General features: G+C 66.9%; 206 protein-coding genes, 2 tRNA genes and 2 pseudogenes (2 of these 210 cut by a window edge). 122 read left to right on the top strand and 88 right to left on the bottom strand.

From position 1 onward, the window contains the following. Together ACYVI5_RS16090 and ACYVI5_RS16085 are read left to right on the top strand one after the other, a co-directional pair. On the top strand, nucleotides 1-1,047 hold the 3' portion of the coding sequence (locus tag ACYVI5_RS16090) for a thiamine pyrophosphate-requiring protein (protein ID WP_460581112.1). 786 nt of this gene lie to the left of the window's left edge; the window shows 1,047 of its 1,833 coding nt (coding positions 787-1,833); its start codon lies off the left edge, out of view; its stop codon occupies nucleotides 1,045-1,047. 4 nt (nucleotides 1,048-1,051) lie between these two features. Next, the gene (locus ACYVI5_RS16085) at nucleotides 1,052-2,221 is read left to right on the top strand and encodes an enolase-like domain-containing protein (protein WP_460581111.1); all 1,170 of its coding nucleotides are present in this window, start codon (nucleotides 1,052-1,054) and stop codon (nucleotides 2,219-2,221) included. A 19-nt stretch (nucleotides 2,222-2,240) separates the two neighbouring features. Here ACYVI5_RS16085 and ACYVI5_RS16080 read toward each other — a convergent pair whose 3' ends face one another. Next, nucleotides 2,241-2,606, bottom strand: a complete 366-nt coding sequence (locus tag ACYVI5_RS16080; protein WP_460581110.1) for a DUF7882 family protein — start codon at nucleotides 2,604-2,606, stop codon at nucleotides 2,241-2,243. A 300-nt stretch (nucleotides 2,607-2,906) separates the two neighbouring features. Here ACYVI5_RS16080 and ACYVI5_RS16075 point away from each other — a divergent pair, with 300 nt between their 5' ends. From ACYVI5_RS16075 to ACYVI5_RS16065, 3 genes are all read left to right on the top strand, one after another. Beyond that, nucleotides 2,907-3,392 carry a YciE/YciF ferroxidase family protein gene (locus tag ACYVI5_RS16075; protein ID WP_460581109.1) on the top strand — a complete coding sequence of 162 codons (486 nt, stop codon included), beginning with the start codon at nucleotides 2,907-2,909 and terminating at the stop codon, nucleotides 3,390-3,392. A gap of 86 nt (nucleotides 3,393-3,478) precedes the next feature. Beyond that, complete coding sequence (locus ACYVI5_RS16070; protein ID WP_460581108.1) at nucleotides 3,479-3,814, top strand: hypothetical protein; 336 nt, start codon at nucleotides 3,479-3,481, stop codon at nucleotides 3,812-3,814. Further along, on the top strand, nucleotides 3,801-4,382 hold the full coding sequence (locus ACYVI5_RS16065; protein ID WP_460534854.1) for a carboxymuconolactone decarboxylase family protein: 582 nt from the start codon (nucleotides 3,801-3,803) through the stop codon (nucleotides 4,380-4,382). Before ACYVI5_RS16070 ends, ACYVI5_RS16065 begins: the two co-directional genes overlap by 14 nt. A 38-nt stretch (nucleotides 4,383-4,420) precedes the next feature. Here the strand turns inward: ACYVI5_RS16065 and ACYVI5_RS16060 are convergent, their stop codons facing one another. Together ACYVI5_RS16060 and ACYVI5_RS16055 are read right to left on the bottom strand one after the other, a co-directional pair. Beyond that, nucleotides 4,421-5,488 carry a cation diffusion facilitator family transporter gene (locus ACYVI5_RS16060; protein WP_460581107.1) on the bottom strand — a complete coding sequence of 356 codons (1,068 nt, stop codon included), beginning with the start codon at nucleotides 5,486-5,488 and terminating at the stop codon, nucleotides 4,421-4,423. Further along, nucleotides 5,485-5,853 (bottom strand): ArsR/SmtB family transcription factor, encoded by a 369-nt coding sequence (locus ACYVI5_RS16055; protein ID WP_460581106.1) that lies wholly within the window; start codon nucleotides 5,851-5,853, stop codon nucleotides 5,485-5,487. Before ACYVI5_RS16055 ends, ACYVI5_RS16060 begins: the two co-directional genes overlap by 4 nt. 174 nt (nucleotides 5,854-6,027) lie before the next feature. On the opposite strand from ACYVI5_RS16055, the gene pdxS reads away from it, so the two are divergent. The 5 genes from pdxS (at nucleotide 6,028) to pdxT (ending at nucleotide 9,510) form a co-directional block, all read left to right on the top strand. Next, complete coding sequence (gene pdxS, locus ACYVI5_RS16050; RefSeq protein ID WP_460581105.1) at nucleotides 6,028-6,936, top strand: pyridoxal 5'-phosphate synthase subunit PdxS; 909 nt, start codon at nucleotides 6,028-6,030, stop codon at nucleotides 6,934-6,936. An 85-nt stretch (nucleotides 6,937-7,021) separates the two neighbouring features. Beyond that, entirely contained in the window at nucleotides 7,022-7,183 is a 162-nt protein-coding gene (locus ACYVI5_RS16045) for a hypothetical protein (RefSeq protein ID WP_460581104.1), read from the top strand. A gap of 37 nt (nucleotides 7,184-7,220) precedes the next feature. Then, nucleotides 7,221-8,168, top strand: a complete 948-nt coding sequence (locus ACYVI5_RS16040; RefSeq protein WP_460581103.1) for a DMT family protein — start codon at nucleotides 7,221-7,223, stop codon at nucleotides 8,166-8,168. 111 nt (nucleotides 8,169-8,279) lie between these two features. Beyond that, nucleotides 8,280-8,783, top strand: coding sequence for a hypothetical protein (locus tag ACYVI5_RS16035; protein WP_460581102.1), 504 nt, complete (start codon nucleotides 8,280-8,282; stop codon nucleotides 8,781-8,783). 124 nt (nucleotides 8,784-8,907) lie between these two features. Further along, nucleotides 8,908-9,510, top strand: coding sequence for a pyridoxal 5'-phosphate synthase glutaminase subunit PdxT (gene pdxT / locus ACYVI5_RS16030; protein ID WP_460581101.1), 603 nt, complete (start codon nucleotides 8,908-8,910; stop codon nucleotides 9,508-9,510). Between the two features lie 114 nt (nucleotides 9,511-9,624). Here the strand turns inward: pdxT and ACYVI5_RS16025 are convergent, their stop codons facing one another. The 7 genes from ACYVI5_RS16025 to ACYVI5_RS15995 all read right to left on the bottom strand — a co-directional run bounded on the left by ACYVI5_RS16025 (nucleotide 9,625) and on the right by ACYVI5_RS15995 (nucleotide 18,158). Continuing rightward, the gene (locus ACYVI5_RS16025) at nucleotides 9,625-11,028 is read right to left on the bottom strand and encodes an HNH endonuclease signature motif containing protein (protein ID WP_460581100.1); all 1,404 of its coding nucleotides are present in this window, start codon (nucleotides 11,026-11,028) and stop codon (nucleotides 9,625-9,627) included. Nucleotides 11,029-11,239: 211 nt separating this feature from the next. Further along, nucleotides 11,240-12,259, bottom strand: coding sequence for a Gfo/Idh/MocA family protein (locus tag ACYVI5_RS16020; protein ID WP_460581099.1), 1,020 nt, complete (start codon nucleotides 12,257-12,259; stop codon nucleotides 11,240-11,242). Next, nucleotides 12,256-13,266, bottom strand: a complete 1,011-nt coding sequence (locus ACYVI5_RS16015) for a Gfo/Idh/MocA family protein (protein WP_460581098.1) — start codon at nucleotides 13,264-13,266, stop codon at nucleotides 12,256-12,258. The genes ACYVI5_RS16020 and ACYVI5_RS16015 overlap by 4 nt, the downstream gene beginning before the upstream one ends. 12 nt (nucleotides 13,267-13,278) lie before the next feature. Next, nucleotides 13,279-15,177: a beta-N-acetylglucosaminidase domain-containing protein gene (locus ACYVI5_RS16010; RefSeq protein WP_460581097.1), complete on the bottom strand. Its 1,899-nt coding sequence runs from the start codon at nucleotides 15,175-15,177 to the stop codon at nucleotides 13,279-13,281. A gap of 55 nt (nucleotides 15,178-15,232) precedes the next feature. Continuing rightward, complete coding sequence (locus ACYVI5_RS16005; protein WP_460581096.1) at nucleotides 15,233-15,934, bottom strand: class II aldolase/adducin head domain-containing protein; 702 nt, start codon at nucleotides 15,932-15,934, stop codon at nucleotides 15,233-15,235. Continuing rightward, nucleotides 15,931-17,214: a four-carbon acid sugar kinase family protein gene (locus ACYVI5_RS16000; RefSeq protein WP_460581291.1), complete on the bottom strand. Its 1,284-nt coding sequence runs from the start codon at nucleotides 17,212-17,214 to the stop codon at nucleotides 15,931-15,933. Before ACYVI5_RS16000 ends, ACYVI5_RS16005 begins: the two co-directional genes overlap by 4 nt. Further along, nucleotides 17,214-18,158 carry a DeoR/GlpR family DNA-binding transcription regulator gene (locus ACYVI5_RS15995; protein ID WP_460581095.1) on the bottom strand — a complete coding sequence of 315 codons (945 nt, stop codon included), beginning with the start codon at nucleotides 18,156-18,158 and terminating at the stop codon, nucleotides 17,214-17,216. Before ACYVI5_RS15995 ends, ACYVI5_RS16000 begins: the two co-directional genes overlap by 1 nt. Nucleotides 18,159-18,242: 84 nt before the next feature. On the opposite strand from ACYVI5_RS15995, the gene ACYVI5_RS15990 reads away from it, so the two are divergent. From ACYVI5_RS15990 to ACYVI5_RS15950, 9 genes are all read left to right on the top strand, one after another. Continuing rightward, a complete protein-coding gene (locus ACYVI5_RS15990) occupies nucleotides 18,243-19,697 on the top strand; it encodes an FGGY-family carbohydrate kinase (RefSeq protein ID WP_460581094.1) in 1,455 nt (484 codons plus the stop codon). A gap of 64 nt (nucleotides 19,698-19,761) precedes the next feature. After that, nucleotides 19,762-20,667, top strand: coding sequence for a hypothetical protein (locus ACYVI5_RS15985; protein ID WP_460581093.1), 906 nt, complete (start codon nucleotides 19,762-19,764; stop codon nucleotides 20,665-20,667). Then, nucleotides 20,649-21,320, top strand: a complete 672-nt coding sequence (locus ACYVI5_RS15980) for an aspartate/glutamate racemase family protein (RefSeq protein WP_460581092.1) — start codon at nucleotides 20,649-20,651, stop codon at nucleotides 21,318-21,320. Before ACYVI5_RS15985 ends, ACYVI5_RS15980 begins: the two co-directional genes overlap by 19 nt. Then, entirely contained in the window at nucleotides 21,317-22,801 is a 1,485-nt protein-coding gene (gene gtfA / locus ACYVI5_RS15975) for an alpha-amylase family protein (protein WP_460581091.1), read from the top strand. Before ACYVI5_RS15980 ends, gtfA begins: the two co-directional genes overlap by 4 nt. Then, nucleotides 22,798-24,693 carry an alpha-amylase family protein gene (locus tag ACYVI5_RS15970; protein WP_460581090.1) on the top strand — a complete coding sequence of 632 codons (1,896 nt, stop codon included), beginning with the start codon at nucleotides 22,798-22,800 and terminating at the stop codon, nucleotides 24,691-24,693. The genes gtfA and ACYVI5_RS15970 overlap by 4 nt, the downstream gene beginning before the upstream one ends. Continuing rightward, nucleotides 24,690-26,528: an MBL fold metallo-hydrolase gene (locus ACYVI5_RS15965; protein ID WP_460581089.1), complete on the top strand. Its 1,839-nt coding sequence runs from the start codon at nucleotides 24,690-24,692 to the stop codon at nucleotides 26,526-26,528. The genes ACYVI5_RS15970 and ACYVI5_RS15965 overlap by 4 nt, the downstream gene beginning before the upstream one ends. A 197-nt stretch (nucleotides 26,529-26,725) precedes the next feature. Next, a complete protein-coding gene (locus tag ACYVI5_RS15960; protein WP_460581088.1) occupies nucleotides 26,726-27,772 on the top strand; it encodes an ROK family protein in 1,047 nt (348 codons plus the stop codon). Further along, entirely contained in the window at nucleotides 27,765-28,376 is a 612-nt protein-coding gene (locus tag ACYVI5_RS15955) for a D-sedoheptulose-7-phosphate isomerase (protein ID WP_460581087.1), read from the top strand. Before ACYVI5_RS15960 ends, ACYVI5_RS15955 begins: the two co-directional genes overlap by 8 nt. Beyond that, nucleotides 28,373-31,123 carry an alpha-mannosidase gene (locus ACYVI5_RS15950; RefSeq protein WP_460581086.1) on the top strand — a complete coding sequence of 917 codons (2,751 nt, stop codon included), beginning with the start codon at nucleotides 28,373-28,375 and terminating at the stop codon, nucleotides 31,121-31,123. Before ACYVI5_RS15955 ends, ACYVI5_RS15950 begins: the two co-directional genes overlap by 4 nt. Before the next feature lie 34 nt (nucleotides 31,124-31,157). On the opposite strand, the gene ACYVI5_RS15945 is transcribed toward ACYVI5_RS15950, so the two are convergent. Further along, on the bottom strand, nucleotides 31,158-33,443 hold the full coding sequence (locus tag ACYVI5_RS15945; RefSeq protein ID WP_460581085.1) for a glycoside hydrolase family 38 N-terminal domain-containing protein: 2,286 nt from the start codon (nucleotides 33,441-33,443) through the stop codon (nucleotides 31,158-31,160). A 65-nt stretch (nucleotides 33,444-33,508) separates the two neighbouring features. On the opposite strand from ACYVI5_RS15945, the gene ACYVI5_RS15940 reads away from it, so the two are divergent. Then, nucleotides 33,509-34,324: a sugar phosphate isomerase/epimerase family protein gene (locus ACYVI5_RS15940; RefSeq protein WP_460581084.1), complete on the top strand. Its 816-nt coding sequence runs from the start codon at nucleotides 33,509-33,511 to the stop codon at nucleotides 34,322-34,324. A 151-nt stretch (nucleotides 34,325-34,475) separates the two neighbouring features. On the opposite strand, the gene ACYVI5_RS15935 is transcribed toward ACYVI5_RS15940, so the two are convergent. The 5 genes and pseudogenes from ACYVI5_RS15935 to ctaD form a co-directional block, all read right to left on the bottom strand. Then, nucleotides 34,476-35,861: an HNH endonuclease signature motif containing protein gene (locus tag ACYVI5_RS15935; RefSeq protein ID WP_460581083.1), complete on the bottom strand. Its 1,386-nt coding sequence runs from the start codon at nucleotides 35,859-35,861 to the stop codon at nucleotides 34,476-34,478. Nucleotides 35,862-36,208: 347 nt separating this feature from the next. Further along, nucleotides 36,209-36,304, bottom strand: a pseudogene (locus ACYVI5_RS15930) (fasciclin domain-containing protein); the annotation flags it as partial. Between the two features lie 103 nt (nucleotides 36,305-36,407). Next, nucleotides 36,408-37,847, bottom strand: a complete 1,440-nt coding sequence (locus tag ACYVI5_RS15925) for an ABC transporter permease (RefSeq protein WP_460581082.1) — start codon at nucleotides 37,845-37,847, stop codon at nucleotides 36,408-36,410. A gap of 94 nt (nucleotides 37,848-37,941) precedes the next feature. After that, nucleotides 37,942-38,358 carry a cytochrome c oxidase subunit 4 gene (locus ACYVI5_RS15920; RefSeq protein ID WP_460581081.1) on the bottom strand — a complete coding sequence of 139 codons (417 nt, stop codon included), beginning with the start codon at nucleotides 38,356-38,358 and terminating at the stop codon, nucleotides 37,942-37,944. Between the two features lies 1 nt (nucleotide 38,359). Next, nucleotides 38,360-40,033 carry an aa3-type cytochrome oxidase subunit I gene (gene ctaD / locus ACYVI5_RS15915; RefSeq protein ID WP_460581290.1) on the bottom strand — a complete coding sequence of 558 codons (1,674 nt, stop codon included), beginning with the start codon at nucleotides 40,031-40,033 and terminating at the stop codon, nucleotides 38,360-38,362. Between the two features lie 239 nt (nucleotides 40,034-40,272). On the opposite strand from ctaD, the gene ACYVI5_RS15910 reads away from it, so the two are divergent. Both ACYVI5_RS15910 and ACYVI5_RS15905 read left to right on the top strand, forming a co-directional pair. Then, complete coding sequence (locus ACYVI5_RS15910; RefSeq protein ID WP_460581080.1) at nucleotides 40,273-41,289, top strand: SDR family oxidoreductase; 1,017 nt, start codon at nucleotides 40,273-40,275, stop codon at nucleotides 41,287-41,289. After that, nucleotides 41,286-41,615, top strand: coding sequence for a hypothetical protein (locus ACYVI5_RS15905; RefSeq protein WP_460581079.1), 330 nt, complete (start codon nucleotides 41,286-41,288; stop codon nucleotides 41,613-41,615). The genes ACYVI5_RS15910 and ACYVI5_RS15905 overlap by 4 nt, the downstream gene beginning before the upstream one ends. Before the next feature lie 35 nt (nucleotides 41,616-41,650). Here ACYVI5_RS15905 and ACYVI5_RS15900 read toward each other — a convergent pair whose 3' ends face one another. After that, nucleotides 41,651-43,561 (bottom strand): glycoside hydrolase family 15 protein, encoded by a 1,911-nt coding sequence (locus ACYVI5_RS15900; RefSeq protein WP_460581078.1) that lies wholly within the window; start codon nucleotides 43,559-43,561, stop codon nucleotides 41,651-41,653. A gap of 402 nt (nucleotides 43,562-43,963) precedes the next feature. Between ACYVI5_RS15900 and ACYVI5_RS15895 the strand changes: the two genes are divergently transcribed. From ACYVI5_RS15895 to ACYVI5_RS15850, 10 genes are all read left to right on the top strand, one after another. After that, entirely contained in the window at nucleotides 43,964-44,866 is a 903-nt protein-coding gene (locus ACYVI5_RS15895; protein WP_460581289.1) for a carbohydrate ABC transporter permease, read from the top strand. Further along, nucleotides 44,866-45,810 (top strand): carbohydrate ABC transporter permease, encoded by a 945-nt coding sequence (locus ACYVI5_RS15890; RefSeq protein WP_460581077.1) that lies wholly within the window; start codon nucleotides 44,866-44,868, stop codon nucleotides 45,808-45,810. The genes ACYVI5_RS15895 and ACYVI5_RS15890 overlap by 1 nt, the downstream gene beginning before the upstream one ends. 66 nt (nucleotides 45,811-45,876) lie before the next feature. Next, entirely contained in the window at nucleotides 45,877-47,250 is a 1,374-nt protein-coding gene (locus ACYVI5_RS15885; RefSeq protein WP_460537550.1) for an ABC transporter substrate-binding protein, read from the top strand. A gap of 150 nt (nucleotides 47,251-47,400) precedes the next feature. Continuing rightward, nucleotides 47,401-48,444: a LacI family DNA-binding transcriptional regulator gene (locus ACYVI5_RS15880; protein ID WP_460581076.1), complete on the top strand. Its 1,044-nt coding sequence runs from the start codon at nucleotides 47,401-47,403 to the stop codon at nucleotides 48,442-48,444. 42 nt (nucleotides 48,445-48,486) lie between these two features. Next, on the top strand, nucleotides 48,487-50,040 hold the full coding sequence (locus tag ACYVI5_RS15875; protein ID WP_460581075.1) for an FAD-dependent oxidoreductase: 1,554 nt from the start codon (nucleotides 48,487-48,489) through the stop codon (nucleotides 50,038-50,040). A 240-nt stretch (nucleotides 50,041-50,280) separates the two neighbouring features. Continuing rightward, nucleotides 50,281-50,787 (top strand): hypothetical protein, encoded by a 507-nt coding sequence (locus ACYVI5_RS15870; RefSeq protein WP_460581074.1) that lies wholly within the window; start codon nucleotides 50,281-50,283, stop codon nucleotides 50,785-50,787. After that, on the top strand, nucleotides 50,784-51,407 hold the full coding sequence (locus ACYVI5_RS15865) for a hypothetical protein (protein ID WP_460581073.1): 624 nt from the start codon (nucleotides 50,784-50,786) through the stop codon (nucleotides 51,405-51,407). The genes ACYVI5_RS15870 and ACYVI5_RS15865 overlap by 4 nt, the downstream gene beginning before the upstream one ends. Before the next feature lie 23 nt (nucleotides 51,408-51,430). Continuing rightward, the gene (locus ACYVI5_RS15860) at nucleotides 51,431-52,534 is read left to right on the top strand and encodes an aminoglycoside phosphotransferase family protein (RefSeq protein WP_460581072.1); all 1,104 of its coding nucleotides are present in this window, start codon (nucleotides 51,431-51,433) and stop codon (nucleotides 52,532-52,534) included. Nucleotides 52,535-52,551: 17 nt separating this feature from the next. Beyond that, on the top strand, nucleotides 52,552-55,599 hold the full coding sequence (locus ACYVI5_RS15855) for an FAD-binding and (Fe-S)-binding domain-containing protein (RefSeq protein WP_460581071.1): 3,048 nt from the start codon (nucleotides 52,552-52,554) through the stop codon (nucleotides 55,597-55,599). Continuing rightward, nucleotides 55,599-56,033, top strand: coding sequence for a PPC domain-containing DNA-binding protein (locus ACYVI5_RS15850; protein ID WP_460581070.1), 435 nt, complete (start codon nucleotides 55,599-55,601; stop codon nucleotides 56,031-56,033). The genes ACYVI5_RS15855 and ACYVI5_RS15850 overlap by 1 nt, the downstream gene beginning before the upstream one ends. Before the next feature lie 275 nt (nucleotides 56,034-56,308). On the opposite strand, the gene ACYVI5_RS15845 is transcribed toward ACYVI5_RS15850, so the two are convergent. Then, nucleotides 56,309-56,845 carry an SRPBCC family protein gene (locus ACYVI5_RS15845; RefSeq protein ID WP_460581069.1) on the bottom strand — a complete coding sequence of 179 codons (537 nt, stop codon included), beginning with the start codon at nucleotides 56,843-56,845 and terminating at the stop codon, nucleotides 56,309-56,311. Nucleotides 56,846-56,918: 73 nt separating this feature from the next. On the opposite strand from ACYVI5_RS15845, the gene ACYVI5_RS15840 reads away from it, so the two are divergent. Then, nucleotides 56,919-57,380 (top strand): winged helix-turn-helix transcriptional regulator, encoded by a 462-nt coding sequence (locus tag ACYVI5_RS15840; protein WP_460581068.1) that lies wholly within the window; start codon nucleotides 56,919-56,921, stop codon nucleotides 57,378-57,380. 4 nt (nucleotides 57,381-57,384) lie between these two features. On the opposite strand, the gene ACYVI5_RS15835 is transcribed toward ACYVI5_RS15840, so the two are convergent. Genes ACYVI5_RS15835 through ACYVI5_RS15820 form a run of 4 tightly spaced genes read right to left on the bottom strand, consistent with a single transcriptional unit; the run spans nucleotide 57,385 to nucleotide 61,435 of the window. Then, on the bottom strand, nucleotides 57,385-57,576 hold the full coding sequence (locus ACYVI5_RS15835) for a DUF2795 domain-containing protein (protein WP_460537570.1): 192 nt from the start codon (nucleotides 57,574-57,576) through the stop codon (nucleotides 57,385-57,387). Nucleotides 57,577-57,630: 54 nt separating this feature from the next. Next, nucleotides 57,631-58,572, bottom strand: a complete 942-nt coding sequence (locus tag ACYVI5_RS15830) for a glycosyltransferase family 2 protein (protein WP_460581067.1) — start codon at nucleotides 58,570-58,572, stop codon at nucleotides 57,631-57,633. Further along, the gene (gene rfaE2, locus ACYVI5_RS15825; protein WP_460581066.1) at nucleotides 58,569-60,026 is read right to left on the bottom strand and encodes a bifunctional HldE family protein; all 1,458 of its coding nucleotides are present in this window, start codon (nucleotides 60,024-60,026) and stop codon (nucleotides 58,569-58,571) included. Before rfaE2 ends, ACYVI5_RS15830 begins: the two co-directional genes overlap by 4 nt. Then, nucleotides 60,023-61,435 (bottom strand): aldehyde dehydrogenase family protein, encoded by a 1,413-nt coding sequence (locus ACYVI5_RS15820; protein ID WP_460581065.1) that lies wholly within the window; start codon nucleotides 61,433-61,435, stop codon nucleotides 60,023-60,025. The genes rfaE2 and ACYVI5_RS15820 overlap by 4 nt, the downstream gene beginning before the upstream one ends. 172 nt (nucleotides 61,436-61,607) lie before the next feature. Here ACYVI5_RS15820 and ACYVI5_RS15815 point away from each other — a divergent pair, with 172 nt between their 5' ends. Next, nucleotides 61,608-62,759, top strand: coding sequence for a glycosyltransferase family 9 protein (locus ACYVI5_RS15815; RefSeq protein ID WP_460581064.1), 1,152 nt, complete (start codon nucleotides 61,608-61,610; stop codon nucleotides 62,757-62,759). Nucleotides 62,760-62,770: 11 nt separating this feature from the next. Here ACYVI5_RS15815 and ACYVI5_RS15810 read toward each other — a convergent pair whose 3' ends face one another. Genes ACYVI5_RS15810 through ACYVI5_RS15775 form a run of 8 tightly spaced genes read right to left on the bottom strand, consistent with a single transcriptional unit; the run spans nucleotide 62,771 to nucleotide 70,156 of the window. Continuing rightward, entirely contained in the window at nucleotides 62,771-62,938 is a 168-nt protein-coding gene (locus tag ACYVI5_RS15810; protein ID WP_460581063.1) for a hypothetical protein, read from the bottom strand. Nucleotides 62,939-62,977: 39 nt separating this feature from the next. Further along, nucleotides 62,978-63,667, bottom strand: a complete 690-nt coding sequence (locus ACYVI5_RS15805) for an SDR family oxidoreductase (protein ID WP_460581062.1) — start codon at nucleotides 63,665-63,667, stop codon at nucleotides 62,978-62,980. Beyond that, a complete protein-coding gene (locus ACYVI5_RS15800) occupies nucleotides 63,664-65,103 on the bottom strand; it encodes a PfkB family carbohydrate kinase (RefSeq protein WP_460581061.1) in 1,440 nt (479 codons plus the stop codon). The genes ACYVI5_RS15805 and ACYVI5_RS15800 overlap by 4 nt, the downstream gene beginning before the upstream one ends. Then, nucleotides 65,100-65,753: a D-sedoheptulose-7-phosphate isomerase gene (locus tag ACYVI5_RS15795; RefSeq protein ID WP_460581060.1), complete on the bottom strand. Its 654-nt coding sequence runs from the start codon at nucleotides 65,751-65,753 to the stop codon at nucleotides 65,100-65,102. The genes ACYVI5_RS15800 and ACYVI5_RS15795 overlap by 4 nt, the downstream gene beginning before the upstream one ends. Then, a complete protein-coding gene (locus tag ACYVI5_RS15790) occupies nucleotides 65,750-67,039 on the bottom strand; it encodes a glycosyltransferase family protein (RefSeq protein ID WP_460581059.1) in 1,290 nt (429 codons plus the stop codon). Before ACYVI5_RS15790 ends, ACYVI5_RS15795 begins: the two co-directional genes overlap by 4 nt. Beyond that, a complete protein-coding gene (locus tag ACYVI5_RS15785) occupies nucleotides 67,036-68,148 on the bottom strand; it encodes a glycosyltransferase (protein WP_460581058.1) in 1,113 nt (370 codons plus the stop codon). Before ACYVI5_RS15785 ends, ACYVI5_RS15790 begins: the two co-directional genes overlap by 4 nt. Further along, nucleotides 68,145-69,401, bottom strand: coding sequence for a glycosyltransferase family 9 protein (locus ACYVI5_RS15780; RefSeq protein ID WP_460581057.1), 1,257 nt, complete (start codon nucleotides 69,399-69,401; stop codon nucleotides 68,145-68,147). Before ACYVI5_RS15780 ends, ACYVI5_RS15785 begins: the two co-directional genes overlap by 4 nt. Next, the gene (locus ACYVI5_RS15775) at nucleotides 69,398-70,156 is read right to left on the bottom strand and encodes a D-glycero-alpha-D-manno-heptose-1,7-bisphosphate 7-phosphatase (RefSeq protein ID WP_460581056.1); all 759 of its coding nucleotides are present in this window, start codon (nucleotides 70,154-70,156) and stop codon (nucleotides 69,398-69,400) included. Before ACYVI5_RS15775 ends, ACYVI5_RS15780 begins: the two co-directional genes overlap by 4 nt. Nucleotides 70,157-70,275: 119 nt before the next feature. Between ACYVI5_RS15775 and ACYVI5_RS15770 the strand changes: the two genes are divergently transcribed. Beyond that, on the top strand, nucleotides 70,276-71,082 hold the full coding sequence (locus ACYVI5_RS15770; RefSeq protein WP_460581055.1) for an MBL fold metallo-hydrolase: 807 nt from the start codon (nucleotides 70,276-70,278) through the stop codon (nucleotides 71,080-71,082). Nucleotides 71,083-71,121: 39 nt separating this feature from the next. Here ACYVI5_RS15770 and ACYVI5_RS15765 read toward each other — a convergent pair whose 3' ends face one another. Together ACYVI5_RS15765 and ACYVI5_RS15760 are read right to left on the bottom strand one after the other, a co-directional pair. Next, complete coding sequence (locus ACYVI5_RS15765) at nucleotides 71,122-72,348, bottom strand: LCP family protein (protein ID WP_460581054.1); 1,227 nt, start codon at nucleotides 72,346-72,348, stop codon at nucleotides 71,122-71,124. Nucleotides 72,349-72,625: 277 nt separating this feature from the next. Next, the gene (locus ACYVI5_RS15760) at nucleotides 72,626-73,375 is read right to left on the bottom strand and encodes a hypothetical protein (RefSeq protein ID WP_460581053.1); all 750 of its coding nucleotides are present in this window, start codon (nucleotides 73,373-73,375) and stop codon (nucleotides 72,626-72,628) included. A 56-nt stretch (nucleotides 73,376-73,431) separates the two neighbouring features. Here ACYVI5_RS15760 and ACYVI5_RS15755 point away from each other — a divergent pair, with 56 nt between their 5' ends. Beyond that, the gene (locus tag ACYVI5_RS15755) at nucleotides 73,432-74,178 is read left to right on the top strand and encodes a class I SAM-dependent methyltransferase (protein ID WP_460581052.1); all 747 of its coding nucleotides are present in this window, start codon (nucleotides 73,432-73,434) and stop codon (nucleotides 74,176-74,178) included. A gap of 2 nt (nucleotides 74,179-74,180) precedes the next feature. On the opposite strand, the gene ACYVI5_RS15750 is transcribed toward ACYVI5_RS15755, so the two are convergent. Next, entirely contained in the window at nucleotides 74,181-74,651 is a 471-nt protein-coding gene (locus tag ACYVI5_RS15750; protein WP_460581051.1) for a 2'-5' RNA ligase family protein, read from the bottom strand. Nucleotides 74,652-75,040: 389 nt separating this feature from the next. On the opposite strand from ACYVI5_RS15750, the gene ACYVI5_RS15745 reads away from it, so the two are divergent. The 3 genes from ACYVI5_RS15745 (at nucleotide 75,041) to ACYVI5_RS15735 (ending at nucleotide 75,996) form a co-directional block, all read left to right on the top strand. Further along, nucleotides 75,041-75,379, top strand: a complete 339-nt coding sequence (locus ACYVI5_RS15745; RefSeq protein WP_460581050.1) for a phosphotransferase — start codon at nucleotides 75,041-75,043, stop codon at nucleotides 75,377-75,379. A 99-nt stretch (nucleotides 75,380-75,478) separates the two neighbouring features. Further along, nucleotides 75,479-75,679 carry a hypothetical protein gene (locus ACYVI5_RS15740; protein ID WP_460581049.1) on the top strand — a complete coding sequence of 67 codons (201 nt, stop codon included), beginning with the start codon at nucleotides 75,479-75,481 and terminating at the stop codon, nucleotides 75,677-75,679. Then, on the top strand, nucleotides 75,676-75,996 hold the full coding sequence (locus tag ACYVI5_RS15735) for an HAD family hydrolase (protein ID WP_460581048.1): 321 nt from the start codon (nucleotides 75,676-75,678) through the stop codon (nucleotides 75,994-75,996). Before ACYVI5_RS15740 ends, ACYVI5_RS15735 begins: the two co-directional genes overlap by 4 nt. An 18-nt stretch (nucleotides 75,997-76,014) precedes the next feature. Here the strand turns inward: ACYVI5_RS15735 and ACYVI5_RS15730 are convergent, their stop codons facing one another. Together ACYVI5_RS15730 and ACYVI5_RS15725 are read right to left on the bottom strand one after the other, a co-directional pair. Next, nucleotides 76,015-76,536, bottom strand: a complete 522-nt coding sequence (locus tag ACYVI5_RS15730; protein WP_460581047.1) for a DUF1648 domain-containing protein — start codon at nucleotides 76,534-76,536, stop codon at nucleotides 76,015-76,017. A 5-nt stretch (nucleotides 76,537-76,541) separates the two neighbouring features. After that, nucleotides 76,542-77,264, bottom strand: coding sequence for an aspartate/glutamate racemase family protein (locus ACYVI5_RS15725; RefSeq protein WP_460581046.1), 723 nt, complete (start codon nucleotides 77,262-77,264; stop codon nucleotides 76,542-76,544). Between the two features lie 351 nt (nucleotides 77,265-77,615). Between ACYVI5_RS15725 and ACYVI5_RS15720 the strand changes: the two genes are divergently transcribed. The 6 genes from ACYVI5_RS15720 to ACYVI5_RS15695 all read left to right on the top strand — a co-directional run bounded on the left by ACYVI5_RS15720 (nucleotide 77,616) and on the right by ACYVI5_RS15695 (nucleotide 83,428). Further along, nucleotides 77,616-78,209 (top strand): gamma carbonic anhydrase family protein, encoded by a 594-nt coding sequence (locus ACYVI5_RS15720; protein ID WP_460581045.1) that lies wholly within the window; start codon nucleotides 77,616-77,618, stop codon nucleotides 78,207-78,209. 204 nt (nucleotides 78,210-78,413) lie between these two features. Next, a complete protein-coding gene (locus tag ACYVI5_RS15715) occupies nucleotides 78,414-78,830 on the top strand; it encodes a PNPOx family protein (RefSeq protein WP_460581044.1) in 417 nt (138 codons plus the stop codon). Between the two features lie 356 nt (nucleotides 78,831-79,186). Then, the gene (locus ACYVI5_RS15710; RefSeq protein WP_460581043.1) at nucleotides 79,187-80,386 is read left to right on the top strand and encodes an ABC transporter substrate-binding protein; all 1,200 of its coding nucleotides are present in this window, start codon (nucleotides 79,187-79,189) and stop codon (nucleotides 80,384-80,386) included. Between the two features lie 58 nt (nucleotides 80,387-80,444). Next, a complete protein-coding gene (locus ACYVI5_RS15705) occupies nucleotides 80,445-81,359 on the top strand; it encodes a carbohydrate ABC transporter permease (RefSeq protein WP_460581042.1) in 915 nt (304 codons plus the stop codon). After that, nucleotides 81,356-82,291: a carbohydrate ABC transporter permease gene (locus ACYVI5_RS15700; RefSeq protein WP_460581041.1), complete on the top strand. Its 936-nt coding sequence runs from the start codon at nucleotides 81,356-81,358 to the stop codon at nucleotides 82,289-82,291. The genes ACYVI5_RS15705 and ACYVI5_RS15700 overlap by 4 nt, the downstream gene beginning before the upstream one ends. A gap of 90 nt (nucleotides 82,292-82,381) precedes the next feature. After that, nucleotides 82,382-83,428 carry a LacI family DNA-binding transcriptional regulator gene (locus tag ACYVI5_RS15695; protein ID WP_460581040.1) on the top strand — a complete coding sequence of 349 codons (1,047 nt, stop codon included), beginning with the start codon at nucleotides 82,382-82,384 and terminating at the stop codon, nucleotides 83,426-83,428. A 27-nt stretch (nucleotides 83,429-83,455) separates the two neighbouring features. On the opposite strand, the gene ACYVI5_RS15690 is transcribed toward ACYVI5_RS15695, so the two are convergent. After that, on the bottom strand, nucleotides 83,456-85,495 hold the full coding sequence (locus tag ACYVI5_RS15690; RefSeq protein WP_460581039.1) for a glycoside hydrolase family 2 protein: 2,040 nt from the start codon (nucleotides 85,493-85,495) through the stop codon (nucleotides 83,456-83,458). Between the two features lie 247 nt (nucleotides 85,496-85,742). Here ACYVI5_RS15690 and ACYVI5_RS15685 point away from each other — a divergent pair, with 247 nt between their 5' ends. Beyond that, nucleotides 85,743-86,825, top strand: a complete 1,083-nt coding sequence (locus tag ACYVI5_RS15685) for a glycosyltransferase family 9 protein (protein ID WP_460581038.1) — start codon at nucleotides 85,743-85,745, stop codon at nucleotides 86,823-86,825. Here the strand turns inward: ACYVI5_RS15685 and ACYVI5_RS15680 are convergent. Continuing rightward, a complete protein-coding gene (locus ACYVI5_RS15680; RefSeq protein WP_460581037.1) occupies nucleotides 86,764-87,585 on the bottom strand; it encodes a sigma-70 family RNA polymerase sigma factor in 822 nt (273 codons plus the stop codon). The two genes, ACYVI5_RS15685 and ACYVI5_RS15680, sit on opposite strands and share 62 nt — an antisense overlap. Nucleotides 87,586-87,848: 263 nt before the next feature. Between ACYVI5_RS15680 and ACYVI5_RS15675 the strand changes: the two genes are divergently transcribed. Then, nucleotides 87,849-88,172 carry a hypothetical protein gene (locus ACYVI5_RS15675; RefSeq protein WP_460581036.1) on the top strand — a complete coding sequence of 108 codons (324 nt, stop codon included), beginning with the start codon at nucleotides 87,849-87,851 and terminating at the stop codon, nucleotides 88,170-88,172. On the opposite strand, the gene ACYVI5_RS15670 is transcribed toward ACYVI5_RS15675, so the two are convergent. Together ACYVI5_RS15670 and ACYVI5_RS15665 are read right to left on the bottom strand one after the other, a co-directional pair. After that, nucleotides 88,153-89,139 (bottom strand): LLM class oxidoreductase, encoded by a 987-nt coding sequence (locus ACYVI5_RS15670; RefSeq protein WP_460581035.1) that lies wholly within the window; start codon nucleotides 89,137-89,139, stop codon nucleotides 88,153-88,155. The two genes, ACYVI5_RS15675 and ACYVI5_RS15670, sit on opposite strands and share 20 nt — an antisense overlap. Nucleotides 89,140-89,188: 49 nt before the next feature. Beyond that, complete coding sequence (locus tag ACYVI5_RS15665; protein ID WP_460581034.1) at nucleotides 89,189-89,986, bottom strand: SDR family NAD(P)-dependent oxidoreductase; 798 nt, start codon at nucleotides 89,984-89,986, stop codon at nucleotides 89,189-89,191. A 207-nt stretch (nucleotides 89,987-90,193) separates the two neighbouring features. Between ACYVI5_RS15665 and ACYVI5_RS15660 the strand changes: the two genes are divergently transcribed. From ACYVI5_RS15660 to ACYVI5_RS15650, 3 genes are read left to right on the top strand one after another with little or no spacing between them, the layout of a single operon-like run. Then, on the top strand, nucleotides 90,194-90,517 hold the full coding sequence (locus tag ACYVI5_RS15660) for a PadR family transcriptional regulator (protein ID WP_460581033.1): 324 nt from the start codon (nucleotides 90,194-90,196) through the stop codon (nucleotides 90,515-90,517). Continuing rightward, entirely contained in the window at nucleotides 90,514-91,296 is a 783-nt protein-coding gene (locus ACYVI5_RS15655; RefSeq protein ID WP_460581032.1) for a permease prefix domain 1-containing protein, read from the top strand. The genes ACYVI5_RS15660 and ACYVI5_RS15655 overlap by 4 nt, the downstream gene beginning before the upstream one ends. After that, on the top strand, nucleotides 91,293-91,652 hold the full coding sequence (locus tag ACYVI5_RS15650; RefSeq protein WP_460581031.1) for a hypothetical protein: 360 nt from the start codon (nucleotides 91,293-91,295) through the stop codon (nucleotides 91,650-91,652). The genes ACYVI5_RS15655 and ACYVI5_RS15650 overlap by 4 nt, the downstream gene beginning before the upstream one ends. Nucleotides 91,653-91,682: 30 nt before the next feature. Here the strand turns inward: ACYVI5_RS15650 and ACYVI5_RS15645 are convergent, their stop codons facing one another. The 3 genes from ACYVI5_RS15645 to ACYVI5_RS15635 all read right to left on the bottom strand — a co-directional run bounded on the left by ACYVI5_RS15645 (nucleotide 91,683) and on the right by ACYVI5_RS15635 (nucleotide 94,941). Beyond that, nucleotides 91,683-92,879: a redoxin domain-containing protein gene (locus ACYVI5_RS15645; RefSeq protein ID WP_460581030.1), complete on the bottom strand. Its 1,197-nt coding sequence runs from the start codon at nucleotides 92,877-92,879 to the stop codon at nucleotides 91,683-91,685. Between the two features lie 71 nt (nucleotides 92,880-92,950). Continuing rightward, nucleotides 92,951-93,829 carry a cytochrome c biogenesis CcdA family protein gene (locus ACYVI5_RS15640; RefSeq protein ID WP_460581029.1) on the bottom strand — a complete coding sequence of 293 codons (879 nt, stop codon included), beginning with the start codon at nucleotides 93,827-93,829 and terminating at the stop codon, nucleotides 92,951-92,953. Continuing rightward, a complete protein-coding gene (locus ACYVI5_RS15635; protein WP_460581028.1) occupies nucleotides 93,826-94,941 on the bottom strand; it encodes a cytochrome c oxidase assembly protein in 1,116 nt (371 codons plus the stop codon). The genes ACYVI5_RS15640 and ACYVI5_RS15635 overlap by 4 nt, the downstream gene beginning before the upstream one ends. 256 nt (nucleotides 94,942-95,197) lie before the next feature. On the opposite strand from ACYVI5_RS15635, the gene ACYVI5_RS15630 reads away from it, so the two are divergent. After that, a complete protein-coding gene (locus ACYVI5_RS15630) occupies nucleotides 95,198-95,563 on the top strand; it encodes a MarR family winged helix-turn-helix transcriptional regulator (protein ID WP_460536036.1) in 366 nt (121 codons plus the stop codon). A 216-nt stretch (nucleotides 95,564-95,779) separates the two neighbouring features. Here the strand turns inward: ACYVI5_RS15630 and ACYVI5_RS15625 are convergent, their stop codons facing one another. After that, the gene (locus tag ACYVI5_RS15625) at nucleotides 95,780-96,712 is read right to left on the bottom strand and encodes an aldo/keto reductase (RefSeq protein WP_460581027.1); all 933 of its coding nucleotides are present in this window, start codon (nucleotides 96,710-96,712) and stop codon (nucleotides 95,780-95,782) included. 118 nt (nucleotides 96,713-96,830) lie between these two features. On the opposite strand from ACYVI5_RS15625, the gene ACYVI5_RS15620 reads away from it, so the two are divergent. Next, entirely contained in the window at nucleotides 96,831-97,463 is a 633-nt protein-coding gene (locus ACYVI5_RS15620; protein WP_460581026.1) for a TetR/AcrR family transcriptional regulator, read from the top strand. A gap of 105 nt (nucleotides 97,464-97,568) precedes the next feature. On the opposite strand, the gene ACYVI5_RS15615 is transcribed toward ACYVI5_RS15620, so the two are convergent. Next, nucleotides 97,569-98,168 carry a hypothetical protein gene (locus ACYVI5_RS15615; RefSeq protein WP_460536043.1) on the bottom strand — a complete coding sequence of 200 codons (600 nt, stop codon included), beginning with the start codon at nucleotides 98,166-98,168 and terminating at the stop codon, nucleotides 97,569-97,571. A gap of 58 nt (nucleotides 98,169-98,226) precedes the next feature. Between ACYVI5_RS15615 and ACYVI5_RS15610 the strand changes: the two genes are divergently transcribed. Next, a complete protein-coding gene (locus ACYVI5_RS15610) occupies nucleotides 98,227-99,102 on the top strand; it encodes an alpha/beta fold hydrolase (protein WP_460581025.1) in 876 nt (291 codons plus the stop codon). 200 nt (nucleotides 99,103-99,302) lie between these two features. Further along, the gene (locus tag ACYVI5_RS15605; protein ID WP_460581024.1) at nucleotides 99,303-100,598 is read left to right on the top strand and encodes an LCP family protein; all 1,296 of its coding nucleotides are present in this window, start codon (nucleotides 99,303-99,305) and stop codon (nucleotides 100,596-100,598) included. Nucleotides 100,599-100,684: 86 nt separating this feature from the next. Here the strand turns inward: ACYVI5_RS15605 and ACYVI5_RS15600 are convergent, their stop codons facing one another. Beyond that, nucleotides 100,685-101,818, bottom strand: coding sequence for a serine hydrolase domain-containing protein (locus tag ACYVI5_RS15600; RefSeq protein WP_460581023.1), 1,134 nt, complete (start codon nucleotides 101,816-101,818; stop codon nucleotides 100,685-100,687). 230 nt (nucleotides 101,819-102,048) lie between these two features. Between ACYVI5_RS15600 and ACYVI5_RS15595 the strand changes: the two genes are divergently transcribed. Then, a tRNA-Ser gene (locus tag ACYVI5_RS15595) sits at nucleotides 102,049-102,140 on the top strand. Between the two features lie 119 nt (nucleotides 102,141-102,259). Here the strand turns inward: ACYVI5_RS15595 and ACYVI5_RS15590 are convergent. Beyond that, nucleotides 102,260-102,463, bottom strand: a pseudogene (locus ACYVI5_RS15590) (site-specific integrase); the annotation flags it as partial. A gap of 167 nt (nucleotides 102,464-102,630) precedes the next feature. Then, a complete protein-coding gene (locus ACYVI5_RS15585) occupies nucleotides 102,631-103,158 on the bottom strand; it encodes a DUF2127 domain-containing protein (protein ID WP_460581022.1) in 528 nt (175 codons plus the stop codon). Nucleotides 103,159-103,951: 793 nt separating this feature from the next. On the opposite strand from ACYVI5_RS15585, the gene ACYVI5_RS15580 reads away from it, so the two are divergent. From ACYVI5_RS15580 to ACYVI5_RS15570, 3 genes are all read left to right on the top strand, one after another. Next, nucleotides 103,952-106,771, top strand: coding sequence for a DUF7507 domain-containing protein (locus tag ACYVI5_RS15580; RefSeq protein WP_460581021.1), 2,820 nt, complete (start codon nucleotides 103,952-103,954; stop codon nucleotides 106,769-106,771). A 713-nt stretch (nucleotides 106,772-107,484) separates the two neighbouring features. After that, nucleotides 107,485-110,544: a DUF7507 domain-containing protein gene (locus tag ACYVI5_RS15575; RefSeq protein WP_460581020.1), complete on the top strand. Its 3,060-nt coding sequence runs from the start codon at nucleotides 107,485-107,487 to the stop codon at nucleotides 110,542-110,544. Between the two features lie 187 nt (nucleotides 110,545-110,731). Continuing rightward, nucleotides 110,732-111,025: a hypothetical protein gene (locus tag ACYVI5_RS15570; protein ID WP_460581019.1), complete on the top strand. Its 294-nt coding sequence runs from the start codon at nucleotides 110,732-110,734 to the stop codon at nucleotides 111,023-111,025. Between the two features lie 410 nt (nucleotides 111,026-111,435). Here ACYVI5_RS15570 and ACYVI5_RS15565 read toward each other — a convergent pair whose 3' ends face one another. Then, the gene (locus ACYVI5_RS15565; protein WP_460581018.1) at nucleotides 111,436-111,738 is read right to left on the bottom strand and encodes an EthD domain-containing protein; all 303 of its coding nucleotides are present in this window, start codon (nucleotides 111,736-111,738) and stop codon (nucleotides 111,436-111,438) included. A 70-nt stretch (nucleotides 111,739-111,808) separates the two neighbouring features. Continuing rightward, nucleotides 111,809-112,375 carry a hypothetical protein gene (locus tag ACYVI5_RS15560; protein ID WP_460581017.1) on the bottom strand — a complete coding sequence of 189 codons (567 nt, stop codon included), beginning with the start codon at nucleotides 112,373-112,375 and terminating at the stop codon, nucleotides 111,809-111,811. A 118-nt stretch (nucleotides 112,376-112,493) separates the two neighbouring features. Between ACYVI5_RS15560 and ACYVI5_RS15555 the strand changes: the two genes are divergently transcribed. Further along, entirely contained in the window at nucleotides 112,494-113,069 is a 576-nt protein-coding gene (locus ACYVI5_RS15555) for a TetR/AcrR family transcriptional regulator (RefSeq protein WP_460581016.1), read from the top strand. A gap of 78 nt (nucleotides 113,070-113,147) precedes the next feature. On the opposite strand, the gene ACYVI5_RS15550 is transcribed toward ACYVI5_RS15555, so the two are convergent. Continuing rightward, entirely contained in the window at nucleotides 113,148-113,468 is a 321-nt protein-coding gene (locus ACYVI5_RS15550) for a DUF7882 family protein (protein ID WP_460581015.1), read from the bottom strand. Beyond that, entirely contained in the window at nucleotides 113,456-113,719 is a 264-nt protein-coding gene (locus ACYVI5_RS15545) for a hypothetical protein (RefSeq protein WP_460581014.1), read from the bottom strand. Before ACYVI5_RS15545 ends, ACYVI5_RS15550 begins: the two co-directional genes overlap by 13 nt. 105 nt (nucleotides 113,720-113,824) lie before the next feature. On the opposite strand from ACYVI5_RS15545, the gene ACYVI5_RS15540 reads away from it, so the two are divergent. Continuing rightward, entirely contained in the window at nucleotides 113,825-114,487 is a 663-nt protein-coding gene (locus ACYVI5_RS15540; RefSeq protein ID WP_460581013.1) for a helix-turn-helix transcriptional regulator, read from the top strand. Nucleotides 114,488-114,557: 70 nt separating this feature from the next. Here ACYVI5_RS15540 and ACYVI5_RS15535 read toward each other — a convergent pair whose 3' ends face one another. Then, entirely contained in the window at nucleotides 114,558-115,958 is a 1,401-nt protein-coding gene (locus ACYVI5_RS15535; RefSeq protein ID WP_460581012.1) for a maltokinase N-terminal cap-like domain-containing protein, read from the bottom strand. 111 nt (nucleotides 115,959-116,069) lie between these two features. Here ACYVI5_RS15535 and glgX point away from each other — a divergent pair, with 111 nt between their 5' ends. The 13 genes from glgX to ACYVI5_RS15470 all read left to right on the top strand — a co-directional run bounded on the left by glgX (nucleotide 116,070) and on the right by ACYVI5_RS15470 (nucleotide 139,045). Further along, a complete protein-coding gene (gene glgX / locus ACYVI5_RS15530; RefSeq protein ID WP_460581011.1) occupies nucleotides 116,070-118,109 on the top strand; it encodes a glycogen debranching protein in 2,040 nt (679 codons plus the stop codon). After that, the gene (gene treY / locus ACYVI5_RS15525; protein ID WP_460581010.1) at nucleotides 118,106-120,460 is read left to right on the top strand and encodes a malto-oligosyltrehalose synthase; all 2,355 of its coding nucleotides are present in this window, start codon (nucleotides 118,106-118,108) and stop codon (nucleotides 120,458-120,460) included. The genes glgX and treY overlap by 4 nt, the downstream gene beginning before the upstream one ends. Then, on the top strand, nucleotides 120,457-122,226 hold the full coding sequence (gene treZ, locus ACYVI5_RS15520; protein WP_460581009.1) for a malto-oligosyltrehalose trehalohydrolase: 1,770 nt from the start codon (nucleotides 120,457-120,459) through the stop codon (nucleotides 122,224-122,226). Before treY ends, treZ begins: the two co-directional genes overlap by 4 nt. Continuing rightward, entirely contained in the window at nucleotides 122,223-124,496 is a 2,274-nt protein-coding gene (gene treS, locus ACYVI5_RS15515) for a maltose alpha-D-glucosyltransferase (RefSeq protein ID WP_460581008.1), read from the top strand. The genes treZ and treS overlap by 4 nt, the downstream gene beginning before the upstream one ends. Nucleotides 124,497-124,604: 108 nt before the next feature. Then, entirely contained in the window at nucleotides 124,605-125,444 is an 840-nt protein-coding gene (locus ACYVI5_RS15510) for a Rossmann-fold NAD(P)-binding domain-containing protein (protein ID WP_460581007.1), read from the top strand. A 34-nt stretch (nucleotides 125,445-125,478) separates the two neighbouring features. Continuing rightward, nucleotides 125,479-126,597: a baeRF2 domain-containing protein gene (locus tag ACYVI5_RS15505; protein WP_460581006.1), complete on the top strand. Its 1,119-nt coding sequence runs from the start codon at nucleotides 125,479-125,481 to the stop codon at nucleotides 126,595-126,597. Between the two features lie 146 nt (nucleotides 126,598-126,743). Then, complete coding sequence (locus ACYVI5_RS15500) at nucleotides 126,744-128,339, top strand: LuxR C-terminal-related transcriptional regulator (protein ID WP_460581005.1); 1,596 nt, start codon at nucleotides 126,744-126,746, stop codon at nucleotides 128,337-128,339. Nucleotides 128,340-128,578: 239 nt separating this feature from the next. Further along, nucleotides 128,579-131,536, top strand: a complete 2,958-nt coding sequence (locus ACYVI5_RS15495; protein WP_460581004.1) for a CshA/CshB family fibrillar adhesin-related protein — start codon at nucleotides 128,579-128,581, stop codon at nucleotides 131,534-131,536. A 175-nt stretch (nucleotides 131,537-131,711) separates the two neighbouring features. Then, nucleotides 131,712-136,352, top strand: a complete 4,641-nt coding sequence (locus tag ACYVI5_RS15490; RefSeq protein ID WP_460581003.1) for a DUF7927 domain-containing protein — start codon at nucleotides 131,712-131,714, stop codon at nucleotides 136,350-136,352. 97 nt (nucleotides 136,353-136,449) lie between these two features. After that, nucleotides 136,450-137,319: an alpha/beta fold hydrolase gene (locus ACYVI5_RS15485; RefSeq protein WP_460581002.1), complete on the top strand. Its 870-nt coding sequence runs from the start codon at nucleotides 136,450-136,452 to the stop codon at nucleotides 137,317-137,319. A 9-nt stretch (nucleotides 137,320-137,328) separates the two neighbouring features. Next, nucleotides 137,329-138,072 carry a hypothetical protein gene (locus tag ACYVI5_RS15480; RefSeq protein WP_460581001.1) on the top strand — a complete coding sequence of 248 codons (744 nt, stop codon included), beginning with the start codon at nucleotides 137,329-137,331 and terminating at the stop codon, nucleotides 138,070-138,072. Between the two features lie 75 nt (nucleotides 138,073-138,147). Continuing rightward, nucleotides 138,148-138,384: a hypothetical protein gene (locus tag ACYVI5_RS15475; protein WP_460581000.1), complete on the top strand. Its 237-nt coding sequence runs from the start codon at nucleotides 138,148-138,150 to the stop codon at nucleotides 138,382-138,384. Then, a complete protein-coding gene (locus ACYVI5_RS15470; RefSeq protein WP_460580999.1) occupies nucleotides 138,374-139,045 on the top strand; it encodes a DUF1345 domain-containing protein in 672 nt (223 codons plus the stop codon). The genes ACYVI5_RS15475 and ACYVI5_RS15470 overlap by 11 nt, the downstream gene beginning before the upstream one ends. 74 nt (nucleotides 139,046-139,119) lie before the next feature. On the opposite strand, the gene ACYVI5_RS15465 is transcribed toward ACYVI5_RS15470, so the two are convergent. Next, the gene (locus ACYVI5_RS15465) at nucleotides 139,120-139,959 is read right to left on the bottom strand and encodes an alpha/beta hydrolase family protein (protein ID WP_460580998.1); all 840 of its coding nucleotides are present in this window, start codon (nucleotides 139,957-139,959) and stop codon (nucleotides 139,120-139,122) included. Between the two features lie 128 nt (nucleotides 139,960-140,087). Between ACYVI5_RS15465 and ACYVI5_RS15460 the strand changes: the two genes are divergently transcribed. From ACYVI5_RS15460 to ACYVI5_RS15430, 7 genes are all read left to right on the top strand, one after another. Then, complete coding sequence (locus ACYVI5_RS15460; RefSeq protein WP_460580997.1) at nucleotides 140,088-141,503, top strand: NRAMP family divalent metal transporter; 1,416 nt, start codon at nucleotides 140,088-140,090, stop codon at nucleotides 141,501-141,503. A gap of 3 nt (nucleotides 141,504-141,506) precedes the next feature. Beyond that, on the top strand, nucleotides 141,507-142,028 hold the full coding sequence (locus ACYVI5_RS15455; RefSeq protein WP_460580996.1) for a DUF6328 family protein: 522 nt from the start codon (nucleotides 141,507-141,509) through the stop codon (nucleotides 142,026-142,028). 2 nt (nucleotides 142,029-142,030) lie between these two features. Then, the gene (locus ACYVI5_RS15450; RefSeq protein WP_460536098.1) at nucleotides 142,031-142,255 is read left to right on the top strand and encodes a hypothetical protein; all 225 of its coding nucleotides are present in this window, start codon (nucleotides 142,031-142,033) and stop codon (nucleotides 142,253-142,255) included. A 67-nt stretch (nucleotides 142,256-142,322) separates the two neighbouring features. Further along, nucleotides 142,323-143,321, top strand: a complete 999-nt coding sequence (locus ACYVI5_RS15445) for a hypothetical protein (RefSeq protein ID WP_460580995.1) — start codon at nucleotides 142,323-142,325, stop codon at nucleotides 143,319-143,321. 170 nt (nucleotides 143,322-143,491) lie between these two features. Then, complete coding sequence (locus ACYVI5_RS15440; RefSeq protein ID WP_460580994.1) at nucleotides 143,492-144,994, top strand: LuxR C-terminal-related transcriptional regulator; 1,503 nt, start codon at nucleotides 143,492-143,494, stop codon at nucleotides 144,992-144,994. Nucleotides 144,995-145,135: 141 nt separating this feature from the next. Next, nucleotides 145,136-145,882, top strand: a complete 747-nt coding sequence (locus ACYVI5_RS15435; protein WP_460580993.1) for a helix-turn-helix transcriptional regulator — start codon at nucleotides 145,136-145,138, stop codon at nucleotides 145,880-145,882. Between the two features lie 281 nt (nucleotides 145,883-146,163). After that, nucleotides 146,164-149,163, top strand: coding sequence for a DUF7507 domain-containing protein (locus tag ACYVI5_RS15430; RefSeq protein ID WP_460580992.1), 3,000 nt, complete (start codon nucleotides 146,164-146,166; stop codon nucleotides 149,161-149,163). Between the two features lie 111 nt (nucleotides 149,164-149,274). Here the strand turns inward: ACYVI5_RS15430 and ACYVI5_RS15425 are convergent, their stop codons facing one another. After that, nucleotides 149,275-150,903 carry an alpha-amylase family protein gene (locus tag ACYVI5_RS15425; protein WP_460580991.1) on the bottom strand — a complete coding sequence of 543 codons (1,629 nt, stop codon included), beginning with the start codon at nucleotides 150,901-150,903 and terminating at the stop codon, nucleotides 149,275-149,277. 44 nt (nucleotides 150,904-150,947) lie between these two features. Between ACYVI5_RS15425 and ACYVI5_RS15420 the strand changes: the two genes are divergently transcribed. The 4 genes from ACYVI5_RS15420 (at nucleotide 150,948) to ACYVI5_RS15405 (ending at nucleotide 153,720) form a co-directional block, all read left to right on the top strand. Further along, the gene (locus ACYVI5_RS15420; protein ID WP_460580990.1) at nucleotides 150,948-151,238 is read left to right on the top strand and encodes a hypothetical protein; all 291 of its coding nucleotides are present in this window, start codon (nucleotides 150,948-150,950) and stop codon (nucleotides 151,236-151,238) included. Between the two features lie 185 nt (nucleotides 151,239-151,423). Then, on the top strand, nucleotides 151,424-151,831 hold the full coding sequence (locus tag ACYVI5_RS15415) for a DUF7882 family protein (protein WP_460580989.1): 408 nt from the start codon (nucleotides 151,424-151,426) through the stop codon (nucleotides 151,829-151,831). Nucleotides 151,832-151,916: 85 nt separating this feature from the next. Next, complete coding sequence (locus ACYVI5_RS15410) at nucleotides 151,917-152,360, top strand: hypothetical protein (RefSeq protein WP_460580988.1); 444 nt, start codon at nucleotides 151,917-151,919, stop codon at nucleotides 152,358-152,360. A gap of 64 nt (nucleotides 152,361-152,424) precedes the next feature. Then, entirely contained in the window at nucleotides 152,425-153,720 is a 1,296-nt protein-coding gene (locus ACYVI5_RS15405; protein WP_460580987.1) for an LCP family protein, read from the top strand. 21 nt (nucleotides 153,721-153,741) lie between these two features. Here ACYVI5_RS15405 and ACYVI5_RS15400 read toward each other — a convergent pair whose 3' ends face one another. Further along, nucleotides 153,742-154,269 (bottom strand): methylated-DNA--[protein]-cysteine S-methyltransferase, encoded by a 528-nt coding sequence (locus ACYVI5_RS15400; RefSeq protein ID WP_460580986.1) that lies wholly within the window; start codon nucleotides 154,267-154,269, stop codon nucleotides 153,742-153,744. Nucleotides 154,270-154,349: 80 nt separating this feature from the next. Here ACYVI5_RS15400 and ACYVI5_RS15395 point away from each other — a divergent pair, with 80 nt between their 5' ends. After that, nucleotides 154,350-155,339, top strand: a complete 990-nt coding sequence (locus ACYVI5_RS15395) for a serine hydrolase domain-containing protein (RefSeq protein WP_460580985.1) — start codon at nucleotides 154,350-154,352, stop codon at nucleotides 155,337-155,339. 5 nt (nucleotides 155,340-155,344) lie between these two features. Here the strand turns inward: ACYVI5_RS15395 and ACYVI5_RS15390 are convergent, their stop codons facing one another. Further along, on the bottom strand, nucleotides 155,345-156,529 hold the full coding sequence (locus tag ACYVI5_RS15390; protein WP_460580984.1) for an acetyl-CoA C-acetyltransferase: 1,185 nt from the start codon (nucleotides 156,527-156,529) through the stop codon (nucleotides 155,345-155,347). A 154-nt stretch (nucleotides 156,530-156,683) separates the two neighbouring features. Then, the gene (locus ACYVI5_RS15385) at nucleotides 156,684-156,977 is read right to left on the bottom strand and encodes a GNAT family N-acetyltransferase (RefSeq protein WP_460580983.1); all 294 of its coding nucleotides are present in this window, start codon (nucleotides 156,975-156,977) and stop codon (nucleotides 156,684-156,686) included. A gap of 130 nt (nucleotides 156,978-157,107) precedes the next feature. Here ACYVI5_RS15385 and ACYVI5_RS15380 point away from each other — a divergent pair, with 130 nt between their 5' ends. The 3 genes from ACYVI5_RS15380 to ACYVI5_RS15370 all read left to right on the top strand — a co-directional run bounded on the left by ACYVI5_RS15380 (nucleotide 157,108) and on the right by ACYVI5_RS15370 (nucleotide 158,509). Then, nucleotides 157,108-157,866, top strand: a complete 759-nt coding sequence (locus ACYVI5_RS15380; RefSeq protein WP_460580982.1) for a dienelactone hydrolase family protein — start codon at nucleotides 157,108-157,110, stop codon at nucleotides 157,864-157,866. Between the two features lie 16 nt (nucleotides 157,867-157,882). Beyond that, nucleotides 157,883-158,350 (top strand): HIT family protein, encoded by a 468-nt coding sequence (locus ACYVI5_RS15375; RefSeq protein ID WP_460580981.1) that lies wholly within the window; start codon nucleotides 157,883-157,885, stop codon nucleotides 158,348-158,350. Between the two features lie 86 nt (nucleotides 158,351-158,436). Next, nucleotides 158,437-158,509 (top strand) — tRNA-Arg (locus tag ACYVI5_RS15370). A 213-nt stretch (nucleotides 158,510-158,722) separates the two neighbouring features. Here the strand turns inward: ACYVI5_RS15370 and ACYVI5_RS15365 are convergent. From ACYVI5_RS15365 to ACYVI5_RS15295, 15 genes are all read right to left on the bottom strand, one after another. Next, on the bottom strand, nucleotides 158,723-159,736 hold the full coding sequence (locus ACYVI5_RS15365; protein WP_460580980.1) for a tyrosine-type recombinase/integrase: 1,014 nt from the start codon (nucleotides 159,734-159,736) through the stop codon (nucleotides 158,723-158,725). Between the two features lie 128 nt (nucleotides 159,737-159,864). Continuing rightward, nucleotides 159,865-160,050: a helix-turn-helix domain-containing protein gene (locus ACYVI5_RS15360; RefSeq protein WP_460580979.1), complete on the bottom strand. Its 186-nt coding sequence runs from the start codon at nucleotides 160,048-160,050 to the stop codon at nucleotides 159,865-159,867. Continuing rightward, entirely contained in the window at nucleotides 160,050-161,468 is a 1,419-nt protein-coding gene (locus ACYVI5_RS15355; RefSeq protein WP_460580978.1) for a replication initiator, read from the bottom strand. Before ACYVI5_RS15355 ends, ACYVI5_RS15360 begins: the two co-directional genes overlap by 1 nt. Beyond that, on the bottom strand, nucleotides 161,469-161,870 hold the full coding sequence (locus ACYVI5_RS15350) for a hypothetical protein (protein WP_460580977.1): 402 nt from the start codon (nucleotides 161,868-161,870) through the stop codon (nucleotides 161,469-161,471). Continuing rightward, entirely contained in the window at nucleotides 161,867-162,346 is a 480-nt protein-coding gene (locus tag ACYVI5_RS15345; protein ID WP_460580976.1) for a hypothetical protein, read from the bottom strand. The genes ACYVI5_RS15350 and ACYVI5_RS15345 overlap by 4 nt, the downstream gene beginning before the upstream one ends. Before the next feature lie 14 nt (nucleotides 162,347-162,360). After that, nucleotides 162,361-163,269, bottom strand: coding sequence for an FtsK/SpoIIIE domain-containing protein (locus tag ACYVI5_RS15340; RefSeq protein ID WP_460580975.1), 909 nt, complete (start codon nucleotides 163,267-163,269; stop codon nucleotides 162,361-162,363). Between the two features lie 147 nt (nucleotides 163,270-163,416). Then, nucleotides 163,417-163,665, bottom strand: a complete 249-nt coding sequence (locus tag ACYVI5_RS15335; RefSeq protein WP_460580974.1) for a hypothetical protein — start codon at nucleotides 163,663-163,665, stop codon at nucleotides 163,417-163,419. A 736-nt stretch (nucleotides 163,666-164,401) separates the two neighbouring features. Then, the gene (locus ACYVI5_RS15330; RefSeq protein ID WP_460580973.1) at nucleotides 164,402-166,498 is read right to left on the bottom strand and encodes an AIPR family protein; all 2,097 of its coding nucleotides are present in this window, start codon (nucleotides 166,496-166,498) and stop codon (nucleotides 164,402-164,404) included. Next, on the bottom strand, nucleotides 166,495-167,475 hold the full coding sequence (locus ACYVI5_RS15325; protein ID WP_460580972.1) for a PD-(D/E)XK motif protein: 981 nt from the start codon (nucleotides 167,473-167,475) through the stop codon (nucleotides 166,495-166,497). The genes ACYVI5_RS15330 and ACYVI5_RS15325 overlap by 4 nt, the downstream gene beginning before the upstream one ends. Next, a complete protein-coding gene (locus tag ACYVI5_RS15320) occupies nucleotides 167,475-170,288 on the bottom strand; it encodes a Z1 domain-containing protein (RefSeq protein WP_460580971.1) in 2,814 nt (937 codons plus the stop codon). The genes ACYVI5_RS15325 and ACYVI5_RS15320 overlap by 1 nt, the downstream gene beginning before the upstream one ends. After that, nucleotides 170,272-171,732 carry an ATP-binding protein gene (locus ACYVI5_RS15315; protein ID WP_460580970.1) on the bottom strand — a complete coding sequence of 487 codons (1,461 nt, stop codon included), beginning with the start codon at nucleotides 171,730-171,732 and terminating at the stop codon, nucleotides 170,272-170,274. Before ACYVI5_RS15315 ends, ACYVI5_RS15320 begins: the two co-directional genes overlap by 17 nt. Before the next feature lie 55 nt (nucleotides 171,733-171,787). Next, nucleotides 171,788-172,957, bottom strand: coding sequence for a DNA cytosine methyltransferase (locus ACYVI5_RS15310; RefSeq protein ID WP_460580969.1), 1,170 nt, complete (start codon nucleotides 172,955-172,957; stop codon nucleotides 171,788-171,790). 476 nt (nucleotides 172,958-173,433) lie between these two features. Continuing rightward, nucleotides 173,434-173,820, bottom strand: coding sequence for a hypothetical protein (locus ACYVI5_RS15305; RefSeq protein WP_460580968.1), 387 nt, complete (start codon nucleotides 173,818-173,820; stop codon nucleotides 173,434-173,436). Then, the gene (locus tag ACYVI5_RS15300; protein WP_460580967.1) at nucleotides 173,817-173,966 is read right to left on the bottom strand and encodes a hypothetical protein; all 150 of its coding nucleotides are present in this window, start codon (nucleotides 173,964-173,966) and stop codon (nucleotides 173,817-173,819) included. The genes ACYVI5_RS15305 and ACYVI5_RS15300 overlap by 4 nt, the downstream gene beginning before the upstream one ends. Nucleotides 173,967-174,067: 101 nt before the next feature. Continuing rightward, on the bottom strand, nucleotides 174,068-174,841 hold the full coding sequence (locus tag ACYVI5_RS15295; protein ID WP_460580966.1) for a hypothetical protein: 774 nt from the start codon (nucleotides 174,839-174,841) through the stop codon (nucleotides 174,068-174,070). A gap of 261 nt (nucleotides 174,842-175,102) precedes the next feature. Here ACYVI5_RS15295 and ACYVI5_RS15290 point away from each other — a divergent pair, with 261 nt between their 5' ends. Then, nucleotides 175,103-176,032: a diacylglycerol/lipid kinase family protein gene (locus tag ACYVI5_RS15290; RefSeq protein ID WP_460580965.1), complete on the top strand. Its 930-nt coding sequence runs from the start codon at nucleotides 175,103-175,105 to the stop codon at nucleotides 176,030-176,032. A gap of 5 nt (nucleotides 176,033-176,037) precedes the next feature. Here the strand turns inward: ACYVI5_RS15290 and ACYVI5_RS15285 are convergent, their stop codons facing one another. Then, on the bottom strand, nucleotides 176,038-177,408 hold the full coding sequence (locus ACYVI5_RS15285; protein WP_460580964.1) for a glucosidase family protein: 1,371 nt from the start codon (nucleotides 177,406-177,408) through the stop codon (nucleotides 176,038-176,040). 254 nt (nucleotides 177,409-177,662) lie between these two features. On the opposite strand from ACYVI5_RS15285, the gene ACYVI5_RS15280 reads away from it, so the two are divergent. Genes ACYVI5_RS15280 through ACYVI5_RS15255 form a run of 6 tightly spaced genes read left to right on the top strand, consistent with a single transcriptional unit; the run spans nucleotide 177,663 to nucleotide 185,531 of the window. Next, on the top strand, nucleotides 177,663-180,758 hold the full coding sequence (locus tag ACYVI5_RS15280) for an alpha-mannosidase (protein ID WP_460580963.1): 3,096 nt from the start codon (nucleotides 177,663-177,665) through the stop codon (nucleotides 180,756-180,758). Beyond that, on the top strand, nucleotides 180,755-181,732 hold the full coding sequence (locus ACYVI5_RS15275) for a carbohydrate ABC transporter permease (protein ID WP_460536140.1): 978 nt from the start codon (nucleotides 180,755-180,757) through the stop codon (nucleotides 181,730-181,732). Before ACYVI5_RS15280 ends, ACYVI5_RS15275 begins: the two co-directional genes overlap by 4 nt. Further along, on the top strand, nucleotides 181,729-182,607 hold the full coding sequence (locus ACYVI5_RS15270) for a carbohydrate ABC transporter permease (RefSeq protein ID WP_460536141.1): 879 nt from the start codon (nucleotides 181,729-181,731) through the stop codon (nucleotides 182,605-182,607). The genes ACYVI5_RS15275 and ACYVI5_RS15270 overlap by 4 nt, the downstream gene beginning before the upstream one ends. 49 nt (nucleotides 182,608-182,656) lie before the next feature. Next, nucleotides 182,657-183,964 (top strand): ABC transporter substrate-binding protein, encoded by a 1,308-nt coding sequence (locus ACYVI5_RS15265; protein ID WP_460580962.1) that lies wholly within the window; start codon nucleotides 182,657-182,659, stop codon nucleotides 183,962-183,964. Next, on the top strand, nucleotides 183,961-184,908 hold the full coding sequence (locus ACYVI5_RS15260; protein ID WP_460580961.1) for a glycoside hydrolase family 130 protein: 948 nt from the start codon (nucleotides 183,961-183,963) through the stop codon (nucleotides 184,906-184,908). The genes ACYVI5_RS15265 and ACYVI5_RS15260 overlap by 4 nt, the downstream gene beginning before the upstream one ends. Beyond that, nucleotides 184,905-185,531 (top strand): SGNH/GDSL hydrolase family protein, encoded by a 627-nt coding sequence (locus ACYVI5_RS15255; protein ID WP_460580960.1) that lies wholly within the window; start codon nucleotides 184,905-184,907, stop codon nucleotides 185,529-185,531. Before ACYVI5_RS15260 ends, ACYVI5_RS15255 begins: the two co-directional genes overlap by 4 nt. A gap of 31 nt (nucleotides 185,532-185,562) precedes the next feature. Here ACYVI5_RS15255 and ACYVI5_RS15250 read toward each other — a convergent pair whose 3' ends face one another. The 3 genes from ACYVI5_RS15250 to ACYVI5_RS15240 form a co-directional block, all read right to left on the bottom strand. Beyond that, nucleotides 185,563-186,591, bottom strand: coding sequence for a LacI family DNA-binding transcriptional regulator (locus ACYVI5_RS15250; protein WP_460580959.1), 1,029 nt, complete (start codon nucleotides 186,589-186,591; stop codon nucleotides 185,563-185,565). A 77-nt stretch (nucleotides 186,592-186,668) separates the two neighbouring features. Further along, nucleotides 186,669-187,016 carry a phage tail sheath protein gene (locus tag ACYVI5_RS15245; protein WP_460580958.1) on the bottom strand — a complete coding sequence of 116 codons (348 nt, stop codon included), beginning with the start codon at nucleotides 187,014-187,016 and terminating at the stop codon, nucleotides 186,669-186,671. 69 nt (nucleotides 187,017-187,085) lie between these two features. Further along, nucleotides 187,086-187,481: a ChaB family protein gene (locus ACYVI5_RS15240; protein ID WP_460580957.1), complete on the bottom strand. Its 396-nt coding sequence runs from the start codon at nucleotides 187,479-187,481 to the stop codon at nucleotides 187,086-187,088. Nucleotides 187,482-187,606: 125 nt separating this feature from the next. Here ACYVI5_RS15240 and ACYVI5_RS15235 point away from each other — a divergent pair, with 125 nt between their 5' ends. The 4 genes from ACYVI5_RS15235 (at nucleotide 187,607) to ACYVI5_RS15220 (ending at nucleotide 192,671) form a co-directional block, all read left to right on the top strand. Further along, nucleotides 187,607-189,373, top strand: a complete 1,767-nt coding sequence (locus tag ACYVI5_RS15235; protein ID WP_460580956.1) for an acyl-CoA dehydrogenase — start codon at nucleotides 187,607-187,609, stop codon at nucleotides 189,371-189,373. Further along, on the top strand, nucleotides 189,370-190,146 hold the full coding sequence (locus tag ACYVI5_RS15230; RefSeq protein WP_460580955.1) for an electron transfer flavoprotein subunit beta/FixA family protein: 777 nt from the start codon (nucleotides 189,370-189,372) through the stop codon (nucleotides 190,144-190,146). Before ACYVI5_RS15235 ends, ACYVI5_RS15230 begins: the two co-directional genes overlap by 4 nt. An 11-nt stretch (nucleotides 190,147-190,157) precedes the next feature. Beyond that, nucleotides 190,158-191,126: an electron transfer flavoprotein subunit alpha/FixB family protein gene (locus ACYVI5_RS15225; RefSeq protein ID WP_460580954.1), complete on the top strand. Its 969-nt coding sequence runs from the start codon at nucleotides 190,158-190,160 to the stop codon at nucleotides 191,124-191,126. A 561-nt stretch (nucleotides 191,127-191,687) separates the two neighbouring features. Then, nucleotides 191,688-192,671, top strand: a complete 984-nt coding sequence (locus ACYVI5_RS15220; RefSeq protein ID WP_460580953.1) for a cytochrome b/b6 domain-containing protein — start codon at nucleotides 191,688-191,690, stop codon at nucleotides 192,669-192,671. Here the strand turns inward: ACYVI5_RS15220 and ACYVI5_RS15215 are convergent. Next, nucleotides 192,658-193,251 (bottom strand): TetR/AcrR family transcriptional regulator, encoded by a 594-nt coding sequence (locus ACYVI5_RS15215; RefSeq protein WP_460580952.1) that lies wholly within the window; start codon nucleotides 193,249-193,251, stop codon nucleotides 192,658-192,660. The genes ACYVI5_RS15220 and ACYVI5_RS15215 overlap by 14 nt on opposite strands. A 119-nt stretch (nucleotides 193,252-193,370) precedes the next feature. Here ACYVI5_RS15215 and ACYVI5_RS15210 point away from each other — a divergent pair, with 119 nt between their 5' ends. From ACYVI5_RS15210 to ACYVI5_RS15175, 8 genes are read left to right on the top strand one after another with little or no spacing between them, the layout of a single operon-like run. Beyond that, a complete protein-coding gene (locus tag ACYVI5_RS15210; RefSeq protein ID WP_460580951.1) occupies nucleotides 193,371-194,978 on the top strand; it encodes a carboxyl transferase domain-containing protein in 1,608 nt (535 codons plus the stop codon). Between the two features lie 5 nt (nucleotides 194,979-194,983). Further along, a complete protein-coding gene (locus ACYVI5_RS15205; protein ID WP_460580950.1) occupies nucleotides 194,984-197,008 on the top strand; it encodes an acetyl/propionyl/methylcrotonyl-CoA carboxylase subunit alpha in 2,025 nt (674 codons plus the stop codon). Continuing rightward, complete coding sequence (locus tag ACYVI5_RS15200; RefSeq protein WP_460580949.1) at nucleotides 197,005-197,532, top strand: MaoC family dehydratase; 528 nt, start codon at nucleotides 197,005-197,007, stop codon at nucleotides 197,530-197,532. Before ACYVI5_RS15205 ends, ACYVI5_RS15200 begins: the two co-directional genes overlap by 4 nt. Further along, on the top strand, nucleotides 197,522-198,370 hold the full coding sequence (locus tag ACYVI5_RS15195) for an HpcH/HpaI aldolase/citrate lyase family protein (RefSeq protein WP_460580948.1): 849 nt from the start codon (nucleotides 197,522-197,524) through the stop codon (nucleotides 198,368-198,370). Before ACYVI5_RS15200 ends, ACYVI5_RS15195 begins: the two co-directional genes overlap by 11 nt. Before the next feature lie 8 nt (nucleotides 198,371-198,378). Continuing rightward, on the top strand, nucleotides 198,379-199,536 hold the full coding sequence (locus tag ACYVI5_RS15190) for an acyl-CoA dehydrogenase family protein (protein WP_460580947.1): 1,158 nt from the start codon (nucleotides 198,379-198,381) through the stop codon (nucleotides 199,534-199,536). 47 nt (nucleotides 199,537-199,583) lie between these two features. Next, complete coding sequence (locus tag ACYVI5_RS15185; protein WP_460580946.1) at nucleotides 199,584-200,480, top strand: UbiA family prenyltransferase; 897 nt, start codon at nucleotides 199,584-199,586, stop codon at nucleotides 200,478-200,480. Then, the gene (locus tag ACYVI5_RS15180) at nucleotides 200,477-201,517 is read left to right on the top strand and encodes a sensor histidine kinase (RefSeq protein ID WP_460580945.1); all 1,041 of its coding nucleotides are present in this window, start codon (nucleotides 200,477-200,479) and stop codon (nucleotides 201,515-201,517) included. The genes ACYVI5_RS15185 and ACYVI5_RS15180 overlap by 4 nt, the downstream gene beginning before the upstream one ends. Beyond that, entirely contained in the window at nucleotides 201,510-202,133 is a 624-nt protein-coding gene (locus tag ACYVI5_RS15175) for a transcriptional regulator (protein WP_460580944.1), read from the top strand. Before ACYVI5_RS15180 ends, ACYVI5_RS15175 begins: the two co-directional genes overlap by 8 nt. 88 nt (nucleotides 202,134-202,221) lie before the next feature. On the opposite strand, the gene ACYVI5_RS15170 is transcribed toward ACYVI5_RS15175, so the two are convergent. The 3 genes from ACYVI5_RS15170 to ACYVI5_RS15160 form a co-directional block, all read right to left on the bottom strand. Beyond that, nucleotides 202,222-202,506, bottom strand: a complete 285-nt coding sequence (locus tag ACYVI5_RS15170; protein ID WP_460536186.1) for a Fe-S cluster assembly protein HesB — start codon at nucleotides 202,504-202,506, stop codon at nucleotides 202,222-202,224. Between the two features lie 145 nt (nucleotides 202,507-202,651). Further along, complete coding sequence (locus ACYVI5_RS15165; protein WP_460580943.1) at nucleotides 202,652-203,572, bottom strand: SGNH/GDSL hydrolase family protein; 921 nt, start codon at nucleotides 203,570-203,572, stop codon at nucleotides 202,652-202,654. 204 nt (nucleotides 203,573-203,776) lie between these two features. Next, nucleotides 203,777-204,298 carry a hypothetical protein gene (locus ACYVI5_RS15160; protein ID WP_460580942.1) on the bottom strand — a complete coding sequence of 174 codons (522 nt, stop codon included), beginning with the start codon at nucleotides 204,296-204,298 and terminating at the stop codon, nucleotides 203,777-203,779. Between the two features lie 106 nt (nucleotides 204,299-204,404). Here ACYVI5_RS15160 and ACYVI5_RS15155 point away from each other — a divergent pair, with 106 nt between their 5' ends. Both ACYVI5_RS15155 and ACYVI5_RS15150 read left to right on the top strand, forming a co-directional pair. After that, nucleotides 204,405-205,502, top strand: coding sequence for a Dyp-type peroxidase (locus ACYVI5_RS15155; RefSeq protein ID WP_460580941.1), 1,098 nt, complete (start codon nucleotides 204,405-204,407; stop codon nucleotides 205,500-205,502). Further along, nucleotides 205,499-206,308: a bacteriocin gene (locus tag ACYVI5_RS15150; RefSeq protein WP_460580940.1), complete on the top strand. Its 810-nt coding sequence runs from the start codon at nucleotides 205,499-205,501 to the stop codon at nucleotides 206,306-206,308. Before ACYVI5_RS15155 ends, ACYVI5_RS15150 begins: the two co-directional genes overlap by 4 nt. 95 nt (nucleotides 206,309-206,403) lie before the next feature. Here the strand turns inward: ACYVI5_RS15150 and ACYVI5_RS15145 are convergent, their stop codons facing one another. The 3 genes from ACYVI5_RS15145 to ACYVI5_RS15135 form a co-directional block, all read right to left on the bottom strand. Next, on the bottom strand, nucleotides 206,404-206,673 hold the full coding sequence (locus tag ACYVI5_RS15145) for a hypothetical protein (RefSeq protein ID WP_460536195.1): 270 nt from the start codon (nucleotides 206,671-206,673) through the stop codon (nucleotides 206,404-206,406). Between the two features lie 703 nt (nucleotides 206,674-207,376). Next, nucleotides 207,377-208,285 (bottom strand): SMP-30/gluconolactonase/LRE family protein, encoded by a 909-nt coding sequence (locus tag ACYVI5_RS15140; protein ID WP_460580939.1) that lies wholly within the window; start codon nucleotides 208,283-208,285, stop codon nucleotides 207,377-207,379. A gap of 34 nt (nucleotides 208,286-208,319) precedes the next feature. Then, nucleotides 208,320-209,159 (bottom strand): ribokinase, encoded by an 840-nt coding sequence (locus ACYVI5_RS15135; RefSeq protein WP_460580938.1) that lies wholly within the window; start codon nucleotides 209,157-209,159, stop codon nucleotides 208,320-208,322. 196 nt (nucleotides 209,160-209,355) lie between these two features. Here ACYVI5_RS15135 and ACYVI5_RS15130 point away from each other — a divergent pair, with 196 nt between their 5' ends. From ACYVI5_RS15130 to ACYVI5_RS15080, 11 genes are all read left to right on the top strand, one after another. Further along, nucleotides 209,356-210,390, top strand: coding sequence for a zinc-dependent alcohol dehydrogenase family protein (locus ACYVI5_RS15130; protein ID WP_460536202.1), 1,035 nt, complete (start codon nucleotides 209,356-209,358; stop codon nucleotides 210,388-210,390). Then, a complete protein-coding gene (locus ACYVI5_RS15125) occupies nucleotides 210,387-211,052 on the top strand; it encodes a DUF2291 family protein (protein ID WP_460536204.1) in 666 nt (221 codons plus the stop codon). Before ACYVI5_RS15130 ends, ACYVI5_RS15125 begins: the two co-directional genes overlap by 4 nt. A gap of 4 nt (nucleotides 211,053-211,056) precedes the next feature. Beyond that, the gene (locus ACYVI5_RS15120) at nucleotides 211,057-212,604 is read left to right on the top strand and encodes a sugar ABC transporter ATP-binding protein (RefSeq protein WP_460580937.1); all 1,548 of its coding nucleotides are present in this window, start codon (nucleotides 211,057-211,059) and stop codon (nucleotides 212,602-212,604) included. A 24-nt stretch (nucleotides 212,605-212,628) separates the two neighbouring features. Next, nucleotides 212,629-213,756, top strand: a complete 1,128-nt coding sequence (locus tag ACYVI5_RS15115) for an ABC transporter permease (protein WP_460536208.1) — start codon at nucleotides 212,629-212,631, stop codon at nucleotides 213,754-213,756. Nucleotides 213,757-213,833: 77 nt separating this feature from the next. Beyond that, nucleotides 213,834-214,811 carry a D-ribose ABC transporter substrate-binding protein gene (locus ACYVI5_RS15110; protein ID WP_460536210.1) on the top strand — a complete coding sequence of 326 codons (978 nt, stop codon included), beginning with the start codon at nucleotides 213,834-213,836 and terminating at the stop codon, nucleotides 214,809-214,811. Between the two features lie 151 nt (nucleotides 214,812-214,962). Then, nucleotides 214,963-216,777 (top strand): dihydroxyacetone kinase family protein, encoded by a 1,815-nt coding sequence (locus ACYVI5_RS15105; protein ID WP_460580936.1) that lies wholly within the window; start codon nucleotides 214,963-214,965, stop codon nucleotides 216,775-216,777. Between the two features lie 5 nt (nucleotides 216,778-216,782). Then, on the top strand, nucleotides 216,783-217,256 hold the full coding sequence (locus ACYVI5_RS15100) for an RpiB/LacA/LacB family sugar-phosphate isomerase (protein WP_460580935.1): 474 nt from the start codon (nucleotides 216,783-216,785) through the stop codon (nucleotides 217,254-217,256). Beyond that, entirely contained in the window at nucleotides 217,253-218,086 is an 834-nt protein-coding gene (locus tag ACYVI5_RS15095) for a triose-phosphate isomerase family protein (RefSeq protein ID WP_460580934.1), read from the top strand. Before ACYVI5_RS15100 ends, ACYVI5_RS15095 begins: the two co-directional genes overlap by 4 nt. Before the next feature lie 18 nt (nucleotides 218,087-218,104). Next, nucleotides 218,105-218,941 (top strand): DeoR/GlpR family DNA-binding transcription regulator, encoded by an 837-nt coding sequence (locus tag ACYVI5_RS15090; protein ID WP_460536218.1) that lies wholly within the window; start codon nucleotides 218,105-218,107, stop codon nucleotides 218,939-218,941. A 153-nt stretch (nucleotides 218,942-219,094) separates the two neighbouring features. Continuing rightward, nucleotides 219,095-220,234 carry a DUF4185 domain-containing protein gene (locus ACYVI5_RS15085; RefSeq protein WP_460580933.1) on the top strand — a complete coding sequence of 380 codons (1,140 nt, stop codon included), beginning with the start codon at nucleotides 219,095-219,097 and terminating at the stop codon, nucleotides 220,232-220,234. Nucleotides 220,235-220,278: 44 nt separating this feature from the next. Continuing rightward, nucleotides 220,279-220,668 (top strand): tautomerase family protein, encoded by a 390-nt coding sequence (locus ACYVI5_RS15080; RefSeq protein ID WP_460580932.1) that lies wholly within the window; start codon nucleotides 220,279-220,281, stop codon nucleotides 220,666-220,668. A gap of 18 nt (nucleotides 220,669-220,686) precedes the next feature. On the opposite strand, the gene ACYVI5_RS15075 is transcribed toward ACYVI5_RS15080, so the two are convergent. After that, entirely contained in the window at nucleotides 220,687-221,814 is a 1,128-nt protein-coding gene (locus ACYVI5_RS15075) for a glycoside hydrolase family 172 protein (protein ID WP_460580931.1), read from the bottom strand. 205 nt (nucleotides 221,815-222,019) lie between these two features. On the opposite strand from ACYVI5_RS15075, the gene ACYVI5_RS15070 reads away from it, so the two are divergent. Together ACYVI5_RS15070 and ACYVI5_RS15065 are read left to right on the top strand one after the other, a co-directional pair. After that, nucleotides 222,020-223,009, top strand: coding sequence for a LacI family DNA-binding transcriptional regulator (locus ACYVI5_RS15070; protein WP_460580930.1), 990 nt, complete (start codon nucleotides 222,020-222,022; stop codon nucleotides 223,007-223,009). 38 nt (nucleotides 223,010-223,047) lie between these two features. Further along, a complete protein-coding gene (locus ACYVI5_RS15065) occupies nucleotides 223,048-223,251 on the top strand; it encodes a hypothetical protein (RefSeq protein WP_460580929.1) in 204 nt (67 codons plus the stop codon). A 28-nt stretch (nucleotides 223,252-223,279) separates the two neighbouring features. On the opposite strand, the gene ACYVI5_RS15060 is transcribed toward ACYVI5_RS15065, so the two are convergent. The 4 genes in view from ACYVI5_RS15060 to ACYVI5_RS15045 are tightly spaced (each overlapping or abutting the next) and all read right to left on the bottom strand, a layout consistent with a single transcriptional unit that may run on beyond the window. Then, a complete protein-coding gene (locus tag ACYVI5_RS15060; protein WP_460580928.1) occupies nucleotides 223,280-223,969 on the bottom strand; it encodes a hypothetical protein in 690 nt (229 codons plus the stop codon). Then, on the bottom strand, nucleotides 223,966-224,844 hold the full coding sequence (locus tag ACYVI5_RS15055; RefSeq protein ID WP_460580927.1) for a carbohydrate ABC transporter permease: 879 nt from the start codon (nucleotides 224,842-224,844) through the stop codon (nucleotides 223,966-223,968). Before ACYVI5_RS15055 ends, ACYVI5_RS15060 begins: the two co-directional genes overlap by 4 nt. Next, on the bottom strand, nucleotides 224,841-225,785 hold the full coding sequence (locus tag ACYVI5_RS15050; RefSeq protein WP_460580926.1) for a carbohydrate ABC transporter permease: 945 nt from the start codon (nucleotides 225,783-225,785) through the stop codon (nucleotides 224,841-224,843). The genes ACYVI5_RS15055 and ACYVI5_RS15050 overlap by 4 nt, the downstream gene beginning before the upstream one ends. Beyond that, a protein-coding gene (locus ACYVI5_RS15045; protein WP_460580925.1) for an ABC transporter substrate-binding protein crosses the window boundary here: on the bottom strand, nucleotides 225,782-226,893 show its 3' portion. It continues 226 nt past the right edge of the window; 1,112 of the gene's 1,338 nt are visible here — the last part of the coding sequence; its start codon lies beyond the right edge, outside the window — the gene reads right to left on this strand; it ends in the stop codon at nucleotides 225,782-225,784. The genes ACYVI5_RS15050 and ACYVI5_RS15045 overlap by 4 nt, the downstream gene beginning before the upstream one ends.

Raw genomic sequence — 226,893 nt, 5'->3', positions numbered from 1 at the left:
CTCGGCTCGCTGCCGAGCCTGCACCAGATGCACGAGTGCGACACGCTGCTCATGCTCGGCACGAACTATCCCTATGGGGAGTTCCTGCCGGAGACGGGCGCGGCCAGGGCCATCCAGGTGGATCTGAAGCCGGAGCAGATGGGCATCCGCTACCCCACCGAGGTGAATCTGTGGGGCGATGTGAAGGCGACGCTGAGGGCGCTCATCCCGATGCTGAAGCCCAAGGACGACCTGTCGTGGCAGCGCAAGATCATCGACGAGATGCAGGGCTGGGAGCGCGAGGAAGAAGCGGAGGCGATGGTCAACTATGACGACGGCGCCAACCCGCGGCGGTTCTACTTCGAGCTGAACAAACGGCTGCCCGACGGTGTGATCGTGACCGCGGATGCCGGCACCACCGCCGACTGGTACGCCCACCACCTGCGCTTCCGGCGCGGTATGCGCGGCGACCTCTCCGGGCGCCTCGCGACGATGCTGGCCGCGATGCCGTACGCGACGTCTGCGAAGTTCGCGTTCCCGGACCGTCCGGTGATCTGCACCATCGGTGACGGGGCGTTCCAGATGCTCGGCATGAACGAGCTGATCACGATGAAGAAGTACCTGAAGAGGTTCCCGAACAAGCAGTTCGTCGTGCTCATCCTGCACAACAACGACCTCGGCCAGGTCTCATGGGAGATGCGCACCGAAGACGCCAACCCGGTGTGGCGCACCGCGCAGGACGTGGAGTCGATCGACTACGCCGGCTACGCGCGGCTGCTGGGTTTTCAGGGCATCCGCGTGGAGAAGGACGACGACGCCGCCGACGCGATCGAGACCGCGCTCGCCCACGATGGGGTGACCGTGATCGACGCCATGGTGAGCCGGAACATTCCTCCGCTGCCGCCGCACATCACCAGGGAGTACGCGAAGAACACCGGCATTGCGCTGCTGAAGGGAGACCCGTTCGAGGTCAACGTGATCAAGGACTCCGCGGAGGCTCTGTTCACCGAGGGTGTGGAGCGCGTGAAGGGCGCGCTGCACCTCGGCGGCGACAAGAAGGACGAGTGAGCGGATGACCGTGGCAGGCGATCCGGAATCTCCAGGCCGCGGGACACGCGCCGCGGACACCGCGATCCGCGCCGTGCGCGCCAGGGTGTACGTGGTGCCGACGACGTTCGACGGCGAGCCGATGAACGAGTCCGACGGCACCGCGAAGTGGGACTCGACGACGGTTCTCGTCGTCGAGATCGACGCGGGCGGATGCACCGGTCTCGGCTACGCGTACACCTCGTCCACCGGTCTCGGGCTGGTGCGCGACGTGCTCGCGCCCCTCGTGACCGGCAAGGACGCGACGGCGACACCGCAGCTCTTCTGGGCGATGGCGCGGGCCGTGCGCAACATCGGCTGGCGCGGCATCGCGGCCAGCGCGATCTCGGCCATGGACGTCGCGCTGCACGACCTCAAGGCGAAGCTGCTCGACGTGTCGCTGTTTCGGCTCCTCGGTGCTTCCCGCGACCGCATCATGGTGTACGGCAGCGGGGGGTTCACGAGCTACAGCGACGAGCAGCTGCGGCAGCAGCTCGGCGGATGGGCCGAGCAGGGCATCCGTGCGGTGAAGATGAAGATCGGAACGGATGCAGCGGCAGACCCGGCTCGCGTGCGCACGGCCCGGGAGGCGATCGGCGGCGACGTGCAGCTGTTCGTGGACGCGAACGGCGCGTACAGCCGCAAACAGGCGCTCGGGATGGCCGAACTGTTCTGGCGCGAGGACCGGGTGACCTGGTTCGAGGAGCCGGTCTCCAGCGACGACCTCGAAGGGCTGCGCCTGATGCGCGACCGCGGCCCGGGCGGCATGCAGATCGCGGCGGGGGAGTACGGCTACATGCCGGCGGACTTCCGCCTGCTCCTCACCGCAGGCGCCGTCGACACGCTCCAGGCGGACGCCACGCGCTGCGGCGGCGTCACGGGGTTTCTGAACACGGCCGAGCAGTGCGTCGCGTGGGGCGTGCCGCTGAGCGCGCACTGCGCACCGGCCCTGCATGCCGTACTGACGGCATCCGTCGAGCCCGGCGTGCACGTGGAGTACTTCCACGACCACGCGCTGATCGAGCCTCTGCTCTTCGACGGCACGCCCGAGCTGGTCGACGGATGCCTCGTGCCCGATCCCTCGCGGCCCGGCCTGGGCCTCGAACTCACCGACCGCGGCGACGAGTACCGCACCGAGTCGTGGGCGTGGGACTAGCGCTGCGTCTCCAGCGCTCCTAGGCGACCCGGCGTACCGGGTGCGCGTCGCGGTCGGGGCGCTGCTGACCGGCACGTCCAGCATGCGCCGGCGCGCCATCCTCGTCGAGCACGACGAGGCCGCGCGGTCCGTTGGCCTCCGTCTCCAGCAGTCGCAGCCAGTCCCGGTTGACCGCCGGAACGCGCGACCCCAGGTACTTGAAGTACACCGGGACCTCGGCCGACATCCACAACGACGCCCTGCCGCTTCCGACCGAGAGGTCGTCCAGCCACGACATCAGAAAGGACTCGCGGCGACGGAACTTGTTGACGATGACGATCTCCAGGTGAGTAAGGAGGCGGTCGTCGAACTCCACGTCTTGAGGTCCATAGATCATCGTTCCCATAGCTCGCTCACTCTCCATATCCCGAATTCGTGCCCGCCGTTCGAGCGGTCCATCGGCAGCCTTCCGGGCTGCCGCATCGCATCACCGTGGCCAGCAAACGCGGTTCTGCGAGGTGCCGCAACGGTGACCCCTCGTAGGAGGGGGCCCTTGACTTTGGGCCGACCTTGTGAAGTGCCGAGCAATACGGACCGACGACCGCAGGTCCGTGCTTCTCGCGGCTCGTTTGGCAACCCCTTATATGGATGCTCGCCATGCCGTGATCTGGTCTTGCAGCCTTAGAGGAGAAAGGGAGATCTGCGCATGTTCGAACACTTCGACAATCCGCGCCAGCTTCTCGAATACCGCATCGGCTCGGCCATCTCGATGGAGCAGGACTCGCTCTCGATGCTCGGGGAGCTCGAGCAGGCCGCGCAGAGCGAGGACATCAAGGAGATGTTCCGTCACCACGCAGACGAGACGCGGCACCAGATGAAAAACCTGGATCGGGTGTGCCAGGAACTGGAGATCTCCGCAGCCGAGGAGCCGTCGCAGACCACGAAGGGACTCTCTCGCGAGGGCACGTCGCTGATCCGCAAGTCCGACGTGTCGCTCCTCGACAGCGTGGTGCTGTCGGCAGCGCTCGAGACCGAGCACACCGAGATCGCCGCATACCAGTCGCTGATCTGCCTCGCCGACTCTCTCGGGCTTCAGCAGGTCGTGGAACTGCTCACCGAGAACCTCGGCCAGGAGCAGCACACCAGCGAGGAGCTGTACGAGAAGCTCAAGAGCACCGTCGCTGCGGTTTGACGGTCGTGTGAGCCGGGGGATGTCGGGTTCGGGCGGACCGGCATCCCCCTTTTCAGCTCTCTCGGACTGCGCGTAGAGTCGCCGCCATGCGAAGGGACGGCCTGCAGTCGCACGCCGAGCACGCCCGAGCCCTGTCCGCCCGTGTCGCAGACAGCGGGGACACCGACCGCGCGCTGCGGTTGGCGGTATTCGAACGTGCCGCCAGGGGTGCCGCCGTTCCCGAGCCCTACGACCAGCTCGTCGAACAGATCGCCAGGGACTCGGCACGAGTGACGGATGCCCAAATCGCGGCTGTGCTGCGCGCCACAAGCAGTGAGAGAAGCGCGTTCGAGCTGATCCTGACCGCCGCGATCGGAACGGGGCTGCACCGCTGGGACGCCGCAGCAGCAGTGATCGAGGAAGCCCTCGATGCGCCTGCCTGAGGTCGAGCGTGGCGATACCCTTCGGCACCGAGCGCTGATCGCGATGATCTCGCGGCTCACCGGCATCCGTCTGCCCGATGCCGCGCGAGTGGCGTTCTACCACCAGGACTTCGCCGGCCCGGTTCTGGGCGCCTGGACGCAGAGGGCCATGCGCGGCGAGAGCGGATGGAGCGTGTACGAGCGGGAACTCATGGCCGCTGCCGTCGCATCCTGGAACTCGTGCCCGTTCTGCGTTGGTGCGCACGGTGCGATCGCCGTGCGCGGCATCGATCGCGCGCTCGTCGACGCCGTGTTGAACGACTACCGCACCGCCCCGGTGTCCGATCGGCTGAAAGCGGCGCTGACCTTCATCGAGAAGGTCACGCGTCGTCCGGACGAGCTCACCGCCGCCGACGCTCGAGCCGCTCTGGATGCCGGCCTGTCCGTCGACGATCTCCGCGATGCGGCGGCAGTGGCGAGCATCTTCAACGTGATCGTCCGATACGCGAACGCGCTCGCCTTCCAGATTCCGAGCTCGGACGAGTTCGACAAGGCAGCCGGCATGCTCCTCAAGCGCGGCTATTCCTGAACTGCCGGCGCCCCGGTCGCCGTTGAGGGTGGCGCGTGTCAGCGGCCCGGCGGTACCGGCGTAACGAGGAAGTCGTCGAGGTTGCGGAGTTCGCCGCGGACGTGCGCTGACGCATGATCGGCGACGCGTACGGCGTCGTGCAGGCTCGAGGCATCCGTCGTCACCATGGCCGATCCGATGAGACGGTGACCGCTCCAGCGCAGCTTCACGTTCTGGATGCCCGTCACTCCGGTCGTGTGCTCGAGCACATGCTCGACTCGTTCGAGCAACAGCGGGTCGACGGCATCCATCAGGCGTGCGCCGACCGACTTCACCGTGCCCCAGAGCAGCGCCAGGATCGAGATAGCGATGAGCAGGCCGATGATCGGGTCGGCGAGCGGAAAGCCGAGCAGCACACCGATGGCGCCCAGCACGACCGACAGCGAGGTGATGCCGTCGAGCCTCGCGTGCACACCGTCGGCCATCAGTGCAGCCGAGCCGATCTTGCGCCCGATGCGGATGCGATAGACGGCGACGAGCTCGTTTCCTGCGAATCCGATCAGGCCGGCGACCATCAGCCACCCGGCATTCTCCACCGGTTGCGGATGGATGAAACGGTCGATCGCCTCCCAGCCGGCGACGACCGCGGACAACGCGACGACGAAGACGATGAACAAGCCGGCGAGGTCTTCGGCGCGCCCGTACCCGTAGGTGTAGCGGCGAGTGGCGACGCGTCGGCCGAGCACGAACGCGATCCATAGCGGGACGGCGGTAAGCGCGTCGGCGAAGTTGTGGATCGTGTCGGCCAGGAGCGCGACGGAGCCCGTGAACAGCACGAAGCCGAACTGCAGAAGGGTCGTGCCCAGCAGGATGAACATTGAGACCTTGACGGCGGTAACGCCTGCCTTGCTCGCCTCGAGCGCGTCATCGACGGAGTCCGCGGCATCGTGCGTGTGCGGAACGAAGAGGTCGTAGAGGAATCCCTTCACACCGCCATGCGGATGCGAGTGCCCGTGGTCGTGGTCATGCCCGTGGTCGTGTTCGTGGTGGGCATGAGGATGCTCGTGCTCGTGCTGGTGCTCGCGCTGGTGCTCGTGCTCGTGCTCGTGCTCGTGTGTGTGGCTCACGACTGCTCAACCGCCTGCACGTGGTGGTGGCGCGGCATGTCTCCCAGTGAATGCTCCGCCTGGAAGATCGCATCCGACACGAGCTGCCTCGCATGCTCGTTCTCCAGCCGGTAGAAGACGCGCTGCCCGTCTTGACGTGTCGCGACGATGCGAGCCAGGCGCAGCTTGGCGAGGTGCTGCGACACCGCCGACGGCGGTTTGTCCACGATGTCGGCAAGGTGGTTCACCGACAGCTCCTCGACATCCCGGAGCGCGAGGATGATCCGCACCCGGGTGGCGTCGGCCAGCATCGAGAACACCTCGACGGCCAGCTCGACGTACTGGCTGTCCACCTCGCGACCGCATATCGGCTTATCCGCATCCATACGCAGATGCTAACTTAATGAGGGACGCGGCCCGGTACAACCATCCGCTCCAGCGCCCGTACCCGGCACGCTCACTGCGTCTTTTCTGCCAGCGCCGCTACCGTGGACGTCGAGTTTCGCTAGCAACCCCTTGCCTGCCGATGAACGGCATGCGCGACGAAAACCCAGAGGATCATGACCGACACGATCGAGACCACGACCACCGAACTCGGAACGAGCCGCGTCAAGCGCGGGCTCGCGGAGATGCTGAAGGGCGGGGTGATCATGGATGTCGTCACCGCCGAGCAGGCGAGGATCGCGGAAGACGCCGGCGCGGTCGCCGTGATGGCGCTCGAGCGGGTGCCTGCAGACATCCGGGCGCAGGGTGGTGTCGCGCGCATGAGCGACCCGGATCTGATCGACGGGATCATCTCGGCGGTCTCCATCCCGGTTATGGCGAAGGCTCGCATCGGGCACTTCGTGGAGGCGCAGGTGCTGCAGGCGCTCGGTGTCGACTACATCGACGAGTCCGAAGTGCTGTCGCCGGCCGACTATGTGAACCACATCGACAAGTGGCCGTTCACCGTGCCATTCGTGTGCGGTGCGACCAACCTGGGCGAGGCGCTGCGGCGCATCACCGAGGGTGCGGCGATGATCCGATCGAAGGGTGAGGCCGGCACGGGCGACGTCTCGGAGGCGACCAAGCACATCCGCGCGATCACCTCGGAGATCAACGCGCTGAAGTCGAAGTCGAAGGACGAGCTCTACGTGGCGGCGAAGGAACTGCAGGCACCGTACGACCTCGTGGCCGAGGTGGCGACGACCGGCAAGCTGCCCGTCGTGCTGTTCACGGCAGGAGGCGTCGCCACCCCGGCCGATGCGGCGATGATGATGCAGCTGGGCGCTGACGGCGTCTTCGTCGGCTCGGGCATCTTCAAGTCGGGCGATCCCGCCAATCGTGCGGCGGCCATCGTGAAGGCGACGACGTACTACGACGACCCGGACGAGATTGCGAAGGCGTCCCGCGGACTCGGTGAGGCGATGGTCGGCATCAACGTCGCCGACGTGCCTGCTCCGCACCGCCTCGCCGAGCGCGGCTGGTAGGCGAGGGACCTTCGCCGCCGAAGCGCATCGGCGCGCTCTCGTCCAGCCCTCCTCCGACAGCCGCGACGCGCGTAGCGTTTCGACCATGTTGATCTTGCTCGTTGTGCTTCTGGTCATCTGGCTGATCGCGGCCGTCATCGGATTCGCGTTCAAGGGCCTGCTCTGGCTTGCGATCATCGGCATCATCCTCTTCATAGCGACGGTGATCATCGGCTTCATCCGCCGGGCCGCGTCCAGGAGGTCGTGATCGCCTCCGAGAACGGCCTCCGCGGGGAAGGATGCCCGTGAGCCTCGCCCTGGTCTCGCTCACTCCAGCCCAGTCGCTGGGCATCCCTGTCGCGCTCGTCGGTTCCGTCTTCCTCGCAGTGGGGGCGGAGTTCCAGCAACACGGGGTCACCAAGGTCGGTCGCAGCGCGGATGCGGCGAAACACTCCGGCCTGGGCTGGAAACAGCTGGTCGCGTTGGCGCGCCGGCCGTCGTGGCTTCTTGGCACCCTCATGCTCGGGCTGGCGATCGTGCTGCAGCTCTTCAGCTTGTTCCTCGCGCCACTCACCGTCGTTCAGCCGCTCGGTGCCATGGCGCTCGTGATCACGGCAGTGATCACGGCGAGGCTGTCCAGAACGCGACTGGAGCCGCGAGCCATCCGTGCCATCGTCTGCTGCATCGCCGGGGTGGGTCTGTTCGTCACCATTGCGGCGCTCACCACCACCACGATCCCGATCACCGATGCGCAGCTTCTGATCGTGGTGATCATCCTGGCGGTGGTGCTGCTGCTCTTCGGAATCGGCTTCGTGGTGTTCAGGGCCAGGTTCACTCGGCTGTTCTACGTCGCGGGCGCCGGTGTGTTGTTCGGGTTCGTCGCCACGCTCGCCAAAGTGCTGATCACTCGCGTTCAGACCATCATCCACAACGGCTTCCGCCTCAGTCCGGCGGACTGGCTGACCGTCGTCTGCCTGCTCGGGCTGGTCGCCGCGGCGATCCTCGGGACGTATTTCGTGCAAACGGCGTATTCGTCCGGTTCCCCGGAACTCGTCGTTGCCGGCCTCACCGTCATCGACCCGCTCGTGGGGGTGAGCATCGGCATCGTCGTGCTCGGCGAAGCGGCGACCGCGCCGATCTGGGCCGACCTAGTGTTCATCGTCTCCGGGGCCATCGCGGTGTACGGCGTCATCGAACTGTCCCGACATCAGCCGAGCGCGGCGGGCGCGGCGAAGGCCGGTTCGTCCAAGTGACGCTTCCGTTGTAGTTGCAAGCCCTTGATCGACGAAGAGCGCGGCGCGAGGCTCGACGTGCCGAGCGGATGTCACGAGAAGCCGTTCGACCGCGTTCTACGGAGGTGACCCATGGCATCCGCTCTCATCAGTGCCTCTTTCGACGATGAGGATGCCTCCCGTCGGGTCTTCAACCGTCTGCGGGAACTGCACGGTGCCGCGTTGCTCAACCTCACGGGGCTCGTCTGGGCCGAAGTGGGCAAGGACGGCCACCTCGAGCTCACGACCGCACCCCATGATCCGGTCGCACCCGAGAACGAGCGAGACGCCGCCTCGTTCGCTCAGATACTGGGTTCGCTCCTGGCGACACCGCTGCTCGGTGCCAGGGTCGGCGGCACGGTGAACGCGGTCGTCGATCGGATCGCCGAAGATGACGCCACCCCTGAGCGGCGTTTGCGGAAGCAGGTTGCGAGCATCCTCGCCCCGGGCAAATGGGCGGTGGTGGCCTATGCATCGCAGGTGGCAGAAGCTGTCGTGCGGGCCGAGCTCGGCGACGATGCACCCGACCTGACCATTTGGGAGATCGACGACGCGGCCGCGGCCGAGCTCGCATCGGACGCCGGCGTCGACTCGTAAGTCGCAAGTCGGCGTGGACTCGTAGCGTGTTCCGGATGCATGTCCCGGATTCATGGGTCGGCTCCGCCGTGCGGCGCGTGATGCTGGCACGGAGCGCTGGCGGGACCCGATTACGCTGGAGACCATGAGCGTGACCGGTAGCGGCCGCCGGGTCGGCGTTCTCGCACTTCAGGGTGACTTCCGCGAACATCTGCACGTGCTGCGGGAGATCGGTGCCGAAGCCGTACCCGTGCGCCGCGCGGCCGAACTGGACCAGGTCGGTGGGCTCATCATTCCTGGCGGTGAGTCGACCGTGATGGACAAGCTCAGCCGGTCGTTCGGGCTCGCGCAGCCGATTCGCGATCGGATCGCGGCGGGCATGCCCGTCTACGGCACGTGCGCCGGCATGATCATGCTCGCCGACGAACTGGTCGACGCGGCTGACGGACAGCAGACGATCGGTGGCCTCCACGTCACCGTGCGGCGCAATGCGTTCGGCAACCAGAACGATTCGTTCGAGACAGACCTGCCGATCGCGGAGCTCGGTGATCCTGCCGTGCACGCCGTGTTCATCCGAGCGCCGGCTGTCGAGCGGATGTCTGAGGACGTTACCGCGCTGGCGACGCTCGTCGACGGCCGGGTGGTCGCGGTGGAGCAGGACGGCCTGCTGGCCACCGCCTTCCACCCGGAGATCGATGGCGAGTATCGGTTCCACCGGCGATTCCTGGAGCTTGTGGCGGAGTCCTAGGGCGCACGCCACCGGCTGTCGAGCAGTGGGAACTTCGCGGCACGGAGCCGCGGCACCGCCGTTCCCCGGGAGTTGCCCCGGGCACGCTCGTTCGCGTCGTCGGGGTTCGCGAGGTCATTCGCGTCGTCGGGGTTTGCCGCGTGCGGTGCTGGTGGGCCGCCAGGTTCCGGTGGGTCGCCAGGTTCCGGTGGGGTCGATCCATGCTGGTGCTCGGACGTGTGGTGCCCCGTCGATCATCTTGATGGCCCAGCCGCCGGTGTCGACGTAGTGATGGTGGTACCAGCACAGCGCGACTCCGTTGCCGGTGTCGGTGGGTCCGCCGTGGGAGTGTTCTTGCACGTGGTGGATCTCGCACCAGCTGGCCGGGATCCGACATCCGGGGATCACGCAGCCACGGTCGCGGGCGGCGATCGCTTTGCGTTGTTGGGGGGTGAAGCAGCGTTGCGGTGACCACAACGACACGATCCGCCCCTCCCGGATCAGGAGTTTTTGGATGCCGCCGGCGCAGGCGAACTGGGTGACCGTGGTCATCGGGATCGGCTCCTGGACCCCGTCGATCCACCCGGCACCACGCCCCTCTCGGAGGTCGTGTTCGTCCACGGTGACCAGCACGGTGGGTGCAGCACCCCCCATCGACGCAACCTCCGCGGATCGGGCGGCGGCGTCGATCAGGGACGCGAACGCGTCATGCCGCCGCTGCGGCGACGTACGGTCATCCAGATCCGCCTCACCGGGCTGGTCGCCGTTCAGGAAGGCGGGTTTCGATTTCGGGGACACCACGGCGGCGATGGCTTGTTCCAGTTTCCCGGAGATCTCCGGCATCAACTCCATCCGATACCTGATCAGCCCACCCCTCGTGCCCAGCCGGGTCAGGGCACGGTGCCGCATCGCCTCCTCCGCATCCCCCTCCACCCCGTCCGGATCCAACGCGACCCGCCACACCGTCGCCTGCACCCTCGTCTGATCCGCCGTGAACCCCTCCTCCACGGCGGAAGCGACCAGATCGCGCTCGGCGGCGGCCCAATCGTCCGGGTTCGCACGATGCTCCACTCCAGTCAGGGTGTTGACGATGATGCGGGCGGCATCCTCACCCAGGTCCCCGGCGGCGACTGCTTGGGCGACGGTGGGGAACTTCGGCGGCAACAACCCACCGGTGAACGACCCCCGCACCGCCACCGCCTGCCCGAGCGCAGCACGCCGGGCAGCGGTCGCCTCCGACACCCCGGTCAACCGTGCCGTCAACTCCGCGGGGGTGCGGCACCCGTTACGGGCGGAGAGCCGTTCCGCACCGAGTCCTTTCGGGGAGCGTTCCAGGATCTCCCCAGCACAGTGCGCACGCAACGCGTCCACCTTCCGGCCCAGGGCTTCCACCGCCCGGGTCGCGGTCAACAGCACCTCATCACCGAGACCGTGCACACCGGTCGCGGGCAGCACGTCATCCAGTGCCGCCGTCAGCGCGTCGAACGCATCCGACAGTGCCGCCGTGGAGGCGGCGACCGGTGCGTTCGAACTGTTCATACAACCAAGTCAAGCAGCACCCACCGACATTCCGAACCCGATCCTGACCAGGTACTTTACCTGTGGACAACCCGGCCGAACAGGCACCTGTGGACGGAAAGCCACGGCAAGCAGGCTCACCCATGGACGGAAAGACACGGCAAGCAGGCTCACCCGTGGGCTGTAGCGTCTGCGGAGTTGCCCTGTCAGCTGGCCATGATGCCCGCCCCACTCACCCGGCGGTGGCGAGTGTCGCAACCGGCGCGACCGTGCGCGCGTTCGCCGACTCGTACGCGGCGAGGATGATGCCCAGCACCTCCGTGCCCTCCTTCTCGGTGTGCAGCGGGCGGGTGCCGTCGAGGATGCTGCGCGCGAAGTGCTCGAGCTCCGCCTGGAACTCGTGCACGGGCTCGAGCTCGAGGATGGTCGGCTCGCTCTCCCCGCGTCGGCGGTAGCTGAGCGAGGTGCCGTCGCTCGTCAGACTGCCCTGCTCACCGACGGCCGAGAACTTCTCGGTGCCGTCCGCGGCCTGGTACGCCCAGCTCGTCACGATCGTCCCGATCACACCGTTGTCGAATCGAACGAGCACGGTCGCCGAGTCCTCGCCCTCCATGAACGCGAGCCGGTGAGTGGCCAGCATGGCGGCGACCTCGACCGGCGAGCCGCCTGCGAGGTGCAGCAGGAGGTAGGTCGGGTGGTAGCCGGTGTCGATGAGCTCGCCGCCGCCGCTCGTCGCCGCGTTGGCGCGCCATCCCATGTTCTCCGGGTTGAAGTCGTTGAAGAAGCTGTCGGTCGTGCGCACCTCGTAGACACGGCCCAGCACACCGTCGTCGATCAACTGCTTCGCACGGGCGACGGCCGGCAGGAACAGCTGGTTGTGCGCGCACATCAGTGTCACGCCAGCGTCGGTGACCGCTTCGGACACCTCGACCGCCTCTTCCGCGGTGAGGCAGAGCGGCTTCTCGCAGAGAATGTGCTTGCCGGCGCGAGCGGCAGCGACGATGGCGTCCTTGTGCAAGTGATGCGGAAGGCAGATGTCGACGGCGTCGATGTCGGCCTCGGCCAGCATCGCGTTGTAGTCGGCGTAGACGGATGCTCCGGTATCGCCCGCGCGTCGCTCCGCGCTCTCGAGCACCGGGTCGGCGATCGCGGCGAACGTGATCGTCTCGGGGTTGCGCAGGTAACCGGCGATGTGCGCACCGGCGATGTTTCCGGCGCCGATGAGGCCTATTCGAACGGTCTTGCTGGTCATGGGCGGTACTCCTTAGGGGTCGTGGCCGCGACCCGGCGCCCGCTCGCGGCCGATTCGTTCGCCGCGACGACCATGCCGGTCAGGGCGGTCGCGTGGCGGAGGTTGTCGTCGGTGAAGAGGCCGTCGTGGATGCTCTGCACCCACAACGCGAACCCCCCTGGGTGCGCTTCGGGAAGAGGAACCTCGGCCCAGTGGTCGCCGAACACCCCGCCCTTGGCGAGCAGGCGTTCGCTGCCGAATCCGAACATGAGCGAGGCGGCCGTGCCACGGAGCTCGAGCGTGAAGGCGCCTGGAGTGGTCGCCACAGCCGCCTCGAACACGCCGAGACGACCGCCGGAAAACTCCGCGGTGACCACGGCGTTGTCCTCGACTGCTCGTCCCGTCACACTGCCGTAACTGGCGCTGACAGCGATCGGTTCCGCCCGGTGGAACAGCCGGGTCAAGTAAGCCGGGTGGCAGCCCAGGTCGGTGAGCGCGCCGCCGATGGCGGCATCCGGGTCTGCGAAACGCTCGGGCAGCCATCCGGCAGCCCAGCCGTCATGCGCGAGCCGCACACGCGTGTAGGTCAGCTCGCCAAGGGATCCCTCGTCGAGGATGCGCTCGATCGCGACGGTGTAGTCGTCGTAGAGCCGCGGCAGCGAAACCGTGAGCACGACGCCGTCGCGCCGGGCGGCGCCGATCAGCTCCTCGCACTCCTCGACCGTCGGGGCGAGCAGCTTCTCGCTGAACACGTGCTTGCCTGCGCGGATCGCGCGCCCGATGACATCCGTGTGCCTGGACGTCTGCGTGGTGATCGTGACGGCGTCGAGATCTTTGCGCGCCAGGAGCTCGTCGAGGTCGGAGACGAACTCGACACCGAACTCATCGGCGGCCGCGGCGCCGCGCTGCGGGTCGTCATCCCAGACGGCGACGAGTCGCGTGTCGGGATGCCGCTGAGCAGCGCGCGCGTAGTCTCCGGCGTGAACGTGCCAGAAGCCGATCGCCGCGACGGTGAGTGGTTGGGACATCAGGATGTCTCCTTACTGGTTGAGAAGTGCTCCGATCGTGGCGTAGAGCAGAGCGCGAGTGGATTCGGTGACGAGCCAGGGCGCGAAGCCGTCCGCGGCGAGGTAGAAGGTGCCCCGCGCGGCGGGCGCCGGAGTGCCGTTCGCGAGTGGCGCTCCGGGCGGTGTGATGGTGATGGCGGCGTCGCCCGACTGCGGCTCGCGGGCCACCACGTGCGCCCCCTCGCCCGGCTCGCTCACCGTGACCTTCGCCCTGCCGCGGTACACCACGACTTCCCCCGCCATGGCGGAGGCCGCAGGATGCCTGTGGTCGACGATCTCGATTCGGTCGACCGACAGCAGTACGCGCGACGCCGGGGCCAGTCCGAGGGGCACGAGATGGCCCCAGGCGAGCACAGGAATGGCCAGGCGCGACGCCTCGACGATCAGTTCCTCGGACGCCGAGCGGGTGACGATCACGAGGTCTGCAGCCTCGTCGTGGCCGAAGTGCACGTGCATGCCCGACCCGCGCAAGAACTCCGCGAGCTCGCGGTCTCCCGGCGCCGGGTTCGAGCCGCTGTAGATGGAGACCGCCGCGCCGTGCGGGGTGTGCGGATGCGACGGCTCGCCGCCGAGAACGACGATGGCGTCGTCGAGGAGGCTCAGCACGTCGTCGCGTACGACGTCGGCGAACTCGCCCTCCATCGTTCCGCGCGCTTTCAGTAGGTCCTCGAGTGAGGCGACCTCGCTGGGATCACCGTCGAACGCGAGCACCCGGCACGCCATCGCGCCTGCCGCGCCGGATGCCTGCGCCGCATCGATCCAGGGCGCCAACTGGACGGCCAGGTCCTCGTCTACACCGCTCGCGGAGGTCTGCGCGAGCCGGGCGAGCAACGACTCGGCGTCCTCGTAGCGGCTCTCGGCGACAGCATCCGAGAGCGCCGCCCACCGCGGTGCAGACGGCGGCCACGAGCTGCAGGCCTCGACAAGGGAACGGAGCCCGGGTGCACCCCCGGTGACCCGCTCGTAGGCTCGCGCCGCGGCATCCTGCGCGTCGTACTGCTCGGGGTCGGCGGCCCACTCCGCGACCGTGGCCAGCGCGAATCGGGACGGCGCGGCCTCGACCATCGGGTTCGAGACGATGCCGACCAGTCCGGGTGCGCGTTGCCGGTCGGTAAGCGGACCGAGGAACACGCGGGAACGGTCGAAGTCGTTCACCGGGAAGTTGTCCCAGAGCACGAGGTCGCGCCCGTAGCTCTCCCTGGCGAGCACGATGTCGTCGGCCGTGACCGCTCCCACGACGATGTCCGCGCCGGTCCAGAGCACGAGTGCATCCTGCGGAAGCGTGGCGTCGAGGCCGGCGCGGTACGGGGTGCGGCCGAGGCCTGCGTAGTCCGTCGGGCACACCATCAGAGGCTCGTCGATTCCGGCCGGCAGCAGGAAGTCCTGCTGGAGCCGGGCAGCGGTCTCGCCGTGCGCCCGTCCGAACGCCTCCGGCTCGTCCATCGGAACGTCGTCGAAGAGCAGTGCGAACGAGCGGATGCCCGCCCCGAGCAGTTGCGCACATTTCGCTGCGAGCGCCTCGTGCTCGGCATCCTCGTCGTACCTCATCGAAAGCCCTGGCGCGATCGTGTAGACGAATCGCACGCCGCGCTGCTCCGCCTCGGAGCACAGGTCGGCGAGGGCGGCCAGGCGATCGTCAGGGTACGGGTCGCGCCACTGCTCGCGGTGCCACGGGTCGTCCTTTGGCGCGTAGAGGTAACGGTCGAGCCCGGAGGCCGACGCGAACTCGAACCAGCGCAGCCGGTCGTCGTGCGACCAGGGAGCGCCGTAGAAGCCCTCGACGAGGCCGCGCCAGGCGAGCGGATGCGGCTCAGTCGGGTCGGCATCCGGCTCGTTCGCTTCGAGGACGGATTCGTTCACTGCGCGGGTCACTGTGCTCCTTGCAGAAGGTTTTCGGGTTGCAATCGGGCGGTGGATGGGCGTGACCTCAACGGCCTGGCGGAGTGAGCGACGCCACCGCAGCGGCATCCAGCAGCACGGGGGAAAGGGTGTGCAACTGAAGCGTGAGGCGGGCCGCTGCCTCGAGCTCTTCGGCGAGATCGATGGCGGCATCCAGGTCGCGGGCGGCGACGATGGGACCGTGGTTGGCCAGCAGCAGCACCGGATGCCCGTGGGCGCGCGAGGCGACGGCCGCCGCGAGCTCGGGGCTCCCGGGCTTGGCGTACGGCACGAGCGGTACCGTGCCCAGGCGCATGACCCGGTAGGGCGTCAGCGGAGGCAGCCGCGCGAAACCGTCATCGTCGGGGGCGAGGCACGCGATCGCGGTCGCGTACGGCGAGTGCAGGTGCACGACCGCGGTGGCGTCGGGGTGCGCCGCATACATCGCCTCGCGCAGCGGCAGCTCCTTAGTCGGCCGCGGCGCATCCGGCAGCCCTGACGCGAGCTTCTGCTCGGACGACCCCGGCAACGCCGACGGCCCCGGCAACGCCGACGACCCGGGCGACTCGAACGGCACGAGCGCGAGGTCGTCCTCGGCGACCGAGCGCAGCGACGAGCCGGTGGGCGTCGCCATGATCCGCGATCCGGATCGCACGCTCACGTTGCCCGAACTGCCCGGCGAGAGACCGGCCGCGGAGAGATACCGGCAGGCGCGCACTACAGCCGAGCGCAAGAGAGCGGTCTCGCTCATGGCGCGGTCTCCCATGCGTCGTTGAAGAGCGAGGTGCCGCCGAAGTTGCCGGACTTGAGGAGCAGTGCGACGCTGCGGCCATGCGAGTCGCCCACGGTCCACGGCACGCCGGGCGCCGCCGGGGCACCGACGAGCAAGCGCTGGATGCCCAGCCCGGTCACGACGGCCCCCGAGGTCTCTCCTCCGGCGACGATCAGGTGGCTGACGCCGAGCTCGTGCACGGCGAAATTCGCGAGCTCCGAGAAGGCGCCTTCGATGACCTGAGCGGCCCGCTCCGGACCGAGCTCCGACTGCACCCTGGCCACATCGCCGCGCACGGCGACAAGCGCAGGAAGCATGTCGTGACGACGGGCGGACAGGATGACCCGCAACCGGTCCAGTTCCGCCTCACCCTCCGCGAGGGCGAACGGGTCGAGCAGGTGCTTCTCGCCACGGAAGGTGTCCAGCTGTGCGCGGGTTGCTGCCGAGGCGCTGCCGGCGAGGATGAGCCTGCCGGTCACTGGGACCACGGGCATCCGCACGGGTCGCAGCGTTCCCGTGCCTCGAACCGCGACGCGAGCGAGCGCCGTTCCGACGCCGGCCGCTCCGGCGGCGACCACGGGGCGTTCGCCGGCGAGACGCAGCACGCTCGCGGCGATCGTGTCGAGGTCGCGCTCGGTGAGGGCATCCGTGAGCACGTGCCCCTCGCCGACGAGCCCTGCCACGTGCTCGGGGCCTCGCTGCACGTCTTCCCAGCGCACGAGGGAGACATCCGCTCGCGTCTGCGGCGACAAGAGCCGCACCACGTTCGAGTCGCGCATCGGTGTCAGCGGATGGTCGCGCAGCGGCGACTCGGCGAGCGGCACGCCGTCGGCGAAGAGCGTTCCCGCGTACTGCGTGCGGGCGGATGCCGGCGTGGCCGGGGTACCGACCGTCACCGCGAGGCTCGTCATCCCGCGGGCCATTGACGCGCCGCCCGCGGCCTCGGCCATGGCGTCGGCGATCGGCCCGATGTTGCCGCGCGGTGTCGAGTCGAACGTCGAACAGTACTTCTGGTAGAGCAGCGACGCATCCGCGGCGAGGAGACGCCGTGCCGCAGTCGCCGCCTGGGTCGCGGCCTCGACGGCGGGCACGGTGCGGATCTTGAGTGCGACCACGGCGCATCCATCGCCGTCGGACGGGAACAGGCGTTCGTCGCCGGCGGTGCCGAACAGCACGCTCGCCGGCAGGCCGGCTTCGACCACCCGCCCGGCGAGATCGCAGGCACCGGTGACGTCGTCCGCCACGGCACCGAGCCGCATCACGAGACGTCGACCTCCTCGGGTATGTCTCTCAATTCGGGCTGGGCTGCGGTGCGCTCGGTACGGCCGCTCCCTGCGTCCTCGTCGTCGGCGTCACCACCAGTGACGCTCTCCTCCTCGTCCTTGCGATCGACCGCACCGAGCACATCCTCGCCCGACCCCGAATTGAGAGACATACCCGCCGTGGCGGCGACGAGTACCCGCACTCCGGATGCCCGCAGCACAGCGAGATCGTCGGCATCCGCTCCGTCGTCGGTGACGATGGCATCCACGAGGTCGAAACCGCCGACCCGGATCGGCGCTCGCGCTCCGAGCTTCGAGTGGTCGACGAGCAGCACCGTGGTGCGCGCCGAGCGGGACAGTTCCTGCTTGAGCTCGGCATCCAGTGCGTTGGCGCACAGCAGTCCGGTGCGGTCGACCGCGGTCGCCGACAGCACCGCGACGTCGAACGAATGGTCGGCGATCGAGCGCCGGGCGGCCGGTCCCGCGAAGCTGCGCGTCTCGCGCTGGTAGGTTCCGCCGATGGCCACGACGTCGAGGTCTCCACGCTCGATGGCCGCCTGGATCACGGGAGCCGAATGGCTCACGACAGTGGTGCCGGCCGGCACCAGGTCGGTCAGCGGTGCCACGGTGGTCCCTGCGTCGAGCGCGATAGTGGTCGCTCCCTCGAGAAGGGAGAGGCAGGCGGCGGCGATCGCCCGCTTCTCGCCGCCCCCGGTCCCGGCGCGCTCGTCGAACGGCCGCGCGTGCCCGAGGTCGGGAAGGCTGGCGCCACCGATCACCCTGCGCGCAAGCCCTTCGGCGGCCAGCTGGCGGAGGTCACGACGGATGGTCATCTCCGACACGCCGAACTCGTCCGCGACGGCAGACGACGACACGTAGCCTTCGGCGCCGAGGCGGCGCAGCAGTTCCTCCCGGCGAGCGGGGGCGTCCGCGTATCGCATGCATCCATCCCATCGCGATGAACCCGAGTTGTCAAGAAGTGAACAAAGCTTGACCTGTTTGTCCGAGAACGAACATAATGGAGCGTGCGCGCAGCGTTCCCGGCCGCGATCGGCGTCGACATCGGCACGACCAACACCAAGGTCGTGCTCGCATCGTTCGGCGACGGCGGCTTTGCCGTTCGCGAAGAGCGCCTTCGCACCGTGCCGACTCCGGCCGCCGGCTCCGCGCTGCAGGATGCCGTGCTCACCGCGATCGGATCGGTCGCGATCGAGGCGCGCGATCGTGTCGTCGGCATCGGCGTGGCATCCATGGCTGAGACCGGAGCACTCCTCGACGCCGACGGTCATCCTCTCGGCGAGCTGCTTCGATGGAACGAGAAGGATGGCGGCTCCGCGGTCCGCTCGCTCGTGGCGGGCGCCGGAGCTGCGGAGCTGTACGCGGCGACCGGGGTGCCCGTGCCGGAGAAGACCCCGCTCGCGCACTGGCTGACGCTCCGGGAGGCGGGGGATGCCCGGTTGAGCCGGGCGCGCTGGGCGGGCGTCGCGGACCTCGTGGTCGCCGCACTCGTTGGCGAGGCCGTGACGGACCACACGCTCGCCGCCCGCACGATGGCCTACCGGCTGAACGGACCGGCCGAACGATTCGACGCCGACCTCCTTGCCCTGGTGGGTCTCACCCCCGACCGTTTTCCCCGGGTCGCGCGCCCGGGGGAGAGTGCGGGGACGCTCACGCACGACGCGGCGGCCGTGCTCGGCCTCCCCGCGGGCCTGCCGGTTGTCGCAGCCGGACACGATCACGCCGTCGGGGCGTGGGCCGCGGGCGTTCGGGAGCCGGGATGCGTCGCGGACTCGGTCGGGACATCCGAGGCGCTGTATCGTCTGGCGGCCGAGGTGCCGCGCGAGGCCGCCCGTGAGCAGGGCATGAGCATTGCGCGAGCCGTGGACGGCATCCACGAGTCGCTGCTGGGCGCGAATCCGACGGCCGGTGCGCTCATCGAGTGGGCGCTGGACGAGCTGCTTCCCGGTGCAGACCGCGCGGATGTCTTCGCGGCAGCGGCCGAGTGCTCGACCGGTGCGCTCGGAGCGTTCCTCCTGCCCTACCTGCGCGGACGACAGGCTCCGCAGCCGGACCGTTCGGCCCGTCTCCGAGCCGTTCCCGCGCTGGCAGCCGATCCGGGGATGGCGCTGACGGCGGTGCTGACCGGCCTGGTACTGCAGCTCGCCTGGCTGGACGCCGTTCAGACCGGGATTCTCGGGGCGCGCGACGCCGACCTCACGATGCTCGCCGGCCCCGGCGCGGCGAACGACGCCTGGTGGAATCTGAAGCGGCGCATCCTCACCGGGCGGCTCCGCCGCGTCGACGCCGCCGAACCCGTTGCGACAGGGGCCGCGATGCTTGCCGCTCACCGAGTGGCGGGCATCACCACCACGCTGCCGCTCGGCCCTGCAGAGCCGGCGCTCGGCAGCGCGGGCGGCTCGGACGGCGGTGCACGGGAACTGCTTGCCGCCTTCGTCTCCGCCGCGACGGGCGAGCGATGACTCGTCTCCCCGACTCCGCCCACCGAACCAGCACCACCAGAAGCACCACCAGTAAGGAATCCCCATGACGAACCCCGCACCGACGCAAGCGGCACGGAGCCTCGACGCGATCGCCCGTCCCACAGGGGCGCTGGCGATGGTGGCTATGGACCAGCGCGAGAGCCTGCGCCACATGTTCGACCTCGCGGGGGCGGGACGCCCGGCCGACGACGTGCTCGTGCGGTTCAAGCTCGACGTCGCCGACGCCCTCGGGCCGCTCGCCTCCGGCTTCCTGACCGACCGGCACTACGGATTCGAGCGCGTGCGCGAGACACTGCCGGCCGCCACCGGCCTGATTCTCGCGGCGGATGCGCTCGAGCAGGCCGACGGGGGACCGGTCGAGGAGACCGGGCTAGACGAGGTCGTGCTCGCCGAGACGAACCTCGACGGCGTCAGCGCGCTGAAGCTGCTCGTGATCTGGCGACGCGACGAGAGGCGCGCGCAGCGCGTCGAACTCGTGCGGCGCTTCGTGGCGGCGTGCCGCGAACGCGGCGTCTTGTCTGTGCTCGAACCGGTGGTGCGCGCCACGCCCAGGGAATTGGATGACCGCAGCTGGGACCTCGACGTCGCCATCCGGGAGGCCGCGCGCGAGCTCTCCGTGCTCGGCCAGAGCCTGTACAAAGTGCAGGTGCCGCTCGCGGGAACCGGGGACGAGGCCGAGCAGCGTGCAGCGAGCGAGAAGCTGAACGAGGCGATCACCGGTCCGTGGGTCGTGCTCTCGCAGGGGGTCGATCGCCCGGCCTTCCTGCCCGCCGTCGAGGCGGCGTGCCGCGCAGGAGCGAGCGGCTTCCTCGCCGGGCGCGCGCTCTGGAGCGACGTCGTCGGGCATCCGGCTGTGCCTCGCGCCCTGCGCGAGCTGTCCGTTCCCCGGCTGGAGCGGCTCATCGCGGTCGTCGACCGTGAGGCGCGACCGTGGCGGGAGGCGTCGTGATCGCGGGGCTCCTGCACACCGTTCCCGCTCTCGCCGCGACCTTCGACGGCATGGTGGCCGAAGCCGTACCCGGCGTCGAACGGCAGCACGTCGTCGACGCGTGGATGCTCGAGACCGCGATTCGCGACGTCGTCACGCCGCAGGTGCGGGAGCGGGTGGCGGCCCACCTGGCGCACCTGAGGGAGTGCGGTGCCGACGCAGTGCTCGTGACGTGTTCCTCGATCGGGGAGGCGGCCGAGAGAGCCGGTGCCGGGATGAGCATCCCGGTGCTGCGGGTGGACGAGCCGATGGCGGCCGAGGCCGTGCGTCTCGCCGGAGCCGGAAAGGCCCTGATCGCCGTGTTCGCGACGAACACAGCTACGCTCGGGCCGACGACGCGGCTCATCGAGCGGTACGTCGCCGAGCGGGGATCGAACGCAACCGTGTCGACCACGGTCGTCGAGGAAGCGGCGGCCGCCCGTGCGAGCGGGGACGCGGGGGAGCATGACCGGCTCATCGCCCAGGCTGTGCGCCGGGTCGCCGACTCCGCCGCCATCATCGTGCTCGCCCAGGCATCGATGGCGGATGCCGCCTCCAGCGCTGGGCTCTCCGTGCCCGTGCTCACGTCCCCGCGCAGCGGCGTGGAGCGTCTCCGGGAGGTGCTCACGTCGTGACGGAGGTCGACCTTCTCGCCTATGCCGACCGGCTCGGCGGCGACCTCGATGGTCTGCGCGCGCTGCTCGACGGGCCGTTGCGCGATTTCGCGGGGGTGCACATCCTGCCGTTCTTCGTGCCCTTCGACGGAGCCGACGCCGGGTTCGACCCCGTCGACCACGGCACGGTCGACCCCCGGCTCGGCGACTGGGACGACGTGCGCGCGATCGCGGCGAACCGAGAGGTCACGGCCGACCTGATCGTCAACCACGTCTCGAGCCAGTCCGCGGAGTTCGCTGACTGGCTCGAGCACGGTGAACGGTCCGAGTACGACGGCATGTTCCTCACCTTCGACACCGTCTTTCCGCACGGCGCCACCGAGGCCGACATCGCCTCGTTCTACCGACCGCGACCTGGACTGCCGTTCACGGCGTACCGGCTCGCGGATGGCACCAGGCGACTGGTCTGGACCACGTTCCTGCCCACGCAGATCGACCTCGACGTCGCGAACGAGCGCGCCAGGCACTACCTGCGCCGCATCCTCGACACCCTGCGTGCAGGTGGAGTGACGACCGTGCGACTGGATGCCGTCGGCTATGCGGTGAAGACGCCGGGCACGGACAGCTTCATGACTCCCGAGACGCTCGCGTTCGTGCGCGAGATCGTCGCCGTGGCACGCGCCGCCGGCCTTCGCGTGCTCGTGGAGGTGCACGCGCACTACACGCAGCAACTCGCGATAGCGCCGCTCGTCGACGAGGTGTACGACTTCGCGCTCGCGCCCCTTCTGCTGCACAGCCTCGGCACCGGAACGTGCGACCGCTTGGTGGAGTGGTTGCGCATCCGTCCCGCGAATGCGGTCACGGTGCTCGACACGCACGACGGCATAGGCGTGATCGACGCCGGGCCCAGCGGCGAGCAGCCCGGTCTCATCGATGCCGACGAGATGGCCGCGATCTTCGAACGCGCGCGCGTCGCCACGGGCGGCCACTCGGCGATCGCGTCGGTCGTGCCCGCATGGATGCAGCTGCCGCACCAGATCAACGCCACCTTCTTCTCCGTGCTCGGTGCGGATGCCACCGCGTATCTGCTTGCACGAGCCGTGCAGCTGTGGCTCCCCGGCCGTCCGCAGCTCTACTACGTCGGCCTGCTCGGCGGCCTCGACGACACCGAACTGTTCCGTCGCACCGCACAGGGACGCGACGTCAACCGCCACACGTACACTGCGCCCGAGATCGACGCTGCGCTTGCGAGCACGGTGACGCGCGCCCAGCTGGCGCTCGTGCGCGTGCGCCGCAGACATCCGGCGTTCGACGGCGACTTCGGATACCGGGTCGACGCCGACGGCGCGCTGCACCTGGAGTGGGCCTCCGGTGATGCGCGGGCCGCGCTCGCCGTCTCGTTCGCGCCGAAGCCGGTGTTCCGCCTCAGGCTGGAGACACCGGAGGAGATCCGCGAGGCGGCCTCCGTGGAGGAACTCGCGCAGTGGGGAGCACCGGAATGACGATCGAGCAGGTCGACCAGCTCGTACAGGTCACGCGCGGCCCGGCCGAGGTCGTGATCACGACTCCCGCCTACACCTTCGGTGTCGCCCTCACAGTGCCCCGCGCGACGCTCGCCGGCGCGGACGGCGAGCTGTGGAGCGACCTCTCCCTGATCGCGAACGTCGATCGGCTGGGTGAGCCTGACGAGGCGTCCGGGCGGACCGCCGTGACCGTGGAGGAGCAGCCGCACGGCGATGTGGTGGTGCGCGTGGCGGGCGACTCGAGTGCGTGGGCGAGCCGCGTGTTCGTGCTGCGCTGCACCCCGGACGAGATCCGCGCACACGTCGAGGTGACGACGGATGCCGACGACGCGCGCATCGCGGATGTCACCGTGTTCGGCGGGCAGGCCGCGCTGCCGACGGGAGCTGCGGGAACGTTCCGCTCGGGCATCCGTTTCCCGTCCCTCTTCGTGCCCACCCCGACCGAGCCCGTCCAGGTGGTGCGGCCGTCGACCAGCCAGGCGCAGCTCGGCGTCGTCGGCGACGCGGAGCCCGGCCGCCTGCACGGCATCTTCTCGCCGCCGCCGCTCGTGTTCGGACTCGGTCGTCCCACGATCGATCCGCATGCCCCGCACGGCCCCACCGACATGCCGGTGGGCGAGTGGCTCGGCGCCTCGGTCGTGGCGCCCGTCGAGGAGCTCGGGTTCACGACCTTCCGGTACGACGCGCTGGACGGCGGATTCCTGCTGCGTCTCGCGTACGAGGGGCACACCGTGGTCGGGGCCGGCGGATGGTCGTCGCCGGAGTTCGTGCTCCGGCCGGCCGGTTCGCCGCGCTCCGCGATCATCCAGTACCGCGACGACGTCGCCCGTCACGGCTGGGCGAGTGAACCCGGTGCGGCCGCAGACTGGTGGTACGAACCGATCTTCTGCGGCTGGGGTGCGCAGTCCGCGCTCGCGGTGCGTCTGACCCACGAGGGCGAGGACCTCGCCACGGACTCGCCGCACGGGTTCGTGCTGCCTGACAGTGTCGCGTTCGCCGCGGACCTGGCACGGCAGGAGCTCTACGATCGCTGGCTTCTGCGCCTTGCCGAGCACGGCATCCGCCCCGGCACCGTCGTCATCGACGACCGTTGGCAGGCGGAGTACGGAACCAACACGGTCGACGAGCAGAAGTGGCCGGACCTGCGCGCCTGGATCGACGCGCGACACGCGGACGGGCAACACGTGCTGCTGTGGCTCAAGGCCTGGGACCCGGACGGGCTGCCGGCCGAGCTGACGGTGCGTGACGCGCACGGCCAGGCGGTCGCGGCCGACCCGTCGAATCCGGCATACCTCGACGCGCTCGCGGAACAGGTGGCGTGGATGCTCTCGCCGGCCGGTCTCGACGCCGACGGTTTCAAGGTGGACTTCACGCAGCGCGCCCCGTCCGGTCGCACGCTGCGTGCGCACACCGACGGCGTGTGGGGCATCGCTGCGTTGCACCGGCTGGTGCGCACCATCCACGACGCGGCGAAGGCTGTGAAGCCCGACGCGCTCGTCGTGACGCACACCGTGCATCCGTCGTTCGGTGACGTGACCGACATGATCCGGCTCAACGACGTGCTCGTGGAATCGGTGAACGGCGACCCGGTTCCGGTGGTCGACCAGATGCGATTCCGGCACGACATCGCCGCAGCGGCGTTGCCCGGGCATCCCATCGACACCGACCAGTGGCCCATGCCGAACCTTCAGGAGTGGCTCGCCTACGCGAGCGTGCAAGCGGAGCTGGGCGTTCCGGCGCTCTACTATGTCGAATCGATCGACAACAGCCGGGAGGCGATCGGCGACGACGACCTCGATGAGATCGCCTCGCTGTGGCGCGGCTATCGCGAGGCGCGAGCCCGTCGTCGAGAGTCGCGAGGAAGGGCATGAGCGAATTCACCGAGGTCGCTCCTGGCGTCCATCGGTTCGCGGACACCTGCAACGTGTACGTCGTGCTGCCCGAATCCGGTGAGATCGGTGCGGGAGCCGTGGCCATCGACTTCGGCTCGGGCGACGTGCTCGATCGCCTCGGCGAACTCGGCCTGACCACGCTCGACGCGGTGCTGATGACGCACCACCACCGTGACCAGGGCCAGGGTCTGTCTCGTGCCGTAGAGGCGGGCATCCCGGTGTGGGTTCCGCCGGTCGAGCAGGACTTGTTCGCGCGAGCGGATGAGATGTGGTCGGGGCGTGCGCTCTACAACGACTACAACCTGCGGCAGGACCGGTTCTCGCTGCTCGAACCGATCCCGATCGCCGGCACGGTGCCGGAGTACCGGACGGCGCAGTTCGGCGGCATCCGCGTGAAGACCGTGCCGACGCCAGGGCACACCATGGGGTCGGTCAGCTATCTGATCGACCGCGACGGTGGACGCATCGCGTTCACCGGCGACCTCATCTACGCGCCCGGCAAGGTGTGGTCGCTCGCCTCGACGCAGTGGTCGTACACCGAGAACGAGGGCCCGGCCATGAACGTGCTCTCGTGCCACCTTCTGCGCGACGAGGGTCCGGACATCCTGCTGCCATCGCACGGCGAACCGATGACGGATGCCGCCGCCGCGCTCGAGCTGCTGGCCGGGCGGATGAGCGGGTACGTGGACTCGCGGCGCACCCGCGCCTGGGATCTGCACGACTGGCTGAAGCGCCCGTTCGTGCGGCTCACCGACCACCTGCTCCTGAATCGCACGGCCAACTCGTGCTCGTACGTGCTGCTCAGCGACGACGGTCCGGCGCTGCTCATCGACTACGGCTACGACATGTCGACGGGCTGGCCGGCCGGCACCGACCGTGCGGCCCGCCGGCCGTGGCTCGCCTCGCTTCCCGCGCTGAAGCGGGACTATGGCGTAACCGAGGTCGAGGTCGTGCTCGCCACCCACTATCATGACGACCACGTCGCCGGCATGAACCTGCTGCGCGACGTCGAGGGAACGCAGGTCTGGCTTCCCGAGAACGTCGAGCCGATCATGGCGGATCCGATGCGAACCGACCTGCCCTGCCAGTGGTTCGAGCCCATTCCGGCCGACCGGGTGCTGCCGCTCGGCGAGGCCGTGCAGTGGCACGAATACGAGATCACCACCCATCCGCTGCCCGGACACACCCTCTACGCGGCGGCGTTCGAGTTCGAGGTCGACGGGCTGCTGGTGCTGGCCACCGGAGACCAGCAGGCGGCAGACGGGCGGCTCGGCGTGCAGCGGGAGATCCTCAACTACCAGTACCGCAACCGGTTCCGCCGCGACGACTACCGCGCGAGCGCCGCGCTCTACCGGCGCATCGCTCCCGGTCTGATGATCACCGGCCACTGGCAGGGACGCGAGGTCGACGAAGACTACCTGCGCCTGCTCGAGCAGCAGGGCGACGAGCTCGCAGGCATCCACGACGACCTTCTGCCCGATGACGGCCTGCGGCCGCCCGCCGACGGCAACCTCGTGCTCGTCGAACCGTTCTATCTGCGCACGGATGCCGGGGCCTGGCTCGACTACGACGTGGTCGTCGTGAACCCCTTCGACGAGCCCCGGGATGTCGTGGCACGGCTGGTCGTTCCGCCGGGCTGGAGTGAACCCGCACCCGCCATCGGGCGCGCGGACGCCGGGGAGACGGTGCGGCTGCGATTCCGGGTGCGGGCATCTCCGGCACCGGCGAAGCGGCAACGGCTGGCCGCCGACGTCACGCTCGGTGGCACGCGGCTCGGCCAGGCCGCGGACGCGGTCGTCGACACGCTTCGTTGATCGACGCCGGGGCCTCCGGCGCGTCCAAAACAGGCAGGAAAGCGAATTCCTCCCGAGAACAGGCTGATTTGGCCTGTTCTCGAGAGGAATGCTTGTTTTCGGGACCACGGGCAGCGGTCCGACGGTGCGGGAGAACGGAGTCGTGTGAGTTGACCCGCTTGCGGAGCACGACCTACTATTTGTGGGAACGATTCCACATGATCGGCCGGGACCGGGCGATCGTGAAGCTCCGGAAGGACATGATGGCAACTGGCCCACGAGCGGTCCTCTCGCTCGACATCGGCGGAACCAAGCTGGCCGTCGCCGTCGTCACGGAGGATGGCCGAACCCACGGACTCGTCATCGAACCGACTCGTCGCGAGGAGGGTCCCGGTGTAATCGTTCCCAGACTCTTCGAGATCGGACACCGCGCCATCGCGTCGTCGGGCATCCCGGCCTCCGACATCGCGGCCGTCGGAATCTCGTGCGGCGGCCCGCTCGACGCCGGCGTGCTGACCGGCCCGCTCCACCTGCCCGGATGGGTCGACGTGCCGATCGTCGACCTCGCGTCGCGCGAGTTCGGCGTTCCCGCCGTGCTGGAGAACGACGCGACCGTCGGCGCACTGGGCGAGTTCCGCTACGGAGCGGCGCGCGGCACCTCCACCATGATCTACCTCACGATCTCCACCGGCATCGGCGGGGGCGCCATCGTCGACGGACGCCTGCATCGCGGAGCCGCGGGCAACGGCGGCGAGTTCGGCCACGTCATGGTGCGCACCGGCGGCCGGCCCTGCCTGTGCGGGCGGCGCGGATGCCTGGAGTGCTACGCCTCGGGCACGTCCATCGCCCTGCGTGCTCGCGAAGCCGTCGCAGCAAGCGGGGCGGGTTCCGTGCTCGCCGGTGTTGCGGACATCCGTTCGGAAGACGTGGTCGCGGCGGCATCGGCCGGCGACCCGCTCGCGGTCGAGCTGTGGGAGGAGACCATCGACGTGCTCTCCGTCGCCATCACCGACCTGGTGAACGTCTTCGAGCCCGATCTCGTCGTGCTCGGCGGCGGGGTGACGCGGTCCGGCGACGAGCTCATCGAGCCGATCCGTGCACGCGTCGCCGCCGCAGCCATGCCGCCCGCAGCCGCGGCATCCAACGTCGTGCTCGCCGGGCTCGGCGACGTGGTGTGCGTGGTCGGCGCCGGCGCCGTCGCGTTCGACCACCTCGACCGGCTCGCGAGCGGAAGCGTGCCCGTACCGGAGCCCCACCATGCCTGAGATCGCCAACGACTGGATGAGTCGCCAGCTGAAGGAGCACATCGCCGTCGCCGAAGCCGGGGAGGAGCTCGTGCCTGCGCTCCACCGGGTCGGTGCGGTGCTATGCTCCGCGTTCGCGGCCGGGCGCATCCTCTACACGTTCGGAAACGGCGGCAGCGCGGCCGACGCGCAGCACTTCACCGGCGAGATCATCGGGCACTACAGCCGCGACCGGCGTCCGCTCGGGGCGGTCACGCTCAGCACCGATCCGACGACGCTGACCTGCATCGCGAACGACTACTCGTACGACGAGGTGTTCGCGAGGCAGGTGCGCGGCCTCGTGCGGCCCGGCGACGTGGTCGCCGCGTTCACCACGAGCGGCAGGAGCCCGAACGTTGTACTGGCCCTCCAGGCAGCGAAGGCGGCGGGCGCGACCACCGTGCTGTTCGGCGGGGGCGACGGCGGTGCCGCACGTCAGCACGCCGACCACTGCCTGCTGAGCCCGTCCACTTCGACCCCGAGAATCCAGGAGTTCCACACCTTCATGCTCCATGTGCTGTCCGAGATGGTGGATGCCTGGGCCGCCGGCGAATCGAATGACGCACTCGAGGAGACCGCACCGTGAAAGACCGCGAAGCGCAGCAGCGGGCAGAGGACTGGAAGCCGGAGGAGGACCCCGCGATGCGCGGTCCACGCGAAGCCAGCCGGAAGGAGTACGAGCCGAGCGAGGGCGCCGGCACGATGGAGAAGGCTTCGATGGACTCCGCGAACGAGCACTTCGCTCCGGTGATAGCGGGCGAGCCGCCCGCGACAAACCTCTCGACGGTCAAGGCGCCGGTGTCCAACGCGCCCTCCGGAACCCAGCCGGTCGAGCTCAAGCCGGCCCGCCGGCCGACGGCGACCCCGCAGCGCACCCTGCACATGATCGGCAACGCCCACCTGGACCCGGTGTGGCTCTGGCCCTGGCAGGAGGGCTACCAGGAGGCGCGCGCCACGTTCTGGTCCGCCATCCAGCGCATGGACGAGTACGACGACTTCGTGTTCACCTGCGACCAGATCGTTCTGCTGAGCTGGGTCGAGGAGTCCGACCCTGAACTGTTCGCGCGCATCCAAGACCGCGTCGCCGAGGGCCGGTGGGTCAACGTGGGTGGCTGGTGGGTCGAGCCCGACAACAACCTGCCGATGGGGGAGAGCTTCGTGCGGCAGGGGCTCTACGGGCAGCGCTACCTCCTCTCCCGATTCGGCAAGCCGGCGACGGTGGGGATGAACGTCGACCCGTTCGGGCACAACGCGATGATCCCGCAGATCCTGCGCGGTCAGGGCATGGATTCCTACGCGTTCCTGCGGCCGGGGCCGCACGAGTCCGACCTCACGTCGACGCTGTTCTGGTGGGAGTCGCCGGACGGATCCCGGGTGCTCGCCTATCGCATCCCCTTCGAGTACGGCAGCCCGCCAGGGGCGATCGACTACCAGACCGAGAAGGCGATCGGCTCACTGGACCGCGCGATGGGCGACGCGATGGTCTTCTACGGGGTCGGCAACCACGGCGGCGGTCCGACGATCGCGAACATCGAGTCCGTCCACCGCTACGACCGCATGGGCACCTTCGGAAGGATGACGATGTCGTCTCCACGCACCTACTTCGACGAGGTTCTCGGCCGTGGTGAGGCGTTCCTCGATGCCCTGCCGGTTCGCCGCAGCGACCTGCAGATGCACGCGAGGGGTTGCTACTCCGCGCACTCGGGCATCAAGGCGTGGCAGCGCCGCGCCCAGTTCGCGGTGCTGAACGCGGAGCGCTGGGCGGCGGTCGTCGCCGTCACCGACGGGATCGACTACCCGCGCGACGAGCTGGAGACCGCCTGGAAGCAGGTGCTGTTCAACCAGTTCCACGACATCCTCCCCGGCTCCGCCATCGAGCCTTCGTATGAGGATGCCCGCGACCAGCTCGGCGAGGCCGTCGCGATCTCCAAGCGCATCGTCACGCGTGCGCAGAACACCATCGCCCGCCAGGTCGACGTGCCCCGCGAGGACGGCACGCAGCCCGTGCTCGTCTTCAACCCGCATCCGTGGCCCGTCTCGACGGATGTCGTCTTCCAGTACGGATCGCAGCGCACGGGTGTGCACGTGGTCAACGAGAACGGTGACGAGGTGGTCTTCCAGAACACGCAGTCGACCGCGACGACCTCTGATGTCTCGCGCGGTGCGGTGGTGTTCCGCGCTGAGGTGCCGGCGCTCGGGTATCGCCTGTACCGGCTGCGGCCGGGACGCGGGTCGGGCGCCGGCACGTCTCTCGAGGTCTCCGAGCGCGTGCTGGAGAACGAGCACGTGCGCATCGAGCTCGATCAGCGCACAGGATGGATCTCGTCGTACCTGCTGAAGTCCACCGGCATCGATCTCATGGCCGGCGTCGACGGTGAGCAGCACACGCAGATCACGGACGACCCGACCGACACGTGGGGCCACCGCGTGGTCTCCTACGCGTGGCCGGGCACCCAGATGGCGCTGAAGCGCATCGTGGTGCGCGAGACCGGCCCCCTGCGCTCGCGGGTGCGCATCGAGCGCGAGTGGCACGCATCCACCCTCATCGAAGAGTTCGTGCTCGACCACGACTCGCCCGTGCTGCGGGTGAACGTCACGCTCGACTGGCGGGAGCACGCGCACCTGCTCAAGCTGCGCTTCCCGACCGTGCTGAAACAGACGACCGCGACCTACGAGATTCCGTTCGGCCACCTGGAGCGGCACGTCAACGGTTCGGAGCAGCCGGCGCAATCCTGGGTCGACCTCACCGGCACGATCGGCGGCGTGCCCGCCGGCCTGACGGTGGTCGCGACGAACAAGCACGCCTACGACACATCGGGTGGGCAGGAACCGTCGATCGGCATCACCGCCGTTCGGAGCCCGGTCTACTCATGGCACGATCCGCGGCTCCTGGATCCCGACGGCATCTACAGCTTCCAGGATCAGGGCATCCAGAACTTCAGCTACGAGCTCGTGCCGCACGCCGGCGACTGGCGTGAAGTCGATCCGGTACGCCGAGCCCTGCTGCTCGGCAATGCGGTGCGGGCGATGCAGGAGTCGTTCCACGATGGCGTGCTGCCGCCGGTTCACTCCTTCGCCTCCGACGGCGGAGGAAGCGTCATGGTCACGGCGCTCAAAGGCACCGAGGATGCCTGCGACGCGCCGGGCGGGGCGGATGTCGTCGTGCGCGCGATCGAGACCCGCGGCGAGCCCGGCCGTTCGCGCATCCAGCTGCCGATGCTCGGACGCACCATCGAGGAGGACTTCGGGGCGTCGCAGCTGCGGACGTTCGTGGTGCCGTCCGACCCGAACGAGCCGGTCCGCGAGGTCGACCTCATCGAGCGGCCGCTGTAGCAACACGGGGCGGTTCGCTGAAGCGTGCGACGCCTCAGCGGCCGAGCGGCCCTGCGTAGGCCCTCGCCTGCACGGGGAGGGCCAGGTCGTCGCCGAACCGGCGCACCTGCTCGCGCAGTCCGTCCGGATCGACCGGCCTGAACCGGTAGTGCAGCGTTCCGGTGAACTCCTGCCTCGCCTGGAAGTTCGTGAAGTGCAGGTTGTTCATCACCCAGCTGTTCACGTGCCCGACCGGGGCATCCAGCGTGCGCGCCCACTGCCCGGTGTGGAAGCCGCCGAGCTGCACGAGCGGGGCATCCGCCGATCCCCACAGCACCGCGCCGCCTTCGCCGCGCACGCCGATCGCGTGCTGGATGGAGTACCAGTCCTTCGACGTGTCGGGGAGCTGCTCCGACTCCGCCGCGAACACGGCACCGGCAGTCTCCAGCAGGAACTCGGGCTCACGGATGCCGAACGGAAACGCGACGAACACGCTCTCCGGTGCGAATTCCCCGGGTTTCGAGATCCACACGGCGAGATCGATGACGTCGAGGTCGCGGTAGAGCGTGAGCGCGTGTGCAACCTCGATCGGAGCGCGGCGATCGTCGCCGGCCACCCGGCCGGTCCACTCGATCCGAGTGAACGCATCCGTCTCGCTCACGCGCGGCGTCTCGTCCGATCGGGTGTGCGTGCGCTCGAACTCGGGGCCGGGGAACGCCGGGTTGAAGTTCTTCGGGTTCTCGAACATCGGATGCTCGCGGGTCGCCGGCACCTCCGTCACGACCGCGCCGAGCCCGTGCGGGCATCCGGGATCCACGAGCTCGCGTCCCGTGACGCTGTCGGTGAGCGAGACGACACCGCCGCGGACCGGGTCGACGACTGAGCGGTACCTGCCGGCTTCGGCGAGGGTGCCCGGGATGCCGGCCGGGAGGTCGGCGGGAACGGGCAGCACGGCGACGCCGTGCGGCGGCAGGTCGGCGATAAGAGTGGCTCGACGTGACCCCACTTCGGCCTCCACCGGCTCGCGGCGGGGCCGGTCGGTGAGGTTCGCGACGAGCACGCCGTCTGCCGCACGGACATCCGTGCCGGAGGCGGCGAGACGGTAGAGCGCCTCGACCGCGAGGTCGCGCGCCTCGTCCCAGGCCGCGTAGGCGAAACCGGCCTTCGCGTTCCAGTGCGAGTGACTGAAGTGCGAGTGCGGCTTCGAGTACGTCTCCCAGGAACCCCAGGTGTGCTCGCCGAAGAGCAGCAACTGCTCGTCGACCGCGTCGAAGGCACGCGTGAGCTCGGCCTCGTCGCGAAGCCGCACCGGGCCCCGCCGATAGCCGAGCACGGTCGCAAGCGCGGGCTCGCCCTCGCCGCGCACCCGTGCCAGGTGGAATGCCTCCCGCGCCGCTCGCGCGAACCGCCGAGCCTCGCGGTACACGGCCACCTCCCGCGCCGTGGATCCGTGCCCGTGAGACCACCAGTCGGCCCACTCGCCGCGCAGCACGGGCAGGTCGTCCGGTGCCTGCGCGAGCAGGGCATCCATCGCGGCGTCGGTCGTCGAGGTGGCCATGGCACGGTCGGGATGCCGCTCGTTCCACGCGCGTACGACGTCGACGAAGAGCGCGGTCGGCCAGCGGTTGTCGTTGCCTGCGTGCACCACGGCGGTGTCGAACGGGTAGTCGTCGCGGGCATCCAGTCGCTCGACGAACCGCTGGATGCTCTCGCACGCGGGCTCCACGTCGCCGTCGACGATGCCCCACTCCTCCCCGAATCCGTAGTGGGTCGACAGCAGCGTGAAGACACGCCTGCCCGATGGCGCCTCCCACCAGAACGCGCTGGGCTGCTCGAGCGGCGCCCGCCCGTGGTCCGGGTTGAGTGCCATCAGCAGACGGTCGATGCCGGCGTCGAGCATCACGTCGGCTGCGCCCCAGGCGATGCCGTTCACGTCGCCGTGCTGCTCGGTGCGGATCGGGATGCCCAGTGCATGTTTCCCGGACAGCGCCCGGATCTCCTCGAGCGCGCGATATGCGGCCGCGAACTCGGGCGCGTCAGGAAGCTGCGTCAGGTTGAGGTATCCGCCCGTCACGCAGAGTGTGCCCTCGGTCACGTGCCGGCGGAGACTCTCGCGCTCGGCGGGAGTGGACGTGCGCAGAAACGTCAGCACGGGGCGGGCGACCTCGAACGTCCAGCGGAACCGGTCGGGCGCATCCAGAGGCTGGTCATCCGCATCCGCGAGCCGCAGCACCTCGCGCACGATCTCGCCGTGCATCCGGTCGATGATCCGCGGGCTGTTCGTGTAGCCGACGTCGTGATGGGTGTGACCGAGCAGGAGCAGCCGGCGGATCCTGGCCATGTGTTCATCCTCGTGATGTGAAGAATGTGGCATCGTTACCACAACGAGTCTACCGAGGAGCGTGCATGAAGAACGAGCTGGCCTTCAACGGGGCGAACTATGTCGCGCGGCAGCTGAACTGGTCGATGCCGGGCGGATGGGGGCAGGGTGTGAAATCGGCGGAGGCGTGGTTCCGGCCGGCGGAGACCTTCGCCGAACGATTCGACGCCATGCTCGCTGAGGTCGCCGAGCTCGGCTTCACCGGGTACGACCTCTGGTGCGCCCAGTTGGACGGCGAGTGGGCGACGCCGGAGCACATCGACGCGGCGCGCGCTGCTGGCCAGCGGTACGGCATCCGTCTCACCAGCTATGCCGGTGGACCGTTCGGCGAGACGGCCGAAGAGTGCGAGCGGGTGTGCGCCATGCTCGACGCGCTCGACGTGCCTGTGCTGGCCGGCTACAGCGCCTTCGCGGAGCGGAATCCGGATGCTTTCGCCGGGCTGCTGGAGAAGTACGGGCTGCGCTACGGGCGGGAGAACCACCCGGAGGGCAGTGTGGCCGAGCTGTTGGCGAAGGTGGAAGGCATCCCCGGAGAGCGCGTCGGCGTCACCGTCGACACCGGATGGTTCGCGACGCAGAGCTGCGATCCGGCCGCCGCAATCCGCGAGCTGGGGCCTGCCGTCGAGTACATCCATCTGAAGGATGTTCGTGCGCCCGGCGCGCACGACACCTGCGCGTTCGGCGAGGGCATCGTCGACATCGCGGATTGCGTTCGTGCAGCGGCGGACATCGGGTACGACGGTCCGTTGTCGATCGAGCACGAGCCGGAGGAAGGCGACCCGAGGGACGCGGTTGCCCGCAGCCGCGTAATCGTGGAAGCCCTCCTCGCGGAGGCGCGCTAATGGCCGTTCATCCAGTGGCGATCGTCGGTTGCGGTGTGATCGCGCAGCCGTAGGCCGCAGAGATCGACGCGGCGGACGAGCTCGAGTTCGTGGCGGCTCGTGCCTCTTCGTCGCTGCTTCTCTTCGTCGCCGCTCAATCCAGTTCGCGACTTCATTCGCGTCGTCGGGGTTTGCCGCGTGCGGTGCTGGTGGGTCGCCAGGTTCCGGTGGGGTCGATCCATGCTGGTGCTCGGACGTGTGGTGCGCCGTCGATCATGCGGATGGCCCAGCCTCCTGTGTCGACGTAGTGATGGTGGTACCAGCACAGCGCGACCCCGTTGCCGGTGTCGGTGGGTCCACCCTTGGAGTGCTCTATCACGTGGTGGATTTCGCACCAGCTGGCCGGGATCCGACATCCGGGGATCACACAGCCACGGTCGCGGGCGGCGATCGCTTTGCGTTGTTGCGGGGTGAAGCAGCGTTGCGGTGACCACAACGACACGATCCGCCCCTGGCGGATCAGGAGTTTTGGATGCCGCCGGCGCAGGCGAACTGGGTGACCGCGGTCATCGGGATCGGCTCGTGAACCCCGTCGATCCACCCGGCACCACGCCCCTCTCGGAGGTCGTGTTCGTCCACGGTGACCAGCACGGTGGGTGCAGCACCCCCCCATCGAGGCAACCTCCGCGGATCGGGCGGCGGCGTCGATCAGGGACGCGAACGCGTCATGCCGCCGCTGCGGCGACGTACGGTCATCCAGATCCGCCTCACCGGGCTGGTCGCCGTTCAGGAAGGCGGGTTTCGATTTCGGGGACACCACGGCGGCGATGGCTTGTTCCAGTTTCCCGGAGATCTCCGGCATCAACTCCATCCGATACCTGATCAGCCCACCCCTCGTGCCCAGCCGGGTCAGGGCACGGTGCCGCATCGCCTCCTCCGCATCCCCCTCCACCCCGTCCGGATCCAACGCGACCCGCCACACCGTGGCCTGCACCCTCGTCTGATCCGCCGTGAACCCCTCACCCAAGGCGGAAGCGACCAGGTCACGCTCGGCGGCGGCCCAGTCCTCCGGATCAGCACGATGCTCCACACCAGTCAGGGTGTTGACGATGATGCGGGCGGCATCCTCACCCAGATCCCCGGTAGCGACCGCTTCGGCGACGGCGGGGAACTTCGGCGGCAACAACCCACCGGTGACCGAACCCCGCACCGCCACCGCCTGCCCGAGCGCAGCACGCCGGGCAGCGGTCGCCTCCGACACCCCGGTCAACCGTGCCGTCAACTCCGCGGGGGTGCGGCACCCATTACGGGCGGAGAGCCGTTCGGCACCGAGTCCTTTCGGGGAGCGTTCCAGGATCTCCCCAGCACAGTGCGCACGCAACGCGTCCACCTTCCGGCCCAGGGCTTCCACCGCCCGGGTCGCGGTCAACAGCACCTCATCACCGAGACCGTGCACACCGGTCGCGGGCAGCACGTCATCCAGTGCCGCCGTCAGCGCGTCGAACGCATCCGACAGTGCCGCCGTCGAGTCGGCGACCGGTGCGTTCGGGTTGTTCATACCGATGAGTCAACCAGCACCCACCGACATTCCGAACCGACCCCTGACCAGGACATTCACCTGTGGACAACCCGACTGAACAGGCATCTGTGGACGGAAAGACGTGAGGGGTCAGCGGGCGATCGGCAGGGGGCCGACACCCGGCCTACGGCCACTGCTCAACAGCGGCAGGACCGCTCAGTCCCTGCTCGACCGGCGACACCACTGCACCGCGATCGCGACAACCAGCGGCGACCTCGACGATCGCGACCACCAGCGGCGACCTCGACGACCCGACCGGAACCCCACGGCGAGGTGCACGAGGCCGGCGCCGAGAGCGTTCAGCGCCGACCGGACCGGATGTGCGATCACCGCGCCAGCGGCATCAACACGGAATCGATGAGGTAGACAGTCGTGTTCGCGGTGCGCACGCCGCCGCAGATCACGTTCGCGTCGCTGACCTTCATGTCGTTTCCGGACGACAGCCGCAGCCGCCGCGACGACCGGGCGGCTGTACCAGCGACGCCGCCCCCCTCCGCACTCGTGGGAGTGCGCGCCGGCGTCCCTCTACTCCACCGCCATGGCCGCGACGGGTGAGATGTGTACGGCTCGGCGTGCGGCGGTCGCTGCGGCGACGGTGGACAGCACGACGGCGGCCGCCGCGACGATCACGACGATGTCCCACGGAACATCCGGCGGCATCAGCCGGTGCACGGCGCTGCCCATCAGCGCTTGAGCCGCGACCCACCCGTAGATGCAGCCCAGGATGAACCCGAAGACCAGGGCAGTCACCGTGACGTGGGCACTTTCGACGGCGATCATGGACCGCAGCTGCGACCGGCTGAGGCCCAGAGCGCGGAGCAATCCCAGCTCTCGTGTTCGCTGCAGCACGCCCATCAGCATGGTGTTGACAAGGCCCACACCGGCGATCAACGCGGAGAACCCGATGATCGCGGTCAGGGCCCAGAGTGCGGTGGTGACCGATTGGTTCAGGATGGCCCGCTCGCCGGGAGACGCAGCCAGCTTCGCGGCGGCGGCGTCGTGAAAGCCGGTCAGTGCGACGGCGAAGGTGGTCACGAGAGTCACGCCGATCACCAGTGCGATGCCGGTGCGAGCACTTCGTTCCGGGTAGCGGCTGACGCCACCTACCGCTATGCGGCCGACCGCCCCGCGGCTCCACGCCTGTCCGGTCAGACCGAGCAGCGGCGGCATGATCCGCCCAGCACCGAGCACGATGCCTGTGAACGAGAGCACACCACCGAAGAACGCCGGCAGGAGGCCGACCGGGAGGATCAGACCGACCATGACGCCGAGGGCCATGAGCACCGCTCCCGATGCGATCAGGACGATGCAGGCGGTGAAGCGCACAGATGAGCGCCCGCCTCGGGCATCCTGGGTCGCTGCAACGGCAGTGGCCTCGAGCGGGCTGACCGTGGTCACGGCACGACAGCCGACCCACGCGGCCCACCAGGTGGTGAGCACGACCACGCACCCGGGAACGACGAGGTACGGCGACAGCAATGCGTAAGCGGTGCTGGGCAACCAGTGGCCACTGATCCCGGCAGCGACGACGATCACGGCAGAGGCGATGCCGGTCGCCGCCCCGATGGCGGCACCTGATGCTCCGGCCCACAGTCCCTCGATCGCGACGGCGCGACGCAGCACCCGGCCCTCCGCGCCGACCAGGCGCAAGAGCGCGATCGAGCGGCGGCGACCGGCGATCACCGTGCCGAATGCGTTCGTCGTGACGACGCATCCGACGTAGATGGCCACAAGCACGAACACCGCCGCCACGACAGACAGGCCGATCCCGATCTTGACCGACGCGGCCGACGCCCCCGTCGCAGAGACCACCCCTTCGATCACCGCCACCGCCTCGACCAGAACGGTGCCGAAGAAGGCCGTCATTCCGGCCACGACCAGCGTCGAAGCGTGATCGCGACGCCGACCGGTGCGAAGTGCTGTGGGTCTGCGCGCCACTTCCGGCGAGCTCAAAGTCGACTGCATATCGGCAGGCTACGAGGCAGCACGGCCGCGCACATCCGCCGACGGAAAGCGTCCGATACATCCGAAGGATGACGGCGTTGGCAAGTGCGAGTCTTTACCGCGCGAAGAACCCGCGATAGTACTCGTACACCCAGCCGACGAGGCAGACCGCCGCGAAGCCTGCGCCGATGAAGACGAGCCAGACACCGACGACGAAGCCCAGGAAGCCGAGGAAGCAGGCGGCCGCGAGGGCGAACGGCCACCAGCTCCACGGGCTGAAGTGGCCCATCTCGGGATCGCCGTCGTCGACCGTCGCTTCGCGCTCGTCCTCCGGCAGTTCTCCGCCCTGAGAGCGCCGCGTCCTGTGCAGGAAGAACGCGATCATCGCGCACAGCAGCGCGCAGAGTCCGAGCGGGGTTCCTCCCGACCAGTCGATGTGTCCCTGTGCCAGGAGCCCCCAGCCGGCATACAGGTTTCCGACGACGAAGAAGTAGGCGGCGAGGCCCCAGAACAGGAGGGCGTTGACCTTCATCTCACTCGACCTTCCCGGTCGCGACATCTTTTGTGGGCGTGTCTGCGGAGTCGATCCCCGGCCCGACCCCGATCGGGATCCCGACCTCGGGGTGGTTCAGGTCGAACGCGGGCGACTCGCTGCGGATGCGCGGAATCGACGTGAAGTTGTGACGCGGCGGCGGACAGCTCGTCGCCCACTCCAGCGAGCGGCCGTACCCCCATGGGTCGTTCACCGTCACTTTGGCTCCGTAGCGTGCGGTGATGTACACGTTCAGGAAGAACGGGATCATCGAGATCGCGAGGATGCCCGCGCCGACCGTCGAGATCTGGTTCATCCAGGTGAAGCCGTCCGACGGCAGGTACGTGTAGTAGCGCCGGGGCATGCCCACCACCCCGAGCCAGTGCTGGATGAGGAAGGTGGTGTGGAAGCCGATGAAGAGCAACCAGAAGTGCCACTTGCCGAGCCGGTCGTTGAGCATCTTGCCGGTCATCTTCGGCCACCAGTAGTAGAAGCCGGAGAACATGGCGAACACCACGGTTCCGAAGACGACGTAATGAAAATGGGCCACCACGAAGTACGAGTCGGACAGGTGGAAGTCCAGCGGAGGCGACGACAGAATCACGCCGGTGAGGCCACCGAACGTGAACGTGATGAGGAACCCGATCGCCCAGAGCATGGGCGATTCGAACGTGAGCGACCCCTGCCACATGGTGCCGATCCAGTTGAAGATCTTCACCCCCGTCGGCACCGCGATGAGCATCGTCATCAAGGAGAAGAACGGCAGCAGCACCATCCCCGTCACGTACATGTGATGGGCCCAGACTGTGACCGACAGCGCGGCGATGGCGATAGTGGCGTAGACGAGGCTCTTGTACCCGAACACCGGCTTTCGGCTGAAGACGGGGAACACCTCGGTCACGATGCCGAAGAACGGCAACGCGATGATGTACACCTCCGGATGCCCGAAGAACCAGAACAGGTGCTGCCACAGGATGGCGCCACCGTTCGCCGCGTCGAAGAGGTGCGCACCGAGCAGGCGATCGGCTCCGGATGCCAGCAGCGCGGCCGCGAGAACGGGGAACGCCATCAGCACCAGGATCGAAGTGACGAGCGCGTTCCAGGTGAAGATGGGCATCCGGAACATGGTCATGCCGGGCGCGCGCATCGTGACGATGGTGGTGATGAAGTTCACCGCTCCGAGGATGGTGCCGAATCCCGCCAGGGTCAGCCCGAAGACCCACAGAGTGCCGCCGAATCCCGGTGAGAAGGTGGCAGACGACAAGGGCTGGTAGGCGAACCACCCGAACGATGCGGCGCCGCTGGGCGTCAGGAATCCGCCGACGGTCATCGCCGCGCCGAAGAAGTACGTCCAGAACGAGAAGGCGTTCAACCGCGGAAAGGCGACGTCCGGTGCGCCGATCTGCAACGGCATGATCATGTTCGTGAATCCGGCGAACAACGGCGTCGCGAACAGTAGCAGCATGATCGTGCCGTGCATCGTGAACAGCTCGTTGTACTGCTCTCGTGTCTGCACGACATCGAGGCCGGGCGCGAAGAGCTGGGCCCGCATGATGAGCGCCATCACGCCGCCGATGCAGAAGTACACGAACGTGGTGACCAGATAGAGGTAGGCGATCACCTTGTGATCGGTTGCGGTCAGCCAGGAGACGAGGATGTTCCCCTTGTGGCGCATCGATTTCGTCCCACCGAGGGTGCGTTCTCCCGCATCAACATCCACCACAACCACGAGGCCTCCATCGCCGACGGAGCAACGCTAAATAGTTGAGAGAGCGGCCCGAAGGGGCTGACAGGAGGCATCCTCGGGAGTTACTCTCCGGGGCGTCGGCACTGCGATCCTCCGGGGTCGTTGCGATCCACCGCGGTCGACGTCAACCCGTAGGAGCGGATGCCCGACAGGAGTAGACGAGATCCATGACCTCTTCTTCTCGCATCGTCGTCGTCACCGGGGCCAGCGGCGGAATCGGCCGCGCATCCGCCATCGAGTTCGGCCGCCACGGTGACACCGTCGCACTCCTCGCCCGCGGCGAAGCCGGGCTCGCCGGCGCCGCGCGGGAGGTCGAATCAGCAGGCGGCCGCGCCATCACCATCGACGTCGACGTCTCCGATTCCGACGCCGTGCACGCGGCAGCCGACCGGGTCGAACGCGAGCTCGGACCGATCGACGTGTGGGTCAACGACGCATTCACCTCCGTCTTCGCCCCGTTCCACGAGATAGCACCGGATGAGTACAAGCGCGTCACCGAGGTCGCCTACCTCGGCTTCGTGTACGGAACGATGGCCGCGCTGAAGCATATGCGAGAACGCGACAGGGGAACCATCGTGCAGGTGGGCTCCGCGCTCGCCTACCGCGGCATCCCGCTGCAGAGCGCGTACTGCGGTGCGAAGCACGCCATCCAGGGGTTCAACGAGTCGCTGCGCTGCGAGCTGCTGCACGAGCACAGCGGCATCCACAACACGATGGTGCAGATGCCGGCGGTGAACACGCCGCAGTTCTCGTGGGTGCTTTCGCGGCTCCCGAACCATGCCCAGCCGGTGCCGCCGATCTACCAGCCCGAAGTCGCCGGGCGAGCCGTCGTCTTCGCCGCGGAGCATCCGCAGCGACGCGAGTACTGGGTCGGCGGCAGCACGGCCATCACTTTGATCGGGAACAAGTTCGCCGCAGGGCTGGGCGACCGTTACCTCGCCAAGACCGGATACAAGTCGCAGCAGACACCGCAGCCGCGAGATCCGGACCAGCCGGTGAACCTCTGGGAGCCGGCCGACTCCGAGAAGGACTTCGGCACCCACGGCATCTTCGACAGCCGCTCGTCGTCGAGCAGCGTGCAGTTGTGGGCGTCCCAGCACCACGGCACCGTCGGAACTCTCGCTGCGCTCGCACTGACCGCGGTGGCGGCCGGTGCCGCCCTGGTGCGCAAGGCCGCGCAATGAGGCTCGAGGCGGTGCGCGCTGCGCTCGGCAGCGCCGAACTGGCGGCCCCCTCCCTGGTAGCGCGATTGCTGCTCTGGCGAAAGCCCGCTCGCAGCGAAGTCGCCGTCGCCCGCGTGCTCGGCGTGCGGCACCTGGTGCAGGCAGGCGCCACGTACAAAGCCGGGTCGGGCATCCATGTGCTCGGCGCCGACGTGGACCTCCTGCACTGCGCCAGCATGCTGATGCTCGCCGTCGTCGCCCCCAAGCACCGGCGCGCGGCACTCACCACGGCTGCGATCGCCTTCCTCTTCGCGGTCTGCGAGTACCGCTTCGAGGCCCGAGACTGAGCGCCGACCTGGATGCTCGACCCGGGCGGTCGGGCTCACTTCGACTTGCGCTCGACCTTCGACCCGGAGGTGCTCTTGCCCTTCTTCACGGCCTTGTGCTGAGAGGCGGACTTCGACTTCGATGACGACGCGGACTTCGACTTGCCCACGCGCTGCGGCGAGGGTGCGGAGGGCTCGCTCGCCTTCGCGATCGCCTCGGCGGCACGTACGAGAGTCAGGTGCGTGAGCGCCTGCGGCGTGTTGCCGACCTGACGGTGCACGACGGGGTCGTACTCCTCGCTGAGCAGGCCGAGGTCGTTCGCGTAGCCGAGCAGCCTGCTCATCAGCTCGTGGGCATCCGCGAGCCGGCCCGACCTCGCGTACTGCTCCACGAGCCAGAACGAGCAGGCCAGAAACGGATGCTCGCCCGGCGGCAGACCGTCGACGCTCTTCCTCGTGCGGTAACGCAGCGGCAAACCCTCGTGCATGAGCTCCTTCTCGATGGCCGCGACGGTCCCAAGCATCTTCGGATCGTCTGGCTCGCAATAGCCGACCTGGGGCAGCTGCAGCAGGGAGGAGTCCACCTCGCTCGTGCCGAAGAACTGGGTGTACGACTTCTTCTTCGCGTCGTATCCCTTGGTCTCGATGTCATGCCGCGTCTGGTCGCGCAGCTCCTCCCAGTGCTCGACGGGCCCGTCCAGGCCGAAGTCGCGCACGCCGCGCACCGCGCATTCGAAGGCGGCCCAGACCATCGCGCGTGACTGAGTGAAATAGCGGGGTCTTCCGCGGATCTCCCAGATGCCCTTGTCTGGCCGGTCGCCGTGCTTCTCCAGAAAGGTCACGAGCGACTTCTGCAGCTCCCACGAGAAGGGTGTCTCCTTGATGCCCGCCTGCCTCGCCTCCTGCAAGGCGAGCATGACCTGCCCGACCACACCGGCCTGGAACTGCTTGTAGGCGGCGTTCCCCACGCGCACCGGGGATGAGCCCAGGTATCCGGGCAGGCTGGTCAGCTCACGCTCGGCGAGATAGCGCTCGCCCTTCAGCCCGTACATGATCTGCACGTCGGCCGGGTCCCCTGCGATCGCGCGAAGGAGCCAGTCGCGCCAGTGGACCACCGCCCCCGTGTAACCGTGCCGGATCAGAACCGAGATGGTCATGGATGCGTCGCGCAGCCATACGAAGCGGTAGTCCCAGTTGCGCTCGCCGCCGAACTCCTCCGGCAGGCTCGTCGTGGGCGCGGCGACGATTCCGCCCGTTTCGGTGAAGGTCAGCGCCCGCAACGTGATCAGGGAGCGCACGACCGCCTCCCGGTACGGACCCTCGTACTCGCAGCGCTCCGCCCATTCGGTCCACCAGGTCTTGGTCCCCTTGAGCAGGGCGTCCACCTTCGGCGGTTCGGGAGGCGAGGTGTGCGACGCGAACCACGACATGCTCAGGTCGACCTCATCGCCCTCGCTGACCGTGAAGTCGGCGACATGGGAATTCCCATCGGCTTCGAGGGCAGGACCCCGGACGATCGCGGAGTCGCCACCGGCGACCGCCAGCAGCACCTTCCCTGAGCCCTCCTTCTCCAGCCGAACCCAGGGGAGGGCGTCCGCGTACCCGAACCGGATGCGGATGGCCACATGCATCCGAACCGTGCCGGAGATCCCGCGAACACGACGGATGACGGTGGCCCTGTCGTCCGCGGCCGGCATGAAGTCGGTCACCTCCACTTCGCCCTCGCTGGTCAGCCATCGCGTGACCAGGATCATCGTCTCGCCGTCGTAGTGCCGCGCCGAAGTGGCGCCGGGGTCGGCCGGTGCGAGCAGCCAGCGGCCGTGTTCTTCCGTGCCGAGCAGGGCGCCGAACATCGACGGTGAGTCGTAGTGCGGCAGGCACAACCAGTCGATGCTCCCGTCTCGACCGACGAGCGCCGCAGAGTAGCAGTCGCCGATCAGCCCGTAGTCCTCGATCCCCAACGCCATGCATCCAGGAATACGCGCCGGATCGGATGCTCGGCAAGGCGGTTGACACCGCTCACTAAGGCTGAGACGAGTGCTTCGACGCCCGGCCTTGTGGTCGCTGGCATCGGTCTGGCAACGATTCCAGTAGCGTTCCCTCACACACGGCTCACGGCCGCTGGATCAGGCGACCATGCACCCCGAGCGGGTGGCTTTCAAGGGATTGACACGGTGTTGCCAAACCCGCCATCCTCGCCCTATATTCATTTTGTGGTAACGATGCCACATCACACAGCTGGAGGTACCCCTCATGTGCAGCGCTCCGCCCGCAAGGACAGCACCATGAGCTTCAGAACTGCCACGGCGACCGAGATGATCACGACCGCGGAGACCGATGGCGGTCGCCGTCGTCGTCGGTGGTTCCGTATGAAGGAGCACTACAACAAGCGCGAAGCGATCGCCGGCTATCTCTTCATCTCGCCCTGGATCGTCGGGTTCCTGATCTTCACCGCGTTCTCGATGATCTACAGCCTGTACATCTCGTTCAGCCACTACAGCCTCGCCACCAACGAGGCTCGCCCCGTCGGCGGTGCCAACTACGCGGAGCTCATCCAAGACCCGAAGGTGGCCCTCTCGCTCGCGAACACGCTCTACTACGCCGTGCTCGCCGTGCCGTCCGAGATCATCGTCGCGCTTCTGCTCGCGATGCTCCTCGACAAGATGACCCGCGCCAAAGGGTTCCTGCGAACCGTGTACTACCTGCCGAAGATGACGCCAGCCGTCGCCACGGCGACGGTCTTCTTCCTGCTGCTCAACGGCAACACCGGTGCGGTCAACAAGTTCCTCGCCCTGTTCGGCATCCAAGGTCCGCAATGGCTCGTCGATCCGGCATGGATCAAGCCGAGCATCGTCATCATGACGCTCTGGGGCGTCGGCGGCACGATGGTGATCTTCCTCGCCGCGCTGAAGAGCGTTCCGACCGAGCTCTACGAGGTCGCCTCGATCGACGGCGCTGGAGCGTTCCGCAAGTTCTTCACGATCACGATCCCGATGATCTCCGGCGCGCTGTTCTTCAACGTCATCGTGCTCTCGATCGCCGCTTTCCAGGTGTTCGACCAGGCGTACGTCCTGTTCTGGAACAACCAGGCGCAGAGCTCTTCCGATTCGGCGCTCTTCTACGCGATCTACATCTTCCAGCAGGCGTTCCAGCAGTTCAATTTCGGGTTCGCCGCCGCCATGGCCTGGCTGATGTTCGTGATCATCCTGATCATCACGGTCATCCAGGTGAAGGTCGGAAACCGGTTCGTCTACTACGAGGGAGACCGCTGATGTCGATACAGCAGCAGACACCGGGCATCCCCCCCGCCATCCCCGAGCAGGCGGTCGTCATCCGTCAGCCTCGCAAGCGCCGCCCGGCGTGGATGCGCACGCCGCAGACCTTCATCGGCCGCCTCATCCTGGTGCTCGTCGCCATCGCGCTCGTACTGCTCTTTCTGTACCCGTTCGCGTGGCTCATCTCCGCCAGCTTCAAGCCGCGGGGCGAGGTATTCGACAACAACCTCATCCCGAACGTGTGGCAGCCGCAGAACTACGTTCAGGTGTGGGATCAGCTGCCGCTTCTGAACTGGATCTTCAACAGCCTCGCGATCGCGATCCTGGCGGCCGTGACAGTCGCGGTGTCGAGCTCGATCGTCGCGTTCGGCTTCGCCTACTTCAAGTTCCCGGGCCGCGGGATGCTCTTCGGGCTCGTGCTGGCCACGATGATGCTGCCGGGCGCGGTGACGATGATCCCGATCTACCTCATCTGGAAAGACGTCGGACTGCTCGGCACCTGGGCGCCACTGTGGGGGGGCAACCTCTTCGGCTCGGCGTTCTACATCTTCCTGCAACGCCAGTTCTTCTTAGGACTGCCGCGGGAATTGTTCGAAGCCGCGCGCTTGGACGGCGCGAGCTACTGGGGCATGTTCTGGCGCATCGCGATGCCGCTGTCGATCCCGTCGTTCATCATCATCCTGCTGTTCGAGTTCCAGGCGAGCTGGAACAACTTCCAGGGCGCCCTGATCTACCTGAACGCCGGCTCCCCGTCGGGTTACACCGCGCCACTCGGCATCTCGTATGCCATGGCCCAGTTCAACCCGGCTTCGGGAGGGCACGGGGACTACCAGTACGTCATGGTGGCGTCGCTGCTGGTGACGCTGCCGATGCTCATCCTGTTCGCGTTCGGCCAGCGCTTCTTCATCGAGGGCATCGCCACGACGGGTCGCAAGGGCTGACGGTTCACACATCCCTCCCGCAGTGGAGCAGAAAAGGCCGGGCTGCCGGTTACGGAAAGGAATGAAATGCGCAAGAAACTCATCGGGCTCCTTGCCCTGGGGACGGTCGCTGTGCTGTCCCTCTCCGCCTGTTCCAGCGGCGGCGGCAACAACAACAAGTCCGGTTCGAACATCGACTACAGCGCCAAGCCGAGCGGAACGCTGAACTCCTGGTCGTTCAACAACGCCGACGATGTCGGCAAGGCCCGCCTCGCGTACGCGGCGGCACACCTCAAGGGCGTGACGATCAAGATCGACGGCACGCCGTTCGACGCCCAGAAGTTCACGACCAGGCTCGCGAGCGGGAACGTTCCCGACATCGTGCAACTCGACCGCACGGCAGTCACGCAGTACGCCGCCCAGGGGCTCCTGGAGCCGCTGGACAAGTGCTTCTCGGCGCGCAAGATCAACCCGGACAAGCGCTGGTACCCGTACGTCGTCGACGATGTCAGGTACAAGGGGCAGATCTGGGCGACGCCGCAGTTCTACCAGCCACCGGCCATCCTGCTCAACGAGAAGGTCATGAAGGCCGCCGGTGTCACCGACGCCGACATCAACACGTCGAAGCCGGACGAGCTCGTCACTGCCATCTCGAAGATGTACAAGGCGTCTGGTGGCAACCCGACGACGCTCGGGCTCGACCCGAACGTTCCGGGCAACATCGGCCTGTGGATCCTCGGAACCGGCGGTCAGCTCAACGACTCCAAGGGCAAGCCGACCCTCGACGATCCCAAGAACGTCGCCGGCCTCGACCTGCTGAAGAAGATCATGGATGCCCAGGGCGGCTACGCGAAGGTGGAGAGCTTCACCGGATCGTTCAACTCGTTCGGCGACAACAACCAGTTCGTCGAGAACCAGGTCGGTGCGCAGGTGGACGCCCAGTGGTACCCGAACGTGATCGCCCCGTACCTCGACAAGATCGACGTGCGAGCGGTGCCGTTCATGGCATCCAACGGCAAGCCCTTCTCCGTGGCGAGCGGAACGGCCTTCGCTATTCCCAAGGGTGCGAAGAACCCTGTGGCCGCGTGCGCGTGGATGGATGAGATCACGAACTACGACTCGTGGATCGCAGCCGAGAAGGCTCGCGTGGCGACCCTGGCGAAGAACCACGGCATCAACACCGGCCTCTTCACCGGTTCGCCGCAGGCCGATCAGGCGATCCGCAAGCAGTACGTGAAGGCGTCGGGCAACACCGACTTCGACCAGGTCATCCAGACCTATTACAAGGTGCTCGACTACGGCAAGACGTACGGATCCAGCCCTGCCGGGCAGACGATCAACACGGAGCTGTCGAACGCGATGACCGCCGTGCTGCTCGGGCAGAAGAGCGCGTCTGCGGCACTGAAGTCAGCGCAGGCTGCATCCCTGCGGGCGTACAACAGCGCCGTGCAGGGCGAGTAGCCGCGGCGTCATCAGGTGCGGGCGGTCCCGTGGGGTCCGTCCGCACCTCGGGCTTCGTCCGCACCTCGCCTTCGTTCCGTCGCGCACATGGCCCTATTAGGGTGAATTCGCCGGGTCGTGCGCCTCGGCGGCACTCGTGGGAAGGATGCCATGATCGAGAACGAGGCGGATGGAATCCCCCGCAGGGCGACCCTGAAAGACGTCGCGCTCGCTGCCGGCGTCTCGCAGTCCACCACCTCGCGCGCGTTGAGCGGCGAGGGCTACGTCGCCGCTGACGTGCGCGAGCGCGTGCTGGCCGCAGCGGACTCGCTCGGGTACGTTCCGCACGCCATGGCACGCAGCCTTCGCAAGAAAGACAGCCGCACCATCGGCGTTCTGGTCTCCGACCTTCGCAACTCGTTCTACGCAGACCTCGCCGCCGGTATCGCGGCGCGGGCGCGTCGCGAGGGCTACACGATGATGCTCGTCGACGATCAGGGATCGACAGAGGCCGAGATGGATGCCGCCCGCGCGTTCGTCGCCACGCGCGTCGCCGGGGTCATCGTCACCCCGCTCTCCGGCGACATCTCGGACTATCTCGTGCGCCAGCGCATCCCGGTCGTGGAGGCGGACCGCCAGTTCTCCACGGGCCGGTGCGACGCCGTCATCATCGACAACGCGGGAGCCGCCCGCCGGATGACCGACCACCTCATCGACCTGGGCCACCGGCGCATCGCGCTCTTCATCGACGAGACCACCTGGACCACGGGCGGTGAGCGCGCCGCCGGCTACCGCGCGTCGCTCGAAGGGTCGGGAGTCGACGTCGATCCCGCCCTCATCGTGTCGAGCGGGTGGGATGCAGACGCCGCCCGCAAATCCGCGGTCGACATGCTCGCCCGTCGCGAGCATCCGACCGCCATCTTCGCCGCCAACAATCTGCTGGCCGAGGGCGTGTGGCGTGCGACGAACGACCTGGGCATGCGCATTCCGGAGGATGTCAGCATCGTCTCGTTCGACGACTCCGAGTGGATGAGCATGGTGAGCCCGGGCATCACCGCGGTCGCTCAGGATGCCGTGGCTCTCGGCGAGACCGCGCTGGGCCGGTTGCTCGAGCGTCTCGCGGATCCGAAGGGCGACCCCGAGGTCGTCGTGCTCGCCGCCCAGCTGCGGCCGCGCGGCTCGACGGCGGCGCCCCGGCTGCTCGCCGCTTCCTGACGCTCCCGTTGGTCGAATCGCACTGGAATCGATCCCACAAGAATGACAGCATGGTGGGATGCCGAATCGATCGACGTTCTCGTCTACGGTGCGACGTCGGCCGGCGTCTGCGCCGCAGTGGCTGCCGCCGAAGCGGGAGCGAGCGTCCTGCTGGTCGAGCCCGGGCGACACGTCGGCGGGATGACGTCGGGCGGCCTCGGGTACACGGATGTCGGTGACGAGCGGGCATTGAGCGGTGCGGCCGCCCGGCTGCGCGCGGACATCGCTGAGCACTACGGCGTTCCGATCGGGCGCTACGCCGGACCGGAGCCGCACGTAGCCGAGCAGATCTTCACTCGGTGGCTCGAACGCGCCGGGGTCGATGTCGTATTCGACTCGGCCCTCCGCTCGGCCACCATGCGGCAGGGACGGGACGGAGCCGAGATCGCGGAGCTCGCGTTCGAGGACGGGCGCACCGTGCTGCCCGGCGTCGTGATCGACGCGAGCTACGAGGGCGACGCGATCGCGGCATCCGGCGTGCCGTATCGCATCGGCCGCGAGGACCGCTCGCTGTACGGAGAGCGCTTCGCGGGCCGCCAGGAGCTGGTGCCCGGCATGCACGCGATGCCGCCGTGGATCTCGCCCTTCGCGGACGCGAGTGGGCGCATCCCGTCGCGCATCCTTCCGCAACTGCACGACGCCCCGCTCGCACCCGTGGGCTCAGGCGACGGCGGTGTCATGGCGTACGGATACCGCGTGTGCCTGACGACGGCAGCCGATCGCATCCCGTTCGAGCGGCCCGACGACTACGACGAGGAGTACTGGGAGCTCGGCGGGCGCCTCTTCGCGAACGACCGGCGGAACGGCGTCGAGCGGTCGGCAGGGCGCATGATCGGGCTCGAGCCCAACCTTCCGGGCGGAATGGCGGACGGCAACTCGCTCGGGCCGGTCTCGCTGAACGTGCTCGACGGGTCGGCGTGGGAGTATCCGGATGCGTCACCGCAGCGCCGCCGCGAGATCGTCGAGCACCACCTCAGCCATACCCGTGGCTTTCTGTACTTTCTCTCGCACGACCCGGCGGTGCCGGCGTCTGTGCGCCACGAGCTCTCCCGCTGGGGACTGCCGGCAGGGGAGTTCGCCGACACGGGTCACCTGCCGCACCAGCTGTACGTGCGTGAGGCGCGCAGGATGCTCGGCCAGACCGTGCTCACCGAGCACGACCTGCTCGCCGGCCGCATGCCGGACGACACGGTGACGCTCGGCTCGTACCACATCGACATCCGCGAGGTGCAGCGCATCTGGCGGTGGGTGTACGAGCATCCGGCACCGATCGGAACGGTCTTCACGGAGGGCTACCTGTCGGTTCCCGTGCCGCTGTACGGCATCCCGTACGGCGCGCTCGTTCCCCGCCGAGAGCACGCCGCCAACCTGATCGTCCCGGTCTGCATCTCAGCCTCGGCGGTGGCATTCGCCTCGATGCGTATGGAGCCGCAGTACATGATGCTCGGTGCGGCGGCGGGAACGGCGGCGGCGCTCGCCGTGGATGCCGGCTGCGCGGTTCAGGATGTCTCGCACGACCGTCTGCGCGAGCGGCTGGACATGGCACGGGTCGGGTAACGCCTCGACGGGCATCCGCGAGAGGGGACGGCGCTCGCGCTACACCTATCGGCATCCGCTACACCTGACGGCGCTTGCGCTACACCTATCGGCATCCGCTACAGCGTTTTTCTGGCGCGGATGCCGATACGTGTAGCGCGAGCGTTGAGCGGCCCGTCCAACCCTTAAGGCGGATTCGGGCGAGTGTCAATCCCCCGCCTGGAAGCGCGGGATCACCGCTTCGCGATGCACTATCGGGCCATGGAGAAGTTCGCCACCGACACCGGCGAGCCCGTCGGCGCGCCGATCGCGGGTGGCAGCAGCGGCGAGTTCACAGTGGGCGGTGTGCTCATGATGGTGCCCCAGACCGGCGTGGCACCGGTCGTTGTGCTCGTCGAGGGCACCGCGCCGTCGTCGCTGCTCCTGGACGTCTTCTCCGACCCGCGCATGTTCGTGCGGGTGCGCAAAGGGGCGCCCGCTCACGGCCTGCGTGAGCCGTACCGCGAGCTCACCGAGGAGTATCCGGCTGAGTCCGTCACCCCGGCGATGATCGTGAACCTGACGGGATTCGTGCGAGCGCGTTTCGCGTATTCCGCATCGGTGTTCGGTGCGGCGGATGCGGCAGTCTTCCTCCCGCGGGACGCCGGCGGTCAACCACACCGCCGGGTACGCGTGCCTGTTCCCTCTCTCGATCGCGCGTCGTGGCACGAGTTCGAACTGCTCGGCGACTCGAACGCCGAATGCAGGTACCGGGCGGTGGTCGCATGACCCGCATGGATGCCACGGCCATCCTTCTGCTCCTCTCCGAGTCCCCTTCTGGCGGAACCGCCGTCTTGCTGCGCCGGGCCGTGCCGCCGGACTTCGTCGTGATGGGCGACGACACGCAGGAGGGATTCGCGAGGCTGCGCCGCGGCTCCATCGCGTACGGCGTTCAGGAGCTGTACCAGGCGCTGCCGCGCGACATGATCCAAGGCGGGCACACGCTGCATGTTCGCGACGACCACCGCAGGGCGCGGGTGGATGTTCCGGGCTCGCTGTTCGGGCCGGCACCCGAGAAGCTGTGGGTGCCGCTGGATGATGACGGGCAGCCGTACGAGCGGGTGCGCATCCCGCTTCCCTCGCTGGCACAGCCCGCGTACGTGGAGTTCGCGTTCACCGGATGGGCGGACGACGCAGCCGGGGACGGTGCACCCGCGGATGAGGCGTTCGATGGCGTGCTCGAGTACGCGCTGCAGGGCGAGGCGCGGATGGGCGACGGCTACATCTGCCCGTACTGCGGCAAGCTCTGCGAGCAGAAGGAGCCGCACACCGCCGCTCACGGCGTCGCGGGCAGCCACCATTCGGGTATCCCGACGCCGCCCGGCTCGTTCGTCGTCCGCGCCAGGTGAGCCGGCCGCCTAGGCTCGAGCCGATGGGTCGGGACGCGCTTCTGGAGTCGGCCGTGGCGTCGGCGCTGGAGTGCGAGATCGACGCGCTCGATGACGTGCACCGGGAGGAGCTCGAGTACGACGCGTTCCTCGCGCACCGTGCCGTGCACCGACTGTGTGGGCGGGCGCGTGTCGAGGACCGGTGGGTGCCCTGGTCGCTGATCGAGAAGACCACGGAGGGTCCGGCGCTCGCCGATCCGTATCTGCTGGACAACGGGGTGCGCGAGTTCGACGCATACGCGTCCGGCCTGCTGCACGGCCTTCCACCCTCGGTGCGTGCACCGCGCCTCTACCGCTCCGTGGCAACGGAGGACGGGAGACTGACGCTGTGGCTGGAAGAGGTCGTCCATGAGGGCCCGCGCCCCCTGGACGCCGAATCTCTGCTGATCGCGGCCCACGACCTCGGCACCATGGCCGGCCGCTGGCTGCGTCGAGTGCCCGAGGAGCCGTGGCTGTTCACCGGGTGGATCGACCGCCACAGCCAGCCGCAGGCGATGGATGCCGGGCGTGCGACGCTCGCCACGCGGCATCCGGCAGTCGTCGCCCGGCTCGGCGATCGGCTGGCGGCCGCACGACGACTGGTCGAGGCGCAGCCGCGAGTGCGGGGCATCCTTGAGGCACTGCCGCACACCCTGTGCCACCACGACGCCGTCGGCGCGAACGTGTTCGTCTCAGCCGGCGCTACCGTGCTCATCGACTGGGAGTCCGTCGGGCCGGGCCCTGTTGGAGCGGACCTCGCCTCACTGCTGTTCTCGTCGGTGCGCCGAGGGGACGCGATGGCGTCCGTGGTCACCGGGGTCATGGACGACGCCGTCGAGGTGTACTGGCATGGCGTGCGCGAGGAAGACCGCTCGATCACGCTCGGCGAGGTGCGGCTCGGGCTCGGCGCCTCGGCCGCACTGCGCTGGAAGCTGCTGGCCGATCTCGCCGACGCGATCGAGCACGACGGCTCGATCCGGCGCGGGAGTCTGCCCGACGAGCCCCGCGAACAGGCCATCGACGACCTGCTCGCGCTTGCCGATCTGGTGCTGCAGGCATCGCGCCGGGCGCTCGAAATCGGGTCAACCCCTTCCACCACCCGCCCCTGAGCGGCAGGGTCGGAGATGTGACCATCACGAACGGCGGGCTCGACCTCCGCGGGCTCATGAGTGATCTGGATTCTCTGGATGCCGAGGTGCGGTTCGATGCGGGCACGCGCGCCGCGTACTCGACCGACTCGTCGAACTACAAGCACGTGCCCATCGGGGTGGTGCTGCCCCGCACGGTCGAAGCGGGAGCGGATGCCGTGCTCGCCTGCTCCCGGTTCGATGTTCCGGTGCTCAGCAGGGGCGGCGGCACGAGCCTCGCCGGCCAGACGTGCAACGAGGGCGTCGTCATCGACTGGTCGAAGTACTGCGACGCTCTGATCGAGGTGAACCGGGCATCCCGCACCGCGATCGTGGAGACGGGCATCGTGCTCGACCAGCTCAACCACGCGGTGAACCCACTCGGCCTCATGTTCGGGCCGAAGCCGGCGACGCACTCGCACTGCACCATCGGCGGCATGATCGGCAACAACTCGTGCGGGTCATCCGCGCAGAAGTACGGCAAGACCGGCGACAACGTGCTGGCGCTGGAGATACTCACGTACGACGGCGACCGCATGTGGGTGCGGCGCGACGACGATCCGGAACTGGTCATCGCGGAGGGCGGTCCGAAGGGCAGGCTGTACGCCGCGCTGCGCGACCTGATCGACCGGTACGGCAGCGACGTGCGACGGCACTTTCCGAAGATCCCGCGCCGCGTCTCCGGCTTCAACCTCGACGCGCTGCTGCCCGAGAACGGCTTCGACGTGCCGGGTCTGCTGGTCGGCAGCGAGTCGACGCTCGTCACCGTGCTGCGCGCCGAGCTCGAGCTCGTGGAGGTGCCGAAGGCCCGAACGTTCGTGGTGCTCGGCTACCCGACCATCGAAGACGCAGCGGATGCCGCACCCCACGCCGGACGCTTCGATCCGATCGCGGTCGAGGGCCTCGACGGCACGCTGATCGGGTTCCAGCGCACGAAGGGCAAGAACCTCGACGCGCTCGACCTGCTGCCTGACGGCGACGGATACCTCATCGTCGAGGTGCCGGGCGACACGAAGGACGAAGCGGATGCCACTGCCGACGCGATGGTCCGCGCGCTCGGTGAGCGGAGCATCCGCCCCGATGTGCGCCGGTTCGACGACGAGGAGCAGCAGGATGCCATCCGCCGGGTGCGCGAGGCGGGCCTCGGCGCCGCGACGAACGTGCCGGGCCTGCCCGACATGTGGTCGGGATGGGAGGACTCCGCGGTGCCGCCCGGCGTGTTCGGCGACTACCTGCGCGAGCTGCGCACCCTGCTCGACAGCTACGGGTACGAGCCCGTGGCCCGGTACGGGCATTTCGGGCACGGATGCCTGCACATGCGCATCCCGTTCCCCTTCGCTTCCGGCGCTGCCGGGGTCGACGAGTACCGGCGGTTCACGCACGAGGCCGCCCAGCTCGTGGTGCGTTTCGGCGGCTCGTTCTCGGGTGAGCACGGCGACGGCCAGGCCCGCGCCGACCTGCTGCCGATGTTGTTCGGCGAACGCGTCATCGAGGGGTTCCAGGCGCTGAAGCGCCTGTTCGATCCGCGCGGGCGCATGAACCCGGGCAAGATGGTCGACCCGCAGCCGCGCACCGAGGGGCTGCGGATGGGCGAGGGCTATGCGCCCCCGCCGACCGGACGCCCGCAGCCCGTGAAGCTGCACTTCTCGTATCCGGATGACGACGGCAGCTTCGCCGCCGCCGCGCTGCGGTGCGTCGGCGTCGGCGACTGCCGTGGACACGGCGACGGCGTCATGTGCCCGTCGTACCGCGCCACCGGCGAGGAGGAGCATTCCACCCGCGGCCGCGCACGGCTGCTGTTCGAGATGGTCGAGGGCACGTATCGCACCAACCGGGACACCCCGGTCGACAAGGGCTGGCGCTCGCCCGAGGTGAAGGACGCGCTCGACCTCTGCCTGTCGTGCAAGGGCTGCAAGAGCGACTGCCCGGTCGACGTCGACATGGCCACGTACAAGGCGGAGTTCCTGTCGCACTACTACGCCGGCAGGATGCGCCCGCTCGGCCACTACTCGATGGGCTGGCTGACGCTGTGGGCGCGCATCGCGCATCTCGCACCGCCGATCGTGAACGCGATCTCGCATGCGCCCGTACTCGGCGCGCTCGCCAAGCGGCTCGCGGGCCTGGAGCCAGAGCGACCGGCACCCCGCTTCGTGCGCAAGCGTTTCACGGATGGGTTCCCATCGGCCGGCGGTGATGGCACGCGCGGCGACGTCGTGCTCTTCGCCGACACGTTCGGCGACAACTTCCAGCCCTCCGTGCTCGATGCGGCGGTCGCAGTGCTGACGGATGCCGGCTACCGGGTGCGCGTTCCGCGCCGCCGCTCCTGCTGCGGCCTCACGCTCATCTCGACGGGTCAGCTCACCGCCGCGACGGCGATGCTCAAGGCGACGGCGGCGCACCTCGCGGGGGAGCTGACGAACGGCGAGAAGCTGGTGGTGCTGGAGCCCAGCTGCCTTGCGGTGTTCCGCTCCGACGGTCCGGAGCTTCTGGAAGGCGATGAGAACATCCGCCTCCTGAAGGAGCGGGCCGTCACGCTCGCCGAGCTGCTCGCGGACACCGACGGGTGGAAGCCGCCGCACGTCGGCGGGCGTGCGATCGTTCAGGAGCACTGCCACCAGCACGCGGTGCTCGGGTTCGATGCCGAGCGGGGCATCCTGCGCGACGCGGGCGTCGAGTTCGACGAGCTGGACGGATGCTGCGGGCTGGCCGGCAACTTCGGCTTCGAGCGCGGTCACCTGCCGGTGTCCGTCGCCGTCGCCGACCACGCCATGCTCCCGGCGCTGCGGAACGCGGCGAAGGGCACGCGCGTCATCGCGGACGGCTTCAGCTGCCGAACGCAGGCGGACCAGCTCGGCGCGGTGAACTGGCGTGCATCGGTGCCGGGCGAAGACGGCAATACAGGCGATGCCCCGCGGGCGCTGCACCTGGCAGAGGTGCTGGCATCCGCTCTTCCGGGCGGATTCCGTGCGCGCCGGACGAGGCGCGACACCGTGCCCCGGGGGGTGCAGGCCGAGGCGATGAGCACACTGACGGGAAGGAAGTCCTGATGCAGTACAAGCAGGTGGGCGAGGATCCGCGCCGGTTCGCGGTGATCTTCGAGACGGGCGACGAGCTTTTCGGAGGGCTCGGCGAGTTCGTGAAGCGGGAGCGCATCGAGAGCGCGAGCTTCACGGCGATCGGCGCGCTGGCATCCGTGAAGCTGGCCTGGTTCGACTGGGAAGAGAAGGAGTATCGCACCTCGGTCGAGCTCGAGGAGCAGGTCGAACTCGTCTCGGTGGTGGGCGACGTTGCGGAGAACAAGGGTGAGCCGTCGGTGCACGCACACGTGGTGATCGCCCGGTCGACCGGCGATGCGCTCGGCGGGCACCTGCGGCGGGCTGTGGTGCGGCCAACGTGCGAGGTCGTGCTCACCGAGACGGAGGAACGGCTGCGCAAGCGCGTCGACCCCGAGTCGGGTCTGCCGCTCATTCGCGTGGACTGAGTGGCCCGTCGCGCTGCAGCCAAGAGGGTGGGTCGCAACATCCCGATACCGGCCTGCAGTCGTTTTGCAAACCCTTCAGCGCTTCATGCCCCGAACGGGGTGCTGCAAAATGCGTATTTTGCAGCAGAGCCGCGGAGCGTGCCCACGCCTGGTCCATGTACAGACGTTCTGTATATGCATGCACCGAGGCGCTCGAGTGCCCTGTGTTGACTCGCTACGCGCGCCTCAGCCGGTCAAGCGGCCACGACGCGCGAATCGAGTTGCTCTAATGGCGGTCAGCGCCCGGCGGGCAAGGGTTCGTTTTCCCTCGGAGCGGAGCCCTCGATGCGCTCCCGCAGTTCCGCGTGGTCGGAGCCGGTCAGCTCCTCGTCGCCCTTGAACAGGTTCGGCGTGCCCGTGCCAGTTTCGATGAACTCCTTGAGGCTCACGCGCACGTACGTCGCCCACGCGTTGGTGCACGCCTCGTAGCACTCGACCTCCGGACGAAGCCCCTCGTGCGTGAAGACGATCTCGGAGCCGCCGTCGGCCTCTCGGATGTCGAACCGCACCGTGGATCCGTTCCACTCCTGCTTGTCGGCGATGAAGTCGAGATAGCTTCCGGTCACCAGCCACTCGATGCGCCGGCCGGGTTCCAGGTCCGTGACGCGGAATCCGCTGTAGTGCAGCCCTGGCACCACGTAGACGAACTCGTCGCCCGTTGAGGTGGTGGAACCGGTGATGCGTCCCCACCAACCGGGAACGTCGTTGATCGCCTCATACGCCTGCTGCGGCGTCGCGGCGACGGAGATAGTGGCGGTGTAGTCGTTGGACATGTCGTTGCTCCCTTGCTTGATGCAAGTCAGGCTATACCGGTCACTTGCATGACGCAAGCGTTAGAATCGCGACATGCTCGGCAACACGTATGACACCCAGGTCTGTTCGATCGCGCGTTCGCTGGAACTCGTGGGGGAGCGCTGGAGTCTGCTGATCATCCGTGACGCCCTGTTCGGCCACGTGACGCGGTTCGGGGACTTCCAGCACAACCTCGGCATCGCGACGAACGTGCTCGCTTCACGGCTCGACGCGTTCGTGACGGGCGGCATCATGGAGCGCACCGAGTCATCCGACTACGTGCTCACGCCGAAGGGGCGATCTCTCGCCGTCGCGCTCATCGCGCTGACCGAGTGGGGCGACGCCTGGGCATCCGAGATCGAACCGCCCATTCTGTACACGCATACCGGGTGCGACGGCGCGGTGCACGCCGAAGCGACCTGCGAACGGTGCGGCGGCATCCCGGCCGACGATGTCGCCGTGCGAATCGGGCCGGGAATGCCGGCGGAGTACCTCGCCACGCGGCGAGGAGGTTAGCTCCTCACCCTGCAACGGCCTCGCTCACGGCGTTCGGACCGTCGTACTCCTTGTCCGGAATGCCGCGCAGTGCGTCGAGCACGTTGTCGTCGGCGCCCTGCTTCTCGGCCGTCGAGACGAGCGTGTTCTTCGACGCCGGGTAGTCGATCCCGCCGAGGAACTTCTGCACCTGAATCGGGTTGGGGAGGTCGTTCATCTTCTTTCCTTTCCTTTCCTTGTGGCGGCCATGGCCTTTCTGGTGGTCGTGGCCTCACGGGGTGGTGAGAATCCGCCGGGCGATGGCCACGCTCGCCTCGACCTCGCGATGCGGAAGCGTCGTCGGCAATTCGAGGTGCACGGCACCGCTCGGCAGGATGCCCGCCCCTCCGTACCGCTCCATCACGTGCCATTCCGCGAGCACGTCCTCGCCGACATGCACGTCCGGCAACTCGCGCCAGAACTCGAAGCCGCCGGCATCGAGCAGGCACGCCGTGCGATAGAGCACGCAGCCGCCGATCCACGCGATCTTGTATGCCTGCCAGTCGCGGGCATCCGGAGCCGCGTCAGAGCCCGCCAGTTCGGCGGACAGGTGCGCGAGATTCGCCGCGTTGTGCAGCTTGTGCCGCGCGAACTCCGGCGATTCGCGGTCGATGTGCTCCGGCTGCACCGGCCCGACCCACGGCTCGTACACCGCCTGCTCGTTCGGCCTGCGATCGCCCAGGTACGAGAGGCCCTGCACCGCCATGCCGACGAAGCCGCAGGCGAGCGTATCGAGGGCGTCGCACATGCGCTGCACGCTGCCCGGTTCGAGCCAGACGTCGTCGTCGAGGAACAGCACGCGATCGGCGGATGCCTGCAGCAGCAGGAACTGCCGCTGCTCCGCCATGCCGTGCGGCGGCGTGTGTCGCAGCACGTCCACCCGCCTGCCCTGGGCGCGCAGCACGCGCACCATCGCCGCGACGGCTGCGTCGTCGGCGACCGGCGCGATCGACTGGTCGCTGACGATCACGTCGAAGGGCGGATCGTCCTGGGCGGCGAGGCCGGCGAGCGTCACGGCCAGGGCTGACGGGCGATCGCGGGTCGGAATGAGCACGTCGACGCCGGGCGTCTGCGGCGTGTGCTCGCGCGCCCATGTGGCGGCTGTCCTGCGGCTGAAGGGAACGGCCGGCTCGAGGCGAGGGCCGGTGCCACGGCCGAGCGGAGCATCCGTCACGACACGACCCCCGAGCGGATGCGCTCGACGATGCCCGACGTCGAGTGATCTGGTACGTAGTCCGCGAACACGACCTCCCCGCCGTACGACTCGACGACCGCCGTCTCCTGAAGCATCTCAGCCGTGTAGTCGCCGCCTTTGACGTAGACATCCGGATGCAGCGCGCCGATCAGCTCGACCGGCGTCGGCTCCGCGAACACGGTGACGTAGTCCACGCATTCGAGTGCCGCGATCACGTCGGCGCGATCCCGGGCGGAGTTCACCGGCCGGCCGGGCCCCTTGAGTCGCTGCACCGTCTCGTCGGCGTTCACCGCGACGACGAGCACGTCGCCGAGCTCCTTCGCCTGACGCAGGTAGGTGGTGTGGCCGCGGTGCAGCACGTCGAAGCATCCGTTGGTGAACACCACCCGCTCGCCGCGCGCGCGATGCTCGTGGATGCGCCGCGCCAGCTCGTCTCCCGCCAGCGTGACGCCATGTGCACCGTCGGCCCGGGCGACGAGCTCATCGAGCGTGCACACGGCCGTGTCCGGCTTGTGCACGACCACGTCGGCTGCGGCCTGGGCGGCATCCATCGCGTCGGCGATCGGTGCACCGCAGGCACGCGCGGCGGCCAGCACCGCGACGAACGTGTCGCCGGCGCCGCTCGCGTTCTTCTCCGACACCCGGTGCGCGTGAGTGCGATGCGCGTGTTCGTCGAGCAGCACCGCGCCGTCGCGGTCGAGCGTCACGACGAGCTCCCGCGCGCCGGAGCGGTCGAGCAACGTCTGCGAGCGCTCCGCGAAGAAGGAAGCCCGATCCACCCCGTCGGGAAGGCTGGCGCTGAGCAGCGCGGCTGCCTCGGCGGCGTTCGGCGTGGCGATGTCCGGATGGATGCTCCGCCAGCGACGCAGGTCGTGCGCGTCCACGACGACCAACGGACGCTCCCCATTCGCCCCGGTCGGGCGCAACCGTTCCGCTGCGGACGCCATGGCGCTCGATCCGTAGTCCCCGATCACGAACGCGTCAGCCTCGCAGGCGTTCGCCGCCTCGAGCATCCGTTGCACGGCATCCGCAGGCAGCTCCGACGGTGCCTCGTCGAAACGCAGCAGCACCTGGTCGTCGCACACGATGCGGTGCTTCACCGGCGTGTGGGCATCCGGATGCTCGACGACGCCAGCGGTGTCGACGCCCGCGTGGCTGAAGCACTCCAGCAGGCTGCCCGCTGCGGGATCGGTGCCGACGACGCCGAAGCAGGCGACGTCGGCACCGAGGGCGGCGAGGTTCATCGCCGTGTTGCCCGCGCCGCCCGGTGCGTGGCGGCGCTCCCGCACCTCGACGACCGGCGCAGGCGCCTCGCGGGCGAGCCGTCCGGCCACGCCGTATGACCACACGTCGAGCAGGAGATCGCCGACCACCGCGATCCGCGGCCGGCGCTCGCCGATCGCCCGCACCACCTCGAGCGTGCGGCCGTTCACAGTGCACCTGCCTGCAGGTGAACGACCTTCACGTGGCTGAGCTCGTCGAGCAGCTCGGGGCCGTACCCGAATCCGTCGCCGCTGTCGTGACGCGGTTGCGCGGCCCCGCCGGGCGCTCCGCCGAAAACGCCGTTCACCTTGACCGTGCCGACGTCCATGCGGTCCACGGCGGCCAGTGCGTGTTCGAGCGAGTGTGTGAGCACCGTGCAGGCGAGGCCGTAGCGGTCCTCGGACGCCGCCGCGAGTGCATCCTCGAACGTCGCGCACACCTGCATCGGCGCTACCGGACCGAAGGTCTCCTCGCGCATGATGCGGAGGTCGTTGGAGCATCCGGTCAGCACGGTCGCCGGATAGTACGAACCGCGGGCAGAAGGAATCTGCGCGCCGGTGCGTGCGGTCGCACCGTGCTGCAGCGCGTCCTCGACCTGCTCGTGCACGGCCTCGCGCAGCCGCTCGTCGACCAGCGGGGCGAGTGAATGCGGGGCATCCGGCTGTGGCGCGTTGAGCGCGTTCGCGCGCTCGACGAGCCGGTCGGTGAACGCGGATGCGATGCGCTCGGCCACATAGATTCGCTCCACCGACGTGCACAGCTGGCCGGAGTTCGTGAACGCGCCGGTGGCCGCCTGCTCGGCTGCCCAGCCGGGGTCGACGTCATCGTCGATGATGAGCGCGTCGTTCCCGCCGTTCTCGCGGATGAAGTGCGCGCCCGTGGCGGCGACCAGGCGGGCGATCTCGCGTCCGGTCGCCGTGGATCCGACGTGCGCCACGACATCCACCCCCGGGTCTCCGACCAGTTCGGCGCCGAGCTGCGGGCCGCCGATCACGGTGTGGAAGACATGCGGCGGGAGGATGCCCGCGAAGACCTCGCCGAGCATGCGTCCCGTCGCCGGGCAGCGTTCGCTCGGCTTGTGCACCACAGTGTTGCCCATGACGAGGGCGCCTCCCATGAGCCCGCAGGCGACGGCGATGGGGTCGTTCCACGGCGTCACGATCGCGGCGACCCCACGCGGTTCGCGGCGCTCGAGGTCGAGCGCATCGGGCGGACCGTTGAGGCTGGCTGCGCGGTGCAGTGGTGCGTATTCGGCGTACTGCTCGAGCCCGGCGACGCCGGCCATCACACCGGCGAGGGCCTCGCTCGTGGGACGTCCGGTCTCGCTATGGTTCAGTTCCGCGATCGACTCGGCCCGCTCGCCGAGTGCCCGGGCGATGCGGTGCAGCGCGGCCCCGCGGTCGGCGATCGGGGTGCTCTTCCACCCGGGCAGCGCGTGACGTGCCGCGTGCACGGCATCCGCCACGTCCTGCTCGGTCGCGACCGGCACCGCGGGTAACGGCGACCCATCGTGCGGGTCGAGGACCCTGATCTCGCCGCTCACGTCCGGCTCGCTCAGCCATAGCACCGGTTCGGCCATGTTCGCCCTCCCTCGTCTGGTCTGCGGTTCTTCTCCCTGGTACCCACTCGCGCCGCCCGTTACACGCGCCGCCCCGATCCCCCCGAGGGTGCGCGTTCGTCCCCCCGAGCGTGCGTTTCCGCCGGTGCTCCTCGGGGAACAGGAGGAGAGACGCATCACCGAGGGGAGTGCCATGGCCATTTCGTGCGCAGGAGCACCCGACGTACGAGCGGATGCCGTGACCGACCGACTCGACATCGCCCGCAATCGATTCCCGGACATCCATCGCATCGCGGTGCTCCGCGCCGGCGGGCTCGGCGACTTCCTCTTCGCGCTGCCCGCGCTGCATGCCCTTCGCGAGGCCTATCCGGCCAGCGAGATCACCGTGCTCGGCACCCCGATGCACGCCGAGCTCATGCGCGATCGCCCTGGGCCGCCGGATCGCGTCATCCCCGTTCCGCCATCAGAGGGTGTGCGGCCGGGGGCCATCGACGCCAGAGAGACGGATGCCTTCTTCACCCGGATGCGCGCATGCGGCTTCGACCTCGCCGTGCAGCTGCACGGGGGCGGGCGCAACTCCAATCCGTTCGTGCAACTCCTCGGCGCACGCCACACGATCGGCACTCGCACGCCGGATGCCGCACCGCTCGAGCGCACGATTCCCTACCTCTACTACCAGAACGAGTTTGTCCGCGGCCTCGAGGTCGCGGCGCTCGCCGGTGCGGTGCCGAGCCGTTTCGGATGCGAGCCGGTGCTGGCGCGTGTGCCAGGGGCATCCGGAGCCGAGGTACTGGCGAGGTTCGGCATCGCGCCGCGCGGACCGCTGGTGGTGGGGCATCCGGGCGCCACGGATCCGCGGCGACGCTGGCCGGCGAAAATGTTCGCCAGGGTCGCTGCCGAGCTCGCGGCGCAGGGCTGCACCGTCGTGGTGGTGGGCGATGAGGGCGAGCGGGCGCTCTGCGACGCGGTAGCGACGGCAGGGAGCAGGGCGGCGAGCAGGGTGGCATCCGTCGCCGGCCGGCTCGACCTCGGCGACCTCGCCGCCGTGCTGGGCGATGCGAATGTCGTGATCGCCAACGACAGCGGACCTCGCCACCTCGCGCACGCGCTGGGCACGGCCACGGTCGCCGTCTACTGGATCGGCAATCTCATCAACGCCGGTCCGTTGACGCGTGCCAGGCACCGCGTGCACCTCGGCTGGACCGCTCGCTGCCCGGTGTGCGGAGCCGACTGCACCGGGATGAACCCCGAGGCTGCGCGTTGCGAGCACGACGAGTCGTTCGTAGCGGATGTGCCGTGGCGCGACGTGTACGACAGCGCGCTGCAGCTGCTCGAACTGGGATAGACCCGCTCTGGCTATCGGTCCGCAGGCGGCGCGACTCGCGAAGCGGCCCGGCTGCCCAGGACCGCCGCGACGATCAGCCCGCCGAGCAGCGCAACGATCACGATGACGGAGCTGGCGGTGAGCGCGGGCACGACCAACCCGATCACGGTGGCGATGATGCAGACGATCGACGCGATCACTGCAGACCTTGATGGACAGCTGAGACCGCCTGCGCTACCTCACGGCCAGGACTCCTCGTACTCCTGGCACACCACGAGTTCGCGCACCTCGCATCCGCTCGGCTGATTGAGCGCGAAGAGCACCGCACGCGCCGTGTCATCCGGACGGTTCAGCTTCGCGTCAGCGGGCGGCTTGTACGAGTCGGGTCGGTCATCGAAGAAATGGGTGTCCATGCCGCCTGGCACCAGGGTCGTCACGCCGACGCGGCCCCTGGTCTCCGCGGCCAGCGCGCGCGAGAATCCGAGCACGCCGAACTTCGACGCGCAATATGCGGTCGCGCCCTCCGCGACGCGCAACGCGAGGGTCGAGGCGACCGTCACGATGCGGCCGTGCGAGCGCTCGAGCTCCGGCAGCGCGGCCCGCACGACAGCGACCGTTCCGAGCAGGTTGACCGCGATCACCCGCTCCCACTCGTCGGCCGGCACCTCGTGCAGGTAGCCGCAACGATCGATTCCGGCCGCGGTGACGACGCCGTCGATGTCTCCGGATGCCCCGACATCCGCCACAGCAGCCTCCACGGCCGCGCGGTCCGTCACGTCGACGGTCACGGCATCCGTACCGTCGGAGACGTCGTCTCCGACCGCGCGGTCGAACACGATCGGCGCGTCTCCGTTCGCGCGCAATGCTTCCACCACGGCACGCCCGAGTCCGGATGCGCCGCCTGTGACGATGATGCGTCGTGCTGTCATCGGCTCTCACTCCTGTTCTGCTCACTCAGCTTCTGCTCACTCGGCTTCTGCTCACGCAGCGCGCGGCTGTTGCCCCCGAACGCCATTGCACTCGCGCGCTCCAGCGCGCGGCCACGGCCGAACGACTCCGCAATGTGCCGCTCCCCGTACGGAAGCGTCACGAGCTGGCCGCCCCACGCCGCGGCGATCTGCGGGTCGAGGCGTCCGCCGTCCCGCGGATCGGCCGACTCCACCCACACGTGCGGTCGCAGGGACCGCAGCAGCGACTCGAAGTCGGCGCGCGGTGCGCGCACGACCTCGTCGACGCATTCGAGGGCGAGCAACGCCTGTTCGAGCGCGTCGATGTGCTGAGCCTCCGCTGCGCTGACGCTGCTCTCGACGCCGTCGATGACGAGCACGAGAGAGTCGCCGAGGGCGCGAGCGGCGAGGAACCGTCTGACATCCTCGGGCGTGAGCGTGTCGCTGTCACACGCCATGGCCACGATCGCGCCGTGGCGTTCGCGGGCCGAACCGGTCTCGCCGGGGGAGTTGGCGTACCGCGGGGTGCGACGCGTGCCGAGCGCCGAGACCCCGCCCCTGGCGAGGAAGAGCGCGGCGATGTCGGCCGCTGAGGCCACGGCATCCGGCAACGAAGCACCGGATGCCAGTGCCACCGCGAGCGCGGACGAGAATCGGTCGCCGGCCCCGCACGGATCAACGCTCGTCACCTTCGACACCGGATGCACCGACGGCGGGGCACCGGCGGAGTCTGCCAGCAGCACCCCCATCTCGCCGAGCGTCACCGCGATGGGACACGCCCACTCCTCGCGCAGGGCGCGGGCCGCGTGGGCCGCCGCAGCGGCATCCTTTCCCACGCCGGCCGGCACGTGCGCGGCCTTCGTGGCCTCTGCAAGGTTCGGTGTGGCGACGGTCGCGCTCAGCACCGGCCGTTCGCCGCGCGGATGCGGGTCCCAGACCACCGGGACGTCGAGCCCGCGTTCCGCGATCGCCCGCCGCAACTCCGGATGATCCGCCAGGCCACGACCGTAGTCGGCCACGACGATCACCTCCGCGCCCGCCACAGCGTCGAGGATCTCGCCCGTGACCGTGACGGGCGGCGGGTCGCCGCATCCCTCGTCCATGCGGGCCAGCGGATGCGAACCGGCGATCAGCCTGGTCTTCACCGGGGTCGGGATGCCGGAGTGCGAGGCGACGATGTTCGCTCCAGCAAGGCATCCACGCAGGTGGCCCGCCGCGTCATCGTCCGACAGCGTCGTGACGATGTCGACCTCGTGCCCATCGGCCAGGAGCATGCTGGCGACAAGTCCGGCGCCTCCCGCTCGGCGCATGATCGTCTGCACGTCGACGACGGGCACGGGTGCGTCGGCCAGCAGCCTCTCGGCAGTGCCCTGCACGTCCACGTCGAGCAGCACGTCGCCCACCACAGTGATCCTCATGGCGTCCTCCTCTCCAGCCACGCTGGCTGCGACCGCGCCCCCTGCAGCTGTTCGACCCGCCGATCGAAGACGCAGCAGAGCGCGTGGATGCCCACCAGCTGGCACTCCTGCACGTGGGCCGAGGGTCCCTCGATCGTGATCGCCTCGTCGCTGGCCGCGGCGAGTCGGTTCGGCACGGGACCCGTCATGGCCCACACCAGAGCCCCGCATTCGTGCGCCGCCGCCGCGGCGGCGAGGACGTTTCCGCTCGCCCCGCTCGTGGAGAGCAGCAGCACAATGTCGCCCGGCCTGGCATGAGCGCCCACCTGTCGCGCGAACACCTCGTCGAATCCGTAGTCGTTGCCGATAGCGGTCACGCTCGACGTCTCCGCGTTCAGCGCGATCGCCGAGAACGCCGCCCGGTCGTTCTGGAACCGTCCGACCAGCTCCGCGGTCAGGTGCTGTGCCTCGGCTGCTGAGCCGCCGTTGCCCGCGACAAGCAGGCGTGCGCCGCCGACCAGCCGATCGGCCAGTTCCTCGCCCCACGCGGCGATCGTCGCGGACTGCTCCTGCAACGACAGCAGCGATGGCGCGAGCGTCCGGATGTGGTCGCGCGCGGCATCCTGAGCGGGCAGAGTATGCCCTCTGACCGGCGCCTCGACGCTGGTCATCGGTACACACCTCCCAGCGCAGCGGCTCCTGCGCGCGAAGGAGCAGGCATCCGCTCGTCGAGTCCGGAGCCCTGCCGCAGCGTCGTCGTCGCGAGCCGCTCGTACACCTCGGCGGTCTCGTGGGCGACCTGCTGCCAGGTGTACTTCGTGCGCACCCGCTCGCGTCCGGCCCGGCCGAGCTCGGACCGCATCTCGTCGTCATCGAACAGGCGGGAGATGGCGGCGGCGGTGGCATCCGCGTCGAACGGCGGAACCTTCAGGCCCGTCACCCCGTCGACAACGGTGTCGCGCAGCCCGCCGACGGCCGCGGCCACCACGGGAACACCGCACGCCATCGCCTCGAGCGGAACGATGCCGAACGGCTCGTACCACGGTGTGCACACGACGACATCGGCCGAGCGGTACCACCGCGGAAGCTCCGTCTGATCGATCTGGCCCATGAAACGCACGCGATCGGCGACACCGGATGCCCGTGCACTCTCGGCAAGCCGCGCGATCTCGGGATCCGCCTCGGCCGATCCGCCGGAACTGCCGAGCACCACCAGCTCGGTGTCCTCCCCGGCCTTCACCAGCCGCGCGAGCGCATCGATGGCGATGTCGACGCCCTTGCGGGGCACGAGGCGACCGACGCTGAGGATGCGGTGGCGGGCATCCTTCGGCAGCCGCTGGCCCCTCGCGCTGAACGCCGACGGATCGACGCCGCACGGCACGACCCGCACCTTGCCGGTCGCGATGTCCATGCGGCCGAGCTCCAGCACCTCGTCCGCCGATGTCGCGACGATCGCGGCGGCACGACTGCCGACGTGCGGCTCCAGCCAGCGTCGCGCCGTCGGCGACGTGTCGGCGGCGCCCTGGAAGCGGCGCTTCACCGAACCCAGTGCGTGGAACGTGTGCACCACGGGGATCCGCTCCTGCGGAAGGCTCTCGACGGCGCCCAGCGCGGCGAGTCCGGACATCCAGAAGTGGCTGTGCACCACCTCGGGTGCGCCCCGGGTCTCCCAGTCGGCAGCGATGCCCTCGGCCAGCTGCGGCATGTGCGGCAGCAGATCGTCCTTCGGAATGCGCGTGGGCGGGCCCGCGTCGATGTGCACCACCTCGACACCCGGGCCGAAGCCGACCCGGCGCGGCAGCTCGGCGGAGTCGCGCCTGGTGTAGACGGTCACCTCGTGGCCGTCGGCGGCGAGCGCCTTGCTGAGCGCGGCGACGTGCACGTTCTGCCCGCCGGCATCCACACTTCCGACCGTCGCCAGCGGGCTGGCGTGCTCGGAAACCATGGCGATTCTCACGATGGTGCTCCTTCCGTTGTGTGCGTCGTCGAGGACGCGCCACCGGCCGTTGCCGGCGCAGGTGCGCTGGCCGGCCAGTGATCGATGTGCGTGGCGCCCGGATATCCGAGGCGCCGCGGGTGCATCCGCGCCTGCGGGTGCCGCAGTCGCCAGGCGGCGACCGTGTCGTCGAGCACGGTGTTCCAGCGCTCGAGAAAGTTCTCCAGCGAGTACGCCTGCAGCGCGTGAGCCCTGCCCGCGGCGCCCAGTCGCCTCGCGGCCTCGGGGTCGGCGATCAGCTCGGATGCTGCGGCCCTCAGCTCGTCCGGGTCCGTAGACGTCACCCCCGTGCCCGGCGGCACGGCGCGCGACACCTCGGTGGTGGCGAGCGCGAGCACGGGCATCCCAAGGAACATCGCCTCCAGCAACGAGAGCCCGAGCGACGTCCAGCGCACCGGATGCAGGTACGCGCGCCGCCGCGCCAGCTCCGTGTGCAGCTCGTCGGTGGGCAGGTCGCCGCTCGGCACGATGTTCGCGTCGCCGGTCGAGTGGCCGAGTGCGTCCGTCGCCATGCCGAACACGTGCACCGGAGCGACGTCGGTGAACCGCGGCAACAGGTCGGTGCCCGTGACGCGGCCGCGTCGCACGGGCTCGTTGATGACGGCGGCGAGGGCGCCCAGTTCGCCCGTGTAACGCGGGCCAGGGTCGAGGATGCCGTGCTCGATCACCGTCGTCGGCGCGATGCCGTTGTCCCAGAACACCTCGTTGAAGTGCGTGACGTGCACGATCGGGATCTCGCGCTGATCGGCCATGGGATGCACACTGGTCGCCGCGTGCTGCCGCGGAGTGTTGTGCTCGAGGTAGACGGCAGGCAGGTCGCTGCCCGGAACCGCGCCCAGCAGCCTGGTCGCCTCTGCCACCTCCTCCGGCCGCTGCAGCACGATGACGTCCGGCCGCTCCTCGCGCAACTGCTCGGGGGAGACCTCCCGTGCGGCCGCCGGCCAGTCGCGAGAGGCGCGGCCGAGACCCCAGCCATCGCGCTGCGCCATGGTCGGCAGCAGGTAGTCGTGCGGTCCCCGCACGAAGGAGTCCATCCATCCGCCGTGCACGTGCCAGATCAGGATCTTCATCCCGCGACCGCCTCTCGGTTCTGGTTTGTGGGCCGCGCGCGGCCTTCGCCCTGTTCGCTTCTCAGAACCGGATGGCGGGCACGGTTGTCGCGCTCCGGAACTCCGGGCCGGTGCGTCGGGCCTGACGGCACCGCTCCCGAGAATCGAACCGCGTCCCCTCGCGCAGGGCCGGCCTTTTCTCGCGCAGGCCCGTCTGCTGTCCACCCCGGCGCGAGCCGGAGGCAGGCATCCACCACCTCGCGGGGAGCGATCCGGTTCAGGCACGGATGTCCCGCCACCGGGCAGACGCGCGCCCTGCTTCCCGCGCACGCGGCATCCTGGTCGCCGAGCAGCACACACGGCACGCCGTACGGTGCCCACTTCGCCGCGGGCACGACGGGGGAGAACAGGCTGATCACGGGTGTGCCGACCGCGGCGGCGAGATGCGCAGGGCCGGTGTTGCCGCACACCACGGATTCGGCCCCGGCGAGCACGCCGGCGAGCTCCGGCAGCGTGAGGCGCCCGCCGAGGTCGGTCACCGATGCGGCACTCATCCCGCGGCCGGCCGCGTCGGCCACCTGGCGCGTGAGCTCTCGCTCGTCGGCGTCGCCCGTGACGACCACGTTCATCCCGACTCCAACAAGAGCGGATGCCACGGCCGCGAACCCTTCGACGTTCCACCTGCGTGCCGGCGCCGACGCACCCGGATGCAGCACCACGTACGGCCGGGCCAACCCGCTTGCCTGCTCCGCGCCGCGCACGGCGAGCAGCCCTGGGTCGGACTCCGGAAGCCGGAATCCGCACGCCGCCGCGATGCGCAACGCCCGCTCCGCCTCCGGAATGTTCTCCGGCAGATCATCGCCGGGCTCGTCGCCCGGGCGCAGCCGCACGTCGAGCAGGCTGCCCGCATGGTCGACGGATGCGCCGCCGATCCGCGGCACTCCCGCCAACCGGAGCAGCAGTGCGAGCGGCAGCGGCGACTGGTGGAACGACGTCAAGATCACGGCCTGTGCGAACCGATGCCCAGCGATGGCCTGCACGAGGCGGCGAGCCTCGGCGGGGTCGACGTCAGGGGCGTCCGCGCTGATCCACGGGCAGTCCCACACGAGAACGTCGTCCACGCCGGGAAGCATCCGGGCAGCGGATGCCCCGCGCGGCGAGCACAGCATCGTCACGCTCGCGCCCGAGGCCGCGATCGCCCGCACGGCGGGGCCGGCCAGCAGCACGTCCCCCATGCTGTCCAGCCGCGCGACGAGCACGCCGTCCCGCTTCATGCGCGCGCCCCTGCAGATCGAGCGTCGGCGCGAAGCGTCGCTGCCGAGACTAGGGTTCCGGAGTCGAGACTTCGGTCATCGACCGTAGTCGCGGCGCGACGATCGTAGTGTCGGCGCGACGTTCGTAGTCTGGGCGAGGCGGCCGTAGCCTCGGCGAGCCGGATGCCGGCTTCCCCGGCAGAACCGGCGCCCGCCCTGCCGCGTGGCGCCCCGCCGAACGCAAGCTCGACGGCGCCGGCGAGGTCGCGCGCCACGAACGGGGCGGCATCCACTTCCTCCGTACGGGTGGCAGCGTTCGGCACGAGCACGGCCGACGCACCCGCCGCGGACGCGGCATCCAGGTCGCTCCCGATGTCGCCGATCACGAGCACCCGCGATGGCGCGATTCCCCACTCGGATGCCGCCGCGAAGATGAGCCCCGGCTGCGGTTTGCGGCACCGGCAGCCGGCATCCGGTGAGTGAGGGCACACCGCCCACGCGTCGAACGGGCCTATCGCCTCATCGATCGCCGCGTTCACGGCGCGCAGCTGCTCCGGTGTGATGAGCCCGCGGCCGACGCCCGATTGGTTTGTGACGACGCCCACCCGGATGCCTGCCTCGCGCAGTCGCCGCACCGTCGCGACCGCGGTCGGCATCGGCACGACAAGCTCCGGATCCGTGTTGTACGGCACGTCGACGACGAGAGTGCCGTCGCGGTCGAACAGCACGGCGTCGAAACGTTCGCCGCAGCTGTCGTCACTGTGACTTTCGGTCATGAAGGAGTAGTGCCCGCACGAGCGGCGATGCAAACGCCTTCTCACTACTTCTTCTGCTTCTTCTCGTCGACGGCGAGCTCGTCGGAGTCCGCGGTTGTCGGAGTGCGTAGCCTGATGGGGTGCTACGCGAGGTCGCCGAGGGTGTGCTGGTGCGCCAGAGCCGGTTCTGTGAGAGCAATGCGGTCGTCGTGATGGGCGATTCCGGCGTGCTGCTCGTCGATCCGGGCGTGGGCGATTCGGACTTGACCGACCTCGCAGACGAGCTGGATCGGCTGAACCTGCGCGTCGCCATGGGATTCTCCACGCATCCGCACTGGGACCACCTGATCTGGCACACACGTTTCGGGTCCGCCCCGCGTTACGGCACGCACCGGTGCGCACTCACGGCTGAGGCTCGGCTGACGGATGCCCGCACCAAGGCCGAGCGCATCGCCGAGCAGGTGCCGCTCGACTCGCTCGGTCTGATCGAGGGTCTACCCGAGGGCACGGCTCGGCTGCCCTGGAACGGCCCGAGCGTGCGCATCCTCGAGCATCGGGCGCACGCGCCCGGTCACGCGGCGCTGCTCGTCGAGCACCGCGGGGTGCTCATCGCCGGCGACATGCTCTCGGATGTCGAGGTCCCGCTCCTCGACCTCCACGTCGAGGAGCCGATCGAGGACTACCTCGAAGCTTTGCGGATGTTCGACACGATCGCGGATGACGTCGGTGTTGTGGTCCCCGGCCACGGGTCCATCGGCAACAACGAAGAGCTGCGCCGCCGGATCGACCAGGACCGGGCCTACGTAGCGGCCCTGATCGACGGACGCGACCCCGACGACGCCCGGGTCGGCCCGTCCGCGACATACGGCCGGGACTGGCTTCCCGCGGAGCACCGATCGCAGCTGGAGTACGCGCAGGAACGAGCGGATCGCATCCGATCTTCGTAGCCGAAGGCGAGCGGTCTGCGAGCAGACCCCGGTTCCGGCCTAGCCATTGCCGTTGGAACAGGTCTGCGTCGCTGCGGTCTGGCCGTATACGTTCGCATCGAGCTGGACCGGCGTCGAAGCGGTCGAAGGCCCACTCGCCGGCCCTCCCTTGCCGCCCGCAGCCGAAGTTGTCGGCGCGGGGACGGCCTCCTGCGGAGACGGGGACGTCGTCGGCACTATCGACCCACCATTCCCGGTGTCACCAGTGATCGCCAACGGCTGGTCGTTGCTCAGCGCATCCATCAATGTTTTCGCAGCCGACTCGTCCGGGATGACCCGGTTCTGATTGTCGGGGTCGGCCACGACGGGGTACTGAACGAACGTGATGTTATTCCAGTTCAGTCCCTTCAGGGCGATGGCCATCTGATAGATCGTGGTGGCGGAACGGAGGCTGTCCGAGAACGTGAAGTACTGAGTCGCGGCCTTCGCGATGCCCCAGACCTTCACCGGATTCGTCAGGGTGTCGTCGCTCATGATCGTGCGCACGAGCGACGAGAGGAACACCTGCTGGTTGCTGATGCGGTCGAGGTCGGATTCGTTCCCGACTCCATGCCGGGTCCGTAAGAACTCGGCCGCCTCCTGCCCCTGGATGGTGGCAGTCCCCGGCGCAAGATCAAGGTTGGTGTCGGGGTCGTGGATGCCGTCGCCGCCGACGCAGACGGGCACCCCTCCCACGGCATTCGACATCGCCACAACGCCCTCGAACGTGATCGAGCCTGCAAACGGGATGGTCAGGCCGGTCAACTGCTCGATCACACTCACGGTGCAGGCCACCCCGCCATCCGGTCCGCCCTCCGGAAGGGACGTGTTCAACTGCGCGTTCTGTCGCGCGCTGATCCAACCGCCGCTCCCGTCCGGGCACTTGGGAAAGTCGATGATCAGATCCCGCGGAAAACTGACCACCTCTGCGTGCGTGTGATCTTGTGACAGATGGAGAAGCATCGTTACGTCGTTGTTGCCCACGCCCGAGCTGTCGTCCGTGGATCCCCACGAATCGCCCTGTCCGGAGCGGGTGTCCGAGGCCGCGATCAGGAGGTTTACGCCGCCTTCGATGGCGCCGATGCTCGGGATCTCGCCCGGCTTCTCACCTACTAAGCGAACCGTCTTGGGTGCCCCGCTCACCAGGTTCGCGGCAGCCACACCGGCGACGCCGAACGTGCTGACCAGCGCGACGGCGAAGACGCAAGCGACGGCTTTGCCGACCGTCGCCCACGGATGCCGCTTCAATCGGCCATGCCGAGCGATCCCGGCATAGGGGCCGCGACGTCGGTCCAGCGGACGCGCTTTTCGATCGCGAGAGGCTCCCTGTGGCACCCCGCCACGCTACGGGGAAACTTGACGCCCGTCTATCCCCGGCCACCTCGCGGCGTCAGCTCCATCGGCATCACCGGCGACGCCGAGGAGGCGTCGAAGGTCGGAGACGAGACCCTCGCCGGCGGGGCGGTGGGATGACGCGAGGCAGGACCACGGGCGTCTCAAGCAGAATGCGGCGCACGCCGCGCCTTCAACGGCCGGTCGCGTCGTGCTCGTCAAGAGGATGCTCGACCCAGATATTGGGCTCGACGTAGATGCCTGCGCCGCCGGCGTCGATGTGAAGCGGAGCGAGGCCTCCGGGGATGATGTAGTCGCCTGGCGCAGGGAACGCCATGTTCGTCCATTGCTCCCATTCGGCGACGGTTCCCGTCATCACCTGCGACCGCGGTGCAGTACGGATGACCCGGGCGCCCATGCGCCAGTGCGTGCGAAGCCACGGATCGAACGGCGAGCCGTCGGGCCGAGCCCACTGTGCGTACTCCTCGATCGGGGTGAGCGGATATCTGTGCTTGAGCGTCGGACGCAACGGGACGATCAGGTTCTCGTACCCGTGCGCGATCGCCTGGCGGCGAAACGCGCGAAACAGCTCGGCGGCGACGCCACGTCCCTGGACGGAGGCGTCGACCTGCGCCGCGCACACCACGAGAGTGTTGGCGGCCCGCGCGGTCGTCGGCTCCATCGAGCGGCGGAGGCTGTCCGAGTACCCCTCCGGCAACGACTCGATGTGCCCGTCCCACTCGATGGGGACGGCCCAGCCGGCACCGACGTAGCGGTCGCCTTCTAGCGCGAGAAGTTCGAGATCCGCGAAGCACTCGCGGACTCGAGGCAGGTATTCCGCGGCGACGGCATCCGCGGAGATGAACGACGGCCACCCTTGCGCGAGCAGGTGCTCCAAAGCCGCTTCGTCCCTCGGCGCACCGTGCAGCGCTTCGACCTTCATGCGCTCAACGTAACCACCGCGCTCCTTCGGTGCTTACCGCCCGCTAGGTTGACACCGTGGTCGACCCGCTGCATTTCGACGGCATGGCGTACGCGTATGCCGCAGCACGGCCGCCGTATCCGCATGCCCTCTGGCGAGACGTCGTCGCTACCGGTCTGGCGACTCCGGGACGCCGCGCTCTCGACCTCGGTGCAGGCACCGGAGAGGCGACGGGCGAACTCCTCGCTCGCGGCATGGATGTCGTCGCTGTCGAGCCCGGCGCGCAGCTGGCAGACCTGCTCCAGGCCCGATTCCCGCGCGCCGCAGTCATCCGGTCCCGGGCCGAAGACATCCAGCTCGACGCGGGGTCTTTCGACATGGTGGTTGCTGCCACGTCGATCCATTGGATGGATCTGGATGTCGTCCTGCCGGTCGTTCGGCACTGCTTGCGTCGCGAAGGTCGCCTGCTGGTCTGGCGCAACGTGTTCGGCGACGCCGAGGCCGAGGTGACGCCGTTTCGCGAAGTGGTCGAGCGAATCGCCGAACGTCGCCGGAAGGTGCGTCGCGGAAACCCGGAAGACGCTGACGCGACCGCCCGAAAACTGTCGCGATCAGGATCATTCACCGTGGAGAGCATCCACCGATACCGCTGGACGATCGACCTGACGACCGAGCAACTCCGCGGATTGTTCAGCACGTTCAGCGACTGGACGAGCGAGGAGGTGCAGGAGGCGGCCGGCGCCGTTGCTGGGCTGGGTGGTTCGGTCTCGGAGAGCTACACGTCTTGGCTGATCATCGCGGCGCCTGCGTCATTTCGCTCGTAGGTTCAAAGCCGAACGACGTAAAGGCTTCGGCTCGAGCGCGCGTCGAGGGAGACCAAGGTGAGCACTCGTAGAGGCAACGTCTCGTCGGCGTGCGCTTCAACCGCAGGGCCGAGCGAAGCGTGCGGGCGATAGCCGCGACGCCAATATTGAGGGTCCTGCGGTTGAAAGTCCGGCAGCCCCGACAACGACGTAGCCAGGGAGAGATGTAACAGGTCGAGGGATGCGTGTGCCGCCAGAAGCACAGGTATGTCCCGCCCCGGGCCGAACTGCTCGGCTGGGCCGAGCTTCACCTGGAACTCAGCAATCGTCTCGGCTGCAGAACGCAACATGCTCGGAATCGCATCGACCGATCCTGCGTCAACACGAAAGTTCCCAGCGATAGTGACATGAACGGGCCAGCGCGAGCGGTCCACCGGTTCGGGCAACGGCTCAGGTGTCGCAACGACCGCGAGGAGCACTTTGTTGGTGGACATTGCGGAAGGGTAGCGTGACTCGCGTCATCGCGGTCTCCTACACCCGGGCCTTCTTGAAGTCGGTTTGGTGCGTGTGTCGCACTGCGCTTCCCGGAATCCCTGTCCGAAGTGGTCGTTATCCGTGTCAGAAACGGCAACCAGGGACAGGAAAGTCGGCGTGACGCGAAACCTCCTGTCCCAAGATGCCGTCATCGAGCCGGTGCGACGACCACTTCGGACAGGAAGTCGGGAATCGGCACGAGATCGAGCCCGACTTTGAAAGAGCTCTGCTCCTACACTGATGCGGTCGATCGGAGTCACTCGTGGAAGAGGTTCTTACCGGCGGCAACACCACGCCCGGCGTCGTGAAGAACGGAGACACCGTTCACCGACCTCGCGGCCGCCGGTCTATGTTCGCCGCGAAGGTGCTTCGCGAGTTGAACGAGCACGGTTATCAATGGGCGCCCCGCTACCTGGGCCGCGATAAGGAGGGCCGCGACGTCTTGTCCTTCGTCGAAGGGACCACGACGGACCATCCTTCTCAACGAGACGAACGAAGCTACGCCGCCATGGGACGGATGCTCCGCGAATTGCATGACTTGACCCGTGGTTCGGCGCTCGCCGGAGGCGGCATCTGCGTGGTTCACGGTGATCCCGGGCCCTTCAACACAGTGATGAGCGATGGGATGCCCGTGGCTCTCATCGATTGGGACAGCGCGCATCCCGGCGACCCGCTTGAGGACGTGTGATACGCGGGATGGACATGGTGCATTCAGTCGCTCGGCAATGTGCCCATCCAAGACCAAGCACGGAGGCTACGCGAGTTCGTGGCTGGTTATGATCCGAGCTTGTCAGCAGAGGCCGTGCTCGATGTGATCGAGCGGCAGCAGTCGCACATCGTCGAGTGCGAGAGCGCGAATGCCCACGACGAGACACTGAGCGACGCCCGTCGTGCTCACGCACGTTCGGCGGTGGAGTGGGCCAACAACGACCATCGAGTCCTCGAGGACAATCGCCCGCTCTTCGAACGCGCAATGATCGAACGATGATTCGTGCCGTGCTCTTCGACCTGGATGGCGTCGTGCGGCACTTCTATCCCGAATACGTGGCAGCGATCGAGCTCCGTCATGGTCTTCAGGCCGGCAGCATCGAAGAGTTCGCGTTCTCGCATCCAGTGATCGACGACGTCACAACCGGCCGCATCAGCAGGCGGCAATGGATCGACACAATCGTCGTGTTCTTCACGGATGACTCGCCCGCCAAAAGGTCCGGAGCAGCAGTGCTCGGAATGCGCACGCACCATTTCACGACCACGCGCGCGTTGCGGCAGGCGTTGCGCGACAACAACGTTCCTGTGCATCAGTAGATGAGTGGGCGTGAGCCTTCAGCCCGGAGCGTCGGAGGGCGCTCGAGTATATTCCGAGCGCCGGTCGGCCCGCCGTCGCGGCAGAGGGCCGCAGACGAACACCAGTCCAGCGAGAATCACAGTGCCGAGCGCGAGCATTCCGAATGCCTGACCGCTGGCATCGGGGTCGCGTGCGACCGCGAGCGATACGAACCAGGTGAAGCTGATCCCCCCTGCGAGTAGGACGATCCCGGCGAGGCCGAGGCTTCCCTTGATGCGTGGGATGTTGTCGCCTCCGAAGATCACGATCAAGGTGACCAGCGCGGCTCCGATCAAGCCGGCCGGGAGGGTGGTCCAGAAGTCGAGTCGGACCGAGCTCCAGCCGTCGACGGCGCCGTTGGTACTCCAGTGGATCGGAACGCGAGCGGGAAGGCCCGGCGAGGTGACGCGGCTCAGGAGATCGGCGACCGGCGGAATCCACGACAGCACCGCGGCGACGATGAGGCCCAGCGAGTGGCGATCGCTCTCGTCGGGGAGAGCCGGACGGTCTTCGTTGGTCATACGGGTCACCCCTCCACTCCGTTGAGCGCGTGCATCGCGGCTGCTCGCGCGTGAGCGGTCGTGGAGTCCACGACCGGCAAGGTTCCTGCCCCGATGTTCGAGGCTCCGAAGAGAACCAGATCCGTACAACCCAAGATGACGGCGTCCGCGCCCGCAGCCGCGAGCGAGTTCACGGCATCCTGCAGAAGCGTGAGCGACTCAGGAGTGTTGATGCCGCGAATCGCTTCTGCATCGATCATCGCGTCGATCTCTGCGACGATCGGGGCCGGTGGCAGCAGGATGCTCGCGCCCAGGGATTCGGCGGCCCGCTGGTACTGGCCGGACTCGAGTGTGCGACGAGTCGAGAGCAGGCCAAGGGTGCTGAAGCCCTGAAGTGTCGCCTCACGTGTGGTCGCCTCGAAGATGCTCAGGACCGGAAGCGGAACGTGCGCCGCCTCTTCCAAGATGATGCTTCCACTGTTGGAGGTGACGACCAGGAAGTCGGCGCCACCGGCACGGAGCGACTCCGCGACGGTGGAGATCAGCTGGACGGCTTCCGATGTGTGGCCCCGCTCGTCCAGATCGAAGAACTCGTCCGTGTTGAAAGTCGCGTACAGCGTGCGTAACGAGTTGACGACGCCCGGGCGGCTTTCGCTTGCTGCCGATGCTTGGATCTCGTGCAGATACCGATAGTCCGTGGCCGGCGCGAAGCCGATGATTCCAGGGACGAGTTGCTGTGAACGGGGCACGCGCCAAGCCTTCCACGGGAAGGCCCGCATGATGATCGCGACTGGTGATTCTCGAAGCCTCGCGGGGATCGGGGGATGGCTGGTGCGGGTTCCGAGCCGAGGTGGCGGTGACCGCCTGGGATTCCGCGCTACTTGGTTCGAACGACAACACGGCGGACCCACTGACGTAGCGAACCTGGCCCCGCTGAAACCCCGGCTCCACCGGTTGAAGACGGTGACCAGGATCCGGTTGGACCCGAAACCCGACGGCGGCATCCGCGTCCGCACCCCCACCGGATACGACAGCGACCCACCACCCTTCTAACGGCCACCGGCCCGGCTTATCGTGAGGGCGAAGATCGGAGTCCTCGCATGCTCTTTCGTCACCGCGGCGCGTCGCCATCGATCGATGACTCCGCCTATATCGCTCCGTCTGCCGTGATCGTGGGCGACGTTCGAATCGCTGCGGGTGTGCGCATCCTGCACGGCGCTGTCGTCACCGCGGAAGACGGTGAGGTGACCATCGGCGAGAACTGCGTCGTGATGGAGCACGCGCTCGTCCGCGGTCGGGTGCGGCATCCGGTGCGCATCGGATCCTCCGTGCTGATCGGCCCGCACAGCCATGTGAACGGCAGCGTCGTGGACGACGAAGCGTTCATCGCGACGGGCGCATCGTTGTTCCCGGGCAGCCGTATCGGCGCCGGCGCAGAGGTGCGGATCAACGGCGTCGTGCACGTGAACACTGTCGTGCCCGTCGGCGCCGTAGTCCCGATCGGATGGGTGGCGGTGGGCGATCCGGCCGAGATCCTGCCGCCCGAGAAGCACGACGAGATCTGGGCGATCCAACGCGACCTCGACTTCCGCCGGACTGTCTACGGTGTCGCCCGCGACGTTCCGATGAGCGAACTCATGCGCCGGCAGTCCGCCTACTACGGCGCGCACGCAGAGGACGAGCGGCTCGACTGACCGTCAGCCGCACCACGCTGGGCGCCGCAGCGTTTGCCGGCGATGTGCCGACGGATGCCCGCAGGTTGCAGCACCGCTGGGAATCGATCATCGACATCCGCACGGTGATCCGGGGCTCGCCCGCTGCTGCGGTGTGCGGTGGTCTTCCTGACCTGACGGCAGCCCGAGGACAATCGTCACCATGAAGCGCAGAGCGGTGCCGCAATGAAGCTCAGCGAGACGGATGCCCGTGAGCGGCTGGCATCCGCGCCCGTCGCCCGGCTGGCGACAGTCCGCGCCGACGCAAGTCCGCACATCGTTCCCGTCACGTTCGCGGTAGGGGGCGACCTCGTCTACACCTCGGTGGATCACAAGCCGAAGACCACGCGCGCGCTGCTGCGTCTGGACAACATCGCGAGGCATCCGCGGGTCGCGTTGCTTGCAGACCACTACAGCGACGATTGGGACGACCTGTGGTGGGTGCGCGTCGACGGGAACGCGACCGTCGTCGTGGATGCCGAAGAGACAGAGCATTCGATCGATGCGCTCGTCGAGCGGTACGAGCAGTATCGCGAGCGCCGTCCGGACGGACCGGTGATCGTGATCCACGTCGACCGCTGGAGCGGTTGGTCGAGCGCTTAGGCTGTGGTGCTTGGCGTTCCCGAATGTCACTATTTTGCAACGATGGCAAGGAAGTTGGCTGCTTTGGATTCACGGCGATTGCAACGATGCAACGTCTGTCGTATGGTGACTGCGGTGCCGCAGCCGGCAACCGCCATCGAAGACGATAGGAGACCCGACCGATGACCGTGCAAGGAAGAGCGCAATCCCGCCGGAAGACGCGAGTGGGCAGACGGGGCTTGGCGGCGGTAGCGCTGGCCACCGTGACCGTCCTCGGCCTGGCCGCGTGCTCGAGCGGTGGGACCTCTGGCGCTTCGGGCTCGACACCCAGCCCGACATCCACGACGACCGCCTCATGCTCGGCGAAGGCGACAAAATTGACGTTCTGGGGCTGGCCGGCAGGCTACGACCTCGCGGTCGAGCAGTTCAACAAAACGCATCCCGACATCTGTGTCGCTCTAGAGAATGCGGGAGCGACGACAGCCGAGTACACGAAGCTTACGGATGCGCTCAAGGCAGGCAACGGCGCGCCCGACATCGCGACGATCGAGTACTTCGAGCTCCCGTCGTTCGAGATCACGAACAGCCTCGTGGACCTGTCGAAGTACGGTCTCGCATCCGCCAAGGCAGACGAGGCGCCGGCAGCGTGGGGTCAGGTCACGCAGGGCTCGCACATCTATGCGATGCCTGTCGATCTGGGACCGATGGCGTTGTGGTACAACGAAGCGCAGTTCACCTCGGCAGGGATCCCGGTCCCGACGACGTGGGATGAGTTCGCGGCGGATGCCGCAACCCTGCACGCGAAGGATTCGTCGGCTGCCATCACGAACTTCGATCCAGAGAGCGCGCAGGATGTGCTGGCGCTCATGCAGCAGTACGGAGCATTCCCGTTCAGCTACAAGGGCGGTTCGAAGTTGGGCATCGACTTCACCGGTGACGCGCAGGAATCGTTCGCGACGTACTGGCAGAAGCTCATCGATGCAAAGGAGGTCACCACCGCGGCGGACTTCTCGCCGGCGCAGTGGGCCAATCTTGACAGCGGTGCAAACGCCGCACGGCTGAGCCCGGCATGGGGTCCTGTCGGCATGCAACTGAGCATCAAGAAGACCATAGGCGACTGGCGTGCCGCCCCTCTGCCGCAGCGAACCGCAGGCGGTACGGCCACTGGCAACTGGGGCGGTTCTACGCTCGCTGTGATCAAGGGCACTCCGCATGCGAAGCAGGCGGCCGAATTCGTCAAATGGTTCGGCGGATCCGACGCGTCATGGAAGATCCTCAGCGGAGACGTGGGAGGTGCCTTCCCGGGCTATCTGCCGCTGCTGAACGACAGTTCGTTCCAGCACCGCACGCTTCCGATCTCTGGAACGTCGACGCCGAACGTCGTGTTCGCACAGGCCGCGAAGAACATCGAAGCCGCCCAGTGGCCGCCGATCATGACGGCCGCTTTGACGCAGTGGACGTCGACCTTTGCGGGGGTGACGAAGGGAACGGAGACTCTCCAACAGGCCTTCACCACGTTCCAATCGCAGATGACGAAGTACGCGAAGTCTCAGGGCTTCACTGTCACCGGGTCCTGACCGCATGTCGCAAGACGTCATCAGTACACCTCGGATGAGCTCAGCAGGTTCGCCCGCCGTGCGGACATCTCCTTCGGGAGGTGGCCGCCGGCGGGCACGCCGTGCCGGCAAGGAGTGGGCGGGCGCGGTCTTCATCGCACCGCACATGTTGATGTTGGCACTCTTCATGCTCGTGCCCACCGTGTATGCGATCTGGTCGAGCTTGTTCACCACGAAGCTGGTGGGCGGAACCCAGTTTGCCGGGTTCGGCAACTACCTCACGATCCTGCAGTCCGGTCCCTTCTGGTCGGGCGTTGTCCGGGTGTTGGTCTTCGGCGTCATCCAAGTTCCGCTGACGATCGCTATCGCATTCGCCTTTGCTGCGCTGTTCGATGCGGGCGTGATTCGCGGGAGTAAGTTTTTCCGCACTGTCTATTTCATGCCGTTCGCTGTGCCCGGTGTGGTCGCTTCGGTGATGTGGTCGTTCCTGCTTCTCCCCGGGTTCGGGCCGTACACCGAGATTCTCTCCGCGCTGGGCCTGCGAAACGTCGACTTCTTCTCCAGCGGGCTGATCCTGCCGACAATCATGCTCATCGTCGTCTGGGAGTGGACGGGCTACAACATGACCATCCTGTACACCTCGCTGAAGTCGATTCCGCGGGAAGTCACCGAAGCGGCGATCGTGGAGGGCGCGTCGCTGTGGCGGATCATCACCCGGATCAAGTTGCCGATGGTGATGCCGTCGGTCGTCATGCTGGTGTTCCTGAACTCCGTCGGAGCTTTACAGCTGTTCACCGAGCCTTCGATCCTTGCCGCATTCCAACCACAGGCGGTTTCGTTCGGTTTCACGCCATCGCTGTTCGTGTACAACACCGCGATCGGAAGCGGTGAGTACGAGTTGGGAGCGGCCGCGGCCATCGTGCTTGCGCTGATCATCGGAGCGATCTCGGTCGCCGGGTTCGCCGTACGTCGTCGAAATGGGGAGTTCCGATGACCGCGAACGCAGAGCGAGTCCTATCTCACCGGCGCAGGCATTCAGTTCAAGCGGATCAGGTCCCGGTGCACCTCTACGGGCTCTCCCAGACGACCCGTGTTGTGCTCACAGCGATCGCGGTGTTGTTCGCGATCTTCGTGCTGGCACCCTTGGTGTGGCTACTCATCAACGCCACGAAGTCGCAGGCCGACATTTACTCGACGTTCGGATTCTGGTTCGGCGGCGACTTCCGACTCTGGAACAACATCCTTGCGCTCGGTCAGAACATCAGCGGCGCCGGGGTCTTCGCGCAATGGCTTGGGAACACGTTGCTGTATGCGGTCGGGGGAGCGATCGGCGCGACCGTTCTCTCGACGCTCGCCGGGTATGGCTTCGCGCGGTATCGGTTCCGAGGCGCGAATGCGATGTTCTTCCTCGTCATGGCCACTCTTCTCGTGCCCCTGACCTCGATCGCGTTGCCGCTGTTCCTCGTCTACTCGAAGGTCGGGTTGGTCAACTCGGTCTGGGGGATGATCCTGCCGAGCATGGTGTCGCCCGTCGGCATCTATCTGATGCGTACGTACATCGACGCATCCGTTCCCCGCGACCTTCTGGAGGCGGCGAGGCTCGACGGTGCAGGTGAGCTACGCATCTTTCTTCGAATGGTCGTGCCATTGTCGTTCCCCGGCATCATGACGGTGCTGCTGATCACGGTCGTCGCGGTGTGGAACAACTACTTTCTGCCGTTGATCATCTTCAGCAAGAACAGCCTCTACCCGCTCACGGTGGGGCTGGCCTCGCTCTCACAGGCGGCGGAGACCGGTTCGAAAGCGGAACTCGTTCCCGTCCTGATCACAGGTGGTCTGATCACTGTCATCCCCCTGATCGCACTCTTCCTGCTGCTCGAGCGCTACTTCCGTGGCGGGCTGCTTCAAGGCAGCACCACCGGGTGACGTGAAAGCGCAGAACCAAGACATACTGAACGTGCGGCATCGGCGATCGGTGCCGCAGCCGTCGTCATCCGTGGGGCAGAGGAGTCGTCGTTGAGCGGGCAACCCCGTCTGCGTGATGTGGCGGAACGCGCGGGCGTATCGATCCGCACCGTCTCCAATGTGGTGAACGGATACGCCCGGGTCTCGGATGACAAACGGGAGCGCGTCGAGCAGGCGGTCGCTGAGCTCGGGTACCGACCGAACGTGCTGGCGCGCAACCTGAAGAGAGGGCGCAGCGGCTTGCTCGCGTTGATCGTGCCCGAAATCGATGTCCCGTACTTCGCCGAGCTGGCTCGAGCGGTTGTCACAATCGCGCGAGAGTTCGGGTACACGGTCGTCATCGACCAGACCGACGGGCAGCCGGACCGAGAACGAGAACTCATCCAACGCGAGGGAATGGCCGCGCTTTTTGACGGGATCATCCTGAGTCCGCTCGCCCTTTCCCGCTCCGAGCTGCCCGAACGCGACCCCGGCCGGCCCCTGGTACTCCTCGGCGAGCGCATCGCGGGGAGCGAGTTCGACCACGTCGCCATCGACAACATCGCTGCGGCGCGGGAAGCGACCGAACACCTGCTCGCTCTCGGTCGTCGCCGTATCGCGGCCATAGGCGACCAGCCATACGAGACAGGTGAGACGGCACAGCTTCGCACCAACGGGTACGTGCAGGCCCATCGCGAACGGGGCATCCCCGTGGACGCTTCACTCATCATCCCGCGATCCACGTTCCACTTCTCCGACGGCGCGGACGCCATGACAGAACTGCTGAAGCATCCGGACGGGCCACCGGATGCCCTCTTCTGCTACAACGACCTCGTCGCCATTGGCGCGATGCGGGTCGCGCTTGCGGCGGGGCTCCGCGTACCCGACGAGATAGCCATCGTCGGGTTCGACGACATCGACGCCGCGCAGTTCCAGACACCATCATTGACGACGGTTGCACCGGACCGCGCCGCCATTGCACGCAAGGCGATCGAACGAGTGGCCGCGCTTTTCGAGGACGACGGAAGTCTCTCTCCGGAGGAGATCTTCGTCGAGCATCGACTGGTCATCCGCGAGAGCACGGTCGGAACCGCCGCAGCGTCGGCCGGCTCGAGCTGACGCTCGAGCCCGGCCGGACGCCATCCGTCACTGGGCGCGCGCCACGTCGACTGCGCCGCGCCCCACCACCGTGCCGTCGTGAACGAGGAACACGTGGAGGCGGCCGCTGCTCGCTTCTGGCGCGAGCACGGATCGGATGGCGACTGAAGGGCTGAAGCGGAACGGTTCCACATCCACCGATCCGACATATTCGGTGCCACTCGAGGGCTCCGTGGAGAATACCGATCCCCAGGCGACGAGCACGTCAATGCTCATCGACGCTGTCCCGTGGTGCGAGACGTGTACATCGAGCAAAACGCGCCCGTCTGCAGTCACGAGGTCCCGGCCCGGAGCCTCAGGTACGAGATCGAACACCGTGGCAGTCTCCGCATTCGCGTGACGCGGAAGGCGTCCGCCGTGATCCTTCATACTCCGGTCCGCGTAGACGACGCCCGCACTCTCATGCTCGATGTCGTTGAGCTCCGTCCACACCCAGCCGCCAATCGAGTCATAACGCCGGAGTTCCTGCGTCTGCCAGTGCAGGTTCCAGCCGCGATCCAGTGAGGTCCAGCCGCCCCCGAACTCGCTGTTGATGAACGGGATGTCTCGCGGGACCGGGCCCTCGACCATGAGCTGCTTCTGCACGATCTTGTCCACGGCGACGGCTACGGGAAACGTCGGGTTGTCGTCGGCCACGAGGTCGGCGACCTTGCTGGCCCAACCGGCTGGGTGTTCGTCGTACACATGCCAGTCGACGAGATCCGTGGCCAGGTGCGTCCAGCCCGAGTTGTCCACGACCGGACGCGTCGAATCCAAGCGGAGCAAGGTCGAACGCGCCGCGCGCACGGCATCCTGCTTCGCCGGGTCTTCGGGGAGCGCCCAGTCCAGACCCCATTCCTCGTTATAGAGTCCCCAGACGACAATGCTCGGGTGGTTGCCGTCACGGCGAACCATGGGCTCGATCTGGTCCTCGAAGGCCTCGACGGATGCAGCGCTGAACCGGCCCGTCGAGGCCGGCTCAGCCCACACCAGCATCCCCATCCGGTCTGCGTGGTGATGGAACCGAGGGTCCTCGAGTTTGAGGTGCTTGCGCACCATGTTGAAGCCGGCGTCTCGCGCGAGCTCGAGGTCACGGATGAAGGCGTCGTCGTCAGGCGCGGTAGCGCCTGTCGCCGGCCAGTAGCCCTGGTCCAGCACGCCGCGGAATGAGATCCGCTCGCCGTTCAGGTAGATGCCGCCATTCCGTGTCTCGATCTTCCGGAGTCCGGTGACGCCTTCCACGACGTCGGTGCCGTCAAGGGAATCGACGGTGACCGAGACCCGATAGAGGTGGGGCGCCGCCGGCGACCACAACTGCGGCGAAGGCAGCGTGAGCGTGAGTCCGGCGGCGAGGATAACGGCATCCACCTCGGCCTCCGCAAGCGGGGATCCGTTCTCCTTGGGCTCGTTGTCCACTCTGAGGCGAACTCGTGAAGCGCCGGCGGCGGTACCGAGAACCCGACCGGAGACGATGATGCCGTCGAGATCCGGGGTCGACCGCAGGGTGAGATCCGCGAGGTATGTCGCTGGCCGCGCTTCGAGCCAGACCGGCTGCCAGATCCCGCTAGTCGGAGTAAAGGCACAGCTGTCGTAGTCGTCTCGGGGAGTGCTGCGTTGCTTGCCGTGTGCGATGAACCGTTTGTCGTTGGGCGCGTACACCTCAACGATGACTTCGTGCTCCTCAGACGAAGCAAGCGACTCCGTGATGTCGAACTCGAAAGGAACGTAACCGCCACTATGAGACCCCACGGTGGTGCCGTCGACGTGCACCACGGCTTCGTGGTGCACGGCCCCGAAGTGCAAGACGATCCGGCTTCCCGACCACGTCGACGGGAGCGTGAAGACGCGCCGGTACTCGGCGCGTTCCAGCCAGTGTGCCTCGACACCGGAAGCGGAAGTTTCCCAGGAGAACGGCACCGTGATCGCTTCGGTCGATTCGCCACAGCCCTCCCGGCGGAACTGCCAGATCCCGTTCAGTGAGCGCCAGCTGTGGCTGCGATCGAACTGAGGTCGCGGATACTCCGGCCGCGGTCCCGAAGACGTTTCCATCGCGTGAAGCTCATCATCAACACTCGCAAGCGTGGTCGTCATCGTTCTTGTTCCTCCATGTGCTCGGGTGCCAACGGCTCATGGCGAAGCTACCAGTCGTCTTGCATCGTTGCAACGCCAGTCAAGCAGCCGATGGCCGCAACGAGCTAGGTGGATCGAAGCGCGGATGCGAGACGGGAATGCGGGAGCGCGTGACGCGCCACGCAAGGGGTGGCCAGACGCAGCCGACTCGTGAGATTCCTTGAGAATGCCGACCAACTCCCGACCCGCCGCGCTCGAGGTGTTCGCCCCGATCGACGACCGGCCCTTGCTGCTGGCCCTGCGTGCCCTCAAGCTCGGCGACCTCCTCGTGGCAGCCCCTGCGTTGAAGGGCCTCGCCCGCACGTTCGACGACCACGCGGTCGTGTTCGCGGGGCCCGCGTGGCTCGTGCCGATCGCGCGGCTCGTGCCGGGCATCCGCGCGCTGCTTCCGACCAAGGGACTCGACGACCCGCTCGCCATCGAGCCGGGTCTGGTCGACATCGCGGCCAACCTGCACGGCAACGGCCCGGAGAGTCGCGGACTGATCGCGGCGCTCAACGCGCGCGAGGTGATCCAGCACGCGCCCGGTGACGGAATGAAAGGTGTGATCCGACGGGACCCGAGGGAGCCGGAGTGGCTCGATGGCATCCACGAGCGCACACGGTGGGTGCGCCTGGTGAACGCGTTCGGAGTGGATGCCCGTGACACCGACGTAGGCATCCTCATCCCGTCTGCGCCCCCGCTCGCGTCCGACGCGGTGGTCATCCACGTCGGGGCGTTCTACGGCTCGCGGCAGTGGCCGGTCGACCGTTTCGCTGTCGTCGCGCGAGCACGAGCCGCGGAAGGCGACACCGTGGTGATCACCGGGGGAGAGGCGGACCGCGAGCGCGCCAGAGCCGTCGTGCGGGCATCCGGGCTCCCCGCCGAGGCGATGCTCGCCGGACGCCTCGCACTCGACGAACTGGCCGCGATGCTCGCCGACGCCCGCCTCGTGATCACCGCCGACACGGGCGCCGCGCACCTGGCATCCGCCTACGGCACTCCCTCAGTCGTGATCTTCGGGCCAGCACCGGTGGAGGAGTGGGGCCCGCCACCCGGACCGCACATCGCGCTCACGGATGCCTCGTTGCGGCGCGGCGAGACGTTCGCGTCGGAGCCCGACCCGGCGCTTCTCGCGGTGACGGCCGACGATGTGCTCGAGGCCGCGCAGCGGCTGGCGCAGCGGCTAACGCAACCCGCTGACGACGTCACGCGGCGAACCACTCCGCGCCGCCGAGCAGCGACCGGAGACGGGCGAGCGTCGAGGTGAGCAGGCGTGACACCTGCATCTGGGTCACGCCGATCTCCTGCGCGATCTCGGACTGGGTGCGCTCCTCGTAGAAGCGGCGGTAGATGATCAGGCGCTCGCGTGGCGGCAGCTCCCGGCACGCCCGCCGAAGCGACTGGACGCGTTCTGCCCGCTCGAGCGTCTGGTCGCCGGAATCGAGCAGGTCGCCGAACGGAGTGCGCTCGTCTGCGTTGGAGACCGGGGCATCCAGTGACACCGGATGCATCGCGCGGCTGCAGCCCATCGCCTCCTCGATGCGGTCAGCAGGCTGGCCGACATGCTCGGCGATCTCATCGCGGCTCGGGTCGCGCCCGAGCTGCTGGGCCATCCGCGGCACCTCGTGCTCCACGGTGCTCCGCAGCTCCTGCAGCGACCGAGGGGGCCGCACGAACCAGCAGTTGTCGCGGAAGTGCCGCTTGATCTCGCCGGCGATGGTGGGCACCGCGAACGAGGCGAAGTCGTCCGATCGCTCCGGATCGAAGCGCTCGGCGGCCTTCACGAGACCGAGGTAGGCGACCTGGCGCAGGTCGTCCGCATCTTGACGGCGTCCCGCGTAGCGGTGGGCGATCGCGTCGGCGAGCTGGAGGTGGTTCACGACGAGTTCGCGGCGTCCCAGGTGGGTGCTCTCGGCATCCTGCCGGCGGATGCTGCGGAATCGCTCGCGGCGACGCACACGTCGAGCCCAGTCGGATGCCTGGCGGAGGTCGCGGCGAACGCTGCGGCTGAGATGCTGCGGCGGCATGGTTCTCCTCGCTTCGCTTCATGGTGCTGGCGCACCGTTCTCTCACGGTGCTGAACGCACCGGGGGCGGTTTCGCTGTCGGCGGCGGGCGATCCGAACGACACTTCGAAGCAACCACCGCTGCGCTGGGGTATGAAGCGGTTGCGAAGAAGGAGAAGGAGGAGTAGCAGTGCGCGAACGCGCGACGTCCGTCTCCGGCGCCGGTCGGGCGCAGGTGGGTGTCAACCCCTTCAGGCGCCGTTCGCTTCCGTCGACCATCGGAGAATGGCCAGACGACCGGACGAGCGTCGCGACCCCACCCTGGTGCGCAACCAGCCGGCGCTGCGCAGTTCGACGGGACGGGTGTGGCTCGTCGTCGGTGCCATCATGGCGGCGATCTGCGTCTTCGTGCTGCTGCTGCAGCTTCGCAACAGCGTTCCGCTCGCGGTGCTCGGTGCCATCGTTGTGGCTGTGCTCTATGGGGCGATGGTGCTGGTGCGCGTGTTCCTCCCGCAGCCGCCGCGGCTCGTCGTCATGGCGTGCTTCTTCGCCGCGATCCCGGGCTGGACGATCGTGTGGCTGCTGCTGATCATCGCGCGCGTGCAGTGAGCGGTCCGTCTACCCCCCCGCCTCGCAGCCGGGGCTCCAGCTCGGCGACGAAGAAGTCGAAGAAACCGTCCGGATCCGGCCCCGCGTTCTGCAGCACGATGTGGTCGAAGCCCGCATCCAGGAACGGCCGGATCACCGCCAGGTGCCTCTCCACGTCCGGTCCGCACGCGAACTGCTCGCGAACATCCTCGACGCGTACGGTTCTGGATGCCGCCTCGAAGTTCACCGGGTTCGGCAGCTCGCTCATCACCTTCCACCCGCCGAGCGCCCATCTGCTCGTCTCGTGAGCGGCCTCCGCGGCTTCTTGCTCGGTGGGCGCCCACGCGAGCGGCACCTCGGCGAACCTCGGCCCGGTGCCACCGGCCGACCTGAAGCCCTCGACGATGGATGCCTTGGGCTCCACCGCGAACAGCCCGCCTCCCAGCTCCCCCGCGAGCGCGGCGGACATGCTGCCACTCGCCGCGACAGCGATCACCGGCGGCGTCTCGGGCAGGTCGAAGACGCGGGCGTCGTCGACCGTGTAGTACAGGCCGTCATAGCTGTGGTATCCGGGCTGCCACAGCATCGAGATGATCTCGATCGCCTCTCGCAGCCGGTCGTGTCGCTCGTGCACGCCGGGGAACGCTCCGATCACGTGCTCGTTCAGCCGTTCGCCGGCTCCGACGCCCAGCGTGAAACGTCCGCCGGAGAGCACCGCCAGCGTCGCGGCGGCCTGCGCGATGATCGCGGGATGGTAACGGAAGGTCGGACACGTCACGCCCGTCGCGAGACCCAGCGTCGTCGTGCGCGCCGCGATGGCGCCGAGCACGGTCCACGTGAACGGCGAGTGCCCTTGCTCTTCCACCCACGGGTGGTAGTGGTCGCTGATCTCCACGAAATCGAAGCCCGCCTCCTCGGCGCGCAACGCCTGGCGCACGAGCTCCTGAGGCCCGAACGCCTCGCTCGACAATTTGTATCCGATCTGCATGATGCTCCTTCGTGGTCGTGTGACTGGCCGTGTCGCCGTCTGCACGGCCTCAGATGGTCGCAACGGAGCCGCCGTCGACCCGGTAGTTCGATCCGACGACGAATGACGCGGCATCCGAGCAGAGGAAGACGATGACGGATGCCACCTCGTCGGGCTGGCCGCGCCGCTTCAGCTCGAGGAACGGCCGCTCGTCGTCGAGGAACGACCGGATCGCGCCGTCCACGCTCGTGCCCAGCTGCTCCGCGCGCTTGCGCATCATCGCGTCGGTCATCGGCGTGTGGATGAACGCCGGCGAGACCGCGTTCACGAGGAGTCCGTCCTCGGCGTATGCGCGCGACAGTCCCTTCGACAGTGCGAGGATGCCTGCTTTCGCGGCGCAGTAGGGGAGTTCGTTCGCGTACGGCTGCACGCCGTCCTCGGACGAGATGAACACCAGCCGGCCCCAGCCGCGGCGCAGGTCGGGCAGGAACTCCCGCGCGACGCGCACGGGACCGAGCAGATCGGTCTCGATCGTGTTGGTCCAGCCCGCGTCGTCGATCTCGTCGAAAGCGCCCTGGGCCCCGGTGATGCCGGCGGACTGCACCAGGATGTCGACCGGTCCGACGGTCTGCGCCGTGAGTTCGTGCAGCCGTGCGAGGTCATCCAGGTCAGTGATGTCCGCGGCGAATGCGTGCACGGTTCCGGGTGGGGCACCGAGGCGTTCTACCGCATCGTCGAGCTTCGCCTGTTCGAGGTCGGTGATGACGACCGTCGCGCCCTCGCGGAGGAGTGCGCGGGCGGTGTGCCATCCGATTCCCGAGTCGCCGCCAGTGACGAGTGCCTTTTTGCCTTCGATGCCGAGATCCATGCCTCGATACTCTCGGCGAGCATTCCCAGGCGTGAGCCCTTGCGGGCACGGCGGATGTCTGCACAATGCGCTAGATCACAATGCGCCTAGATCGTCGCCCGCGCCGCCGTGATGAAGATGGTCAGCGATGCGAAGAACACCTCGCCATATCTCGAGAGATGCCGCGGCTCTTGATACCTCTGGCATCTATGCCTAGGATACCTACTTATGGCGCACGATCGGATCAAGGGGAACCTCGACCTCCTGCTGCTCGCCGCGCTCGCCGCGGGACCGGCGCACGGGTACGAACTCGTGGCGAGCATCCGGGAACGCAGCGACGGCGAGTTCGTCCTGGCCGAGGGCACCGTCTACCCGGCGCTGCACAGCCTCGAATCACGCGGACTCATCACGAGCTCGTGGCAGGTCGTCGCCGGCCGGCGACGCCGCGTCTATGAACTCAGCAGGGCCGGACGCGACGCTCGCGACCAGCAAGCGGCCGATTGGCGTCGATTCGCCAGTGGCATGAACCGAGTGGTGGGAGATCCTTCATGACCAACGACCGTATCGACGGCTACCTCGACGACATGCTCGACCGCCTCGAGGGCACGGCGGCAGAGCGTCGCCGGATGCTCAGCGAAGCGGAGACGCACCTCCGCGACTCAGCCGACTCGTTCATGCGGGGCGGCATGGATGCCGACGCAGCGCAGTCCGCGGCGATCGCTGCGTTCGGCGATGCTCCGATGATCGCATCGGCGTCGAACCGTCGTCGGCCGGCCGAGTTGCTGGCCGCCTTCGTTCGAGCAGCGGCGCAGCTGGGCATGTACGGATTCGCTGCGATCGGCGTGGCCGCGCTCCTTACGCGCGGCCTGGCGCTCGTGACGTCCACGCAGTGGGTGTACGGCGCGCCCGCCGGCTACCGCTTCACGGCGGCCCAGTGTGCCCACTGGCTCGCCGTCCAGCCCGGTGCGACCGACTGTCACGTGGCTGCCGCGATGGAGAACTCCGACGACTCGTTCCTCTTCGTCCTCGCTGCGGCGATCATCGGACTGATCGTCGCGGGAGTCATCCTCGGAGCGATGCGGCTTGCTCGCCGGCGTCCTGTCCGCGCCGTGGCCCGGCTCCCGCGCAGCGTGGTCGCGGCCATCGGAGCGACCGCATTCCTGGGTGCCGGCGTTGCCCTCGTCGTTGCCGGCGCCGTGGGCGGCATCGCCGGCGGTGTGTGGGGACAGGGCGTGCTCTACACCGACGGAGTGGTGGCGCTGATCTTCGGCATCGTGTTCCTCGTCCGGTTCCTCCTCACCATCCGACCGGTGTCTGCAGCCGCGGCATGACTCGCGCTCTCACCGTCGTCCTCAGCGGCGTCGTCGGTGTCGCGCTCGGGGCCGTCAGCGGCCGGATCCTGTTCGGCGGCACCGCTTGGAACCTGATCCCGTGGGCGATCGTCGCGATCGCCATCGGAGTCGTCGCCGGCAACCTCCGGACGGCGCTGCTGGCATCCGCCATCTACGGATACCTGCTCGTGGCCGCGTTCCTCTATGCCGCGAACACAGGCGACACGCCCTTCGCGGGGCGGATCCTCTTCGCGCTCACCCTCGCTCTCGTCGGGCCCGTCTTCTCGATCGGGCTGACGGTGATCGCCCGTCTGGTCTACCTGCGGATTGGAAGGCGCCGACCCTCGAAGCGCTGACGTGCCGCCGGGCCATCCGGGGGCCAGGGGTCAGTCGGTGGGCATGGGCAGCTTGTCGTCGACCGTGCGCAGCACATAATCGAGCTCTTCTTGTGTGAAGGTGCCGGGGTGGCGCACCAGCACCTTTCCTGTCGGCGAGAGGATCACCGTGTAGGGCAGATCGGATGCCTCGAAACGTGCGGCCTGAGTTCCTTTGGCATCCGAGAGCACGGGGAAGGTCAGATGGTGTCGAGCGATCGCGGCCCTTCCCTCCACCGCGCTGTCGTCGACATCGACCCCCAGGAAGTCCACCGTTTTCCCGAGCGCTGCGTGCTCTGCCTCGGCGGCATCGAGTTGGCTGGCGCAGGCGGTGCAGGTGCTCGACCAGAAGTCCAGCACGGTGTACTCACCGTGGTCGGACGCGCTTGACGTCGTCCCAGTCTCAGCTGATGCGGCGTTGCCGCCGGCAGGTCCGAGCACGGGACCGCTGACGGGCGCCGGAGTGTCGCCGATCTCGGTGCCTCCGGGCAGCGCGGCCGGGAGATCCTTCCCTGCCACATGCGTTTGCTCGGAGCTGGGGAGGGCGTCGTTGGCGAGTACGGCGAGTCCGTGGGAGAAGGGGGCGGTGTCGGCATCCTGCGTGCCGAAGTCGGCGATATCGGCATCGGTGCCGTTCGGCTTGATGATGAAGATCTCGGTGCCGTGCGCGACCGACTTCGTCGCCGGATCGAGCTGGATGTTCACCCCGTACGCGTGGGCTGTGGCCGCAAGCTGCTTTGGTGTTCCGGTGCCGAAGTACCAATTGCCAAGGTGGCCGAGGCCATGCTGGTTCGTCCACGTCTGCACCGCCGCGGTCGATGGATAGTACGGGTTGGCGTTGATCGAGACGAACGCGATGTGTTTGCGGGCGTTCGCGCTGAGGTCGTTGTCGGCCGCGATCACGTCCTGTGCGAACAGGGCGCAGAGGTCGGCGCACTGATCGTCGTTGAAGGTCAGAACGATGACGTCTCCCTTGAATCGGGCGAGCGTCAGTGGACTGCCGTCTTGATTGGTGAGGTCGAACTCAGGGGCGCGGACGGTTCCATCGCTCGCGAGCGTATCCATGGAGAGCAGGTCAGCGGTCGGCTTGTTGATGCCCGGCCTGCCCTGGTAGTCGTTCTGCTTGGAGCCGTCGGCCGCCACTGGGGCGAACATGGCGACCGTGAGCACGCCCGCGAGGAGGACGACGAGCGTGACGGCCGCGGTCACGAGAAGCCAGCGTGTCTTCGTTCGTCGAGTCGGGGCAGAGCGCTCGGGTGGGCGGCTCGAGTCGCCGGGCGTCATCGACTGTTCCCTTCTGCCTCCGCACGATGGGGGCTGCGTTGGTGCTGTCCAGGATGCTTACTCGCCGTCGCCAGGGCGATCATGGCGCCGACCACGAGCGCCGTGCAGAGGACCGCGCTGGCCATCCACCAGGTATCCAGCCAGGACACGACAGCCGACTGCACCTGATCGACGCCGCCGATGACCGGCGCGATCAGGTCAGGCGCACCGAGCACATGCATCCAGTACGCGATGAGGTAGAGGCCGACGATGGTGCAGATTCCTCCAGCAATCCTGGGAAGCACTCGCGCCACGGGATGCAGCGCACGTAGCGTCGCTGGCCCGCTGAATGCACAGATCAGGGATGCGGCAGTAGCGAAAAGGCCCATGCCCAGCGCGTATGCCACGAACACGGCAACGCTCTGTACCGGCGTGGCGGTGGAGAGGGATGAGCCGACCGCGGCGATGAAGATAGGCAGTGAGCAGCTGAGGGACCCGACGGCGTACGCCGCGCCGAACCCGATCATCGTGACGGTGCCCGTGCCGGAACGGAACGAGAGCGCCGGAAGGTGCCAACCCGGCGCCTTGCCGATCATCGAGAGCACGCCGAGCACGAGGATGGCGGAGCCGACGAGCAGCATGATCCAGGGCGCGAGGTCGGTCACGGCAAACGCGAGCGAGGATTCCACGACGCCGGCGACGCCGAACACCAAGACGAAGCCGAGTGAGAGACATCCACCGGAACGCAGTGCCGTGAGCAGGCGGACCGGCCACGGCCGGTCGACATCATCGAGGAAGACGGTCAGATAGGCCGGCAGGAGAGGGAGACCGCACGGGTTGATCAGCCCGGTCAGGCCGATCGTGAACGCGTAGGCGATGAGCGCCCCGCCGATCATCGCGCGCCATCATGCTGCGTGGAGACTTCGTCCCGTTGTGCAAGGGCGGCGAGGGAGGCGTTGTAGGCGTCCAGGTCGATGTCGCCGAACTTCTCCACCCGACGTGCTTGTCGTTTCGCCGAGCGGTCCTCGCTGCGCTGCCACTGCAGGAACAGCACGCCTAGTACCAGCAGCGTGGGGAGCTCGGTGAACGCCCAGGCGATGCCGCCGGCGGTCTGCTGATCCGACAGGGGAGTCGAGGTTGCCCACGGCAACGCGGTTGCGTAGTACTTCACCATGACGGTGGTCGCCATCATGAACACGATGCCGAAGAACGCGTGGAACGGCACTGTCGCGCTCAGCTCGGCGATCCGCAGCACCGGGCGGGAGAACGCTCCCATGACGCCGCCACCTCGGCGAGGTGAGGGGTCCACGCCCAGGATTCCCCAGAAGTACAGGCATCCGATGGCCAGGAAGTGAAAGAGCATCAGGTTGTGTCCCCACCAGGTGACCATCAGCCAGTCGATCAGCGGCGTGAAGTAGAGCACGTACAGGCTGAACAGGAAGAGCAGGACGGTCACCACAGGACTGGCCACGACAGTCGCGAAACGCGAGTGCAGGAAGAGGAGCAAGAGATGTCGCGGACTGCGCTTTCCTCCCGTGGCGGGCAACGCGCGAAGCATCAGCGTGACCGGTGCGCCCAGCATGAGCAGTATCGGCGTCACCATGCCGATCACCATGTGCTGCAGCATGTGGATGCTGAAGAAGTCCATGCCGTAGCCGTCGAACCCCGTCGCGGTCATCAGTTCGAGGGTGAAGACTCCGAGCATCCACCAGACGATGCGACCCTTCGGCCAGCCGTCGCCCCTCCTGTGCAGGACGAAGACTCCTGCGAGATAGGCGACCGCCAGAAGAACACCGATCACGGGGAAGATCGGGATCGGCTGCGGATGGAACGCGAACAGCCGAAGATACGTGAGCGGTTGGTGGGGCATCCACATCGGACCACTCATCGACATCGGCCCCATCGAGCCGGTGCCGCTCATGCCGCCGCCGTTCATCGAACCGCCGTCGGCGGTCGCCAACGTCGCGTGCGCGAGGGAGACCAGAACCGGGACGGATGCAGATGTCATCGATGAGCCTCCCAACCATCGCCACTTGCGCTTTTACAATAGTTGCACTTATACAAGCCCAGCAGTGGCGAAGCTGTGAGCGGGCGTCCGGGTGGGATAGTGGAGTGGCTCGCGCCGATTGCGGGCGAGGAAGGATGTCGATGCGATGACCCCGCCTGAGACACCCGCCGGAGACGATGATGTATCCGCGGTCCTCACCGCATCACGCGCCATGCTCGGTGTCATTGCGCGATCTTTCGCTGGCACCCTGGAGACGGTGACCCTTCCCCAGTTCAGGGTGCTCGTTCTGCTGAGTTCCCTCGGCCCGCAGCGCACCGGCATCCTCGCCGAGCGGCTCGGAGCCAACCTCTCCACGTTCAGTCGGTCGCTTGACCGGATGGTTGCCTCTGGCTGGGTGCGACGCGAGCAGAACCCGGGAAGCCGGCGCGAGGTGATCATCACGCTCACGCCCGAGGGGGAGAGCATCGTCAACGACGTCACGCAGCGCCGCCGGGAGGATTTTCGCCGCATCCTCGTCCAACTCACGCCCGCCCAGCGAAGGCAGGTCTTCGAGGCGTTCGACGTCTTCAACTCTGCCGCCGGCGAGCCGACGGTCGAAGACCTCCTGCCGCTCGGCCTCTGACCCACGCGCTGTGCAAACGCACCCGTGTGACGGACCTGGACCGCCGAGTGGTTCGTGATCCAGCCTTGGATCCGCCGGCCATCTGCCGGTCTCCTCCGTGCGCGGTCCGCGCCTACGGCAGCCCGACCCGGACATCACCATCGCGATCGGCGAGCGCATCAATCTCCTCACCCGTACCACGGCTGTGAGAGACGAGACACCTCGGTGAAGCGTGCCCTACTCCTCGCGGCCCCACCGGATCTCGCCGCCGCCGACGACCTCGAGGCCGTCCAGTTCGGCCATCGTCGAGGCATCCAGCACGATGTCGCCTACAGCGTTGTTCTCGTCGAGGTGCCGGGTGCTGGTCGTGCCAGGAATGAGCAGCGTGTTCGGCGTGCGCTGCAGCAGCCACGCCAGACCGATCTGTGACGGTGTGGCGCCCAAGCGTTCAGCGGCCGCGATCACGGCAGGCTGCTCGACGACCTTCGCAAGGCCGGGGAACGCGCTGCCGAGCGGGAAGTACGGCACCCACGCGATGCCCTCGTCCACGGTGAGACGGAGCATGTCGTCGAACTGCCGGTCGACGAGGCTGTAGGCGTTCTGCACGGCGGCGAGCCCGGCAGGCAGCGCATGCCGGAAGGTGTCGGTCGTCACGGCGCTCACACCGATCGCGGCGATCTCGCCCCCGTCGCGCAGCTCGATCAGCACGGCGAGCTGGTCGTCGAGCGGCACGTCCTGGTCGCCCTCGGCGCGCAGCCCGGGGCCGACCTCGGCGCGGCGCAGGTAGACGAGATCGAGACGATCGCGGTCCAGGGTGAGCAGATTGTTCCGGATGCTCGCCCGCAGCTGCTCGGGACGCTGCGCCAGCCGCAACGGGAACGGGCCGTCCGGGTCGCGTTCCGCGCCGATCTTGGTGGCGACGAACACGTCGTCGCGCTTGCCGACGACGCCTCGAATCACCTCGTTCACGAACCCTGGACCGTAGAAGTCGGCCGTGTCGACGTGGTTCACGCCGGCATCGAGGGCGTGCTGCAGAACGGATGCCGCGGCATCCGGGTCGACGTCGAGCCGCTCCAGCTGCATGGCGCCGTAGCCGATGCGGGCGACGGGTCGCCCGGCGAGGTCGTAGGTGCCGCCCAGCGAGGCGCGAACGGATGTGGAGTCGCTCATGGTTCTCCCTGCTTCAAGGGCCGCCCAGCGCTCCTGGTGCCAGGCGTGCTCGGCGGATAATGTGGGATGAAACGGAGGAAGCTCCGTTTACCAGAGAGCGTAACGGAGGGGCCTCCGCTTGTCTACTGCCGATGTTGAAACGTCCGCGCCCGAGCACGCGAACACGCCCGCACCCAAGCGCGACGAGCCGCCGAAGTTGCGCGCCGATGCGGCACGCAACCGCGCGCTGCTGCTCGACGCCGCCCGAGATGCGTTCGCCGAAGCGGACGGCGTCACGCCGGTCTCGCTCGAGGCCATCGCCCGGGCTGCCGGGGTCGGAATCGGAACGCTGTACCGCAACTTCCCCACCCGTGAGTCGCTGGTGGAGGCGTTGCACGGCAGTGAGCTCGACGAGGTCGTGGCATCCGCGGGGCCGCTTCTCGAGGGCCGCGCCGCGTTCGATGCGCTGCGCCTATGGCTGGTGCGCTACACGCGTTTCGTCGCCACCAAACAGGGCATGGCCGACGCGTTGCGCACGGCGATCGCCTCAGGCGCTATCCGCAAGAACGAGACGCGCGAGCGCATCACCGCGGCAGTGGGAACGCTTCTGGATGCCGGCGCCGCCGACGGCACGATCCGCCCGGATGTCGATCCGGGTGACCTTACCGCGATGCTCGTCGGCCTCTTCCTCGCGGCCGGCAACGCGAAAGACACCGCACGCGTCGGCCGCATGCTCGACCTGCTGATGGACGGCCTGCGCCCCCAGCGCTGACCCGACCAGCACCCCACCTCCGGTTCAAGTCGCGAAGTCGGTCGTTATGGAACTCCATAACGACCGACTTCGCGACTTGAACGGTCGGTGACCCTCGTGCGGCCGTCACGCCTCGCTCGTCAGCGCCTCCAACTCGGCGCGCAGCGAAGCGAGCTCGACGTCGCGGTCGACCTCATCCAGGGGCGTCGGCGCATCCGGTGTGTACTGCAGCGCGTGGTCCACGAGCGATGCGCTCACCTCGCGCCAGGCATCCTGCCGCGCCTTCTCGATCAGCCCCAGCAGGTACTCCTCTTCGCCGGCCTTCTGCCGCAGGGCCGACGCAGCCTCGGTGGCGACCATCAGCCGGTGACGCACGTTCGACTCGTCGCCGCGGCGGTAGTCGTGCACGTGCTGTGCCCGGCCGACGCGACCGATCGTGCGGGCGAGTTCATCGGTGAGCCGGTCCGAGGCATCCTGAGACTCGGCCGCGAGCTCTTCGAACGCGGCGGATGCCTGCGGCAGATACTCCTGCGCGTCGTACGCCCGCGGTGACACGACGGCGTCCACCGCAATCGCGTTCTTGAGGCGCAGCCGCACCGCGTACTCCGAGATCATCAGACCTTCGGTGACGGACTGGTCGACGGTCGCGCGTTCTTGCACCTCGACGGCGGCATCGTCGTACGGCTTGAGGATGCGCCGCTTGCGCCAGCGTGCGAACCAGCCCACGGCGTCTCCCTTCCGAGGGTTAAAGCTACCTGGACGACACTGCCGTTACGGTGGGCGAGTGGCAGGAACGACGGCGATCGAACGAGACCTCGAACTGGCCGACGGACACAGCATCCGTTTCTGGGACACCGGCGCTCCGGACGACGGCGGCACCGGCCTCACGCTGATCTGGCACCACGGGACTCCGCAGACGGGACGGCCCATCGAGCCGGTGGCCGATCCGGCTCTCGCGCGGGGCATCCGCGTCGTCTCGTGCGCCCGCGCGGGCTACTCGTTCACGGAACCTGTGCCGGGCCGCACCGTGCAGGATGCCGGCGCCGATGTGGTCGCCGTCGCCTCCGCGCTCGGGCTCGAGCGGTATGTCACGGCGGGAGCATCCGGCGGCGGTCCGCACGCGCTGGCGTGCGCGGCGCTCGACCCCGAACGCGTCGCCGGCGTGGTCACGCTCGCCGGCATCGCGCCGTACACGGATGCGTACGACTGGTTCGGCGGCATGGCATCGCCCGGCGGGCTGAAGGCGGCCCTCCGCGGTGGACGGGACGAGCGACGGCGCCACGGCGAGACGGCCGAGTTCGACATGGAGAGTTTCACCGATACCGACTGGGCCGCCCTCGAAGCGGAGTGGGGCCCGCTCGGCGCCGACGCAAATCGTGCTTCGGCCGAGGCGACTGTCGACGGGAGCCCGGCGTGGGGTGAGATCGACGACGACGTCGCCTTCACGACGCCATGGGGCTTCGACCTTTCGGCGGTGGGATGCCCGACCCTCGTCGTGCAGGGCGGTCGCGATCGTGTCGTTCCGCCTTCGCACGGCCAATGGCAGGCCGGGCACCTGCCTCGCGCCCAGTTCTGGCAGCGACCGAACGACGGTCACGTCTCCGTGCTGCGCGCCCTGCCCGTCGCTCTCGATTGGCTGCGCGACCTCTCACAGCGCTGAGCTTTCACCTTTCACTCAGGAATTGCCGGCATTCCCATACCTCACGTCGTTTAATCTCCATTACCGGGCTTTTCGTCGACGCCTGCTTGGTTGGACGGACGAAGCGGGATGACAGACTCAATCTGCCCGGAACGGATCACAGGCATCCACGACCCACAGCGAACACCCGAGCAGCGAACGACCGACGAAAGGCGGCGCACATGGCGGAACGGCGCGCGACCCGCGACGGCATCGGGCACACGCGTGCCGCGGCGCGCTCTGCGCGCGGTCCACGCGGCATTGCCCGGCACGGTCGTCTGCGCTCGCATCCGTGGGCCACGTTCGGCAAGGTCGTGGCGTCCGTCGTCGTCGTCGCGGTGGTCAGCGTGCTCGGCATCGCCGGCGTGGCCGCCGCGAACCTCGTGAGCGACACGAAGAAGTCGTTCCATCTGCATGGTGAAGGTGCCCAGGCGATCCCGAACATCGCCGCGCTCAAGGGCGGGGTGAACATCCTGGTGGCCGCCTCCGACACGCGAAGCGGTCAGGGCGACTCGTGGGGCACGCTCGACGACAGCTCGGGTGCCGGCAACAACGACGTGACGATGCTGCTGCACCTCTCCTCCGACCACACGCACGCGATCGTCGTGAGCTACCCGCGCGATCTGATGATCCCGATCCCGGCGTGCGGCAACAACGACGCTCAAGATCAGGCCCAGTTCAACACGACCCTGTCCGAGGGCGGGATGTCGTGCGTGGCCGACACGGTGACGAAGATGACCGGCATCCAGATCCCGTTCGCCGCCGAGATCACGTTCGAGGGCGTCGTCGCGATGTCGAACGCCGTCGGCGGGGTGCCGGTGTGCATCGGCGGAAACGGAATCGACGACCCGGACACCAGCCTCAATCTGCCGGCCGGCGAGGTGACCCTCGAGGGGCAGAACGCGGCCGAGTTCCTGCGCACCCGGCACGGCGTCGGCGACGGCTCGGACCTCGCCCGCATCAGCAACCAGCAGGTGTTCCTCTCCTCGCTGGTGCGCACGATCATGAGCAACGGCACGTTGGCGAATCCGGTGAAGGTCTGGGGCCTCGCGAAGGCCACCGTCAGCAACGTGCACCTCTCCGACAACCTGAACGCGGCCACTCTCTACCAGATCGCCATGGCGCTGAAGGGCTTGAACTGGAGCAACATCGCGTTCGTTCAGTACCCGACGGTGGAAGACCCGGATAATACGAACCGCGTCATCCCCGATGAGGATGCCGCTCAGACGCTCAACGACGCCATCGTCAACGACCAGTACATCCAGATCACCGGGGGCACCGGTGACGGGTCGGTGACGTCGTCCAGCCAGCCCGCACAGCAGCCGACGCCGAGCAGCACTCCATCGAGCGGCAAGTCGTCTGGCAAGAAGAGCACGGCCAGCGCAGCGCCCTCGTCGAGCTCGACGCCGGTGCCGCTCAGCAGCAACGTGCACGGTCAGACGGCCGCGACGCAGACGTGCTCGAACGGTGCAGGCTAGCGCCAGACGCAGCCTGCGCCTCGTTCAGGTCGCACTTTTCGTCGACCCGGCCGCACTCTTGCAACGAAAACTGCGACCCGAGCGGGTCAGTCGCCGTCGACGGATGCCGCCAGCGGCCCCCAGAAGTAGTCGAACGCCTCCTGCGGTCCGGCCATGAACCGCTGCGACATGACCACGCCGACGAGGTCCCTTGACGGATCGACGTACGCACTGGTGCCTGACCCTCCCGTCCAGCCCCAGCGCCCGGGCGCTGACCACGGGTGCGGTCTGCCGGTCTCGACGGACGTGCACCAGCCCCAGCCGACCCCTGGCCCGGCGAGCTGGGCGAGACCGAGCTGCTGGCCGGCATCCAGTTGCGAGGAGGTGGCCTGCGACACCAGCTCGGCGGGCACGATCTGGCCCTCTGCGATGGCGGTGAGGATGCTCACGAACTCCGGCACCGTCGACACGAGTCCGCCGCCGAGGCTCTCGAACGCGGGCTCCGACGAGAATGCGCGGTCGTACTCGGCGAATACCTCCAACCCTTCGCCGTTCACCCGGTACTGGCCAGGCAACCGCTCCTCAGTGAAGAAGCCGGTGCGTGAGAGCACGAGCGGGCCGGTGATCTCGCCGAGCAGCAGTTCGTGCAGCGGCTTGTCGCTGACGCGGGAGAGCAGGATGCCCAGCACATCCGAGCTGGTGTGGTACATCCAGCGCTCGCCTGGCTGGTACGCCAGAGGAAGCGCCGCGACGCGCTCGAGGTACTCATCCACTCCGAACGGCGGCGGCAGCGGTCCTACCGCGAACGGGCCCAGTTCGCGTGAGTACGGCGTGCTCTCGAACTGCAAGCCCATTCCGCTCGTGAACGTCAGCAGGTCGCGCACCGTGATCTCCCGCTCGGCGGGCACTGTGTCGTCGAGCTGTGCGTCGGGAGAGCGGAGCACGCGTCGATCCGCGAGTTCGGGCATCCACTCCGCGATCTCGTCGTCGAGCTCGAGCAGCCCGTCACCGATGAGCTGAGCCGTCAGCGCCATCCCGACGATCTTGCTCAGCGAGGCGATGCGGAACGGGGTGTTCTCGGTCATCGGCACGCGGCCGGCTTCGCCCGCGAAGTCGTACGTGCCGGCGGAGTAGAACTGCGTCTGGCCACGATGGCGCACGCCGGCGACGATGCCAGGGGCCCAGCCGGATGCGACGCGCTCGTCGAGCGAGCGCCACACGTTGTCGAGGTTGAGGGGCATTGGTCCACCTTGCCTGTCTCCCAAACGGGGGTCAAGCTTCGACTGGTTGTGACGGGCATCCGCCATAGCGACAGACCGTCGCGCTACACGGATCGGCAACCGCTGCAGATCATTCATGTGGCGGATGCTGATGGCTGTAGCGGATGCCGATAGCTGTGGCGCGCAACGTGCGGAGGGGACCACGCGGTCCGTTATGATGGTCGTCGTGTGTCCGCGCGGCGGCCGCACGAGGAGACGTCGCATAGTCAGGCCTAGTGCACCACCCTGCTAAGGTGGAGTCCCCGTAAGGGGACCGAGGGTTCAAATCCCTCCGTCTCCGCCATGGAGTTAGGTCCGGATCCGCGGAATGACGGGGGAATCGGGCCATTCGTGTGACTCGGGAGTCATCGTTTGGCCGCATTATGGCCGCAGCGGGACCGAGGCGGCTGTGTCTAGCGGCGATCAATACTCGGTCGTCGAGGTTTCGATGGCGTTCGATCGGTTGTGGTCGAGTGCTGTCGCTACGCGGTCGATGTCGTCGTTGAAGAGGTCGGCATAGACATCGAGTGTCATGGCGCACGCGTGGCCGAGCATTCGTTGTACGGCCTTCACATTGGCTCCGGCGGAGACTGCAAGCGACGCGGCCGTGTGCTCCAGTGTGCGTGGAACCGCGTCGTGCCCGACTGTGCGAAGAACGACACACCCATCCGAAACAAGGCCTCCAGCAACCACCCGCTAGCTGATACGGCTCGAACTTGGTGTGACGAGCTGCTCGGCCGTCTTCTCCTAGTTCGAGACCCGGAGTACCAAGTGCCTGACGAGCTGGTGGGTGATTAACGCAGCAGGGGGATGCGCTGTCGGATGACCTCGCGCAGAGTGCGGCTGTGCCGCCACTCGCGCACGGTCAAAGCGATGACGGCCAGGTCGAGAACCGTCAGCACAAGCACGCCGATCGAGAAGGTGATCACCAGATCCACCACTTGCACGATTGCCAGGACGATCAACGCGCTCACTGCCCATGGATACACGCGAGTGGACCCGGCAAACAGTGCGATCACGATGGCGAGTTTCACCACACCGTGGATCACTAGGTAGAGCCCGGCGACGAACAGTGCACTGTGACTGGTTCGCGCTGAGGCGTCCAGAATCAGGTTCGCGATCAGATCGTGCCGGTCTTCTGCGAGTTCGCCGGCCGTCACTGCTTGCGCCAGTTGCATCACCTGCAGGTGGGTGACGAATAGGGCTGGCACACCGAGCACCAACTCGGACAAGCCATCCAGCGCCTTAAGGAGTACGCCCAGGAGGAACGCCCAATCCAGGATCAGGCCTCGGTGGTTCGCAACCGAGCTACGGATGCCCATGACAGCGGGATCGCGAGATGCTTCCCACAATGGGCACAGCGAACGAAGTCCGGGCGGGCATTCTCTAACGATCGCCAGTGCAGAACGTAAGGCGGGAGCCGGGTGATGCCGCGGTGTGCGTGAGGGTTACGGCCCTTGGTCGTGGCAGAACTGTCGCTGACCATCAGATGACATGGCGTTTGGTTATCGGCCAGTTTTCGGCGCCGATTTCCGGTCGCACGAGACGGTCACGTCCGTCGTTCACCGGGTCGTTTCGCTCCCGCCAGGCGTCCGCAGCGGTGATGGGGACCGCTGCCCGGAGACCCGGCAGCATCCGCTGTCGAGCACGTTCCGGCGGTACACGCCCTGATACCCCCCCCAAACAGGGCGGATCGGGGTGAATTTGGGGTGAAAAGCTGCAATCGCTTTCCCAGGTAGGCCAAGCTTTTTGCTTGGTCCCTATGTGCGGACCACCCACCGGCGGCTTCGGGGCTCCCGGTGACGACCTGAGGTTCGGGGGGATCAGGTGCGACGGCAGCTGCGTAAAGACCGATCACGTTCAACCGAAAGGCTCGGTGCGCTGCCGCGGTGGCGGTCACCACGGCTGAGAATCGCCGCCACGATCGGTGCGCTGGCTTTGACGCTCGGCACCTTCGCGGCCACCACGGCACTGGTGCCTACCGCGGCCGCGTCAGCAGCGCCAGCCCCGGTCGGCTGCGGGTATGCCTCTAACGGTCCCTCCGCGTCGACGCTGTGCTGGCTCGACATGTCGTCCTACAGCGATAGCGCCGCACGCTCAGCAGGTGGTCAGGCGATGTCCGCAACGCTGCCCGGCGGGTACACGTTCTCGTACACGATCAAAACGTCCACCCCGGCCGGGGTAAATTCGATTCCGACACGGGCGACCACGGTCCCGACCTACAGCGGCGCCTACATGGGCAATCTGGCGTACGTGGGCACGCCGGGAAGTCCTGCTCTGGGCTATGACATCGGAACCGATGTCGGGGCCACGTACCAACTGAGCAACCTGGTGGTCAAGGACTCCTCTGGCGCGGTCGTGCACGGGTGGGGAATCGTCGCCGCGGACGCTGAAGCAACAGGTGTCAACACTGCCGGCCAGGAGTCCATGCTCTACAGTTCCGACGTCGCGCTGCGGCGCATCGACGTTCCCTCCGCAACCTACCCGGCGTGCACGGGCGGGTTGACCGGTGTGGGAACGACGAGTGTGATCTGCACCGGCGGTCCCGGAGGACCCAGCGGTGCGCTCGGGGCGCTTGCTCTGCAAGCGGACCAACCGTCTCAGATCACCGTCAGCACGCTCGATCCGGCTGGTGCTGAAGACGTCGCGTTCGCATTCGTCACCTCGAAGCTGACGCTGGACAAGGCCGTGAACGGCCGGATTAGCCCTTCGGACTCCTTCGACACGTCGATCACCTCGCCTGACGGAACGACGCTCGCCACCGCCACGACCGGCACAGCCAACACCTCGACGACCGGTGCGACGACGGTGCTCCCGTCGACGGCGGGACCCTTCACGCTGGCGGAACAGCCGACGACGGGCACGTCAACTCTGCTGAGCAACTACACGCAAAGCTGGGCGTGCACGAACGCCACCACCGGAAGCAGTACGGTGCTTCCCGCAGGTGGCGGGACCAGTGCAACGCTGACGCCGGCGCCGGGTGATGACATCACCTGCACCCTGACGAACACGGCGCTGCCAGCGACGATCGGGATCGTCAAGCACGCGGGCACCCCGGTGGATGTGAACGGCGACGGGATCACCGACGCAGGTGACACCATCCAGTACACGTTTACCGTGACGAACACCGGCCAACTGCCGTTGAGCAACATCGGTGTCACCGACCCCAAGGCGGGACCGGTCACCTGCCCACAGACCACGCTCGCGGTGGGCGCATCGGAGCTCTGCACGGCGGACGCTCCCTATCCGATCAGCGCGGACGACGCCAAGGCGGGGGCGGTGAACAACAGCGCAACAGCACACGGCACCGCTCCTGGCTCGAGCACCACGGTCACATCAGACCCGTCGACCACGACCACGCCCGTCACGCCGGCCGCGCCGGCGCTGACGCTGGTGAAGTCAGCAAACCCGTCGAATGCTGCCGCATATCAGCCGGGGCAGGTGATCACCTACAGCTTCGTGGTGACGAACACTGGCAACGTCCCGATGAACAATGTCCACGTGGTGGAGGACACGTTCACCGGGTCTAACGGAGCGCCGGATGCCACTTGCGCGTCCACGACGTTGGCGGTCGGGGCTCAGGAGGTGTGCACCGCGACCTACGCGTTGACGGTCGCGGATGTGAACGCGGGCTCGCTCACGAACACGGCCCGGGCGCACGGTACTGGACAGGGTTCGGACACGGATGTGCCTTCCGGCACCTCGACGGTGACGATTCCGGAGACCCCGGCGCCGGGTATCACCGTGGTGAAGACGGCGAACCCGACGGCCGTGACTAAGGCTGGTCAGACGGTGACGTATTCGTTTGTGGTGACCAACACCGGTAACGTCACCCTGGCGGTCCCGGACGGTGCGGTGCAGGACACGAACTTCTCCGGCACCGGCACCCTGTCACCGATCAGCTGCCCGGAGACGTCATTGGTGGCCGGTCAGGTGGAGACCTGCACCGCCACGTACACGGTGACCCAGGCGGATGTGAACGTGGGCACGATCACCAACGGTGCGTCGGTGACCGGAACCCCGCCGGGTGGGGGCACCATCGTGTCGCCGCCGTCCCCGCCGGCGACGGTCACGATCGACCGCACCCCGGCACTGACCGTGGTGAAGACCGCGAACGTTCAGGCAGCCGAGGTCGGGCAGACCATCACCTACACGTTCACGGTGACCAACACCGGCAACGTGACGATCATGAACCCGACCGTGGCGGACACGAACTTCTCCGGCAACCCGGCCAACCTGTCCGCACTGAGCTGCCCCGCGAATGTCGTGTTGCAGCCGGGTGAGGACACCACCTGCACCGCCACGTATACGGTGACGCAGGCGGACGTCGACGCCGGTCAGATCACCAACGCGGCCACCGCGACGGGTACTCCGCCGGAGGGTGTGACCCCGCCGACGGCGGATGCGCCGCCGGTGGTCGTGACCACCAACCCGCATCCCGCGCTGTCGTTGGTGAAGACCGCGAGCACTCAGCAGGCCACAACCGTGGGCCAGGTGATCACCTACACGTTCGCGGTGACCAACACCGGCAACGTGGACGTGAAGAACCCGAAGGTGAACGAGGGCACCTTCACCGGGCACGGCACCCTGTCCGCGGTGACCTGCACCGGTGACAGCGTTCTCCCACCCGGTCAAAGCATCAGCTGCACCGCCACCTACACGGTTGTTGCGGCCGACCTCGCCGCTGGGGGCACTCTGTCCAACACGGCGACCGTCACCGGCACCCTCCCTGGCGGCGATCTGCTGACCTCGGACCCGTCGACCGCCAAGGTGGCGGAAGTCGCCCCGGTCACGCCGGCGGCGGCACTGGCCTCCACCGGTAGTGACACCTGGAGCGCAGGGCTCGTCGGTTTCGGACTCCTGATGCTCGGCCTGCTCGCCGCAGCCGCAGCCTGGATCCAGCGCCGGCACCGCAACCCGGAAAGCGACAGCTAACCCGCCAGTGACCCTTCGATGGCGTCGACGCTCATCGTCGGCCACACCGAAGAGCAAGAGACGCCGAGGCCCGGTCTACGCAGCGCCTCTGACGTAGACCGGGCCTCCGGCATGCAAACATTGCAACGCGCTGTCATATCGTTTGGTTAACGGTCAGTTTTCGGAGCGCCGAATTCCGATGCGCACGAGACATTGATGGCCCGCACAGCGAGACCGCAGGCAGGGCGGTGAGGCGCTTGCTGTAGAACCTTGGCCGTGATGGACCGGCCGCAGTGTGCACGAACTGGAGCGACTTGCACGGAGTGGCACGGCAGCACGGAACCATTCGGGTACGAAGAGCGACAGTTGCTCACCGTGCTCGACGATCTCGAGCTCAACAGTGTGGTGTCGGACGCACTAGCCACTTTGAGACGGAGCGCCACAAGTGGCTAAATCAGCGCGGCCCCGAACAGGGGGAATTGGGGTGAATTTTGGGGTGAATTTTGGGGTGAAACGTTTGTAATCGCTTTCCCAAGTAGACCAAGATCCTTGTCTGGTCCCTGTATTGCGGACCGTATTCCAGCACTGGCGGCTTCGGGGCCCCGGTGACGACCTGAGGTTCGGGGGGTCAGGTGCGACAGTTGCGCGGCGAGCAGTCCAGTTCCACGGCGGGATGGGGTGTGCTCCCGCGGTTGCGACCACGTCGACTCCACATGATCGCGGGGATAGGGGCGTTGGCCCTTCTCGGCTCGACCGTGGCGATGACGACCGTGGGTGCGGCTCCCGCGCATGCCGCGGCGGGTGACCCGTTTCCGGCAGCGGACCCGCTGGTGTTCGTGGCACAAGGCGGTCCGACTGCGTTGTTCGAAGCGGTGACTGATTCCTCGGGCGCGGTGTCGTTTCAGCCGGAGGGTGGCCCGTCCGCGGTCAGCTATAACGCGATCTCGTACAACACCGCGGACAACTACTTGTACGGCATCGTGAGCGTGGGTGATGCGTCGATCCCCACGAACTCCTTGATTCGAATCGGGCAAGGCGGCGCCGTCACGAGGGTCGGCTCATCCGTGTACAACCAGGCGCCGCCTTGGAATATCGGCGCCTTCGGCGCAGACGGGTTGTACTACATCGCCGCCTCTACCTCCGTCAACACGGTCATGCTGGGCTTGAACCCGACGACCGGTGCCGTCTCACGCACGGTCACCCTGTCAGCCCCGATCGGCGTGTCCGACATGACATACGCGAACGGCTACTTCTGGGGAGTCACTCAGGGCACGACCACGAACTACGTGCGGGTGGACCCCTCGACCGGGGTGGTATCAACCTTCCCCGCCCCCCTTCCGGCAGGGACATATGGGGCGGCGTGGACGTTCGGCAACGGCAACCTCGGGTTCTCCGAGAACGCGAGCGGGACGGTTACCCAGGTGGCTGTGACGAATCCGGCAGCTGCGACTCCGACCTTCAGCGTCGTGGCCACCAGTCCGGGGCCGTCGAGCGGCAACAACGATGGCGCCGCATCGCCGGGTGAGCCGACCGACCTGTCGATCGTGAAGACCGGTCCGCAGGCATTGGTACCCGGGACGACGGTGACCTACCACCTGACGGTGACGAACAACGGGCCGGGCAACTCGAGCGGGTTCACGGTGAATGACACGGTGCCGGCGCCGCTGACGAACGTCGCCTCGCCGGATGCCGCCTGCACGGTGACCGGGAATGACGTGCGTTGTGTTGGCGGTCGAACCCTCGCCGGCGACTCGGTGACCTATACGATCACGGCCGACGTACCCGCCTCCGGCGCGACCGGAGCGGTCGCCAACTCCGCGACCGTCACCTCGAACGAGCAGGACCCGACACCGGGCAACAACACGTCGACGACGACGGCTGAGCCGGCCGGACTCTCCGTGGTCAAGCACGCCGGCACTCCCGTGGACGTGAACGGTGACGGACTTACCGACGCAGGCGACACCATCCAGTACACATTCGACGTAACGAACACCGGCAGCGTTCCGTTGACCGGGGTGGGGGTCAGCGATCCGAAGGTGGGATCGGTCACCTGTGCTCAGACCACACTCGCCCCCGGCGCCGCCACGACCTGCTCGGCGGACAAGGTCTACACGATCACGACTGATGATGTCACCGCCGGTGCGGTGAAGAACTCGGCGACCGCCTCCGGTACGACGCCGGACAACACCCCGATCACTTCGGGCCCGTCGACGACGTCGACGCCGACCACCGCTCCCGCGCCGGGCATCACGGTGGTGAAGTCGGCTGACCCCTCCGACGCGGGCAGCTTCACGCCCGGGCAGACGGTCACCTACCACTTCACTGTGACGAACACCGGGAACGTTCCGCTGAACGACGTCCACGTCGTAGAGGGTGCGTTCACCGGTACCGGAACGATGTCCAACCCGCCGGACTGCCCGAGCACCACACTGGTGCCGAACGCGCAGGAGGTCTGTAGTGCGACGTACGTGCTCACGCCGGACGATGTGAACGCTGGATCGGTCACCAACACGGCGACCACTGAAGGCACTCCGGCCGGATCGGACACCCCGATCACCTCCACCCCGTCGACGGTGACTGTCCCCACTCCGGCGGTCCCGGGCATCACCGTGGTGAAGTCCGCGAATCCGACCACCGTGACCGCGGCGGATCAGACGGTGACGTACTCGTTCGTGGTGACCAACACCGGCAACGTCACCTTGACCGGCGTCGGGGTGACGGACACCGACTTCTCCGGCACCGGTGCGTTCCCGCAGGTCACCTGCCCGACCACCACCCTGGTCGCCGGCCAGGTGGAGACCTGCACCGCGACCTACACGGTGACCCAGGCCGACGTGGACGCGGGCACGCTGACGAACACGGCCGGCGTGGTCGGTACTCCGCCGGACGGTACCCCGCTGACTCCGGTGCCGTCGAACCCGGTCACCGTGACCATTCCGGCCTCCCCGGGACTGTCGATCGTGAAGACCGCGGACGTTCAGGCGGCTGCGGTGGGTGAGAAGATCACTTACACCTTCATGGTGACCAACACCGGGAACGTGACGATCACCGATCCGCAGGTGACCGACACCGGGTTCACCGGCCACGGCACCCTGTCCGCGATCGTGTGCCCCACCGGCCCGATCACGCTGGCTCCGGGCCAGATCGAGACCTGCACCGCCACCTATACCGTGGTGCAGGCAGACATCGACGCCGGTTCGATCAGCAACGCTGCCACCGTGACCGGGAACCCGCCGCATGGCGACCCGGTGCCGCCGGTGACCTCCACGCCTGTGGTGGTGCCGACCAACCCGCACCCGGCGCTGTCGTTGGTGAAGACCGCCAGTAGTCAACAGGCCACCACGGTTGGCCAGGTGATCACCTACACGTTCGCGGTGACCAACACCGGGAACGTGGACATCACCGACCCGAAGGTGAACGAAGGCAGCTTCACCGGGCACGGCAAGCTGTCCGCCGTGACTTGCCCCTCCGAAAACAGCACGCTGGCCCCGGGCCAGGAGATCGACTGCACCGCCACCTACACGGTGGTCGCCGCCGACCTCGCCGATGGTGGCACCCTTTCCAACACGGCCACCGTCATCGGCACCACGCCCGGTGGTGACCCGATAACTTCCGACCCGTCCACGGCGAAGGTGACCGAGGTGGCGCCAGCTGCACCGGCAGGATTGGCCTCGACCGGTAGTGACACCTGGAGCGCAGGGCTCGTCGGTTTCGGACTCTTGATGCTCGGCCTGCTCGCCGCAGCCGCAGCCTGGATCCAGCGCCGGCACCGCAACCCGGAAAGCGACAGCTAACCAGTGACCCTTCGATGGGGTCGACCCTCATAGTCGGCCCCACCGAAGAGCAAGAGACGCCGAGGCCCGGTCTACGCAGCCCCTCTGATGTAGACCCCGGGCCTCCGGCACGCAAACGTTCGCAACGCGCCGCATATCGTTTCGTTGTCGGCCAATGCGGCGCCTGTCAGCGAGAGCCTGAAATGAGATGTCCCGATTCCGGCAGTTGCTCGGCCTTGAAACCCCACGCGTCTACCTCCGGATTGACGACCTCGACAAGCGGTCGCGCATAGCCGTCTGGAATCGGCTGCTGCCGCTCTATGGCTCGGCAGCCGAGGGTGATTGGCCGCCGAGCCGTGCCAATGTGGCTACTGATGCTGAAGCGATGGAACTCTGGAGTGCTTTCTACTCAGAGTCCCGCGACGAATACAGGTATCACCAGGTCCGGCCGCCGATCAAGGAAGACGTTATTGAGGGGCAGATGCCAGCCCCCTCGACGTGATCGACGCCTTCATTCTTGGGCCCGCTGGGCCTAACCGAAACTGTCACCTACCCGTGCAGCAGTCCCCCGTGACAACCGCGAGGTTCGGTGTCGGGCTTTATGCAGAAGGCGGCCACAGCGACCCGTTCGAGACGCTGACACGTACGTGGCAAGCAGTGCGCGCGCTCCCGCGGAACACGACGTCGTGCACGGGGTCGGTGCGGGGATCTCGTGGAAGACCCGGAGAGCGCGTTCGGACACGTGAACGCGGACGTGCTCTAGCACTCACCCTGGTTCGTTCAAGGGACTTCGTCGATGTGATCGTGAACGGCCCGTGGGGCGAGTAGCGCTGGTTCCTCGGGCGCGTAGGGAAGGTGACCGGAGCGGCTCCCTCACGGGAACCGGCTCCGGCCACTCCGCCGCAGGTTCGCTCAGGACTGGATGTCTGAGAACAATCCGGTGAACGAGGTGCCTGTGCCGGCCAGGCGCTGGAAGAACTCGCCGGCGACCGGGGCGGCAACGGCCGCGGACGCGTCGTCGTAACTGTCGAAGTAGAGATCGAGGGTGCGGTGTGCCGGGGTGGGTGTACCGTCTTCCTTCCGCCAGACCTTGGCGGCCTCCAGTCGGCGCAGACCCGGGAGCCGACGGGCGGATGACTCGATCTCGTTGTAGGCGTCCTCGAACGCTGCGGCGTCGGATGGGTTGTCGATGATGAAGGTGATCTTGGTGGGCATGCGGTGCTCCTTCATTGTCGGTTGCTCGTGACGAGCTGATTGCTGCGGGTCTAGTGGCATCGGTAGGCGGTCATCGGTCGCTCAGCCTGGCGGAACGGCGGAGGCGGATGGCCGACACCAGGAAGAACACACCGCCCAGCGTCGCGTAGCCCGCGAGACCCAGCAACGAGGCGGAGCTTCCGTCGGACTGCAAGGCGAACGCCGTGCCGGCGAGGACGGATATCCCGCCGCTCAGGATCATCGGCCACTGGCCCCGTAGTGCGCGTCGCGAGATTGCCACGATGAGCTGCACGGCTCCGGCCGCGATCGCCCATAGTCCCCAGACAAGGAGCACCGCCGGCCGGCCGGATGCAGCTGCGAATGCCAGGCCGATGGCCGCGAGGGTGCTGAGCGTCATGTTCACGTACAGGAGACCGGACGACCGCGTGCCGCGGGATGCCCGCCGATCGATGATCGCGGCAGCGACGTCGAACGCCGGATAGACCACGACCAGCGTGGCGCTCAGTGGCGTGATGGCAGTTGCCGTCAAGGCGATGACGATCGCCCAGGCGATGGCGAAGCCGAACCTGACGAAGTACAGGGTGCGCAGCGACGAGGCGATCGACGTGGGTGGCGCCTCTGGCGTTGTTGTGGTCATGCCGCTCCGTTCATAGATGAGGAATGTAGAATGACTAGTCACTCTACATGAGTTCACCGTAGCCACAGTGGCGCCCGTGACGCAAGCGGCTCGAAAGGAAGTACTTATGATCGAGAGCGTGAAGACGTCGATGAGGGTCCTGCTCATCGACGCCGCGACCGAGTTGTTCTACGCGGAGGGCCTCCGCGCCGTGAGCGTCGACAAGGTCATCGAGCGGGCTGGAACGACCAAAGTCACCTTCTACCGTCAGTTCAAGAGCAAGGACGACCTGGTCGTGGCGCATCTCGAGCTTCGCGCGCAACAGGAACGCGAGGGCATCAGCGGTGCGATCGCGGCCGGGAAGGGCGATCCCGACCGCATCTTCCAGCTCATTTCCGAGGCGCTCGGTACGCTCGCCTGCCTGCAGGGTTTTCGCGGATGCCCTTTCATCAATGCAGCAGCCGAGTACCCGGACCCGGAGAGCTCCGTGCGCAGAGCGGTCGACGAACACCGAGCCTGGTGCAAGGAGACATTCCGCGCGATCGTCGAACCGCTCGAGCTCGAGGATGCCGACGGAGTCGCGGACGACCTCATGCTCATTCGCGATGGAGCGATGGTTGCCGGCTACCTCGATGACCCGAAGCGGGTTGCCGCGTCATTCCTTCGCAGCGCACGGGCGTTGACCCGCCGCGATGTGGATCACGCCACGGTCTGATCGCTGAGGAGCGCACATGACAGGGGTCGAGCACTGGGTCAGGTGGGCGCGCTCGTGTCGGCCCAGTCGCAGAACGGGCTACATCACCTTGCCGGTGTACGCCGGCGTGCCGTCTTCATTGCGCACGATCAGTCCTCGTCGTCCGTTGGCCTCGGCCTGCATCAGAGCGATCCACTCGCGGTTCATCGAAGGCACCCGGGAACCGGTGTACTTGAAGTAGACGGGTGAGCTCGGATGCATCCACATCGACTCCCGGCTGGTGCTGTTCTGCGACTTCTCGAGCCAGGACATGAGGAACGATTCCCGACGCCGGAACTTGTTCACGATGACGAATTCGAGATGGGTCAGGAGGCGATCGTCGAACTCGACCTCCTGGGGCCCGTAGATCAGGACTCCCACTCGCCGGCCTTCTCGCAGGTGTGTGGCGTCGCGTCGTGTGCTTCGGAGGAAGGAAGACACGCAGCCCGGTTGCGGAGTTCGACGACGATCTGTTGCTCTCTCTGCGTGATGAACCTCGCTGCGTACGTACCGTCGGCGGTGACGGCATGTCTGGCTGCCAGCTCTTCGACAGCGGCGAGTTCGAGAATGAGTTCTCGGATCGAAAGGTCTCTCAAGGGGCGCTTCGGGTCGCCGGGGACATCGTCGATCATGGTTTCCTCTTCGGCGCGGGTCTGGACGCCACGATTCACGCTACGGATCGCAGGGGATGCAAAAACCACCCCTAGGGGTGGACTTGTGATCATTACGCTGGATGCATGCCTGTCACGCTCGCGATCGTCAACGACTACGAGGTCGTGGTCCGAGGACTCGCCTCGATGCTCGGCGCCTACGAGTCGCGCGTGCGCGTTGTGGAGCTCGACATGGAGCACCGAGTCAACTCACCGGTCGACATCGCCCTTTACGACACCTTCGCGGCGCCGCAGGGCGACCGGGAGAAACTCCGTGACCTGGCCGCCAATCCGATGGTCGGGAAGGCCGTCGTCTACTCCTGGAACATGGACCCCGCGCTCGTCACCGCCGCGCTGGCGAACGGGGCGCAGGGCTACATCTCCAAGAGCCTGCCCGCAGGGGCACTGGTCGCCGCTCTCGAAGAAATCAACCAAGGTGTGGAGCAGGTTTACGACGCGCCGGGGCGAAGCCTGCATTCGGCAGGGGACTGGCCCGGACGCCAAGAGGGTCTGACACAGCGAGAGGCAGAGGTGCTGGCGTTGATCGCGCAGGGGCTCACGAACGTGGAGATCGCCGACCGCGCGCACCTGTCGATCAACTCGATCAAGACCTACATCCGTAGCTGCTACCGGCGGATCGGCGTCGAAAGCCGCACCCAGGCCGTGCTCTGGGGCATCGCGCACGGATTCCAGCCCGACCATGCGGCGATCATCCGAGTAGAACCCCAGGCGCAGGAGAGGAACCGCTGACTTTCGCGCGACCGGCCGAGTCCGCCGTTCGAGCCGTTCGGGTCGATTCCACGGTGAGGCGATTCGCGTCTCAGCCCGAAGCCGGCTGAGCGGCCAGTCGCCGGACGGCGGCGATCGGGATCGGCAGCCACGACGGGCGGTTGCGCGCCTCGTAGACCGCCTCGTAGAGCGCCTTGTCGAGCTCGAACGCGTCGAGCAGCACGCCGTCGCGCCGTGGTTCGCGCCCGGAGCGTTCGCTGTATCCCTCGAGGAAGGCGTCTCGGCAGCGCTTAGCCCAATCGCGAACCCCGTCCGTGGTCTCGCGTGAGCCGGCGACATAGTCGAAGCTCCGCAGCATGCCCGCGACGTCGCGCAGGGGCACGTCGGGCAGCGAACGCGTGGAGAGCGGCCGCATCGGCTCACCCTCGAAATCGATGATCGCCCACCGGCCCCCCGGCGTGGCGAGGATCTGGCCGAGGTGCAGGTCGCCATGGATGCGCTGCAGCCGCGGCCACAATGCGCTGCGCGCTCTCGCGTACCGACTCTCGATCGCATCACGCAGAGTGGCCAGCTCGGGCAACTCGCGCACCGCGGAATCGAGCCTTTCCTGCCAGGCCCCGACGATCGCGGCGATATCGTCGTGGCCGGCTTCCTTGGTGGGGAGCGCCGATGCGAGCACCGAGTGCACCTCGGCGACCGCCGATCCCATCCCGCGGGCGTTCGAGGTGAAGTCTTCTCCCGCCTCCGCTGCAGCCAGAGCGAGCTGCCAGGCGTCGCCGGCGCCGGCGAGGAACTCCTGAGCGAAAGCCAGATGCCCGCGCGCACGGCCGGACGCGCGTCCGGCGTCGGGCCATTCGCCCATCACGCTGCCGAAGACCGGGGGAACGGACTGAGAACCGGCGGCGAACAGCGCCGATTGCAGGACGACATCCGGATTCTCGCCGTGGTGAATCGACCGGAAGATCTTGCAGATGAGCTGCCGTTGCCCGGCGCCGTCGTCGACCGTGAAGACGATCGATGTGTTCGACTGCTCGCCGCTCAGCACCCGGGAACCCAGCAGGCGCAGCTCGGCCGGTCGGCGGTCGTTCTCGTCGTCGGCCCTGCGCACTCTCGCGCCGTACGCGGAAACGCGTTCGTCGCCGACCCGGGTCTCGTCTGCGACCAGTTGCAGGAGCATCTCGGTGAACGCGGGATCGTGCGTCGCGTCGTACGCATAGACGATTCGACCGTCGGATGAGATCAGCTCGCCGATGTAGGCCGGGGCGGGAGAGCCGTGTGCCGCAGCGCGGTAGACAATGGGGACCTGGTAGAGGGCGCCGCGTTGCTCATCCTCGTCCAGCACGAGGTGCGTGACGATGCGCCGCTCGTCGTTCGCCGACCATTCCAGAGACGCGAGCAGGCGCAGGCGGGGCACCGCGCCCTTGCCGCCGAACCAGCGCTGCCGGATGATCCAGTCGGAGACCGCCTCGCCGAGTTCGACATCCGCCCCCATGATCCTGACCATAGCCCGGCGCGTCGCGGCGAGGCTCAAAGGGCCTTAGGGGTTGCGTGGGAGCGAAACAACCCATAGACCCGCCGTGCCGTGTCGCCGCAGAATGGGCGAGTGCCGCCCGCTCGCTCCCGCCCCTATCCGCTCGGCGTCTCCCTTGTTCCGGGAGGCGCCAATGTCGCTGTGTACTCCGAAACGGCGACGCTCGTCGAGGTGTGCGTCTTCGACGGCGCTGAGGAGACGCGCTTCGCCCTGCACGGCCATACCGGCCACGTCTTCCACGGCGTGATCGAGGGCATGGAGGCCGGAACCCGCTACGGCCTGCGCGTGCACGGCGAGTGGGATCCCGCTCGCGGACTTCGTCACAATCCGAGCAAGCTGCTGCTCGACCCATACGCGAACGCCATAGAGGGGCACTACGACTGGGGTCCGAGCGTGTTCGGGCACAAGCTCGACGACCCGTCGCTGCCGGATGAGACGGACGACGCGTCCTCCGTTCCGCGGTGCGTCGTCATCGATCCGCGCTTCGACTGGTCCGATGACGTGTCGCCTAGCACACCCCTGTCGGAGACGGTGATCTACGAGACGCACGTGAAGGGATTCACGAAGCTGCATCCCGAGGTGCCGGAGGAGCTGCGCGGCACGTATGCGGGGCTCGGGCATCCTGCCGCGATCGAGCATCTGACGAAGCTCGGCGTGACCGCTGTCGAGTTGCTGCCTGTGCACCAGTACGTGCAAGACAGCCACCTTCTCGAGAAGGGGCTCAGCAACTACTGGGGCTACAACTCGATCGGGTACCTCGCTCCGCACGGTGGGTATTCCTCCGGAGGCGACGGCGGGGCGCAGGTCGACGAGTTCAAGTGGATGGTCAAGGCGCTGCACGCGGCCGGCCTCGAGGTGATCCTCGACGTCGTCTACAACCACACGGCCGAGGGGAATCACCTCGGGCCCACCCTGTCGTTCAAGGGCATCGACAACGCCGCCTATTACCGGCTGGTGGAGGGCGACGAGGCTTCGTACTTCGACACAACGGGCACCGGGAACAGCCTGAACGTCGGGCATCCGGCGGCGTTGCGGCTCATCATGGACTCCCTGCGCTACTGGGTGACCGAGATGCACGTCGACGGCTTCCGCTTCGACCTCGCGACGACGCTGACGAGGCAAGACGGATCCGCGGAGCTGCACAGCGCGTTCCTCACGCTTGTCGAGCAGGACCCGGTTCTGGCGAGCGTGAAGATGATCGCCGAACCCTGGGACACCCACGGCTACCAGCTCGGCGGTTTCCCCGCCAGGTGGTCGGAGTGGAACGGCCGGTTCCGGGATGACGTCCGCAGCTTCTGGAACAGTGGCGACGACGTGCTCGGCACGCTCTCGCAGCGGGTGCTGGGCAGCCCTGACGTGTACGAGGCATCCCGCCGCTCACCGCTGTCGAGCGTGAACCTCGTCACCGCGCACGACGGGTTCACGCTCGTCGACCTCACCTCGTACGACCACAAGCACAACGAGGCGAACGGCGAAGACAACAACGACGGTGAAGACGACAACAGGTCGATGAACTGCGGGGTGGAGGGGCCGACGGATGACCCGGAGGTGCTCGCCCGGCGCCGCAGGCAGCAGAAGAACTTCCTGGCGACGCTGCTGCTGTCTGCCGGCGTTCCGATGCTGCTCGGCGGCGACGAGCTGGGCCGAACGCAGAACGGCAACAACAACGCCTACTGCCAAGACAACGAGATGTCGTGGTTCGACTGGGCGCACGCCGACGACGACATGTTCGCCTTCACCGCGGAACTGCTGCGGCTGCGCCGCGACAACCCCGCACTCCGGCCGGCATGGTTCCGGCAGGCGCCTGGCACCGAAGCGCAAGACACCGTGGTGATGCGCCGCTCAGACGGCGAGACGTTCGAGCCGGAGGACTGGGAGAACCCGGATGTGCGCTCGGTCACGTTCGTGCTCGCTCACGAAGGCGCCGACACGTTCGCCCTGCTTCTGAACTCCGCCGACAACGGCGTCGAGTTCACGCTGCCGGATGCCCGGGGCAAGCGATGGCGCCTGGTCATCTCGAGCGATCCGGAGCACGAAGAGGGCGACCTCGACGGCTCGTTGATCATGGGCGGCCGCACCTTCGCACTCCTGCGCTCGACGGTGAGCGCATGAGCCGACAGCTGCCCAGCTCGACGTACCGGCTGCAGATCACTCCGGACTTCACACTCGACGATGCCGCCGAACTGTGCGGATACCTGGCTCGTCTCGGCGTCGGATGGGTGTATCTCTCGCCGCTGCTGCGCGCCGAGCCCGGCTCGATGCACGGTTACGACGTGATCGACCACTCGCTCATCGACCCGGACCGCGGCGGAGCCGAGGCGTTCACGCGCATGTCGCGCGCCGCGCGCGAAGCCGGCATGGGCATCCTCGTCGACATCGTGCCGAACCACATGGGGGTGGCGACGCCTCCGCTCAACGCGTGGTGGTGGGATCTGCTGCGGCGCGGCGGCCGGCCGCGTTTCGCGGCCGCGTTCGACGTGGACTGGGATGCGGCGGGCGGCAAAATTCGCATCCCCGTGCTCGGCGACGGCGAGAACGAGCTCGATCGGCTGCGCATCGACGGTGACACCCTGCTGTATTACGACAACCGGTACCCGATCGCCGAGGGTACCGCGGAGCCGGGCGATTCGGCTCGCGAAGTGCACGAGCGGCAGAACTACGAGCTGATCAACTGGCGGCGGGCCGACGACGAGCTGAACTACCGGCGCTTCTTCGCCGTCAGCTCCCTCGCGGCGATCCGGGTCGAAGATCCCGAGGTCTTCTCCGAGTCGCACGCGGAGATCGCGCGATGGTTCCGGGACGGCCTGGCCGACGGGCTGCGCGTGGATCATCCCGACGGACTCGCCGACCCCCGCGGCTACCTCGACGATCTCGCCGCGCTGACCGGGGGCGTGCCGGTGTGGGTGGAGAAGATCCTCGAGGGCGATGAGCAGCTGCCCGGCAACTGGGCCGCCGAGGGCACCACGGGCTACGACGCGCTGAAGGACTTCGACCGCGTGCTGGTGGATGCTTGCGGGCAGGCAGGTCTGGAAGCGGCAGCGGAACCGCCACCACCGGCCACGCAGCCTCCGCAGGTGGCGTATGGAAACCCGCACGCCGACCGTTGGCACGAGATGGTCTACGCCAGCAAGCGAGCCGTCGCCGACGGCATCCTGCGCTCCGAGGTCAACCGCCTCGTCCGAGAGCTGCGGGGCATCGCCGAGCCCGGAACTCTCGCGAGCGTGCTCATCGAGCTGCTCGCCGCCATGCCCGTCTACCGTTCCTATCTGCCCCTCGGCGAGAGCCACCTGCGTGCTGCGGCAACGGAGGCGGCTGCGAGGCGTCCGGACCTCGCCGGCACCATCGACCGGGTCGCGGATGTGCTCGCCGACCCGGGGAATCCAGCGGCCATCCGCTTTCAGCAGACCTCCGGCATGGTGATGGCGAAGGGGGTAGAGGACTCCGCGTTCTATCGCTTCACCACGCTGACCTCGCTGAACGAGGTCGGCGCCGACCCGAGCGAGTTCGCCATCGACGTCGCCACCTTCCACCAGCGGCAGGCGAGAAGGCAGGCCGCGCTTCCGCACTCGCTCACGACGCTGACCACTCACGACACCAAACGCGGCGAGGATGTGCGGGCGCGGATCACCGCACTGGCCGAGCGCCCGGAGCTCTGGTCCGACGCGCTCGCCCGGCTGCGGAGGGAGGCCGGCTTCGGCGACCCCGCCCTCGAGAACCTGATCTGGCAAGCGGTGGTCGGGGCCTGGCCCGCGTCGAGGCAGCGGCTGCAGGCGTACGCGCAGAAAGCGGCACGCGAGGCGGGCGACTCGACGAACTGGATCTCGCCGAACCCGGCATTCGAAGACCGGATGCACGCGGCCATCGACAAGGCCTTCGACGCTCCCGAGGTGGCCGCGGTGATCGAGGAGACCGTTGCTGCGGTCGCCCCCGCGGGCTTCTCGAACGGTCTCAGCGCGAAGCTGCTTCAGCTCGCGGCCCCCGGGATTCCCGACGTGTACCAGGGCAGCGAACTCTGGGAGCTGTCCCTCGTGGATCCGGACAACCGCCGGCCGGTCGACTTCGCTCCCCGCTCCGAGCTGCTGCGGCGCCTGGACGACGGATGGCTGCCTCCCGTCGACGAAGAGGGCGCGGCGAAGCTGCTCGTTGTGTCTCGCGCATTGCGGCTTCGCCAAGCGCATCCGGAGCGGTTCGTCCGGTACGTGCCCGTCGAGGCCTTCGGCCGCATGCGCGACCACGTCGTCGCGTTCGACAGGGGCGGAGCGGTCGCCGTCGCCACCCGGCTGCCGTATGGCCTGGAGGCAGCAGGCGGCTGGTACGACACCACGATCGAGCCCGCCGGTCGCGAGCTGGTCGACGTGCTGACGGGGCGCGGGTTCGGAGGCGGAGGCATCCGCCTGGCCGAACTGCTCGACACGTATCCCGTTGCGCTGCTGACGGCGCCCGATGGACAGGAGGCGTCATGACCTTCGACGTGTGGGCTCCGCACGCGACCACCGTCGATCTCATGCTCGGCGATCAGCGGCATCCGCTCGAGCGCGACCCACGACGCGACGGATGGTGGACTCCCGCGGGCGACCTCGCGGAACAGAGGCCTCAGGACTACGGGTTCGTGGTCGACGGCGAGGGGCCGTACCCCGATCCGCGGTCGCGCAGGCAGCCATCCGGAGTGCACGCACTCTCCCAGACGTTCGACACCTCCGCCTTCGATTGGAGAGACACCGACTGGCGCGGCCGTCCGCTGGCCGGCTCCGTGATCTACGAGTTGCACCTCGGCACGTTCACGCCCGAGGGCACCCTGGATGCCGCCGCCGACAGGCTCGACCACCTGCGGGAGCTCGGCGTCGATTTCGTGGAGTTGCTGCCCGTGGGCGCGTTCAACGGCACGTACAACTGGGGATACGACGGGGTGCTCTGGTACGCGGTGCACGAGCCCTACGGGGGCCCGCCCGCGTACCAGCGGTTCGTCGATGCGTGTCACCGGGCGGGCATCGGCGTCATCCAGGACGTCGTCTACAACCACCTCGGGCCGAGCGGCAACTATCTGCCGAAGTTCGGGCCGTACCTGCGCGACGACAAGGCGAACACCTGGGGCAGCTCGCTGAACCTCGACGGCCCCGACTCCGACGAGGTGCGCAACTACATCGTCGACAACGCGCTGATGTGGCTACGCGACTACCACGTCGACGGCCTGCGACTGGATGCCGTGCACGCGTTGGTGGACACCAGGGCGACGAACATCCTGGAAGAGCTCGCCATCGAGGTCGACCGGCTGTCGTCGCAGGTGGGCCGCCCGTTCGTGCTCATCGCGGAGTCCGACCTGAACGACCCGCGACTGATCGCCTCCCGTGAAGCGCATGGCTACGGCCTCGACGCCCAGTGGAGCGACGACTTCCACCACGCGCTTCACGTCGCGCTGACCGGGGAGACCACGGGCTACTACGCCGACTTCGAGTCCCTGAACGCGTTGGCGAAGGCGCTGACGCGCGGGTTCTTCCATGACGGCACCTACTCGTCGTTCCGGGAGCGGCACCACGGCCGGCCCATCGACACCCTCACCATGCCTACCGCGCGACTCGTCGTGTTCAGCCAGGACCACGACCAGATCGGAAATCGGGCGGCGGGCGACCGCCTGACCGCGACGCTCGACGACGGTCAGCTGGCCATCGCGGCGGCGCTCACGCTGCTCGGGCCCTTCACGCCGATGCTGTTCATGGGCGAGGAGTGGGCGGCATCCACGCCCTGGCAGTTCTTCACCTCCCACCCAGAACCGGAACTCGCGAAGGCGACCGCAGACGGGCGCAAGGCCGAGTTCGCCCGGATGGGCTGGGACGAGGCATCCGTTCCCGACCCGCAGGATCCCGAGACCTTCGAACGGTCAAAGCTCGACTGGGCGGAGGCGACCGGCGGCAGGCATGCCCGGCTTCTCGCGTTCTACCGCGAACTCGTCCGCCTTCGACGGGCCCGGGCGGAACTGACCGACCCGCGTTTCGCCACGATCCACGTCGAGGTGGACGCGGATGCCGGATGGCTGGTGCTGCGCAGGTGCGGCACCGTGGTCGCCGTCAACTTCTCGACGGATGCCGCGATCGTGCCGGGAGCCGATGGCGCCTCTGTGCTGCTCTCGTACGGTACGCATGGTGGGACACCCGGCGGTATACGCCTCGACGGGCACTCGCTCGTCGTGCTGGATGTGCGAGCGGACGAAACGGGAGCGAGGAGGCCGGAATGACGGTGCCCGACGATGTGGCACGCCACGCGGATGCCGCGAGCGAGTCGGCGGAGATCAGCTACGACGAGGAGCGCTACCCGGCCAGGCCGCACAGGCTGCGCCCGCGCGCGCAGCTACGCGCGAGCAACATTCGCAGGTCGTTCTCGGATCCACGGTCGGCCGATGCGTCGAACCCGTCCTACGTGGAATGGCTGAAGCGGCAGTCGATGCTGGGTGACGCGGACATCCTCTCGCGCGGCTTGTCGGGGCAGCCCAGCATGTGGCGCAATCCCTATGCGAGACCAGACGCCAGGCGCGCCATCCGTTCCGCCTCGGTCTGGTTCACGGCGTATCCGATCTCGCTGATCACCCGCCCCGGGCAGTCGTACCTCGGTGCTCTGGCCGGCGAGGAGCTGTGGCGGGCGTTCGAGTCGATCGGCATCAACGCCGTGCACACCGGCCCCGTCAAGCAGGCGGGAGGTATCACCGGCTGGGTGCAGACAGCGAGCATCGACGGGCACTTCGACCGGATCAGCACGCAGATCGACCCCATCTTCGGTCACGAAGACGAGTTCCGGCAGCTGTCCGATGTGGCGGACCGGCACGGCGGCAGCGTGATCGACGACATCGTTCCCGGACACACGGGCAAGGGCGCGGACTTCCGGCTGGCTGAGATGGCGTACAAGGACTACCCGGGCATCTACCACATGGTCGAGATCCCGGAGGAGGACTGGTCGCTTCTGCCGGACGTTCCCGAGGGGCGCGACGCCGTGAACCTCGATCCCGAGACCGAGGCGCGACTTGCCGACAGCGGGTACATCATCGGCCAGTTGCAGCGCGTCATCTTCTATTCGCCGGGCGTCAAGGAGACGAACTGGAGTGCCACCGCGCCCACCGTGGGCGTCGACGGCCGCACCAGGCGCTGGGTGTACCTGCACTACTTCAAGCAGGGCCAGCCGTCGATCAACTGGCTCGACCCGACGTTCTCCGGCATGCGCCTCGTCATCGGCGACGCGCTGCACTCGCTCGGCGACCTCGGCTCCAGCGGGCTGCGACTGGATGCCAACGGGTTTCTGGGCGTCGAGAAGAGCGTCGAGGGGCAGCCGGGCTGGTCGGAGGGGCATCCGCTCTCGGAGGCGGCGAACCATCTGATCGCGAGCATGGTGCGCAAGGTCGGAGGGTTCACCTTCCAGGAGCTGAACCTCGGCATCGAAGACATCCGTGACACCGGACGAGTCGGCGCCGATCTTTCGTACGACTTCGTCAACCGTCCCGCGTACCACCACGCGTTCGCGACCGGTGACACCGAGTTCCTGCGGCTCACGCTGCGCACGGCGCTCGCCGCGGGCGTCGACCCCGCCGGCCTCGTGCACGCCATGCAGAACCACGACGAGCTCACGTACGAGCTCGTGCACTGGGCGGCACGGCATCCCGCCGACGTGTATGAGTTCCGCGGGGCGGAGCTCACCGGCGCTGAGCTGGCCGACACGATCCGCACCGATCTGCTGGAGAGGCTCACCGGTCCGGCGGCCCCGTACAATCTCGTGTTCACCACCAACGGCATCGCCTGCACGACGGCATCCGTCATCGCCGCGGTGCAGGGATTCCGCACGCTGGATGACATCGGCGAAGACGATATCGAGGGCATCCGCCGTGCGCAGCTGCTTCTCGCCATGTTCAATGCGTGGCAGCCCGGGGTCTTCGCACTCTCGGCGTGGGACCTGCTCGGGGTGCTGCCGCTGCCGCCGGAGGCGGTGCACGACCTCATCGCCAGCGGAGACACCCGATGGATTCACCGCGGGGCGCACGATCTCACGGATGCCGATCCCGACGCGACGCGGTCGGCATCCGGCATGCCTCGTGGCCGGTCTCTGTTCGGCTCTCTGGCGAAGCAGCTGGGTGAACCGAACTCGTTCGCCTCACGGTTGAAGCGCATCCTTCGGCTTCGCGCCGACTACGGAATCGACGTGGCAAGCCAGATCGACATCCCGGATGTCGCGCATCCGGGAATGCTCGTGATGGTTCACCGGCTCGACGACGGCGATCCGGCTCGGTCGGATGCCAGGGAGCAGGTGACCGTGCTGAACTTCAGCGGTGAGGCCATCGAGGGGACCGTGCGCTCCGACGTGCTGACCCCGCGCCGTGCCGTGCTCGACGTGAACACCGGGGACGAGATCGGGCGGGTGGACGACCTCAACAGTTTCTCCGTGAGCCTCGAGCCGTACGCGGGCCTCTTCCTTTTGCTCGAGCCGGAAGAGGAGGTGCAACCGCCCACCGGGCACGAAAGCTGAGGCATCCGATTCTCGGGGCGGCCCAGATCCTGTCAACCCCTCCGCACCTCGCGGGCATCCGGCGATCATCGCAGGAGCGAACCCGAAGAGTGGGAAGGACGGATACGCATGAGCCAGCCGCAGCAGCAACAGAACCCGCCGGGCACAGAGGAGGAGTTGCAGCCCAAGGCCGACCACGGCGAGCAGTCGTACCGGGGCAGCGGGCGCCTCGAAGGCAAGGCTGCCGTGATTACCGGCGCAGACAGCGGCATCGGCAAAGCGGTCGCGATCGCGTTCGCGCGCGAAGGCGCCGACGTGGCCTTCGGCTACCTCGAGGAAGACGAGGATGCCCGCGACACCGAGCACTGGATCACCGAAGCGGGCAGGCGGTGCGTGGCGCTCAGGGGAGATATCTCCGATCCGGCGGAGTGCCGTCGTCTTGTGGATGCCGCGGTGAAGGAGTTCGGCAAGGTCGACGTGGTGGTCTCGAACGCGGCGATGCAGCGCACGTACACGAAGGTGGAGGACATCCCCGACGACGAGTGGGACAAGACGATCGCCACGAACCTGAGCGCCTACTTCCACCTCGTGAAGGCGGCGCTTCCGCACATGTCGTCCGGCGCATCCATCATCGGAACGTCGTCCGTGAACTCGGATGCCCCGTCGCCCACGCTCATGCCGTACGCGGCGACGAAGGCGGCCATCGCGAACATGACCGCGTCGCTGGCCCAGCTCCTGGGGGAGCGCGGCATCCGTGCGAACAGCGTCGCGCCCGGGCCGGTCTGGACCCCGCTGATCCCGTCCACGATGCCTGCGGAGCACGTGGAGAAGTTCGGCGGCAACACCCCACTCGGACGCCCGGCTCAGCCCGCGGAGCTCGCACCCGTGTACGTGCTCCTGGCCAGCGACGAGGCTTCATACATCTCGGGCGCGCGCGTCGCGGTCACCGGTGGCCGGCCCATCCTCTGAGGCGCCCATCCTCAGAGGATTCCGAGGGAGGAACATGATCGACCAGAACGATCTCGTACGAATCCTGTCCGGCAACGGCAGCTACACGTTCGCGTACGTCGACGGACACGGCGACGAGCCGACGCCGGCCGAGCACAGCAGGCGCCACGCCCTGCTCGACGAGTTACGCAAACGCGGGGCACCCGAACCCGATGTGCAGGCGGTCGACGAGACGGTGGCGACGGATGCCGGCATCCCGAGCCCGTCGGTCCTCTATCTGCTGGTGCGCGACGGCGCTGTCGAACTCGCTGAACGGTTCGTCGGCGAGAGGCTCGGACCCGAGCAGATCGGATACCAGCGGGTGCCTCCGGTGCTGCCGCTCCTCAGGCACGCGGCCGCGGACATCCGCTACGTCGTCGTCGAGGCAGGCAGGGAGGGCGCTCACCTGTGGGTAGAGAGGTGGGGTCGCGCCGGTACGGATGAGGCGGCAGAGGTGCAGGGCCGAACCGACAGCCTGCCCAAGGTGCAGGCAGGCGGCTGGTCTCATCGCCGGTACCAGATGCACTCCGAGGAGATCTGGAAGCAGACGCAGTCGGAAGTGGACGATGCGCTCGAGCAGATCGTTCTCGAGCATCGGCCGGGGTTCGTCGTCATTGCGGGGGATGTTCGTGCCAGGCAGCTGCTCGAAGAGCAGCTCGGCGCCTCAACTCGTGCGCTTCTCGTCGACGTGGATGCGCACACGAAAGCGGACGGATCCGACGACGAGGCGCTCGACGACGCCATCGCGGCGGCTGTGCACGAACACCTGCGTCGCGAGGTGGACGACGCCCTCGCGCGCGCGGCGGAGGACAGCGGTGCGAGCGGCGCTCGCGGCATCGACGCGGTCGTCGCTGCGCTGCAGGAGGCGCGCGTCGACACGTTGGTCTTGAACCCAAGGGAGCTCGGCGTCGACGGCGCGCTCGAAGCATTGGATGCCGAGCCCTGGGTCGCACGCAACGCGGACGAGCGACTCGGTGCGAACGTCATCGAGCAGGTCTCGATCGCCGAGGGGCTCACGCGAGCGGCAGTGCTCAGCGGCGGGAACGTGCTCGTACAGGAGGTCGACGCGCCGCCGGAGGGGGAGCCGATGCCGGAGCGGCCGGAACCGCAACCGGTGGCGCTGCTGCGCTGGTAGCGTGATCTCGCGCGAGGAGGCGAGGATGTCATCCATCCGGCCACCTGGCGCAAAACTCCACCACTTCAGACGGCCCGGACGCTCAACACCAGCGCGGGCCATCCGTTCGTGTGTGAGCGGAGCACGACCAAAGGGGAGTCGGCGACGTGGCGCAAGACGATAACGACGAGCGCGACACCGGCCACGATGACGGCCGCCGTTTCGTGGCTGCGCTGTCGCGTGCCGTCGACGAGGGCGACAGCGGGGAAGCCGCAGCGGTAGTCCGTGCCGGATGGTTCGAGCTGTCCGCCGACCACGGCGAGGTCACCAGGCTGCTGCTCGAACGCCTTCCCGCGCAGGCACTGCACTCCGAGCCGTTGCTCACGATGATGCTCGGCATCTGTTACAACGTCATCGGCTTCCACCGGGTGCGGGCGCTGCGGTACTTCCAGTGGTCGGTGCGGGCGGCGCGCGCCGTGCGCCCCGATCTCGACACCGTGGACCGTGCGCTCATCCGTGCCACGGAGGGTGTCGCGTACCGGCTGGTCGGGCATCCGCGTCGCTCGGTCGGTCCCTCGCGGGCTGCAGTGCAGCTGCTCGACAGCCTCAGTGAGACCGATGCCGTGCACATGCGCAGCCTCACGCGCGTGTACTCGCAGGTCGGTGTGTCGCTCTTCTACGGCGGCGATGTCGACGATGCGATGGATGCCTTCAGCAAGGGCCTCGCCGCCACTCCCGACAGCGCGCCCTCACCAGGTTTCGGCAATCTGGCGATGCTCGCGGGCATCCATGCGCTGCGCGGCGACCTTCCGGAGGCGCAGGCGCACATCGACTACGCCCGCACGGGTCCGTGGACCGACCGGCAGCGCAACATGTACACGGGAACGTTCTACCGGCTCGCCGAGGCCGTGATCGCGCTCGAGCGTCTTGACGCGCCGACTGCGCGCGAGCATCTGGCGGCGATGCAGCACGACCGCCGCTCCATCGAGCACTGGATCGCCATCGCCCAGGTGGAGGCCATCGCAGGTCTCGTCGAGGGCGATCCGGCCAGAGCGCTCGCCGAACTGGAGGCACTCGTCGCGATGCGCGGCCGCGAGGGACGCTCGACGGATGCCCGCCAGGCCCTCGCGCGCATCCGTACGTTGCTGCACCTCGCGCTGGGCAACCCCGAGGCGGCCGCTGCGCTCATCGACCGCGTCTCGTCCGACGATCCCCAGGCCGCCGTTGACAGGGCGAGGGCCGATCTCGCGATGGGGAACACCGGCACGGCGCTGACGACGCTGAGGTCTCTGGTCGGCGAAGGGATGACGTCCCGGACCGCCGCGGAGGCCGCCGCGCTCGAGGCGGCGGTGCTGCTCCGGTTCTCGCCCACCGCCCGGAGCCGCGGCGTCGTACACCGGCTCGGTTCCCTGCTGAAGGCGACGGACCAGCGCCTGGCCGTCGCCCTGCTTCCCGTGCAGGACTTCGAGCGGGTCGTCGCCGCACTGTCCGAGGCCGGCTTCGGCGACCTCGTGACGGAAGTGCCGCTGCGGTCGCTCCTGCCCGATCTGCAGAGCGGGGTGGTCTTGACGCAGCGCGAACGTGCCGTGCTGAGCAACCTGATGTCGACCGGCTCCGTGGCGGAAATCGCCGGGGCCCTGTTCGTCTCGACCAATACCGTCAAGACGCAGCTGCGCAGCATCTATCGCAAGCTCGGCGTGACGAACCGGGAGGATGCCGTCGCCGTGGCGCTCGATCGCCGCCTGCTCGCAGAGCCCGACTGAACGCTCCTCGGACCGCCCCCCTAACCGCGGGTAGACGGGGTGAAGTCGGGGTGAGACCAGGTAGGGGAGTTCTCCGCTCGTGTCAGGATGCTCTTTGGTGCTCGCAATCTGGTGTATGCACTGTCGCTGGGCTGACGGAGTTCGGCGTTGAACTGAGGGGCTCGGGGGATCGGGTGCGGTTTCGTCGGATTGGTACTCGTTCACGCGCGACGCGGCTGCAGTCCGGATTACTTGCCGCGATGATCAGCAGCGCGCTGGTCATCGCCGGCCTCGCTGCCGCCGATGCGGTCAACGCTCCGCCGGCGCGGGCCGCCACGTCGTGCGGCTTCGCGTCTCCGGGCACGGGAACGTACGCCAGCACACTGTGCTGGATCGACCTTTCCGGCTACAACGCGGCCCAGGCGGCAACGGGACAGACGCTGACCGAGAACATTCCCGGCGGATACACGGTGTCGTTCACGCTGACCGTGACCGGCTCAGCAGTGAGGGCGACGAACCTGCCCACCTGGTCTGGATCGTATCTCGGCAACAGCGGGCACTACACCGGCGTCCCCGGTTCACCCGCCCTTTACCAGACGGCGAGTGGCACGACAACGGCGACACTGACGAACGTCGTGGTCACCGACCGCAACGGCAAGACCGTTCGTGGGTATTCGCTGGTCGGCGCGGATGCCGAGGCGACCGGTCCGGGTGAGTCGATCACGTGGACCTCGTCGAACCCGATCACGTCGTTGACAGCGAACAGCAGCGGCAACGGCCTCGGGAACGCCTGCGGTGGCGGGTTCACCGGCGTGGGCACGACGACGGTGAAGTGCACGGGCGGCAATGCAAACTCGATGACCGGTACGGCGATCTTGGCGTCGACGGCGCCTTCGTCGTTCAGCCAGACCATGGTCGGCGGCGGTCTCGAGGGCGTCGCCTTCGGTGTTCTGGTGTCGAGCGTGCAGCTGTCGAAGACGGTGGTGAACCCGTACTACACCTCGGCCGACGCGTTCCAGATCTCGGTAGCCAGTTCGGATGGATCGACACTGGCATCCGCGGACACGAACGGCGGCGCGACCGCGACAACAGGACCGACGACGGTCATCGTCGCGGCGGGCGGCTCGCCGTTCACGTTCGCTGAAGCCGCCACGGCGGGAACCCTCTCCGATTACACACAGAGCTGGTCATGTACCCGCAACGGTGCGACCGATCCCGCGCTCCCGTCCGGCGCAGGCGGTCCCAGTGCGACGGTCACCGTCGGCATCGGCGATGCTGTCAACTGCACGATCACCAACGCCGCTGTTGCGTCGTCGCTGTCGCTTACGAAGCACGCGGGCGTGCCCGTGGATGTCAACCAGGATGGACTCGTCGACGCCGGCGACACCATCGCGTACACCTTCGACGTCACGAACACAGGTCGGCTTCCCGTCGAAAGCATCGCCGTAAGCGATGCCAAGGCGGGTGCCGTGACGTGTCCTTCGACCACGCTGGCCCCGGGCGCGTCGATGACCTGTGCTGCCGACGCGTCGTATGGCGTCACTGCTGACGACGTGAAGGGCGGGTCGGTCGACAACACGGCCACTGTCAGCGGAACACCGTCCGGTTCGACGGGACACGTCACCTCCAACTCGTCTTCCACTCGAACACCGACCACCGCACCCACGGCGGGCTTGAGCGTCGTGAAGTCGGCGGATCCGTCGAACGCCCAGGTGTACACCGTCGGCCAAGTGATCGCGTACTCCTTCGTGGTGACGAACACCGGCAACGTTCCGATGAACGACATCAGCGTTGCCGACACGCCCTTCACCGGGACCGGCGCCGCTCCGGTTCCGTCGTGCCCCTCCACGACGCTCGCGCCCGGCACACAGGAAGTGTGTACGGCGACGTACGCATTGACGCAGGAGGACGTGGATGCTGGGTCGGTGACGAACACGGCCGTGGTCAGCGGCACGCCGCAGGGCTCGGCCACACCCGTGCCACCGGTGACGTCGACCGTTACCATTCCGGAGACGCCGGCACCGGACATCTCGGTGGTGAAGTCTGCGAACCCGACGACCGTGACCACCGCGGGTCAGACCGTCAGCTACTCCTTCGTGGTGACGAACACCGGGAATGTCACGTTGAAGAACGTGGGTGTCGAGGATGCCGCCTTCTCGGGCGACCGGGACAACCTCTCCGCGATCGCGTGCCCCGAGACGACGCTCGTGTCGGGCCAGGTGGAGACCTGTACTGCCACGTACACCGTGACCCAGGCCGACGTCGACGCGGGAACCCTCACCAACACGGCCGAGGTCACCGGCACTCCGCCCAGCGGCACCCCGCTTGACCCGGTGTCGTCGAACACGGTGACCGTGCACATTCCGGCGTCTCCGGCGCTGTCGATCGTGAAGACCGCTGATGTGACGGCGGCCGCGGCGGGGGAGAAGATCACCTACACGTTCACGGTGACGAACACCGGGAACGTGACCATCACGGATCCGCAGGTGGCAGACACCGGCTTCACCGGGCATGGCGCGCTCTCGAACGTGGTGTGCCCGACCGGGCCGCTCACGCTCGCGCCCCGCCAGGTGGAGACCTGCACCGCCACCTACACCGTGGTGCAGGCTGACATCGACGCCGGCTCGATCAGCAACGCCGCGACCGTGACGGGGACACCGCCCGGGGGCGCCACGCCGCCGAAGGCAGAGACGCCGCCTGTGGTGCTGCCGACCAACCCGCACCCGGCGTTGGCGCTGGTGAAGACGGCCAGCAGCCAGCAGGTCATGACCGTCGGCCAGGTGATCACCTACACGTTCGCGATCACGAATACCGGGAACGTGACCATCACCGATCCGAAGGTGAACGAAGGCGCCTTCACGGGGCACGGCACACTGTCGGCAGTGACCTGCCCGCCCGGAAGCGTGCTCGCGCCGGGGCAGGAGATCGACTGCACAGCCACTTACACGGTGGTCGCCGCAGACCTGGCTGCTGGCGGCGTGTTGTCCAACACGGCGACCGTGACGGGCACCACTCCAGGCGGTGCTCCGATCAGCTCCGATCCATCGACTTCCAAGGTGACGGAGGTGGTTCCTGCAGCTCCGGCGATGGGATTGGCATCCACCGGTAGCGACGTCTGGGCGGCCGGACTCCTCGGCCTGGGCCTCCTGGTGCTCGGCCTGCTCGCCGCAGCCGCCGCCTGGCTCCGACGCCGGAACATCCGTCCGGAACGCGACTGACCTCATCCCTCCCTCACCCCCTTGTGACCCCTTCGGGTGGCGCAGGGGTGGGGGTGGGGTGATAGCGGGGTGAATTCGTCCAGTCAGCGCATAGCGCGCCGATAGCCTGACCACGACTCTCGGCCGATTCGGGTGCGTCGCGGGTCATCTACAGGTAGCACGAGGGGGAACGCCTGTGTCTGCACGGCAGAACAAGCATGTTCGCGAGACGCGATTGACGATGGGAACGCCGTGGCGCTGGATGGCGGCGCTCGTCGCCGGCACGCTGGCACTCGGCACTGCGCTGATCGGCGCGGCTCCCGCCGTCGCGGCCCCCGTCTACCAGATCACCGCGTCGTGGGAGAACGGCACCCCGACCACGGTGAAGTCGGGTGACGTGGTCACGGGCGTGTGGCGGGTGAACGTGAACGACGACGCCCCCGCGCCGGCGAACGACCCGGTCGATAACGTCACGGTGACCATCACGACCCAGAACGGACACTTCGGGTCTCTTCCCAGCGTGTGCAAGACCAGCGGCGTGACCCCGGTCTCCAGCATCTCCGCCGACGGCACGACCCTGACCTGCAACCTCGGCACCCAGATCGAGGGCACCGCGGTGGTGCTGCAAGCGCCGATCGTGGCGGAGGGTGCCACAGGGAGCCAGATCACCGCATCCGGTGCGATCGGCGGCCAGACCGCCGCCCTGAGCCCGATCGACATCACCAATGCCTTCGGCATGGACATGCGGTGGGGCGTGGGCACGCCGAGCTTCTCCTTCGGCAACGGAGGCTACCTGGTCGACTACGAGTGGACGCTCAGCAAGGATCTCGGCAGCGAAGCGGGCCCCCAGTCCATCACGTACAACCTCAACATCGCGTCCCCTCAAGGCAGCGCGATCTCGATCGACGGAGGCTGCACACCATTCACTGGTCCGGGCGCCGCGGACGGGCACCCATGGTCTGGTGGCAGCCACCCGGCGGCTCAAATGGTGCCGGCGCCCACCACGTGCTCGTTCACGCAAACTGGTGCGACCGCCTTCCAGCTCACGATCACCGGCATCGACTACACGCCTGCGAATCCTCCGACGCTCGATTCGGCGGGCAACCGCCTTCCCGTCGATCAGGTAGCGCTGACGTCGGGATCTATCTGGGTGCGAGTGAATACGGCCTCGTCCGGTTCTGCTGTTCTGAATTCGGATGCCCCAACGTACACGTCGACCAGCGGCCAGATCGCACAGGACGACCCGTCGAACAACAGCGAGTCGAAGGCCTGGACGACACCCGGCCTGTATTCGTCCGGATGGGGCCGTGGCTACACGGGGAGCGGCGGAACGACTTGGGATGACACGTATAGGGTCTCCGCTGGAACGACTGTCGGGCAGTACATGGACAGTGGCATGCAGTTGCATACCGATCGACCCGCGGACCGCCTCGTCGGCATGTGTACGGCACTCGACACGAAGTATGTGACGTACGCCGGGTGGGGTTGGGCGCAGCCGGAGGCTGCCGGTATCGGAACGACGACCGAGTACTACGTCGGCAATGACCCGACCCTCGACCCCGCAAGCGCGAGCTACAACCCCAATGCGTTCGACTGCGGCACCTCGACCGGTTGGACCACCACACAGCCGACCGACCTGACGACGGTGAAGGCGATGCGCATCACTGGAACGCAGGGCCAGTTCGACACAGTATCCAGCTCCCCGCACATCACGGCGGTGGTGTACCAGAAGATCGACGCGAATGTCCCGGCCGGTACGGATGTGTGGTCCTTCTTCTCCGGCATCGTCGACAACCCGTTGAACAACTGGTGGAACGCCACCGGATGCATCACGCCGACAGCTGGGTCCCGCTACCCCTGCACGACGGGGTTCCGTGACATCCTCCACATCGTCACGGCGACTCCCGCCATCTCCAAGACCGTCGACCGCAGCGTCATCGCCCCCGGCGACCCGGCCACCTACACGCTGACGTACTCGGCGAACGGAGCGGGTGCCATCCCGGCCACTGTCGACGGCTACCAGCTCGTCGACACGCTGCCGGCCGGTGTCACCTACGTTGCCGGATCCGCGTCTCCCGAACCCACGATCACCACGAACGGCTCCGGCCAGCAGGTGCTGAGCTGGACGCTCAACGGCGTCACGACGAACGCCGACCACGCGCTCACGTATCAGGCGGTCGCGGACGATGCTGTGACGCCCGGAGCGTCGCTCACCAACAACGTCGACGCCACGTACGGCGGGATCACCAAGAGCGCTGCGGCGCAGGTGACGGTCGCCACCGACGGGTACACCACCACGGTGAAGACGGCGGATGCCCCGTTCATCCCGAACCTGAAGGGCGACGGCAAGGGCAACGGCTCGTGGACGGTCACGGTGCGCTCCTACGACCCGATCGCGCAGCCGTTCACCGACACGATCGACATCCTCCCGTACAACGGCGACGGCCGCGGCACCTCGTACTCGGGCAGCTACACGCTCGCGTCGGTGAACGCTCCGGCCGGCGCGACCGTCTACTACACGACGACAAAGCCGTCCTCGCTGTCCGACGACCCGGCGGATGCCTCCAACGGGTCTGCGGGAAGCGTCGCCGGTAACACGGTCGGCTGGACCACCACCCCGACCCCGAACGCGACAGCGGTCCGCGTCATCGGAGGAACGCTGAACCCGGGCGACACGCAGAAGTTCGGCGTGCACATCACCACGGACGGCGCCAAGGGCGGCGACAAGTTCGTCAACGTCGCGCAGGGCCGAGCGGGCCACACCGGACTGGTCATGCGCACCTCCGCGTTCATGACCGAGGCCGACTACTACTCGGCGGCCATCGTGAAGGAGGTGCAGGATGCCAACGGCAACTGGCACGACGCTAACGACGCCGTCGACTACCCCACCTTCCACTTCGGCGACACGGTGCACTACCGCATCACGGTGACCAACACCGGGCAGGGCACGCTCACGAACGTGAACATCGCCGACGACAAGAACCCGACGGCAGGTGACTTCCACATCGACTCGCTGGCGCCAGGAGCGAAGGAGTCGCACGAGTACACGATGACGCTCGATCCGGCATCCATCGGAGGCGGCTCCTTCGTGAACACGGCGTGCGGTTCGGCCGATGTACCGGCGGACTCGCAGGTCGCCCCCACGATCAACTGCGACCCCGCAGGCATCGATGTCGTGGGCTACCACGTGGCGAAGTCGTCGTCCCCGGCATCCGGCACCGAGGTGCATCCCGGCGACACGATCACCTACACGATCGACGTGACGCAGGAGGGAACCACGCCCGCTGATGCCTCGCTCTCCGATGACCTGACGAAGGTTCTGGATGACGCCACCTACAACGGCGACGTCAGCTCAGACATCGGAACGGCGACCGTGACGGGCAACACCCTGAGCTGGTCGGGCACGGTTCCGGTCGGAAGCGTGGCGCACATCACCTACACCGTGACCGTGAAGGGCGCGCAGAGCCTGGGCGACGGGTCGCTGGTGAACGTGGTGACCTCACAGGGATGCGACGACTTCGCAGCCTGCACCACGAACCACGAGGTGGGCGGATTCACGTACTCCAAGACCTCCGACCCGGCTTCCGGCACGGATGTCACCGTGGGCCAGATCGTGAAGTACACGATCCAGGTGAAGCAGGTCGGTGCCGCCGCGCAGAACAACGTGACCATCACCGACGATCTGAGCGGCGTGCTCGACGACGCCACGTGGAACGGCGATCAGACCGCTGACAGCGGCAAGGTCACACGAAGCGGCACCACTCTGACCTGGAACGGCGACCTCGCCGTCGGCCAGACCGTCACGATCACCTACTCGGTGACGGTCACCGCGGCCGGGAACGGGTCGCTCGACAACGCGGCGACCACCGACTCGGATGCCGGCACCTGTGTGCCAGCACCCGACGGCAACCCGGACTGCGCCACCACCCACAAGGCAGGCGGGTTCACGTTCTCGAAGATGTCGAACCCGGCATCCCCGGCAACCGTGAAGGTCGGCGACACCATCAAGTACACCGTCGACGTGACGCAGTTCGGCGCGGCGCCCGTGCCCGGGGCTGTGCTGAACGACGACCTGAGCGGCGTGCTGGATGACGCGAGCTGGGTCGGCGATCAGGCGGCAAGCTCCGGCACGGCGGCGTTTGCGGGTCACACGCTGACCTGGACCGGCGACCTCGCGGTCGGCCAGCACGTGACCATCACGTACTCCGTGAAGGTCGTCGGGGGCGGGGACACCACGATCCGCAACGCGGTGACGAGCCCGAACCCGGACGGAACCTGCGTGCCGGCGCCCGACGGAACGCCGGGCTGCTCGACCGTGCAGAAGTACGGGGGCTACACGTTCTCGAAGACCTCGGATCCGGCATCCGGAAAGACGGTCAAGGTGGGGGATCGCATCGACTACACGGTCGTGGTGACCCAGACCGGTGATGCACCGGTGACGGCACACGTCAACGACGACCTGTCGAAGGTTCTCGACGACGCGAGCTGGGTCGGCAACCAGAAGGCCAGCACGGGCACGGTCAGCCGCAACGGCAACACGCTCACCTGGACCGGCGACCTCGCAGTGGGCCAGAGCGCCACGATCACGTACTCGGTGACCGTGAACGGCGACGGTGACGACTCACTCGTGAACGTGGTGACCAGCCCGGACAAGACGGCGGCGTGTGTTCCCGCACCCGATCAGAACCCGGACTGCACCACGACGCACAAGGTCGATCGGGGCGCTGCCGCCCTCGCCGGAACCGGTAGCGACATCGTGGGCTGGGCGCTCGGTGGCCTCGGGCTGCTCATCGCCGGGCTCGCGTTGGCGCTGATCCGCAGGCGCCGCCTGAGCTAACACCTAGCAGCGAAGGGGTCGCCGTCGAACGCACGGCGGCCCCTTCGCGTGGTACCACCGCGGCAGAGTAGAGGGACCGACCGGAAGGACGCGGCACGTGTTCGAAGGGTTCGAAGTCTCCGACGTACAGCTGGACGACGTGCGTGTCAGGGCGCGCGTTGGTGGCCATGGCGTGCCGATCGTGCTGTTGCACGGGCATCCGCGAACCGGGTCGACCTGGCATCGGGTCGCACCGTTGCTCGTCGCTGCAGGCTTCACCGTGGTCGTTCCCGACCTGCGCGGGTACGGACGGTCGACGGCACCACAGCCGCTGCCCGATCATGCACAAGCGTCGAAGCGAGCAATGGCCGGCGATGTGCTGGAACTGATGAGACACCTCGGCTACGGCGCGTTCGACGTGGTCGGGCACGACCGGGGAAGCTACGTGGCGTTCCGGCTGGCCATGGACCATCCTGAGGCCGTGCGCCGGCTGGTGCTTCTGGACAGCCTGCCGATCATCGAGCACCTCGAGCGCATCACGCCGGAGTTCGCGACGGCCTGGTACCACTGGTTCTTCTTCGCGCAGCCGAATCTGCCGGAGCGGGTGGTTAACGCCGATCCGGATGCCTGGTACGGCGGCGATCCGCACGCGATGGGCGTCGAGAACTACGCCGAACGCCGGGAGGCGATCCACCGGCCCGAGGTCGTGACGGCGATGCTCGAGGACTATCGCGCGGGCCTGACGCTCGATCGGGCGCACGAGCAAGCCGACCGTGCCGAGGGGCGAAGGCTGACCATGCCGCTGCTTGTGCTCTGGTCGTTGCGCGACGACCTCGAGCGGCTCTTCGGCGACCCGATTCCCATCTGGGGCAACTGGGCGACGGATGTCCGTGGGCACGGCATCGACTCGGGTCACCACATCGCGGAGGAGGCACCGGACGAGCTGGCGCAGCGCATCGCGGAGTTCCTCGGCGAGCGCATGGGATGATCGCATCTCGTGGGCAGCACTGAGGCCGAACCGGGTGACAGAGCTCTGGACGCTCGCCGTGGGCTGGAAGAGATGAAGGATGCGCTCCGGGCGGCGCTGGCATCCGTTGCGGTGTCCGGACCGGCAGAGCGCCCGCACCTGCCGCCCACGTCGCGCACCGCGTTGCTGGTGGCGATGGACGAGCTGCACGACGATGCCGTCGCCGCGGTCGCCGCCCGGGGGTTCCCGCGCGAGGTCGCGGAGGCGTCCCTCGCCGACATCCGGCGCAAGAACGAGCTCTACGGCGATCTCGTCGACGACGGTTGGCTGATCGACGTGTTCCTCGGGCGTGTCGTCACACTCGGACGTCTGCAGTTCGAGACGCAAGCCGATGCCCGGGGGCGAGGCATCCACATTCCCGAGGCCGGACCGCTCACCGCTGCATCGGTGGACGACTCTCTCCGGTTGGCCCGCGAGTACTTCGGGGCGGATGGCATCTACATCTGCACCAGCTGGGTCTTCGATCCGCAGCTGCGTGCCCTGCCCGAGCGGAGCAATCTGCGCGCCTTCGCCGAGCGTTTCGAGGTCGCACCCGCCGAACCGACGGACTCAGCCCTGCGCAGCGTGGCGAAGTTCGTCTTCCGCTCGACACCTGAAGACGTCGCCGAGCGCGGCCCGCTTCACGGTCCCTCCTCCGCGTTGGAACGCATCGCGTATGAGGTGCTCGCGCAGCACGGCGCCTGGAGCGAACCCACCGGCACTCTGACCGTTTGACCGGAACCCCTGCCATGTTCTCCGGCCGTCGGCAAGCGCTACCTTTCTCAGCTCTCCTCGGGCATGGTGCCACATGTGGAACGACCATCGAGACGAACACTGGACGCCCTGACCTGGGCATCCGCCTGCCTGTACGCCCTTGGCCTCGTGCTGTTCGTCATCGGCGTGCTCGCGGGCACGCTGACGCTGCTCTGGCCTGTCATCGGCCTGGTGCTCGCCGGACTCGCGCTTTCGCTGCCGGTCGAGTTCGGTGCGCGCAAACGGCGCAAGCGAACCGGGGGCACGGATGCGAGGAGGTCGCATGTCGCATGAGGAGCCGTTTTCGAAGCGGTGGCTGAAGCACCGCTCGCACCACCGCATCATCGTCATGGCAGTCGCCGGCCTGATCGCCGGGGGCGTCGCGGCGTTGCTCGGCGCGCAGGAGGACGCGCCCGTGATCGGGTGGGACGTCGCCTGCGTCACCTACGTGCTGTGGGTGTGGCTGGCCGTGCGCAAGCTGAACGACGAGCAGACGCGCGCGCACGCGACGCGCGAGGACCCGTCGCGGCGGGCCATCGACGTGCTGCTGATCATCGCCAGCATGGTCAGCCTCGGCGCCATCGGGGTCAGCCTCATCGCTGCCAGCGCCGGCAATGGTGTCGAAAAGGCTCTCGCACCGGCGCTCGCGGTCTTGAGTGTCGGGCTGTCGTGGCTGCTCATCCACACGCTTTTCACCCTGCGCTATGCCCGGCTGTACTACACGAAGCCCGACGGCGGCATCGACTTCAACATGAAGCAGCCACCGCACTACGTCGACTTCGCCTACCTCGCGTTCACCGTCGGCATGACCTTCCAGGTCTCCGATACCAACCTGCACTCGCGCGAGATCCGCGCAGCCGTGCTCAAGCACATGCTCCTGTCCTACCTGTTCGGCTCGGTCATCCTGGCCACGACGGTGAACCTCGTGGCCGGTCTCTCCACGTCGTCATCCTGACGGGCCCAGCGCGCTGACGCGCGAGGCACGCCGGTCCCGGCGACGCGCCGCGAACGACGCGGCACCAGGCTGGCTCAGTGGAGGTGCCGCCCGAACCATTCGGTGATCGAGGTGTCGAGGAGCGCGGCCTGGATGGTTTGTGGTGCGGGCTGGATGCCGGGCTCGTCAGCGAAGGCGTGTCCCATGCCCGGAATCGTCGCGATGGCGACACGCTGCGGGTCGCGGTACCGCTGTTGAAGCGCGTTGTACAGCCGCCGCGCCTGGCGGGGAAAGGCCGGATCGTCTTCGGCGCCGGTGACCAGCAGCACGGCGGGCTGCGGCTCGCGACCAGCGATGTCGTCTGCTTGGGCGACGAGGTCGAACCGGTCGGCGACCGCTCGGGATGTTTCGTTCCAAGGGTACGTCACCCGGAACCTGCGCTCGTTGGCTGCCACCACCTCGGCCACCTGGATGACCGGGCTGACCAGTGCTGCCGCAGCGACCGAGACAAGCCCCTCCGCCATAGCCAGTTGCGCCGGCAGTGCGCCGATCGAAGCCCCGAGCAGTCCGATCGGAGCATCGGCCAAGGGCAGTTGCTCGCGCAGTGCGGCAAGTACGGCGGGGAACTCGGCTACCGCCTGCGTTACCTGCGGCTCGAACGCTTTCATCACCGCATCCTGGTAGCCCAGCTGCATGAACTCCTCGAGACCGCCGGGTAGCTGCCGGCGCCCGTGCATCGGCAGATCCAGGTACACCCGCCAGGCAGCCAGTCCGGCCAACGGCAGTGCGGCCGCCATCGCCGCAGCGCTGCGCGGCGGATCATTCAGATGCCACCCGACGAGGAGCGGCGCCGGTCCGGCAGCGTCGACAGGCGGCAGGGCCACAAACGGGACACCCGCCGCGACCCCGATGACCTTTTCCACCTCGGTACTCATGTCGTCCCGTCCTCGTCACTCAACTCGGTCTCGATCCGCTCCTGACGAAGCGCTACACGTTACACCCGTCGGCTACTTCACTCGAGGCGTGCCGCGCAAGGCCTTGTTGCCGAGAGCCTGTGCGAACGATGCTTTTGCTCGCCACCGTGCACCTGCGATGGCTGAAGGGCGCGGTGATGGTTGTCGACTCGAAGGCGCACCCTGCCGCGGATGACGAACAGCATCACGATGAGAAGGATGCCCGCGGCGACGCGAAGAAGAACCCGGTCACGCGTTTCCTTCGCGTGCTCGGCCCCGGCCTCGTCACGGGCGCGGCCGATGACGACCCCTCCGGCATAGCGACGTACGCGCAGGCCGGAGCAATGTACAGCAACGGCCTGCTGTGGACGGTGCCGGTCACGCTGCCGCTCATGATGGCCGTGCAGGAGATCTGCGACCGCACCGCGCTGGCCACCGGCGATAGCTTCGGCAAGCTGATCCGGCGCAAGTTCGACAAGGGCTGGCGCGTCGCGGTGATCGTCCTCGTCGTCGCGCTGATCGTCGCGAACTGCCTCAACCTCTCCGCCGATCTGATGGCGATTGGGCAAGGCATGGAGATGATCCATGCCGGACCGGCCCCGCTCTGGTCGGCGATCGCCGGCGTGGGCATTGCCGTCGCGCTGATAGCCGGGTCGTTCGAGTGGATCGGTCGCATCTTCAAATGGCTATGCCTGGCCCTGCTGGTCTACGTCGGCGTGCTCTTCGTCGCGCACGTGAAGTGGGGCGATGTTCTCGTGGGGCTGATCGGCGGGCAGTTCCACTTCACACCGGCGTACCTGGGACTGGCGGTGGCCGTGTTCGGCACCACGATCAGTCCCTACATGTTCTTCTGGCAGACAGCACAGCGCATCGAAGAAGGGCGCGACGAGAAGCTCGAAGGAGACCGCGCGCCCAGGCTCGACGACCGCACGAAGAAGGGCGCCAAGCGAAGGCTGCGCAGCGGCCGCGTCGACGTGTTCACCGGCATGGTGTTCAGCGTGCTGATCATGTTCGCGATCATCGCCGCCACCGCTGCCACGCTCGGCGCCCATCACAAGACGGTGACGAGCGCGGCCGCGGCGGCGAAGGCCTTGGAGCCCATCGCGGGTACCTGGGCCGGCGCCCTGTTCGCCATCGGATTCATCGGCTCGGGCATCCTCGCGGTGCCGGTGCTCGCGGCATCCGGATCCGCCGGCCTCGCCGCCCTGCTCGACAAGAATTGGGGCCTCGACAAGAGCCCGAAGAAGGCGCCCATCTTCTACCTTCTGCTCGCGGTCGGCATCGTCGCGGGCACGGTGCTCGCCATCTTCGTGAGCAACCCGATCCAGCTTCTGGTGCTCTCGGCGCTGGTCAACGGCATCGCTGCCGGGCCATTTCTCGTGATCATGATGCTGATCGGGCGCGATCGGCGCATCATGGGCAAATACCGCAACAGATGGTTGTCGCAGACGATCGGATGGATCGCCACCGTCGTGATGTGCGTCGGCGGCGCCTACGGCATCTGGTACACCGTCGCGGGAGGATGACCCATGGAATCCGCGACCTTCGAAGGCCGCCGCGGCGGACGCGACGAGACGCGCGACGAGCGCGCCGACCGCAACTGGCAGGAGCTCGTGCAGGAGTTGCGTGTGACGCAGACCGGCACGCAGATCCTCTCCGGGTTCCTGCTGACAGTCGCGTTCCAGTATGGGTTCCAGCACCTCGGCGGCTACCAGAAGGTCATCTACCTCTGCCTCATCGTGCTCGCCGCGGCCACGACCGCCGTCGGGCTGCTGCCGGTCGCGCTGCACCGCGCGTTGTTCCGGCGCAAGCGCAAGGAGTGGCTGGTGACGCAGGGCAATCGGATGCTCGTACTCGCGCTCATCCTCGTCGCCGCGCTCACCTCGGGCGTGGTGTTCTTCCTGTTCGACGTGGTCGCATCGCTTTTCGCCGGCGTCGTCGCGGGCGTGCTGGTCGCCGCGGCGATGGCCGTGTGGCTGCTGGTCTTCCCGCTCGCGTTCAGGCGGGCGGGTACTGTTCCCGTCGAGGACGAGACCTATGGAAAGGGCTGATCATGGCTGATTTCGCACGCGACGTCGCCGACAACGGCGCGGAGAACGACACGATGGCGGCCGTGGAACGGATCGCCCAGGACGTCATCGAAGACATCGAGCACGGGCGCGTTCCAGGTGATACCGCCGAGGTGCTCGACGAGCGGCTGAGGGCCGAGCACATCGAGCTGCGACCTGAGGCGTTGGACGCGCTAGCCGACGACGTCGAGGAGGAGGCGTCGCGCTGAGCGGCCGGCACCGCTAGAGTCGGTGCGGGCGTGTCGGGAACGCCCAGTTCTCCGGGGGACTACATCGATGGATCGCTCCGCGGCAGTGCCGAGGCATCTCATGCGCCTGCTGCTGAGTGCGCTCGGAGTCGCCGGCGGTCTCATGCTCCTCGGGCTGGCGTTCGGATCGATGTCGGCCTCCGCAGAGGAATCCGGAACATCGTCGGATGCGCCGCCGAGCTCGAATTCCGGCACGGGACTTCTCGGGTCGGTCGGCTCGTTGCTCGGAACGGTCACCGCTCCGGTCTCCGACCTCACCACAACAGCCACGTCGACGGTCTCATCGATAGTGGGTCCGATCGCCCAAGCCCTCCCGAGCCCGGTGCAGCACGCCGTTGCTCCGGTGACCGGGGCGGTGACGACCGTCACGCAGTCCGTCTCCGTCTCGTCGGTCCTGAACCCGGTGGCCGGCGCCGTCGACGAGCTCGCTGGGAATCTCCCCCTCGTGGGTCCGACGCTGAGCACGACGCTGGGATCCGTCTCGAGCATCACGGGCCCGGTGTCCGGGCTGCTCGACGACACACTCGGCGACGTCGGGACGATCACAGGAACCATCATCGGTTCGCAACCGCCCAGTGACGGCGACGGCGCTACGCCGCCAGGCACCTCGACCGGCGCCACCGGCACCGGCCCCGCTACCACCCCGGATTCCCGCTCTTCCTCTGTCTCCTCACTGATTGCCGGATCCGTTCCGCCGTTGGCTCAGGAATTCGTACCGAGCACGGCGTCCGAGCCCCGGAACGTCTCCCGTGTCGCCGGAGAGCCGAACTCGCCGGCCAGATCGTCATCGGTTCCCGCTGCTCCTTCGGAGCCTTCGGAACACAGCCCAGGCCCGAACGCTCCATCCCACGATTCCGCACCCGGCCAGGAGTCCGCCCCGGGGAGCGGCTCCTCGAGCGGCGCGCCCGCCAGCACCTCGCCCGATGACGTTCCCATCGTCGAACACGCAGTGCTCTCTGTGCTGCCTGCCGCCGACGACCGGCTTGCCTCAACCCCGACGTTCGATACCGACTCTCCTCCCGACTGAGCCGACCCGATTCGTCTTCGCCGCGCCGTGGCATCCGTGGGATGCCCGTGCCTGAGGGCAGAAGACGAGACCTGTTGGGCTTCCCGTTCGGCATCTGGCGTTCTGATGCGTCTCGCTGACGCGCATCCAGTGCGCTGCGGGGAGAAGGCGACGACTTTGGTGAGGTATTGGTGGACGAGTATCGGTTAGCGGGGGCGGTCACCTCAGGCGACTGGGACGAGGTGGACCACGTTCTCGACGAGGACTTCTTCTTCTATCTGTTCGAACATCCGGACCTGCTCGAGGAGGTGTTCGCAGCCGCGCCCGCGGAGTGGTACCAGCGGCATCCGCGCAACGTGATGTCTCGCGCGATCGCCGAGGCGGCACGACGCCCCGTGATGCTGATCGATGGTGCCGTGCTGCAGGAGTTCGGCGACTGGGTGCGCTCCCGGGAGCATCCAGCGGTGCGCGATCTGCTCGGTCTTCAGCAGCCGGGCATGCGCGCGCTTCTGGCCGCTGGGCGGTACAGGGAGGCCGCGGCCATGACGGATGAGGCGCTGCGGCTCATCGACTCGGCAGACGACCTGGAGGGTTTTCCGGATGTTCTTCCCTCTGTGTTGCTGCGCTGCGGCACGGCGAAGCTCCTGGTTGGAGAGCTGGAGCAGGCGACGGCGATCTATGCTGAGGCGCTGCGATGGGCGACCGTGCGCTTCGAGCATCCATGGGCACGATACGCGCGGGAGCACCTGGCGTTCGCCTACGCACTGTCGGAGCAGTATCGCCAAGCGCGTGAGCTGCTCCTCGGCTTGAGCGTCGAGCCGCACGCCCCAGGAACGATCCGGTTCCACTACCAGGAGCCGGGCATCCTCGCCCTGGCGCTCGTGCTCGCCGGCTCGCAGACCGGGAACGCGGAGGTCGCGCTCAGCCGAATAGCGCTGTCGGCCTCGGGCACCTGGTGGTGGGTGCCCATCCACGTGCATGCGATCGACGCGCTGGTGAAGGGGACGCAACTGGCGGCGATGCGCGAGATTGGTCACGCCCTGGTGACTGAGCGGGTGCGCACCGAACCGCGTTCGCTGGTCGGTGCCATCCTCCGAACCGATCTCGCCACGCTTCAGCAGTCCATGGGCGACCTCCGACGCGCCCACCGGGTGCTGAACACGCCAGGCCTCTCTTCGGCCTGGCTCGGCACGCGAGTGGCGAAGGCCCGGCAGGAGTGGTTGCAGGGAAACCCGGCGGGTGCGGTTGAGCTGCTTCAGAACGAGGAGTCGTCGGCCGGGATCCCACTGGCTAACCAGGTCGAAGGGTCGATCGTGTACGCCGAGGCGGAACGGGCTGCATCGGCGTCAGTGGACGACCGCGTCGTCGAGTTCGTCGCGTCGGCTGTGAACGCCACGGGCGCCCTCGCACGCCTGACCCAGGCCTCCCCAGAGCTGCGTGACGCCCTCGAGCCCCTTGTGAGCAGGCCCATCACGGGAATCCCGATCCGGTTCGCGCCCCTTCCGCGGCCTCGGCTCACTCGTCGCGAGCGAGAGGTGCTCGAGGCGCTTGCCGGCAATGCGACCATCCCCGAGCTCGCCCGCACCCTGCATGTCTCGCCGAACACCGTGAAGAGCCATCTCCGTGCCCTCTATCGCAAGCTCGGGGTGCACAACCGAGAGGATGCGCTGTGGCTGGCTCGGCGAACCATGTGATCCGCGAGCGCAATGGTGACCCCCGAGTGGGTGGCAAAGGGGTGAGATTCGGGGTGATAGTCGGTGCAAACGCTTTCCTGCTACCCGGGGCTCTCCTTGACTTGACATCAGCGCCTCGGTCGTCGGCGAGTTAGGAGGACCATGACGTCAGCCACGATCGACGGCCCTGCCGTCGCCGTTCGGAACGACAGCGGAGCCGCCTTCAACGTTCGCAGCGTGCCGGACGCCGCTGCCAGGGGGCCGCGGGACCGGGTGATCGGTGCCCTGATCAGGTTGCAGAGCACCGTGGAGTGCGCCGTAGTGCTGGTCACGGTAAGGCACAAGCCGGACGGCGTGGACCGCGTGCTCTTCAACTATCAGATGGCGCCGGAGCATGTGCAGCACGGGCTGGACTACTTCATTCCGCACAGTCCCGACTTCCGTCTTGTCTCGGACGAACCGCACGAGGTGCTGGACTGGAGCCGGATGCCAGCATTCCGGGAGACCGCCACCGCGAAGGACTTCCTGCTCGCCTCGGGATTCACCCAAGGGGTGTCCTTCCTGCTGGTGGATGACGAGACCCCGGTGGGCACGATGCACCTGAATGTGACCTACACGGACACGTTCGGCGCCCCCGAGCTGCAGGCATTGGATGAGGCCCGGACAACGATTCAGCGCGAGGTCGGCGCGATCGTCAGAGCCGGTGATCTTGGTCTGAGTCGTCGCGAGCTCGAGGTGCTGAACTTGATGTCGTGGGGCGCCACGAACACGGAGATCAGCGAAATGCTGAACCTCTCACGGTCTACGATCCGCACGCACGTGGAGAAGATTCTGGCCAAGCTCAAGGTCGCGAACCGGGTGCAGGCCGTCCGGGTGGCGCTGGGACTTTCTCTTGTCGACACGGCCTAGGTGTTTCGAAATATCGGTCATCTGACCGATACCGCCGAAGCGGGAACCCGAATAGGACTGATGTGGGCGTTCTGTCTGCACCGGTTCGGGTTCCGGTGATGTTCTCAGGGGGGAACTGTTTCATGCGCAAGTTCACGGCTCGTCGGCGCTTCGAATCGGCCAGGAGCGGCGGTCGGCATCGATCCGACACCAGAAGCAGCGGCCACGGCGTCCTGTCGTTGCATTCGCGGCGGTTGCGGGCTGCCGCGGCGATCGGCGCCTTAGCCTTGACGTTAGGCACAGTGGCCGCAACGGGCATTGTCCTCGCGCCGCAGGCTGCGCATGCCACACCGGGCAGCCCCGGAACGCCGCAGGCCAACACGGTGGTGTTCCAGGAGGACTTCGAGAACGGCATGGGGGACACGCCGGTCGGTCTGGCGAACTACACCGGTGCAAATGGCGAGAAGTACACCGCAGACCCGGCTTGGCTGGCGAATTGCAACGGGCAGGTGCGCAACCTCAACACCCCGTACACCACTCTCGGCAACTGTGTCAGCACGACAGACACGTCGAACATCGGTCAACTGGCGTACGCGCTCGGTGCGCACGCCAACGCAGCCGACCCCGCGGCGAATCACGCTGTCACCGCATACACCGAGAACAACCCGGGCGCGAACGCCGTGGAGTTCCAGACGGTGAACAACATTCCGCTGGCGTCGGCTTCCGGCCGGTTCCTGACCTTCAGCGTCGACACTGCCGCCGTGAACTGCGCAGTCTCGGCGCCGCAGTACCAGTTCGCATTCCTCGACCAGGGCGGCACCGCGACCAACGTAGGCGGTGTCGTCAACGCCTGCACATCCGGCACGACCGTCAACGTCCCCGCGTACGGAAATCAGCCTGCACGGGCCATGAACGTCGGCACGTACACATCGAACGGCTCGGTTCTCTTCAACGGTTCCTCGCTCGGCATCCGGATGACCAACGCGAACGGATCCGGAGTCGGAAACGACGCCGCCTTCGACAACATCAAGATCCTGGATGTGACGCCGCAGTTGGATAAGGAGTTCAGTCCTGCCGTGGTGCCGACCGGTGGTACGTCGACTTTGACGTTCACGATCACGAACACGAGTGAGTTGGCGGCGAAGGCCGGTTGGGGATTCACCGATGCACTCCCCGCGGGGCTGACGGTCGCGAGCCCGGCCACGATCGGTGGCACCTGCCAGGCGACCACGACCGCCACCGCCGGTGCGACCTCAATCGGCGTGACGGGCGGCACGTTGAACGCAGGTGAGGCATCCTGCACGATCACCGTTCCGGTGACCTCGGCAACGACGGGCTCGTACACGAACGGTCCGGACAACGTCACGGAGACCGGGTTGAACATCCCGGGCACCACGAACGTCACATTCCAATCACCGGCGTTGACCCTGGTGAAGCACGCCGGTACTCCGGTGGATGTGAACGGCAACGGCATCACGGATGCCGGTGACACCATCCAGTACACCTTCGACGTCTCGAACACGGGTGATGTGCCGATGACGAACGTGCAGGTCAACGACCCGAAGGCCGGGCCCGTCACGTGCCCCTCGACGTCGCTGGCAGTCGGCGCGTCAGAAACGTGTTCGGCCAATAACGTCTACCAGATCACGGCACAGGATGCTGCCACAGGTTCGGTGAAGAACACGGCGACCGCGACCGGTACCCCGCCGACCGGGCCGGCCGTGCCCTCGAACCCGTCCTCGACGAGCACACCGGTGAGCACCGCGAACCCCGGCCTCTCGGTGGTGAAGTCGGCTGACCCGTCGGATGCTGCCGCGTACACGCCGGGTCAGGTGATCACGTATCACTTCACGGTGACGAACACCGGGAACGTGACGATGAACGAGGTCGGGATCCATGAGACGTCGTTCACCGGAAGCGGGAGCATTTCGGATGCCACGTGTCCGTCGTCGACGTTGGCGCCGGGTGCTCAGGAGGTGTGCACGGCCACGTACACGTTGACGCAGACGGATGTGAACCACGGATCGATCACGAACACTGCCATCGCGAACGGCACCCCGCCGGGTTCTAACACTCCGGTGCCCTCGACCCCGTCTACGGTGAAGATCCCGGAGACGCCCGCCCCCGGTATCGCGGTGGTGAAGTCGGCGAACCCGTCGACGGTGACCGCGGCGGGTCAGACCGTGACGTACTCGTTCGTGGTGACCAACACCGGCAACGTCACCCTGACGAACCCGAAGGTGACGGACACGGACTTCTCCGGCACCGGCCAGCTCTCCACCATCGATTGCCCGGCGACCACTTTGGTGGCCGGTCAGGTGGAGACCTGCACCGCCACCTACAAGGTGACGCAAGCAGACGTCGATGCGGGATCGATCACGAACACCGCGAACGTCACAGGGACCCCGCCAGGTGGTACCCCGTTGCAGCCGGTGCCGTCGAACACGGTAGTGGTGAACATCCCGCCCACGCCTGCATTGTCAATCGTGAAGACCGCCGATGTGACGGCTGCTGCGGTGGGTGAGAAGATCACCTACACGTTCACGGTGACGAACACCGGGAATGTGACGATCACGGATCCGCAGGTGGCCGATACCGGGTTCACCGGGCACGGCACCCTGTCGCCGATCGTGTGCCCGACCGGGCCGATCACGTTGACGCCGGGTCAGGTCGAGACCTGCACCGCTACCTACACCGTGGTGCAGGCGGATGTGGATGCCGGTTCGATCAGCAACGCTGCCACTGTCGGCGGTACCCCGCCGCACGGTAACCCGATCCCGCCGGTGCCCTCCAACCCGGTAGTGGTGCCCACGAACCCGCACCCCGCGTTGTCGCTGGTGAAGACCGCCAGCAGCCAGCAAGCCACCACCGTGGGGCAGGTGATCACCTACACGTTCGCGATCACGAACACCGGGAATGTGAACATCACCGATCCGAAGGTGAACGAGGGTTCGTTCAATGGCCACGGCACCTTGTCCGCGGTGAAGTGCCCGTCGACCGCCACGCTGGCTCCTGGGCAGGAGATCGACTGCACTGCCACCTACACGGTGGTCGCAGCCGATCTGGCCGGTGGGACGTTGTCGAACACGGCAACGGTGACCGGGACCACATCGGGCGGTGACCCGATCACCTCCGACCCATCGACTGCGAAGGTGACCGAAGTCTCTCCGGCCACACCGGCAGGCCTGGCATCCACCGGTAGCGACACCTGGACCGCAGGACTCGTCGGCTTCGGACTCCTGATGCTCGGCCTCCTCGCCGCCGCCGCAGCCTGGATCCAGCGCCGCCACCGCCTGAACTGACACGGACGGCACGCGCAATCGGGCTTGCGCGGCCATCCTCCCCGAGAGTGAGGGACCGGCATCATCAGGTTGGTGCCGGTCCCTCCCCGCGTCATTCGCAGACGGCGAGGGCTACACCGGGAGTACACCCGGTGTCTCTGTCGAAGCGGCACCCTCCTCCAAGCACCCCAACCAGGCGAATCCGTACGCGCCGAGTGCATCACCGTGCCACTCTTCGCCCAGCAGCGTGGTCGTTCGCAGGTCGAGCCGGATCGGCTGCGGCATGGCCCCGAGGTTGTGCAGCGTGATGGTGTCGCCGGGCGACGCCTTGTTCCAGGTGCGCAGCGCCAGCACGTTCGGCGCGTCGGGGAGCATGACGCGGCGCGCCTGAAGGATGCCGAGCCGGGCATCCGCTCGCAGCCTCGCGAGGGCGCGCGCCAGGGCCAGGTTCGACCTCTCGTCGGCTTGTTGCTTCTCGACGTTCACCCGGCTGTAGTCGTAAGGACCGGAGCGCTGAGCGGGCAGCACGAGCGGCGAGTCGGGACGATCGCTGAACCCGCCGGCCGGCGCATCCGCCCACTGCATGGTCGGTCTGCCCGAGTCGCGGCCGTCGGCCGAGAGGTCGTCGCCGATGCCGAGCTCCTGTCCCTGCACGAGTAGCGGCACGCCGGGCAACGCGGCGAGCAGGCTCAGTGTCATGCGGAATCGTTGCGGATTACCCATCATCGGCGTCCAGCCGCGCCGCAGGCCGCGGCCGTAGAGCAGCATCTCCGGCTCGGGCGCGAACGCCGCGAAGACCTCGCGGCGTTCCTCCTCGGTCAGTTGCTCCAGGTCGAGCTCGTCGGCGTTGCGCACGAAGTTCACCCGCGCCGGAACGGGCACGGCAGCGTCGAGGAAATCGAGAGCGAGATAGATGGGGTCCGGGTTCTGCCGGGTGAGGGCGAGGAACACGTTGTTGTTGAGCGCGAAGTCGAGCACGGCATCCATCTGCCCGCCGTGCACCAGGGGAGCGATGGCCTCCGGCGGCAGGTCCGCCTCGCCGACCAGAACCACCTCGCTGCGCACCTCGGCGAGACTCGAGCGGAGCCGCTGGAAGAAGATCCGCTCGTCGACACTGGTGCCCTCGGTCGGCTTCGGCGTCACCGCGGGGATCGCGGCATCCAGCCGGAAGCCGTCGACGCCCCGCTCGAGCCAGGTCGTACCAATGCGCACGATCTCGTCGAACACCTCGGGGTTGGCGAGGTTCAGGTCCGGCTGGAACTCGTAGAACTGATGGTGGTACCAGCCGTGCGCCGAATCGTCGTAGGTCCAGACGTCGTCCTCCTCCCCGGGAAAGACGTTCGTGTCGTTCGGGACGTCGACCGGCTCATCGGCCCAGACGTAGTAGTTGCCGTACCGGGATGAACGGTCCCGCCGCGCCTCCTGGAACCAGCGATGGCGATCGGAGGTGTGATGGATAACCAGATCCACCAGCACCGAGATACCACGTCGATGAGACTCACGCACCAACGCCTCGAAGTCGTCGAGGTCTCCGAAGCGCTCGTCGACGCCGACGTGATCGTCCACGTCGTATCCGTTGTCCCGCCGCTCGCTCGGATAGAAGGGGAGGAGCCAGATCCACGAGACGCCGAGGTCGGCGATGTAGTCGAGACGCTCGAGCACGCCGGGCAGGTCGCCTATGCCGTCGCCGTTCGAGTCGCGGAACCGCGGAACGTCCACGCCATAGACGTAACCGTGCGACGGCCAGGACGTTTCGCTCATGTCAAGGCCTCGATCCCGCGCATTGCACCATTGAGGCTGTATCCATGCGCCGAATCGTCTATGCAGGAAGTGTCTTCTACACCGGTGACAGCATCGCCGCGGCGCTCCTCGACTACGCGCGCGCGCTCGCGTCGCGGAGGCTCGCCGACGCGGTGTTCGTGCCAGGGCGTCTCACCAGCGGGGAGGTCGACAAGATCGAGGTGCTCATCGGGCCTTCGAGTCAACTCGTCAGCGAGCCGGTCGAAGAGTATGGGCCTGACATCGAAGACGGCCCCACGGTCGCCGAACTTCAGGACAGAACGGAGCGGATCGACGCGCTGCCTGCCGGAGACTGAACTCGCAGGTCGTGTGCGACCGGAGTTGCTCCGGCGTTCGGGTATTCGCGGTGCCATCGTGAGACCCACCGTAGGCACGAGTGCTTCCTCTACGGGATGCCTTGACAAGGCATCCGGAGCGCGCGTCCGCCATGGCGCTCACATTCGCCCTGCCGTAAAGACGCACGTGGTGGAATCATCGGTACATGGGGTATTTGGTGTACAACGATCGTGCCCAGTACCGCTTCGACGACCGCACTCTGTCACATCTGAAGATCGCGATCACCTCGAAGCTGCGGCTGCAGGAGGGCTTTCTTCTGAGTTGGCGGGTCGCCCCGGAAGACGGGGGCGGGCGGATCAGCATCTGGTTGAGCCCCGCGATCCAGTTGCAGTTCCTCTTCAACGAACCTGCACCGCCGCCCTTGAACCCGAAGTGGCTCGAGTCGCTGAGCCGCTCGTCTCACGGTCTCCGCGGCATGGTGGTGATGACCGAGGACGAAGCGGAGCTGATCGGGTCGGGCCCCGCTTTCGATCCCGCCGTGCAGCAGCGGATCAGGACCGTGCTCGACGAGGTGAGTTCGCCGCTTCCGCCCCGCGAGGTGCCGGCGCCCTAGTAGTCCTAACGGGGGTCGCGTGCGGACTCCGCGACACTCCGTGTGCTGTCGCGGTAACCGGCACAAGCGACTTAGCGTGAAGCAAATGGATGACATCGAGCCGACCCCGGAGCAGTTGCTGGCTGCCCTGGATGCCAGCGAGCTCGTCGAGTCCGTCACTGCGCTGAGCGAATCCCAGCGTGGTGACCTGCTCGAGCGGGTAGCTCTGCTGGTGGGCGCCAACCGATCCCTCAGCCTCGACGAGTTTCGTAGCGAGCTCACCGACATCCTCAATTCCGGCCCCACCTTCCACGCCGTGCTGCACGGCGGTCAGTTCGACGGGCAGGTGATGGAGCTCGATCCGGAGGACTTCGACGCCGACATGATCTGCGCCGCGGTGGACGAATCGGATGACGACACGGATGCCGACGACGGCTCGCTCCCACACGCATCCGGCGCGCTGCCCTCGCTGTACCGACTGAGCGCGGGCGAGCCCGGCCCCGGTGCGACCGTGCATTACGAGTTCGGCGGGCTGGTCTCGGTCGACTGATCCTGCCGGAAGCGGCTCCAGCCCGCTGTGGGTCTGTACAGGTTGCGTGCCCTAGTGTGGTCCGGTGGCAGCATCGAGGAGTACGCAGCGTGGACGGCGTAGCGCCGACGCCGCGTCAGAGCCCCTGCACGCCATAGCGCGGCACGGCCGGCTGCAACGCAAGCCGTGGGCGACGTTCGGCAAGGTGGTGGCATCCGTCGCCGTCGTCGCGTTCGTCAGTGTGCTCGGCATCGGCGGAGTCGCCGCGGCGAACCTCGTGTCGGACAAGAAGCCGTCGGTGCACCTCGTCGGCGAGGAGAAGCTCGGCTCCATTCCCGACATCGGCGCGCTCGACGGCGGTGTGAACATCCTTCTCCTAGCCAGTGACACGCGCACGGGACAGGGTGACGCCTGGGGCACCACCGACGACAGCTCGGGAGCGGGGCTCAACGACGTCACGATGCTGCTGCACCTGTCGAAGGACCACACCCACGCGACGGTGGTGAGCTTTCCGCGTGACCTGATGCTCCCGATCCCGAAGTGTCCGGACGGCAAGGGCGGCTGGAACAGCGCGATGTCGTCGCAACCGCTGAACACGACGCTCTCGAACGGTGGCGTCGCGTGCACGGTGCTGACCATCGAGCACCTGACAGGCATCGACATCCCGTTCGCCGGTGTCGTCGACTTCGAGGGCGTCGTGGCGATGTCGAACGCCGTCGGCGGTGTGCCGGTGTGCATCACCGGCGGAGGCATCCACGACGAGCACACGAGTCTCGACCTTCCGGACGGCACATCGGTTCTGCAGGGCATGCAGGCCGCTGAGTTCCTGCGCACCCGATACGGCGTGGGCGACGGCTCCGACCTCGGGCGCATCAGCAACACTCAGGTGTTCCTGTCGTCGCTCGTTCGCACCGTGATGACCCCGAAGACGCTCACGAACCCGGTCAAGATGTGGGGTCTCGTGAAGGCCGCGCAGCAGCACATCCAATGGTCTGACTCGCTGAACAACGTGACCACGCTCTACCAGATCGCGATGGCCGGCAAGAACCTCAAGTACGACAACATCACGTTCGTGCAGTACCCGGTGGGCAGCGACTCGGACGACCCGGGCAAGGTCGTCGCCGACCACTCGTCGGCCGACGTGCTGATGGAGGCGGTCAAGAACGACCAGCCGATCCAGCTGACCGGCGGCACGGGTGTGGGTGCGGTGGGACCGACGGGTACGCCAGCGCCATCGGATGCTTCGAGCGGGTCGGGAACGCCGTCCGGCGGCTCCAGCGCGGGCGGCGGCAGCGGCTCGGGCAGTACGCCGGTCGCGCTGCCGGAGGACGTCAAGGGCCAGACCGCTGCCACGCAGACCTGCTCGAAGGGCAACAACTGACGGAGGGCGCCCGCCGGGGCATCAGAACAGCGTCGGCGCGTGCTCTTCGAGGGCTCCCTCGAGGCCGAGCAGGAACCGCTTGCGCTCCAGGCCGCCCGCGTAGCCGGTGAGGCTTCCGTCGGCGCCGACGACGCGATGGCATGGCACGGCGATCGACAGCGGGTTGTGCCCGACGGCTTGCCCGACGATCCGGGCCAGCGACCGGTCGCCGAGCTCCTCGGCGATGCCGCCGTACGTGACTGTCTCGCCATACGGGATCTGCCGCAGGATGCCCCAGACCCGCTCCTCGAAGTCGCTCCCATTGGCCCGCATCGCGAAGTCGAGCGTGTCGCGCCGGCCGTCGAGGTAGTCGCGCAGCTGCTCCACAGCTGCTGCGATGGCGGGGTCGGAGCCGTGCGGCACCTCAGGTCCGAAGGCGGAGCGATCGGGCTTCGTCCAATGCCCCGGGTAGTAGATGCCGACGACGGCGTCGTCTTCCGCGACGATCGTGATCTCGCCGATGTGCTCCGAGATCTGCGGCGCCGTGATCGTGGCGTGCCAGATGCTCATGCTGAACTCCTCGCGTTCGTTCCTCTTTCATTGTGCAGACGCCCGCGGTGCCTGAAACGTGAGGCCGTACGCTGAAACGCATGGGATTCGACGCCGCATTCGACCTGGTGAACGAGTGGGTGGAGTCAGGCCGCATCCCGGGCGCGGTGCTCGGCGTGCTCGACCTGGATGAGCCCGAGCCGCAGGTGCGCGCGGTCGGGCTCGCGCAGCGCGAACCCGACGAGCGCCCCATGACGGCCGGCACCTGGTTCGACCTCGCGTCGCTGACGAAGGTGATCTTCACGACGCCGCGCATCCTCGATGCTGCTGCTGCGGGCATCCTCGACCTCGACGCGCCCGTCACTCAGGTGCTGACCGAGCTGCGGCAGTTCGATCCGGATGCCTGGCAGCGTCGCATCACTCCGCGGGACTGCCTGACGCATGCGAGCGGTCTGCCCGCGACGTTCCCGGTGTACACGTACGGCACGGACCCCGACCAGCTGCGAGCGTTCGTGATCCAGCGGGACTGGCCGCACGGGGACCCCGCCTACTCCGACCTCAACTACATGCTTCTCGGCTTCGTGCTGGAGCGCCTCGCGGGGGCGCGCATCCGCGACCTCGACCCCGGTGACGGGTTTGCGTGGTCGGCCGATCCGGCGCGGGCGGCGGCGACCGAGTACTGCCCGTGGCGGCGACGGATGCTTGTGGGCACGGTGCACGACGAGAACGCGGCAGCGCTGCAGGGTGCCGGGCATGCCGGCTTGTTCGGCACTGCGGCATCCGTGCTCGGTTTCGCGCGCGGGCTGCTGGACGGCACGGGCGCGTCGCAAGAGTCGGTCGAATTGATGCGCACCCCGGTCGGGCCGCGGCGCACCTACGGGTGGGAGCATCCGTACGACGGCTGGTCGGGCGGCGAGGCTTGCAGCCCCGCCACCATCGGTCACACCGGCTTCACGGGCACCGGGCTCTGGATCGACTTCGACGCCGGCCGCGCCTGGACGCTGCTGACGAACCGCGTGCATCCCACCCGCTGGTCGGACAGCGGTGTGATCGAGCTGCGGCGCCTGGTCGGCGACGCGCTTTATGCGTAGTGGCCTTACAGGGCCTCGAGCACCATCGCGGCGCCCTGGCCGCCACCGCCGCACAGTCCCGCCGCGCCTACGCTGCCGCTTCCGGCCTGCTGCAGGCGCCGCGCGAGGTGACCGACGATGCGGGCACCCGATGCCCCGAGCGGATGCCCGAGCGCGATCGCCCCGCCGTCGGTGTTCACGATCGCCGGGTCGAGACCGAGCTCACGCGTGGAGTGCACCGACACCGCGGCGAATGCCTCGTTGATCTCGACGGCGGCGAGGGCGGATGCCTCGACGTGCGCCTTGCGCAACGCGGTGGCGATCGCGTTCGAGGGCTGCGAGTGCAGCGACGTGTCGGGACCGGCGACGAACGACGAGGACACGATCCGAGCGAGCGGCTTCACCGACAGCTCGACGTCGTCGCCCACGATGATGAGCGCAGCTGCGCCGTCCGTGATCTGCGACGAGTTGCCCGCCGTGATGGTGCCGTTGTTCGCGAATGCGGGGCGCAGGGCCGACAGGCTCTCCGCCGTCGTGTCGGCGCGCAGTCCGTCGTCGGCGGAGTAGGTCGTCGCGCCCTTGCGGGACGGCACATCGTACGGCTCGATCTCGCCGGCGACGAAGTCGGCCGCGGCCGCCAGGCGCTGGTGCGAAGACGCGGCGTAGGCATCCTGCTCCTCGCGCGTGATGCCGAGCTTGCTGTTGTACTCCTCTGTCGAGGCGCCCATCGAGACGTGCTGGAAGGCATCCGTCAGCCCGTCGTGCTCGAGCGTGTCGACGAACTCGATCGCGCCGTACTTCTGCCCCATTCGCGACCCGGACCACGCGTGCGGCGCCAGCGACATCGACTCCTGGCCGACGACCGCGACGATGTCGGCCTCGCCGTCCTCGATGAGCTTGGCGGCCGCGGCGATCGCGAGCGTGCCGGAGAGGCAGACCGCGTTCAGCGTGATCGCGGGCACGGTCATCGGGATGCCGGCCTTCACCGCCGACTGTCGCGCCGGGTTCTGCCCCGCTGCGGCCTGCACCACCTGTGCGCCCTGCACGATGTCGATCTGCTCTGGGCTGACGCCCGCTCGCGCCATCGCGGCCTTCAACGCGTGGGCGCCGAGTTCGACAGCCGGGACGGATGCGAACCCGCCGTTGAACCGAAGGAAAGGAGTGCGTGCGTACGACGCGATGAGCGCCGAGCGCCCTGATGAATTCGTCATTGAATGTCCTCGTGGGAGACCGATGTGCGACCGCGCCGGCTCATGGCACTGCCGCGGCTTCGATTCGAGGATAGCCGGATGCCCTGAGCCTGCTGCGCCACTGGTGGCGCTTCTCGCCGCCGCGGCATGGCTCGCGTTCCGGCGGCTGCACCCGTTAGGCCGTTCGTGCCTTCAGCAGGCCGGCGCGCTCCGGGTGCTGGTCGAACCACTGCGCCACGTACCAGCACATCGGCACCACGTGATAGTCCGTGTTGTGCTCGACGTCGTTCACGGCGAACTCGACGATCTTGCCGGCCAGGCCGCGCCCGCGCAGGTTGGGATTCGTGAATGTACGCGTCATCGACAGTGCGTTGCCGAGCACCGTGTAGTCGACGACGCTCGCGATCTGGCCGTCCACGCGGAGTACGTAGCGGTGGGCATCCGGTTCGTGCGCGTATTCCTCGGCCATGTCCTCAGGCTATGTCGCCCGCCGCAACCCGGTGTCCGGCAGCTCGGCGCGCGCCCGGCGGATGCCGTCTCCCGACAGCTCGATGTTCCCGCGGCGTAACGTGAGCAACGACCCACAGAAGGAGCCGCCGATGACCGACCTGCCCGCCACTCACGAGACGCTTCTCGCCCGCATTCCGATCCCGTCCGGAGCCAGCCTGGAGGCATCCACGATCACGTACGGCCATGACGGCACCGAACTCGAGGGATATGTCGCCCACGACGCGGCGGCCGGCGAACCGAGGCCGGGCATCATCGTGGTGCCGGACTGGCTCGGAGTGGGCCCGAACGCCGAGATGCGTGCGCAGATGCTCGCCCGCCTCGGCTACGTGGCCTTCGTCGCCGACATCTACGGAGCGGATGTCCGCCCTACTCACGAGGAGGCGTCCGCTCTCGCGGGCCGCTACTACCAGGACCTCCCGCTGCTCCGCGCCCGGGTGCGGGCCGCGTACGAGACACTCGCCGAGCTTCCGCAGGTCGACGAGTCGCGCATCGCCGTGATCGGGTACTGCTTCGGCGGATCCGCGGCGCTCGAGTTCGCGCGCACCGGGGCGGACATCCGCGGGGTCGTCTCCTTCCACGGACGCCTCATCACGCACGATCCGAGCGATGCGGATGCCATTCGCGCCAAGCTGCTCGTGCTCACCGGTGGCGTCGACCCCGTCGTCCCCGACGAGGCGGTGCACGCGTTCCAGGACGAGCTGCGCGCGGTGCCGGACCTCGACTGGCAGGTCGTCACCTACAGCGGCGCGCCGCACGCATTCACCGTGCCCGGCGAGAACTTCCGTCCCGTGGCGGATGCCCGCAGCTGGCAGGCCCAGCTCGACTTCTTCGACGAGATCTTCGCTTGAGCGACGGGAGACTCCGATGCCGGCCGAATCGCGCGCAGCGTTCTCCGCGAGGGGTTCCGTCCAGGGCGGTGCCGCAAATTGTGTATTTTGCAGCATCGCCGAGGGCGAGACATCCGCCCGCGAGGTGTACCGCGACGACGACTTCGTGGCGTTCCTCGACGCACACCCGGTGTTCCCGGGCCACGTACTGATGGTCCCGCGGCGGCACGTGCAGACCTACGACGAGCTGCCCGAGGAACTCGCCACGCCGTGGCTGCGCACCTCGCAGTCACTCGAGCGCGCCGTGGAGAGCGCCATGGATGCCGATGGCTCGCTCCTCATCGTCAACAACGTGGTCTCGCAGTCGGTTCCGCACCTGCACCTGCACGTCATCCCGCGTTCTAAGGGCGACGGGTTGCGCTTCTGGCTCGGGCCGCGGCACGCGTACCCGTCCCAGGACGAAGCGGATGCCGTGGCCGCCCGCATCCGAGCCGCCCTCGTCTAGGCCGCCTCCCGATTACGAGCACCTTCGTTCCGCCTGATATAGTCGTCAGGTTGATCAGGCACCGAAACCGCCGGTCGACGCCCTGCGCGCCATTAGCTCAACGGATAGAGCATCTGACTACGGATCAGAAGGTTGGGGGTTCGAATCCCTCATGGCGCACACTGTGTTGAGACAGTAAGAGAACGGCTCGCGAAAGCGGGCCGTTTTCGCATTTCCCAGCGCTGATCAGGAATTTCTCTCGCCTCTTGCCTAGTTCGACGAGCCGCTGTGCTGACCGTCCGACATGCTTGTGTGCGCCAGTGCGGCGGGCTGCAGTACGCGATTGACAGCAACCGTGACAGCAACCCGCCTGGATAGTTGAAGCGCGCATGATCAGTTGTCGCCTTCGGGACTCAGGAGCGCGTCCATCGCCGCAACGGCATCGACCAGGGCGCTCGGCATGACGTGCGCGTAGAGGTCCGTCGTAATGCTGAGCGTCGAGTGGCCGAGCAGATCCATCACGACGCGGGGTGGAACGCCTTGTGCGAAGAGCAAAGACGCACAAGTGTGCCGCAGGTCATGAAAGCGGATCCGGCGCACGCCGGCCTTTTCGATCAGCGCGTTGAACTCGCGTCGAAGATTGCTCGGCTCGATCGGCGTTCCGATGGCCGTCGTGAACACGAGACCGTGCTCGTTGAACAACCCTGGAAGCACTGCAAGTTCTGAATCCTGTTCCCGCCGGTGCCTGTCGAGCGCCGAGGCAGCAGTCGAGGGCAGCGGGATCGTCCGTCGAGAACGTACCGATTTTGGTGGTCCCATGACGAGACCACGATCGGCGCCGAGACGTTGCAGCGTCTGCCTCACATGCAGCAGGCCACGCGCAAGGTCCACGTCAGTCCAGCGCAAGCCAAGCAGCTCACCCCTGCGCAAGCCGACCGAATAGGCCAGCGTGAAGAGTGCGCTAAGCCGATGCGAGGATGCCGCAAGGCTGAATGACGCAACCTCGTCGGCCGTCCACGGAGTGACTTCCTGCTTCTCAAGCCGCGGAGTGCGAACCAACGTGGCGACGTTGCGACTCACGAGCTGTTCGCGCATCGCCTCGGACAGCATGGACCGCAGAACCGCGTGAGCTAGTTGCACAGTTCGTGCCGAGACACCCGCTGAGGCGACATCGGCGTGGAGTTTGCGAACATCCGATGGAGCCAACCGATCGAGCTTGCGTGTGCCGATCGACGGGACGATGTACTTGCGCATCGCCCACGCGTAATTCGCGTGAGTGGCGGGACGTAGCGAGAGCAACATCGCATCCAGCCAATGCTTCGCGTAGGCCTCGACGGTCCACGTTGTGCCGGCCATTGGGATGCCTCGATCTGTCAATGTGATGAGCTCACGAAGCTTCGTGCTCACCTCGCTCCTTGTCGCTCCGTAGATCTGCCGCCGCTGGCGCGCGCCGTCAGGGCGAAGAACGTACGTGGCGGCGGTCCAACGCCCGTCCGTGCGCTGGTAAATCGTGCCCTCGCCGTTTGCTCGCTTGCTCATTTCTCGTCGCCGTTTGCTGCGAGACGTTCTGCATACTCACGAAGCGACGCGACAGGGATCCGGCGGCTCCTGCCGATCTTCACGCTCGCGATCAAGTTGAGTCGCATCAAGTCGTAGACCGTGGACCTTCCCACGCTGAGCGAGTCGGCCGCGTCCTCCGGCGTCACTAGGTACTTCTCCATCAGTTCACCTCTTCTCGTTTGTCGTTTGTCTTCTGGCTCCGGTCTTCGCGCCATTCGCGGGCCGCCGCGGCAGCTTCTCTTGCGAGGGCGGCGTCACCGGATGTCAGCCAGCCCATCCCTGCGAACGTCCACTGGCCGACGACAAGGGTCGTGTCGTCGTCGCCCTCATCGAAGCCGGCGGATTCGGCCGGCGCGGGACGGTGCGAAGCCTTGAGTCGTTGCCACCGACGCCGAGCACCACGAAGGCGACCAAGCGTCGTCGAGTACCGCCGCGACTTCGTTGAGAAGTGACCCCGAAAGCCGAGCATCGAGTCCCAACGCCCGAGCAGCTGGTATGGGCTGGTGTCATCGTGTTGTGCGATCCTGCCCAGTTCGACGACCAGTTCGCGTAATCGTGCAATGTGAGTTCTCGAGTTACCGCCTGGGTCGACGACGTCTTCGGTGGCTTTGGTCGCGTACTTCGCGATGTAGGCGGCCACGGCCCTATCAGTGAGCTCGCCCTCGGACTCACTGCCACGTGCAACGGCGCGTGCGTCACATTGTGCACCCCAGTCCAGCTGGATCCGCCTCGAGGTCCCCGGTAGTGCTTCTGCCGATACGCACACGTGCCTTGCGGCATGACGTGCCAGGTCAGCGAGCTGTTCCGAGGTGATCGCGATGCTTGGAGCCGGGAAGGCGGCCCCGTCCGTCGCGTTGCCATCGAGTCGGATCAGCGCATGAAAATGAACTATGCCGCGGCGCTGAAACTCGGCAACCTTCGCGAACTGCACACGTACGAGCTCGCGTGAGGCCGTCTCGCTCGTTCCCAGCGACTGAGCCAGGTCGCGGCGGAGCCTGATCATGAATCGGCGCCAGAGCTCGGGGGCGTGCCACTGCCAGGCGATATGGGCCTCGTAGTCGTAGCACTCGTGGCACAGCGGCTCGCCGACTATTGCATCCTCGGCCTCATGGCGGCGCATGCACCACGTGGGATGGCCGTGAGGACAAAGCTGCTTCTTGTTCCGTGGGCGGCACAACGGCGTTCCGTTACCTGGCTTCTTTGCGCTGTGCACGAAGCCAAACGATGGAGCGGTCAAGGTGAGAAAGACGAGCGGGTGCTCGCCTACTGACTCGGGAACACCCTTCGATCCGCCGGCAGCTCCGGCGATGACGAGGTGCCACATGTCGCTCTTGTACTCGTGACTGCACGACGGGCATCGGGCAGCACGCCTGTTCCCGCAGCGCACGTACGTCACACCATCCGGTTCGGAGGAGGAAGCGTATCGGGCGAGCGGTTCACCGGTAGCGGTGTCGTATGTCTCGGACCGGCCGACGAGGCGCACAGGCTGCGCGCAATACCCGGTGCTCGCCGCTTGCTCCAACCAGCGATCGGAATCGGGCCGGCGCAGCCTGTGCGCTGCCTCCTCGGCGTACGGCATCTACTTCGCCCGGCCCACAATGGCGCACGAATCAGGCTCGTCGGCCTCCAGTACGACGCCCAGAGCTTCGAGGTCATTTCGGCAGACCCGCGAGGGGATGCCCTTCTGCCGCAATGCCTCGTTGTACGACTCGATCACACCGTTGGTGCATCCACGGTCGGCGGCGTAGAGAGCTAGGGCAGACGTCGACTCGACGCGGGACGCATTCGCGACGAACCAATCACCGTGGCGCTCAACGACGTTGCAGGATGCGAGTTGCGGGATGTTATAGGCCGTTTGCGCCTCGTAATATCGTTGGCTTCCCGCAGATTCTCCGAACGCGAACGCCGTACCCCCAACGACAGCAAGCGCGACTGCCGCGCCCAAAGCCACGGCTCCGCGAACGAACGCATTTCGATTCATTGTTCTGCCCCTTCTTTCGCAGCTCGTCGCGTGCGGCGAGGCCGCGGTGCACCGGCGCTCGTGGATGCGGGCTCCGGTAGCGTGACGGGAATCTGTTTCGGTGCTGGGTAGTTCCAGGCGGCGTACTGGATCATGTCGTCGGACACGTTCCCCGCTCGCACGCGGATGGGATCGCTTCCGTCTTCGGGAACCACGTAGCCGACGCCGGGAGTTGTAGCCGGGATCTTGTGGCAGAGAGCGCCGTGGTCACGCATGCCTTCGCCAAGGACCATCGCGGTCTCCATGGCATCCCGTAGGCGTAGTCCGATAGTTTGTGTGAAAAGGCCACGCATCGGCAAGGTCTCCTTACGCGGATCTTGCAGGCAGGCGAACACCGTGTAGCCCACTGCGCGACCCTGCGAGCAGAGGAGAGCCAGCGCCGCGTTCGCTCTCCTGAGGAGTTCGCGATCGGTCTGGTATGCCGTCAACGCTGCCATTTCGTCGATCAGGATCACGACATGTGGGCTCTCGACTGTCGGCGTGTGCTGTCTCGTCGTTCCCGACAGTGCGTGCGCCCGGCGTTGCATTGCCGACACTCTTCTTCGAGGAGCTGTACCGCGAGGTCAGCGGAGTCGGCGAAGCGTGTAAGCAGCGGCTTCCCCATCCCGAGTTCCATGGCCGACTTCAGGTCGATGCCGTGCACCTGGACCAGCCCGCTCTTGATAGCCGGTGCGAGTCCGAGGATCAGACCCCAGACAAGTGACGCTTTCCCGGAGCCAGACGAGCCGGCGACAAGCGTGTGCGGCCCAAGCCGCATGGTCCAGAGGTAGCCGTCTTCGCGGACACCGAGCGGCACTGACCGAAGATCAACGGACTCGGCGAAAGGCAAGGTGATGACCTCCGCCAACCGATCGGCATAGTCGATCCACAGCACTGCCCCGCCCGGCGCATCTGCGACGTGAACCGACCATGCGCCGAGGTTCTCAGCAATGGCTGGAGCCGCCGCGGCGAGCTGCTGACGTGTCATGCCGAGCGGGATCGTGACATTCACGCACAAGCTGTCGCCGACCCATGAGAACTGCCTGAGTCCCGGAGCCTCTCTGCCGCCATCGAAACGTTGGATCGAACAGCCGAGCCGATCCATGAGGGGCAGCCACATAGCTGCCACGTGAGCAACTACGGACTGTTCCCACCGGGCCCTTGCATGACTGGACAGCGTTCGACCGTGTGCATATCGCTTGCGCAGCTTCACGCCGACAACAGCCGCTAGCACCAGCACAAATGCGGCGAGAACCCAGCCGTTCGAACTGAACACCAGAACAGTCAGCACGATGAGGCAAGCGAGCCACCACCGACGCCGCCAGAGATCTCGGATCTCGAGCCACCACCAGTGGAGCTCGCCCGCGACATTCGTTGACATCACTCGCCCCGGCGCTTGTCCGTGGCCGGCTTGAGATCGGTCGCACGTAGCGAGAACGCCACACGCGGACGCCCAGCGCCCTCCTTCACGTACGGCGTTACCGAGAGACCGTCGAACACGACGGGGCGGAATGGCAGCCCGGCGATCTCAGGGGGAGCGGTGGGCTCGGTCGCCGAGATCACCTTGACGGTCACCTCGCCCTGGCCCTTCTTGGCGTTCGGGTCGGCGTCGATGACGCGGACTCCACAGCGGCTTTCCGCTGGCCTTGTCGTGCTGCTGACCAACCTGCTGGCCGTCGTCACTCCACTCGATCACCCGCTCGACCTCGCCGACCATGTAGGCGCCGGCCGGGAAGAACGCCCCGAACTCGACGGGGATCGCACTCTGAATAGCCATCGCTGACTCCTTCGCATCTGTCCAAGCAGGACCACCGCGGTCCATACCGTGATGCTTACACGCAGGCGTCATGAAATCAACAAAAGTTGATAAAAGACGAAAAATGGTCTGCCTTATCGAATCGGTTCAGCCGGGCCGATACGATGTGCAGTGCCACAACTAGGGGAGTGATCCATGGCAGAGGAGCATGAAGCGTGGGGCCGTATCCCGGTTCCCGTAGCTCAACTCGCCCAGATCCTTGCCAAGAAGGCATCGAAGGACGCTGGCAGGCTTACCCGAGCGGAGTGGCCGACCGAACCACAGGACGTGCAGGACCTCTTGCGCCGAACCATTTCGGACGCTCACAAGGTCGCTCAGGCTGGAACCGACCTTCGGGCGTTGCTCTCAGCGTATGCTCATCGGTTCCATAAACCGAGACCGCTCCTGGCAGATCTCGCGAGGGCGCAACACACCAGCCCCCAAGGTTTTACACGTCGCTACTCGGATGGAACGGTCGTTGCGATCGCTCAGCTCAGCAGCCAGACGCCCGATCTAAGAGCGATCCGGGACGCTTTCCCATCGGTGAGCCTGGATGACCTGGCCACTATCGACGGTCCGGTCGGGGCGTCCGCGAAACAGCAACGCAAATTCAGCGCAGAGCCGCATGCATAGTGCCCAACGCGAAGGCAGAATGTGCTTTAGATGAGTCACCGGCGGTTTCCTCGGCGCGAACGCTCCATGCCGCCTCGCTCATCATCTAGTACGAATCTCGGCGGAGAATGCCGTTGTCGGCCATCCTGTCAAGGACCCGGAGCAGGACAGCTGCTTGACGATCAGACGGTACCTTGCCGCGTCTGAGGCCGAACAATTGCACCAGGTCCCTTTCTGTCGGCGACATCGGAACCTGTCCAGAAGAGCGGTACACCGCCTCCCACACGCCAGACTTGACCGCAAGGACCCGCTGAACGACTTCGTAACCGGTGTCCATCGCGCGCTGCTTCCGGTCGTCTGCATTCCGGACTTGAGCCTCACCAGCAGAGATTAGATCCTCCTCGATCGTGTCCGCGAGATGTATACGGTCTCTCTTGAATCCCTCCCAACATGCCTGTTGCTTCGCCCACTGAGTCACGTTAGCCTGCGGCCGATTCGGGTCAGTGAGATAGCGTTGCGCTTCGCGCGCAACCCCTATGAGCGCTGTAAGCGACGGCTCACTAATCGCCTGACGCATCCAGACCTTGCCGAAGTCGTATCGAGCGCCATCGAATTGCAATCCAATCTGGAATGCGAAACGAGCTATTGCGTAGGCCACGATATTTGCCAAATAGCCCGGCGTCGCCTTGTACCAGTCCTCTCGAAGCACTGCCGATCTAAGCGTGTCGTACATGATAGCTTTGCCGATGCTAGTGCGAAAGTATCCATCGCCATACGCATCCGCCCCTTTGCCATCATCTTTGGTCCACTGTGCATCGACCTTCGTTGCATAATCCGCAAATACGGATTGAGCACCCTTACTGACAAGATCGGGATGCTGATTCCAGCAATAATCGTACTTGGCCCAATCCGTCTTAGTAATCCGCTGCGACTTCGGATACTCCAACTCGAACTTCGCTTGCTCGCTAGCCGATCGATGTGCATTACGGTCGTTCTCCCATTGACCGCGTGCTCGCTCGTAGAACCAGCCGGTTTGGTATTGTTGTCCCTCTTTGGCCGGCGCCCTTAGTCGTCGGCTGATCTGCTCAAGTCGTATGTGAAACTCGTGAGTCGAGAACAAGTCGGCCGCACTAATCCTGTTCTGGCTGTTTGCAAATTTGGCAACTGCTTGAACTACGGATGCGGAGTCAGACTCGCTAACGGTCACGAGCTTCATTTGGATGGAGACGTTGTCGACGTTTCTATTCTTGTTATTTCGGAGGAAGTAGGCGATTGACGCGGTCGTCTGTCCGCCGTTCACAATCTGCCAGCGGTCAAGGCTTCGGATCGTAGTGCCATCCGAGGATCGGCCGAGCTCAACCTCGGTGGCCGTTGTGGTCAGGCCGTTGTTGTACGCAAGAAACCGCTCTGGTTCGTGAGTGAGCGTGTTCTGGATCCCACGGTTGACCTGACCTCTGGCGCTGAGAAAAGTTCGCACATTCGATTCGAGGAGCAAGCTTCCATATTCATCGAATACGTCCGCCAATACGCGGGCGGGGACAACCGCGAGATACGTCCGAGTTGTTTCGTCGGTGCCCGACGCAACCAAGCAGGGAAGGCCATCGGGCATCCAGTTTGTAAAATCAACACGGATGTCTTCGCTACCGCGATCGGGCACTGCGGCGTCTAATAACCGTCTTTGATCCCAAACTTCGTACGTCGTACGCAAGCCGGCGACGGTATCGCTCTCGATCGTCTTGATTCGACCGCTCATCAAACCGTCAGTGATGAGGATGACCCTAATCTTGGCTATTCGGCCGTCAGCTATCTGTTTGGAAAAGTAGTCCGCATATTCCCACTCACGCGACGACACTTCCAAGTTGCTGGTTAGCCAACCCTCTACGGCAGCTTGAAGGAATCCAGTCGCGCGTCCGATGGCGTCCTTAGCATCGGTCATCGTAAGGGTTGTTTCGTCGCCGAAATATCGTCCAGCAAGTATCACGAGGGATTGTTCAATCGGATTCTCGGCATATCCCAGCAACTCGAGACGTTTACCACGTGGTCCGTTGCATCGGAGAGCTTCAACGTTCAGATCGGCAATAGCTTCCGCGTCTTCCAGCCGTCGCGCGTATACCGCGGCGAATGCTTCGAGCTCGAAAGCGCCGTCGCCAGCCGCAGCTTCGACCCGGATCTCGTTTCTGAGGTCGTCAGCTTCGTCACTCATGATTTGATCTCATTCAGAAGGTGGTTGAATGGCGCAGCAAACGGGAGGAGCCTGGAGAGTTCCAGCGAGTAGTGCACGTCGATGATTCCGGCGGGCGCTTGAGAAATGTCCAGATGGGGAAAGTCATCCCTGATCGTATATCGTCGCCAATTTCCGGGAATAAATCGGTACTTGTCGTACCACTCATCAGAGAGGTCAAGTCCGAGGGCTTCAAGAGCTGCAGTCCACTTCTCGGCGGGCGACGTGCCTGCCGTGGCAATTGCGTCGGCCGTCTGCCGCATGTACTGCCGAAACTGAATTGCGTTGCTCGACTCGTCCGTGGCCTCTTCGATTGGCAGGACTACGAGATCAAGAGGTTGTTCAGTGGGCACGAGCTGCGTCGGTGAAGAAACACGGATCGTCTGTGGCGGTTGTCGAGTCGACTTGACTTCAATTCCACGTCCGTTGGCGAACGTGAAGTCGTGTACACCCAGTCCGGCTTTGGCCCATGGCCCGCGCCACGCGGATACAGCTGACTCAACGTCTACGCCTATGCTGAGAAGCGCGTTGAGAAAGATGAGTTCCGCGAAGGTGCCTCGCACTAGCGATTCGGGAAGACGTCCTCGGCGCTGACCAACGAAGCGCCGGAACTCGTCAATGGATCGGATCAATTGCTCAGAGCCCTCATCCGCAGTCGCGCTCTGCGCTACGCGTTCGAGGATGTATTCGACCAGCTTCAGAAAGAGTGGCGGAAGGCCTCGGTCGGCCGCTGTTATCTGGACGTAGTCATCTTTTCCGCTTCTGGTCGTCCTGACCGAGAATCCATGGCCGTCACTGAGGACCTGTGATGGAGAGAGGGAGGCCCGCACGAATAGGGCTGCTCGTCCTCCGTCATTGACTGCAGCAAACATGAAGGGAGCCTGGCGGATTACCACCATCCGACCGCTCGGACTGCCGAGGACCTGTTCGTAGGATGACTTTAGGGGCACGTCGGCCATCAGGCCTCGTCCTCGTCGTCGACTTCATCGTCGCCTTCGTCATCGACGAATCCGTTATAAGCACGCCAGTAGACCTGGTTCACTTGATATGTATGGGCGCCCCGTGTCGCGTTTTCGATCTGATCCTGGGTCATCCTTGGGAAGGCAACGGCGACAGCGATCCGTGTGAGACCCGCCTCCACCTTCTCGAGATCCGAGTCGTCCGGGTCCTTCGGGTCATCCGCTGTCACGACGTAAATCATCAGGATCGGATGTGTGATCCATGCGAGAGTTCGCGCTTGAGAGGACATCGGCTTTCCCGATGCGGCGACAAGAGGCTCGGCCTCCATCGAATCTCGCTCGGACCGAATCAGCGCACCCGCCAAATCGGTCGCCGTGGAGACTCGCCGACGATCGAGCCGGATATGCCGGTCGTTGCGGCTGCGTCCCATCTTGTTTCGCCGGCTCATTGTGACGAAAGAGTCCGGACTAAAGCTGTGCGAAGAGCCACTACCGCTGACTAGAACCACGTCCCAATGGTCGCTTCCCGGTGCCAACCTGGAGGCCTCCATGATCGGCGCAGTTCCATCACGGCCACGCGCGAAGAGCAACTGGTTCCCGGGGTCGCCTTGAAACGCTCGGAAAAAGTCGAGTACTGAATCGAGAGGCACGTCGCGCCACGCACGAAAGCCACCACTTGTCTCAATGGCGTTCACGCTACCGAGCTGAGCGACGAGAGTTTCGACCGCCAACTGATTCGAATCGTCAACCTCCTCATCAGCTGTGAGGTCATAAGACTCGGCGAGGCGATTCTGCCAAACCACAGGCCCGACTTCTACGAATTCCGTGTTACGGCCCTTGTTAGCCGCCACGATGTCTACGCTGTCGGGATGGATCCGCACCCTTAGCCCGAAGTCCTTGGGCGTAAGTCCACGGCCCTTCATGTCGAGTAGCGCTTCTCGCAGTTCCTCCGTGACCTCGGCCGAATGCTCAAAATCTGCGCGAGTAGTCTCGGGCATCCAGATACGGACGAGATCATCGAAATGAGGACGATAACCGAACCAACGGCCCATCTGCATGAGAGTGTCCATCGTGCGGGGTTCTCTCACAAAGTAGCTCACCTGAAGACCGTTGAGGGTGAGACCGCGCGATAGGACGTCACCGCCGACAACGATCTTCGGAACGAGGTCATCGGCGTCTCGTTCGGCGACCGTCATCAACTTGCGACGCTTCGCTCGCTCCTTTGCTGTATCACCATTGATAAGGTCCACGCGGAATTCTGAAGCGATCTCGACAAGTGTGTTGGACACTTGAGCCCAAGACACATCGTGCACATTTGCGAACCGGTTTTCCCAGACGCTATAGATGGAGAGAGCTCCGGCACTTCGTGAAGTAGTAGTTCGAGCAAATTCGGCGAGAATTGTGGCGACCGTGCTTCGCAGGAAGACCTCAAGTAGCTCAGCAACCTCACGTTCGACGCTCTTGAACCGTGAAACGTTGACCAGCATCGCCGCTGGCCTTACTCTGTCGTCTCGCAAACGACGTACGGCAGTCCCCAGGAGGAATTCGGTGACCGCGGTCTCCAACGAACCGGGGAGTGCGCTCACAGGATGATGGTTTTTGTGCTTGATCGGGATAATCGCTAGGCAGTCGTCGACTGAGGTGTCGATCGCTGCGTGTCCACCCTCAGGAAAATATGCGCCGATCCCAAGATAGGTGCTGGGAGGGAACATCACTCTTATGTAGTCACTTGGAAAGAGGTCGGGCAGGACAGTTCCTGCGCGATCTGGAACAGTCTCACCCCGTATTGGTTTCTCGACGAACTCGAAGGCCGCCTGGTCATCGATGAAAATGTTGGCAAACGGTGTAGCAGTAATCGCGAGATATGAACTGCGGGTCGATACATCCAACAAAGCGCGAATCGCTTTGTTGACACTCGTCGGGTCCGTTGTGTCCCGTGTGTTAGGACTTCCCCAATCTGACTCATCATCCACAACGATGAGAGGTATATTCAGGCGCCCGCCCGGAGCTTGGCTCTTGATGTACGCTCGGATATTCTCGAGGAGCGATGGTGTCTTCTTAGTAATAAAGACGGTCGGAAGTCCGCCTTCGACCCAAGTTATGCTGGAACCGCGTTTGGCCTTGGAGAAGTCGTGGCGAACTGTCGTCATTAGATGAGCGCGAAGGTCCGACATTTCACCAACCCCCACATATCTTATGGCAGCATTGCTGATGCCATCCTCCCAAGTTTCGGAGTCGATACCGAGAAGATCTGTGTCGAACCGTGTTTGCGTCTGCTGTCGTAGATCCTCCGTATGGCCTCCAATGACAATGATCACGCGATAGCCGTAGTCGATTGCCTTGTTCAAGATTCCAAGATACGTGGCAGTCTTTCCAGACTGGACTTCGCCCATCAATAGGCCACGTCGCGGCCAGGCACCGTCAGCCTGCATCGGGTCCCCGAGCAGTTCGACCACGTCATCAGTCTGAATGTCGAGTGTGCTAATGACGTTTGCTTCCCAGTCGCGGCTGAGGAGCAACTTCTTGTAGGCGTCCCAGCGCGGAGTCTGCGTCTCGCCCCGACGTTGCGCGATCCACGGCCTGAACGTGGCTTCGTCGACGATTGAGTCCCCTAAGGGCATCTCGACGCTGTGCTCCTGTGTGAGTTCCTGGAGAACGTCGCCGATCTCTGTAGCGCTGAGGTCCGGGAAGAGTGCTGCGGCAACGCTGGCGGCCTTTGACTCCAGGTCGTCAAATGTCAATACCCCACTCACGTCAAAGAACTGGCGCTTGACCCAGCCTTTGAGAGCGGACTGTCTATCGTTCAGGGCCATCAGCGTCCTTCCAGACGAGGTCAACGAGAGATCCCAAATCGGAGAATGTATCGAAGGGCTCAACATCGGCGAGCTGTCGCGTAGCTATATCAGGGTCGGCATCGAATATGCCCATGTGATGTATGTCCCTCAATCGCGCGAGTAGCGCTGAACGGTCCGGACGATTGGCCATCGCGGGAACACTGGCTGCTGCTTCGACGTAGGAATCCATCAGCGGGAAGGTGCTTGCGATCGTCTGCAGTAGGCCGACAACGCGCTCCGCATCCTCCGTATCGAGGCGAGAGAGCACTGATTCAACGACTGGGCTCTCGAGATTCACTTCGTAACCGAAACCGTCGCGGGTCTTGAGCTTCGTCCAGACGTGAGCAACTGCCGTGCTCTCACGCCGCCCTCGAAACGCGTGAACTCGATGCCCCTTGGAGAGGATCGGATCGATGAGCTGACGAAGGCGCAACTTGAAGGACTGTGGTGGCTCAGCGCGAGACTTCTTTATGTCGAGCTGCCAAAGCGCGTCAAGCGAAGCGGGGACGTCCACTTGGATTCTTGTCTGTTTCGACAACTCGGTCATGCGAGCGAGACCGTACCAATGACCGTGTGAGATGAGCCGGCGATTTCGGTAGACGTAGAAACCTTGGGCTTCACGCATGTCCTCACCCAAATCGGGGCGCAGCCGTTCTGAATTGGATAGACCTGACGGGTGCGGCAGCGTAAACGCCTCTACGCGTACCTCAGTCCCACCAATTCGCAAAAGCTCTGGTGCAGATCGTTGGGTCTTTGGGTTCTCTGAAAGAAATGGATCAAGGGGACGAAGATGAATTCCATTGACGGTGATTGCCAGCCGGTGACTTCTATCCGCAAGGAACCGATGAAAAACTAACGCAAGGCTGGTACGTGCGACGGTCAGTTGCGTGGCGAGAAATGCTCCCGGCTCGGGCGCGTCACCTAATAAGAGATCGAGTTCTTGCCAAACTACAAGCGTTCCAGTCGCTTGAGCATCCAGCTTGTCCCAAAGCGGCACGCTCTGCATGTCTTCCGTCGTGAGGACAAGTAGAGACCACGTATTGGAAGCTTCGACGAAGTCGATGTCCCAGCGCAAGCCAGTAGCTACCCCGGCCTGCTTCGTGACGACGGTAAGTCGGCGTGACTGTGATAGTGAGGCCGTTTTCAATCCGAGCCCGAATCGTCCCAGATCAGACTCTTCACGGTCGTCCACGGAACCAGCGAATCTTAGCGCTTCGCGGGCTTCGCGAGGTGACATTCCACGGCCGTCGTCTAGTAGCGCCAGGTAGTCGCCATCTATAACGTCTGCGTCGATGACCACATGACTTGCACCCGCGCTAATACTGTTGTCTACCAGGTCAGCAATCGCGGCCTCGAATGAGTAACCAACTGAACGCATCGACTCGAGCAGATGAACGCTCGGCTGGATAAGCTCAGACTCCATTGGATCCCCTTGACCTAACCCCTTAACTCACCGCGACGAGGACGGGCGACGTGAGCTACGCTGTCGTCCTTCGCTTTGAAGTTAGGACTTTCGAGACCTCGATGTTCGGCTCAATCGAAGAATAGGGGACACCAGAGAACGATTTGAAAAGCGCAGTGAAAATGGCCTCAGCGCCTTTGACCGGGACGGCCATTCCTACTTGCTTGCGCACGCTTTCCTTGACTCCTATGAACGCGAAATCGTCTGGGAATGTTTGGAGGCGTGCCCTTTCGCGATTGGTCAATGCACGATCGAGCACCCAATGGTAGACATATGACCCGCCGCCGCCGGCCCCAGTGACGGTGTAAGAGGGCTTGTCCGGCTCGAGCCGTTTGTATGTCGTGCTGATCGTGGTTCGAGTTTTGATTTGGAGTCGTTTGGGCATAACTTCAAGAGCCCGCGGAGAGAACGCGTGCTCGCCTGCTTTCAGGTAACTTAAGCGCTCCACAACTTGCGGCGATAGTCGCGCGAACTCATGGTTCGGTGCATGGATATCGATCCGCGGAACGGTGAGTGCAGCTTTTGCACTCACGTCGACATCTTTATAGATCTCAGGAGAGGGGACCCGAAACTCGACGTCGAGATCCTCCCGTATGCCCACAATGACAATCCGTTCCCGTCGTTGTGGGACACCGTATTCATCGAACGAATAGAGGTGAGGGACGATGCGATATCGAGGGCCATCATCCGGGGTCTGCAGATGTTCGAGGATTTGCCTAAATGCCTTGCCTTCGTTCGCTCCCCGAAGCCCGGAAACATTTTCGGCAACGAACCACTTGGGTCTCTTAGAGGCTAGGACCTTAACGCCATATGTATATAGCGGACCATATTCGCCATGGAGGCCTTTCCATTCGCCCACGAGACTATAGTCATTGCAGGGGAAGCCGAAAGCGAAGCCATCGATATCGCCAAGACCGTCAATCACGAGATCGTGCACGTTCTGGTGAACGATCCCGCCGCCAGCGCTCGGAAGGTCAGCCGACGATTCGACCAACTTCGCATCGTCACCGTATTCGGGTATGAGGATGTTGCTCAGATAGGTCTTGCAGGTATCTAGATCGTAGTCATTCGCCCATGCGTGCTTTAGAGAAATGCCCTCGATGGCCTGCGCCGCCAGCCGAGCTCCGAGCGCCATCCCGCCAGGTCCACTGAACAGCTCGCCCATGCGGAATGTTTGGCTGTTCATACAGGGCTTCCTGGTTCTCGGTAGTCTGAATCGGAGTGCGACGCGACCGTGGCGACCAGGGTGGCCGCGCGATAGCGACTTTCTGGCGGCGACGAGTCCTTCTCTTTTCGGCGTCGCGGTCTCAACGTATCGGTGTCGACCGACATTCAATCAGCTGGACGTTCGGCTGGGGCGATGCGACGCCGAGTTTCCGTCCGCTTGTTGTCCCCAGTCCGTGGTGCAGAGGATTGGGACTCGGGCGTTGTGGATGGCCGAGCGCACGCAAGGTGATCCGGTTGATGGCGCGCGGTCGGTGCCTGAGTGCCGGTGAACGTAGCGGCTTCTGGTGAGTGCCCCGGTTAGGTCGTGAGAACTTTCTTTACTCATTCAAGCCGCCGGGCTGCGCCCGGCGGAGCCTACCTGCGGTGCGTGCGGTCCTCGCTTCGCTGCGGTCCGCGCGCTCCTCGGTGAGCAGCACCGGACAGTCGGGCGGGAATCTACGCCTGTTCGAACGACCGAGCTGCACTGAAGACCACGGCAGCATCAGCGGTTGGGTCTTCACTGTCACGTAGCAGCTTGGCCGGTGACTGATCGTCCAGATCTGTGTTCATGCCCATGAACCATGACTGCACGGTGGCGGATCCCTCGCACTGCTGGAGGTAGTCGGCAGCCCGTAGAGCTGCGCGGAGACGTTGTTGGTTCGCGTCTGAAGGACCGGTGGTGCCACCGCCAACCCAGCCGAGTACCGATCGCGTCGGGACTCCTGCGATGTACGCCACCAGCTTGGTGCCGAGGATCACACGGAGCCGCTCTGTGACCTCGGCCGCCGGCATATGGGAGAGCTCGGCGTCTGTAATGGTCCCGATCTGGTCATGCGAAGTCATGTAAAGGCGGGTTCCATCGCGTTGATTACCTGGCGGAGATCGTTCAGGCTTGTTGGCGACCAGAGTTGACTTGCTCTAAGCGCTTCCTGTAGCTCCGCATCGTCAGGGACGTGTCCATTGATACGCCAGACGTCGATGAAGTCCATGGCGAGAGCGTAGAGGGGATCGTCCTGAGGGTTGCGAAGAAAGACGAGATTCTTCGGCGAGCTGTCCATCATCGTTGCCTCTCTATTCGCGGTTTCCGAGCTCAGTAGTTTCCGAGCTCAGTAATTGGATTAGGCAGGACGCGCGGATGATTTCGGTCCAGCGATGAGGACCAGTAGCGAAGCGACCCGTCGGCGGCGAGTTCTGCGACGATAGGGGAGAGCTCCGGCGGGACGAGGGAATCGTCCCAATGCTCGGTCTGACCATTGAAGTAGGTGAACGGATCTGCGTGCCTGCGAGCCTGCTCGGTCAACTCGAGAACGCGTCCCTCTACGAGGACGGCAGCCCACTTGTTTGGAACCTCGGTCGTCTCAACCAGGCTTGCGCGGCCCTTGGCGGTTTGTTCGCGGGTCCTGCGGTCCGTACGCGAGTTCGTGATGCCGACCTTGTATATGGGCTCGTTGTTCTTGTGGAGCACGTAGACCGTGTGCGGTTCCCACCACCCGAGCTTTACGTGCTCTGCCCAGAGGGAGGAGTCCTCACTGAGTTGCTCACGAGCCCAACCAATCGTGCGCTTGCGTTGATCATCAGCACGCGCGTGGTCGAGCACGGGCGAGTACCGCTCTGGCTTGAACGTGACGCGGGACTCGGCGACATCGAGTGAAGCTGCACGATCAGCCAACAACCAAGACCGAGCCCATGTGTTCCGGGGCGCCGAATACCACCAAGTAGGGTCCGACCACGCCCGCGATGGAAGTTGGAAGCCGACCATGTCTTCGATCTCTGAGAGTGGGATGGACAACTCGCCCTGCGAACAAGACAGCAGCCAGTCGTTAAGCGCTCGATAGCGCTCGCTCCCTCTCGCCAGGTTCGACATGATGGCTCCTTCCTGACAGCAACCCTGACAGCAACCTCCGACGATCCGGGGGCGTGTGTCTCGAACTGGGTGAACATTCGTCCAGGCGCCGTGTAGCCTGTGGACCACGACGGACGCATCGCGCCTTTCTACGGATCAGAAGGTTGGGGGTTCGAATCCCTCATGGCGCACACTGTGTTGAGACAGTAGAAGCCCCCGGAATCACGCAGAAGTCGAGCGTGAGCCGGGGGTTTCGTTTTGCCCGATGGAGGGAACGCTACGATGAGTGCCGAGCACGTGGGTATCGTCTGGAATCCGTCGAAGACCAGCAGAGAAGACCTGGAGGCCGCGGTCCCGCGTGAGTCGAAGGTCTCGTGGTTCGAGACCAGCGAAAAGGACCCTGGACGCGCAGCCACGGCGGAGGCGCTCGACGCCGGAGCCGAGCTCGTGCTCGCCGCGGGTGGCGACGGCACGGTCCGGGCGGTCGCCGAACACCTTGCCGAGACGAACGCGGACGTCGAGCTCGGCATCATTCCGCTGGGCACCGGCAATCTTCTCGCCCGCAACCTCGGCGTGCCCCTGAACGATCTGCCGGCTGCGTTCGCTCGTGCGCTCGAGGGGAGCGCGAAGCCGATCGACATCGGATGGGCCGAAGTCACCATGGAGGGTGGCCCCGAACGGTATGCGTTCGCGGTCATGGCCGGCTTCGGGATCGACGCGCACATGATCACCGAGACGAACGACGATCTCAAAGACAAGGCCGGCTGGGTGGCCTACGTCGAGTCCCTAGGACGCGCTCTTTCCGCGAGCGAGGTGATCGGCATCCGGATGGAATTCGACGGGACCGAGGTGACGGAGGAGCAGGCGCACACGGTGATCGTCGGCAACTGCGGCACCCTGCAAGGCGGCCTGAATCTGCTCCCCGACGCCGACCCGGCCGACGGCGAGCTCGACCTCCTGATCCTGAACGCGGAGGGGATCGCGGGCTGGGCCGACACGCTGCGCAACTTCGCATGGCACAACGGACTGAAGCGGCTCATGACGCCCGGCGACGACGCCGCCGAGAGCAGCGACAGCACCACACATCGACGCGTCACTTCGCTCACGATCGAGCTCGATGAGCCACGCGTGTTCGAGGTCGACGGTGACGACCTCGGGGAGACCACTCGGATCGCGATCAGCATCCAGCCCGACGCCGTCCGCATCCGGTAGCGCACTCACTCCGAAACCGTCACCCTCACGGTGTGGTGGCCCGTGATGTCACCTGGAACATGCACGTCTGAGCGCGTCACATCGCGTCCATCAACCCAGACTGAGAAGCGCTCGCCCGGCTCGACGGTGACGTCGAGCCTCGCATCGCGATACGGCAGGTCGAGTGCGGTCACGATTTCGCCCGCCGGCCGCGACGGCCTGAAGCCGAGCCCCGCTGCCTGTGGCCTCATGCCGAACAGCCCGAAGTGCACAAGGCGGAGAAAGGATGTCGCAGACCACGTCTGATCCGGCTCGCTGTTCCAGAGCCGGCCGCACTGCCAGCCACCGCTCGGATTCCCGGTGAGCGCGTCGTACACCTCGTCGAATCGGCCGCCGCTGTTGCTGACCAACACCCGGAAATCCTCGAGTACACGGGTGGCGCCGCCCGCGTCGCCTGTCACCGAGGAGGCGAGGCCCACGAGTCCCATGACCATGGGCCAGCACATGGCGTTGTGGCGTCCGGGCCGCTCATCCGAATACCTGTCGGCGAAGTGAGGGGCGACATTCACCGCCCCAGCCGAACCCCGCCCCACTGAACCGAGCACCGCGGGCGCCGCACCCGGCGGTGCGACGCCGAACATGGTCGCGAGAGCGAGACCCGCGGCCTCCCTGTTCCGGTCAAGGGTGCCCGCGAGATCACCGGAACCGTGCACGAAGTATCCGAAGGTATCGCCGTCTGCGAGATGGCGGCGGATGGCGTCGGTGAGGTGATCCGCCCGGTCGGCGAAGTCGCAGGCATCCTCGCCCAATGCTCGGGCCATGTCGTCGAGACAGCGGTACGCCGCCACGTAGAGCACGTTCGTCGACAGGGCCATGATCTCGTGGGCTTCGGGATAGTCGAGCACGAAGGAGCTCGGCTCATCGCTCGTCGCGGGCGGTGTCGGAAGGCCTGAGATGCCGTCCTGCATGAGCGCCGGCCCCGCGTAGAGACCCCATCGTGACCGGAAGCGGTCGCGGTGAAGGATCTCAACGGTGGCGCGTCCCACGTTCCATGCCGTCCTGAGAAAGCCGACGTCTCCGGTCGTAGCGGCGAGATCCCAGGCGGCCAGTACCCATACGATCTGATCCCACCACTGGTCATCCTGAGCGACGGCCACTCTGCCGTCGGGAAGTCTGTCGCACACGCGCAGGAGCGTCGCTCGCGCGATGTCAGGCCTGAGGATGCTCGCCGCGCCCCAGCTGTTGAGCGCCGCGTCGCGGGTCCACGGATCTGCATAACCGCCGCCGGCTCGGATGAAGGTGCCGATGGCGTCCTGTACGACGTTGCGATCCAGTGTCTCGACCGCGCTGTCGTAGAGCGGCCCGAGCCACGGCCGGGTCGTCGAAGCGACTTCCATGTGACAATGATGTCAACGTTGACAATTGGATGTCAACGCTGTCACACTCATTGCCGTGGCCGGAGTCCCGGCTCACGAGTCCACTCGATGAGGAGCTCTCACAACGATGAGGTTGCGACGCAGTACATGAACACCTTCGAGGAGTCGCTCTCCCACCAGGTCGACTTTCAGAGCGCACCTACTAAGACCCCGGCACGGCTTTCCAGATGCTCGTGCACGTCGACTTCACCCTGCAGAGAAAGCGCCACCGAACCATGCACAGCAGTCCCCAGCGCGTGATCGACCGCGCTCGCCGCGTACTCCGCGAACGCGTCCGCCCCGCGACCGAAGCGGCCGTGGTGCCGCTCGACGTCACCGTGCGTGGGCTTCCGGGTGAGCCGGAGCCCTTCGTCAGCGCAATTGCGCCGGCCGAGGCGTTCCGGCCGGCAGCGATCGGTGACCCCTGGGGGCCGGCATGGACGACGAGCTGGTTCCACCTGACCGGGACGGTGCCGGGCGGGTGGGCGGATGCCATGACGCGCGCGGAGCGGACGCGCGAGCGTCTCGCGTCCACGGCGCCGACCCTCGTGGCGATGATCGACATCGGGTTCGAGCCGGACTCGGGTCCCGGATTCCAATGCGAGGGCCTCGTGCACAGCCGCGACGGCGCGATCGTCAAGGGCATCCACCCGCGATCGCAGTGGGCGCCGCTGCGCCTCGACGATCCCAGCGTCGACCTGTGGGTGGAGGCCGCGGCCAACCCCGACATCGCCGCGGCCCAGTTCCGGCCGACGCACCTCGGCGACGGGCTGGCAGCCGACGGTCCTCCGCTCTATCGGCTGGCCAGGGCCGACATCGTTCTGCTCGACCCCGAGGTGCAGGCACTCGAGGTCGATCTCGACGTCTTGCTCGGTTGGGCGGAGGAGCTGCCCGCCGAGCGCCCGCGCCGTGTGCGCCTGCTGGCTGCGCTCGACCGGGCATGCGATGCCCTCGATCTGGACGACGTCACTGGTACCGCGAGCGCAGCGCGCGCGGTCCTGGCGCCGGAACTGAAGCGAGGGGCAGACAGCAGTGCCCACCGGCTTGCCGCGATCGGGCACGCACACATCGATTCGGCTTGGTTGTGGCCGACGCGGGAAACGATCCGCAAATGCACTCGCACCTTCTCGAACGTGCTCGATCTGATGGACCGGTATCCGGAGTTCCGGTTCGCGTGCTCTCAGGCGCAGCAGTATGCGTGGATCGAGCAGACGCATCCGGAGCTGTTCGCCAGGATCAAGGATGCCGTCGCTCGCGGGCAGTGGATCCCGGCCGGTGGCATGTGGGTCGAGTCGGACACGAACCTCCCGGGCGGGGAAGCACTCGTGCGCCAGATGCTGCACGGCAAGCGCTACTTCGCGGACCGGTTCGGATTCGAGCCGGAGGAGGTCTGGCTGCCGGACTCGTTCGGCTACACGGCTGCTCTCCCGCAGATCGCGGCGCTCGCAGGCTACCGATGGTTTCTCACCCAGAAGCTGTCATGGGGAAACCCGACGAACAAGTTCCCGCATCACACGTTCCGCTGGCAGGGGATCGACGGCACGACGCTGTTCAGTCACATGCCGCCGGTAGACAGCTATCTGTCGGAACTGACCCCCAGCGAGCTGCAGCACGCCACATCCAACTTCCGCGACCACGGGGGAGCGACGATGTCGATCGTGCCGTTCGGGCACGGCGACGGCGGAGGCGGACCGACCGTCATCATGATGGAGCGGGCGCGGCGTCAGGCAGACCTGGAAGGGTCGCCGCGCATCCAGCACGCCACACCTGAGTCGTTCTTTCGCGCGGCCGAGGCCGAGTACGCCGACGCCCCGGTGTGGGTGGGCGAGCTGTACCTCGAAGGCCATCGCGGCACGTACACCTCGCAGGCAGCGACGAAGCAGGGCAACCGCCGCAGCGAGCACCTGCTGCGCGAAGCCGAACTCTGGAGCGCCACCGCCACAGCCCGGCTGGGTGTCCCGTACCCGTACGACGAACTCGACCGCTTGTGGAAGACGGTGCTGCTCCAGCAGTTCCACGACATCCTGCCGGGCTCCTCGATCGGATGGGTTCACAGGCAGGCGGCGGAGAATTACGCGGCGGTTCGCACCGAGCTCGAGGCGCTCATCGAACACGCACTCGAGGCGCTGGCAGGGCACGGCACGAGCGTCGTCGCGTTCAACGCCGCCTCCGTTCCGGCTCTCGGCGTGCCCGCTCTCAGCGCCGCCACCCCCGGCCAGGACCCTGACCTGCCGGCGGTCGCGGTGCGACAGGAAGAGGGACTCACGATCCTCGACGGCGGCGCCCTGCGCATCACGATCGACCAGACAGGGGCGATGCCCAGCGTCATCGACGTGCGACGGGCGCGGGAACTGGTGCCGGAAGGCGGCCGGATCGGCGAACTGGTGCTGCACCAGGACCTGCCCAACGCGTTCGATGCCTGGGACGTCGACGAGCACTACCTCGGAACGGCGCAGGTGCTGGAGGAGGTCGACGACCTGCGGGTGGACCGGAACGAGGACGGCTCGGCCACGGTCGTCGTGCATCGTCGCTTCGGGCGGTCCTCCGCCATCCAGCGCACGACGCTGCGACCGGGGCAACGCGAGATCGACTTCGAGATCGAGGTCGACTGGCACGAGGCGGAGCGATTCCTCAAGGTCGCCTTCCCGCTCGACGTGCGAACGGACACATCCACCTCCGAGATCCAGTTCGGCCACGTGCAGCGCCCCACGCACGGGAACACCACCTGGGACGCCGCGAAGTTCGAGATCTCCGCGCACCGATGGGTGCACGTCGGTGAACCCGGATTCGGCGTCGCGATCGCCAACGACTCGACGTATGGGCACGACGTGCGCAGGCGCGAGCCGGCGGGCGGCGGTCTGCCGGGCACAAACGTCCGTCTTTCGCTGCTGAGGGCTCCGCGGTATCCGGATCCGGAGGCCGATCAGGGTGTGCACCGGTTCGCCTACCGACTGGTGAGCGATGCGACCATCGCAGACGCCGTCGCTGCCGGGCATCGGCTGAACCTGCCGCTACGCGAGCGCATCGGAGCGGGCCCCGTGGATCCGATCATCCGGGTCGATGGCGCGGGTGTCGTCGTGGAGAGCGTCAAGCTCGCCGAGGACCGGTCCGGCGACCTCGTCGTACGCCTGTACGAGGCACTCGGTGCCCGCACGAGCGGCACCGTCAGCTGGGACATCGACTCTGCGGGCGCGTCGGTGGCCGACCTGCTCGAGCGCACGCTCGAGCACCTTCCCCACGAGGGAGGCACCGCATCGCTGCAGTTCCGTCCCTTTCAGATCATCACGCTCCGGATCCACCGGAACGACCGGCTCGAGGAGGAGAACGGATGACACGGGCCACCATCGAAAGCATGCCGGCGCCGCCCGCGCGGACGCTGGCGAGAGGGCGGGTGAGGTCGCCCGGCCTGTCGGCGAAGAAGCGACGGGATGCCCTCGCCGGCTACCTCTTCATCTCGCCGGCCATCATCGGGCTCGTCCTGTTCGTCGGCTACCCCATGGTGACGTCGCTGTATCACTCCTTCACCGAGTGGAACGGGCTCACGCCTGCCAAGTGGATCGGTTTCGACAACTACGTCGAGATGTTCACGACCGACCCCAAGTTCTGGCCTTCCATCGAGGTGACACTGCTCTGGGTCGTCATCTCGGTGCCGGCCACGATCGCCGCCGGGCTGGCTCTTGCAGTGCTCGTCAATCGTTCGCTTCGCGGCGTGAAGCTCTTCCGCACGATCTTCTACCTGCCGGTCGTGCTTCCCGCGGTCGCGGTGCTCACCCTGTGGAAGTACATCTACGACCCGACGTACGGGCTCGCGAACCAGGTTCTGCGCGCGCTCCATCTGCCGACGAGCATGTGGCTGGGCGACTCCCATGTCGCACTTGCGTCCGTGCTCATCGTGGGCGTGTGGGGCGTGGGCGGCACGATGATCATCTTCCTCGCCGGGCTCCAGGCGGTACCCGTCGAGCTGACGGAGGCCGGGAAGGTCGACGGCGCGGGGGCGGTCCGCCGGTTCGTCCAGATCACCCTTCCGATGATCGGACCCATCCTGTTGCTCCAACTCGTGCTGCAGCTCAACGGCGCGTTCCAGACATTCACGCAGGTGGCCATCCTCACCAAGGGCGGGCCGGGAACGTCGACCGACCTGCTGATGTACAAGATCTATTCGGACGGGTTCGCGAACTTCATCGCGTCCCCGAACCTCGGGTACGCCACGGCAGAGGTATGGGTCCTCTTCCTGATCGTGATGATCGTCACGTTCGGGATGCTGCGGCTCACTCGCGGGCGCTTCTCCGCCGGAGGTGAGGCATGACATCCGTCGCAGCCCGCAACGTTCGTTCGTCCTTCTCACAGCGGGTGCCGATCGTGGTCTCACGCATCGCGTGGTACCTGCTGTGCTCGTTGCTCGCCGTCTCGATGCTGCTGCCGCTCGTGTGGATGCTCAGCATCGCGCTGAAGTCGAACGGCGACATCAACCAGCTGCCGCCCACCTTCTTTCCCAAGGAGTTCCAGTGGTCGAACTTCGTGACCGGGCCGAACATGATCGACTTCTACCGGCTGCTCCTCAACACCGTGATCGTCACCGTGCTGTCGACCGTCGGTGCCGTCATCAGTTCGATGGTGGTCGGCTACGGGATCTCGCGGATCGAGTTCCCCGGTCGCAAGCTCTGGTTCGCGCTCATCTCCGGCAGCCTCTTCGTGCCGGGCATCGTCGGCCTCATCCCCCTGCAACATCTCTACATCTCGCTCGGGCTGATCGACACCTGGGTTCCGCTCATCCTTCCCGCGTTCTTCGGCAGCCCGGTCTTCGTGTTCCTGGCCAGGCAGTACTACCAGTCCATCCCGCGCTACCTGGACGAGTCCGCGCTGCTCGACGGTGCAGGGCACTGGACCATCTTCACGAAGATCATGCTGCCGATCACCAAACCGGTGTCGATCACCATCGCGATCATGTCGTTCCAGTTCGCGTGGAACGACTACCTCAACCCGCTGGTGTACCTGCAGACGGGATCCAAGTTCACTCTCTCGCTCGGCATGGCCTCGTTCCTCGGAGACACCGCCGGATCTCAATACAACTACTACATGGCGACCAACCTGCTGTTCATGTTGCCGCCGCTCATCCTGTTCTTCCTCGCCCAGCGCTACTTCATGGAGGGCATCGGATCCCTGGGGACCATCTCGAAATGAACCGGCGTCACCCCCAACCCACCACCACATCCACTCGAAGGAGAGTCACATGCATCGCTCATGCATGACCGCCGCGTTCGCGGCAGTCGCACTGACCGGCCTCGCACTGGCCGGCTGCAGTTCCTCATCGAACGGCTCAGGATCGTCCGGCGCAAAGGTCTCGTACATGACCTGGGAGACGACGACAACCAATGCGGCGCTCGACGCCACGATGAAGAAGTTCGAGAAGTCTTCGGGCATCACCATCGAGCGCGACCCCGCACCGAACTCCGACTACGCGCAGAAGCTCGCGAGCCTCATCCTCTCCAAGAAGGCGCCCGACTTCTTCTGGTGCACCACGGCGGAGGCGCAGAACCTCGCATCGGAGGGCCTGCTCTACGACTGGTCGTCGAAGCTCGACTCCGGCGACGGCCTCAAGAGCAGCGGGTTCGCGCCCGGCTCGCTCGCGATGTGGAAGACCACCGACGGCAAGCTCGCCGGCGTCCCCACCCTGGCCAACACGTACGGCTTCTTCTACAACGCCGACACCTTCAAGGCGGCCGGCCTGGACGCCCCGAAGATCGGATGGACGTGGGATGACCTGTACTCCGACATCGCCAAGCTGAAGGAGAAGAACCCGTCGAGCACGCCGCTGGTCAACCAATGGCCGCTGCTGGACAGCATCCAGGGTGCCTCGGCGTACTCCGTTGCGAACGGTGGCAAGCCATTCGTCGACAGCTTCGTGCACGCCACCCGGGTGCAAGCGGACTCCACCTTCAAGGCGGGCACGCAGAAGTTCGTGGATGCGATCAAGGCGGGACAGATGACGAACCCCGACTATGACGCGACCAACGCGATGGCGGCGTTCTCCAACGGCAGCATCCCGCTCATGTTCGGCGGCCAGTGGCTGCAGAACTTCATCAGCCCCAACAAGCCGAAGTTCAACTGGGGTTTCGCGCCCTGGCCGGTCGGCTCGAAGGCGAACGTGCAGCCGATCGAAGCGAACGGCGTGTGCTCACCCGCCACGCTCAAGAACCCGGATGCCGTCTGGAAGACGATCTCGTACATGGACACGACCGGATTCAACGATGCGATGAAGAAGGAGCCGGTGGCGCCCATCGCATACACCGCAGGGAGCAAGGGGTATTACGCGGCTCTCGCGGCCAACGGCGATGCCGCGTCGGCGAGCATCGCGGCCACCGCGAAGTACGAGCTCGGCGCCAAGCAGAAGTTCATCACGCAGTTCCTCGATGCCTGGTCGACGAAGGCCGGCGACATCGGGACGACGTCGTGGAACCCGATGCTGGAGGGCAAGACGAGCCTCGATGCGGGAATCGCCTCAACCGTCTCCGGCATCAAGGGGCTCATCAAGAAATGACCGCAGCACCGCCGATCGACTTTCCGTTCGGCCCGTTCTCCCCGGCCGAGCACAATCCTGTGCTCCGGCCGGGGAGGCACGCATGGGAGTCGAGCAACGTCTACAACCCTGCCGCGATCGTCGTCGACGACCGCATCGCGCTTCTCTACCGAGCGCACGCCGACGACATCGTGTCGTCCCTGGGCCTGGCGTTCAGTGACGACGGATTCTCCTTCGACACCGAGCCGGAACCGGTGATGGTGCCAGAGCACGACTGGGAGCGATACGGATGCGAGGACCCCAGGCTGGTGTTCATCGACGGTACGTATTACTGCACCTACACGGGATGGGACAGGCACACGGCCCGGCTATGCCTCGCGACGTCCTCCGACCTGCGCAACTGGGAGAAGCACGGTCCCATCGTTCCAGGGATCAACACGTTCTCGGGCGTCCGCGAGACGCCGGGTGAGGAGTGGAGCAAGGGAGGGGTCATCCTTCCCCAGCAGATCGACGGTCGCTGGCTCATGTGGTTCGGCGAGGGCAATGTGCACGTCGCGTACTCGACCGATCTGCTGCACTGGGAGGCGAACCCGGAGCCTGTGCTCAGGCCGGAGCCCGGCACATTCATGGGCGACCTGGTGGAGACCGGACCTCAGCCCGTCATCACCCGAACCGGCCATGTGCTGCTCATGCACAACAGCGCCATCGTGCATGCCGTCGACGACGTGCGGTACGCATGCGGACAGATTCTCATCGACCCGCACCGTCCCGACCGCGTCGTCGCGAAGCTCACCGAGCCCTGGCTCGAGCCGTCGTCGCCTGAGGAGCGGCATGGGCTCGTCGACGATGTCACCTTCGTCGAGGGGCTCGTGTTCCACCGCGGTACGTGGTTCGCCTATTACGGACAGAGCGACACGACAATCGGCGTCGCCACCTTCACCCCTCACGACAAGGAAGCCGCATGACGATCACCCTCAACCCCGGCAGCACCGTGATGTTCACGGGAGACTCGATCACCGACTGCCAGCACCTCGAGATCGAGCAGCCGCTCGGATGGGGTTACCCGCTGCGGGTCGCGGGCGAGTGGGGCCTGCGGCATCCGGAGCGTGCGATTCGATGGCTGAATTCGGGCATCGCCGGGAACAAGGTCATGGACCTCGAGGGGCGGTGGCAGCAGGATGTGCTGGATGCGGAACCCGACGTCGTCTCTGTACTGGTCGGCATCAACGATGTCGGCTGGCATACCTACGCGCCCGACGGCTATGTGATCCCGGTCGAGGACTACGCGGCCGGCTACGACCGCCTGCTCGCACCGCTCGCGGAGCGCGGCGTGCAACTGATCCTCATCGAGCCGTTCCTGCTCCCGCTGGATGCGGCGCAGAGAGCGCAGCGGGACGATCTCGATCCGAAGATCCAAGCGGTGCGGGACCTCGCCAGGCGATACGGGGCGCACCTGCTCGCGGCGGATGGGATGTTCGCCGAGCTCGCGGCGACCACGGGGCCGGAGTACTGGGCTGCGGACGGCGTTCATCCCACTCCGGCGGGGCACGCGGCACTGGCCGCAGCATGGCTTCGACTCGTCGCCTGAAGCGGGGTATTTCCCGGTTCTCGGGTGCCGGTCAGCTGGGTTTGCGCACGACGAGCTTGGCCGGCACCACAGCCCGCTGCACCGGCCTAGCCCTGTCTTGCAGCCGATCGAAGAGGAGCTGCGCTCCGACGCGGCCCACCTCGTAGGGGTCGCTGTCGATGACGCTCACCCCGAACTTCGGTGCGAGCGGGAAGTCGTCGAAGCTCAGAACGTCGACGAGTCTCCGATCGTATCCATCGCTGAGCAGCAGCCCCGTGCAGAGCCGGTTGTTGTCAGTGAAAACGGCAGTGGGTGCATCCGGCATCGCCAGCAGCGATTCGGCGGCTACCCGGGCCTCGCCCTCGGTGACGAGGCCGTCGCGCACGATCGACATGTCGAGCGGGATGCCTGCAGCTTCGAGCCCTGACCGGTAGCCCTGCCACCGTTCGAGGGCCCCGCTACCGGAGAGTGGATGCCCGAGGTAGCCGATGCGACGATGGCCTCGCGCCACCAGCATGGCGATTCCATCTCGCGTGGTCTGCTCGTTGGTGGTGGTGACGGAATCGAGCAGACCGTCGAGCCCGGGCGGCGGCGAATCGACGAACACGATGGCGGCGCCGTAAGACGCCTCATCCACCAGGTAGCCGAGGTCCGCGCTGATCGGGGCGACGATGAGACCGGCGACCCGGTGCGCGAAGAACTGGCGGATCACCCGGTGCTCGAGTTCCTCATCGTTCTGCGCGTCACCGGAGAGCACGAGGTGGTGGTGCTGTGCCGCGACCGAGTAGATGCCCCGGAGCATCGGTGCGAAGAAGGGGTTGGTGAAATCGCCGAGGGTGACGCCGACCGTGGTCATCGACTGGTCTTTGCGCCGTAGCCCGGCCGCGATGTCGTTGAGCTGAAAGCCCAGCCGTTCCGCTTCCGCCAGGACGCGAGCGCGGGTTTCATCCCGCACCGGCCCGTCGCCGCGGATTGCGCGTGAGGCGGTCTTGATGCTCACCCCAGTGGCCTCGGCGATGTCTTGCAGGCGCGGCCGGCGTCGTGGGCCGCTCTTGCTCGCGGACGGCTCCCGGGTAGTCATGCTCCGATGTTAGTGCCAACGATGACATCGACCCCGGAGCAATGCCTCGGTGTCCGTGGCGGCGCGGTCGAAGGTCGCTAGCAGCGGGCGACCGCGATCGGGCTGTGCGCCTCGATGACGCGCAGCCCGCGATTCACGAAGCCGCCGATGCGTGCCGTCACCTTGCGCTCGAAGCGTTCGACGGCCTCGTGCAGCCGAACACGGTGATCCGGGCCATCCGGCACGGCGACGATGAGGTTCACCCTCGCATCGACCGCCGCGTCCGCCTCGACGTCGAGGATCACCCAGCAGTCTCCGGCGCTTTCCCGTAGGACGGCCGCCTGAGCCGATTCCACAGCCGTCTTGAGTTCGTCATCCGACGGACTCCGATAGAGCGAACGGAACGCGTTCGGATCGTATGAAACACTGCAACTCACAACAGGCACCCGAATACCCCTTTGGTCTCTCTCTGAGAGACGCGCGGAAGCGGCATTCATGACGCCGGTAGAGGTTTCTCAGGACCGGCTCTTCGCCGTCGCCCGATCGTTGGCCTTCTCGATCGCCTTGACGAGGTCATCCTTGTTCATCGAGCTGCGGCCCCGGATGTCCAGCCGGCGCGCCACGTCGAGCAGATGCTCCTTCGAGGCGTTCGCATCCACGCCGCCGGCCGTCTTGCGGCGCGTGTTCCTGCCGCCCTCGGCCTGCTTGTCGGAGGGTCCGCGCTCTGCCTTGCGCTCCCAATGATCGCCTACCTTCTCGTACTCGTTCTTCAGCGCGGCGAATGCGGTGCGATGCGACCGTTGTCCCTCGCCATACTCCTTGACGGCCGAATCGTGGGTCTTCGCCCACAGGCTCTGGGCGTGCTTGTCCGATCGACGGATCGTCGAGGGCATGTCCTCTCGCCCTGGCATACGAATCTCCTTCCGACGCACCGTTTGGATACAAGCGACAAGTCCACTCCGAGCCGAGCCGGAATCACAGGGCCTTGACACGCATCCCCTTCTCACATCCAGTTAACGTCCATTAACGTGGAGGCATGGCTGAGTATCGTCCACCTCTCACTGATCTTCGGTTCGCCCTGGAACACGTTGTCGGGTATCCGGAGATCTCCGCTCTGCCGGGCTACGAGCATGCCGATCTCGACACGGTCGTCGAGTTGCTCGAGAGCTACGGCGAATTCGTCACGAAGGTGATCGCGCCCACGAACCGCATCGGCGATACCGAAGGCGTGCAATACCACCCCGACGGCTCTGTCACGGTGCCGCAGGCGTTCAAGGATGCCTACCGCACCTACGTCGAGACCGGCTGGGGGAGCGTGCCCATGCCGCAGGAGTTCGGCGGCGAGGGCTTCCCGCGCACGGTGGGCCTGGCGATGCAGGAGATGATCACCTCGGCGAACATGTCGTTCGCGCTCGGACCCTTGCTCACGCAGGGTGCGATCGAGGCGCTCACCGCGGTGGGCACCGAGGAGTTGCAGCGGCGGTTCCTGCCGAAGATGGTCACCGGCGAGTGGGCCGGAACCATGAACCTGACGGAGCCGCAGGCCGGGTCGGATGTCGGTGCCCTGACCACGCGCGCCGTGCCTCGCGAAGACGGCACCTACGCGATCACCGGGCAGAAGATCTTCATCAGCTTCGGCGAGCACGACCTCACGGATCAGATCGTGCACCTCGTGCTGGCCCGCACCCCGGATGCGCCGGAGGGCACGCGTGGGATCTCCTGCTTCGTGGTGCCCAAGTTCCTGGTGAACGACGACGGCACGCTCGGCGACCGCAACGGAGTACGCGCGCTGTCCGTTGAGCACAAGATGGGCATCCACGGCTCGCCGACCTGTGTCATGTCGTACGAGGGTGCCACCGGATACCTGCTCGGCGAGGAGAACCGGGGCATGAGCATCATGTTCATCATGATGAACACGGCCCGCACCTCGGTCGGCCTCGAGGGCGTCTCGTTGGCGGAGCGCGCGTACCAGGACGCGCTGGCGTACGCGAAGCAGCGCATCCAGGGCCGCGCGCCCGGCTCGTCCGAGCCGTCGCCGATCATCGACTTCCCCGACGTGCGTCGCATGCTGCTCACGCAGCAGGCCTCGATCGCGGCGCTGCGGCGGCTCATCCTGCTGCACGGCGTGCAGGTCGACCTCTCCACGCACCACCCCGACGCTGCGGTTCGCGAGCGCGCGAGCGAGGTCGTCGCCCTGCTCACCCCGATCTGCAAGTCCTTCGGGTCGGATCAGGGCATCGAGCTCACCTCGCTGGCACTGCAGGTGCACGGCGGGTCGGGCTACATCGAGGAGACCGGCGTCGCCCAGCACTACCGGGACGCCCGCATCGCCGCGATCTACGAGGGAACGAACGGCATCCAGGCCGCCGATCTCGTCGGCCGCAAGCTGCCCGTGCGAGACGGTGCATCGGCGCTGGAGTTCATCGAGCAGCTGCAGGCTCTCGACTCCGATCTCGCGGGCGCCGGCGAGGACTTCGCCGCGATCCGTACCCAGCTGGAGACCCAGCTGGGTACGCTCAAGCGAACGACGCAGTGGATGCTTCGCACGGGCGTTTCCGACCCCCGTGCCGTGCTCGCCGGATCGAGCCCGTACCTGCGCATGTGGGGGCTGTGCGTCTGCGCGTGGCTGCTGGCGAAGTCTGCACTGGCTGCGGCATCCGTCGGCGACGAGTCCGCGGCCGAGCAGCTCGTGCTCGCTCGTTTCTACGCGCAGCAGATCCTGCCGCAGGTGTCGGGACTGGAGAGCGCCGCGGTCGCGGGCGCCGACGACCTGTACGCCCTCGACGCGGTGCCGGTGCGATGAAGATCGTCGTTCTGGTCAAGGAGGTCCCCGACACCTACGGGGACCGCAGACTCGACCTCGAAACCGGCATCGTCGACCGTGCAGCAAGCGACGCCGTTCTCGACGAGATCGGGGAGCGCTCACTGGAGGTTGCGCTTTCGTATGCTGACGGGCATCCGGACACCGAGATCGTGCTCCTGTCAATGGGGCCGGAATCGGCGCAGGCGAGCATCCGTCGTGGGCTGGCCATGGGCGCGTCCTCCGCGGTGCAGGTCGTCGACGAGGCATTGCTCGGTGCAGACCTTGGTCTCACCTCCGAGGTGCTCGCCGCAGCGCTGCAGCACACCGGCTTCGACCTCGTGATCGCGGGCAACGAGTCCACCGACGGGTCGGGTGGCGTCATCCCCGCGATGCTCGCCGAGCGCCTCGGCGTTCCGCAGCTGACCGCTTTGGCATCCGTGGAGATCACGGATGCCTCGGTGTCGGGTCGTCGCGTGCTGGACGACGGCGTCGCCACGGTGTCGGCATCCCTGCCGGCCGTGATCTCGATCACGGAGTCGCTCCCGGATGCCCGCATGGCCAACATCAAGGGCATCATGGCGGCCAAGAAGAAGCCGTACGAGGTGCTCTCGCTGGCCGACCTCGGCGTCGTCGCCGAGCGGGAGGATGCGCCGCGCTCGATCATGATCGCTGTGAGTGAGCGGCCACCACGCGGGGCGGGCGTGAAGATCGTCGACGAGGGGGATGCCGGCGAACAGCTCGCCGAGTTCCTCGTGCAGAACCGGCTGGCGTGAGGGAGGCGACGATGCCCGATTTCGGAAGCAACCCCATCCTGACCCTGCTCGAGGTGCGCGCCGACGGACAGCTTGCGAAGAGCGCCGCCGGGATGCTCGGTGCCGCGGCGCAGATCGGCTCGCCGGTCGCGCTTCTGGTCTCTGATGCGGAGGGTGTCGCCGAGCAGGCGGCGTCGCTCGGTGCGCAGCAGGTGCTGCTGGCCGAGCCGGGTGCCGAGCTCACCGTTCCCGTGGTCGACGCGCTCGCCGCGGCGTTCGAGCTCGTGCAGCCCGATGCCGTTCTCGTGTCCAACTCCGTGGACGGGCGGGATGTGGGCGGCCGATTCTCCGCTCGGGCCGGGCTGCCGATCGCGGTCGACGCGGTCGGCCTCTCGCGCGACGAGGAGGGCGTGGTCGTGCACCACTCGGTGTTCGGCGGCGCGTTCAACGTCGATTCTGCGGCAACGTTCGGCCCACTCGTGGTCACTCTCCGTGAGGGCGCCGTGGATGCCCGTGCCGAGGCGGCCCCGGCGCAGTCGCAGCAGCTGACGGTGACGCCGTCGGGAGCGCGCGCGGCCACGATCGAGTCGTTCGAGGCCGAGGTGGCGGCATCCTCACGTCCGGAACTGCGCGGCGCGGCGAAGGTGGTCTCCGGTGGCCGGGGACTCGGATCGGCAGAGAAGTTCGAACTCGTCGAGCAGCTGGCCGACGTGCTCGGGGCCGCGGTCGGGGCATCCAGAGCCGCCGTCGACGCCGGATACGTGCCGCACTCGTACCAGGTCGGGCAGACCGGCGTCTCGGTGAGCCCGCAGCTCTACGTGGCGCTCGGCATCTCCGGTGCGATCCAGCACAAGGCGGGCATGCAGACGGCGAAGACCATCGTCGCCATCAACAAGGATGCCGACGCTCCGATCTTCGAGATCGCCGACTTCGGCGTCGTGGGCGACCTGTTCACGGTCGTTCCGCAGCTGATCGCCGCGCTCGAAGCGCGGAAGGCGTAGCCGGTGCCGGCCGGGCGGCGAGGCCTGCCTCGAACGCGCGGTGGCGAGGCCTGGCCGCCCGTCGCCGCCGCGCAGCTCGCCGAGACGTCGGCGGATGAGTCGTCCGACGGGGCGCCAATCCCTGACGTGGTCGGCCGGAAAACGAACGATCGGCCGCATGAGGAAGCGATTTCGCGTCCGGCGGATCGTCCGAATTCCGGCGCATCGTCCGACGCGAAGCCGCCCGCCATGCGCCGGGGGCTGCCCCGTCGTCCGGGGGCTGGCGAAACGGCCGAACCAGAAGGCACCACGCAGTCGTCCCCGGCTGCCAGGCCGTCCGCACCCGCGCAGCCTCCGGCTGCCGGGCCGTCCGAGCCGCCGGCATCCTCGCCGCCCCCGGCCGCCGGACCGCCCGCATCCTCGCAGCCGCCACATCGCCGGTCGTCGCTGCCCCGTACCGGCATCCCGAAGGCGGCGGGCACTGCGGCACCCAGCGCAGAGGCCAAGCCGCAACCGCAAGCGCCGACCCCCGCGGCACCTCCTCCCGCCGCTCGCGTGCCCGCCGCCGCACCCCGCACGCCCATGTCCGCTCACCCGGCATCCACCGCCGCCCGCACGGCGACACCCGCTCGCCCGGCATCCTCCACGGCCACAGACCCCCGCACGCTCGGCGCCTTCACCCCGGCGCAGTGGGTCGGAGTCGCGGTCATCCTCGCGCTCGCGATCGTCGGCCTCGTGACGGTCGTCGTGCTCGCCGTGCGCTGGTTCCTCGGGCTCGACTTCATGCGCGACTTCGTGCGCACCTATCCGGGGCAGTACGCGCTGCCGAACGGCGCTCCGATCGGGTTCCCGGCGTGGGTGGGCTGGCAGCACTTCTTCAACGCCTTCCTGATCGTGCTCATCATCCGCACCGGCCTGACGGTTCGTCGCGACAAGCGCCCGAACGCCTTCTGGACCTCGAAGCGCAACCCGAAGCACAAGATCAGCCTCAACCTCTGGCTGCATCAGGGGCTGGATGTGCTGTGGCTGGTCAACGGGGCGGTCTTCGTCGTGCTGCTGTTCAGCACGGGACAGTGGATGCGACTGGTTCCCACGGACTGGTCAGTGTTCCCGAACGCGATCACCGCCGCGCTGAAGTACGCATCGCTGAACTGGCCGACCGACGACGGATGGGTCAACTTCAACTCACTGCAGGAGCTGGCCTACTTCGTGACCGTGTTCATCGCCGCGCCGCTCGCCGCGATCACCGGCGTGCGCATGTCAGGCGTGTGGCCGAAGGGCGCGAAGCGGCTCAACTCGGCCTACCCCGTGGAGTGGGCGCGTGCCGTGCACTTCCCGGTGATGATCTACTTCGTGGCGTTCATCATCGTGCACGTCGCGCTCGTGTTCGCCACCGGTGCGCTGCGCAACCTCAACCACATGTACGGCGGGCAGGATGCCGTCAACTGGGCCGGGTTCTGGATCTTCGTGCTGTCGCTCGTGGCGATGGCCGCCGGCTGGGTGGCCGCGCGACCGCTCATCGTGGCCCCGATCGCCCGGGTCTTCGGCAAGGTCACCGCTCGCTGACGGGCCCGAGAAGCACCGCGACCGCGGCGCGTTCGAGGATTCCGCGCACATCCACGGAGCGATCGCTCATCGAGTTGTGCGCCGTGGAGTTGAGGATGCCGAACACGGCGTGCATCTGCACCCGGGCATCCGCCCGCGTCAGCCCGGGACGGAGGCGCAGCAGCACGTCGGCCCATCCGTCCAGGTATCGGTTCTGCAGCCGCCGTACGGTGCGGTTCTGTTCCTCGGGGAGGCTCGGCAGCTCCCGGTCCTGGATGCGGATGATGTCGCGCTCGGCCATCGCGAAGTCGAGGTGGAAGTGCACGAGGTTGCGCAGCGTCTCCTCGTCGGGGGTCTGCAGCTCCAGCGTCTTCTCCAGGCCGACGAGCAGGCGTTCGCTCGTGCTCACCAGGATCTCGCCGAGCATTGCCTCCTTGCCGGGGAAGTGCCGGTACAGCGCAGGCCCGCTCAGCCCGACGGCGGAGCCGAGCTCGTCGATCGAGACCGCGTGGAAGCCGCGCCGGGCGAAGAGCCGCACGGCGGCATCCAGATACTTCTGGCGCGTGCGGGCCTTCTCGGTCGCCCGCCAGGTCTGTGCCACGTCTTCCAGGATATGCGCCTGGACAACTCGGTGAACGATCGATAACCTGAAATCAGTTATTGGCCGTTCACTGAATCTTGATCGCCGCATTCTTTTCTCGCGGCCCGGAGACGCTGCCCATGGATGTGCTCACCAGTGCCGCACGGCGCTCGAGTCCCGAGTTCGCCGCCAACGAGCGGGCGCAGCGGGAGCAGGTACGGCTGCTCCGCGAACGGCTCAGCCGGGTTGCGCGCGGCGGCTCCGAGGCGTCGCGGGAGCGTCACGTGGCTCGCGGCAAGCTGCTGCCCAGGGACCGCATCGACCGCTTGCTGGACCGCGGCAGCGCGTTCCTCGAGATCGCGCCGCTCGCGGCGGAGGAGATGTACGACGGCGACGCGCCCGGCGCCGGCCTCATCGCGGGAATCGGGCGCATCCATGGCCGGCTTGTGATGGTGGCGGCGAACGACGCGACGGTCAAGGGCGGCACGTACTACCCGATGACCGTGAAGAAGCACCTGCGAGCTCAGGAGATCGCGCTCGAGAACGAGCTGCCGTGCATCTACCTGGTCGACTCGGGCGGGGCCTTCCTTCCCCGTCAAGACGAGGTGTTCCCCGACCGGGAGCACTTCGGGCGCATCTTCTACAACCAGGCACGGATGTCGGCCCGCGGCATCCCGCAGATCTCCGCCGTTCTCGGCTCCAGCACCGCAGGCGGCGCGTACGTCCCGGCGATGAGCGACGAGACAGTGATCGTGAAGAACCAGGGCACGATCTTCCTCGGCGGACCGCCGCTCGTGAAGGCCGCGACCGGTGAGGTCGTCAGCGCTGAGGATCTCGGCGGCGGGCTCACGCACGCGCGGCTCTCCGGCGTGGTGGACCACCTCGCCGACGACGACGCACACGCCTTGCGCATCGTTCGCGACATCGTCGAGCAGCTGCCGCCGCCGCGGCAACGCGCGTGGAAGGTGGAGCCGGCCGAGGATCCCGCGGTCGATCCCGCTGAACTGTACGGTGTCGTGCCGGTCAGCCTGCAGGAGCCGTACGACGTGCGCGAGGTCATCGCGCGCGTCGTCGACGGCAGCAGGTTCCACGAGTTCAAGCGCGAGTACGGGCGCACCCTGGTGACGGGGTTCGCGCGCATCCACGGGCATCCGGTCGGCATCGTCGCCAACAACGGCGTGCTGTTCGGTGAGTCGGCGCTGAAGGGTGCGCACTTCATCGAGCTGTGCGATCAGCGGCGCATCCCGCTGGTGTTCCTGCAGAACATCACCGGTTTCATGGTGGGTCGCGAGTACGAGGCGACCGGCATCGCGAAGCACGGCGCCAAGATGGTCACCGCGGTCGCGTGCGCGCGGGTACCCAAGCTCACGGTGATCATCGGCGGTTCGTTCGGAGCCGGCAACTACTCGATGAGCGGCCGCGCCTACTCGCCGCGCTTCCTCTGGATGTGGCCCGCCAGCCGCATCTCGGTGATGGGCGGACCCCAGGCCGCCTCGGTGCTCTCCACCATCCGCCGCGACCAGCTGGAGGCCAAGGGCGAGACGCTCTCCGCCGAGGCGGAGGCCGCGCTGAAGGAGCCGGTGGTCGAGCAGTACGAGAAGCAGGGCAGTCCCTATTACTCCACGGCGAGGCTGTGGGACGACGGGGTCATCGATCCCGCCGACACGCGAACCGTGCTGGGGCTGGCGCTCGAGGTCTGCTCCCGCGCCCCGATGGACGACGTCTCGTACGGCGTCTTCAGGATGTGACCGTCATGTTCGACACCGTGCTCATCGCCAATCGCGGCGAGATCGCCTGCAGGGTGATCCGCAGCCTGCGTTCGCTGGGCATCCGTTCGGTCGCGGTCTACAGCGACGCCGACGCGGATGCCCGCCACGTGCGCCTCGCCGACGTCGCCGTCCGCCTCGGGCCGGCTCGCGCCGCCGAGAGCTATCTCTCCACCGAGCGGATCATCGATGCGGCGCGCTCCCAGGGCGCTGACGCGATCCACCCTGGGTACGGGTTCCTCTCCGAGAGCGCCGACTTCGCCAGAGCGTGCGAGGCGGCCGGCATCGTGTTCATCGGTCCTGGCGTCGAGGCGCTGGAGGTGATGGGCGACAAGATCCGGGCCAAGAAGGCGGTCGCAGAGCGCGGTGTTCCGACCGTGCCGGGCATCGCGGAACCCGGGCTCGATGACGAGACCCTCGCCCGTGCGGCGCTCGAGATCGGGTTTCCGGTGCTCATCAAGCCGTCCGCCGGCGGCGGCGGCAAGGGCATGCACCTGGTCGAGCAGGAGAGCGACCTGCTGCAGGCGCTGCAGACGGCGAGGCGCGAGGCATCCTCGTCGTTCGGCGACGACACGCTCTTCATCGAACGTTTCGTGCAGACGCCGCGGCACATCGAGGTGCAGGTGCTTGCGGATGCCCATGGCACGACCGTGCATCTCGGCGAGCGGGAGTGCTCGTTGCAGCGCAGACACCAGAAGGTGATCGAAGAGGCGCCGTCGGCGCTCCTGGATGCCGCGACCAGGGAACGGATCGGCCAGGCGGCCGTCGAGACGGCCCGCAGCGTGGGGTATCGCGGTGCGGGCACGGTCGAGTTCATCGTCTCCGCGGATGCCCCTGACGAGTTCTTCTTCATGGAGATGAACACCCGGCTGCAGGTGGAGCATCCGGTCACCGAGCTGGTCGGTGTGATCGACGGGCGCCGCGGGATCGACCTGGTCGAGCAGCAGCTCCACATCGCGGCGGGGGAGCGGCTCGACTTCGCACAGCACGACGTGACGCTGGCCGGACACGCCGTAGAGGCTCGGATCTACGCCGAAGACCCGCAGCGCGGATTCCTGCCCACCGGCGGGCGCATCCTGCGGCTCGACGAGCCGGCCGGTGACGGCATCCGCGTCGACAGTGCGCTGATCGAGGGGCTCACCGTCACCTCGGACTACGACCCGATGATGGCGAAGCTCATCGCGTGGGCGCCCGATCGTGCCACGGCTCTGGAGCGGCTGGATGCCGCGCTCGGCAGGTTCGTGACCCTCGGCGTCGACTCCAACGTGGAGTTCCTGCGGCTGCTGGTGAACGACCCCGACGTGCGCGCCGGACGTCTCGACACCGAGCTGATCGAGCGCAGGCTCGACGGCCTGCGGTTCCGGGCCGTCGACGATGAGGTGCTGCTGGCGGCAGCGCTGGTGTTGCATTCGCTGGCGTGCACGGCGGCGGGGCATGGCCCGTGGGACGTACCGTCCGGCTGGCGGCTGGGGGAGCATGCACCGTCCCGCTACGCGCTGGGGTCACACGGGCAGCAGCACGCGGTCGATGTGCTGATCACCGGCGCACCCGATGCTGCTCGCGTCGCGGTAGGGGACGAGGAGCCGGTCGAGGCATCCGTCGAACTCGAGCGCGATGTCGCGAGGGTTCGTGCCTGCGGGGCCACGCGGCAGTACCGCTTCGCCGTGGACGGCGCCAGCGTGCTGCTGTTCCAGGACGGGGCATCCTTCACGCTTGTGCAGCGGGAGGCGGTGTCCGATGCCGCCGACGACGAGGCCTCGAACCCGGAGCTGCGTTCGCCCATGCCCGGCACGGTCACGGTGATCGCCGTGGACGACGACGTGGTCGTCGCCGAGGGTGACCCGGTGCTGATCGTGGAGGCGATGAAGATGGAGCACGTGCTGCGGGCGCCCCACGCCGGCACGGTGTCGCTGCGGGTCGCCGTCGGCGACCAGGTGACCGGCGACCAGGTCGTCGCGGTGGTGGCGATGGCGGGCGACGGCGCGACCGGCAATGAACAGGAGCTCTCGTGAGTGAGGAACGACGCATCCAGCAGCGCGGGCTGTACTTCGAGGAGTTCGAGGAGGGCTCGGTCTACGTGCACGCGCCGGGGCGCACCGTGACCGAGGCCGACAACGTGCTGTTCACCACCCTCACCATGAACATGCAGTCGCTGCACCTGGATGCCGCATGGTCGGCGTCCACGGAGTTCGGCGAGCGGCTGATCAACAGCATGTTCACGCTCTCGACCCTTGTCGGCATGTCGGTGGCGCAGCTCACGCAGGGCACCATCGTGGCCAACCTCGGCTTCGCCGACATCCGCTTCCCGAGTCCCATGCGCGCCGGGGACACGTTGTATGCCGAGACGCGCATACGTTCCAAGCGACTCTCCAAGAGCCGCCCAGGGCAGGGCATCGTCGAGTTCGAGCACACCGGCCGCAATCAGCGCGGCGAGGTCGTCGCGGTGGCTGTGCGGTCGACGCTCATGCTGTGTCGACCGGAGTCGCCGGAGAACGCTGAGGCACTTCACGAAGGCGGGGCGGCCGATGAACGCTGAGCTTCCGCTGCCGGGGCCGGCCCTTTTGTTCTGCCCGGCCGATCGGCCCTACCGGTACGCGAAGGCGGCGGCAGCGGCCGACACGGTCATCCTCGACCTCGAGGATGCGGTCGCGCGCGACGGGAAGGATGCCGCCCGTCGCGCGCTTCTCACCGCCACGTCGGCGGGTCTGCGCCCGGAGACCACGATCGTGCGCGTGAACGCGAGCGACACCGGCGAGCAGGAGGCGGACATCCGTGCGGTGCTCGACACACCCTTCCGCACGCTGATGCTGCCGAAGGCGGAGAGCCCCGAGCAGGTGGAGGCGCTTACGGCGGCGATTCCCGACGTGCGCGTCGTCGCACTCTGCGAGAGCCCGCTCGGCATCGTGCGTGCGGAGGACCTTGCGGCGTGTGACGCGGTGGTCGCGCTGACCTGGGGCGCCGAAGACCTGGCTGCCGCGATCGGCGGCACGTCCAGCCGGCGAGCCGACGGCCGGTACCGCGACGTGGCACGCCACGCGCGGGCCCGCGTGCTGATCGCGGCGGCCGCGTTCGGCAAGCCTGCGTACGACACCGTGCACCTGGACATCGCCGACGAAGAGGGACTGGCCGAGGAGGCGGCGGATGCCTACAGCTCCGGATTCGCCGGCGCACTGTGCATCCATCCACGTCAGGTAGCCGTGCTGCGGCGTGCGTTCGCGCCCTCCGCCGACGCTGTCGCGTGGGCGCTCGAGGTGATGGACGCGGCGAACGCGTCCGAGAACGGCGTGTTCACAGTGCGTGGACGCATGGTCGACGAGCCGTTGATGCGGCAGGCCCGGAGCATCCTGACCGCCGCACACAACCATGAGGAATGAGAGAGAACATGCCTGAGCCGTTGATGGCCGAGCTGCCCGAGGAGTACCGCGAGCTGGCAGCCCATGTGCGCGAGTTCGCGCGCGAAGTGGTCGAACCGGTTTCGGCGAAGCACGACGAGGAACACAGCTTTCCGTACGAGGTCGTGGCCCAGATGGCCGAGCTCGGTCTCTTCGGCATGCCGTTCCCCGAGGAGTACGGCGGCATGGGCAGCGACTACTTCGCGTTGTGCCTGGCCATCGAGGAGCTTGCCGTCTACGACCAGAGCGTGGCGATCACACTCGAGGCCGGAGTCTCGCTCGGTGCGATGCCCATCTACCGGTTCGGCACAGAGGAGCAGAAGCAGACCTGGCTTCCACCGCTTGCCGCCGGCACCTCGCTCGGCGGCTTCGGGCTCACGGAGCCGGGCGGCGGCAGCGACGCAGGCGCCACGCGCACGACGGCGCGCGAAGACGGCGACGAGTGGGTGATCAACGGCAGCAAGCAGTTCATCACCAACTCCGGAACCGACATCACCTCGCTCGTGACGGTGACCGCCGTCACGGGCGAGAAGGACGGCAAGAAGGAGATCTCGACGATCATCGTGCCCTCCGGTACGCCCGGGTTCACGGTGGATCCGCCCTACAGCAAGGTGGGATGGAACGCGTCGGACACCCACGGCCTCGCCTTCGACGACGTGCGGGTGCCGCGGGAGAACCTGCTCGGGGAGCGCGGGCGCGGCTACGCGAACTTCCTGCGCATCCTCGACGAGGGCCGCATCGCCGTCGCCGCTCTGGCGGTCGGAGCGGCGCAGGGCTGTGTCGATGAGTCGGTGCGCTACGCGAAGGAGCGCGAGGCGTTCGGCCACGCCATCGGCGCCTACCAGTCGATCGCGTTCACGATCGCGCGCATGCAGGCGCGTGCGCACGTGGCCCGTCAGGCGTACTACAACGCGGCCGCGCTGATGCTTGCGGGGAAGCCGTTCAAGACGCAAGCATCCATCGCGAAGCTCGTCGCCGGCGAAGCCGCCATGGACAACGCGCGCGACGCCACGCAGATCTTCGGCGGCAACGGCTTCATGAACGAGTTCCGGGTGGCACGGCACTACCGCGACTCGAAGATCCTCGAAGTGGGCGAGGGCACCACCGAGGTGCAGCTCATGCTGATCGCGCGCTCGCTGGGCCTGTAGTCGAGGCCGACCTGCGCCGACCCCCGATCGTGCGCCATGATCGTGGCGTGACGATCGATGCGGAGTCGAGACCGGGCGAGGATGCCCGCGGGCTCGGCTGGCGGGTCGTTCCGCTGGTGTTCGCGGAGTGCCGTCCGATCGTGCTCGCGATGTTCGCGCTGCGGTTCGTGGCCGGTGCGGCCATGGGAGGGCCCGGCTGGGGGACGTTGTCTGCGGCGGACGCGGGTCTCCTCGTCGTCGGCGTCGTCTCGTGGGTGGCCGCGACCGGGTTCGTGTACCTGCTGAACGGCGTCTCCGACATCCCCGGCGACCGCCTGAACGGCTCGACGCGACCGCTCGCGAGCGGGCGCCTTCCGGTGCGGGCCGCAATCGGCTGGTGCATCGCTTTCGCGGTGGCGGCCGTCGTGCTGAGCGCGGTCGTCGGGCTCGGCCTGCTGGTGTGCGCGCTGGCGATGCTCGGGTTCGGATGGCTGTACTCGGCCGGCAGGCATGCGGCGAAGCAGCGTGTCTGGTCGGCATCCCTCGTGATCTTCGGCGGCGGAATCGCCACCTACCTGGGCGGTGCGTTCGCCGCAGGGAACGTTCCGGCGCCCGGGACGATCGCCGTCGCCGTGCTCATGGCGGCATGGATGGCCGTGGCCGGCAACACGAAGGACCTCGCCGACGTGGCGGGCGACCGGGTGGCGGGCAGGCGGACGCTTCCGGTGACCCTGGGCATCCGTCCCGCAGCCTGGGCAACTGCGGTGGGATGCTGCGCGGTCGGAGTCGCGGGCCTGTTCGTCCCTTCGGCGCCTGCCCGGATCGTCGCGGCGTGCCTGCTGGCCGCCGCGCTGGCGATGATCGGTATCGCCGCCTATGGTCGTAGCCTCGGAACGAAACGGATGTACGCCGTGTTCATGGTGAGTCAGGTGGTCTCGAATCTGGTGATCGTGGTGCTGATGTGAAGGTCGATCGAAGTCGCCTCGACGACGTCGTGGAGCACGTGTTCGTGCGGGTGCGCGATGGTATGGCGCAGACCGGCAGTGCACTCGTCGCCGACGACCAGGTCGAGGAGGAACTGCACGACCAGGTGCGCTTTCTGATCCGCTCGACATTCGTCGAGCTGGGATTCGTGATCGAGGAGCACGGCAGAGCGCTCGACGACCGCGGAACCGGCGTGGGTCTTGCCAGGGCGGGTCAGCACATCCATCCGTCCGAGAGCCTGCTGGCAGCGCGGTTGCTGTTCACGGTGGGTCTGCCGGCGCTGACCGACGCGGTCGCTGCCGCGGGGCATCCGTTGCCCGGTGATGCGGTGGCACTCACGCTCAGCGGTCAGATCTTCCGCATGATGGGCGCCGCGGCGGTGGCGTACGTCGAGGTGCTGTTCAACCGCATCACCGCGGTGCAACGAGAGGAACGGGCGTCCATCGCGCGCGACCTGCACGACCGGGTGGCGCACACGCTGGCCTCCGGGCTGATGAAGCTGGACCTCGCGCAGACCCAGCCCGGCCCGGGCGGCGCCGCGACCCGCGCGGCCGGCCGTGAGCTCATCGGCCAGGCGCTCGCCGAGGCGCAGACGATCGCCACGGAGCTGCGGCAGATCACGACGTCGCGGTCGCTGATCGAGTCGGTGAACCTCTACCTTGCCGAGGCGGAGGTGCGCGGCATCGACTTCGAGGTTGCGATGTCGGGCGAACCGCGGGTGCTGGCGGATGCGACGCGCGACCAGGTGTTCCTGATCATCCGCGAAGCGCTGCGCAATTCGTTCGCGCACGCGCAGGCAGCGCGGGTCGGAGTGCGATTGCAGTGGGATGCCGAGGGCCTGGCCGTGACCGTGTGGGATGACGGCCGCGGCTTCAGCCCGCTGAGCATCCGTCCTGGAGCCATGGGACTGGTCGGGATGCGCGAGCGTGCAGAGTTGATCGGGTCGACATTCTCGCTCGAGTCGACTCCGGGTTCGGGAACGCGAGTGCTGGTGGAAGTGCCGTATGCCAATGACTGAGTATTCGCGGAGCGCCCCGATCACGGCGGTGCTGATCGATGATCACCGGGTGTTTCTGGATGCCTTCGGCGGTCTGCTCGAGCACGACGGACGCATCGATGTGGTCGGCTCGGCCGCCACCAGTGCCGAGGGCGTCGCCCTCGTCGAGTCGTGCCGGCCGGAGCTCGTCGTTCTCGACGTGGACATCGACGGCACGCCCGTGGAGCACACGCTGCTCAAACTGCGCCGCATCTCCCCGCGGTCGGCCGTGGCGATCGTGACCATGCACAACCACGCACCGCTGAGGGACGCGCTGCTGCGTTCGGGCGCGCGGGCATTCCTCAGCAAGTCGACGTCGGGCGCCGTGCTCATCGACGCTCTGGTCGACGCGGTGATGACGCCGCCGGTGGCGGAGGCGAAGCATCCGGCGCTCAGGGAGAAGGATGCCTTCACGCAGCGAGAGCTGGAGGTGCTGCGGTTGATCAGCCTTGCGCAGTCGAACAAGCAGATCGCCGCTCAGCTCGGCATCGGCGAGGGCACCGTGAAGCGGCACGTGTACGGCTTGTTCCAGAAGCTCGGTGCCACGTCGCGCACGGATGCTGTGCGCAAGGCGGTCGACCAAGGGCTGCTGGGGTGAGAGGCGCTCGTTGAGAACGCGAAGGGCGGGCCACCCTCAGGTGACCCGCCCTTGCGACGCCGGTCGTCGCGCCCGGCGACGCTCGGCGTTACGCCTGCAGCCCGAGCTGGAAGTGCACGGCTCCCTGGTCGTCGAGCTGGGCATCCAGAATCTTGTCGGCCAGCGCCACTGAGGCGTTCTCCTCGACGAAGACGCGCGCGTCGCCGTCGACGATGACCTGGTCGTCGGCCTCCGGCGCGGGCGCGACGGCCACCGAGAAGGTGGTGGCATTCGGGTCCGGACTGCTGATGCGCAGGCCTCCTTCGGGCGAATCGACCGACTGAGTGGTCAGCGTCTTCACGATCGTGGTGGCGTTCTCGGTGAGGGTGAGCATGGGCTCTCCTTCCGGTTGCATTCCTTCGAGTCGGCCACGATTCCGTAGGTGCCGCGCTGCCGCAACCGGTTCGAGCGGATTGTGCGGGGAGACCCAGGTTCGCGCGAGGCGATAGGCAAGGATGCGCGCCGCGGCGCGCGCGGCGCTAGGCAGACGCGGTAGTGACGCCGCGACTGTGCCGCAGGCGCATCCCGGCCCGGCGCGATGCGCGGAAGGCGAGCCAGGCGAGCGGATGCCTGCTGTTCTTGTCGTAGACCCGGTGCGGCACGAATCGCCCGTCGCCCGTCGGGTACCCTGCTGCCGCTCGCACGCTGGGCAGCAGTACTTCGGCTGCGTGCCGGTATCCCCTTGCGGACGGATGCAGGTGGTCCAGCTGCGAGAACATCGTGCCGGGATCTTGGCGGAAGAGCGCGCCGAGCGAGTCGGCCAGTGAGACGGTGCGGGCGCCCGCGCGCAGGGCGACGATCGTCTGGCTGGTGGCCAGCAGGCGGCTGAGCCAGTGCGCGAAGTACCGCAGCGGCTCGAAGAACGGGCGCACCGTTCCCAGGTCGGGGCAGCTGGCGAGCACGACCTGCGCGCCCATGCCGCGGAGCTCGGTGATGGTCGTGCGGAGCGCTCCGAGCGACTCGTTGAGGGGGCGCAGGTGCATCGCATCGTTGGCACCGACGATGATGACCGCGACATCGGGACGCGATGAGAACCCGCGCACAGCGCCCAACTGGACGAGCAGGTCGATCGACTCCGCGCCGACTCTCGCGACGTTCTCCAGCTGCACCGGCCGTTCCGACAGCTCGGCGAGCTCGTTCGCCAGGATCACACCCACGGTTTCGGTCGGATCCTCCGAGCCGTATCCGACGGCCAGGGAATCTCCCATCAGCACCAGGTTCAGCGGCGGCCCCGCGTGCTGCCGCCCGAACAGGCCTCTCGTCGCCTCCGGGTCCTCCGTGCGCGACGGGAGGAGCCGCCCGCGCACCCAGAAACCCTCGGCGACGGTGAGCGCAGCGACGCTCGCGAGCGCCGCGAAGATCGATCCGATTCCCACGGCGGCGAACCGGACAGCAGGCATCCATCGAGCGTGGGAAGGCGGCCGTTCTGCCGTGCGGTTGTGGTCGGTCATCGTGTGTGTCGCAGACATCAAGGGACACCTCGAACGTTACCCGCGGGGCCTTGGGACCGAACGGAATTCCGTGTGGTGGCGCTGTGAGTCGCCGCGCATCGAGTCAGCCGCAGGCGCCGGGTCACCCGGGGTGACGGTTCGCATCAGTGCGCATCAGTGCGCGAGGATGCCGAGCACGATCACGATCACCCCGAGCAGACCCGTGATCACCGCGGCCACGATGCGCCGCCACCAGGAACGACGGTTCCGCAGGGCCACGATGTAGCCGATGATCATCAGCATCGCTATCCCGACGAGCAGCGCGATGTAATAGGCGACGTACTCGTCCATCACGTTCAGTGCAGCCAGCAGGAGGAAGAACGCGGGCAGCAGCATGGCCAGCAGCATCCCGTAGGAATGACGGAGCGACTCGGCGAGCGCTGCTCTGACCGGCACCGGTTCGCCCGTCTTGTCATCGTGCGCGACGACGGCGCGGGCGTAGACGTGGGTTACCCAGAAGACGAGCGTGGTCGCCACGATGAAGCCGAGCACCTCGAGGTCGGTCTCGAACTTCCAGCCGATGGCGGTCAGGGCCGTCACCAGCACGATGCCGTACACCGTGGCTTCGGTGCTGAACGCGTTCATCACGAAGCGCGCTGCCTCGCCCGCCCGTGGTCGGACTGGTTCGTGCCCCATGTGAAGTGAACTTACCTCGGATCGGGCGAACCGTTCCGGTCGATCCTGCGCCCAGAACAGGGACACCGGTGCGGCGGTAATGTGGCAAAGGCGGAAAGGGGCCCGCATGTCGAGCGAACACGGCGATCGGGTGCCGATCGATGCGCAGAGCGTCGACGCCCCGCTCTCGAAGTTCGCCGTGTTCCTCATCGTGACCGTCGGAGCGGATGCCGCGTCGCTCAACACCGTGCGCGACACCATCTCCGGCATCGACGACCTCGTGAAGACGGTCGGATTCCGCGATCTCGGCGCACATCTGTCGTGCGTCGTCGGCATCGGGCGCCTCCTGTGGGACCGCATGGTTCCCGGCATCCGTCCCGCCGAGCTCGAGGTGTTCCCGACCATCCGCGGCGACGTGCACACCGCGGTCTCGACACCCGGCGACCTGCTCTTCCACATCAGGGCCGAGCGCATCGACCTGTGCTTCGAACTCGAGCGACTGCTTCTGGATGCCCTCGGCAGTGCAGTGCGCATCGCTGACGAGACGCAGGGCTTCCGCTACTTCGACGAGCGCGACCTGCTCGGGTTCGTCGACGGCACCGCCAATCCGATCGGCAGCGACCTCGCGCCCACGGCCGTCATCGACGACGAGGATCCGCGCTTCGCCGGCGGAAGCTACGTCGTGGCGCAGAAGTACCTGCACGACATGGATGCCTGGAAGTCGCTCACCGTCGAGCAGCAGGAGGCGGTCATGGGCCGCACGAAGCTCGACAACGTCGAACTGCCCGACAGTACCGAGAACCAGAAGGCGCACAAGACGCTGGCGACGATCGTGGACGAGAACGGCGTCGAGCACGACATCCTTCGCGACAACATGCCGTTCGGCAGGCCCGGGGCCGGCGAGTTCGGCACCTACTTCATCGGGTACTCCGCTCAGCTTTGGGTCACCATGCGCATGATGGAGCGGATGTTCATCGGGGACCCGCCCGGGTTTTACGACAAGCTTCTCGACGTGTCGACTCCGGTGACGGGTGGCACGTTCTTCGTGCCGTCGAACCCGGTGCTGCAGGCGCTCGCCGACCCCTCAGCCCTTGCCGGGACGCTGGGGCTGAGCTCGGGTGGCGATGAGGAGACCGAGGCGTCGAACAACGAAGAGACCGACGGCTCGCTCGGCATCGGGTCGCTGCGCGCTCCCACTGACGAACTGGAAGGGACGGCATCATGACGAACCATCTGCTGCGCGGCCACGCGCCGCTCACCGACGCGACGTGGGCGCTGCTGGATGCCGAGGCATCCGCCCGCCTGCCCGTCGCGCTCGGGGCGCGCAAACTCGTCGACTTTTCCGGACCGCACGGCTGGGAGTACTCGGCGACCAACCTTGGGCGTGTGACAGGCGTGGTCGCGGCACCCGAGGAATCCGTCATCGCCCGAAGCCGCAAAGTGCTGCCGCTGGTGGAGGTGCGAGCGGACTTCACGCTGGACCGGGAAGAGCTCGACGATGCCGATCGCGGTGCGGAGGATGTCGACCTCGGTCCCCTCGACGAGGCCGCGGTTCGTGCCGCTCGAGTGGAGAACTCGGCCGTCTTCAACGGATGGGATGCCGCAGGCATCACGGGCATCGTCGCGGCGTCGCCGCATCGGCCGCTGGTGCACGAGGGCGCTCCGCAGGACTACGACGACGTGGTCACGCAGGCGATCGCGGCGCTGAAGCGCTCAGGAGTCGATGGGCCGTACGCGCTGGCGCTGGGACCGACGCAGTGGACGAGCGTGATCGAGGCGAACGAGGGCGGCGGGTACCCGCTGATCCGGCATCTGCGCGACATCCTCGGCGGTCCTGTCGAGTGGGTTCCTGGCCTCGACGGAGTCGTCGTGCTCAGCCTGCGCGGCGGGGACTTCGTGCTCGAGGTCGGCCAGGATCTCGCGATCGGATACCGCTCGCACGACGCCCAGAGCGTGAGCCTGTACCTCGAGGAGTCGTTCAGCTTCCGCGTGAACACGCCAGAGGCCGCGATCCAGGTCGTCATCGGCTGACGCGGATCCCTCTCCGGAGGGCTGCACCCCGGCCGCTGCCGAAATGTACTCGGCAGCGGCCAGGATGCCTCCAAGGGTGATCGTGTTCATGGCGATCATCGTGGCGGGAGTTTGTGCATGGCGAGCAGCCAGCTCACCTCGCGTTCCCGCCGCTCCCGCTCGAGGCGGTTGCGGCGCGCAATGAGCTCCCATTCCGCGTCTCGGCTGGGACGTTCACGGTGCTCGCGCCTGCTCCACAGCACGAGCGCGAGGCCGACCCGCATGGCGAGGCGGTCGAGCGGACTCGGCGGATGCGAGTTCTGCCTCAGCGAGGCGATCGCCTCGGTCGTCGACGCTCGTTGCTGATCGAGTGTCTGCGTACTCATGGTTCGTTTCCTTAGGTTCTGTTGTCTCGCGGTGACGTCGAACGGCCGTGTACCGGTTCGACGGGTGCCCGCGACGACCCGGTCGTCACGGGGCTCACGCGACTCATCGACGGATGCCGTCAGTCGCGATCTGAAAGGGCGGATACAAGAGACGATGGGTCGCCCGGTAGCGGCACGGAGGCGTTTTCTGCCGCGGGCACGTTCTGCGGTCGGCAGACGTGCGGCGATGGCGGCAGGAGCCGGGCGGCTACCGCTCGTTGTGCACCGGGCCACGAAGTGGCGCGCGTATCGAAACGAAGCAGTCAGCTCTTGATACGCCACCCGCTACGCAGGCGGGTGCCCCACCGTCGGTCGACGACTAGTCGACCGGCGGCAGCGGCGAGCGGTGTGTGCTAGCGGTGCGCCGGCATCAGCAGGCCAGTCCTGTGCCGAGACGACGACCGCGCAGCAAGGCGGCGCCGCGGAACACGAAGGTGTGAGGCTGAGTGTGCGTGATGGTGTGCATCATGACGTTCCCCTTTCGTGTTCCTTGTCTGCTCGAGCGCGACGATGCCGCGCGAGCCGGACTGAGTTGGCCGCCGGATGGGCCTCGGCAAACTTAGCGGTGAATCACAGCTCGGCGCAAGCATCCATGCGGAATCATGCTCCGGCCGTAGCGCGAGGGCCCGCCGGACGAGGCGGAATGCGCTCGAGCGCACCCCGCTCAGAGCCGCTTCGCGCCCTCGACCGTGACGCGGATCGCATACAGTCGCGTGGTCGCCGTGATGTAGAGCGTGTTGCGCTGGAGCCCGCCGAACTCGAGGTTCGCGGCGATCTCCGGCAGGCGGAGCAGACCGAGCAGAGTGCCGTCGGGGTCGTAGACGTGAATGCCCTCGCCTGTCGCGGCCCAGACGCGTCCCTGGTCATCGAGTCGCAGGCCGTCGTAGCCGGCGTCACTGGCAGCGAAGGCTCGCCCGTTGCGCAAGGTGTCGCCGTCGACGTCGAACACGGTGATCGTCCGCAGCTCGCTGTCGCTCACGTAGAGCAGCCGCTCGTCGGGGGAGAAGGCAAGGCCGTTCGGCTGGGTCAGAGCGTCGACGACGACGGTGAGCGAGGCATCCGTGGTGCCGGCGCCCGCTGCCCAGCGGTACACGTTGCGGCTTCCGATCTCCTCGACGCCACGATGCCCCTCGTATTCGGTGAGGATGCCATACGACGGATCGGTGAACCACACCGAGCCGTCGGAACGGGCGACGACATCGTTCGGGCTGTTCAGTGGGAGCCCGCCGTAGGCATCCGCCAGCACCGACGTCGACCCGTCGTGCTCCCTGCGCACGACGCGACGGTGCCCGTGCTGACACTCGACGAACCGACCCTGCGCGTCGACAGTGCGTCCGTTCGCGAAGCCGGCCGGGCTCGCCCACACATCGATGCGGCCGCTCACCTCGTCGTACCGCAGCACGCGATCGTTCGGGATGTCGCTGAACAGCAGGAACCGACCCTGCGGTGAGTAGGCGGGCCCCTCGAGCCAGCGGCCGTCGTCGAAGAGGATGCGCAACTCGGTGTCGCCACGGATGCCGGCGAATCGCTCGTCACGGCTCTCGAACACGGCAGGGATGCGATCGGTCGTCATGCAGCCATTCCATCGCATGTGGGCGAGTTGCGCTTCACGGACCGATGTACCTCTCGAGCAGGTCAAGCTCGGGCTGGGATTCCGCCATCGTGACGGCGGCCGATCCGACGTTGCAGGCAGCCTGAAGCGCCTGCCCGCTCGGCATGCCCGATCCGAGCGCAATGGTCAAAGCAGCACAGAATGCGTCGCCGGCCCCGACGGTGCTCACCGGCGAGACCCTCGGCGACGAAGCACGAGCGACTTCCCGACCGTGCTCCAGGAGTATGGCGCCATCGGCGCCATACGTGACAGCTACACAGCGGCCTTCACGCAGCTCGGGCTGAAGCTGATATTCCGACTCGTTCACCACGATGAGGTCAGCGCGGTCGATGACGGTGGCCGGCAACCGCCCGGCGGGAGCGGCGTTGACGGCGAGAAATCCCGGCACGACGGTAGCCAGAGCGGCAACGATCGCTGGGGGAGCCTCCAACTGCGTCAGCACGATCTCATCGGCGCCGAAGCGGGTCCCATCGAGCGTTATCGCTGAGTTCGCGCCCGGGCAGACGACGATCTGGTTCTCCGCCGCCGCGTCGACGACGATGAGTGCTACTCCGGTCTGGCCATCGGTCGTGCTCACGTCCGTGGTGCTTACCCCGGCGGCGCCGATCACGCGAAGCATCCATGCACCGTCGTCGTCATCGCCGACCGCACCGATGATGCGAGTCGCAGCACCGAGGCGACTCGCGGCGACTGCTTGGTTGGCACCCTTTCCTCCTGGCATGCGGATGAACGACGCGTCGCCGATCGTTTCGCCGGGCCCGGGCAGCCGTGGAGCGTGCGCGATCAGATCGACGTTGATGCTGCCGACTACGGCCACTTGGTGAGGCGCTGGCACGGATCCTCCGAACTATGGTGGCGACCTGCTTGACAGGTTTCGCTCGTCAGCATATGGTGATTTCTCACGTGAAATGATAACAAAATAACGTAAAGATCACACGGGCCTGGCAAGCAGTGCTGGCGGAGGACGGGTGCGATCGGCAATAGCGACGATGTCGCGTTGAGTCAGCGTGGACGAGGCAATGGGAGCAAAGATGCGCGCAGTTGTGTTCGAGTCGGAAGGCCGGCTCTCGCTGGAGGAACGGCCCATGCCGGCTCCTGGCTACAAAGAGGTCTTGATCGAGACCGCCGCGGTGGGAATCTGCGGAACTGACACGCACGTCTTCGACGGCGAATTCGAGGGCACCGTCTTTCCGCTGGTGCCGGGCCACGAAGCGACCGGCACGATCGTCGCCCTAGGAGAGGGCGTCAACGACGGTGCTTTCGACTTTCAGGTCGGTGACCACGTCGCCGTGAACCCCAGCACAACGTGCGGCGAGTGCGAGTTCTGTCTCAACGGGCACTCGAATCTCTGCCCGCAATGGAACGGGCTGGGAGTCGTGGCCTCTGACGGCGCATCCCAGCAGTTCTTCGTTGCGCCGTCGCGCAACGTGTACAAGCTGAAGCCCGAAACGGATCTCTTCGAGGCGGCGCTCATCGAACCGCTCGCCTGCGCGATCCGAGGTTGGGACGTGTTACCCCGTCGTCTAGGCGATCACGTGCTCGTCTTTGGCGCGGGCACGATGGGTCTGCTGATGGCGCAGCTCGCGTCGCGAGCCGGCGCGGCAACGGTGACGATCGTCGATCTCAACAGTGAGCGGCTGAAGACTGCGGAGGCGTGCGGTATCAGCCTCCGGTACAACAGCGCGGACGAGGCCGACCGGGAGAAGTGGGACGTGGTTATCGACTGCACTGGCAACATCCGTGCCATCGAAGATGCTCTCACGAGGGTCAAGCCCGCCGGCTATTTCCAGGATTTCGGTGTGGCACCGGCTGACCGCATGGCTCAGTTCTCGCCGTTCCGTGTGTATCGAGACGAGCTGAGCATCGTCGGGACCATGGCGGTGCTCAACTCGTTCGGACGAGCGGTACAGCTCTTCGAGGGCGGCGCCATCAATGCGAAAGCGATGATCAGCCACTCCTTCACTCTCGACGACTATGAGAAGGCGCTCGAGATGTTCCGCAAGGGCGAGGGGCGAAAGCTGCAGATACGGCCGAACGACATCGAGTCCCGGGTTCTCGTCTCATGACCACCGCAGCCGGAACTCGGACGAAGCGACTCGCGCCGGTCGCGAAGCGCACCATCGGCGGTCTCGTCGTCGTTCTCGTGCTCTTGGCCATGTTCTTCGGTACGAAAATCGTTCCTGCCGATTCCAGCCTCGCGCAGTCGTCGTCAGGCAAGTTCGTCGCCGCCGAGTACGGCAAGTCGCAGTTCCCCAAGCAGCAGGCATACATCAAGAAGCACGCCGTCAGTGTCGCCGTGCTCGAGGCGGCGATCGCCAAGGATCCCGCAGCGGCAGCGAAGAAGTACGGCAAATCTTCGGACGGTGCGACGTACGTCATTCCGATCGAGTTCACCGGCGTGGTCGGTCAGATCCCAGATGCCGGATTCACCCCGATGACGGTGCAGGGATTGCCGCAGGGTACAGCGATCGGACTTCAACTGGGTCCGGCCATCACCGGAACCGACCTTCGCGACGTGACGGGCAACATCCACCTGGGCGACTTCGAAAACCAGATCCAGTTCCAGGACGCCGGCTCGGCGATCAACGACCAGTTGAAGAAGCAGGTGCTCACGAAGGTCGACTCCACCCAGCTGACCGGCAAGACCATCGCGGTGAAGGGCGCTTTCACGCTGGTCAATCCCCAGCAATGGAACGTGACGCCTGCATCCATCACGGTTGAGGGGTGACCAGATGAGTAGCGAGAACGCTGTGCAGAGGCCTGCAGCGGAGAATGCAGTGCTCTCTGCGCGACACATCGTGAAGACGTACGGAGCGACCCGGGCCCTCAAAGGCGTGAACTTCGATGTGCACGCGGGAACTGTCACCACGCTGTTCGGCGAGAACGGTGCAGGCAAATCGACGCTCATGAAGATCCTCGCGGGCGTCGAGCAGCCCACCTCAGGGACGATCCTGCTCGACGGTGAAGCGGTCGTCTTCGCTGACACGAACGATGCGAGGGCCAAGGGTATCTCGATCATTCACCAGGAGTTGAGCCTGGCTCCGAACCTTACGGTGCGCGACAACCTGTTCATGGGGCGGGAGCTGCGCAACGCGCTCGGCGCCGTGGACTATCGCGAGGAGGAGCGGCAAAGCCGTGCGGTCCTTTCCGAGCTCTCCAACGAGATCGAGCCCCTGATGCTGGTCTCCGATCTCCGGCTGGGGCAGCAGCAGCTCGTCGAGATCGCGCGTGCCCTGTTGGCAGACTCGCGCATCCTGATCATGGACGAGCCCACGTCCGCCCTGTCTGCTACCGAGGTCGACGTCCTGTTCCACGTGATCGACGACCTCACCTCGCGCGGGGTCTCGATCGTCTACATCTCCCACCATCTCGAAGAGGCGCTGCAGATCACCGACTACGCGGTCGTGCTCCGGGACGGCACGATGACGGCGACTGCGCTGGCCAAAGACATCGATCTGGAATGGATCGTGCGGCACATGGTCGGCGACGACTTCGACCTGGGTTCCCCGCCCTCCGGCTACGACTTCGGTGACGTCGCGCTCTCCATCGTGGATGTGAGTGTCGCAGACCCGAGAGACCCGAACCGCCTTCTAGTCGATCACCTTTCGCTCGATGTACGCGAAGGCGAGATCGTGTGCCTCTACGGGCTGATGGGGGCCGGCCGCACCGAGCTGATGGAGGCAGTGGCGGGACGCATTCCCTTGGCCGGCGGCGAGGTGAAGCTCAAGCAACACGAGGTCTCGAAGCTGACGCTTCGAGAACGCCTCGCCGAGGGACTAGGACTCGTGCCGGAGGATCGGCAGCGTGACGGCCTCGTGCAGACCATGACGGTCGGGCAGAACCTCTCCCTGTCCAGCCTGAGCGGATTCGTGCGCGGCCTGTTCATCTCACGGTCCGCTGAGCGCAAGCACGTCAACGAGGCGATCCAGGACGTCCGCGTGAAGACCGCCGGCGGCGCCGCGATGATCGGCTCGCTCTCCGGAGGGAACCAGCAGAAGGTCGTGATCGGAAAGATCGTATCGACCGGACCAGACGTGCTACTGCTCGACGAGCCCAGCAGAGGAATCGATGTCGGAGCGAAAGCGGAAGTCTTCCGCCTCATCGCTGGCCGTGCTCGTGCGGGTCTCGCGGTCATCTACTCCACGAGCGAGGTCGGTGAGTGCCTGAGCATCGCGCATCGGATCGTCGTGTTGCGCCGCGGCCGGATCGCGGCCGAATTCCCACCCACCGTACGCAAAGAAGACATCATGGCCAGCTCCGGTGAAGCAGTCGCGGCCTGAGAACGAGGACCAAGGAACATACTCATGACCGATTCAACGGTGAGGACTCGCAGACGCAATCCGCTTGCTGGGTTGTCGTTCGGAGCGATGTTGCTCGAAGCCAGAGCATTCCTGGCACTCATTGTCATCTTCGCGATCTTCTCGCTCCTGGCGCCGACCGCCTTCCCCACCCTGTCGAACATCGTCGTGATGTGCCAGCAGGTTTCGGTGTACGCGATCCTGTCCATAGGGATGCTCGTGGTCATCCTCGACGGCGGCATCGACCTATCCGTCGGTTCCACCCTCGGCCTGGCCGGCATGGTTGCCGGGCTCTGCATGCAGGGGATCAAGTTCGGCAGCGTGGTCCTGTACCCGTCCGTGTGGGTCGTCGTGATCATCGCAGTCGCGACCGGTGCCCTGGTCGGGCTGGTCAACGGCATCCTCGTCGCCAGGCTCAACGTGGCGCCCTTCGTGGCCACTCTGGGCATGCTTTACGTGGTTCGGGGTCTCGCCGAGCTGTCTACCAACGGCCTCACGGTCAACAACCTCGACGGCAAGCCGGAGCTCGGCAACACCGGATTCGACTGGCTCGGATTCAACTCGCTTCTCGGCATCCCGATCGGTGTCTGGGTGCTCCTTGTCGTCGGCATCGCCGCGAGTCTCTTGCTGAACCGTACGGTGTACGGCCGATGGCTCTACGCATCGGGCGGGAACATGCGCGCCGCCGAGCTCTCCGGCGTGCCGGTGCGGAAGGTCAAGGTGCGGGCATACGTCATCTCGGGCGTGTGCGCCGCCATCGCCGGCGTCATTCTGACAAGCGAGCTCACCTCTGCCGGGCCAACCCAGGGTACGTCGTATGAGCTGACGGCCATTGCGGCCGTCGTGATCGGCGGGGCCGCACTCACCGGCGGGCGCGGCACAGTGCGCGGCACACTGCTCGGTGCATTCGTGATCGGCTTCCTCGCTGCAGGCCTCACCATCGTGGGTGTCTCGGCGTATGTGCAGACCGTATTCACCGGCGCAGTGATCGTGCTGGCCGTACTCCTCAACGGGATTCAGTACCGTCGACGCCGCTCCGCTGCGAAATCGGAGACTCCGGCGCCTCCACCAGCTTCCTCGGAGCCGACCGGCGACATGACCGCCAGGTCGGCCGCCGAGGAAACCGTCGCCTGACGGCGGCACTCGTCCCGCACACACAGGACGAATCCATACAGCAATCGAGCACAGCTCAAAAGCGCAAAGGAAACCATATGTCCCGCAAAGCTATCGCGGCAGCGTTGGCGCTCGGCATCGCGGCACTCGCATTGACAGGGTGTTCGGGATCCGGGACCGGGTCCAACTCCACTGGATCGGGTAAAGCCGGCGGTCTCATCACCATCGTGGTGAACGACCCTTCGAATCCGTACTGGCTTACGGAGGGAAACGTCGCCAAGCAGGAAGCCACAGACCTTGGGTACAAGGCCAGCGTTCAGGCATCCAAGGGTGATGTGAACACCGAATCGAACATCATCGACACGGCCATCGCCAATCACTCTGCCGGCATCATCCTCGACCCCGCCAATGCCAGCGGCTCGATCGGTAACATCAAGCGGGCCATGAAGGCGAAGATTCCGGTGTTCCTCGTCAACGCCGAGATCAACCAGACCGGTGTCGCACTCGGTCAGCTCGTATCGAACAACGCGCAGGGTGCGGCGATCGGCGCGCAGCAATGGATCAAGGCTGCCGGCACCAAGGGAAACTACGCAGAGCTCTACGGCCTGCCGTCTGACAACAATGCGGCCACGCGTGCGAACGGCTACCAGAGCGTCATCTCGCAGTACCCCGGATGGGTGAAGGCTGCGCAGCAGACCGCCAACTGGGATCGCGCTCTCGGTCAGCAGAAGATGCAGTCGATCCTGCAGGCACACCCCGACGTGAATGCCGTGATCTCAGGCAACGACGAGATGGCGCTGGGTGCGATCGCTGCCCTCAAGCAAGCCGGGAAGACCGGCGTGGTTGTCGGAGGCTTCGACGGATCTCCCGATGCTGTCTCCGCGATCAAGTCTGGCGACCTTGCGTACACAGTGCTCCAGCCGGTCGCGACCTTCGCGAAGAAGGCTGTGCAAGAACTGGATGCGTACATCAAGCACGGCACGAAGCCGAAGGAGGAGAAGCAGTCGTTCGACTGCATCCTCATCACGAAGGCCAACGTCGACAAGATGACGGGGCCTTTCACCTACTCCGGTTAGCCCCAGAGCGCGCCATCGGTCGCGCGCGGGGCGGACGATCCCGTTCGTTCGCCCCGCGTGCCGGCCATCATCGATCGACCAGGTCCACGTGCCCGCCTCGCGAATCGAGGCGGCGAAACGAGCGGCCAACTCCTCGAGACAAGAGAGGCACATGAGCCACGTAGTCAACGACCCAGCGGAATTCGCCGAGGAGGCCCTACGCGGGTTCGTCGCGGCCAATCGCAGTCTGATCGCGCGTGTGCCGGGTGGAGTCTCCCGCCGAAGCGGCCCGGCGCCTGGTGTCGCTGTGGTGATCGGCGGCGGCTCGGGCCATTATCCGGCCTTCGCTGGATTCGTAGGCGCGGGCCTCGCGCACGCGGCAGCCCTGGGGAACGTCTTCGCCTCGCCGAGCGCAGAGCAGGTGTACGAGGTCGCCCGATCGGTCGCGGGTCCTGCCGGCGTTCTGCTCAGCTACGGGAACTACGCAGGTGACGTCCTCAACTTCGACGAAGCGCAACGCAGACTCCTCGCCGAAGGGGTCCCGTGCGTCACCGTAAGAGTCACTGACGACATCTTCAGCGGCGGCGCGCACGACCGCGAAAAGCGTCGTGGCATAGCAGGCGACCTCGCAGTCTTCAAGGCGGCAGCATGGGCCGCAGAGCAGGGTCTCAGTCTGGACGAGACTGCAGCGCTTGCGGCTCGTGCGAACGATCGCACCCGAACGATCGGCGTGGCCTTCTCCGGCTGCACGCTTCCGGGCGCGGACGAGCCGCTTTTCACGATCGCACCCGGCCACATGGCGGTCGGTATGGGCATCCACGGTGAGCCTGGCATCGAGACGCTGCCACTGCCCGACGCGGGGCGGCTTGCTGAACTGCTCGTGAGCCGCCTGCTCGCTGAACGACCCATGGACGGTGCTGACCGGGTCGCCGTGATCGTGAATGGACTCGGCTCGGTCAAATCTGAGGAGCTGTTCCTGCTCTACGGGATGATCGAGGATCACGTCGAACGTGCCGGACTCACCGTTGTCGAGCCCGAAGTGGGTGAGTTCGCGACGAGCTTTGAGATGGCGGGCGTCTCGCTCACGCTGATGTGGCTCGATGATGAGTTGGAGGCGGCTTGGAAGGCGCCCGCCTACGCCCCTGGTTACCGCAAGGGCACGGTAACGCCCGTGGCGAAAGAGCCGGCGTCCGAAGCCACGGCCTCGGCTGATGCTCCGGCCCTTCCGGAGTCCAGTGCCGAGTCCCGCCGAGTAGCGGCGTGCGTGTGCGAAGCGCTTACGGCAATACGCGACGTCATCGACCGCGAAGCTGATGAGCTGGGACGGCTGGATGCCGTCGCCGGAGACGGCGATCATGGAATCGGCATGCAACGTGGCGCACGGGCAGCCGTCGGAGCGGCCATGGAGACGCGTGAGGCGGGCGGAGGGGCCGGAACCGTGCTCGTATGCGCCGGCAACGCCTGGGCGAACCGGGCCGGTGGTACGTCGGGCGCACTGTGGGGCGCCGCTCTCCGCGCGGCAGGCGAGCGGATCGGCGACACCGACGCTCCGTTGACTCGAACGATCGCCGAAGCGGTGCAGGAAGCTCGCCGAGTGGTACAGACCATCGGGAAAGCCACGGTCGGAGACAAGACACTGGTGGACGCGCTCGTTCCGTTCGCGAGCACTCTCACAGACCGTGCACGTCTTGGCGACGACCTGCCAGAAGCCTGGGTCGCTGCCGCGCAGGCGGCATCTGGTGCCGCGGACGCGACGGCGAAGCTGGTTCCCCGTCTAGGCCGGGCGCGCCCGCATGCTGAGAACAGCGTCGGAACGCCTGACCCAGGGGCCGTGTCCTTCGCGCTCGCGATGGCGGCTGTGGCGGAGCTCATCGGAGCTGCCGACGCGCCCGTACCAGATGAATCCGCGCAGCCGACAACGCTCGCGGTCCCGCTAGAGGACTCAGCCGATGGTGGGGCCGGGCCGACCGAGACGAATGAGGGGTGAGAACGATGAGCCGCACCTGGCGGGTGGTCGTCGGATCAGACGACGCCGGATATCAGTACAAAGAGGCGCTGAAGGCGGATCTCGAGAATGATCCGCGCGTGAGCGAAGTCATCGATGTCGGAGTGGATGCCGACAGCCACACCCCTTATCCCACGGTCGCCATCGCAGCCGCCGAAATGGTCAGGGACGGTGAGGCGGACCGCGCGTTACTCGTCTGTGGCACCGGCCTTGGCGTCGCGATCTCTGCGAACAAGGTGCCGGGCATCCGTGCTGTGACGGCGCACGACAGCTTCAGCGTTGAGCGCAGCGTGCTCAGCAACAACGCACAGGTGCTCGCGTTCGGCCAGCGCGTCGTGGGCCTCGAACTTGCACGCCGGCTTGCCAGGGAGTGGCTCGGATACGAGTTCGACGAGTCGTCGGCCTCAGCCGATAAGGTCGCCGTGCTCGACGAGTACGAGCAGCACGACACGTGCGAGTGAACATTCCCATGGGCGATGTCAGACCTGACTGCCCTCGGCCCGTGATTCTCGGGGTAAGCCTGAAGCTGTACTTCGACCTTGGAACGACCATCGGTTGGTCGAGGAGTGTCGCGGCGATTGCGGCTCGGCATGCAGCGCTCGCAACCGGGGCGGCACGGCTCTTCGTGCTTCCGTCATTGCCTGCCGTGCCGGCCGCCATGCGGGAGTTCGCAGAGAGCCCGGTCGGGGTCGGCGCGCAAGACCTGTTCTGGAAGGAAAAAGGCCCGTATACAGGTGGTGTCAGCGGCGCCGACCTTCGTGCGATCGGGTGCCGGTACGCAGAGATCGGCCATGCGGAGCGTCGCAGCATGTTCGGTGAGAGCCGCGAGATTGCGGCACGAAAGCTCGCCGCGGCGTTCCGCACGGGGTTGACCCCGGTGCTCTGCGTCGGTGAATCCGCTCCAGAAGACATCGAGATTGCGCAGCGCGAGACGCTCGAGGAACTGGAGCAGGTGCTGGCGCTCATCCCGGAAAAGGGTGAATCGGACGCTGGCAAGCCGGAGCCGGCTCGCGAATTGATCGTCGCGTATGAGCCAGTATGGGCGATCGGAGCCGAGGCGCCCGCACCGGCGGAGCATATCCGCGCCGTCTCGAATGCTTTGCGTTCGCACTTGGCGGCCGACGAACGAATTGCAGACGCCGCAGTGATCTACGGGGGAAGCGCCGGACCCGGGATGCTCACCGAGCTGACTGGTTCGATCGACGGATTGTTCCTGGGCCGATTTGCCCATGACCCGCGTACAGTGGAGCGACTACTCGACGAGGTGGCTGCACTCCCCGGCCCGCGCTGACTGATCTGGAGTACTCGCATGCTCGAATCGGATGCCAGTCCCGGGGATGTAAAGGGCGACGCCCGGCAGAACCGACAGCAGACGCGACAGCGTGCGATCGCCGACGCAGTGATGGCCGAGGGAGCGGCCCGCATCGAACAGCTCGCAGAACGATTCGGGATCTCGCTGATGACCGTGCATCGCGATCTGGATGAACTGGAATCGCGAGGCCTGTTGCGGAAGTCACGGGGGGTGGCGACAGCGCAATCGTCAAGCCTCGTGGAATCCAGCGATGTCTATCGCGCGGGACAGGAGATCGAGGCGAAGCGAGCCATCGCCTCGTCCGCCATCGAACTCATCGAGCCCGGACAGTCGCTGTTCCTCGACGACTCCACCACAGTTCTGCAACTGGCCAAGCTGTTGCCGCAGAAGGCGCCGCTCACAGTTATCACGAACGTGCTGACCCTGATGAACGACCTCAACGGCCAGCGTGGCATCACACTGCTCGGCCTTGGCGGCACCTATTACAACTGGTGCAGTGCATTCATGGGAACGATGACGATTCAGGCGATCTCGCAACTGCGGGCAGACGTCTTCATCATGTCGACAGCAGCTATCACCGATGATGCATGTTTCTTTCAGACGCCTGAGACCGTGGACACGAAGCGTGCCATGTTCAACTCGGCGGCAAAGCGCATTCTGCTCACCGACCACACGAAATTCAATAAGCGGGCGCTCCACGAGATGGCCCAGCTGCGGGACTTCGACACGATCATCGTCGATTATGCGACGTCGAAATCGGATGTCGCACGGCTCCGCGAAATGGGGAATCACGTCATCGTTGCTCCGAACGCGCGTTCGCCGAAGACCACCTGAGTCTGCTCGCGACCTCCTCTGTTTAGCGCGGAATCGGTTTCGTGAAATCTCTCTATTCGCGCTCGAAGCGGTCGGCGCCTCCTGACATCGACTTGACGAAACCGATTTCATGGCGTTCACTGATCACGATCGGTTCGATGAGGAGGATCACGGATGGCGCATCCGCATGCTCGCGCTGCGGCGCGATTCACGCCCCTGGTAGCGGTGGTCTCCGTCACCGTCGTCGCGTTCTCCGGATGCTCGTCCGACGATCCCGCAACCATGCTCTCGACCCAGGACCGGCCCTCGGTGCTCGCCGGCGTGACCAACGTTCATCAGGTGTCGCAGCTCACCGGGCCGAAGTCGCCGAACAAGACCGATCGCTTCGAGGTCGCCGGACAGGACCTCGGATCCATGTTCCAGGCGGATGGCAAGACGTGGTTCGTCTTCGGCGACACCTTCGGACAGCGCGATCCTGGCATGACGGGCGGCGGCGGAACCGAGTGGCGCTCCAACGCGATGGCGTACACGACAGACACGAACCCAGCGGACGGCATCCACCTCGACGGCTACATCGTCGACAAGCAGGGCTGGGCGAAGGAGCTGATCTCGTCGAAGAAGGTCGACGAGGTCGAGATGACGACGATCCCGACGTACGGTTTCGCGGCGAACGGGGACATGTACCTCGACTACATGTCAGTGAAGCATTGGGGCGATCCTGGCGAGTGGGAGACCAACTACGCGGGACTCGCCAAGTCGACGGACCACGGCCAGACCTGGAAGAAGCTCGCGTCCCCCCGCTGGGGCGGCAACAGCAACTTCGTGCAGGTCAGCGTGGCCACGGTGGGCGACGAACTCTATTTCTGGGGCGTCACCCACGGCAGGTTCGGCCAGGTGAAGCTGATGAAGGTTCCCGAGAAGGATGTCGAGAAGCAGAGCGCCTACCGCTACTTCACCGGCACGAAATCGGATGGCGCGCCGCAGTGGAGCGCAAATATCGCCGACGCCAAGGTGGTCGCCGGCGGCACCGTTGGGGAGCTGTCGGTGGTGTGGAACGATTACCTGCAGCGCTGGCTCATGACCTACACGGACGGCGCGGGTGCCGGCGCGCTCATCAGCGACAGTGCGCATCCGTGGGGTCCGTGGTCCACGCCGAAGACGCTCGTCTCCGCCACGACCGTACCCGGGCTGTACGCGCCGTTCATGCTTCCCCAGTACACGGCGAACGGTGGTCGCACGATCTACTTCACGCTCTCGAAGTGGGGCCCGTACAACGTGTTCTGGTACCGCGCCGATCTGAAGAGGAAAAAGTAGTCACAGACCAGCTGGCCTCGTTGGCGCTCGGTAGTGTGACCGACATGGCTCAGGTGGTGGTTTACGGGCGGCGTGGCTCGCTCGCTCAGCGTCGAACGGCGCTGTCGGATGCTATTCACGAGGCGATCATGCTCGCACTCGACTACCCACCGGAGAAGAAGTTCCAGCGGTTCATCTCGCTCGACGCCGACGACTTCATCTACCCTGCGGACCGCGGCCCGGACTACACGATCATCGAGATCTCGATGTTCGAGGGGCGCTCGGAGAACGCCAAGCGAACCCTCATCGCGGAGCTGATCGATCGCGTTCGGACGAAAGCCGGCATCGAGCCGCACAGCCTGGAGATCACGATCACCGAAACCCCGAAGGTGAATTGGGGCATCCGCGGACAGAACGCTGCCGACCTCGCCCTCGGCTACCGCGTCGACGTGTAGCCCACAGGCATCCGTGCGTCACTCGGCCGCGGGCATCCGCGGAGGCGTGGCACCGAGGTCGGGCACGGCCTCACGGCCTAGGTGCACCTCCAGGTCGTCGACCGACGGGGTCTTCGGGCGCCTCGCCGTCGGCCGGTCGAGGTAGAACAGCGATGTCGAGGCGATGTCGTCCCGTAGCGGAAGGTAGCGCCATCCACTGCGCCAGCCGAGGGCCTGGATGTCGACCCGCAGCCGCTCCGCGAACCGGATCGGATCGGCCAGGTGCCAGCGGTACATGCCGAAGCGCTGCAGGCTGTCATAGCGACCGTCGGGCCGGATCACCTGCGGCATACCGAGGAACGGCGTGGAGAACTCGGTGTAGCCCTTGCCCGGTACGTCGAAGTTCCAGGCGCCGCCGAAGTAGTCCTCGGTGCCGGTGCCGCAGATCGTCGGGTATTCGTCGTCGGAGTCCAGGTAGAACTTGATCTCGCCCTCGCCCCACCAGCCCGCACTGTTGGCGCCCCACGCGATGTACGTGCCGACATACTGCCCGGCGCCCTCGATGTCTTCCAGGAGAGTGTGCGTCTTCAGATAGTCCAGCGGGTTGCTGCGGCGCCACTGGGCGTGCAGGTATCCGTCGCTCGAGTAGTCGCCGCCGACCTCGTAGGTGACCTGGTAATACACCCGCACCGTGACGTCGGAGAGGTTCTCGAGCGTGAGGCGCGCGCCGTCGCGGAACGGCATGGGCCAGTACGAGTTGAAGCCGCCGTGGGGGTTCGCAGCGATGACCTGCGAGTCCACCTGGGCGAATCGGCCCCAGCCGTTGCAGAAGAAGTCGCTGTACGGCACCTCGATGGCCGGCTCGGATGCGCCGTCCCAGTACGCGCGTAGCAGGAGCGTGCGCCAGTTGTCGGTGTGCGTCGTGATCCAGATGTGCTGGATCTTGCCTGCGCCCTGGATGCTCGCCAGCTCGAAGGTCTCGCCCGCCGCGATGTCGACGCTCGGTGAGATCTTCCATCCGGGGCCGAGGTCTCTGGCACAGGATGCGCCGGTGCCTTCCGTCGCGCGTCCGCCACCGCCGACCGAGCCGTCGAAGTTCTCCGGGCTGATCGACCGGGTCTGCACCCGGCGAATGCGGGCGAGCGAATCGAGGTCGCCGATGGTCACGTCATGTCTCCTCTACGTCGTTGTCGAATCGATGCGGGCGCCGATCGGAATCGTTGAATGCGAAGCCGTACATCCCGTAGGCTTGCAATCGATTTCAGTCAATCTAGGGCTCGCCTTCTGCCGGTGTCAACTCGGTGAACGGGCGGCGCTACAGTACGGACATCGCCCACGTCAGGCGGTGCTGAGCATGGGGTGGGAAGAGTCGATGGCCACGATCTATGAGGTCGCAGCACTGGCCGGGGTGTCGCCGGCCACCGTCTCGCGCGTCTTCAACGGGATGAACGTCTCTGCGGAGAAGTCGAAGCTCGTGCGCAAGGCCGCCGACGAGTTGAAGTTCACGCCGAACCGCACGGCCCGCACGCTCCGCAAGCGCAACTCGGAAGTGCTCGCGCTGGTCATCCCGGACATCGAGAACCCGTTCTTCACGTCGCTAGCCCGCGGCGTGGAGGACGTCGCCCACGATGCCGGATACTCCGTCGTGCTGTGCAACAGCGACGGCGACCGCGAGAAGGAGGCCAAGTACCTCGACATCGCGGTCAGCGAGGACATGGGCGGCGTCATCATCGCGGCGGCCGACGAGCACAGCAACGTCGACAGCCTCCTCGCCCGCGGCCGCCCGGTCGTCGCCGTCGACCGCAGCCCGCACGGCGTGGAGGTGGACGCGGTCACCGTCGACAACAGGGCGGGAGGGCGTGCGGCGACCCAGGCGCTGTTCGACCAGGGCTACCGGCGGGTGGCGTGCATCACCGGTCCGGCGGATGTCGAGACAGCCATCCTCCGGGCCGACGGTTGGCGCTCGGCCACCACTGCGGCCAAGGTGGCCTACCGGCCAGAGGACTACCTGGTGAACAGTGACTTCCGGGTCGATGGCGGGCGCGAAGCCATGCGCACCCTGTTATCGATGGAGGAGCCGCCGGATGCCATCTTCGTCGCCAACAACCTGATGAGCGTCGGCGCGCTTCAAGTGCTCATCGAGCGCAGACAGATGCCGCCCGCCGTCGGGATGGCGAGCTTCGGCGACCTCCCGTTCGCCGCGCTCGCACCGGCCGGAATCACGGTCGTGCACCTGCCGGCGCGGCACCTCGGTGTCACAGCCGCCACGATGCTGCTGGAGCGTATCCGCGGCGACCAGCAGCCGGCCCGCACCGTGGTGCTTCGCAATACGATCTCCGCGCCTGAGGCATCCACACTGTAGGTCGTGAGACGGGCTGTGACAGCGGCAGGAAGATGCGCGTGAAGGATGCGCCAGGGACGCGCAGCCTGAAGCCCGACAGCGCCATCCATGCGAGCGAGAACAGTGCAGCGAGACCGAAGACGACGACTCGGGGATGCGCATACATCATCGCGGCGTCGACTGCGGCCGCTATTCCGGCACTGATTCTGTTCTTCTTCCAGCGGCAGATTCCTGAGTCCATCAAGACATCCGGATTCAAGTAGACAAACGGATCGAGCCGCCGCAGAACGGTCAGTGCGCCATCAACCCTGCGCTCATGTGGCGAACGGCCAGCACGGACACGATTGCAAGCGGTGCCGGTAGCAGGAACAGCAGCGTCCCCGAGAACTGCGCAGCCGCCCAAACACCGAGTACGGCGATCGCGGCGATCCCGATGGCCGGCACGGGGCGCCGGGCGGTCAAGACGAGCGCAGCAAGGACCAGCCTCAGTCCCCGAATATGCGATTCGGAGGCGCCGAGTGGTAGCCCGATAGCGATCGCGAGCACCAACAGCATCGAGATGCTTGATCCGACCGCCGCAGGTGCCATGACCAGCAGTGAAGCGGTCCGCAACCACACCAGCACCGATACGAGGGTGAGTGCGACCGCAATCGCAGTGACGCCGAAGAGTCCTAGCGACAGCCGCCAGCTGCGCGCCAGATAACGCCCGATCGAGAACGCGCCGGGCGTCTCTCCGTCGAGGGCGTCGTGCGCCTGCGACACGAGCGCTCCATACACCGGCCCGAGCAATGCGGCGTACAGCAGCGAAGAGACCGGCGTGATGCCTGGTGCGATCCAGAGCACGAATCCCGTCGAGATGCAGGCGCTGGTACCGGTCACCAAGAACGCCGGCAGAGCGTCCCACAGTTGGCGACCTGTGCCGACAAGCAGCGTTTCGTCGCGGGCAGACGGTGGGCCCGAGGGCCGGCTCTTCGCAGTCATCCGCGGATTCCGCTCGAGGCGATGCTCGCTACGAAGCTGCGCTGGAAAACCAAGAACAGGACGAGTACCGGGATGACCACCATCGTCACCGCCGCGAACACGACGACGGCAGGACCGCCGCCCTGTCCCGCCTGCAGCGTGACGAGCCCGAGCGGCAGCGTCATGTTCTGCGGACTGCTGATGAAAATCAGCGGTCCGAAGTAGTCGTTCCACGCTGCCTGAAAGTTCAGGATGACTAGTGCCGAGATCGCCGGGCCCGAGAGCGGCACGAGCATGCGAAAGAGGATCCAGAGGTGCCCGGCCCCGTCGATCCGCGCCGCTTCGTCCAGCTCCCTGGGAATGGTGTTGAAGTACTGCCGCAAGAAGAAGATGGCGAAAACGTTGATAAAGGCCGGCAGCCACAGCGCAGTCAGCGTGTCTACCAGGTGCAACGTGCGCATCAGGATGAACACTGGGATGATCGTCAGCTGCACGGGCACCATCAATGCGCTGAGGATGCCGACGAAGATCGTTTGGCTGCCGCGAAAGCGTAGCCGCGAGAAGGCGTACGCGGCGAGGATGCTCGTGAAGAGCGAGCCTGCCGTCGCGAGCGTTGCCACGATCAGGCTGTTCAGGAACATGCGACCGAACGGGATCAGCCCGAATACTTGCGCGAAGTTATCGAGACTGAACGGCACCGGGGCCCAAGTAGGTGGCAACGCGAACGCGCGGGCTGCATCCGTGAGACTCGTCGAGATTAGCCACACGAGTGGCGACACCATGAGGATGCCCACGAGCACCAACACGATGTCGAGCACGATCGAGCCGGTGCTGACGCGCCGCCGCCGACGCGGAACGTCGTGTGCGGCTTCGACAACGGATATCGGAGAGGTCATTGCTCGTACACCCACTTTCGTGATCCCCAGAACTGCAGGGCTGTCACGCCCATGATGATGACGAACACAAGCAGGGCGATCGCGGAGGCATAGCCGATGTCGAACGCCTGGAATCCGGTCTGATAGAGGTACATCACGATCGACATGGTCGAGTTGTCCGGTCCGCCGTTCGTGATGATCTGCATCGGATCGAAGATCTGGAACGCGCCGATGAAGGTGATCACGGTCGCGAAGAAGATCGTCGGCGACATCAGCGGGATGGTCACATTGAAGAAGATCTGCCTGCTTGAGGCACCGTCGGTCTTCGCCGCCTCGATGAGCTCGTTGGGCACCGTCTGCAGCCCGGCCAACATGATGATGAACGTGTAACCGATGGTGTGCCAGAAGTCGATGCCGATGATAGCTGGCAATGACCAGGCGGGGTCGGTGAACCATTGCGGCGACGGGATGCCCAGCTGACCCAAGTAGTACGCGACGTATCCGAAGGACGGGTCGAGGACGTACTTCCAAAGCAGCGCGACGGCCGCCCACGAGATGAGGAATGGGAAGAACACTGATGCGCGCGTGAAATACGAAACGGCCCTATTGGCGACGCGGTTCACGGCGAGCGCCAGGAGGAGGCCGCCGACCACATGGGTGATGACCGATGCGAGCGCGAACGCGAACGTCGTGAGCAGCGTCCGTCCCAGAAGCGGGTCGCTGAACAGGCGTGCGAAGTTCGACAGGCCGGCTGGCTGCGCGGGCGTCAGCAGATCCCATTTGAAGAACGCCAGCGCGATCGCGACGACGAAAGGCCCAGCGATGAAGATCAGGAAGAAGATCATCGCCGGACTGATGAACGCATAGCCCAGCCAGGCCGGAGGCCGGTAGCCTCGGGCGGCGTTCTGGCCGCCGGGGCGTACCGGCCTCGAGGTGCTGGCCGACGTAGCCAAGGTTGTCACAGCAGTCCCGAAAGCGTCGTGCTGAGCTGCTTCAGGCCAGCGTCGGCCGCGACGCCGCCGGTGAGAATCTTGAGCCACGTCTGTTCGACGGCTTGCTGACTCTCCGCCCCGCGGTTCGGGGACGGTACCGGCGTCGCGTACGACGCGGCCTGATACAGAAGCTCACTGCCTTTCGGCGCACCCTTGAGAAACGTCTCGCTGAGTGCGATCGACTTGCGAGCCGGAATGTTGGTCCCACCGACCTTCGCGAAGTCCTCGCCCGCTTCCTTCGTGGTCAGGTACTTGATGAACGACCAAGCATCATCCTTGTTCTGCGAAGAGGTGAGGATAGGGAAGGCGTCCCAGCCGATCGGCGTGCCGAGCTGCTTCTTCTTGGGCATCTTCACGATCTGCACCTTGTCGACGAGGTTCAGTCTGATCATGTCGATGGTCGGCCACCGACCGCCGGCCAGCGCGGCGAGCTTGCCCTGCGAGAGTTGGGTGGCCGCGTCGAAGTTGCCGCCGGGCTTCGGTGAGTAGCCACGGTCGACCATGGACTTGCAGAACTCGGCGGTCTCGACGGCTTCGGGGGAGTCGATGACCGGCTTTGTCCAGGATTCGTTCAAGGTGCTCGCGCCGTTACTCAGCAGCCACGGCATGATGTCCGTGAACTGAGCGCTTCCGAACGGCAGAATGTAGGCCCCGGTCTTGCTCTTGATCTTCTCCGCGGCGGCCTCGAAGTCGTCCCAGGTCCAGTCATCGTTGCCGGGCAGGTCGACGCCCGCTTTCTGGAACACCTCTGTGTTGCAGTACAGGCACACTGTGTTGAAACCCCCGGGCATGTAGTACGTCTTGCCGCCCGGGTTGCCGTACTCGTCGCTCCATTTCTTGTATGTGGGATCGATATCGGCGTAGTAGTCGTCGATCGCTGTCTTGTCTTTGGCGATGTACGGGCTAAGGTCCTCGATCAGCTTCTTCGAGCGGAAGATGCCGAGGCCTTCGGTGGCGATGTCGATCACGTCCGGGGCAGCACCGCCGGCGATGCGTGTGGCGACCGTGTTGGCGAACCCGGCCCAGTTCTGGGCAGCGATGCCCTGCGCGGCGAACTGCACCTTCGGGTTTTCTTTGA

The sequence above is a fragment of the Humibacter ginsengisoli genome (assembly GCF_054780095.1).
Note: the sequence above shows the minus strand (reverse complement) of the source record. Positions and strands in the feature narration are given on the sequence as shown.

What these genes read in the sequence shown, in the direction of transcription:
- ACYVI5_RS16085 (WP_460581111.1), top strand. Translation starts at nt 1,052, where the DNA reads ATGACCGTGGCAGGCGATCCGGAATCTCCAGGCCGCGGGACACGCGCC.
- ACYVI5_RS16080 (WP_460581110.1), bottom strand. Translation starts at nt 2,606, where the DNA reads ATGGGAACGATGATCTATGGACCTCAAGACGTGGAGTTCGACGACCGC.
- ACYVI5_RS16075 (WP_460581109.1), top strand. Translation starts at nt 2,907, where the DNA reads ATGTTCGAACACTTCGACAATCCGCGCCAGCTTCTCGAATACCGCATC.
- ACYVI5_RS16070 (WP_460581108.1), top strand. Translation starts at nt 3,479, where the DNA reads ATGCGAAGGGACGGCCTGCAGTCGCACGCCGAGCACGCCCGAGCCCTG.
- ACYVI5_RS16065 (WP_460534854.1), top strand. Translation starts at nt 3,801, where the DNA reads ATGCGCCTGCCTGAGGTCGAGCGTGGCGATACCCTTCGGCACCGAGCG.
- ACYVI5_RS16055 (WP_460581106.1), bottom strand. Translation starts at nt 5,853, where the DNA reads ATGGATGCGGATAAGCCGATATGCGGTCGCGAGGTGGACAGCCAGTAC.
- pdxS (WP_460581105.1), top strand. Translation starts at nt 6,028, where the DNA reads ATGACCGACACGATCGAGACCACGACCACCGAACTCGGAACGAGCCGC.
- ACYVI5_RS16045 (WP_460581104.1), top strand. Translation starts at nt 7,022, where the DNA reads ATGTTGATCTTGCTCGTTGTGCTTCTGGTCATCTGGCTGATCGCGGCC.
- ACYVI5_RS16035 (WP_460581102.1), top strand. Translation starts at nt 8,280, where the DNA reads ATGGCATCCGCTCTCATCAGTGCCTCTTTCGACGATGAGGATGCCTCC.
- pdxT (WP_460581101.1), top strand. Translation starts at nt 8,908, where the DNA reads ATGAGCGTGACCGGTAGCGGCCGCCGGGTCGGCGTTCTCGCACTTCAG.
- ACYVI5_RS16025 (WP_460581100.1), bottom strand. Translation starts at nt 11,028, where the DNA reads ATGAACAGTTCGAACGCACCGGTCGCCGCCTCCACGGCGGCACTGTCG.
- ACYVI5_RS16020 (WP_460581099.1), bottom strand. Translation starts at nt 12,259, where the DNA reads ATGACCAGCAAGACCGTTCGAATAGGCCTCATCGGCGCCGGAAACATC.
- ACYVI5_RS16015 (WP_460581098.1), bottom strand. Translation starts at nt 13,266, where the DNA reads ATGTCCCAACCACTCACCGTCGCGGCGATCGGCTTCTGGCACGTTCAC.
- ACYVI5_RS16005 (WP_460581096.1), bottom strand. Translation starts at nt 15,934, where the DNA reads ATGAGCGAGACCGCTCTCTTGCGCTCGGCTGTAGTGCGCGCCTGCCGG.
- ACYVI5_RS16000 (WP_460581291.1), bottom strand. Translation starts at nt 17,214, where the DNA reads ATGCGGCTCGGTGCCGTGGCGGACGACGTCACCGGTGCCTGCGATCTC.
- ACYVI5_RS15995 (WP_460581095.1), bottom strand. Translation starts at nt 18,158, where the DNA reads ATGCGATACGCGGACGCCCCCGCTCGCCGGGAGGAACTGCTGCGCCGC.
- ACYVI5_RS15985 (WP_460581093.1), top strand. Translation starts at nt 19,762, where the DNA reads ATGACGAACCCCGCACCGACGCAAGCGGCACGGAGCCTCGACGCGATC.
- ACYVI5_RS15970 (WP_460581090.1), top strand. Translation starts at nt 22,798, where the DNA reads ATGACGATCGAGCAGGTCGACCAGCTCGTACAGGTCACGCGCGGCCCG.
- ACYVI5_RS15965 (WP_460581089.1), top strand. Translation starts at nt 24,690, where the DNA reads ATGAGCGAATTCACCGAGGTCGCTCCTGGCGTCCATCGGTTCGCGGAC.
- ACYVI5_RS15960 (WP_460581088.1), top strand. Translation starts at nt 26,726, where the DNA reads ATGATCGGCCGGGACCGGGCGATCGTGAAGCTCCGGAAGGACATGATG.
- ACYVI5_RS15955 (WP_460581087.1), top strand. Translation starts at nt 27,765, where the DNA reads ATGCCTGAGATCGCCAACGACTGGATGAGTCGCCAGCTGAAGGAGCAC.
- ACYVI5_RS15945 (WP_460581085.1), bottom strand. Translation starts at nt 33,443, where the DNA reads ATGGCCAGGATCCGCCGGCTGCTCCTGCTCGGTCACACCCATCACGAC.
- ACYVI5_RS15940 (WP_460581084.1), top strand. Translation starts at nt 33,509, where the DNA reads ATGAAGAACGAGCTGGCCTTCAACGGGGCGAACTATGTCGCGCGGCAG.
- ACYVI5_RS15935 (WP_460581083.1), bottom strand. Translation starts at nt 35,861, where the DNA reads ATGAACAACCCGAACGCACCGGTCGCCGACTCGACGGCGGCACTGTCG.
- ACYVI5_RS15925 (WP_460581082.1), bottom strand. Translation starts at nt 37,847, where the DNA reads ATGCAGTCGACTTTGAGCTCGCCGGAAGTGGCGCGCAGACCCACAGCA.
- ACYVI5_RS15920 (WP_460581081.1), bottom strand. Translation starts at nt 38,358, where the DNA reads ATGAAGGTCAACGCCCTCCTGTTCTGGGGCCTCGCCGCCTACTTCTTC.
- ctaD (WP_460581290.1), bottom strand. Translation starts at nt 40,033, where the DNA reads ATGCGCCACAAGGGGAACATCCTCGTCTCCTGGCTGACCGCAACCGAT.
- ACYVI5_RS15910 (WP_460581080.1), top strand. Translation starts at nt 40,273, where the DNA reads ATGACCTCTTCTTCTCGCATCGTCGTCGTCACCGGGGCCAGCGGCGGA.
- ACYVI5_RS15905 (WP_460581079.1), top strand. Translation starts at nt 41,286, where the DNA reads ATGAGGCTCGAGGCGGTGCGCGCTGCGCTCGGCAGCGCCGAACTGGCG.
- ACYVI5_RS15900 (WP_460581078.1), bottom strand. Translation starts at nt 43,561, where the DNA reads ATGGCGTTGGGGATCGAGGACTACGGGCTGATCGGCGACTGCTACTCT.
- ACYVI5_RS15895 (WP_460581289.1), top strand. Translation starts at nt 43,964, where the DNA reads ATGAAGGAGCACTACAACAAGCGCGAAGCGATCGCCGGCTATCTCTTC.
- ACYVI5_RS15890 (WP_460581077.1), top strand. Translation starts at nt 44,866, where the DNA reads ATGTCGATACAGCAGCAGACACCGGGCATCCCCCCCGCCATCCCCGAG.
- ACYVI5_RS15885 (WP_460537550.1), top strand. Translation starts at nt 45,877, where the DNA reads ATGCGCAAGAAACTCATCGGGCTCCTTGCCCTGGGGACGGTCGCTGTG.
- ACYVI5_RS15880 (WP_460581076.1), top strand. Translation starts at nt 47,401, where the DNA reads ATGATCGAGAACGAGGCGGATGGAATCCCCCGCAGGGCGACCCTGAAA.
- ACYVI5_RS15875 (WP_460581075.1), top strand. Translation starts at nt 48,487, where the DNA reads ATGACAGCATGGTGGGATGCCGAATCGATCGACGTTCTCGTCTACGGT.
- ACYVI5_RS15870 (WP_460581074.1), top strand. Translation starts at nt 50,281, where the DNA reads ATGGAGAAGTTCGCCACCGACACCGGCGAGCCCGTCGGCGCGCCGATC.
- ACYVI5_RS15865 (WP_460581073.1), top strand. Translation starts at nt 50,784, where the DNA reads ATGACCCGCATGGATGCCACGGCCATCCTTCTGCTCCTCTCCGAGTCC.
- ACYVI5_RS15860 (WP_460581072.1), top strand. Translation starts at nt 51,431, where the DNA reads ATGGGTCGGGACGCGCTTCTGGAGTCGGCCGTGGCGTCGGCGCTGGAG.
- ACYVI5_RS15850 (WP_460581070.1), top strand. Translation starts at nt 55,599, where the DNA reads ATGCAGTACAAGCAGGTGGGCGAGGATCCGCGCCGGTTCGCGGTGATC.
- ACYVI5_RS15845 (WP_460581069.1), bottom strand. Translation starts at nt 56,845, where the DNA reads ATGTCCAACGACTACACCGCCACTATCTCCGTCGCCGCGACGCCGCAG.
- ACYVI5_RS15840 (WP_460581068.1), top strand. Translation starts at nt 56,919, where the DNA reads ATGCTCGGCAACACGTATGACACCCAGGTCTGTTCGATCGCGCGTTCG.
- ACYVI5_RS15835 (WP_460537570.1), bottom strand. Translation starts at nt 57,576, where the DNA reads ATGAACGACCTCCCCAACCCGATTCAGGTGCAGAAGTTCCTCGGCGGG.
- ACYVI5_RS15820 (WP_460581065.1), bottom strand. Translation starts at nt 61,435, where the DNA reads ATGGCCGAACCGGTGCTATGGCTGAGCGAGCCGGACGTGAGCGGCGAG.
- ACYVI5_RS15815 (WP_460581064.1), top strand. Translation starts at nt 61,608, where the DNA reads ATGGCCATTTCGTGCGCAGGAGCACCCGACGTACGAGCGGATGCCGTG.
- ACYVI5_RS15805 (WP_460581062.1), bottom strand. Translation starts at nt 63,667, where the DNA reads ATGACAGCACGACGCATCATCGTCACAGGCGGCGCATCCGGACTCGGG.
- ACYVI5_RS15800 (WP_460581061.1), bottom strand. Translation starts at nt 65,103, where the DNA reads ATGAGGATCACTGTGGTGGGCGACGTGCTGCTCGACGTGGACGTGCAG.
- ACYVI5_RS15795 (WP_460581060.1), bottom strand. Translation starts at nt 65,753, where the DNA reads ATGACCAGCGTCGAGGCGCCGGTCAGAGGGCATACTCTGCCCGCTCAG.
- ACYVI5_RS15785 (WP_460581058.1), bottom strand. Translation starts at nt 68,148, where the DNA reads ATGAAGATCCTGATCTGGCACGTGCACGGCGGATGGATGGACTCCTTC.
- ACYVI5_RS15780 (WP_460581057.1), bottom strand. Translation starts at nt 69,401, where the DNA reads ATGAAGCGGGACGGCGTGCTCGTCGCGCGGCTGGACAGCATGGGGGAC.
- ACYVI5_RS15775 (WP_460581056.1), bottom strand. Translation starts at nt 70,156, where the DNA reads ATGACCGAAAGTCACAGTGACGACAGCTGCGGCGAACGTTTCGACGCC.
- ACYVI5_RS15760 (WP_460581053.1), bottom strand. Translation starts at nt 73,375, where the DNA reads ATGAAGGTCGAAGCGCTGCACGGTGCGCCGAGGGACGAAGCGGCTTTG.
- ACYVI5_RS15750 (WP_460581051.1), bottom strand. Translation starts at nt 74,651, where the DNA reads ATGTCCACCAACAAAGTGCTCCTCGCGGTCGTTGCGACACCTGAGCCG.
- ACYVI5_RS15745 (WP_460581050.1), top strand. Translation starts at nt 75,041, where the DNA reads ATGTTCGCCGCGAAGGTGCTTCGCGAGTTGAACGAGCACGGTTATCAA.
- ACYVI5_RS15735 (WP_460581048.1), top strand. Translation starts at nt 75,676, where the DNA reads ATGATTCGTGCCGTGCTCTTCGACCTGGATGGCGTCGTGCGGCACTTC.
- ACYVI5_RS15730 (WP_460581047.1), bottom strand. Translation starts at nt 76,536, where the DNA reads ATGACCAACGAAGACCGTCCGGCTCTCCCCGACGAGAGCGATCGCCAC.
- ACYVI5_RS15720 (WP_460581045.1), top strand. Translation starts at nt 77,616, where the DNA reads ATGCTCTTTCGTCACCGCGGCGCGTCGCCATCGATCGATGACTCCGCC.
- ACYVI5_RS15715 (WP_460581044.1), top strand. Translation starts at nt 78,414, where the DNA reads ATGAAGCTCAGCGAGACGGATGCCCGTGAGCGGCTGGCATCCGCGCCC.
- ACYVI5_RS15700 (WP_460581041.1), top strand. Translation starts at nt 81,356, where the DNA reads ATGACCGCGAACGCAGAGCGAGTCCTATCTCACCGGCGCAGGCATTCA.
- ACYVI5_RS15690 (WP_460581039.1), bottom strand. Translation starts at nt 85,495, where the DNA reads ATGGAAACGTCTTCGGGACCGCGGCCGGAGTATCCGCGACCTCAGTTC.
- ACYVI5_RS15685 (WP_460581038.1), top strand. Translation starts at nt 85,743, where the DNA reads ATGCCGACCAACTCCCGACCCGCCGCGCTCGAGGTGTTCGCCCCGATC.
- ACYVI5_RS15680 (WP_460581037.1), bottom strand. Translation starts at nt 87,585, where the DNA reads ATGCCGCCGCAGCATCTCAGCCGCAGCGTTCGCCGCGACCTCCGCCAG.
- ACYVI5_RS15675 (WP_460581036.1), top strand. Translation starts at nt 87,849, where the DNA reads ATGGCCAGACGACCGGACGAGCGTCGCGACCCCACCCTGGTGCGCAAC.
- ACYVI5_RS15670 (WP_460581035.1), bottom strand. Translation starts at nt 89,139, where the DNA reads ATGCAGATCGGATACAAATTGTCGAGCGAGGCGTTCGGGCCTCAGGAG.
- ACYVI5_RS15665 (WP_460581034.1), bottom strand. Translation starts at nt 89,986, where the DNA reads ATGGATCTCGGCATCGAAGGCAAAAAGGCACTCGTCACTGGCGGCGAC.
- ACYVI5_RS15660 (WP_460581033.1), top strand. Translation starts at nt 90,194, where the DNA reads ATGGCGCACGATCGGATCAAGGGGAACCTCGACCTCCTGCTGCTCGCC.
- ACYVI5_RS15655 (WP_460581032.1), top strand. Translation starts at nt 90,514, where the DNA reads ATGACCAACGACCGTATCGACGGCTACCTCGACGACATGCTCGACCGC.
- ACYVI5_RS15650 (WP_460581031.1), top strand. Translation starts at nt 91,293, where the DNA reads ATGACTCGCGCTCTCACCGTCGTCCTCAGCGGCGTCGTCGGTGTCGCG.
- ACYVI5_RS15640 (WP_460581029.1), bottom strand. Translation starts at nt 93,829, where the DNA reads ATGATCGGCGGGGCGCTCATCGCCTACGCGTTCACGATCGGCCTGACC.
- ACYVI5_RS15635 (WP_460581028.1), bottom strand. Translation starts at nt 94,941, where the DNA reads ATGACATCTGCATCCGTCCCGGTTCTGGTCTCCCTCGCGCACGCGACG.
- ACYVI5_RS15625 (WP_460581027.1), bottom strand. Translation starts at nt 96,712, where the DNA reads ATGAGCGACTCCACATCCGTTCGCGCCTCGCTGGGCGGCACCTACGAC.
- ACYVI5_RS15605 (WP_460581024.1), top strand. Translation starts at nt 99,303, where the DNA reads ATGGCGGAACGGCGCGCGACCCGCGACGGCATCGGGCACACGCGTGCC.
- ACYVI5_RS15600 (WP_460581023.1), bottom strand. Translation starts at nt 101,818, where the DNA reads ATGCCCCTCAACCTCGACAACGTGTGGCGCTCGCTCGACGAGCGCGTC.
- ACYVI5_RS15585 (WP_460581022.1), bottom strand. Translation starts at nt 103,158, where the DNA reads ATGGGCATCCGTAGCTCGGTTGCGAACCACCGAGGCCTGATCCTGGAT.
- ACYVI5_RS15580 (WP_460581021.1), top strand. Translation starts at nt 103,952, where the DNA reads ATGTCCGCAACGCTGCCCGGCGGGTACACGTTCTCGTACACGATCAAA.
- ACYVI5_RS15570 (WP_460581019.1), top strand. Translation starts at nt 110,732, where the DNA reads ATGTCCCGATTCCGGCAGTTGCTCGGCCTTGAAACCCCACGCGTCTAC.
- ACYVI5_RS15565 (WP_460581018.1), bottom strand. Translation starts at nt 111,738, where the DNA reads ATGCCCACCAAGATCACCTTCATCATCGACAACCCATCCGACGCCGCA.
- ACYVI5_RS15560 (WP_460581017.1), bottom strand. Translation starts at nt 112,375, where the DNA reads ATGACCACAACAACGCCAGAGGCGCCACCCACGTCGATCGCCTCGTCG.
- ACYVI5_RS15545 (WP_460581014.1), bottom strand. Translation starts at nt 113,719, where the DNA reads ATGATCGACGATGTCCCCGGCGACCCGAAGCGCCCCTTGAGAGACCTT.
- ACYVI5_RS15540 (WP_460581013.1), top strand. Translation starts at nt 113,825, where the DNA reads ATGCCTGTCACGCTCGCGATCGTCAACGACTACGAGGTCGTGGTCCGA.
- ACYVI5_RS15535 (WP_460581012.1), bottom strand. Translation starts at nt 115,958, where the DNA reads ATGGGGGCGGATGTCGAACTCGGCGAGGCGGTCTCCGACTGGATCATC.
- treY (WP_460581010.1), top strand. Translation starts at nt 118,106, where the DNA reads ATGAGCCGACAGCTGCCCAGCTCGACGTACCGGCTGCAGATCACTCCG.
- treZ (WP_460581009.1), top strand. Translation starts at nt 120,457, where the DNA reads ATGACCTTCGACGTGTGGGCTCCGCACGCGACCACCGTCGATCTCATG.
- treS (WP_460581008.1), top strand. Translation starts at nt 122,223, where the DNA reads ATGACGGTGCCCGACGATGTGGCACGCCACGCGGATGCCGCGAGCGAG.
- ACYVI5_RS15510 (WP_460581007.1), top strand. Translation starts at nt 124,605, where the DNA reads ATGAGCCAGCCGCAGCAGCAACAGAACCCGCCGGGCACAGAGGAGGAG.
- ACYVI5_RS15505 (WP_460581006.1), top strand. Translation starts at nt 125,479, where the DNA reads ATGATCGACCAGAACGATCTCGTACGAATCCTGTCCGGCAACGGCAGC.
- ACYVI5_RS15495 (WP_460581004.1), top strand. Translation starts at nt 128,579, where the DNA reads ATGATCAGCAGCGCGCTGGTCATCGCCGGCCTCGCTGCCGCCGATGCG.
- ACYVI5_RS15470 (WP_460580999.1), top strand. Translation starts at nt 138,374, where the DNA reads ATGTCGCATGAGGAGCCGTTTTCGAAGCGGTGGCTGAAGCACCGCTCG.
- ACYVI5_RS15465 (WP_460580998.1), bottom strand. Translation starts at nt 139,959, where the DNA reads ATGAGTACCGAGGTGGAAAAGGTCATCGGGGTCGCGGCGGGTGTCCCG.
- ACYVI5_RS15460 (WP_460580997.1), top strand. Translation starts at nt 140,088, where the DNA reads ATGCTTTTGCTCGCCACCGTGCACCTGCGATGGCTGAAGGGCGCGGTG.
- ACYVI5_RS15455 (WP_460580996.1), top strand. Translation starts at nt 141,507, where the DNA reads ATGGAATCCGCGACCTTCGAAGGCCGCCGCGGCGGACGCGACGAGACG.
- ACYVI5_RS15450 (WP_460536098.1), top strand. Translation starts at nt 142,031, where the DNA reads ATGGCTGATTTCGCACGCGACGTCGCCGACAACGGCGCGGAGAACGAC.
- ACYVI5_RS15445 (WP_460580995.1), top strand. Translation starts at nt 142,323, where the DNA reads ATGGATCGCTCCGCGGCAGTGCCGAGGCATCTCATGCGCCTGCTGCTG.
- ACYVI5_RS15435 (WP_460580993.1), top strand. Translation starts at nt 145,136, where the DNA reads ATGACGTCAGCCACGATCGACGGCCCTGCCGTCGCCGTTCGGAACGAC.
- ACYVI5_RS15425 (WP_460580991.1), bottom strand. Translation starts at nt 150,903, where the DNA reads ATGAGCGAAACGTCCTGGCCGTCGCACGGTTACGTCTATGGCGTGGAC.
- ACYVI5_RS15420 (WP_460580990.1), top strand. Translation starts at nt 150,948, where the DNA reads ATGCGCCGAATCGTCTATGCAGGAAGTGTCTTCTACACCGGTGACAGC.
- ACYVI5_RS15415 (WP_460580989.1), top strand. Translation starts at nt 151,424, where the DNA reads ATGGGGTATTTGGTGTACAACGATCGTGCCCAGTACCGCTTCGACGAC.
- ACYVI5_RS15410 (WP_460580988.1), top strand. Translation starts at nt 151,917, where the DNA reads ATGGATGACATCGAGCCGACCCCGGAGCAGTTGCTGGCTGCCCTGGAT.
- ACYVI5_RS15400 (WP_460580986.1), bottom strand. Translation starts at nt 154,269, where the DNA reads ATGAGCATCTGGCACGCCACGATCACGGCGCCGCAGATCTCGGAGCAC.
- ACYVI5_RS15395 (WP_460580985.1), top strand. Translation starts at nt 154,350, where the DNA reads ATGGGATTCGACGCCGCATTCGACCTGGTGAACGAGTGGGTGGAGTCA.
- ACYVI5_RS15390 (WP_460580984.1), bottom strand. Translation starts at nt 156,529, where the DNA reads ATGACGAATTCATCAGGGCGCTCGGCGCTCATCGCGTCGTACGCACGC.
- ACYVI5_RS15385 (WP_460580983.1), bottom strand. Translation starts at nt 156,977, where the DNA reads ATGGCCGAGGAATACGCGCACGAACCGGATGCCCACCGCTACGTACTC.
- ACYVI5_RS15380 (WP_460580982.1), top strand. Translation starts at nt 157,108, where the DNA reads ATGACCGACCTGCCCGCCACTCACGAGACGCTTCTCGCCCGCATTCCG.
- ACYVI5_RS15375 (WP_460580981.1), top strand. Translation starts at nt 157,883, where the DNA reads ATGCCGGCCGAATCGCGCGCAGCGTTCTCCGCGAGGGGTTCCGTCCAG.
- ACYVI5_RS15360 (WP_460580979.1), bottom strand. Translation starts at nt 160,050, where the DNA reads ATGGAGAAGTACCTAGTGACGCCGGAGGACGCGGCCGACTCGCTCAGC.
- ACYVI5_RS15355 (WP_460580978.1), bottom strand. Translation starts at nt 161,468, where the DNA reads ATGCCGTACGCCGAGGAGGCAGCGCACAGGCTGCGCCGGCCCGATTCC.
- ACYVI5_RS15350 (WP_460580977.1), bottom strand. Translation starts at nt 161,870, where the DNA reads ATGAATCGAAATGCGTTCGTTCGCGGAGCCGTGGCTTTGGGCGCGGCA.
- ACYVI5_RS15345 (WP_460580976.1), bottom strand. Translation starts at nt 162,346, where the DNA reads ATGGCAGCGTTGACGGCATACCAGACCGATCGCGAACTCCTCAGGAGA.
- ACYVI5_RS15340 (WP_460580975.1), bottom strand. Translation starts at nt 163,269, where the DNA reads ATGTCAACGAATGTCGCGGGCGAGCTCCACTGGTGGTGGCTCGAGATC.
- ACYVI5_RS15335 (WP_460580974.1), bottom strand. Translation starts at nt 163,665, where the DNA reads ATGGCTATTCAGAGTGCGATCCCCGTCGAGTTCGGGGCGTTCTTCCCG.
- ACYVI5_RS15330 (WP_460580973.1), bottom strand. Translation starts at nt 166,498, where the DNA reads ATGAGTGACGAAGCTGACGACCTCAGAAACGAGATCCGGGTCGAAGCT.
- ACYVI5_RS15325 (WP_460580972.1), bottom strand. Translation starts at nt 167,475, where the DNA reads ATGGCCGACGTGCCCCTAAAGTCATCCTACGAACAGGTCCTCGGCAGT.
- ACYVI5_RS15320 (WP_460580971.1), bottom strand. Translation starts at nt 170,288, where the DNA reads ATGGCCCTGAACGATAGACAGTCCGCTCTCAAAGGCTGGGTCAAGCGC.
- ACYVI5_RS15315 (WP_460580970.1), bottom strand. Translation starts at nt 171,732, where the DNA reads ATGGAGTCTGAGCTTATCCAGCCGAGCGTTCATCTGCTCGAGTCGATG.
- ACYVI5_RS15310 (WP_460580969.1), bottom strand. Translation starts at nt 172,957, where the DNA reads ATGAACAGCCAAACATTCCGCATGGGCGAGCTGTTCAGTGGACCTGGC.
- ACYVI5_RS15305 (WP_460580968.1), bottom strand. Translation starts at nt 173,820, where the DNA reads ATGACTTCGCATGACCAGATCGGGACCATTACAGACGCCGAGCTCTCC.
- ACYVI5_RS15300 (WP_460580967.1), bottom strand. Translation starts at nt 173,966, where the DNA reads ATGGACTTCATCGACGTCTGGCGTATCAATGGACACGTCCCTGACGAT.
- ACYVI5_RS15295 (WP_460580966.1), bottom strand. Translation starts at nt 174,841, where the DNA reads ATGTCGAACCTGGCGAGAGGGAGCGAGCGCTATCGAGCGCTTAACGAC.
- ACYVI5_RS15290 (WP_460580965.1), top strand. Translation starts at nt 175,103, where the DNA reads ATGAGTGCCGAGCACGTGGGTATCGTCTGGAATCCGTCGAAGACCAGC.
- ACYVI5_RS15285 (WP_460580964.1), bottom strand. Translation starts at nt 177,408, where the DNA reads ATGGAAGTCGCTTCGACGACCCGGCCGTGGCTCGGGCCGCTCTACGAC.
- ACYVI5_RS15280 (WP_460580963.1), top strand. Translation starts at nt 177,663, where the DNA reads ATGCACAGCAGTCCCCAGCGCGTGATCGACCGCGCTCGCCGCGTACTC.
- ACYVI5_RS15275 (WP_460536140.1), top strand. Translation starts at nt 180,755, where the DNA reads ATGACACGGGCCACCATCGAAAGCATGCCGGCGCCGCCCGCGCGGACG.
- ACYVI5_RS15270 (WP_460536141.1), top strand. Translation starts at nt 181,729, where the DNA reads ATGACATCCGTCGCAGCCCGCAACGTTCGTTCGTCCTTCTCACAGCGG.
- ACYVI5_RS15265 (WP_460580962.1), top strand. Translation starts at nt 182,657, where the DNA reads ATGCATCGCTCATGCATGACCGCCGCGTTCGCGGCAGTCGCACTGACC.
- ACYVI5_RS15260 (WP_460580961.1), top strand. Translation starts at nt 183,961, where the DNA reads ATGACCGCAGCACCGCCGATCGACTTTCCGTTCGGCCCGTTCTCCCCG.
- ACYVI5_RS15255 (WP_460580960.1), top strand. Translation starts at nt 184,905, where the DNA reads ATGACGATCACCCTCAACCCCGGCAGCACCGTGATGTTCACGGGAGAC.
- ACYVI5_RS15250 (WP_460580959.1), bottom strand. Translation starts at nt 186,591, where the DNA reads ATGACTACCCGGGAGCCGTCCGCGAGCAAGAGCGGCCCACGACGCCGG.
- ACYVI5_RS15240 (WP_460580957.1), bottom strand. Translation starts at nt 187,481, where the DNA reads ATGCCAGGGCGAGAGGACATGCCCTCGACGATCCGTCGATCGGACAAG.
- ACYVI5_RS15235 (WP_460580956.1), top strand. Translation starts at nt 187,607, where the DNA reads ATGGCTGAGTATCGTCCACCTCTCACTGATCTTCGGTTCGCCCTGGAA.
- ACYVI5_RS15230 (WP_460580955.1), top strand. Translation starts at nt 189,370, where the DNA reads ATGAAGATCGTCGTTCTGGTCAAGGAGGTCCCCGACACCTACGGGGAC.
- ACYVI5_RS15225 (WP_460580954.1), top strand. Translation starts at nt 190,158, where the DNA reads ATGCCCGATTTCGGAAGCAACCCCATCCTGACCCTGCTCGAGGTGCGC.
- ACYVI5_RS15220 (WP_460580953.1), top strand. Translation starts at nt 191,688, where the DNA reads ATGTCCGCTCACCCGGCATCCACCGCCGCCCGCACGGCGACACCCGCT.
- ACYVI5_RS15210 (WP_460580951.1), top strand. Translation starts at nt 193,371, where the DNA reads ATGGATGTGCTCACCAGTGCCGCACGGCGCTCGAGTCCCGAGTTCGCC.
- ACYVI5_RS15205 (WP_460580950.1), top strand. Translation starts at nt 194,984, where the DNA reads ATGTTCGACACCGTGCTCATCGCCAATCGCGGCGAGATCGCCTGCAGG.
- ACYVI5_RS15195 (WP_460580948.1), top strand. Translation starts at nt 197,522, where the DNA reads ATGAACGCTGAGCTTCCGCTGCCGGGGCCGGCCCTTTTGTTCTGCCCG.
- ACYVI5_RS15190 (WP_460580947.1), top strand. Translation starts at nt 198,379, where the DNA reads ATGCCTGAGCCGTTGATGGCCGAGCTGCCCGAGGAGTACCGCGAGCTG.
- ACYVI5_RS15175 (WP_460580944.1), top strand. Translation starts at nt 201,510, where the DNA reads ATGACTGAGTATTCGCGGAGCGCCCCGATCACGGCGGTGCTGATCGAT.
- ACYVI5_RS15170 (WP_460536186.1), bottom strand. Translation starts at nt 202,506, where the DNA reads ATGCTCACCCTCACCGAGAACGCCACCACGATCGTGAAGACGCTGACC.
- ACYVI5_RS15165 (WP_460580943.1), bottom strand. Translation starts at nt 203,572, where the DNA reads ATGCCTGCTGTCCGGTTCGCCGCCGTGGGAATCGGATCGATCTTCGCG.
- ACYVI5_RS15160 (WP_460580942.1), bottom strand. Translation starts at nt 204,298, where the DNA reads ATGGGGCACGAACCAGTCCGACCACGGGCGGGCGAGGCAGCGCGCTTC.
- ACYVI5_RS15155 (WP_460580941.1), top strand. Translation starts at nt 204,405, where the DNA reads ATGTCGAGCGAACACGGCGATCGGGTGCCGATCGATGCGCAGAGCGTC.
- ACYVI5_RS15150 (WP_460580940.1), top strand. Translation starts at nt 205,499, where the DNA reads ATGACGAACCATCTGCTGCGCGGCCACGCGCCGCTCACCGACGCGACG.
- ACYVI5_RS15145 (WP_460536195.1), bottom strand. Translation starts at nt 206,673, where the DNA reads ATGAGTACGCAGACACTCGATCAGCAACGAGCGTCGACGACCGAGGCG.
- ACYVI5_RS15140 (WP_460580939.1), bottom strand. Translation starts at nt 208,285, where the DNA reads ATGACGACCGATCGCATCCCTGCCGTGTTCGAGAGCCGTGACGAGCGA.
- ACYVI5_RS15130 (WP_460536202.1), top strand. Translation starts at nt 209,356, where the DNA reads ATGCGCGCAGTTGTGTTCGAGTCGGAAGGCCGGCTCTCGCTGGAGGAA.
- ACYVI5_RS15125 (WP_460536204.1), top strand. Translation starts at nt 210,387, where the DNA reads ATGACCACCGCAGCCGGAACTCGGACGAAGCGACTCGCGCCGGTCGCG.
- ACYVI5_RS15120 (WP_460580937.1), top strand. Translation starts at nt 211,057, where the DNA reads ATGAGTAGCGAGAACGCTGTGCAGAGGCCTGCAGCGGAGAATGCAGTG.
- ACYVI5_RS15115 (WP_460536208.1), top strand. Translation starts at nt 212,629, where the DNA reads ATGACCGATTCAACGGTGAGGACTCGCAGACGCAATCCGCTTGCTGGG.
- ACYVI5_RS15110 (WP_460536210.1), top strand. Translation starts at nt 213,834, where the DNA reads ATGTCCCGCAAAGCTATCGCGGCAGCGTTGGCGCTCGGCATCGCGGCA.
- ACYVI5_RS15105 (WP_460580936.1), top strand. Translation starts at nt 214,963, where the DNA reads ATGAGCCACGTAGTCAACGACCCAGCGGAATTCGCCGAGGAGGCCCTA.
- ACYVI5_RS15100 (WP_460580935.1), top strand. Translation starts at nt 216,783, where the DNA reads ATGAGCCGCACCTGGCGGGTGGTCGTCGGATCAGACGACGCCGGATAT.
- ACYVI5_RS15090 (WP_460536218.1), top strand. Translation starts at nt 218,105, where the DNA reads ATGCTCGAATCGGATGCCAGTCCCGGGGATGTAAAGGGCGACGCCCGG.
- ACYVI5_RS15085 (WP_460580933.1), top strand. Translation starts at nt 219,095, where the DNA reads ATGGCGCATCCGCATGCTCGCGCTGCGGCGCGATTCACGCCCCTGGTA.
- ACYVI5_RS15080 (WP_460580932.1), top strand. Translation starts at nt 220,279, where the DNA reads ATGGCTCAGGTGGTGGTTTACGGGCGGCGTGGCTCGCTCGCTCAGCGT.
- ACYVI5_RS15070 (WP_460580930.1), top strand. Translation starts at nt 222,020, where the DNA reads ATGGCCACGATCTATGAGGTCGCAGCACTGGCCGGGGTGTCGCCGGCC.
- ACYVI5_RS15060 (WP_460580928.1), bottom strand. Translation starts at nt 223,969, where the DNA reads ATGACTGCGAAGAGCCGGCCCTCGGGCCCACCGTCTGCCCGCGACGAA.
- ACYVI5_RS15055 (WP_460580927.1), bottom strand. Translation starts at nt 224,844, where the DNA reads ATGACCTCTCCGATATCCGTTGTCGAAGCCGCACACGACGTTCCGCGT.